At 37.8% G+C, this 230,686-nt stretch carries 170 protein-coding genes, 2 tRNA genes and 2 pseudogenes (2 of these 174 running past the window's edge); 85 read left to right on the top strand and 89 right to left on the bottom strand.

The features are described 5' to 3' along the window. Positions 1 to 1,600, top strand: the 3' portion of a protein-coding gene (locus IPM47_15930) for a carbohydrate binding family 9 domain-containing protein (protein QQS28334.1). It extends 980 nt beyond the left edge of the window; 1,600 of the gene's 2,580 nt are visible here — the last part of the coding sequence; its start codon lies beyond the left edge, outside the window; it ends in the stop codon at positions 1,598 to 1,600. 108 nt (positions 1,601 to 1,708) lie between these two features. On the opposite strand, the gene IPM47_15925 is transcribed toward IPM47_15930, so the two are convergent. Further along, positions 1,709 to 4,222: a T9SS type A sorting domain-containing protein gene (locus IPM47_15925; protein ID QQS28333.1), complete on the bottom strand. Its 2,514-nt coding sequence runs from the start codon at positions 4,220 to 4,222 to the stop codon at positions 1,709 to 1,711. Between the two features lie 148 nt (positions 4,223 to 4,370). On the opposite strand from IPM47_15925, the gene IPM47_15920 reads away from it, so the two are divergent. The 4 genes from IPM47_15920 to IPM47_15905 all read left to right on the top strand — a co-directional run bounded on the left by IPM47_15920 (position 4,371) and on the right by IPM47_15905 (position 9,084). Continuing rightward, entirely contained in the window at positions 4,371 to 4,820 is a 450-nt protein-coding gene (locus IPM47_15920) for a MarR family transcriptional regulator (GenBank protein QQS28332.1), read from the top strand. A 162-nt stretch (positions 4,821 to 4,982) separates the two neighbouring features. Next, positions 4,983 to 5,945 carry a type IX secretion system membrane protein PorP/SprF gene (locus IPM47_15915; protein QQS28331.1) on the top strand — a complete coding sequence of 321 codons (963 nt, stop codon included), beginning with the start codon at positions 4,983 to 4,985 and terminating at the stop codon, positions 5,943 to 5,945. Between the two features lie 260 nt (positions 5,946 to 6,205). Then, positions 6,206 to 7,081, top strand: a complete 876-nt coding sequence (locus IPM47_15910; GenBank protein ID QQS28330.1) for a bile acid:sodium symporter family protein — start codon at positions 6,206 to 6,208, stop codon at positions 7,079 to 7,081. A gap of 449 nt (positions 7,082 to 7,530) precedes the next feature. Beyond that, positions 7,531 to 9,084, top strand: a complete 1,554-nt coding sequence (locus IPM47_15905; protein QQS28329.1) for a CAP domain-containing protein — start codon at positions 7,531 to 7,533, stop codon at positions 9,082 to 9,084. 511 nt (positions 9,085 to 9,595) lie between these two features. On the opposite strand, the gene mqnB is transcribed toward IPM47_15905, so the two are convergent. From mqnB to IPM47_15885, 4 genes are all read right to left on the bottom strand, one after another. Beyond that, positions 9,596 to 10,291 carry a futalosine hydrolase gene (gene mqnB / locus IPM47_15900; protein ID QQS28328.1) on the bottom strand — a complete coding sequence of 232 codons (696 nt, stop codon included), beginning with the start codon at positions 10,289 to 10,291 and terminating at the stop codon, positions 9,596 to 9,598. A 79-nt stretch (positions 10,292 to 10,370) separates the two neighbouring features. Continuing rightward, a complete protein-coding gene (locus IPM47_15895; protein QQS28327.1) occupies positions 10,371 to 12,137 on the bottom strand; it encodes an ABC transporter ATP-binding protein in 1,767 nt (588 codons plus the stop codon). Positions 12,138 to 12,311: 174 nt separating this feature from the next. Beyond that, positions 12,312 to 14,639 carry a M1 family metallopeptidase gene (locus tag IPM47_15890; protein ID QQS28326.1) on the bottom strand — a complete coding sequence of 776 codons (2,328 nt, stop codon included), beginning with the start codon at positions 14,637 to 14,639 and terminating at the stop codon, positions 12,312 to 12,314. 235 nt (positions 14,640 to 14,874) lie between these two features. Beyond that, positions 14,875 to 15,744, bottom strand: coding sequence for a sigma-70 family RNA polymerase sigma factor (locus IPM47_15885; GenBank protein QQS28325.1), 870 nt, complete (start codon positions 15,742 to 15,744; stop codon positions 14,875 to 14,877). Between the two features lie 468 nt (positions 15,745 to 16,212). Between IPM47_15885 and IPM47_15880 the strand changes: the two genes are divergently transcribed. Next, positions 16,213 to 16,596, top strand: a complete 384-nt coding sequence (locus IPM47_15880) for an ATPase (GenBank protein ID QQS28324.1) — start codon at positions 16,213 to 16,215, stop codon at positions 16,594 to 16,596. 38 nt (positions 16,597 to 16,634) lie between these two features. Here IPM47_15880 and IPM47_15875 read toward each other — a convergent pair whose 3' ends face one another. From IPM47_15875 to IPM47_15855, 5 genes are all read right to left on the bottom strand, one after another. Beyond that, positions 16,635 to 17,771 (bottom strand): cysteine desulfurase, encoded by a 1,137-nt coding sequence (locus IPM47_15875; GenBank protein QQS28323.1) that lies wholly within the window; start codon positions 17,769 to 17,771, stop codon positions 16,635 to 16,637. Between the two features lie 36 nt (positions 17,772 to 17,807). After that, a complete protein-coding gene (gene coaD / locus IPM47_15870) occupies positions 17,808 to 18,287 on the bottom strand; it encodes a pantetheine-phosphate adenylyltransferase (protein QQS28322.1) in 480 nt (159 codons plus the stop codon). A 22-nt stretch (positions 18,288 to 18,309) separates the two neighbouring features. Continuing rightward, a complete protein-coding gene (locus IPM47_15865; protein ID QQS28321.1) occupies positions 18,310 to 18,837 on the bottom strand; it encodes an RsmD family RNA methyltransferase in 528 nt (175 codons plus the stop codon). Positions 18,838 to 18,901: 64 nt separating this feature from the next. Further along, positions 18,902 to 19,825, bottom strand: a complete 924-nt coding sequence (locus IPM47_15860) for a DUF3822 family protein (GenBank protein ID QQS28320.1) — start codon at positions 19,823 to 19,825, stop codon at positions 18,902 to 18,904. 97 nt (positions 19,826 to 19,922) lie between these two features. Beyond that, positions 19,923 to 20,501, bottom strand: a complete 579-nt coding sequence (locus IPM47_15855; GenBank protein QQS28319.1) for a hypothetical protein — start codon at positions 20,499 to 20,501, stop codon at positions 19,923 to 19,925. Between the two features lie 53 nt (positions 20,502 to 20,554). Here IPM47_15855 and IPM47_15850 point away from each other — a divergent pair, with 53 nt between their 5' ends. Next, complete coding sequence (locus IPM47_15850) at positions 20,555 to 21,061, top strand: PaaI family thioesterase (GenBank protein ID QQS28318.1); 507 nt, start codon at positions 20,555 to 20,557, stop codon at positions 21,059 to 21,061. A gap of 68 nt (positions 21,062 to 21,129) precedes the next feature. Continuing rightward, positions 21,130 to 22,101, top strand: coding sequence for a porphobilinogen synthase (gene hemB / locus IPM47_15845; GenBank protein QQS28317.1), 972 nt, complete (start codon positions 21,130 to 21,132; stop codon positions 22,099 to 22,101). Positions 22,102 to 22,517: 416 nt separating this feature from the next. On the opposite strand, the gene IPM47_15840 is transcribed toward hemB, so the two are convergent. Together IPM47_15840 and IPM47_15835 are read right to left on the bottom strand one after the other, a co-directional pair. After that, on the bottom strand, positions 22,518 to 25,109 hold the full coding sequence (locus IPM47_15840; protein ID QQS28316.1) for a TonB-dependent receptor: 2,592 nt from the start codon (positions 25,107 to 25,109) through the stop codon (positions 22,518 to 22,520). Positions 25,110 to 25,365: 256 nt separating this feature from the next. Continuing rightward, a complete protein-coding gene (locus IPM47_15835) occupies positions 25,366 to 25,779 on the bottom strand; it encodes a DoxX family protein (protein ID QQS28315.1) in 414 nt (137 codons plus the stop codon). A 204-nt stretch (positions 25,780 to 25,983) separates the two neighbouring features. Here IPM47_15835 and IPM47_15830 point away from each other — a divergent pair, with 204 nt between their 5' ends. Further along, on the top strand, positions 25,984 to 28,836 hold the full coding sequence (locus IPM47_15830; protein QQS28314.1) for a TonB-dependent receptor: 2,853 nt from the start codon (positions 25,984 to 25,986) through the stop codon (positions 28,834 to 28,836). 2 nt (positions 28,837 to 28,838) lie between these two features. On the opposite strand, the gene IPM47_15825 is transcribed toward IPM47_15830, so the two are convergent. Both IPM47_15825 and IPM47_15820 read right to left on the bottom strand, forming a co-directional pair. Beyond that, positions 28,839 to 29,393 (bottom strand): hypothetical protein, encoded by a 555-nt coding sequence (locus tag IPM47_15825; protein QQS28313.1) that lies wholly within the window; start codon positions 29,391 to 29,393, stop codon positions 28,839 to 28,841. 74 nt (positions 29,394 to 29,467) lie between these two features. Continuing rightward, entirely contained in the window at positions 29,468 to 31,009 is a 1,542-nt protein-coding gene (locus IPM47_15820) for a glutamate--tRNA ligase (GenBank protein QQS28312.1), read from the bottom strand. A 431-nt stretch (positions 31,010 to 31,440) separates the two neighbouring features. Here IPM47_15820 and IPM47_15815 point away from each other — a divergent pair, with 431 nt between their 5' ends. Further along, entirely contained in the window at positions 31,441 to 33,393 is a 1,953-nt protein-coding gene (locus IPM47_15815; protein ID QQS28311.1) for a PD40 domain-containing protein, read from the top strand. Between the two features lie 62 nt (positions 33,394 to 33,455). Here IPM47_15815 and IPM47_15810 read toward each other — a convergent pair whose 3' ends face one another. The 5 genes from IPM47_15810 to IPM47_15790 form a co-directional block, all read right to left on the bottom strand. After that, a complete protein-coding gene (locus IPM47_15810; GenBank protein ID QQS28310.1) occupies positions 33,456 to 33,938 on the bottom strand; it encodes a protease inhibitor I42 family protein in 483 nt (160 codons plus the stop codon). A 58-nt stretch (positions 33,939 to 33,996) separates the two neighbouring features. Further along, on the bottom strand, positions 33,997 to 35,661 hold the full coding sequence (locus IPM47_15805; GenBank protein QQS28309.1) for a S41 family peptidase: 1,665 nt from the start codon (positions 35,659 to 35,661) through the stop codon (positions 33,997 to 33,999). Between the two features lie 80 nt (positions 35,662 to 35,741). Further along, the gene (locus IPM47_15800) at positions 35,742 to 37,394 is read right to left on the bottom strand and encodes a S41 family peptidase (GenBank protein QQS28308.1); all 1,653 of its coding nucleotides are present in this window, start codon (positions 37,392 to 37,394) and stop codon (positions 35,742 to 35,744) included. A 34-nt stretch (positions 37,395 to 37,428) separates the two neighbouring features. Beyond that, positions 37,429 to 39,123 (bottom strand): M3 family oligoendopeptidase, encoded by a 1,695-nt coding sequence (locus IPM47_15795; protein QQS28307.1) that lies wholly within the window; start codon positions 39,121 to 39,123, stop codon positions 37,429 to 37,431. Positions 39,124 to 39,358: 235 nt separating this feature from the next. Further along, on the bottom strand, positions 39,359 to 43,465 hold the full coding sequence (locus tag IPM47_15790; GenBank protein QQS28306.1) for a hypothetical protein: 4,107 nt from the start codon (positions 43,463 to 43,465) through the stop codon (positions 39,359 to 39,361). A 409-nt stretch (positions 43,466 to 43,874) separates the two neighbouring features. Here IPM47_15790 and IPM47_15785 point away from each other — a divergent pair, with 409 nt between their 5' ends. Further along, positions 43,875 to 44,294, top strand: coding sequence for a DNA primase (locus IPM47_15785; GenBank protein QQS28305.1), 420 nt, complete (start codon positions 43,875 to 43,877; stop codon positions 44,292 to 44,294). A gap of 752 nt (positions 44,295 to 45,046) precedes the next feature. Here the strand turns inward: IPM47_15785 and IPM47_15780 are convergent. Both IPM47_15780 and IPM47_15775 read right to left on the bottom strand, forming a co-directional pair. After that, positions 45,047 to 45,649, bottom strand: coding sequence for a hypothetical protein (locus IPM47_15780; protein QQS28304.1), 603 nt, complete (start codon positions 45,647 to 45,649; stop codon positions 45,047 to 45,049). Beyond that, positions 45,646 to 46,161: an RNA polymerase sigma factor gene (locus tag IPM47_15775; GenBank protein ID QQS31503.1), complete on the bottom strand. Its 516-nt coding sequence runs from the start codon at positions 46,159 to 46,161 to the stop codon at positions 45,646 to 45,648. The genes IPM47_15780 and IPM47_15775 overlap by 4 nt, the downstream gene beginning before the upstream one ends. A 236-nt stretch (positions 46,162 to 46,397) precedes the next feature. On the opposite strand from IPM47_15775, the gene IPM47_15770 reads away from it, so the two are divergent. The 3 genes from IPM47_15770 (at position 46,398) to IPM47_15760 (ending at position 52,657) form a co-directional block, all read left to right on the top strand. Then, positions 46,398 to 50,057 carry a choice-of-anchor B family protein gene (locus tag IPM47_15770; GenBank protein ID QQS28303.1) on the top strand — a complete coding sequence of 1,220 codons (3,660 nt, stop codon included), beginning with the start codon at positions 46,398 to 46,400 and terminating at the stop codon, positions 50,055 to 50,057. A gap of 22 nt (positions 50,058 to 50,079) precedes the next feature. Beyond that, positions 50,080 to 51,105, top strand: coding sequence for an N-acetylneuraminate synthase (gene neuB / locus IPM47_15765; protein QQS28302.1), 1,026 nt, complete (start codon positions 50,080 to 50,082; stop codon positions 51,103 to 51,105). A gap of 136 nt (positions 51,106 to 51,241) precedes the next feature. Next, positions 51,242 to 52,657, top strand: coding sequence for a serine/threonine protein kinase (locus IPM47_15760; protein ID QQS28301.1), 1,416 nt, complete (start codon positions 51,242 to 51,244; stop codon positions 52,655 to 52,657). Between the two features lie 47 nt (positions 52,658 to 52,704). On the opposite strand, the gene IPM47_15755 is transcribed toward IPM47_15760, so the two are convergent. Together IPM47_15755 and IPM47_15750 are read right to left on the bottom strand one after the other, a co-directional pair. Further along, entirely contained in the window at positions 52,705 to 54,783 is a 2,079-nt protein-coding gene (locus IPM47_15755; protein ID QQS28300.1) for a glycoside hydrolase family 9 protein, read from the bottom strand. Between the two features lie 133 nt (positions 54,784 to 54,916). Continuing rightward, complete coding sequence (locus tag IPM47_15750; protein ID QQS28299.1) at positions 54,917 to 56,245, bottom strand: cytochrome-c peroxidase; 1,329 nt, start codon at positions 56,243 to 56,245, stop codon at positions 54,917 to 54,919. 312 nt (positions 56,246 to 56,557) lie between these two features. Here IPM47_15750 and IPM47_15745 point away from each other — a divergent pair, with 312 nt between their 5' ends. Next, entirely contained in the window at positions 56,558 to 59,602 is a 3,045-nt protein-coding gene (locus IPM47_15745) for a lamin tail domain-containing protein (GenBank protein ID QQS28298.1), read from the top strand. Between the two features lie 79 nt (positions 59,603 to 59,681). On the opposite strand, the gene lepB (IPM47_15740) is transcribed toward IPM47_15745, so the two are convergent. The 4 genes from lepB (IPM47_15740) to IPM47_15725 form a co-directional block, all read right to left on the bottom strand. Beyond that, on the bottom strand, positions 59,682 to 60,749 hold the full coding sequence (lepB, locus tag IPM47_15740; protein ID QQS28297.1) for a signal peptidase I: 1,068 nt from the start codon (positions 60,747 to 60,749) through the stop codon (positions 59,682 to 59,684). A 49-nt stretch (positions 60,750 to 60,798) separates the two neighbouring features. Further along, positions 60,799 to 61,887, bottom strand: a complete 1,089-nt coding sequence (gene lepB / locus IPM47_15735; GenBank protein QQS28296.1) for a signal peptidase I — start codon at positions 61,885 to 61,887, stop codon at positions 60,799 to 60,801. A 143-nt stretch (positions 61,888 to 62,030) separates the two neighbouring features. Next, positions 62,031 to 64,556, bottom strand: coding sequence for a TonB-dependent receptor (locus tag IPM47_15730; protein QQS28295.1), 2,526 nt, complete (start codon positions 64,554 to 64,556; stop codon positions 62,031 to 62,033). 49 nt (positions 64,557 to 64,605) lie between these two features. Further along, entirely contained in the window at positions 64,606 to 65,277 is a 672-nt protein-coding gene (locus tag IPM47_15725; GenBank protein QQS28294.1) for a ribulose-phosphate 3-epimerase, read from the bottom strand. 190 nt (positions 65,278 to 65,467) lie between these two features. Here IPM47_15725 and IPM47_15720 point away from each other — a divergent pair, with 190 nt between their 5' ends. Beyond that, the gene (locus IPM47_15720; protein QQS28293.1) at positions 65,468 to 66,085 is read left to right on the top strand and encodes a rhomboid family intramembrane serine protease; all 618 of its coding nucleotides are present in this window, start codon (positions 65,468 to 65,470) and stop codon (positions 66,083 to 66,085) included. A 79-nt stretch (positions 66,086 to 66,164) separates the two neighbouring features. On the opposite strand, the gene IPM47_15715 is transcribed toward IPM47_15720, so the two are convergent. From IPM47_15715 to IPM47_15700, 4 genes are all read right to left on the bottom strand, one after another. Beyond that, positions 66,165 to 66,581: a BrxA/BrxB family bacilliredoxin gene (locus tag IPM47_15715; protein ID QQS28292.1), complete on the bottom strand. Its 417-nt coding sequence runs from the start codon at positions 66,579 to 66,581 to the stop codon at positions 66,165 to 66,167. Positions 66,582 to 66,695: 114 nt separating this feature from the next. Next, positions 66,696 to 67,172: a GNAT family N-acetyltransferase gene (locus IPM47_15710; protein QQS28291.1), complete on the bottom strand. Its 477-nt coding sequence runs from the start codon at positions 67,170 to 67,172 to the stop codon at positions 66,696 to 66,698. A gap of 113 nt (positions 67,173 to 67,285) precedes the next feature. Next, complete coding sequence (locus IPM47_15705) at positions 67,286 to 68,440, bottom strand: DUF4846 domain-containing protein (protein QQS28290.1); 1,155 nt, start codon at positions 68,438 to 68,440, stop codon at positions 67,286 to 67,288. A gap of 15 nt (positions 68,441 to 68,455) precedes the next feature. Beyond that, the gene (locus IPM47_15700) at positions 68,456 to 69,865 is read right to left on the bottom strand and encodes a phosphoglucomutase/phosphomannomutase family protein (GenBank protein QQS28289.1); all 1,410 of its coding nucleotides are present in this window, start codon (positions 69,863 to 69,865) and stop codon (positions 68,456 to 68,458) included. Positions 69,866 to 70,869: 1,004 nt separating this feature from the next. Here IPM47_15700 and IPM47_15695 point away from each other — a divergent pair. The 4 genes from IPM47_15695 (at position 70,870) to IPM47_15680 (ending at position 74,020) form a co-directional block, all read left to right on the top strand. Then, entirely contained in the window at positions 70,870 to 71,751 is an 882-nt protein-coding gene (locus IPM47_15695; protein QQS28288.1) for a pantoate--beta-alanine ligase, read from the top strand. A 101-nt stretch (positions 71,752 to 71,852) separates the two neighbouring features. Then, positions 71,853 to 72,233 carry an aspartate 1-decarboxylase gene (locus tag IPM47_15690; protein QQS28287.1) on the top strand — a complete coding sequence of 127 codons (381 nt, stop codon included), beginning with the start codon at positions 71,853 to 71,855 and terminating at the stop codon, positions 72,231 to 72,233. Next, a complete protein-coding gene (locus tag IPM47_15685; protein QQS28286.1) occupies positions 72,214 to 73,245 on the top strand; it encodes a flippase-like domain-containing protein in 1,032 nt (343 codons plus the stop codon). The genes IPM47_15690 and IPM47_15685 overlap by 20 nt, the downstream gene beginning before the upstream one ends. Before the next feature lie 91 nt (positions 73,246 to 73,336). Further along, on the top strand, positions 73,337 to 74,020 hold the full coding sequence (locus IPM47_15680) for a hypothetical protein (protein QQS28285.1): 684 nt from the start codon (positions 73,337 to 73,339) through the stop codon (positions 74,018 to 74,020). Positions 74,021 to 74,100: 80 nt separating this feature from the next. Here IPM47_15680 and IPM47_15675 read toward each other — a convergent pair whose 3' ends face one another. The 4 genes from IPM47_15675 to IPM47_15660 all read right to left on the bottom strand — a co-directional run bounded on the left by IPM47_15675 (position 74,101) and on the right by IPM47_15660 (position 77,658). Continuing rightward, on the bottom strand, positions 74,101 to 75,063 hold the full coding sequence (locus IPM47_15675; GenBank protein ID QQS31502.1) for a S1/P1 Nuclease: 963 nt from the start codon (positions 75,061 to 75,063) through the stop codon (positions 74,101 to 74,103). Positions 75,064 to 75,255: 192 nt separating this feature from the next. After that, on the bottom strand, positions 75,256 to 75,690 hold the full coding sequence (locus tag IPM47_15670) for a hypothetical protein (protein ID QQS28284.1): 435 nt from the start codon (positions 75,688 to 75,690) through the stop codon (positions 75,256 to 75,258). A gap of 22 nt (positions 75,691 to 75,712) precedes the next feature. Then, entirely contained in the window at positions 75,713 to 76,462 is a 750-nt protein-coding gene (locus IPM47_15665; GenBank protein QQS28283.1) for a L,D-transpeptidase family protein, read from the bottom strand. Between the two features lie 29 nt (positions 76,463 to 76,491). Next, complete coding sequence (locus tag IPM47_15660) at positions 76,492 to 77,658, bottom strand: prolipoprotein diacylglyceryl transferase (GenBank protein QQS28282.1); 1,167 nt, start codon at positions 77,656 to 77,658, stop codon at positions 76,492 to 76,494. 394 nt (positions 77,659 to 78,052) lie between these two features. On the opposite strand from IPM47_15660, the gene IPM47_15655 reads away from it, so the two are divergent. Next, positions 78,053 to 79,900, top strand: a complete 1,848-nt coding sequence (locus tag IPM47_15655) for a hypothetical protein (protein ID QQS28281.1) — start codon at positions 78,053 to 78,055, stop codon at positions 79,898 to 79,900. Positions 79,901 to 79,919: 19 nt separating this feature from the next. Here IPM47_15655 and IPM47_15650 read toward each other — a convergent pair whose 3' ends face one another. From IPM47_15650 to IPM47_15630, 5 genes are all read right to left on the bottom strand, one after another. Beyond that, on the bottom strand, positions 79,920 to 80,588 hold the full coding sequence (locus IPM47_15650) for a hypothetical protein (protein QQS28280.1): 669 nt from the start codon (positions 80,586 to 80,588) through the stop codon (positions 79,920 to 79,922). Beyond that, positions 80,585 to 81,553: a DUF4249 domain-containing protein gene (locus IPM47_15645; GenBank protein QQS28279.1), complete on the bottom strand. Its 969-nt coding sequence runs from the start codon at positions 81,551 to 81,553 to the stop codon at positions 80,585 to 80,587. Before IPM47_15645 ends, IPM47_15650 begins: the two co-directional genes overlap by 4 nt. 129 nt (positions 81,554 to 81,682) lie before the next feature. After that, positions 81,683 to 84,067 carry a TonB-dependent receptor gene (locus tag IPM47_15640; protein QQS28278.1) on the bottom strand — a complete coding sequence of 795 codons (2,385 nt, stop codon included), beginning with the start codon at positions 84,065 to 84,067 and terminating at the stop codon, positions 81,683 to 81,685. A 1,115-nt stretch (positions 84,068 to 85,182) separates the two neighbouring features. Then, positions 85,183 to 85,560, bottom strand: coding sequence for a hypothetical protein (locus IPM47_15635; protein QQS28277.1), 378 nt, complete (start codon positions 85,558 to 85,560; stop codon positions 85,183 to 85,185). Positions 85,561 to 85,818: 258 nt separating this feature from the next. Further along, a complete protein-coding gene (locus tag IPM47_15630; protein QQS28276.1) occupies positions 85,819 to 87,192 on the bottom strand; it encodes an oligosaccharide flippase family protein in 1,374 nt (457 codons plus the stop codon). Between the two features lie 148 nt (positions 87,193 to 87,340). Here IPM47_15630 and IPM47_15625 point away from each other — a divergent pair, with 148 nt between their 5' ends. From IPM47_15625 to IPM47_15615, 3 genes are all read left to right on the top strand, one after another. Next, positions 87,341 to 87,724, top strand: coding sequence for a DUF983 domain-containing protein (locus tag IPM47_15625; GenBank protein QQS28275.1), 384 nt, complete (start codon positions 87,341 to 87,343; stop codon positions 87,722 to 87,724). 102 nt (positions 87,725 to 87,826) lie between these two features. Further along, complete coding sequence (locus IPM47_15620) at positions 87,827 to 96,790, top strand: tandem-95 repeat protein (protein ID QQS28274.1); 8,964 nt, start codon at positions 87,827 to 87,829, stop codon at positions 96,788 to 96,790. Between the two features lie 56 nt (positions 96,791 to 96,846). After that, positions 96,847 to 97,689, top strand: a complete 843-nt coding sequence (locus IPM47_15615) for a 1,4-dihydroxy-6-naphthoate synthase (protein QQS31501.1) — start codon at positions 96,847 to 96,849, stop codon at positions 97,687 to 97,689. 39 nt (positions 97,690 to 97,728) lie between these two features. On the opposite strand, the gene IPM47_15610 is transcribed toward IPM47_15615, so the two are convergent. The 4 genes from IPM47_15610 to rfbC form a co-directional block, all read right to left on the bottom strand. Next, positions 97,729 to 98,907: an acetyl-CoA C-acyltransferase gene (locus IPM47_15610; protein QQS28273.1), complete on the bottom strand. Its 1,179-nt coding sequence runs from the start codon at positions 98,905 to 98,907 to the stop codon at positions 97,729 to 97,731. A gap of 51 nt (positions 98,908 to 98,958) precedes the next feature. After that, on the bottom strand, positions 98,959 to 99,390 hold the full coding sequence (locus IPM47_15605; protein ID QQS28272.1) for a DUF1311 domain-containing protein: 432 nt from the start codon (positions 99,388 to 99,390) through the stop codon (positions 98,959 to 98,961). Positions 99,391 to 99,465: 75 nt separating this feature from the next. Continuing rightward, a complete protein-coding gene (locus tag IPM47_15600) occupies positions 99,466 to 100,899 on the bottom strand; it encodes an aldehyde dehydrogenase (protein ID QQS28271.1) in 1,434 nt (477 codons plus the stop codon). A gap of 198 nt (positions 100,900 to 101,097) precedes the next feature. After that, positions 101,098 to 101,652, bottom strand: coding sequence for a dTDP-4-dehydrorhamnose 3,5-epimerase (gene rfbC / locus IPM47_15595; protein ID QQS31500.1), 555 nt, complete (start codon positions 101,650 to 101,652; stop codon positions 101,098 to 101,100). 174 nt (positions 101,653 to 101,826) lie between these two features. Between rfbC and IPM47_15590 the strand changes: the two genes are divergently transcribed. Further along, the gene (locus tag IPM47_15590; GenBank protein ID QQS28270.1) at positions 101,827 to 103,035 is read left to right on the top strand and encodes a saccharopine dehydrogenase family protein; all 1,209 of its coding nucleotides are present in this window, start codon (positions 101,827 to 101,829) and stop codon (positions 103,033 to 103,035) included. Between the two features lie 266 nt (positions 103,036 to 103,301). On the opposite strand, the gene IPM47_15585 is transcribed toward IPM47_15590, so the two are convergent. Then, positions 103,302 to 105,488 (bottom strand): sodium-translocating pyrophosphatase, encoded by a 2,187-nt coding sequence (locus IPM47_15585; GenBank protein QQS28269.1) that lies wholly within the window; start codon positions 105,486 to 105,488, stop codon positions 103,302 to 103,304. A 245-nt stretch (positions 105,489 to 105,733) separates the two neighbouring features. On the opposite strand from IPM47_15585, the gene IPM47_15580 reads away from it, so the two are divergent. Continuing rightward, on the top strand, positions 105,734 to 106,426 hold the full coding sequence (locus IPM47_15580; GenBank protein QQS28268.1) for a fused MFS/spermidine synthase: 693 nt from the start codon (positions 105,734 to 105,736) through the stop codon (positions 106,424 to 106,426). Positions 106,427 to 106,702: 276 nt separating this feature from the next. Then, positions 106,703 to 107,983, top strand: a complete 1,281-nt coding sequence (gene nhaD / locus IPM47_15575; GenBank protein ID QQS28267.1) for a sodium:proton antiporter NhaD — start codon at positions 106,703 to 106,705, stop codon at positions 107,981 to 107,983. Between the two features lie 73 nt (positions 107,984 to 108,056). Here the strand turns inward: nhaD and IPM47_15570 are convergent, their stop codons facing one another. The 5 genes from IPM47_15570 to IPM47_15550 all read right to left on the bottom strand — a co-directional run bounded on the left by IPM47_15570 (position 108,057) and on the right by IPM47_15550 (position 115,250). After that, entirely contained in the window at positions 108,057 to 108,422 is a 366-nt protein-coding gene (locus tag IPM47_15570; protein QQS28266.1) for a response regulator, read from the bottom strand. Between the two features lie 89 nt (positions 108,423 to 108,511). Next, positions 108,512 to 111,367 carry a response regulator gene (locus IPM47_15565; protein QQS28265.1) on the bottom strand — a complete coding sequence of 952 codons (2,856 nt, stop codon included), beginning with the start codon at positions 111,365 to 111,367 and terminating at the stop codon, positions 108,512 to 108,514. An 83-nt stretch (positions 111,368 to 111,450) separates the two neighbouring features. Then, positions 111,451 to 111,876 (bottom strand): response regulator, encoded by a 426-nt coding sequence (locus tag IPM47_15560; GenBank protein QQS28264.1) that lies wholly within the window; start codon positions 111,874 to 111,876, stop codon positions 111,451 to 111,453. 221 nt (positions 111,877 to 112,097) lie between these two features. Continuing rightward, positions 112,098 to 113,888 carry an ABC transporter ATP-binding protein gene (locus tag IPM47_15555; GenBank protein QQS28263.1) on the bottom strand — a complete coding sequence of 597 codons (1,791 nt, stop codon included), beginning with the start codon at positions 113,886 to 113,888 and terminating at the stop codon, positions 112,098 to 112,100. 213 nt (positions 113,889 to 114,101) lie between these two features. Beyond that, positions 114,102 to 115,250 (bottom strand): hypothetical protein, encoded by a 1,149-nt coding sequence (locus tag IPM47_15550; GenBank protein ID QQS28262.1) that lies wholly within the window; start codon positions 115,248 to 115,250, stop codon positions 114,102 to 114,104. A 226-nt stretch (positions 115,251 to 115,476) separates the two neighbouring features. Here IPM47_15550 and IPM47_15545 point away from each other — a divergent pair, with 226 nt between their 5' ends. Together IPM47_15545 and IPM47_15540 are read left to right on the top strand one after the other, a co-directional pair. Then, on the top strand, positions 115,477 to 118,392 hold the full coding sequence (locus IPM47_15545; protein QQS28261.1) for a CotH kinase family protein: 2,916 nt from the start codon (positions 115,477 to 115,479) through the stop codon (positions 118,390 to 118,392). Between the two features lie 247 nt (positions 118,393 to 118,639). After that, positions 118,640 to 120,283: a DUF3352 domain-containing protein gene (locus IPM47_15540; GenBank protein ID QQS28260.1), complete on the top strand. Its 1,644-nt coding sequence runs from the start codon at positions 118,640 to 118,642 to the stop codon at positions 120,281 to 120,283. A gap of 227 nt (positions 120,284 to 120,510) precedes the next feature. On the opposite strand, the gene IPM47_15535 is transcribed toward IPM47_15540, so the two are convergent. Both IPM47_15535 and IPM47_15530 read right to left on the bottom strand, forming a co-directional pair. Beyond that, entirely contained in the window at positions 120,511 to 121,443 is a 933-nt protein-coding gene (locus IPM47_15535; GenBank protein QQS28259.1) for a hypothetical protein, read from the bottom strand. Between the two features lie 12 nt (positions 121,444 to 121,455). Then, positions 121,456 to 122,751 carry a hypothetical protein gene (locus tag IPM47_15530; GenBank protein QQS28258.1) on the bottom strand — a complete coding sequence of 432 codons (1,296 nt, stop codon included), beginning with the start codon at positions 122,749 to 122,751 and terminating at the stop codon, positions 121,456 to 121,458. A 182-nt stretch (positions 122,752 to 122,933) separates the two neighbouring features. On the opposite strand from IPM47_15530, the gene IPM47_15525 reads away from it, so the two are divergent. From IPM47_15525 to IPM47_15515, 3 genes are read left to right on the top strand one after another with little or no spacing between them, the layout of a single operon-like run. Then, positions 122,934 to 124,355 carry an MFS transporter gene (locus tag IPM47_15525; protein QQS28257.1) on the top strand — a complete coding sequence of 474 codons (1,422 nt, stop codon included), beginning with the start codon at positions 122,934 to 122,936 and terminating at the stop codon, positions 124,353 to 124,355. A gap of 40 nt (positions 124,356 to 124,395) precedes the next feature. Beyond that, positions 124,396 to 125,724, top strand: coding sequence for an NAD(P)-binding domain-containing protein (locus tag IPM47_15520; GenBank protein ID QQS28256.1), 1,329 nt, complete (start codon positions 124,396 to 124,398; stop codon positions 125,722 to 125,724). Positions 125,725 to 125,741: 17 nt separating this feature from the next. Further along, positions 125,742 to 126,683, top strand: coding sequence for a dihydroorotate oxidase (locus tag IPM47_15515; GenBank protein ID QQS28255.1), 942 nt, complete (start codon positions 125,742 to 125,744; stop codon positions 126,681 to 126,683). 30 nt (positions 126,684 to 126,713) lie between these two features. Here the strand turns inward: IPM47_15515 and IPM47_15510 are convergent, their stop codons facing one another. Both IPM47_15510 and IPM47_15505 read right to left on the bottom strand, forming a co-directional pair. Then, positions 126,714 to 127,592 carry a ChaN family lipoprotein gene (locus IPM47_15510; protein QQS28254.1) on the bottom strand — a complete coding sequence of 293 codons (879 nt, stop codon included), beginning with the start codon at positions 127,590 to 127,592 and terminating at the stop codon, positions 126,714 to 126,716. A gap of 27 nt (positions 127,593 to 127,619) precedes the next feature. After that, a complete protein-coding gene (locus IPM47_15505; GenBank protein QQS28253.1) occupies positions 127,620 to 128,396 on the bottom strand; it encodes a 1-acyl-sn-glycerol-3-phosphate acyltransferase in 777 nt (258 codons plus the stop codon). 160 nt (positions 128,397 to 128,556) lie between these two features. On the opposite strand from IPM47_15505, the gene IPM47_15500 reads away from it, so the two are divergent. After that, on the top strand, positions 128,557 to 130,014 hold the full coding sequence (locus IPM47_15500) for a phosphotransferase (protein QQS28252.1): 1,458 nt from the start codon (positions 128,557 to 128,559) through the stop codon (positions 130,012 to 130,014). A 123-nt stretch (positions 130,015 to 130,137) separates the two neighbouring features. Here the strand turns inward: IPM47_15500 and IPM47_15495 are convergent. Both IPM47_15495 and IPM47_15490 read right to left on the bottom strand, forming a co-directional pair. Then, positions 130,138 to 130,210: transfer RNA gene (locus IPM47_15495), tRNA-Lys, on the bottom strand. Between the two features lie 75 nt (positions 130,211 to 130,285). Then, positions 130,286 to 130,759 (bottom strand): DUF4920 domain-containing protein, encoded by a 474-nt coding sequence (locus IPM47_15490; protein ID QQS31499.1) that lies wholly within the window; start codon positions 130,757 to 130,759, stop codon positions 130,286 to 130,288. Positions 130,760 to 131,747: 988 nt separating this feature from the next. On the opposite strand from IPM47_15490, the gene IPM47_15485 reads away from it, so the two are divergent. The 6 genes from IPM47_15485 (at position 131,748) to IPM47_15460 (ending at position 137,114) form a co-directional block, all read left to right on the top strand. Then, entirely contained in the window at positions 131,748 to 131,942 is a 195-nt protein-coding gene (locus IPM47_15485; GenBank protein ID QQS28251.1) for a hypothetical protein, read from the top strand. 457 nt (positions 131,943 to 132,399) lie between these two features. After that, positions 132,400 to 132,780, top strand: coding sequence for a DUF1428 family protein (locus IPM47_15480; protein ID QQS28250.1), 381 nt, complete (start codon positions 132,400 to 132,402; stop codon positions 132,778 to 132,780). Between the two features lie 677 nt (positions 132,781 to 133,457). Further along, positions 133,458 to 133,925, top strand: coding sequence for a tyrosine-type recombinase/integrase (locus IPM47_15475; protein ID QQS31498.1), 468 nt, complete (start codon positions 133,458 to 133,460; stop codon positions 133,923 to 133,925). A 230-nt stretch (positions 133,926 to 134,155) separates the two neighbouring features. Then, positions 134,156 to 135,367: a DUF3825 domain-containing protein gene (locus IPM47_15470; GenBank protein ID QQS28249.1), complete on the top strand. Its 1,212-nt coding sequence runs from the start codon at positions 134,156 to 134,158 to the stop codon at positions 135,365 to 135,367. 254 nt (positions 135,368 to 135,621) lie between these two features. After that, a complete protein-coding gene (locus IPM47_15465; GenBank protein QQS28248.1) occupies positions 135,622 to 136,506 on the top strand; it encodes a site-specific DNA-methyltransferase in 885 nt (294 codons plus the stop codon). After that, a complete protein-coding gene (locus tag IPM47_15460; protein ID QQS28247.1) occupies positions 136,506 to 137,114 on the top strand; it encodes a hypothetical protein in 609 nt (202 codons plus the stop codon). Before IPM47_15465 ends, IPM47_15460 begins: the two co-directional genes overlap by 1 nt. A gap of 262 nt (positions 137,115 to 137,376) precedes the next feature. Here IPM47_15460 and IPM47_15455 read toward each other — a convergent pair. Continuing rightward, positions 137,377 to 138,825 (bottom strand): annotated as a pseudogene (locus IPM47_15455) (IS1182 family transposase). 303 nt (positions 138,826 to 139,128) lie between these two features. Here IPM47_15455 and IPM47_15450 point away from each other — a divergent pair. The 10 genes and pseudogenes from IPM47_15450 to IPM47_15405 all read left to right on the top strand — a co-directional run bounded on the left by IPM47_15450 (position 139,129) and on the right by IPM47_15405 (position 154,347). Continuing rightward, positions 139,129 to 140,590 (top strand): annotated as a pseudogene (locus tag IPM47_15450) (IS1182 family transposase). A gap of 137 nt (positions 140,591 to 140,727) precedes the next feature. After that, entirely contained in the window at positions 140,728 to 143,232 is a 2,505-nt protein-coding gene (locus IPM47_15445; protein ID QQS28246.1) for an Hsp70 family protein, read from the top strand. 6 nt (positions 143,233 to 143,238) lie between these two features. Further along, positions 143,239 to 144,408: an AAA family ATPase gene (locus tag IPM47_15440; protein ID QQS28245.1), complete on the top strand. Its 1,170-nt coding sequence runs from the start codon at positions 143,239 to 143,241 to the stop codon at positions 144,406 to 144,408. 20 nt (positions 144,409 to 144,428) lie between these two features. Further along, positions 144,429 to 145,751: a hypothetical protein gene (locus IPM47_15435; protein ID QQS28244.1), complete on the top strand. Its 1,323-nt coding sequence runs from the start codon at positions 144,429 to 144,431 to the stop codon at positions 145,749 to 145,751. 239 nt (positions 145,752 to 145,990) lie between these two features. Next, complete coding sequence (locus IPM47_15430) at positions 145,991 to 146,938, top strand: AccI family restriction endonuclease (GenBank protein QQS31497.1); 948 nt, start codon at positions 145,991 to 145,993, stop codon at positions 146,936 to 146,938. After that, entirely contained in the window at positions 146,938 to 148,539 is a 1,602-nt protein-coding gene (locus tag IPM47_15425) for an SAM-dependent DNA methyltransferase (GenBank protein ID QQS28243.1), read from the top strand. The genes IPM47_15430 and IPM47_15425 overlap by 1 nt, the downstream gene beginning before the upstream one ends. Positions 148,540 to 149,180: 641 nt before the next feature. Beyond that, positions 149,181 to 151,841 carry a hypothetical protein gene (locus IPM47_15420; GenBank protein ID QQS28242.1) on the top strand — a complete coding sequence of 887 codons (2,661 nt, stop codon included), beginning with the start codon at positions 149,181 to 149,183 and terminating at the stop codon, positions 151,839 to 151,841. Further along, a complete protein-coding gene (locus IPM47_15415; protein QQS28241.1) occupies positions 151,838 to 152,632 on the top strand; it encodes a hypothetical protein in 795 nt (264 codons plus the stop codon). Before IPM47_15420 ends, IPM47_15415 begins: the two co-directional genes overlap by 4 nt. Continuing rightward, complete coding sequence (locus IPM47_15410; protein ID QQS28240.1) at positions 152,625 to 153,836, top strand: hypothetical protein; 1,212 nt, start codon at positions 152,625 to 152,627, stop codon at positions 153,834 to 153,836. Before IPM47_15415 ends, IPM47_15410 begins: the two co-directional genes overlap by 8 nt. Beyond that, complete coding sequence (locus IPM47_15405; protein ID QQS28239.1) at positions 153,823 to 154,347, top strand: hypothetical protein; 525 nt, start codon at positions 153,823 to 153,825, stop codon at positions 154,345 to 154,347. Before IPM47_15410 ends, IPM47_15405 begins: the two co-directional genes overlap by 14 nt. A 233-nt stretch (positions 154,348 to 154,580) precedes the next feature. Here the strand turns inward: IPM47_15405 and IPM47_15400 are convergent, their stop codons facing one another. Further along, positions 154,581 to 155,081 carry a transposase gene (locus IPM47_15400; protein QQS28238.1) on the bottom strand — a complete coding sequence of 167 codons (501 nt, stop codon included), beginning with the start codon at positions 155,079 to 155,081 and terminating at the stop codon, positions 154,581 to 154,583. Positions 155,082 to 155,258: 177 nt separating this feature from the next. Between IPM47_15400 and IPM47_15395 the strand changes: the two genes are divergently transcribed. The 7 genes from IPM47_15395 (at position 155,259) to IPM47_15365 (ending at position 160,664) form a co-directional block, all read left to right on the top strand. Continuing rightward, positions 155,259 to 155,696 (top strand): hypothetical protein, encoded by a 438-nt coding sequence (locus IPM47_15395; protein QQS28237.1) that lies wholly within the window; start codon positions 155,259 to 155,261, stop codon positions 155,694 to 155,696. Between the two features lie 11 nt (positions 155,697 to 155,707). Next, entirely contained in the window at positions 155,708 to 156,340 is a 633-nt protein-coding gene (locus IPM47_15390; GenBank protein ID QQS28236.1) for a hypothetical protein, read from the top strand. 375 nt (positions 156,341 to 156,715) lie between these two features. Further along, positions 156,716 to 157,282 (top strand): dihydrofolate reductase family protein, encoded by a 567-nt coding sequence (locus tag IPM47_15385; GenBank protein QQS28235.1) that lies wholly within the window; start codon positions 156,716 to 156,718, stop codon positions 157,280 to 157,282. Positions 157,283 to 157,296: 14 nt separating this feature from the next. Then, positions 157,297 to 157,725 carry a DUF1801 domain-containing protein gene (locus IPM47_15380; GenBank protein QQS28234.1) on the top strand — a complete coding sequence of 143 codons (429 nt, stop codon included), beginning with the start codon at positions 157,297 to 157,299 and terminating at the stop codon, positions 157,723 to 157,725. 426 nt (positions 157,726 to 158,151) lie between these two features. Beyond that, entirely contained in the window at positions 158,152 to 159,057 is a 906-nt protein-coding gene (locus IPM47_15375; GenBank protein QQS28233.1) for a DNA adenine methylase, read from the top strand. Beyond that, positions 159,057 to 159,785 (top strand): HNH endonuclease, encoded by a 729-nt coding sequence (locus tag IPM47_15370; protein ID QQS28232.1) that lies wholly within the window; start codon positions 159,057 to 159,059, stop codon positions 159,783 to 159,785. Before IPM47_15375 ends, IPM47_15370 begins: the two co-directional genes overlap by 1 nt. 396 nt (positions 159,786 to 160,181) lie before the next feature. Next, positions 160,182 to 160,664: a DUF1772 domain-containing protein gene (locus tag IPM47_15365; GenBank protein QQS28231.1), complete on the top strand. Its 483-nt coding sequence runs from the start codon at positions 160,182 to 160,184 to the stop codon at positions 160,662 to 160,664. 269 nt (positions 160,665 to 160,933) lie between these two features. On the opposite strand, the gene IPM47_15360 is transcribed toward IPM47_15365, so the two are convergent. Then, positions 160,934 to 162,238, bottom strand: a complete 1,305-nt coding sequence (locus tag IPM47_15360) for a GWxTD domain-containing protein (GenBank protein ID QQS28230.1) — start codon at positions 162,236 to 162,238, stop codon at positions 160,934 to 160,936. Between the two features lie 159 nt (positions 162,239 to 162,397). After that, the gene (locus IPM47_15355; GenBank protein QQS28229.1) at positions 162,398 to 165,415 is read right to left on the bottom strand and encodes a DUF2723 domain-containing protein; all 3,018 of its coding nucleotides are present in this window, start codon (positions 165,413 to 165,415) and stop codon (positions 162,398 to 162,400) included. Positions 165,416 to 165,644: 229 nt separating this feature from the next. Between IPM47_15355 and IPM47_15350 the strand changes: the two genes are divergently transcribed. The 3 genes from IPM47_15350 to IPM47_15340 all read left to right on the top strand — a co-directional run bounded on the left by IPM47_15350 (position 165,645) and on the right by IPM47_15340 (position 168,503). Continuing rightward, entirely contained in the window at positions 165,645 to 166,424 is a 780-nt protein-coding gene (locus IPM47_15350) for a class I SAM-dependent methyltransferase (GenBank protein ID QQS31496.1), read from the top strand. Between the two features lie 61 nt (positions 166,425 to 166,485). Further along, on the top strand, positions 166,486 to 167,319 hold the full coding sequence (locus IPM47_15345; GenBank protein QQS28228.1) for a MoxR family ATPase: 834 nt from the start codon (positions 166,486 to 166,488) through the stop codon (positions 167,317 to 167,319). Positions 167,320 to 167,321: 2 nt separating this feature from the next. Then, positions 167,322 to 168,503 carry a PLP-dependent transferase gene (locus tag IPM47_15340; GenBank protein QQS28227.1) on the top strand — a complete coding sequence of 394 codons (1,182 nt, stop codon included), beginning with the start codon at positions 167,322 to 167,324 and terminating at the stop codon, positions 168,501 to 168,503. Positions 168,504 to 168,652: 149 nt separating this feature from the next. Here the strand turns inward: IPM47_15340 and IPM47_15335 are convergent, their stop codons facing one another. Beyond that, a complete protein-coding gene (locus tag IPM47_15335; GenBank protein QQS28226.1) occupies positions 168,653 to 168,946 on the bottom strand; it encodes a 30S ribosomal protein S20 in 294 nt (97 codons plus the stop codon). A 267-nt stretch (positions 168,947 to 169,213) separates the two neighbouring features. Between IPM47_15335 and IPM47_15330 the strand changes: the two genes are divergently transcribed. The 3 genes from IPM47_15330 to IPM47_15320 all read left to right on the top strand — a co-directional run bounded on the left by IPM47_15330 (position 169,214) and on the right by IPM47_15320 (position 173,431). Then, positions 169,214 to 170,197 carry a hypothetical protein gene (locus tag IPM47_15330; GenBank protein QQS28225.1) on the top strand — a complete coding sequence of 328 codons (984 nt, stop codon included), beginning with the start codon at positions 169,214 to 169,216 and terminating at the stop codon, positions 170,195 to 170,197. A 132-nt stretch (positions 170,198 to 170,329) separates the two neighbouring features. Continuing rightward, positions 170,330 to 172,081: a M61 family metallopeptidase gene (locus IPM47_15325; protein QQS28224.1), complete on the top strand. Its 1,752-nt coding sequence runs from the start codon at positions 170,330 to 170,332 to the stop codon at positions 172,079 to 172,081. A 57-nt stretch (positions 172,082 to 172,138) separates the two neighbouring features. Next, positions 172,139 to 173,431: a TlpA family protein disulfide reductase gene (locus tag IPM47_15320; protein QQS28223.1), complete on the top strand. Its 1,293-nt coding sequence runs from the start codon at positions 172,139 to 172,141 to the stop codon at positions 173,429 to 173,431. Between the two features lie 30 nt (positions 173,432 to 173,461). Here the strand turns inward: IPM47_15320 and IPM47_15315 are convergent, their stop codons facing one another. Continuing rightward, a complete protein-coding gene (locus tag IPM47_15315) occupies positions 173,462 to 173,821 on the bottom strand; it encodes a cupin domain-containing protein (GenBank protein QQS28222.1) in 360 nt (119 codons plus the stop codon). 146 nt (positions 173,822 to 173,967) lie between these two features. Here IPM47_15315 and IPM47_15310 point away from each other — a divergent pair, with 146 nt between their 5' ends. Beyond that, positions 173,968 to 175,068, top strand: coding sequence for a glycosyltransferase (locus tag IPM47_15310; protein QQS28221.1), 1,101 nt, complete (start codon positions 173,968 to 173,970; stop codon positions 175,066 to 175,068). A gap of 208 nt (positions 175,069 to 175,276) precedes the next feature. Here IPM47_15310 and IPM47_15305 read toward each other — a convergent pair whose 3' ends face one another. Both IPM47_15305 and IPM47_15300 read right to left on the bottom strand, forming a co-directional pair. Beyond that, the gene (locus IPM47_15305) at positions 175,277 to 175,456 is read right to left on the bottom strand and encodes a hypothetical protein (GenBank protein QQS28220.1); all 180 of its coding nucleotides are present in this window, start codon (positions 175,454 to 175,456) and stop codon (positions 175,277 to 175,279) included. Positions 175,457 to 175,549: 93 nt separating this feature from the next. Then, positions 175,550 to 177,250 (bottom strand): AarF/ABC1/UbiB kinase family protein, encoded by a 1,701-nt coding sequence (locus tag IPM47_15300; GenBank protein QQS28219.1) that lies wholly within the window; start codon positions 177,248 to 177,250, stop codon positions 175,550 to 175,552. 405 nt (positions 177,251 to 177,655) lie between these two features. Here IPM47_15300 and IPM47_15295 point away from each other — a divergent pair, with 405 nt between their 5' ends. Next, positions 177,656 to 179,137, top strand: coding sequence for a GWxTD domain-containing protein (locus IPM47_15295; protein ID QQS28218.1), 1,482 nt, complete (start codon positions 177,656 to 177,658; stop codon positions 179,135 to 179,137). A gap of 53 nt (positions 179,138 to 179,190) precedes the next feature. On the opposite strand, the gene IPM47_15290 is transcribed toward IPM47_15295, so the two are convergent. From IPM47_15290 to IPM47_15275, 4 genes are all read right to left on the bottom strand, one after another. Beyond that, positions 179,191 to 179,796 carry a peptide deformylase gene (locus tag IPM47_15290; protein ID QQS28217.1) on the bottom strand — a complete coding sequence of 202 codons (606 nt, stop codon included), beginning with the start codon at positions 179,794 to 179,796 and terminating at the stop codon, positions 179,191 to 179,193. A gap of 81 nt (positions 179,797 to 179,877) precedes the next feature. After that, entirely contained in the window at positions 179,878 to 180,297 is a 420-nt protein-coding gene (gene ruvX, locus IPM47_15285; protein ID QQS31495.1) for a Holliday junction resolvase RuvX, read from the bottom strand. A 31-nt stretch (positions 180,298 to 180,328) separates the two neighbouring features. Further along, positions 180,329 to 180,403: transfer RNA gene (locus IPM47_15280), tRNA-Val, on the bottom strand. Positions 180,404 to 180,552: 149 nt separating this feature from the next. After that, positions 180,553 to 182,100, bottom strand: coding sequence for a sigma 54-interacting transcriptional regulator (locus IPM47_15275; GenBank protein ID QQS28216.1), 1,548 nt, complete (start codon positions 182,098 to 182,100; stop codon positions 180,553 to 180,555). A gap of 284 nt (positions 182,101 to 182,384) precedes the next feature. On the opposite strand from IPM47_15275, the gene IPM47_15270 reads away from it, so the two are divergent. From IPM47_15270 to dnaE, 7 genes are all read left to right on the top strand, one after another. Next, on the top strand, positions 182,385 to 183,437 hold the full coding sequence (locus IPM47_15270; GenBank protein QQS31494.1) for a branched-chain amino acid aminotransferase: 1,053 nt from the start codon (positions 182,385 to 182,387) through the stop codon (positions 183,435 to 183,437). 170 nt (positions 183,438 to 183,607) lie between these two features. Further along, positions 183,608 to 184,774, top strand: a complete 1,167-nt coding sequence (locus tag IPM47_15265; GenBank protein ID QQS31493.1) for an HD domain-containing protein — start codon at positions 183,608 to 183,610, stop codon at positions 184,772 to 184,774. A 208-nt stretch (positions 184,775 to 184,982) separates the two neighbouring features. Beyond that, the gene (gene trxA / locus IPM47_15260) at positions 184,983 to 185,303 is read left to right on the top strand and encodes a thioredoxin (protein QQS28215.1); all 321 of its coding nucleotides are present in this window, start codon (positions 184,983 to 184,985) and stop codon (positions 185,301 to 185,303) included. Positions 185,304 to 185,493: 190 nt separating this feature from the next. Next, complete coding sequence (locus IPM47_15255) at positions 185,494 to 186,423, top strand: DUF58 domain-containing protein (protein QQS28214.1); 930 nt, start codon at positions 185,494 to 185,496, stop codon at positions 186,421 to 186,423. Between the two features lie 42 nt (positions 186,424 to 186,465). Continuing rightward, positions 186,466 to 186,918 (top strand): hypothetical protein, encoded by a 453-nt coding sequence (locus IPM47_15250; protein QQS28213.1) that lies wholly within the window; start codon positions 186,466 to 186,468, stop codon positions 186,916 to 186,918. A gap of 125 nt (positions 186,919 to 187,043) precedes the next feature. Next, positions 187,044 to 187,631 (top strand): hypothetical protein, encoded by a 588-nt coding sequence (locus tag IPM47_15245; protein QQS28212.1) that lies wholly within the window; start codon positions 187,044 to 187,046, stop codon positions 187,629 to 187,631. A 207-nt stretch (positions 187,632 to 187,838) separates the two neighbouring features. After that, a complete protein-coding gene (gene dnaE, locus IPM47_15240; protein QQS28211.1) occupies positions 187,839 to 191,405 on the top strand; it encodes a DNA polymerase III subunit alpha in 3,567 nt (1,188 codons plus the stop codon). 51 nt (positions 191,406 to 191,456) lie between these two features. On the opposite strand, the gene IPM47_15235 is transcribed toward dnaE, so the two are convergent. Further along, positions 191,457 to 192,116, bottom strand: a complete 660-nt coding sequence (locus IPM47_15235; protein ID QQS28210.1) for a hemolysin III family protein — start codon at positions 192,114 to 192,116, stop codon at positions 191,457 to 191,459. 219 nt (positions 192,117 to 192,335) lie between these two features. Between IPM47_15235 and IPM47_15230 the strand changes: the two genes are divergently transcribed. The 3 genes from IPM47_15230 to IPM47_15220 all read left to right on the top strand — a co-directional run bounded on the left by IPM47_15230 (position 192,336) and on the right by IPM47_15220 (position 194,978). Further along, complete coding sequence (locus tag IPM47_15230) at positions 192,336 to 193,586, top strand: MFS transporter (GenBank protein QQS31492.1); 1,251 nt, start codon at positions 192,336 to 192,338, stop codon at positions 193,584 to 193,586. Positions 193,587 to 193,778: 192 nt separating this feature from the next. Beyond that, the gene (locus IPM47_15225; GenBank protein ID QQS28209.1) at positions 193,779 to 194,372 is read left to right on the top strand and encodes an SIS domain-containing protein; all 594 of its coding nucleotides are present in this window, start codon (positions 193,779 to 193,781) and stop codon (positions 194,370 to 194,372) included. An 18-nt stretch (positions 194,373 to 194,390) separates the two neighbouring features. After that, the gene (locus tag IPM47_15220) at positions 194,391 to 194,978 is read left to right on the top strand and encodes an HAD-IIIA family hydrolase (GenBank protein QQS28208.1); all 588 of its coding nucleotides are present in this window, start codon (positions 194,391 to 194,393) and stop codon (positions 194,976 to 194,978) included. 25 nt (positions 194,979 to 195,003) lie between these two features. Here IPM47_15220 and IPM47_15215 read toward each other — a convergent pair whose 3' ends face one another. Beyond that, positions 195,004 to 195,792, bottom strand: a complete 789-nt coding sequence (locus tag IPM47_15215; protein ID QQS28207.1) for a C40 family peptidase — start codon at positions 195,790 to 195,792, stop codon at positions 195,004 to 195,006. A 43-nt stretch (positions 195,793 to 195,835) separates the two neighbouring features. Further along, entirely contained in the window at positions 195,836 to 196,705 is an 870-nt protein-coding gene (locus IPM47_15210; GenBank protein ID QQS28206.1) for a hypothetical protein, read from the bottom strand. Positions 196,706 to 196,993: 288 nt separating this feature from the next. On the opposite strand from IPM47_15210, the gene IPM47_15205 reads away from it, so the two are divergent. The 5 genes from IPM47_15205 to surE all read left to right on the top strand — a co-directional run bounded on the left by IPM47_15205 (position 196,994) and on the right by surE (position 201,665). After that, positions 196,994 to 197,386 carry a VOC family protein gene (locus IPM47_15205; protein QQS28205.1) on the top strand — a complete coding sequence of 131 codons (393 nt, stop codon included), beginning with the start codon at positions 196,994 to 196,996 and terminating at the stop codon, positions 197,384 to 197,386. A gap of 366 nt (positions 197,387 to 197,752) precedes the next feature. After that, positions 197,753 to 198,199 (top strand): SRPBCC family protein, encoded by a 447-nt coding sequence (locus IPM47_15200; GenBank protein ID QQS28204.1) that lies wholly within the window; start codon positions 197,753 to 197,755, stop codon positions 198,197 to 198,199. Positions 198,200 to 198,810: 611 nt separating this feature from the next. Then, positions 198,811 to 199,299, top strand: coding sequence for a hypothetical protein (locus IPM47_15195; protein ID QQS28203.1), 489 nt, complete (start codon positions 198,811 to 198,813; stop codon positions 199,297 to 199,299). A 73-nt stretch (positions 199,300 to 199,372) separates the two neighbouring features. Beyond that, positions 199,373 to 200,782: a hypothetical protein gene (locus IPM47_15190; protein ID QQS28202.1), complete on the top strand. Its 1,410-nt coding sequence runs from the start codon at positions 199,373 to 199,375 to the stop codon at positions 200,780 to 200,782. Positions 200,783 to 200,888: 106 nt separating this feature from the next. Further along, a complete protein-coding gene (surE, locus tag IPM47_15185) occupies positions 200,889 to 201,665 on the top strand; it encodes a 5'/3'-nucleotidase SurE (protein QQS28201.1) in 777 nt (258 codons plus the stop codon). A gap of 40 nt (positions 201,666 to 201,705) precedes the next feature. Here the strand turns inward: surE and IPM47_15180 are convergent, their stop codons facing one another. The 5 genes from IPM47_15180 to IPM47_15160 form a co-directional block, all read right to left on the bottom strand. Then, the gene (locus tag IPM47_15180) at positions 201,706 to 202,725 is read right to left on the bottom strand and encodes a zinc-binding dehydrogenase (protein ID QQS28200.1); all 1,020 of its coding nucleotides are present in this window, start codon (positions 202,723 to 202,725) and stop codon (positions 201,706 to 201,708) included. Between the two features lie 12 nt (positions 202,726 to 202,737). Further along, positions 202,738 to 203,982 (bottom strand): hypothetical protein, encoded by a 1,245-nt coding sequence (locus IPM47_15175; protein ID QQS28199.1) that lies wholly within the window; start codon positions 203,980 to 203,982, stop codon positions 202,738 to 202,740. A 187-nt stretch (positions 203,983 to 204,169) separates the two neighbouring features. Continuing rightward, the gene (locus tag IPM47_15170; protein QQS28198.1) at positions 204,170 to 204,700 is read right to left on the bottom strand and encodes an RNA polymerase sigma factor; all 531 of its coding nucleotides are present in this window, start codon (positions 204,698 to 204,700) and stop codon (positions 204,170 to 204,172) included. Positions 204,701 to 205,199: 499 nt separating this feature from the next. Next, a complete protein-coding gene (locus IPM47_15165; protein ID QQS28197.1) occupies positions 205,200 to 206,684 on the bottom strand; it encodes a tetratricopeptide repeat protein in 1,485 nt (494 codons plus the stop codon). Between the two features lie 10 nt (positions 206,685 to 206,694). Continuing rightward, the gene (locus tag IPM47_15160; protein ID QQS28196.1) at positions 206,695 to 207,654 is read right to left on the bottom strand and encodes a hypothetical protein; all 960 of its coding nucleotides are present in this window, start codon (positions 207,652 to 207,654) and stop codon (positions 206,695 to 206,697) included. Positions 207,655 to 207,839: 185 nt separating this feature from the next. Between IPM47_15160 and bcp the strand changes: the two genes are divergently transcribed. The 5 genes from bcp to IPM47_15135 all read left to right on the top strand — a co-directional run bounded on the left by bcp (position 207,840) and on the right by IPM47_15135 (position 211,866). After that, positions 207,840 to 208,328 (top strand): thioredoxin-dependent thiol peroxidase, encoded by a 489-nt coding sequence (bcp, locus tag IPM47_15155; protein ID QQS28195.1) that lies wholly within the window; start codon positions 207,840 to 207,842, stop codon positions 208,326 to 208,328. A 157-nt stretch (positions 208,329 to 208,485) separates the two neighbouring features. After that, entirely contained in the window at positions 208,486 to 209,349 is an 864-nt protein-coding gene (locus IPM47_15150) for a T9SS type A sorting domain-containing protein (GenBank protein QQS28194.1), read from the top strand. A gap of 175 nt (positions 209,350 to 209,524) precedes the next feature. After that, a complete protein-coding gene (locus IPM47_15145; GenBank protein QQS28193.1) occupies positions 209,525 to 210,436 on the top strand; it encodes a hypothetical protein in 912 nt (303 codons plus the stop codon). Between the two features lie 113 nt (positions 210,437 to 210,549). After that, a complete protein-coding gene (locus IPM47_15140; GenBank protein ID QQS28192.1) occupies positions 210,550 to 211,029 on the top strand; it encodes a redoxin family protein in 480 nt (159 codons plus the stop codon). Positions 211,030 to 211,203: 174 nt separating this feature from the next. Next, on the top strand, positions 211,204 to 211,866 hold the full coding sequence (locus tag IPM47_15135; GenBank protein QQS28191.1) for a carboxypeptidase-like regulatory domain-containing protein: 663 nt from the start codon (positions 211,204 to 211,206) through the stop codon (positions 211,864 to 211,866). A 94-nt stretch (positions 211,867 to 211,960) separates the two neighbouring features. Here the strand turns inward: IPM47_15135 and IPM47_15130 are convergent, their stop codons facing one another. From IPM47_15130 to IPM47_15105, 6 genes are all read right to left on the bottom strand, one after another. Beyond that, positions 211,961 to 213,634: a glycosyltransferase family 39 protein gene (locus tag IPM47_15130; GenBank protein QQS28190.1), complete on the bottom strand. Its 1,674-nt coding sequence runs from the start codon at positions 213,632 to 213,634 to the stop codon at positions 211,961 to 211,963. A gap of 158 nt (positions 213,635 to 213,792) precedes the next feature. Next, positions 213,793 to 215,859, bottom strand: coding sequence for a DNA/RNA non-specific endonuclease (locus IPM47_15125; protein QQS28189.1), 2,067 nt, complete (start codon positions 215,857 to 215,859; stop codon positions 213,793 to 213,795). A gap of 653 nt (positions 215,860 to 216,512) precedes the next feature. Beyond that, positions 216,513 to 217,235 (bottom strand): hypothetical protein, encoded by a 723-nt coding sequence (locus tag IPM47_15120; GenBank protein QQS28188.1) that lies wholly within the window; start codon positions 217,233 to 217,235, stop codon positions 216,513 to 216,515. Positions 217,236 to 217,348: 113 nt separating this feature from the next. Beyond that, the gene (locus IPM47_15115) at positions 217,349 to 218,407 is read right to left on the bottom strand and encodes a glycosyltransferase family 2 protein (protein QQS28187.1); all 1,059 of its coding nucleotides are present in this window, start codon (positions 218,405 to 218,407) and stop codon (positions 217,349 to 217,351) included. A gap of 44 nt (positions 218,408 to 218,451) precedes the next feature. Then, entirely contained in the window at positions 218,452 to 219,954 is a 1,503-nt protein-coding gene (locus IPM47_15110) for a DUF1501 domain-containing protein (GenBank protein QQS28186.1), read from the bottom strand. A gap of 35 nt (positions 219,955 to 219,989) precedes the next feature. After that, positions 219,990 to 221,675, bottom strand: a complete 1,686-nt coding sequence (locus IPM47_15105) for a DUF1800 domain-containing protein (protein ID QQS28185.1) — start codon at positions 221,673 to 221,675, stop codon at positions 219,990 to 219,992. 307 nt (positions 221,676 to 221,982) lie between these two features. On the opposite strand from IPM47_15105, the gene IPM47_15100 reads away from it, so the two are divergent. Beyond that, positions 221,983 to 222,312 (top strand): hypothetical protein, encoded by a 330-nt coding sequence (locus tag IPM47_15100; GenBank protein ID QQS28184.1) that lies wholly within the window; start codon positions 221,983 to 221,985, stop codon positions 222,310 to 222,312. 83 nt (positions 222,313 to 222,395) lie between these two features. On the opposite strand, the gene IPM47_15095 is transcribed toward IPM47_15100, so the two are convergent. From IPM47_15095 to IPM47_15065, 7 genes are all read right to left on the bottom strand, one after another. Then, positions 222,396 to 222,881: a hypothetical protein gene (locus IPM47_15095; GenBank protein QQS28183.1), complete on the bottom strand. Its 486-nt coding sequence runs from the start codon at positions 222,879 to 222,881 to the stop codon at positions 222,396 to 222,398. Positions 222,882 to 223,066: 185 nt separating this feature from the next. After that, positions 223,067 to 225,157 (bottom strand): tungsten formylmethanofuran dehydrogenase, encoded by a 2,091-nt coding sequence (locus IPM47_15090; GenBank protein ID QQS28182.1) that lies wholly within the window; start codon positions 225,155 to 225,157, stop codon positions 223,067 to 223,069. A gap of 155 nt (positions 225,158 to 225,312) precedes the next feature. Then, positions 225,313 to 226,389, bottom strand: a complete 1,077-nt coding sequence (locus IPM47_15085; GenBank protein ID QQS28181.1) for a T9SS type A sorting domain-containing protein — start codon at positions 226,387 to 226,389, stop codon at positions 225,313 to 225,315. 294 nt (positions 226,390 to 226,683) lie between these two features. Continuing rightward, positions 226,684 to 227,154, bottom strand: a complete 471-nt coding sequence (locus IPM47_15080) for a peptidylprolyl isomerase (GenBank protein ID QQS31491.1) — start codon at positions 227,152 to 227,154, stop codon at positions 226,684 to 226,686. A gap of 303 nt (positions 227,155 to 227,457) precedes the next feature. Next, complete coding sequence (locus IPM47_15075) at positions 227,458 to 227,844, bottom strand: hypothetical protein (protein ID QQS28180.1); 387 nt, start codon at positions 227,842 to 227,844, stop codon at positions 227,458 to 227,460. 149 nt (positions 227,845 to 227,993) lie between these two features. Then, the gene (locus IPM47_15070; GenBank protein QQS28179.1) at positions 227,994 to 230,063 is read right to left on the bottom strand and encodes a hypothetical protein; all 2,070 of its coding nucleotides are present in this window, start codon (positions 230,061 to 230,063) and stop codon (positions 227,994 to 227,996) included. Between the two features lie 136 nt (positions 230,064 to 230,199). Continuing rightward, a protein-coding gene (locus IPM47_15065) for a tetratricopeptide repeat protein (GenBank protein QQS28178.1) crosses the window boundary here: on the bottom strand, positions 230,200 to 230,686 show its 3' end. 1,454 nt of this gene lie beyond the right edge of the window; 487 of the gene's 1,941 nt are visible here — the last part of the coding sequence; the start codon falls outside the window, past its right edge — the gene reads right to left on this strand; the stop codon is at positions 230,200 to 230,202.

Genomic DNA, 230,686 nt, shown 5'->3' with positions numbered 1-230,686 from the left:
CGAAAACCGTCAATTCTTTACTGAAGGAACTGAATTGTTTGGCAAAGCCGGTCTGTTTTATTCAAGAAGAATTGGCGGAACTCCAAAAGGTTTTTCAGATGTTGTCAATAATCTTGGAGAAGGAGAAACTATTGTTTCAAATCCATCGGTAGTACAATTATTGAACTCAACGAAAATTTCGGGAAGAACTTCCGGTGGGTTAGGAATTGGAATTTTAAACTCTTTAACTGCTCCGACACATGCTGTTGTAAAAGACGCAGAAAACAAAGAGCGCGAAGTCTTAACTGAGCCTCTGACCAACTATAATATCTTTGTTTTCGACCAAAACCTCAAAAACAATTCATACCTGAGTATTATCAATACTAATGTTTTCAGGAATGGCAGCCCTTATGAAGCCAATGTAACCGGAACTGAATTCAGGTTTAACAATAAAAACATGAAATATGGCATCAACGGAAAAGCAGCAGTAAGTCAGATCTACCAAAATGGTTTTAAAAATCCGGAATTAGGCTATCAGTACAGCGTCAGTATGGGAAAAATAAGTGGAAATACGCAGTTCTCTATATGGAATGGTATTATTAGTGACACCTATAACCAAAACGATCTGGGTTTTTTAAGGTTGAATAATTATTTTTCATCCGGTGCAATTTTTAAATACAATATCTATAAACCTTTTGGACCTTTCCTTAATCTTTATACAATGGCAAATGTTGAATACCTTCGCCTGTATAAACCAGATGCTTTTTTTAATTTCTCTGTTGGGACGGAAGTTTTTACCACAACCCGTAAACAGCTAAGCATAGGAATTTTTTCATATCATGAGCCCATCATTACTTACGATCATTTTGAACCCAGGGTGAAAGGCAGATTTTATACTTTCCCGACCAATCATAATTTCGGAGGATGGTTTTCGAGCAACTATGATAAAATATTTGCCTTAGATGGAAACACCAATATTCGTTTTTTTAATGACGAAGGCAGGCATAATTTCAACCTGTCATTAAGCCCTATTGTCAGATTGTCAAATAAAGTTAGAATCAGATTAGATGCAGTTAGCAATAATTCCATCAAAGATGTTGGGTTTGTAACATTTAATGAGGGGAAAACTGACGATATTATATTTGGAAGAAGGAATGTCAGAACCTTAGAAAACATCTTATCTGTAAATTACATCTTCACCAACAGGATGGCATTAACCCTTCGAACCAGACATTATCATTCGGAGGCTTTTTATAAAAAGTATTACCATCTTGACACAGAAGGTATGTTGACAAATACAGATTACAACGGCGAAGAATCAGACGGAACTTCTAAGCACCATGCCAATTTTAATGCCTTTAATATTGATTGGGTATATACCTGGCAGTTTGCGCCCGGAAGTGAAATGAGTGTTGTGTGGAAAAACGCAATTTACCGTTTTACCCGTCAAACAGGGCAAGGCTATTTTAATAACCTGGAAGATACTTTGACCAGTGATCAAAGTAATATGTTGTCAGTGAAAATTCTTTATTTTATAGACTATTTAACAGTTAAGCGAAAACTAAAAACCCAAAATGTTTCCAGACAAGAAGCTAAAAACAGAGCAAATTCATCTCTTTAAGTTCCGGATATACTGATACAGGCATAACAGTAGAAATGTAAACTAATAAGGGCAACCAATTAAGATTGGCTGCCCTTAATTTTTGGTTTTAAACCCAAATTAGATTTTTTATTGTTTCACTAATTTTGTGGTGTATCGTTCGGCAGGAGTCGTTATATTTAACAGATATACACCATCGGGCAAACCATCAACCAAGAAATTCGTTTGATTGACCGAAGCTGCAAAAATTTGTAGAATTTCAATTTTAACCAATTTACCTGCTACATCAAATAACTCTAAACGGGCAGTTCCGTCTATTGTGGCACTAAAAGAAATTGTTACCAAATCTGATGCCGGCACCGGTTGTACATTAAATACTTGCGGGCTTTGATAACTTCTGTTGATGGAAATAATTTCTGAATTAGTACTTGTGCCATTAAAATCAGTTTGTATTAAGCGGTAATAACACAAACCTTGAGGGGCATTTTGGTCGAGATAACTGTAGTTTTGAGTTACAATGCTGTTGCCGGCTCCTTTTATAGTTGCAACGGAATAAAATTCGTTGACATTGCCGGTCGAACGTTGAAGGGTGAAAAAGTCATTGTCTGTTTCGGTGGCAGTTGACCATTCCAAAAGGTTGCCGGTTTCGATAGCCTTACCATAAAAACTGAGTAAAGTAACCGGAGTTTTGTCGCAGTAAAAATCTTCATTTGCTGTACTGCCGGTACATCCAAGTCCGTCAGAAATTACTTCAAAGGCATAACTTGTTGTAGATCCGAACAACAGGATAACTTCAACGGTCTCTCCAAAACCTAACGTTCCATTGAAATCCCCTATCACTACATATTCTGCATCCAAATTATATTGAGGATATCCACCCGTCAATGCCAGCAAAATGTGGTAATCGCCGGTAAAAAAGTCGCAATAATCATTTATATAGAAAGCAACAGGTGCGAGGAAAACTATTGGAGTTCCGGGAGCTACTTTCGTACACGGATTATTAAAATCAGGCACTCCGGGAGTACTTCCTTCAGGTCCGGCAACCGCTGAAACATAATAAGTAGTATAGGTATTGATTGAAGGGCTACTGTTTGCAGAAAAAATACCTCCTTCAGAGTTCACAGATAAAACCGTTCCCAAAACATCACTTGGAGATGTATGAAGAACATAAGCCAACACATCATTATCTCCTAAAACAGCTCCATCCGTAGAAATATTAGAACTACTGCCGGCACATAAAACTACTTCGTCGGAAGGCATTGTACCCGGATCTGCATTGCTACCTAAAATCAAAGTTATTTCGTCAGTTGCCACACAAACTCCTGTTGAGTCTGTAACAGTTAGTATATATGTAACAGTTTCGGTCGGAAATGCCACAGGATTTGAGACAGTAGGATCGCTTAGCCCATCTGTGGGTGTCCATGAAAAGAAAGTGCCGACTGTGTTGCTGCTTCCCAATTGAACTGCATCACCCGGACAAAATTCTACATCATCGCCGGCATCAGCTATTACATCATCTGCCACGAAAATAGTAATTTGGTCGCTGTCTTCACAACCCACAAATGGATTGATAACCGTCAGCGTATAGGTTGTAGTTTGAGTAGGTGTAGCAATTGGATTTAATATTTCTGTGTTGCTCAACCCGGTTGAAGGAGACCATGAAATCATATCCCCTCCAAAGGCACTTCCTTCCAATTGAACGCTTTGTCCTGGACAAATTGTTGAACTTCCAGAAGATATGCTTGCTTGTGCCAACACAACCTGACATTCAGTAACATTAAACTGAAAATCACGAAGGTTGGTACTGATAAGTACTCCATCCCGATATTCGCTGACACAAATTCCCACAACATATTGTCCTGTTTCCGTAGGAAAGGCTGAAAAAATTCCGGTATTTGGGTCAATTGCCATAGTAGGAAAACCACCTAACTGATTCGTTCCGGAATATGGGGGCAACCAGGTAACATTGGCATAGGGTGGGATAGATGCTGAAACGGGTTGAGGCGCTAATGCAGAAGCTCCCAAAAAAGGTTCACAAATTGAATAAACTAACTGATCGCCGTCTGCATCAGTTGCTGAACTATTAACCACCAACGGACTATTTGCACAAACAACAATGGGGGGGTAGAAATTAAATACCGGTGAACTGTTGTTACATTCTCCCAAAACAGTATCGGGTACATTTGCTACATAAGTAGAACCTGTTCCACCCGGATCAACTATATTTACAATTGTGTTGTTGCGACAACATCTTTGGTGGACTATCTGATATCCTCCGGATATGAAAGGCAGAGTTACAGTTGTTTGGTAAAATCCACGTTCCACACAAACGTCGGGACCTGTTTCCAAGCAAAGCCCTTCAGTTGAAACAGTTAACTGTTCTATAACCGGACTAAACATGCTAACATTCTGAACTACTCCACCCGAAGCATTAAATATGGTGATATATGCAGGATTGTCAAAAAGTGCACAACTCACACAATAGCAATCGCGGTAGATTACCATATTGATTTGAAACACATCCCCTCCCAAACACTCATAAGTCAATTCTCCTCCAATTAAGTGGGCAGCTTTTGTTTGTTGAGTTGTAAATGCAGTCATTCCTGCTAAGAGAATAAACAAGTAACGTAAAATTGTTTTCATAGCTAAACAGTTACGAAATGATGGATACTATTTTCTGCAAATAAACAGTTTTTTTATCTTTCCTTATGCAACTTTGAACAGGTTTTTGAAAATCTGATGCAATTCGGGTAATATATTGTTTAATTTTGCACCCAATTGAATTTTATCTATGAAACTTGAAAGAGAAATACAACAGAAAAGCTTCAGAAATGAATGGCAGAAAAGTTTAGTCAATATTATTTTCACCAATAGCTGGATTTCTTCACAAATAAAAGAACACCTTGCTCCATTTGGAATTACTTCGCAACAATATAATGTATTGCGTATTCTTAAAGGACAGTTTCCTAAAGCTATCACAACTTCTGTTATTCGCGAACGAATGTTGGATAAAATGTCCGATGTATCAAGAATGGTGGACCGTCTGCTCCAAAAAGAATTAGTTATCAGATCAACTTGTGAGACAGACAGAAGATTGGTTGATTTGGTGATCAGTCAGAAAGGCATTGATCTGCTTGCTGAAATAGAAAAGCATAATGAAGATATTGATAAAATTGTAGTCAACCTTAGCGAAGAAGAAGCAAGGCAACTCAATTTTCTTTTAGATAAAATCAGAGATTAAACCAGGCTTTTCTGTCCGCTACCGTTCCATTATTTCAAGGTAATTTCTTTGGTTTTTTACTGTTCCAAATCGTTTTGTATGGCTTGGCATGGTAATTGTTTGATGAATAGACAAACCAGTTTATTCAATATCTGCAATAACCATTACACAAATTCGTACAACATGAAACGAATACTACTATTAAGTTGCCTGCTTTTAACATTCTGTACTTATCTTCATGCACAGAGGGATACCCGATATACGCAGTATATGTTTAATCAACAAATGCTTAATCCGGGTTATACAGGAAGTACAGAGAGTTTGAGTTTTACCGGTATTGGAAGGTTACAATGGGTTGGAATCGAAGGCGCGCCTAAATCAGTTGGACTAAGTGCCCATTCTCCGTTAGGCAAACAAAAAAAATTCGGAGTTGGTGGATACATTGCTTATGACAAGATTGGTGTTCACAATCAAACAAGTGCCTATGCCAGTTATGCCTATAAATTTATTCTTGGTGAAAGTCGTTTGGTAATTGGTTTACAAGGAGGAATTGATTACTTGCGTTCTGATTTTACACAAGTAACGGGAAATGAGAATATTGATATTACTATTGATAATGCTTTTGCCGATAACCAACGAAATTTATTGCCTAATTTTGGCTTGGGCTTGTATTTTTACAAACCTAATGTATATTATCTTGGTGTTTCGGCTCCTCATTTGTTAAATAACAACCTCCGTTCAGATTCCGGAGTGGAAACATTGGCACATCAGTACCGGCATTATTATGCGATGGGTGGAGTTGTTATTGGGAACGGCGATTTTAAAGTCAGACCTTCTTTTTTAGTAAAATCCGTACCCTCTCAAGCTCCGGTTCAACTTGATGCAAGTTTGTTATTCCTCATTAAAGAAGTTGTCTGGTTTGGCGCATCTTACCGAACTGCTTTTGGCAACAAAGATCCTTTTGCTCAGTCAGAATCAATTGATGCCATCATTGCCTTTCAACTGCCAAAAGGTTTGAAGCTTGGCTATGCCTATGATTACACATTGTCAAAACTAAACAATTACACTTCCGGTTCTCACGAGGTGATGGTGGGTTTAGACATAAAAGGCAGAACTGACCGGTTTATAACACCAAGATATTTTTAGAGTTTTATTTTTTTTCATTTTTGATTGGTTAAATTTTGTTACCTTTGCAGAGGCGGCCTTAGTAAGGCTGCCTTTGTTTTTTTGTGATTTAACAAGCAGGGATTATTTTAAAAATCAATAATAAAACTATCATCTGTTACAAGTAATAGAAGGTTGAAACTAAAGCAATTAACGATTTGAATTCTTATTTCGGTCAATTTTTGTTTACTACCCAACCATAAGACTTTAAAGATGTTTATTGGAATATAACAAAACTGACTGTGAGCAATAGCGCTTTCTTTTCCGACTTTTTTCTTCCGGGCGCTTTGGCTTTGGTGATGCTGGGAATGGGGCTTACGCTCACCTTCGACGACTTTAAAAGGGTATTTAACCATCCTCGAGGATTGCTTATTGGGTTAGGGGCACAGATGATTTTACTCCCCTTGATAGCTTTTTTAATCGCATTTACCTTCCCTTTAACACCTGAAGCAAAAGTAGGTTTGATTTTGATTGCAGCCTGTCCGGGTGGTTCGTCTTCCAACCTGGTCAATCATTTGCTGAAAGGCAATGTTGCGCTTTCAATTTCGCTGACTGCATTAAACAGTTTGCTCACCTTATTTACCATTCCAGTTGTTGTTAATCTGGGGATGAATATTTTTTTGGGCAAAAGCCACGAGTTTGAATTACCGATGGGGCATACCATGCTCAACATTTTTTGCTTTACCATCCTTCCGGCATTGATTGGTGTTTATCTTAGAGGAAAATTTCCTATGACCGCCCAAAAAGTCGAACGCCCTTTGAGATATTTATTGCCTGTCGTATTATTTATTGCTTTCTATGGAATTATTTTCTTTGACCAAAAAGACAATCATACACATTTATCAGACTTGGTTGGGCTTTTGCCAATTGCCCTCGTTTTAAATGTTATGGGTATGGCGGCCGGATATTATCTATCTGTTATTGGGAAACAAGGTAAAAAAGTCCGAACTACTGTTGCAGTAGAAGTTGGTTTGCAAAACAGTTCTCTCGCTATCTTTATCGCTACAACCTTGTTAAAAAGCACCGGTATGGCAGTCGTTGGTGTTTTGTATGGCATTACCTCTTTTTTCGTTACTGTCCTGATTGGCTGGTTCATATACAAGTTTGTTGAAGAATAGACCAATAATATCTCTGCACCCAAGTTGGTTTTTTCTAAAAAATGTTGGTTCTAAAATTTTACCAATCATTCAACAGCACATTTCGCAATTCTTTCTTTATTAGGGCTTTAGTCTATGGCCGCTAATTGTTGCAATTCAATGACCTGAATTGGAAATTTTAACCAGATTTGGTTCCCCACTTTTTAAGCAAAATAATCAAACTTTTAAACACATTAAAGTTTGTGTGATTTATCATCGGCTTTATTTTAATAAGGTTTAAGTAGCTTATTAGCCTTGGCTATTTAAATTTTTGATTTTTTATAAAAATTTCTATATAAACTGTAACTTTTCAAATTCTCTAACCGTAAAAAGACAATAGCACCCCTACACAAATTCCTTCGTAACTGTAAAAATTAGTATTTCATTCTAATCTGAACCGGTATTGTTCAGAACATAGATTTAGGGAACTTATGTATCGTGTTGTTGTTTTTTTTGCTTTGTCATTTGAAATTTTTATTTCTGCCAATCTACATGCTAATTGTGTGGTTAATGCTCAAATAGCCCCTAATACTTTTTTTAGTTCATTCACTTATATGGAAGGTGAAGGTTGCCCAAACGGAACAGAGCAAACGGTTTCTTCTGATATTTCCTTTGAAAGGCAAATTGTGGTTTTATTAAACAATTTACGTGTCAGTAATGGACTTTCTCCACTAAAACTCTCTGAAGAATTGACAGCTTCAGCAAGGTATCATGCAAAAGACATGTGTCAAAAAAATTATTTTTCTCACCCAAGTCAGGATAATTATGGAAACCAAACCTGTCAGCCGTTTGAAAGAATAGGGGCTTTTTATTCATGGACAGCCGCTGCTGAAAATATTGCAGCGGGTTATTTTGATGCTCAAAGCGTGTTTGATGGTTGGGTAAGCAGTCCGGGGCATTATAGCAATATGATGAGTCCGATGGTTTATGAAGTTGGAATCGGATATTATTATGATGCATCTTCAACTTATATTACCAGATGGGTGATGGACTTAGGTCGCAGGTATAATATTTACCCGATTATCATCAATCAGGAAGAAGAAGTTGTATCAACATCCCAGGTAGAGCTATTTAAATATACATCATCTGGATATAATGAAATACGGTTAAAAGTGAATAATGGCAGTTGGAACAATTGGCAGCCGGTTTCAAATATAATTGAATACAATACCAATGCTACTCAATCCGGTAATTACACTTTATATGCAGAAATGCGAAATGCAGCAGGAAACATTTTAAGTAGTAGCGATGATGTTATTTTAGAACTGACTGGAGAAACCGGTTCTACCGGAACAAGTAGTACCAATGGAGTTACAATAAAGGTTAAAGCAATTTTGCAAGGTGCTTATAACAACACGACACAAAACATGTCCACCAGTTTGCGCAATAACAATTTGTTGCCATTAAATCAACCATTCAATCGGCCTCCCTGGAATTACACAGGAACAGAATCAGTTACAAATGTTTCAGCTATACCGGCAAATGTTGTTGATTGGGTTTTAGTTGAAGCTCGTAACGCCACCAACAATTTCGAAGTTCTTGAAACAAAAGCAGCATTTTTATTGAATGATGGCAATATTGTTGATATCAATGGTACCATTCAGGGGGTATTATTCAATCAATTAACCGAAGGAACTTCCTATTTTATTTCCTTAAAAACACGAAATCACCTTGCGGTTATAAGTTCAAATGCGATTACTGTTTCTAATTCTGAAGTTTTAGATTTTACCAATCCTGTAAACATTTTAGGTGGTGCTTCTCAGTTAAGCCATCTGGGAAATGGAAAATATGCCCTGCTTGCCGGCGATATGGATGCCAATGGAACTATTACGGTAAGTGATTTCAATTTCTTTCAATCCGAAATGAGCCTGATCAATGTCTATGTTGACAGCGATTGTAATATGGATAAAAACGTAACCGTTGCAGACCTCAATTTGTATAGCCCAAATATGAGTAAAATTGGAGTTACTCAAATTAGATACTAAAGTTTGAAGCAATTGTACTTTTCTAATCAAAATATTTCCAATACATATTGTTAAAAACAAGTGATTTCCCTTAGTTTTTAGCTTATGATTTAAGTTAGAAAATATTATTTTCTTTAATTACAGAGGTCATATCAATTTTAAATTGAAAATTGAAATATGAAATAGCAGATTTCTTGTTTTAAAAGTAAAGAATGGAATAAGAAATACCAGATTTCCTGTTTTAAAAGTAAAGAATGGAATAAGAAATGAGTCGTTTCCAACTTCTTTTTAAAAAATGGAAGTTGGAAATCGTCTGTTTCTTACTTTAAAAAAATTAAATGAAACAAGAATTAGATCGTTTCTTATTTCTTTATCTTTAAAAGAAATAAGAAATGATTGGTTTCTTACTTCAATATCTATAATTGGAATAAGAAACGGGCCAAAACCTGTTTCAAAAAAGTTTTGAAAGTTAAATTTATTCTATTTTTAGTCGAATAAATTTAGATAATTTGCATTTAAAGTTTTAAATAGACTACTTGGGTCCAAACAAATGAATCAAAAAACCGTTTAGCGATTCAATTGCCAAAGGGATTTTCCAATTATCAGTATTGCGGGGTTCAATATAATTGGATATAGATCGGATCTGACTAAAAGGAATACTATGATTTTTTAAACAGGCATAAAAAAAAGACGCTCCTTCCATTGTTTCAACGTCTGGATGAAATAGGTTTTGTCTTAATTCAATTGTCTTACTATTTCCTGAAACTGTATTAACGGTTATTCCCTTAACTTTTTTAAGCAATCCGGTTTCAGGAAGGTTTAGTTCGGGTTGAGTTTGGTTGTATAAAATGCCGTTTTGGTATGGATATTCGTTTGGATGAAAAAAAGGCATTTGCGAAATGGGTATAAATTTGTCGTTGTCTTCAGCTCCAAGATCGGCAATTTGCTCACTTGTTACCTGAACAACTTCACCGAGGGTAATATCTTTTGAAAAACTGCCGGCAATACCTGCCTGTATAGCAATCTGAAATGGTTGCTGAAACAAAGCCATAGCTGTGTGAAAAGCCATATTCATCATTCCCGGACCGGAGATAACCGCCGTTATAAGGAATTGATCAATTTTCAGATGATAAGTTTCCTGTGTAAGAACAGAAGTTCTTACGGATTGAAAATGTCTTAAAAAGGGTTCTATTTCTGCTTTTGTGGCGGACATTAACAGAATTCGCATAATGGATGGCTTGTGTTTTTAATCATAATTATTTAACCATCTCTCTTAAGTAAGGGTAACCATTACCGTATGTTTAATGTTATGCGTGTTTATGAATCACACCTTTAGGTATTGCAGCGATGAGTTTTTGTGTATAAGCATGCTGGGGGTTGTTGTATATGTCGTCTGAAAGCCCCATTTCTTCAATTTTTCCGCGGTTCATGACGATCATTCTATCACTCATAAACTTAACAACACTCAAGTCATGAGAAATAAATATATAGGTAAAACCAAATTTGGTTCTAAGATCTATCAACAAGTTTAATACTTGTGCCTGAATAGAAACATCGAGCGCAGACACTGATTCGTCGCAGATGATAAACTTAGGATTAAGTGCTAAAGCTCTTGCTATACAGATACGTTGCCTTTGACCACCGGAAAATTCATGCGGGTAGCGGGAAAAATGAGATGCATTCATGTTACAGGTTTCCAGTAATTCAATAACACGGTCTTTTCGCTCTTTGTTATTGTTGAAAATTCCATGAACCATCATGGGTTCCATGATTGCATTTCCAATTGTCAATCTTGGATTAAGAGATGAGTATGGGTCCTGAAAAATAATTTGCATTTCTTTGCGGAGTTCTTTCAATTCAGGTTCCGGCATTTCTAAAATAGCTTTTCCTTTGTACAGAATGCTGCCTTCATAAGCCGGAGCAAGTCTTAAAATAGTTCTGCCCAAAGTAGTTTTACCACAACCTGATTCTCCAACAAGGCCTAAAGTTTCGCCTGGAAAAACGTCAAACGTAACATCATCTACTGCTTTGACCCATTCCAGTGTTTTTCCGAATATATTTTTTTTAGCCGGAAAATATGTTTTCAGATTGCTCACCTGAAGCAAAGGTGTTTGTTGTTGAAGGGATTCCCAGCGTTTAGCCGTTTCTTCGGAAGATATTTCAACTCGTTGAATCATTTCTTCTACCGACGTAGATTTTTCCTGTAAGTTCCCACTTTCGTCAACAGACATGAAATCATCAACGATGGGCAACTTGCGCAATCTTTTTCCCAATGGCGGTCGGCAGGCAAGCAACCCTTTGGTATAAGGATGTTGAGGGTTGGTGAAGATTTCGACAACATTTCCTTGTTCAACAATTTTCCCTTTATACATCACAACAACCCGGTCTGCAATTTCGGCAATAACCCCAAGGTCGTGGGTAATAAACATCACAGAAGAGTCGATTTCTTTTTTGAGTTGCTCCATCAACTCCAAAATTGTTTTCTGAACGGTTACATCTAATGCAGTGGTAGGTTCATCAGCTATTAAAATGCTTGGATCGCAACTCATAGCCATGGCAATCATGACCCTTTGTTTTTGTCCGCCCGACAATTGATGTGGATATGCCTGAAAAATACGCTCAGGTGAAGGCAATTGCACTTTGTTAAACAATTCGAGTGTGCTGGTTTTTGCTTCCTGGAAATTAAGTTTTTTGTGAAGCATTATGGATTCAGAAACCTGACTTCCACAAGTAAATACCGGGTTCAGCGAAGTCATAGGCTCTTGAAAAATCATGGCTATTTCATTACCTCGATATTTTCTGATTTCGTTTTCCGGAAGACTTGCTAAATCTACCTGTACATTTTGTTTGTTCCTGAATAAAATCTGCCCACCAACTATTTTACCGGGGGGATTGGGTATCAAACCCATCACCGACAAAGCGGTAACAGATTTTCCCGAACCTGATTCCCCAACTATTCCAATTGTTTCCCCTCGCTTTAAATCGAAACTGACCTTGTCAACAGCTTTTACTATGCCATCTTCGGTTTTAAAATGTGTTTCCAAGTTAATAACTTCTAAAAGCGGAGCGTTCATGGGCAAAAAATTATAAACTATAAAGATTGTGTTAGCGGGTAAAATTAGGGGGAGTTATCGGATTTGCCAAATATATATTCCAATTCTTTCAAGCCATCCTGTATAATTTGTATCCTTTAAATCGCTTTTTTTAATACAAGTGGAGTACAAAGTCTTCGTTATTAAAACCTGGGATTATTTTTTTTGCTCCTTCATGATGTTTTTCCCTTCCCGTTCCCTGTTTTTATACAATTGAAACCTTGAAATTTGTTGTTTAGGAGGATAAGAGTTATTGCTCAAATCGCAATCTGCTGTTTCCAAAAACGGGTCTAAGGTTGCTCCGATTAACTCTTTTTGAGTTATAAAAACCTTGCTGACCGTTTTATCGTTTTTTCGCCAAATTTCAGCAGGAATTCTTTTTATTTCTTTTGAACCGTCAGTATAAGCAAATTCAATAATGAGCGGCATGACCAAACCACCAATATTACTGAATGACAACTCGTAATAGTTGAAGTTTTGTTGAAGAAGTTGTTTTTCCTCTTCATTTAGAGTATTCAAATAATTCTGATAAATACTGCGGTCAATTTCTGTAACCACCAACGAATCATAACGGTTGTAAAAATCGGCTAAAGATGGATCGCTGTCCAACTGACGTGGTAATTGCTCATCTTCATTACGAAGGTCAGTGATATATTTGGGGGCATTTGTTTTTTCATCTTTTATCACCGCTTTTTCAATATCGGGGTTTCGCGTGTTAATCTTAAACCATTTTATTTCATCCAAACTAATGTCAACATGATCTGTTGAATAAAACCATCCTCTCCAAAACCAATCGAGATCAACAGCCGAAGCATCTTCCATAGTTCTGAAAAAATCTGCCGGTGTGGGGTGTTTAAATTTCCAACGATTGGCATATTCCTTAAAAGCAAAATCAAACAATTCGCGCCCCATTATCGATTCTCTTAAAATATTTAAAGCAGTCGCGGGTTTGCCATAGGCATTATTACCAAATTGCAAAATAGATTCGGAATTTGTCATAATTGACATCTGTCCGTTTTTGTCACCTTTCATATAATTGACAATATTTGGTGCCGGTCCTCGTCTTGAAGGAAATCCCTTTTCCCATTCCTGTTCAGTGAGGTATTGTAAAAAACTATTCAACCCTTCATCCATCCAGGTCCATTGCCGCTCGTCGCTGTTAACTATCATAGGAAAATAATTGTGTCCTACTTCGTGAATGATCACTCCAATCATTCCATACTTTGTTCTTGCACTATATGTGCCATCGGATTCGGGTCGTCCGAAGTTAAAGCATATCATAGGATATTCCATCCCAATTTTATCGGCATGAACCGAAATTGCAACAGGGTAGGGATAGTCAAAAGTGTATTTTGAATAGGTTTTAAGAGTATGGGCGACTACTTTGGTCGAATATTGTTCCCATAAGGGGTTGCCTTCTTTGGGATAATAAGACATAGCCATCACGGTTTTCCCGCTCATAGGAACACCCATTGCATCCCAAATAAATTTACGGCTTGCCGCAAAAGCAAAATCCCGAACATCTTCAGCTTTAAAAATCCAGGTTTTTTTGTCTTTAACCCTGCTTTTTTCTTGCTTCAGTGCTTCTTCTGCAGTTATAATAAATACAGGCTCTTTGGCTGTTTTTGATTTTTCGAGCCTTTGTTTTTGTTCGGCATTCAGTGTTTCGTTAGGATTTTGTAAAACCCCGGTTGCTGCAACAACCATATCAGCCGGAGCTGTAATACTAACTTTGTAATTGCCAAAACTTAAGGTAAACTCACCCGCACCTAAAAACTGTTTGTGTTGCCATCCCTGATAGTCTAAATATGCAGCTAATCTTGGATAGAATTGAGCAATTGTATAAAGGCAGTTGTCATCTTTTGAAAAATATTCATAGCCGGATCGCCCCCCCATTTTCATTCTATCGTTGATATTATACCACCATTTCATTTTGAATGAAAACACACCACCGGGTTTCAGCGGCTCAGGCAAATCAATTCGCATCATGGTTTTGTTGATGGTATAATTTAGTTTTCCCCCGGAAGTTGAGTTGAGTGATTCAATTTTAAATCCGCCATCAAAATTTAGGTGTAGCTTTTGAAAATCGTTAAAACTCAGGTCGTCTTTGATAGCATTGGATTCTGTAGCATAAGTATCCGATGTTTTTGCTTGTTGGTTTTGATCCAATTGCAACCATATATAGGTCAGAATATCAGGAGAAGAATTGTAATAAGTTACAGTTTGTGAGCCATCAATCCTGCGACGATTATCGTCAAGTTCTATTTGAATTTCATAATCAGCCCTTTGTTGCCAATATTGATGCCCGGGCGATCCGGATGCGGTTCTGTACGTATTGGGCGTAGGCAATTCGTGGTCAAGTTGTTTAAAAGTTTGCTCCGAAGTATTGGTATGATCCAAAGGGGTTTGCTGTGCATAAGCTGAAGATAGGGAAAAATAGAAACACAACAGGAAATAAATACCAAATGGGTAAAGTAATTTCATAGAATGTGAATGGTTTTATCAGGACTGTTAGAATGATGATAATAATTACAAAACTAACAAAAAATGATTTTGTTCTAAGTTGAAAATGATGTAAGACAAATGTAACAATTTTACTAAAAAAAATAAAATCGTAGAATCCTTATGGAGATTAGCGATTCGTTACCAATTTGGTTGTTTGGTCAAAAAAAACGCCTCCTGTTTTTGTTCAGGAGGCGTTTTGATAAACTGTTAAATATTAAGAGCCGAGATATGTTTTAAGCAATTTGCTTCGGGAGGTTGTTCTCAGTTTGTTGATGGCTTTGTCTTTTATTTGGCGAACTCTTTCGCGGGTTAAACCAAAACGTTCGCCGATATCTTCCAAAGACATGCTATGTTCAGAACCAATACCAAAATACAACTTAATTACATCTTTCTGGCGGGCTGTCAACGTGTCCAAAGATCGTTCAATTTCGCGCCGCAATGAATCCAAATATGCCAAATGACTATCGGTATTTGGAGTTCCCATATTTTCTAAAACATCAAGTAAAGAATTGTCTTCTCCATCAACAAAAGGGGCATCAACTGAAACGTGTCGTGCGGCAACACCCAAAGTTGTTTCAACTTCATCTGAATCAATTTCGAGTAAATTGGCTAATTCTTCGGGAGAAGGTTCGCGTTCAAATTCCTGTTCTAACTGAGAAAAAGCTTTATTAATTTTATTTAACGAACCGACTTTATTTAAGGGCAGACGGACAATTCGCGATTGTTCAGCCAAAGCCTGCAAAATAGATTGTCTGATCCACCAAACCGCATAAGAAATAAATTTGAATCCCCTGGTTTCGTCAAATCTTTGAGCTGCTTTTATCAATCCGAGATTACCTTCGTTAATCAAATCGCTCAGAGAAAGCCCTTGGTTTTGATATTGTTTTGCTACAGAAACTACAAATCTCAGGTTGGACTTGGTTAATTTCTCAAGCGCTTCCTGATCATTTTGCTTAATTCTTCTCGCTAAATCAACTTCTTCTTCAGGCGTCAGCAAATCTACTTTACCGATTTCCTGTAAATATTTTTCAAGTGACTGACTTTCACGATTGGTTATTGATTTGGTAATTTTTAGCTGCCGCATATTAAGTTAATAAGTTTAAAAATGGTTTGCAATTTTTGAAATTGCCCGTTTAGTGGTAAACGTAATACAAAGTTAATCGTTTTTCGGTTTTTTCTTTGACAAGAAACGCCTTATTACAATAATGGTTCTATTTCTAAAGATTAATTATGTATAAATCAACAAAATATCTGAAAATAGTCGGTTTTTAACCTATTATTAAAACCAGTTTGTATTGTAAGAGGTTTAGTATGTCTAAGAACCAAATGTGCACGTTAAAAAGATAAGTAGTTCTTAAAAAGCATAGGGTTTAAAAAGATAAACTTAACTAATCGTTTCAGCGATTATTTGGTTCGTTATTACCCAAAGATTTTTTTTAAAAAAAATTACTTACAACTGTATTGTAAAACTTGGTAAGAATTAAATTGATTTGCTAAATTGCCCCCTTAAAGTTTCTTATCATTAGTTTTTGAAACATGAAATCAATGGAAAATGGCTAAAATAAAATGTACATACGATTTTGTAATAAAATCTTCTCCTACAATACTCTATTATTTTTTATCAACCCCTTCAGGTTTAACACAATGGTTTGCTGATAAGGTAACCGAAGATGAAAAAGGTTTTGTATTTACCTGGGATGATTACTCTGAGAAAGGAGAAGTTTTGGAAGATATAGAAAGTCATTATATCAGAATAAAGATGGAATCCAATGATGACGATGAATTTTTGGAGTTTAGAATAGAAAAGTCAGAAGTAACGGATGATACCATTTTGATTATCACTGAATTTGTCGAAGCTGATGAAGCCAAAGAACAACAAAAACTTTGGGCAACTCAAGTGGACTCACTAATAACTTGTGTGGGTGGTAGAAATTAATTATTTGGAGAAAATAATTTTTTATCAATACTCTTTTATCATTCGATTTTCAAAATTTGTTTTAAAGTTGAAATCGTAGTTTTCAACTCGCCTTCTGTGTTGAATTTTGAAAAGGAAAATCTGATATTAACACTATCGGGATGTACATTTAAAGTCTGTAAAACATGTGACCCGACATCTACACCCGAACTGCAAGCACTTCCACCGGAAGCACAAATTCCTGCTATATCTAAATTTAAAAGCAACAGATCGGCTTTTAAATCCGGAGGAAAACAGACATTTAATATTTTATAGTGTGTTTTTGAGTCGTCGTCACCATTTACAGTAACCATTGGCAGATGTTCCAACAGTTGTTGTTTCATAAAAGATTTGAGTTTTGTGATATGCTCCCGATCTGAGTTGAGATTTTGATAGGCCAGTTCTGTTGCAGCCCCCAATCCAACTATACCATATAAGTTTTCAGTACCTGCCCGCATATTTCTTTCCTGTGAGCCTCCCTGAATAAAAGGATCAATTTTATTCCGTGCATTAATATATAGAAATCCGACTCCTTTAGGGCCATGAAATTTATGCGCTGAACCGGTAATAAAATCAATCGGCAGGTCAAGTAAATCTATATGAAAATATCCGAAGGTTTGAACTGTATCTGTATGAAAGAGAGCATTGTGATGTTTGCAAATATTAGCAACTATTGAAAGAGGCAAAAGATTGCCTATTTCATTGTTGGCATGCATAAGAGAAACCAGCACCTTTCCTTGACCCGTTAACTGAGTTAGTCGCTGTTCTAAAGCGTTTAGGTCGGGCTGACCATTAGATAAAAGAGGTAAATAATGAACCTGAACAGAATTGTGTTTTTTAAGGGCATCTAAGGTGTGCAAAACACAATGATGCTCAATGGGTGAACTGATGATATGCCGGACATTTAAATTGTGAACAGCTCCCCAAAATGCAGTATTGGTTGCTTCAGTTCCGCCTGATGTGAAATAGATTTCACCAATAGAACAGTTCAAATATTGGGCTAAGGTCTTTCTCGATTTTTCAATCGCAGCGCGACTCTTTCTGCCCAATGCATGAATAGAAGAAGGGTTGCCATAATGTTCTGTCATATAAGGAAGCATGGCTTCCAATACTTCAGAGGCTAAGGCTGTAGTTGCCGCATTATCTAAATAAATCATCAGAATTTCGGTAATATTAGATGGAAAATAGTTTGCTCAGTTTTTTGTAGTATTAGTTTTGTTCAAAACTGCCTGTGGAACAAAGGATTTCACATCTCCGTGATTAACTATTATTTCCCTGACAATGGTAGAGCTAATATGTGATAATTCAGGTTTTGATACAAATAGAACGGTTTCAATTTTTGGAGATAACGCTTGATTGAGTTGTGCAATATTTCTTTCAAATTCAAAATCACCGTTAGATCTTACGCCTCTTAATAAATATTGAGCACTTATACTTTCGCAAAATTTAACCGTCAAGCCATCATAAGTTACTACACTGATTTTTGCCTCATGTTCAAACGAGTTTCGTATTATTTCAAGCCGGTCTTCGAGCGTAAATAAGTATTTTTTTTGTGTGTTGATGCCGATTGCAATCACGATATGGTCAAACAATGGTAAGGCTCTGTTAATAATATCTATGTGTCCAATAGTGATTGGGTCGAAAGAGCCTGGAAAAACTGCTATTTTTTGCATAATATAAAGTTAAATCAATAGGTCAACCAAAAATACTGAAAATTGTAGTGCCATAATTTCTACTTCTGATAAATTGAGGATGTTCTTCAAAATGATGCTGTGGATTATGTTCTAAAACAAACCATCCTTCAGATTTCAGCAGTTGGTATTTAAAAATTAGGTCAGGAATTTCAGGAATAGATTTTAAAGGATAAGGCGGACCTGCAAAAATCAAATCGAATTGTTGACGGCAGGATTCTATATATTTAAAAACATCCGATTTGACCACTTCTATACTAAAGCCAAACTGCTGAGTTGTTTTTTGAATAAAGGCCACACTTTGCCGATCAATTTCAATCGTAATAATATTAGTACATCCACGCGAAGCTAATTCATAACTAATACTGCCAGTTCCACCAAAAAGATCTAAAGCGCTGATAGTATCAAAATCAAAATGGTTTTGCAATATATTGAACAGCCCTTCTTTAGCAATATCCGTGGTGGGGCGTGCAGGTATTTTTTGAGGTGGATAAAACCGATGTCCACTAAATTTTCCTCCGATAATACGCATGAACAGGCAAATAAAAGTAGGAAGAAAAGGTTACAGTTCTTGCAAAAATAAACTTAAATTCAGTTTATTTGACTGCAAACAAATTTACATGCTGATGAGGGGAGATTACATTCAGTTCGGGGCAATAAGTTTTGCTTTCAGGTCTTGTTGCAAAATGTAACCGGGATAAATATTCCTGACATAATTGGTAATGTTGTTGCTCTGAACTAATGTCTCCTGAAAACACAAAATTGTCGTTCATTACATCCACCCCAGAATGCTTGGCAGAATTTAGTATATGAAACAAACAATCGGAGGAGGATTGGAATTTAAAAGAGTTGCAATACAACAACTTATCTGCGTCAAAGGATAGGATATCTATATTGCTTTTTTGAAAATTGGCAAATAGGGTTTTACCTGAATTTTTGGAAGCAAAAGCAGGGATGAGGTAACTAATAGAATGTTGCAAAGTAAAATTTCCAAATACATCTGTAAGATTCTCCATTAATTGATAATCCATAGAAAAAACTACAAAACAATTGACTATCTCTACAAAATTTGACATGATTTTACTACCTCCATCATTTTGAAGGTTGAAATCGTGAAATTTTTCAGCACTGCCCGGATCGTAGTATTTATGTGGAACTAAAGTAAAGCCGGCAGAATTGACTGCTATTTTTATATCTTTATATTGTTTTCCGAACATTTCTTCTTGTTCAAACAATTCGGACAACAACATTTTATAAGCAAAATAATTGTTGACCTCTTTCAAACGAAAAGATTTTAAGAAAACAATGCCGGGTTCAGATTCACTTTCAATGGCAAATGATAACTCATCATATCCTAAATAAATTAACAAATGCAAATGTCCGGTGCTGTTTTTGTCAAACAGCTTATATTTAATTTGCTGAATTACCTGTATATTGTTTATATCATGTAACAAGCGGATGTTGCGTTGTAGGTTATTTAAAGAAATGTATTTGAAACAATCGGATGATTTGAAAGGCACATTAATTTTTTTTGGAAAGAATGGAAAGACAAAAATCCTACTTATCCAATATTATCTGTGCAGCTTCAAAAATCAATCTAATTATTTCTGAGAGAGGTTATTTGTCCCAACTTCCGGTAGTTGTTCCATCGTTAATATTTCCAACACGCATAACATCGTTAAATCTGTCAGAATAATATTCGTTGGGCAAACCGGAATAGATGACTTTCAGTGGTGCAGATACTTCAAATGCCGGAATATCTGTATTGTTTTTATTGATGATTGCAGCAGCAATAGAAAATGTCTCTCCTTTTTTGGCAAATGGAATATTAGGGATTTGCTCCAAAGACTGCGCATTCCCATTAAATAAAGAGTCCATCATGCCTTTTTTGAAAATTTCTTTTTTAACGACTACAGTCGAGTCGTTAGGGTCGCCTATAACTTTTACCACTTCAAAACTATCCGTTTTTACCATATTTATCAGCGAATCAAAACTACTTGAATAATGACCATATTTGCCTTTAAAAGCCAATTGAGTGGATCTGATTTGTTTTAATCGTTCGATTGCAGCGGCATCGCGAATTGCTTTTTCTTTTTGAAAAGTAATCGGTTCCTGAATCGTGGTAACCATTTTATAGGCTAAGAAACCAATTACAAGTATCAATAACAAGTTGATAAGTAGTTTAGCTGTGTTCATAAATGATAGCTTTGTTGTAAATTTGGGGCAATTATAGTATTTTTTTCAACCCCTTGCCAACTTTTAACGTAAAAATATTTCACATTAACCAATTAGACAGGAATTGCAGCTATTTTTGCCTCATGTTTGAAATCAGCAACCCTTTAGTCGCACAAAAAGTCGCTAAAATGATGAGCCAAAATTATTTTATGCACTTTATTGGATTTGAAATTACAAAAGTTGTGTCAGGAATGGTCGAAGGCCGTTTATTAATGAAAGACCATCATCGTCAGCAAAACGGATATGCACATGGAGGAATTATGACAACTTTGTGCGATACTGTTGCCGGTTTTGCAGCTTTTACGCTGATTGAACCCAATCAACATGTTGTTACTACAGAAATAAAAGTTTCGTATTACCGCCCGGGAAAATCGGATATGCTTATTGCCAAAGGATGGGTGGAAAAAAAAGGATCTCGGCTGCATTTTTGCGAAAGCGAAGTTTTTGCAATTTCACAAAACGGATCAAAAACTGTTTTTGCCAAAGCAACTGCCAGTATGCTTGTGATTGAAGACCAATAACTTTTCATTAAACCCTTTGCCTTGATAAATCCCGGTAAGCAACAATTCCGGTAAATTACCTTATTGACATGAATAATATTCGACCAAGACGTTTGAGACAACATGCCATTCTCAGAGAAATGGTGGCAGAAACCCGACTTTCCGAAAACATGTTTGTTTACCCGTATTTTGTTTGTAAAGGGAAAGGAATTAAACATCCTGTCAAATCAATGCCGGACGTTTTTCATTTTTCTCCTGATACATTAGTCAAAGAGGTAGAAAAAGGTCTAAATTCAGGACTTAACAAAGTACTTTTGTTTGGTGTTAAAGAACCAAAAACAGAAACAGGAAATAGTTGTTATGATCAAACCGGTGCTGTTCCTACTGCTATCAGAAGGCTAAAGGCAGAGTTTAGTCATGATATTTATCTAATTACCGATGTTTGTATGTGTGCTTATACTTCACACGGTCATTGTGGAATTTTAGCCGGCAGTCAGGTATTAAATGATCAAAGTGTAAGTATATTAGCTCAAATGGCATTAACCCATGCTCAGGCAGGTGCGGATATGATTGCTCCTTCTGATATGATGGACGGGAGAATAGGAAAAATAAGACAAACATTAGACAACGAAGGCTTTTTACACACATCCATTATGTCATATGCAGTAAAATATGCCTCTGCTTATTACGGACCTTTCAGAGATGTGGCTGATTCTTCTCCTCAAAATGGAGACAGGAAAGGTTATCAAATGGATTTTCGCAACTCCCGTGAAAGCATTCGTGAAATTATATTAGACGAACAGGAAGGGGCAGATATTTTGATGGTAAAACCTGCATTGGCTTATCTTGACATCGTTTTTCAGATAAAGCAACATACCAAACTTCCGGTTGCTTGTTATAATGTTTCCGGAGAATATGCAATGGTAAAAGCTGCTGCTGCTTCTGGCTTGGTGGATGAAAGGAATATAGTCATGGAAAACATGTATGCGTTTGCACGCGCCGGTGCTAACATCATCATAACCTATCATGCTAAAGATATTCTAACCCAAAACTGGGTTTAGGTTTAATACTTTTTTAAACTCCGGACTTTTGTTTTTTATTCCTTTTTAATACCATTTCATGGAATGCTTTTTAATAGATAGACTCCATCTGTTAATGGCAATCTTCCATTGCTACTTTTCTGAATAAGGCACATTACAGGTCAGTACTCATGGAACAAAAACTAAAGTACAGTACCGGACAGTAACGTTTTAATTGTCTTCCTGAACCTTGCGGTCCGAAACTCAATTCTGCCGAAAAAAGTTGGCAGCACATCAAATGAAAGTTCACCAACCAACACTTTAATGGTCTCGGACAAATCTGAAGCTTCTTTACAGAAGCAATGAAAATCAGAATACCGGAAATGGTAATATCCACCTGCAATTACCTATAAATCTGTTTTGATACCATTAGGATTGCTTAGAAGGTCATTTTCGAATTAAAATTTAAATCCCAATTTAGCAAAATAAAGAGACCCGCTAAAGCCCATTTGTACAGCATCCCAGAGTCCGCCGGTTTCAGTTTCTGTGTCTTGTGTGGTAGGATATGCGTTAAAAATATTAGCGCCACCAATTGTAAGATTGAAGTTGTTGGTAATAGAGTAGCCTAATGTGATATCTGTAGTAACTCTTGGGTCATATACATCAACTGTTCCAATCCAGTCTTCAAGTTCTACTTTTGCGAAATGGACAAAACGCAGGTTTGCATTAAACCGTTTGATTTTGTAGTCTAAAGTAAGGTTCATTTTACTTGGAGGAGCAGAAGCCAATAAGAAGAGTTTGTCTCTATTTCCGAAATAAATGTCTTCTTTGCCGGTCAATTTATCGTTGGTTTTAATGTCTTCAACGGTCATGTTGTTAATGTTGCCGGCAAAAGTGGCTTGCAATCTGCCGGATCCAATTCTACGGGCATAGGTCAAAATGATGTCAACCCCTAATGTTCGGGTATCAACTGCATTGGTAAAAAACTGAGCAGCACCAACACCTAATGCTTGTAAATCAGCACCAATATCCGGGTCAGTGTCTTCGAAAGCTCCAGTCAGTACGATGCGATCCTGAATATCCACAAAATATCCGTCAACCGTTGCAGTAAACCCATTAAATGGTTTAGTGGTGAAGCCGAAACTTGCATTTAGTGAAGTTTCTTCTTTTAATTGCGGAATACCGAGTACTCTTGTAATAGGGCTGTTATTAGGGGCAATGATTTTATCAACAGCAACTCCGCTGACAAAATCAGTAAAAGTAGAACTAAAGAAAATCTGAGGTAATGAAGGAGCGCGAAAACCTGTGCTTGCTGAAGCCCGGAAAGCAAATCGTTTGGAAACTTCATATCGGGCGGCGATTTTTCCGTTAACGGTATTTCCAAAATCGCTGTAGCGTTCTGCTCTTACAGCAGCACCCACCATAAATTTGTCCGTAAAGTCAAACTCGGCATCAAGATAAGCAGCCAAGTTAGTTCTGTTTTCGTTGGTTTCATCGGCCGGTTGAAATCCAGGAAACCCCTGTGAACCGCCGGGACGGCCGAGAATATCTACTTGAGTTACATAACCGTTAACTACCGTATCTACTAAACCATAATTTCGGTAAGATCCTTCTTCACCTGCAAATATCTGATAATTGTCAATTCTATATTCAGAACCAAAAGCTACACTGATACCGGAAAGAGCCTCCGGGAAAAAACGGGTAAAGTTTAAGCCGGTCGTATTTTGGCTAAGTTGGAAACCACCTGCATCAAATCTGGTGGGAGATTTGGAAAGGAGGGAAGCGTTAAGTGTTCCATCAATATAATAATGAAAGCGATTAGAACCAAAAGTATTGTTAAAGTCCAAGTCCCAGTTGCCGACTTTCCCTCTCAACCCAACTGAAGCAGAGCGGTCGGCAATATTTGACTGAATACGGGGGTTAAAACCATCCGGGTAAATTTCAGGAACATTGCGAATACTTTCGGGGTCTCTTGTCCATGCATAAGCATCTGTAAAACGGTGATTCAATCCTCCGAATGCATAAAAATGAAGATTGTCTGAAACGGGAACTTTTGAATTGAAGAAAGCTGCAAAATTATCGGACTCTGCATCACCAAATTGTTCGCGGTAAATATCATAAACATCCGGATCGGCCGGGCGATTGGTTTTATTGCGTCTTTGGTAATCTGTGGTCAGGTTGACAAATCCGCCTTTCCCAATTCCTAACCCATAATTCCCACTAAGTTGTAAGGTTTCCCCATCAAAATCTTTGTCGGTGCGGAATTTTGCTTTTCTGACACCAGCAAAAATGTTTCCTGTAAATTCATCTGTGTTTGATTTTAAAACAATATTAATAACTCCTGCAATAGCATCGGAGCCATATTGAGCACTTGCACCGTCCCTTAATATTTCAATCCGTTCTATTGCAGATGCAGGGATAGCATTTAAATCTGTGCCGGTATTTCCTCGACCACGAGTTCCAAAAATATTGACCAGGGAGGACTGATGACGGCGTTTTCCGTTTATTAAAACCAAGGTTTGATCCGGCCCAAGTCCTCGTAAAGTTGCCGGGTCTATATGATCGCTTCCGTCTGCGCCCGATTGACGATTAGAATTAAACGAAGGTGCCGCAAACTGAAGCAATTGGTTTAAATCTAACTGGCCAACTGAGTTAATTACTTCGGCAATAGGGATTATATCTATTGCGACAGGGGTTTCTGTCGAAGATCGGTTCAGGCTTCTGGTTCCTACTACTTCTATTCCTGAAAGATTGAGAATTTCTTCCTGTAAAACTACATTTAATTCGGTGTTGCCGCCTGGTTTAACCTCTTGAGTAACATAGCCGATATAGCTAAACACAATGATTGCATCCGCATTTTTATAAGTAATTTCAAAATTGCCTTCAAAATCTGTTGTTGTACCCCGGTTAGTACCTTTTTCAACAACATTAACACCTACTAAGGTATAGCCAAATACATCGGTTACAGTTCCTCTTAACGTAACCTGAGCATAGAGTTGGCCATACATCAAACAAAACGCAATTGCCAAAATTTTGTAAAAATGTTTCATGGATAATTCAGTTGGTTGGTGAACAAATAAAAAGCTAAAGTGAAGAAAAATAACTCCGTTTGATTCAAGTAAATATCCTTAAAAAACCGGTGCTAATGTAGTTACTATTTTTTAGAAAGAAGATTTGTGCAAGCAAAATAAACGTAAGATTTTCTATAGATCAATTGTATTTGTTAAATTTAGCGTACTCACTTTTTTCAAAAAGAAAGTTTACCTGATGATTTATTTGGGAATTTCAAAAACTTTTTCTCAAAAGTTATAGCTTTTTATTAATCAGGTTATAAAAAGTGTATTTACCCGGTCCAATAAAAAAGAAAGCCAACAAGACTGCTCCCATTTCGGCAGGGTATGACCAATCTAAAAATGCTCCTGATCCTTGGATGTATTTTTGCAAAGTTGCAACAAACATGGTAAACATCAGAAAAATACAAGCAGGGCGAAACAGGAATCCGCTTAACAAAAGTATCCCCCCACCAAATTCAGCCAATGCTGCACATAATCCCCAAAACTCGGGAAAAAAATCAATACCCAGGTTTCCCATAGCTTTTCCAACTTTAGCCCATCTTTCAGGTCCTCCTGACAACTTTGGCAAGCCATGTATCATGTAAGCACTGCCAATTAAAGAACGAAAGAGTAAACACCCCAAATTGATATGTTGATACCATTTCATAGTCGGTCTGTTATAAAGTTTTTAAATTTCAAATTGTTTAAATGCTTTGTTCCAATTGCTCATCAATCTGATAAAGTAATCAGTTTAATGTTAAACAAACGTTAAAGTAAGCTTTGTAAATGAACTCAATATACCATAAAAGAGTTAAAACTGTTTTTGTAATATTGTGGAAATTTTAGAATTTTAAGATATACCCAACTCACCATGGTTAAAAAACTTTTATTTATAATTCTGATTCTTACAGGTTTTATTCCCCTCGCGGCTCAAAATAACGCGATTTCCGGAATTATTGAAGACCATGAAAGTAAAATTCCTTTAGTTGGAGCAACCGTTGCTTTGTATAAATTGCCGGATACTACAAACCTGATTAAAGGCGCTTCAGCAGATTTAGATGGAAAATTTATCCTAAATCAGGTTGCCAAAGGAAACTATTTAATTCGTATTAGCTTTGTAGGATACCATGTTTACGATAACCAAGTTGCAATTTCGTCTAATAAACCGGTTGATTTGGGAATTATTAGGTTGAAAGAAAATGTAAAACTTTTAAATGAAGTGCAAATTGAAAGCACACAAATAAGAACACAACAAAAGGGCGATACCACTGAATATAATGCCGGTGCTTTTAAAGTGAATCAAGACGCTGATGCTCAGGATTTGATCACTAAAATGCCAAATATTACGGTAGAAGGCGGCACTGTTAAGGCACAAGGTGAAGAAGTTAAAAAAGTTTTAATTGACGGTAAAGAATTTTTTGGAGATGATGCTACAATAGCCCTTAGAAATTTGCCTGCAGAAATAGTGGATAAAATTCAGGTATTTGACCGAATGAGCGAACAATCACAGTTTACCGGCTTTAGTGACGGGAATGATGTTAAAACTCTGAACATAGTTACCAAAGCCGGACGAAATACCGGACAGTTTGGTAAAGTATATGCCGGATATGGAAGCGATAACCGGTATTGGGCAGGTGGAAATGTCAATCTTTTTAAAGGAGACAGGCGTATTTCCATACTTGGGTTGACTAACAATATTAATCAGCAAAATTTTAATACACAGGATTTGGTCGGAATTTCCGGTTCACAAAACAGAGGTGGTGGAGGAAGACCCGGTGGCGGGTTTGGCGGTGGGGGAGGAGGACCAAGATCCGGAGGTGGTTCCTGGGGTCAGGGAGGTGATATGAAAAACTTTTTGGTAGGCCCACAAGGGGGAATATCTGCCACTACAGCTTTGGGATTGAACTATTCGGATGTTTGGGCAAAAAAAGTGAATGTTACAGGTAGCTATTTTTTCAATTATTCCAATAATGAGAAAAAATCAACTTCCATTCGCAATTTTATCAATACAAACGGAGCTACCGGTCAAGTTTATGACGAATCAAATACTTCAGACAGTAAAAACCTGAATCACCGCTTGTCTTTGCGTATGGAATACACTATTGATAGTTTTAACTCTATAATCATTACTCCAAGAATAAACTTACAGCAAAACAAAACAGAATCAGCATTAAATGCTACTAATTCTTTAATCGAAGACTTGTTGAACCAATCATCCAACAGTTTTACATCCGATTATTTAGGATATAATATCTCAAACAACCTTTTATATCGCAGGAAATTTTTAAAAAAAGGAAGAACAATTTCGGCAAGTATTAATACAGAATGGAATGACAGAAATGGCAATACACTATTATTGTCTGAAAGTGAATTTTTTACCTTACCCGATACATTGATTTCGCTTTCACAAGAAGCTGATATTTTAAACACAGGTAGAACTATTTCAGGAAACCTTACTTATACCGAGCCAATTGGAGAAAAAGGCCAATTGCAGATTAGTTATCAGCCTTCACTCACCAAAAGCCATTCCGATAAAGCTACATTTAATTTAGATGAGATTACAAATGAATATTCCATTCCGGACGAGCTTCTGACTAATGAATTCAAAAACACTTACCAAACTCAAAGGGGGGGAGTAAGCTATCGTTACAACTCTGAAAAAACAAATTTTAATTTAGGTCTGAATTTTCAGTATGCCGATTTAGAGGGACATCAGATTTTTCCTGAAATTCCACCTCCTTCTGACAAAGTAAACAGAAAATTCCAGAACCTGCTTCCAATCGCAATGTTTCGACATCAATTCACCAAAAGCACCAATATCAGGCTGTTTTATAGAACTTCAACAAACCCGCCTTCGATTTCTCAGCTTCAAAACGTAATAGATAATAGTAACCCATTATTGTTGAGTGCCGGAAATCCTGATTTGAAACAAACTTATAGTCATACAATCGGCACTAGATTTGCTCATGCAAATCCAAACAACTCTCATAGTTTATTTGCTTTTGTTTCAGCAGGAATTACAGACAACTACATAGCTAATGCTACTTATATTGCAGTTTCAGATACTACTTTGTTTGGTGATATTAATTTGTTTAAAGGCTCACAGTTAAACAGACCAACGAATCTGAATGGAAACTGGAGTTTACGCTCATTCTTTACTTATGGATTGCCGGTTAAAGCTTTAAAAAGTAACCTGAATATTAATGGCGGAGCAACCTACGGAAGAACGCCCGGATTGATAAATAACCAGTTGAATTATGCAAACACTTATAATGTGAATGCAGGTTTTGTTTTGGGAAGCAATATTAGTGAAAGTTTAGATTTCACACTTTCATATTCAGCCAACTACAATATCGTAAATAATACGCTGATACCTCAATCTGACAATAACTATTATTCGCAACAAGTCGGTGCTAAATTTTCATGGCTCTTCTGGAAAGGGTTTGTTATTAATTCAGACATAAATCAAACATATTTTACCGGTCTTAACTCTGAACTTACGCAACAATTTACTCTTTGGAATGTCGGATTAGGCTATAAATTCCTCAAAAATAATGCTGCCGAAATACAGTTGAGAGTATATGATTTGCTAAATCAAAACAACAGCATTGGAAGGAATGTAACAGAAACTTATATCGAAGACACACAAACTGATGTGCTTCGCAGATATGCTATGTTAACATTCATCTATAATTTGCGGCAATTTAAAACTACAGAGAAGTAAATTTATTTGACTGGATAGTTGATACTATTGTCATCTTGTTTTTCTCTTTCACCAAATAATCTGTTCCAGCCAAAGTAAAATAACAAGAACAGTACAATAAATAATCCAAACAAGTACATAACAGAACCATGAAAGATTACCCAAATGCGGGTTTGCTGAATAATGAGAATGGTTATGAAAGTAACGGCAATCATCATTAACATTCCGGAAAGGCGGTGAAATCCCGGAATGTGTTTCATGTCAATTTTCCGGTTGATGATGAGCAGGGTTGAAATCATGCTTATCAGTGGGAGGAAATAGACCAAAGCGTTCACTTCGAGCAAACTGCGATGCCGTTCAAAAAACAAAGTATAAACACATAATACCAAAGCAAATATTCCGGGCACAGTTGTAAGATAAACTAAGGTGGAATAAAAGTAATTCCAGGGGCTGCTTCTCACCTCGTCTCTTGTGGTTACTTTTCCTGCAATTAAAGCTGCGATTGGTAAAAGGACAAAAAACAAGACTACAGGAACAGGATTGGAAGCCAATTTGTCGAATAATTCTTGGAGGGTCATGTTTGGTTTTTAATTGTATTTGAATAGGTTGATTTAGAAGTTGAATAATATTGGGAACATCAAACAAATGATTTTCAACTGGAAACCGGGGTAAACTTTTTGGTAAACAAGTTTATTCTCGCAATCATTTCATCTTTTCCTAATAATGCAGCCATCTCGAAAACAGGAGGTCCTGAAATTATACCTGCTAACATAATTCTTAAAACAGGCAAAACATCTCCCATGCCAAGACCATGTTCCTGCATAGTTGACTTTACCGCATGTTCAATTTCAATAGCTGAAAAATCAGACAAAGCAGATAATCGCAAACTGATTTCAGTAAAACAGCCGGCACAACGGATTGTCCACTTTTTTGAGATGGTTTTTTCGTCATAAGTTTCGGGATGTGAAAAGAAAAAATAGCCATTCATCCAGAAGTCGGATAAAAAAGTAACCCTTTCTTTCATTAATCTGCAAACTTCTATGAGAAAATCCAACGGAACCGTTTTAAGATGTTCAGGTGCAAATGGTATAATCTTTTCAGCCAAAATTTTATCTGGAGTTTGTTTTATATATTGCTGGTTGAACCATTTAGCTTTCTCAAAATCAAATTTTGCTCCTGATTTACCTATGCGCTCAATAGAAAAAGCTTGAATTAGTTCATCCATTGAGAAAATTTCCTGATCGTTTTCCGGATGCCAGCCAAACAAAGCCAACAAGTTTATAAAGGCCTCAGGCATAAATCCCATTTCACGAAATCCGGTTGCAGATTCGTTGATTAAAGGATGTTTGTAAGCCAACGGGAAAACGGTAAAACCAAGCTTTTCCGCATCCCTTTTGCTCAATTTGCCCTTACCGTCAGGCTTAAGCATTAAAGGTAAATGGGCAAAGGCAGGCATAAGATCCAACCATCCAAAAGCCTTGTATAATAATACATGCAACGGAGTAGAAGGCAGCCATTCTTCACCCCTGATAACGTGGGTAATTTCCATCAAACGGTCATCTACCACATTTGCAAGATGATAAGTTGGCATTCCGTCTGATTTGAGTAAAACTTTGTCATCCAGCTCGTGTGAATGTACTTTTACCACACCACGAATCAAATCGGTAACTTCAACCCATTCATTTTCGGGTACTTTAAATCTGATGACATACGGTGTTCCATTTGCTATTAACTCATCAACAATATCTTTAGGCATTGTCAAAGAGTTGCGCATTGATTGTCTCGTAACAGGATTGTAATTGAATTGCGTTCCTTGTGATTCATTTTCTTTGAGCTTTTCACGCATGGCCTCTAATTCTTCGGCAGTGTCAAAGGCATAATATGCGTGACCATTACTCAGCAATTGATGTACAAAATGTTGATACTTTTCTTTCCTTTCCGATTGGCGGTATGGTCCATAAGCTCCTCCAACATGAACGCCTTCATCACAAATTATTCCACACCAGTTCAATGAATCAATGATGTATTCTTCAGCACCGGGTACAAATCTTGCCTGATCGGTATCTTCTATTCGCAAAATGAAAACACCATTGTTTTTGCGGGTAAATAAATAGCAGTACAATGCCGTTCTTATTCCTCCTATGTGCTGAAATCCTGTCGGACTTGGAGCATATCGTGTTCTTATTGGTCTCATATAATTGAATGCAATTTTTTTGCGGGTAAAAATAAACAGAATGCAATAAAAATCATCAACTAATCTAAACATACCCTATGAGTTGTCGGATTCAAATAGCATCATTGAATTAACCGGTAAACATTTATGTACGCCAAAATATACTATGTATCATTATTGGTAATCCATTCGATTTTCTAACTTTGAGCCTTTGAAGTCAGTCATGAAATTACAAGTGTTGTATGATTTAAAATATAGTGGGGTACGGGTTAATTTGTAGCCGGCTCAATTGGTTAATATTTTAGTTCTTCAATTCTTTATCTTATATCACTTTTTAATGGTACGCCTTTTGAGGGGTGTAGAAAAAAAGCAAGTTTATATATACTATGAAACATCATTTGAGAGCACTTTTTTTAACCCTATTTTTTGTTTTTTTTAATGCTGTTGTTCCAATGAGCGTTTCAGCACAATCAGTCAATCTTAAAAAAGCCAATGCTTTTTTTGAAGAAGGCGATTACCTCAGAGCAATTCAAGAATATAAAGATATTTTAAAGAAAAGTAATGATATTGAAGCAAAAAAACGACTTGCTGATTCTTACAGGTTATTAAAACAACCTGATGCCGCAGAGTTGTGGTATGCACAAGTAGTATCTCAGCCAGGTGTGGAACCCATTTACAAATATTACTACGGCATCATGTTAAAGGCAAACGGTAAATATGACGAAGCAAAAACCGTTTTTATTGAATATTCTAAGTTAGCACCTCACGATTCTCGCGGATTAAAACAAATAGAAGCTTGCGAAAAATCGGGATTTTTTTTGGAAGACGAAGGTATTTACAAAATATCGTTGGTCAATATCAATTCAAAAAAAGCAGATTTTGCTCCCAGTTTTTATAAAAACGGAATTGTATTTGCCTCTGAAGAGTATGGCAAAAGCAGGAAGATTTACAAACGCAAGAATGCTCCTTTTTTAGATCTTTTTTATGCGGAGCAAAAGGGCGATAACCCTGCATTGTTTAGCATTCCTCAGGCATTAAGAGGAGACATCAATACAGTTTACCATGAAAGCAGCGCAACATTTACCAATAAAAACAAAACAGTTTTATTTACGAGAAATAACTATTACAACGGGAAAGCCAATTTTATAGATAAATCTAAAATAAAACTGCTTAACCTTCAAATATTTATGTCTTCCCTGAATGAAAATGGTGAATGGGGGAAATCAATACTTTTACCATTTATAAGTCAGGAATATTCTTTAGGCCATCCCACTTTAAGCCCTGACGGCAAGACCTTGTATTTTATATCGGATATGCCCGGAAGTTATGGAGGTACGGATATTTATAGCTGCACAAAAAACGGAGATAAATGGGAACGCCCTCAAAATCTGGGACCTTCGGTCAATACTGAAGGCAATGAAATGTTTCCATATATCAGTAGCGATGGAATATTATATTTTTCTTCTGACGGATTACCGGGATTAGGGGGATTAGATGTTTTTGCATCACGTCAACTTACTAATGGTAACTGGGCGAAACCTGAAAACCTCCGTTATCCGATTAATACTAATTCAGATGATTTTGGATTTATTTTTGATTCAAAACGTGAAATTGGATATTTTTCATCAAACCGTCCAGGTGGGCAAGGCGATGATGATATTTATTTTATTTCAAAAGGTGGCGGATCTGTTTGCAAACTGAATGGTACAGTTAGAAATAAAAATACTGGCCAGCCCTTACAAGGTGTTGTAGTTCGATTGATTAATATGAATATCAGCAAAGAAACCACTTCTGATATTAATGGAAGATTCTCTTTTGATCTTCCGGTAAAAAGCGATTTTACCCTCTATGCCTCCAAAGATTTCTTTTTTACAGAAGTCGTTCACATGACCACTCGTGATCGCGATTGTAGCAAGTCTGATGAAAAACAATTAACCCTTGAACTTCCCATGTCGGGCATACCTTTTGACCCCAATACAGGGCTTCTCAATGAGCCAATAACTATTGTTGCCGGAGGAGAAAGTTCACATCCCGATTTGCCTTTACCTAAACTGAAATTTATATACTATGATTTAGACCAGTTTTTTATCCGCGATGATGCTAAATTAGAATTGGATAAGATAGTTGCCTTTATGAAAGAAAATCCGGGGGTTGTCATTCAACTTAAAGCACATACCGATTCAAGAGGTACTAAAGAATACAACCAAACACTTTCTTCAAAACGGGCACAGGCTGCAGTTGATTATATTGTAAGCAGAGAGATTGATCGCAAGCGTTTAACCGCTATAGGGTTGGGTGAAACAAATCCGGTCAATGAATGTATTGATGGTGTAACTTGTTCTGAAGAAAAGCATCAGTTAAACCGCAGAACTGAGTTTGTAATTACAGGCTATAAAATTAAATAGTCTTGTTTAGGGTTTATATATGCCCTTTTAAAATAGTTTAATATTCTTAGAAAGGGTAACTTTTAAGGTTCAATTTCTAAATCCAACTCAAAACTTGGTAAATCAGTGGTCTGTTTTTCCCATGGTCGTTTATAAACGATACTGATTTTGGTATTTCCATGCTTAATTGTCTTAAAAGAATACCATTGATTGCCGCCACTACCTGTAATATTAGGTTCGGTAGAATATGGAATATATTTTTCCCCTGTATTTTGAAGTGTCAAGGAATCAAGTTGAACAATTTTCCAGGAATAACCGGTCGTAGGATTTGACTTCAATAGCAGATTGAGGGTATCACCAACTTTTAGTTTGGCTACCTGTCCGGTATGTTCAAGTGTAAAGAGATTTGACATCAATGCGGTATCAGGTAACTCGTTTTTTGAGGAAACATCTGTTTGATATCCATGATTAACCGGTTCAGACTTAGACTTTTTACAGGTATTACAAGCAATGTTTACAATCAGTAGAATAAAAACAAGGCAACAGAATAAAAAAACTGTTTTCATTTATTGCTTTTTAAATTTGGCAAGATAAGAACAATACAATTACCAGTAAATTGACTTATTATTTTACTCCCTTTAGTATTTTGTTATACTGTTCTGTATTGTTTAAAACAGCAATTGCTTTATTGACCACTTCATCGTCATTTAAAGTGGCTTGTACTTTGCCTTTTTGGAAATAATAGCGTGAAACAATTTCTAACTTAAGCAATTCGGTAATTTCAGACTTAAACTTTATTAAATCTTTTTGTTTTTCTTCCTTAATCTTAGATTTCAGACCGTTGATAACTGCTAAAACAGATTCGCTGTATTTTTCATCATTTACACTTTTAAGCAAATTGGTCAGAATTTTTTCGCTTTCAGTTGTATATTCATAATTTTTATCCGCCAAAAACCGGGTAAAATCTTCAAAATCCCGATCTGTTATTCGAAACTTCGTGGGATGTGCAATCGAGTCGTGTTTTTGCCGGTATTGGGTAGCATAATCAAAAATCAGGTAGTTATCCATCAAACTTTTAGTGATGTTAGAAATAGCAGGTTTATCAACAGACAAATCAGGAGCAACACCGCTTCCGTCATATACCGTTCTGCCATTGCGTGTTTTGAAAGCTGTTTTCAAAGAATCGGGAACAGTTGATTTCCCATCAAAATAACGACCTGAATAGTCAATTGCCTGCACGCAACGCCCACTTGGAATATAATATTTTGAGACTGTCAATTTGAGTTTGGCATTATATCCTATATCTTTAGTTTGTTGAACAAGCCCTTTGCCAAAACTTTGTTTGCCGACAATAACTCCTCTGTCTAAATCCTGCAGGGTTCCGGAAACAATTTCTGACGCTGAGGCAGACTTTTCATCAATAAGGATTGCTACCGGTGTATTAGGTGCAAGAGGTTCTAATCTTGTTTTATAATCTTTTTTCCATTCGTCTGTTTTCCCATGTGTTTTTACGACTAATTGCCCAGCCGGTACAAACAAATTGACCATATTGATGGCTTCGTTCAATAACCCTCCACCATTTTGCCGTAAGTCGAGAATAATATTTTTAACTTCTCCTTTCGATTTGAGTTCCTCAATGGCTTTTGCAACTTCAGCACTACAGTTTTGTGTAAATGTTGTATGCCTTACATAAGCGGTATGACCATCGAGCAAATCAAAATGTGAAACGCTGTTACCTTCTTCTTTTTCTCTAATAACAGTAACGGTTGTTTCTTCCACACTGCCCGGTCTAATGTAAGTTAATTTCAGTTCAGAACCGGGTTGTCCTTGTAAAATTTTTTGTACTTCTTCTATGTTGCGATCTTTTGCAGAAGTTCCGTTAATGGCAGTTATTTTATCTCCTGCCATTAACCCTGCTTTATGAGCCGGCTGATTTTGGCTGACAGCAGCAATATATACATAATTGTCGCGAAGCATTAGATCGGCACCTATATTACCTGCAGCACCAGTTTGTTGCATTCTGAACCCTTCAATCTGAGCTTCTGTGATATAATTAGTATAAGGGTCGAGCGTTTTTAGCATTGAATCAATCCCTTTTTTCATCAAACTTGCAGGTTCTATTTTGTCAACATAGTTTTCGTCCAGCTCGCGATATAAATCAGCATAGAGACTCATGTTTTTAGCTACTTCAAAATACTTGCTGTTGTCAAAAAAAGAATAGGAAAAAGTCAGTATTCCCAAAAAAGCTATGACGAGTGCGAAGATTGAAAAGTTAAATTTAGTATTCATGTAAGAACCGCTGTTTTAGAAGGACGATTAATTTGGACTATATGTTAATTAAATAGCTCTAATACAATTACTTGATTTAATTATTTACCTAAAATAGCATTGTATTGATCGGTGTTTTTAAGAATTTCAACAGCTTTTTTCAGGACTATATCGTCTTCGAGTGATTCAATAATATATCCTTTTTGCAAATAGTATCTGGAAACAATTTCGTATTCAAGTAATTGCCGGATTTCTTCTTTATGTTTTTGCAGGTCTTGTTGTTTATCGTGATTTATACCTGCTTCAAGACGATCAATTTCCGGCTTTAGAGCATCATAATACTGCTCTTTGTTAGTAGTTTCCTTTAGATTTTTGAGCAATTGCTCACTGTTGGAGGTATAGTCATATTGCTTGTCGGTCAAAAAGTCAAAAAACTTATTGAGATCAGATTCATTCATCTCAAACTCTTCAGGTAACGGGATTTGAGGGTTATGAGTGCGGTAAAGACTGGCGTAGTCAAAAATGAGGTTTTTATTATACAGACTATTAGAGATATTAGCATATTTGGGCATTTCAATATTAAGGTCCGGGTCAACACCTCCTGCATCATAAACAGATCTCTTATTTTTGGTTTTGTATTCTGTCCTCAGAGAATCCGGCACTTTTTCCAATTTATCGCTGTAACCGCCTGAATAATCCAAGGCTTGAATACCTCTGCCGCTTGGTAAATAGTATTTAGAAGTGGTTAGCTTGATTCTGCTGTTATATCCCATTTGTCTGGTGCTTTGAACTAACCCTTTTCCGAAACTACGATCTCCTAAAATCACTGCCCGGTCTAAATCCTGTAAAGCACCGGAGACAATTTCTGCAGCAGAAGCAGATCCCCGGTCAATCAGGATAGCGATTGGAATTTGGCTATCAATTGGTTGTTTTGTTGTCTTATGGCTTTTATCCCATTCGCGTTTTCTACCTTTGGTACTGACAATTTCAATGTCTTTATCTACAAACAAGTTGGCAACATCAATCGCTTCGTTGAGCAATCCACCCGGATTGTCACGAAGGTCTAAGATAATGGATTGAGCTTTATGCTTTTTTTTAAGTTCGGTTAAAGCATCGGCTACTTCATTGCTGCACTTATCAGTAAAACCGGTGAGCTTGATGTAACCGATGCCGGTATTATCTAACATTCCGAAATAAGGAACATTCTTGATAGTAATTTCTTCGCGGGTCAGTGTTTTTTCAAGGGGTTTGGTTTCTCCCGGACGCTCAATCAGCAACTTGACCTGAGTTTGGGCCTCACCTTTTAAAAGTTTACTCACCTCGTCAGAAGTTTTTCCTTTTGCGGAAACTCCATCAATTTTTACAATTTTATCTCCTGCCCTCAAATCACTTTTAACCGATGGGCTATCTTCATAAGGCTCAACTATAACTACAAAATCACCAGATTTGCGAATAAGAGAACCAATCCCCCCGTATTTCCCTGTTGTTTGTACTTCATAACTGCCCATTTCCTCTTCAGAAATAAACGAGGTGTAGGGGTCTAATGAGCGCATCATGCCTTCAATACCACTTCGGACAAATTTTTGCGGAGAAATCTCATCCACATAAAAAGCATCTAACTCCCGAAAAATTGAAGCAAAAAGCTCGAGGTTTTTTGCAATTTCGAATGAGTTGTTCCTGTATGCAAACGAGACAGATGCAATTCCTACAGTAAGTAACAACAGCAAGGTAAGAAATCGGCTTTTGAGAGTCATATTTGATAACCTTTAAATGGAATGAAAAAGAGTCTTAGAGTGCTAAATCGTTAGTCGCTGTTAAGTAATTGTTGACGGGTTCCATCACTTTTTCGATACAACCATCTTCGAAAGGAGAAAAGAGATTGGCTGAAGAAACCAATTGTAAAAAGGGCTGGCTGCCACCTAATTTGCAAAGGTTAATATAATCGGCCAAAGCTTGTTTATTATCTTCCAAAGATTTTGTCCAAAACTGGAATGCGCAGATTTGAGCCAGTGTGTAATCTATATAATAGAAAGGAGTATGGTAAATATGTGCCTGTTTTTGCCAGAAGCCGCCATTTTCTAAATATTCATTTCCATCATAGTCAAGCCAGGGTTGGTAATTTTTCTCAATTTCACGCCAGGCACGGTTTCTTTGTTCGGGAGTGGCATCGGGATGTTCATAAAGAAAATGTTGAAATTCATCCACAGTTGCACCATAAGGCAGGAATAGTACTGAACCGCTTAAATGTTCGAATTTAAACTTTTCGGTGTCCTGTTGAAAGAATTTATCCATCCATGGCCAAGTGAGAAATTCCATACTCATGGAGTGGATTTCACAAGCTTCGTAAGTTGGCCAACGATATTCAGGCGTTTCTATATCACGGCTCATATACACCTGAAATGCGTGTCCTACTTCATGAGTTAGAACCGTGATGTCATGAGAAGATCCGTTGAAATTGGAAAAAATAAAAGGAGCTTTATAGTTTTCTATATAGGTACAATATCCTCCGGGCACTTTCCCTTTTTTACTGACAAGGTCCATAAGGTTGCTGTTGAGCATGAAGTTGAAAAATTCAGCGGTTTCATGCGACAATTCTTCGTACATCTGTACACCGTTTTCGACAATCCAATCCGGATTTCCTTTAGGGGTGGGATTGCCCGATTTGAACATCATGTTTAAATCATAGTATTTCAATTCGTCAATCTCCAGACGTTTTGCCTGTCTTTTTCGAAGTTCCTTAGCAACAGGAACAATAACATCCAGAATCTGACGGCGATAATCGGCTACCATATAAGGGTTATAGTCAGTTCTTAACATTCGCTTATACCCTAATTGTACAAAGTTTTTAAAACCAAGTCGTTTTGCCATGTCGTTTCTAAGAGCCACGAGTTGGTCGAGTATATGGTCAAAGGCCTGAGCATTGTCTGCAAAAAACTTCCATTTGGCCTCAGATGCATTTTTGCGTATTTCACGATCGGGTGATAGCTCAAAAGCCGCTATATCTGATAGATTTCTTTCTTCGCCCATAAACATAATTTTGGCTGATGCGCGAAGTTTATCGTATTCACTGATTAAGTGATTTTCTTTTTGCAAATCTTCAATGATACTTGGGTGAAAGGTCAGAACTTTAACTTCTGCTATTTCAAAAAGGTGTTTACCCCAACGCTCCTGTAACTGTTTTTTGAATTTTGACTTTAAAAGAGCTTGATAAAACTTTGTTTCAAAACCGGTAAAAATCGGTCGTTGGTCATCAAAAAAGATCTGTTCTTTTTCAAAGTCAGGATTAGTAGCATCTATACTATAACGGATACTCGCTATGTTGACCATAGAGTCAAAATCAGCCCGAAGACGGTTTATTAACTCAATGACTAAATTTTGTTCGGCAACATTTTCAGCGCTTTCAAACTCACTCAACAATCTTTCAAATTCTTTTTCAAAAACATGCATGTCAGGTCGCTCGTACCTGTAGTTTTCAAACTTCATAGTTTTGATTTTTTTGTATAATGAATGGTAAAATATTAGATGTAGTAACCAAACTGCTCTGTTAAAGGTTCTTTTGAGATTAAAGGATTTTGATTGTTTTTATCCTTTCTTAACATTTAGTAACTTTTGTTTTTGATTTAACAATTCAGGGTTTGATTGAGTTTTGTTTTTCGTCAATGATGTCAATGAGTATCGGAACATTGGTTAACTTTACATTTAGTCATCCAATTCTGGTTTAGTTAGTAGAATTGCGGATGGTTTTTATCTGTAAAATAAGATCTTCCAGTGTCTGTTGAGGGTTTAGCCACCAATTGATGGAATAAGTCCTGATAAAATGGTAGCCAAGTCGGTTGAGTTGTTCCTGTCGGTAAATATCATTGAGCGGAGCCTCTTCTAATTGATGCAATCCGCTGTTGTCACATTCCAAAGCAATAGGTGACAGATTGTTTTGAAAAGGAATCAACTCAATATCTATGACAAACCCTCCGGTTCTTGCAAAAGGATTAACTTCGTATCCGGGTAAAACTTCCGATAGTCGCCGGGCAATTTCACCGATAAACAAATCCGACTCACCTGTATGAGTTTGATTTCGACTCATTGTTTCGATGCAATAGCGTTGCAACAAATTTAAAATACTTTGTTTAAATTCATGATTGCCTGTTTCAATGGCTTTTGCATAAGATAAATAAGCATAAAAAATACCTTTACCGGAATTGCCTGATTTTTCTATTTCAGAAATATATTTTGAGTAATATTCAGAAGGTATGGAGGTGCAGATATACACTTTTTGCCGGGCTCGTGTGATGATGACGTTCAACAGTTTATAACCTTTATCCTGATTGATAGGGCCAAAATTTTGAATAAACTGTCCGTCAGGCTTTCTGCCGAAAGTGGTTGAAATTATCATTATATCGCGTTCATCCCCCTGAATATTTTCGAGATTTTTTACAAAAAAACCATTAGCCTCCAATCTTGCAAAATGATTTGCCAGGGATTCATCTTTAAGTTTATGTTGTTCAATAGTTTCAAGGAGCAGGTTGCGCTGATAGATATTAAATGTAGCAACACCAACAGTAGGAAGCTCAGCAATCTGACCGTAACTGGAAGTAGAAGGTACAATTTCGTTGATCAGGATGTGCATGATGGCATCTATTTCCGCCACATTGGTATTTTTATCGTAAATTCCGTTAACCTCTACAAACCGGATGGGTTGATAAGGTTCTGTTACCGGTAAAGTAATGAGTCGGGAACCATAAAAGGCAGCATTTGAAAAAGCAATTAAATCAGGATGTCTCGAACGGTAATGAAAATCTAAAAAAGAGCGGTTAAAACCGATGTCTTCGGCATAAGCCAGAAGAGATTCTTTAACTACAATATCTTGAATTTTCATATCTTCCGGGTCAGGCTCAGCTTCAAAGTCGTCTTCCTGAACACTTTCAGCGGCATCTATGGTAATATTTCTGCCGGTATCAAAATAACTTGTCGGCGGCATCTGATGAGTGTCTCCTGAAACGATTTTATATCGTCCTCTCAAGAGTGCGGTGAATGTTTCTTCAAGTCTTAGCTGACTGGCTTCATCAAAAATAACCACCTCAAAAAGGTTTTCTTTTAAGGGAATGATCGAACTGCAAACCACAGGATTAACCAACAATACCGGAAAATAATCGGTAAACAGTTGGACATCAGTATGAATGATTTTTCGCAAAGGGTTGCGTTGTTGCCCTTTAGTTCCTCTTTTGTTATAAAGTTGTTTGATGTTAAAACCTGCATTGTTGTGGTTAAAACGCCCTTCCGTTTGTCTTTGACGACGTTTCCACTCATTATTTATTTTAATTGCCTGTAAAGCGCGTAAACGTGCAAGGAGTTGTTGATACTGACGTTGATCTTGATCATGACGGGGAATCAGGTTTTGTTCTAAAAACTGAAGTAACCGGTGGAAATACCATTGTTCAAAAACAGGCTGCCATTTGTTGGTATTTAAAAGTATTATTTCTTTGATTAATTGTTGTTCCGGTTCGCTCAAACCAAAGAAGAAGCGTTGCCAGTCATAAAACTCTCTGAAAATGTTTAAATTTTTTAAGACCTGTTCCCAAAGATGTTGAGTTCGGCGTACAATGGAGAGATGAGTATCGGGCAGATCAGATTGTTCAGGCATTTGGTCGTATAAATAACCATCCCGATTATGGGTTTCAGCAAATTGGTTGTAAGAATTTTTGACAAACTCCAAACGAGCTTCCATGTTTAATGCAGGATGCGGCCTGCTATATTTCAAAGTGGCAGTTTCCCGTTCAATTTGATTGGGTAATTGATCGTGCCAGATTTCGAAAAGATCGTGAAACTGCAATAAGTGTTGATGAATCAATTCAATCTTTTCGGGGCGATGAATGTCCTGGTCCGGAAAATGGTATTCAAAATAGGAATGACGGCTAAAATATTGACAGATTTGGGCAAACATTTCAATCGTTACCTGTTGGGCTTGAATTATTTTGCGGTGTTTTTCCGAAACAAGACTTGCCATTTTTACCAACATCTTTCCGGGACCGGCAAGACGATTAAAGTCTTGCCCGTATAATTTCAGGTTTTGTTCAATGTGAATATTTAAATCGTCAGTAAGTCTGAAAAATTGGGCATACACCTCGCGGTAATGTATTTCCAATTGATGAGAATAATCATTGATTAGTGCTTCAATTTGACCCGTCAATGTTTGTAATTGTTCGATAGAGCGGACGGCTGCATTCTGAATTTTAAACTGAAGTTCCCCCACCAGAAAAGTCGAAAATAAAGACGGATGAATTGCGGTCAACGGATGCTGAAGAGTTTGTACCTTATTATATAATAGCTGAGCTGTATTTACAACCTCAACAAGGCGTGTATATCCGGCAGAGGGTTGCTCACTTAGCGGACAAACCAAACTGTTATTGATTATTTTTTCATTAGGTTTAAGTTGGGAATCGGCAATCAGATATTTTCCGCACAAATCTGTCCAGTTCCAGTGATGAAGCAATTTTCTGTCTAAAAAAAGATGAGTCTGACGAATATGGTCTTCCAGTTTTTTCGTGGCAGATAACAATTCAACAAATTCATGTTCTGAAAATTGGGCATAAACCGGATGTTCATCCATAGTATTTCGGACGATATCTATCACCTTACTCCGATCTTTAGAAATATCTTCTATAATAACTGTCAAACCTCCCAACCCAATATCAGAAAGGTTGTTTTGCACAACTTCAAGTGCTGTTCTTTTTTCACAAACTACCAGACATTTGGCATGGTTTGCAAGTGCATTTGAAATAACCGCAGTCAGTGAGCGGCTTTTTCCTGTTCCGGGAGGCCCCTGTATGATTTGTTCATAAGTACGTGTCAGATTGTTGACTACAGCCTGTTGAGAAGGGTCAGTTTTGATGCAAACAAAATTATGTTGCTGAAATGATGTTGGTTTTTGTGTTGGAAAAATGATTGAATTTTGCCCTCCATTTTCCGGAAAAAAATCAAATGGAGTTAAGGTATCTGGATTTTCTTCGGCGTTTGAAATATCTGAGGGATTTTTCTGCTGAAGTGCTATTAGTTGTTCGTAATCGCGAATAATACTCTGTTTTTGGGTCTTGTAGATTCCTAATACCGCAGACCATCGCAAAACAGGTTTTACAAAGTCCATATTTTTCAAAGTATCAGGACCGGGACAAACTGCAATTGTGGCAACGGGATATTCATCACCCGCATTGAGCTGCTTTAACAAATCATTACAAAGGTTAACTATTCCCTGTTCTGTTAACGGATTATCAAAATCGTATTGTGAAGCAAGATTTTGTAGCAATATCCCTTCATCCAATTCAATATGGGAAAGTAAAACCTGATTGAGGTAAACGGCAAAGTCATCGTTGCGCCTGATAATCCACCGAAAGGCATGTGTGCTCGATTTTTCAATTTCTAAGTTCCAGATTAAAACAGGGGCCTTAATAATTTTGGTAGGATCCTGACGGTCTCGTTTAATCAGAAGGGGGTAACCAATTCCAAAAGGTTTTGTTCCATGCTCCAGGTAGTTATCGTTGTTTTCATAAAAAAGAGCATTGATTTTTTTTTGCAGAATTTGCAATTTCTTTTGCTCCTCTTGAGTCAGGGAATAAATTGATTTAGAATTTTCATAATTGAGGGTAAGGCTGAATTTGGGTTGATTAAGCAGATTTTGGATAAGTTTTTCAGCCAGTTTTGGTTGTAAAAGGTCTAAATCAGCGACATCTACACGATTTAGCAAATTACCGGGTAAGGCATTCAAATGTATTGAGCGTCTGTTTCCGGTAGTAAGTTTAGTTTTTAGATATTCGAGCAGCTTTACAGAATACATGGAGGTAGTTTTTTGAAATCGGGGCTAATTTAGCCATCACATTTTTTTGATTCAAACTAAAACATCGTATTATTTCAAATCAGGATAATCATTCTATAATCTTATTCTTTAAATCAACCGAAATGAAGGGTTGGAAATGTGAAAAAACAAGTACGCAAAAAACAAAAACAAATCAAAAATGGCCTAAAACTTTTTAATTAAAAGTACAAAACTAACTTTTAAAGCCTATTGCCTGAATTTATATCAAATAAAACTCAGTTTAACCCCCCAAATCTTGAATTCAAAGAATCAAATCGGACAGAGTTAGAAACGAAGTTCCCTTCACAAAAACAAGCCAAACCCTTTTTTCATCAAAACCAACGAGGCTAAAAAAACGTAAATCTTTTTTCAAATCATAGCAACTGTCATTTTGGCAGAAAATCACCCCTGTCAAGGGCTTATTTTTTGTCAAAACGACGTAGCGAAAGATTTTGACGACATAGAGAAAGATTTTGACGACATAGAGAAAGATTTTGACGACATAGAGAAAGATTTTGACGACATAGAGAAAGATTTTGACGACATAGCGAAAGATTTTGACGACATAGAGAAAGATTTTGACGACATAGAGAAAGATTTTGACGACATAGAGAAAGATTTTGACGACATAGAGAAAGATTTTGACGACATAGAGAAAGATTTTGACGACTTAGAGAAAAGTTTTGACGACATAGCGAAAGATTTTGACGACATAGAGAAAGATTTTGACGACATAGAGAAAGATTTTGACGACATAGCAAGTGTTTTGAACAATAAAAACAAAAAAAGAGGCAGAAAAAAAATAAGCTAAAATCAAGAAGCAACTACAAAAGAAATCCGCGAAAATCTGCGGGAAAAAAAAAGGGAATGTTCAAAAATCCTGGTCCCTTATCTCTGATTTGCCTTGTTAGTCGAAAAGCATAAAATCAAAATGCCAAAAACAAGGTCAAAAATTCTTTCAATAAAAACTTCTGAAACTTCAATTTTAAAATTAAAAATTACAATTTTTAAAAGGAAAAAAGCAATTTAAAAGATTGAAATTAACTTTTAAAAGAAGAAAATTGAGATTGTAGGAAGGGGAAATTCAATTTAATAGATTAAAAAATCAATTGAAAGGAGTAAAAAGCTAATTTTAAAGATTAAAAAGTCAATTTAAAAAGTTTTAATTGCAATTTAAAACTTAAAAATCTCAATTTAAAAGTGCAAAAAGTCAATATTATTTCCTTCAATTGACATTTTTAGAGGTGATTATTCACCAACATCTTCATTTGAAGGCAACTATGTGTGCAAAAAAATAGTTACGATTGAGATATTATAGAATAGCCCCTGTTGTAAGATGTCTTACATCAGGGGCTTAGATTTAAAATATAAACTCAAAATCTGATAAATAAATTAGGAATTAAAGTCTGTACAAATTAGTAAGTACTTTTTTCTAATCAATTTATGAAAAAATGATGCAAGTTGGAAGAAGTTTAAGGTTTCCAACAGTTCGCCACAGTTGTTTTGTCAGATATTTGGCAACAACTGTGGTTTTTTAATTTAAGTTCATGAAAATTAAAGGTTTTAATCTTCCTCCTGTAGTTCGTTCAGGCATTGTTTAAGTTCCTGATAATGTTGCCCGACCATTTTGTTGGTGTACCAACGCATTAGAGGAAAGAAAGCCAAACCCATCATTACACCAACCGCTAAAAGCAAAAGGAAAATTTGCCAGGTTAGTTGATCATGAGAAGTCATGATGTATCCGATAAAAACACCTGCCAAAGGAGCAAACATAGCGATGGTATTGATTGTATTCAACCCTCTGCCAATATAATTAACCAATTTAATTAATGACGTTTTTAGGTCCGCTTTCACGTTAAACACCCGGTTGAGCAAAGAATGAAGGGCTATATTGACAAAAAGTGTAAAAGACCAAACGATTCCAAAAACAAAAAGCAAAAGACTTAGAAGAGGTTTGTTAAATAAAAGCGCATAGATCAGTAAAGTGATGGTAAAAAACGCGAGCAAAGCCATATCAATACTAAGGGCACGACGAATTTTGCCAACAGCAGAATGAGTTCTTTTTTCAAGTGCTTGCCTGATTTGGGCAGCATCGAGTTTGTGCTGTTCTTCCTGAGCTTTGGAAAATTCCTGCCACGCATTTTTTAAGTCATCCAACTCTATCATGAATATTGAGTTTTTGCCAGTTTTCGCAATTTGTCTTTGATTCGGTGGAGTTTAACTCCCACATTTGTTTCGGTAATTCCAACTATTTCAGAAATCTGACGATAGTCATAATCTTCCAGGTAAAGCATGACGATTGCTTTTTCTATTTTGTTGAGTTTGTCAATAGTGGTGTATAAAAATTTTAATCGTTCTTCAAATTCAAAATCAACCGGTTTATCTGCGAGTTGAAGCTCTTCGGGAGAAAGTGGTTGTTTTCCGGTACCACCTTTTCGCGATTGCTGTCTGTACATAGAAATTGCAGTATTGAGGGCAACTCGATAAAGCCAGGTGCTGATTTTAGAATCTCCTTTAAAAGTGGCATAAGATTTCCAAACCTGTAATAAAATTTCCTGAAAAAGGTCTTCCCGGTCAGTTTCGTTCTGACAATAGACACTACATACTTTGTGTATGATTCCTTGGTGAGTGGTGATGAGGTCAAAAAACTCCTTGTCTTTTTCGGGAGTGAGTGGCATCATTTCTGTTGAATGCTTTAACAGGATAAATTTGTCGGTAAAACTGTAAAAAGATTACGAACTTTGCAAATTAAGTGTGATAACAGCCAAAGTAAATCTGATATTTTAGTCTTTGTACTTGCAATTGTTATCAGAATTATGGTTAAAAATACGACCTGTAGTGCTGATTTTTCGTTGTATTATCTGGTTAGCAATTGGTGTACGATTTTTTGTTTATTCAATTTTCAAATGTTGGTATGAAGTATTTTCAACAACTTAGTTCTGTTTTTTATCTGATTTGTTTGTTTTTCATAAGCAATTTCCAAATTTCAGCTCAGTTTAATACAACTTTGCTGAGTAATATTGATTATGAGCAAACTGTCAATGACGTATGGGGATATGTGGCCGATGGGCATGAATATGCACTGCTTGGCACACGAACGGGTACGGCTATTATAGATGTTACCGACCCTGCTACTCCTAATGAATTGTTTTTTGTGCCGGGTCCAAGCAGCCTTTGGAGGGACATGAAGGTTTGGGGGCATTATGCTTATGTAACAAACGAAACAGACAGCGGTCTTCACATCTTTGATCTGCAATACTTGCCGGACTCAATTATAGTGACTAACTGGATGGGCGGGGTATTTCAGGGGGCAACCCTTAATTTGGAATCGGCACACAATATCTTTATTGATGAGAATGGTATCGGTTATGTTTTGGGGAGTAATATAGGAGTTGGCGGAGCTTTGATGATAGATTTAAATTCCGACCCCTTAAACCCACCCATAGTGGGCTTATATAATGAGGAATATTGTCATGACGTTTTTGTTCGGGGCGATACCTTATGGACTGCAGAAATATATGAGGGACAGTTTGCAGTGGTAGATATTACAGACAAAGCAATGCCTGTTATTATGGCCACACATCCAACGCCTTTTGCGTTTACACATAACTGTTGGTTGTCTGAAGATGGGAATACCTTTATCACCACAGACGAAAAGAGCAATGCCCCGATTGGCATATTCGATGTGTCGGATATTTCAGACATTAAAGAATTGGCAGAATACCGCTCAAATCCGGGCAGTGGCGTGATTCCTCACAATACCTTTTTCTACAATAATTTTATAGTTACCTCCTATTACCGAGATGGGGCAAGGATTACTGATGCAACTTTCCCCAATGCGCCTATCGAGGTGGGATATTACGATACATCTCCACTTGCCGGTGATAATTTTAACGGATGTTGGGGAGTTTATCCTTATTTGCCTTCGGGCATTTTACTGGCTTCTGATATGGAAGAGGGCTTATTCGTCATTCAGCCTGAATATACCCAAGCCTGTTACCTGCAAGGAACAATTACCAACGCTCAAACCGGATTGCCTTTACTGGGTGTTCAAATTGGCTTCAATGGAATGCCGGAAACTCAAACCCAAACGGGATTAAACGGAACTTTTCAAACAGGTGTAGCAAACAATGGCGTTTATTCAGTAACCCTGTCATTATATGGATATGAAACTCAGGTAATCGAAGTTGAAATGCAAAACGGCATTATAACTCCATTGTCAATCGCTATGGAACCTATCCCATCATACAACGTAACAATACAGGTTGTCAATTCAGTAACCGGAGAACCGATAAGTAATGCCGAAATATTGTTTATGAATCAATTTGTAAACGAAACAGCTTTTACTGACGCTTCAGGTCAGGCAGTTTTTTTAGCTTATGAACCCGGAACTCATGAAATTTATATTGGTAAATGGGGGTATCGAACGCTAAAGTTAACACCGTTTGTTTCTTTAACAAATAACACATTTACAATTCACTTAACCCCGGGTTATTACGATGACTTTTTCTTTGATTATGGGTGGACTGTTAGTGGAGATGTTACAAGTGGAGCTTGGGAAATGGTAAAACCTATTGGAACAGAGTTTGCAGGACAACCTTCTAATGTCGGAGCTGATGTTACGTCCGATTTTGGGGAAATTTGCTTTGTTACAGGCAACGGAGGCACAGGCATTGTCAATAATGTCAACAACGGAACAACTAATCTAAGGTCTCCTGTTTTTGATTTAAGTGGATACACCAACCCTCAGCTGCGCTATCATAGGTATTTGTCTTTGCAGAATGGGAGTAATGATACTTTATTTATTCAGATTTCTAACGGAATTGAAACTAAGACAATAGAAGCGGTTAAAGATGGCGATCCCTTTGAATACAATTTTCATGAAACTGTAATTAACATCGCTGACCATTTGCAGCCAACTGCAAACATGCAATTACTGGTTTCAATTTCTGATATGCCAACATCAGGGCATGTGGTTGAAGCTGCTTTTGATAAGTTTGAAATAGTAGAAGGAGCACCTCCTTTTGTAAGTTTTACCAACGCCAACAACGCTATGGGCTGTAACTCCATAGAGGTACAGTTTGTTTCTACCTCTACTTCCGGGGCAGCCTTGAATTGGTCGTTTCCGGGCGGAGTTCCATCGGAAAGTACAAGTTCCACCCCTACAGTTACCTACGATTCACCTGGAGAATATAATGTAACGCTGTCAGTAACTAACGAATTTGGTACAGTTTCGGTTACGGTTAACAATTATGTAATGGTTTACCCATCGCCTAATGTTCAAGTTATTATACCCGCTACTACTTGTCAATCTACTGATTTTGAATTGATTGGAGATCCCGACACGCTGATAGACTCTTATGTTTGGCAAGGTAATGGAGTGGTAAATGCAACGGATGTTATAGCAACAGTAAACGTAGAGTTGCCCGGACCACAGACCTACTCCGTGACCGTGACCGATACAAACGGCTGCACGAATACCGAAAGCGTGACCGTTGACATTGGTTCTATGCCGGTATTTACCGCTTCTGCCTCAACCGACACAGTTTGCGTGGGCGGTAGCATTAACTTACAAGCCTTTGAGGGGGAATACAATTATTGGTGGACTGGTGGAAACAATATGTTTACCCCACTTTTACCCAATTTTGGATTTGTCAACACCAACGCGCCTGCAACTGCGGGAAGTTTGCCATATACTGTAACGGGTACCGACCCTACTAACGGATGTACGGCAAGTGCTGATATTTGGGTGGCTGTGATTGACCCAATAACGAGTATCGTAGCGCCGACTTCTGCTTGTTCTGGTGAAGAAATTATGCTTAGTATTTTAGGAGATAGCGCAGGTTCCAACAATTTTGTCTGGACACAAAACGGGATGAACTTACCCGGAAATACCTCAGCGATAACTGCCGCTTTTACAGAAGATGCTACAATTGCAGTTCAGATTACAACTGCAGGTTGTACGGATATGGCGGAAGCTAACCTTAGTATTTTACCTGTTCCTGAAGCTGAAGCAATCGCAACAGGGCTTTTTATAGATACTTATTTAGAAGGAGAAGCTTGTTGGGGAGTTCCTTTTGAACTTCAATGCAATATACCTTTAGGTACCGGACCAGTTACGGTTTTATGGGAAGGTCCCGGAGTGGAAAACCCTGATGAATTAATTACTTTCGCAACGGTAGAAGGAGAAGGGGAAGATACGTTGATTTATCAATTAACTGTTACTGATGAAATTGGTTGCCAAAACATTATCGTTATTCCGGTTGTCATGAATCCAGGTTCATCTTGTATATTGGGTGTTAACCAGCCTGTTTCAAACCCAATTGTTACAGTATCACCAAATCCGTCAGAAAATGGGATTTTCGTAATTCAAGCTGAACATTTATTGCCATTTGGCGAAGTTAGGATAGAAGTTTTTAACTCAATTGGACAATTAATATGGCTCCGGGAAATTGAACATAACTATACCAAACTTCAACAAGAGATACAGCTATCCGAATATTCACCGGGCATTTATCTGGTTCGACTAAGAACAGCCGGAAACCAATTTAGCAACAAAATAATCATTCGATAATTTTTGCCAACCATCATTTGAAATGCTAAAACCTGTACTCATAATTGCCGAAGCCGGAGTGAATCATAATGGCAATTTAGATATGGCTTTGGAATTGATTGATGTTGCATCTGAAGCAAAAGCAGATTTTGTGAAGTTTCAGACTTTTAAAACTGAACAATTGGTCAGTAAAAAGGCAATAAAAGCAGCATATCAGAAAACAAATACAGGAGATCGTGATGAAACCCAAATGGATATGATCAAAAGGTTGGAACTAAGCCGGCAAGATCATGAAAAACTGATTGCTCATTGCAAATTTAGAAATATTGGTTTTTTGTCAACTGCTTTCGACCTCGAAAGTATAGAATTGCTAAAAGAATTAGGCCAGAATCTGTTTAAAATTCCATCAGGCGAAATAACCAATTTACCCTATCTGCGTAAAATAGCGGACACTGCCGAAGAAATTATACTTTCTACTGGTATGGCAACTTTGGGCGAAATTGAAGCCGCAATTGATGTTCTATTGGCAAAAGGTAAACTTCGGTCAGAAATCATGTTATTGCATTGTAATACAGAATATCCAACGCCAATGAAGGATGTCAATTTAAATGTAATTCAGACACTTCATCGGGCATTTGGTGTTAAAGTAGGCTATTCAGATCACACTTTGGGAATAGAAGTTCCGATTGCTGCCGTTGCAATTGGGGCTGTTTGTATAGAAAAACATTTTACCCTTTCCAGAAAATTATCGGGTCCTGATCATCCTGCTTCGCTCGAACCATCCGAATTGGTAGCTATGGTTCAGGCTATCCGGAATATTGAACTGGCCTTAGGTCATGGAATTAAACATCCTACCGAATCAGAAAGAAAAAATATAGAGGTTGCCCGCAAAAGTATTCATATCAATAAACCATTAAAAGCCGGACATTTATTGAAGGAAGCTGACTTGGTGATGAAACGACCGGGAAATGGAATATCACCTATGGATATGGATAAAGTAATAGGCATGAAGTTGAAATCAGATGTGCCAGAAGAACATTTGTTAAAATGGATAGATTTGTTTGGGTAATCAAATTAAACTTGCCTTGTTTGTTGACATCTTAGATTTTCAACATTGTACTATTTTTTAACGAAATTAGTTAATGTTTGTATCTTGCGAACTATTGACAAGCACACCGAATTTTAACAACCACTGTATTATGTTGATGAATCTGAACAAAACTTACGAATTTAACCCGGACACCGATTTGTTAGGAACAGGAGGATTTGGCAAAGTTTACAAAGCAATTGATAAGAATTTAGGAATGGTTGTTGCATTAAAAAAATATAGTGGTAGCCTGCCTTCTAAATACAGCCTTTTTGAAGAGATTAAACGTGCGATAAAGCTAAATCACCCCAATTTGGTTCGATATTTTGATGCTTTTGAACTACAGGAATCGGCAACTTTTGGCGATACAATACAGGTTGGAGTCCTAGAGTTTGTGAACGGTGGTGATTTGAGCAAATTATTAAGAAAGAAACCCGATATTCAGACATTGACAGGCATTTTGGTTGGCATTATGCATGGATTAAGGTACTTACATTCCAAAGGGATTATACATCGTGATCTGAAACCAGAGAATATATTGATTCAATCGGATACTGACGGTCTAACTCCAAAAATTGCCGATTTTGGAATCAGTAAAACTATCAACGACAGTTCAACAGGGGGCTCATCTTTAGTTATAGGTTCTATAGAATATATGGCCCCTGAACAATTTAATCTGACTAAGTTTGGAATTAACGGACAATTGCATACTAACCTCGATTTGTGGTCACTTGGTGCAATTATTTACGAGTGTTTTACAGGTACAGCTCCATTTGGCAAAACACAACAAGGAATGTCACGGGATGAAGTGATGCGGAATATTTTTGACAAAGAGCCGGTTGATCTTGAAAAAATCCCATTGCCTTTTAGAAGGGTGGTTGCAAGATGTTTGGTACGAAGTGCAGGACAAAGAGCGCAGTCTGTTGATGAATTGCTCGAAATACTTTATGACAATGAAGATGTAAGGATAGTTGCTGCACAAACCATGCTTGGTTCAGGAACAGCAGTTTTGGATAATGGTTCCTCAAAGGGTAAACTTACTCAACAAATAGCAGGCTATTTTAAATCAGAAGGTTTAGGAAGTAGTAGTAACCAGGCATCAGGAAAATCTTCCAAAGTTTCGCCTTCAACACCCGGATTTTCTCTTATATATTTTCTATCGTTTTTTATTCCTGTATTTACAGCATTGTTTGGTTATCTGTTCTCAGATAACAATTATTCTCTTTTTGGCGGAATTTATTCTACCGGTAATTATCTGATTTATCCGGCAGTATTTTGCCTCATCATGTCAGCCTGTAATATAGCTGCACTCATCATCAGAAAGTTCAAAGCTTTTGAGTTGCCAATCTATGCTGCTTCTTTTTTAGTATTGGCTTTTTATATTGGCAAAAGCATTCTAACCTGGCAGTTTGATGTTCCGGGTTATCGGTTTAATTTTGCAGCCCATGATTTTGCAACTTTTTATCCTATGTTTTCTGCGGTAGTTATGGTGGTCGCCTTATTGCTGACAGCTTTGATTTGGAAGAGAAAATAGTTAAAGGTTAATAGAACTGTTATATTAATTTGGACAAATGAATTCTGTTATTCCGCATTGGTTTGAGTAACAGAAATTGTACCTGTATCATCTGAACTCCATAAAACAGTAACATTATTTGTGCCTTGGCCTGAAACAATGATTCCTCCCGAAACTATCCAGAAATAAGTTGCTCCTTCAACTTCAGCCACTGAATAAACCGCGGTATTACCTGAACAAACTTGACTGTTGCCATCAATAGAAACCGTAAATGAATTGCAACAGTCAGGGCTGAGAAACTTAGATAACAACCTAACATAAGCAGCATTTACATAAATCGAGTTTTCTGTAATTTCCCATGAATTTTGTGGCCAGCTTGTGTTCCAGTCTTTGTACGATTTTTGTATGGGTTGGTTTTGAGGAGGTACTATAGTGCCCCCATAAGATCCATCGGGTTGATAAGTAGGGTTTGCACCTCCCGGCATAAAACCGGGAGCAGGACCATAAAGTGAGACTCCAACTCTGTCCCATAGTGGGCTTCCATCAGTAAACCAACTATTGTAAAACTCATTGATAGAGTTTTCAGCACCAAATTCTCCCATATTACTTAAGTAAACAAAGCACGTTGGGTTAATTCCGTGCAGGTAATGAACAAATCCGGAGGCAGCATTTTTGTAATTGGTAGTATTAATGGCATTTAAGCCATAAATATTCATAGAAGTGAACATGCTTCCTTGTTGGGATTTAAACTGATTATTACCCCAAGTGTAGTTGTTGTTAGCCATATAAGCTCGATATGCATCTGATTGATTGAGAAAAGATGGCAGGTTATCGCCATTACTACTGCTAATGCTGTTGGAGTAAGTATTTCGTATATTATTGACAACGGAAGTGGTAGCATTATTTGCCCTTCCATAAAACAATAACCCATCTTGATAAGGTGTTTCAAATGGATATGCGTAGCTCCATTGCATCAAATGAATTTCCTGATAATTTGAATCAAAAAAACTCTTGTAAACTGTATTTGCAGTTAATACATATAAATAAGAGGCTGCACAAACTTTTTTTGCCAGTCTTCCATAATCATCGTCTTCCGCAGCAACATTTTGAAAGCCTGAATTGCTAAAAAGAACAGAAGGATTAGCTGATGCCCAGTTCCATGCATTGATTGAAGCTGCTTCCAGCGTATTGGAATATTCAGTTGCGGATGAAATACCTAACGAACGAAACGCATTGCCGGCTAATGCAAACATTGCAGCTCCGGTTAATGTGGCAGAAGTAGAAGCTGCACCATAACGACGAAAAGCCGAATCGTTACTTGGAGGGCTTGCAGCACTAAAGTCAGTAACAGAAACTTTATGCAACAACGAGCCATTGGATTGCTGCATTTTTAACAACCAATCCAGTTCCCATTTCACTTCATCCAGAATGTCGGGTATTCCATTTCCCGACTCAGGAATATCATAATTGTCTTTCCATACTTCGGGATTTTCAATATATCCTAACAATAGATCTGTAAGCGTAGAAAAAGTAAAATTTACATACTTGTTGTAGTCTCCGGCATCATGCCAGCCTCCCGATAGGTTTTGTGAGGTGCTTGCAGAAGTATTACTGATATACCTGCAATCTAAATCCTGCTGCGCTCCTATATGACAACCAAGTGCATCTTGCCAGTTTGAATGAGCAAAAGGAACTGTTTTTGGTGTACCACAACGTTGGTAAAAAAAACTTCGTACAGATTGTTTTAAAACTTCGGAATACACACAATCTCCAACCTCAAACACATAAGAACGCACATCATTGTTCATGTCATAAACATAATAAAATCCCGGAGTGGTTAGGTCTGAAAAGTCATACCACCAGACTTTATCTCCCGATTGAGCATGAGTCGTTCCTGAATTCCAAGCAGTAATAATGCCTGAATGTACAACGGAGTTGTCGCTAAATCTTCGTACCTGATAAGTTGTAGAGGGTATAAATGGAGTGGTAACATTATAACCAATCTGAGGATTAGAAATGACCGCAATTTTTTGTGCACCGGTTACATAGCCGAATTGATCAACTTTAATCCGGTTGTCCACCGACATTGAATACGACCAGGAATATAAAGTTGCGATGAAGATTGTAATTATTAACTTGAATTTCATATTGAACAGAGTTATTCAAAGTTCCAAGTTAAAAACAATTTTAAAATCTATTCTTCGGATATGACTATTTTTCTAAGAAACGTTTTTTAGGCTGGAATAAAATGTAGCTATAAAAATTGAAAAATCAAAATTTTTAAGGTTCAAACTGCGTGATACTTACTGAAGCATTCGTGGCAGGAACGTTCCATTGTATTTCAATAGTGTTTGTATAAGGAGGCGAGTTGAGAATTGTTCCGCCTGTCACGGTCCAATAATAAATTGTTCCTGCAGGTCCCACAGGTACTGAATAAAATGAAGTATTGTTGCCACAAACTTCAGTACTACCTGTAATATTAGGAGTAAACGAACAATAAACCAAATCGAGATTACCATCTTGGTCAAAAGGATTTGACCATTTTTGATCGGTATAAATATTTACACCGGTTAAGGTTCTTAAAAACTGAATCAGTGCTGCTTGTTCACCCGGAGTTAGTTGCAGGTTTCCACCAGGACCCGCAAGTCTTGGATCTAAATTATTATTGCCAGGCGTTAATGGAATTAGATTATAATGATTGATTATGGCTTGTAAATTCTGAAAGTTTCCATTGTGCATCATAGGTCCGTTAGGTGTTCCATTAGGATTGACTAAATCTCTTAGGGAAGGAGCACGGGTGTTGGTTAAATCGAGAATTAAAGGATTTGCAGCAGTAGCCAGAACACCATTATTCAATGAATTAGGGTCAATATCAAATTCCGGAGCTTGATGACAACCCTGACATCCGGCTCCTGCAGGAGGAGGAGCAAGGAATATTGCTTTACCGTTGTTTTCCTGTGGAGTAAAATTTGGAAAAGGAGCACCAAGATTTCCTGTAGCAGCTAAACCCGCATCAAATCGCGAATCGAAAGACTGAATACTTCTGATAAATTGTGCCAATGCTTTTTGCATCCTGTCTTCAGTTATCTGTGGTGTTCCAAAAGCCATTGTAAACAAAACGTGGTAATACGGGATAGATTCCAGCTTTCGAATCAAGGAATCTAAATCAGGTTGACCTTCAGTACCGCTAAATCCCATTTCAACATGATCCTGAATTGGTTGAGTGGTTTGTTGTTCCAAAGATTCGGCTCTTTCGTCCCAGAAAAACTTAGGTTCAATGCCAAATCTTGAATTCACCAATCTCATGGTATGTCTGCCGGTTAAACCTCCATTTAACCCCACACTAAGCCGGGCAGTGTCTCCAAAAGCGAATTGCTGTTTATGACAACTGGCACATGCTATTGTATTGTTTGAAGAAAGATTTTTATCATAAAATAAGACTCTTCCAAGTGTTGCTCCTAAATTGGTAAGTTCATTGTTGGGAGGCATGTTGTCTTTAACAATATAAGAGGGTATAGATTGAGCAGCATAATTTTCTGGATTCGTCAGGTTGATGGTAGCAGCTGTTAATGATACAAACAAGACAGACAGTAACAACAATTTTTTCATAATCTAATTTAGTTTTTGATAAAAACATTTTCAAAACAAAAGCTTCATAAAAGTCCATTTCTTTTGAAATTGTTAAAAAGTGTCAATAAAACTTAGACCATCTAATAGCCTTTCCTATTCCAAAAGCATTAGATTTTTAGTAGAGTTTGAACAATGGTTTAATAAAAACACTGTAAAATTGGTAAGCTATCATCATTTATAGTGTGTTTATGTTGGTTTTTTCATGTTTTTCAGGTAAAAATTTTTTCTGTTTTTAAAAAATCTCTACATTGATACAACTTTTTTTACACACACTTCTAAAATACTGAGCTAATGAAAAAACATTTACTTTTTGTTATATGGTGGCTTTTTACATGTTACCAAATTGTTGCACAACCGTTTTACTATAATCCCGATGTTACAAATTTTATCACGACATACGGCTGCAATAATTGTCATGGGGGTACAAGCGGGTTCTTTATCACTACCTATGATGGAATATTGGCCGGAGGAAATGATTGCGGAAACACGATAGTTCCCTTCAATGCCGATGCAAGTCCAATAATCTGGCAAATTGACCCCAATGTCGAAAATTGTCCCGGCAAGCCCGATATGCCATTTGGAGGGCCAATTGTAAGCCCGGAAGATGTGGCAATTATAAGAGAATGGATCAATACCGGTGCGTTGGAAAGTTCTGCTTCAGCTTGTGCAGATTTAGTATTTTCTTCTTATATTGAAGGTACATCTTTCAACAAATGCCTTGAAATTTTCAACGGAACCGGTGGAAACATCAGCTTAGATGGATATGCAATTCATATTTACAACAATGGCAACATAACCCCAAATGAAACCATTAACCTCAGCGGAGTTCTGGAGGCAGAGGGATACTTTTTGGTATGCCATACTGATTTTGCATTACCAGGGCTAACACCTGATCTTTTATCTACTCAAATGCTTTATAATGGCAACGATGCAATTGCGCTTTTTAATGGAACTAACAATGTGGATGTCATCGGTCAGATTGGTGTAGATCCGGGGGATAGCTGGATTAGCAATGAATGCTCGACCGAAAACATGACGTTGGTTAAAATAGATAATGGAACAGATTGTAAATACGCTCCCTTTTCAGGTACTACTGATTTTACTCCAATTTTAGGAGCATTTTACCAATGTTTTTCGGAAGATGATCCTTCCGGTTTAAATACTTATACACCGGTTGTTGAATGCCCCGATATTGATCCACCTTTGGTTTCAGATTCTCAATTTTGTATAGGTGGAAGTTTACCTGTTATTGATGCCACTGTTTTTGACGAAAATCTGACCGTTAACTGGTTTAATGAACAAGGAGATTTGATAGGGACGGGATTAAGCATCGAAATTCCAGAATCCGGATTATTTTCTGCTATAGCCATAGATCTTGATGCTTGTGAAAGTGATCCTGCTTTTTTTACTATAACAGGTATTGAGCCTCCCTCTATTTTGAGTTCAAGTGTAACATGTTCACCTGATGGACTGACATACAATGTTGTTTTTAATTGTGAAACTCCTGGTGGAGGAGAGATTTTTTTTAATTCAGTTGCCGGATTTGAAGTATTTCCATTGGGCGAAAATTCATTTGCTATGAACGATATTCTTTCAGGTACAACAGATATAATTGTAATGACTGATGAAAATGGATGCTCCTCTCACTTTGAATACAATTACATTTGCGATTTGCCTGCCGAGTGTCCGGAATTAACTCCTGCAAGTCCTACGGATATGTTGTTATGTCCGGGTACGGGCGAGATTCTAACACTTAAAGTAGATATTCTAAATGCACTGCCAGATGATGTACTTTGGTCAACAGGCGAAACCGGAATAGGAATTGATGTTACCGGTTTAACTTCAGATAATTGCGACGGCACTTTTTATACCTATACAGCATCTATTGCAGCTACTGCAGATTGTCCGGAAGTGAATGTAACATTTACCGTGTTTGTTTTGCCGGATGTAAATCTTGGGGCTGCTTTAGAATATAACGAACTTTCCTGCACCGTTTCTTTAGTTGGATATTGCGAGCAGTTTTTTGTTGAATACTCTTTAAACGGTGGAGAAAATGTTGTCGGGAATACTTATGCTCTTGAAATTGGAGAAACTGCTGAACTCGTTTTTGTCCTTTATGATCCCACAGATTTATGCCCAAATGAGCCTTATACATTCAGCGGAAGTTTTACCTGCGAAGAAATGCCGGTTGCTAATTTGGGTGGGGCTATCTGGAACGATGAAACTGCAGATGGAATTTATGATGAGCTTAATGAAGCCGGAGTAGAAGGAGTTTTAGTTACTCTTTTCAATGCCGGTACCGGAGAAATGGCTGCTTCAACTTATACCAATGAATATGGTTTTTATTATTTTGACTTTATTCCTCCAGGAGATTATTATATTGAAATCAATGTTTTAACAATACCCGAAGGATTTGAAATCACCGGAGGAGTAAACGAGTTTGGTCAATCTGCTACCGTTACTTTGGGTGATGGTGAGAGTTTTAGCATTTTAGTACCCTTAATGGAAATTTTTGTTGATCCTTGCGATCTGCAAGAACCCATAGTTATTAACACACAGGAAATTAACTATTGTTCCACTTCAACATATATCGTCAGGCTGATGGTTAGCGGAGGTAATATGAATGAAGATTATGCGGTTACTTTTAATGATACGGTTTTCTTAGCTTTAGCATCAAATGTAGTTGTAGAATTGGGGCCTTTCGATATAGGGATTGGCTATAGCATTCTTGTAACAGATGCAACCGGATGTATTGAAGGGTTATCAGGTTTTCCTATTTGTACGGTGCCTGTAAGCCTTGTATCATTTACAGGTACAATTCAACCCGATGGCAACATGTTGAGATGGATGACAGCTACTGAAACTAATAATCAACATTTTGTTTTACAACATTCAACAGACGGCATACAATTTCTGAATATTACTCAAATAGAAGGGGCAGGAAATAGCAGTACTGCTATGTCATATAGTTATCTTGATAAACAAGCACCTTTAGGTTTACAATATTACCGGTTGATACAGGTTAATTTTGATGGCAGCAGTCAAATTTTAGGAATTGTGTCTTTGACACGCAACAACGAACAATTTGAAATCATAAGCATCTTGCCCGTTCCGGTTAACTATACACTTGATATTAAGCTATATGCTTTTGCAGATGGATTAACTTTAGTAAACCTTTACGATATAACAGGGAAAAATGTATTTACATCTAAAACTGAACTACAGGCTGGGCTTAATGATTTGATGTTTGATGTGAGCAATCTTCCTGAGGGCATATATCTCATTAGCTTGCAAACTGACAATGTTCAACAAACCTTTAAAATACTGAAACAATAATAGTTATTGTCATTTTGTCATAGTAAGGCAGACCCATAATACGACCGGTAAAGTTGTTTAGGGGCTGCCTTTTTTTTATCTACTTTACTCGTTTGAAGACTCTGTCCCATCTCAAATCTTTGGGGAATTTGCCTCCGGGCTTAACAGACATCCATACTAAGATGGCCTTACCAACAATATGGTCTTCTGGAACAAAGCCCCAAATTCTTGAATCTTGTGAGTTTTGGCGGTTATCTCCCATCATAAAATAATAGTCCTTACGAAAAGTATATTTTTCGGCAATTACCCCATTGATTAAAATCTTATTATTCGACACTAAAATTGTGTTACCCTCATGGTGTTCTATCAGGTAACTGAATAGTGACAGATTTTGTAAAGTCAGATCAATAGTGGCACCTTTTTCAGGAATAACTACCGGCCCATAGTTGTCAATATTCCATGGAAAATTCTCAAAATCATTTGGAAAAACCTGTTCATGTGGATTGCGAACCCCCTTATCTCTGATAATGGAATCGATTTTAATAATATTCGGTATGCTTTTAACCTTTTCAATCTGAGAAGCGGTTAAGGCATATTCGTATAAATCACCTTTTTCAGTTCGCAATCCACCTTCGGTAATATTGTAATCTGTTAAAATTTGAGAATTGATAGGTGTTCCATCAGTTCGCAAAAAATAATTGAATTGTAAAAATTCGGGCTGACTTTCCTCTTTATTGTTTATATAAATTCTCCTATTTACAAGGACTAAAGTATCGCCGGGTAAAGCAACACATCGTTTGATAAAGTGGTCTCGTTTATCTAACGGTCGGCTTTTATCCATTGGATAATTAAACACGACAACATCCTGTCTTTTTATGTTACTGATTTTGGGCAAACGGATATAAGGAAGTTTGCAACAATCAATATAAGATTTACCCCACCCAAAAGGCAGTGTATTATGAGAAAAAGGCAGCGAAAACGGGGTTACCGGCAATCTGAGACCATATACAAACTTGTTGACTATAAGATTGTCTCCTACAAGCAGGGTTTTTTCCATCGAAGAAGTGGGAATAGTAAAGGCTTCAATCAAAAAAGTTCGCACCAAAATGGTCAGTAAAAATGCAATGAAAGCTGCCCAAAACCACTCGCGCAAGGATGTTAATTTCATGCCTGACTGACTACAAACAAAAAAAAACACAAAAAGAGAGCTAAATAAATTAATCTACGGTTCTCATACTTTTATCCCACCGTATATTAAAGAAGGGGTTACTCGATAACCAAACAAATACGGGTTTACCAACGATATGATCTTCCGGAACAAATCCCCAATATCGAGAGTCTTCAGAATTATGCCGGTTATCTCCCATCATAAAATAATAGTTCATTTTAAACTGATATTCACTGATGGGCTGACCATTCAAGTGTGCTTGACCATTTTTCCATTCTAAAGACGGATTGTTTTCATATTTTTTGATCGGAGTTTCATAAATACTGTAATTACCTTCTGTTAAAGTAATTTTATCTCCTTTTTTGGGCACATAAATTGGTCCGTAATTATCAATATTCCAGGACAAGGTTTCCTTGAATGGATAAACTCTTGAATCAGATTCCATTTTTGGACGCACTACTTTATAAATAGTGTCTATGTTAGACATTTTCTTGATTTCGGCAAAATTGGCATCCGTCAACATCATTATATAAGTCCCAACTTCATTCCCTTGGAATACTTCGCTAATTCTCAACTTGTCTTTGACTTTTGGATTAAAAGGGCTTGAGGTTTTAACCATGTAGGCATGTTGAAGACCGGGTTTGTTTACAACCGGCTTACTATCAATATAAACCTGACTGTCAATAATTTGAAGTGTATCGCCTGCCTGTGCAACACAACGCTTAACATAATTTGTTCGCTTGTCAACAGGAATATCTTTATCAACTTCCGGGGGATAATTGAAAACAACAATATCGTCACGGGTTATGTCTCTAAATCCCGGAAGTCTTTTGTAAGGAAGAGATAAAATTGTAGTAAAAGAAGGCATCCCGAAAATAGAATTGTGAACATAAGGTATGGCCAAAGGGGTCATTGGCACACGAGGTCCGAAATGTAGTTTGCTCACAAACAATTTATCACCAACCAACATAGTGCCTTCCATAGAAGAAGTAGGGATGGCATAGGATTGAAGCAGAAACATATTGATAAGCGGAACAAGTACCAAGGCAATAAAAAGTAGTTCCAGAATCTCTCTTTTCAATGATTTCTTTTTGGTTTCTTTTTTGGCGTTGGGCCCTATTTCAGTTGTTTTAGACATGTTAAATATAACGTTAAACGGTTAATTTTAAAAACAATAAACTTAGAAAGCTATAAAATGCAAATATAATGAAACAGTTAGAATAGTAGCAAATCTACACTAAAACTTACAGTTAAAGCAGGCATTTTAGAATAGGGATGGAATTAAAACTTAACAATAATCCGGGCATTTAATCTTCGGGCTGTCAGATAATTCGGAACTCCGAATATCAGGTCTTGTGCTCTGATGAAATTATAGGAAATAGTATTGGAAATGCCCAATAAGTTGAACACTTCTACCGAAGCCCAGATGCTTTCAAAGTACCGCATTGGACTTTTTTCAGGAATTTCTTTTCGATTTTTGTCAAATAATTGAGCAGAGAAACCTATATCTATTCTGCGATAGGGAGGAATCCGAAAAGCATTTCTCAATTTTGGAGAAGCAGGCGGGCTAAAAGCCAGTCCTGATCCGAAAAGTAAACTTAGGTGAACTTTAAAGTTTTTGTTGGTAGGCCAATAATCCTGAAAAAACATGCCGAAATTCACCCTTTGGTCGGTTGGGCGGGGTACGAATCCAACATTAACCTGTAAACTGTCGGCAGGGGTTTCTCCGGTGATACGGGGGTTAATTTCTTGTCCTTCTTCGTTAAAGTAACGGTAATAAAAGTCGTTTTTCAGATCTTCTTTTGTTTGCATCACGGATAAGCTTACCCAAGAGTCGGTTCCTTTGACAAATTCACCGTACAAACGCATATCAATTCCTGTTGCATATCCATTGGCAGAGTTTTCTGCAAAATAACGGATCAATACATTTTCGATATTATAAGGCACAATCTGCCATAGATATTTGTAATATGCTTCTGCAGTTAGTTTGAAGGGGCGGTTAAAAATAAAAAAATTGTAATCGGTGCCTAAAACGATATGAGCAGATTTTTGAGAAAGCAAATCAGTATTTAATTCTCCGGTCAAACTTCTCATTTCACGGTAAAATGCCGGTTGATGGTAAGCACCGGTGGCCAATCTGAAAGAAATATTTCGGCTACCGGTTTTAAGTGTAGAGTCAGTAGCCGCTTTAAAAGTAGGATTCCATGAAATCTGAAGGCGAGGTGCTACAAGAAATTCATTGTTTAAATCCCAATAATTAAATCTCAAACCTCCGGTAAAATTCCAGTTATTGCCAAACTGCCATTCATCCTGAACAAAACCGGACAAACGGTTGGAAGATAAATCGAATTGTGTTCGCAACCGGTCGGTCATCACAATTTCATCAGGCAGTTGGGGAAGGTTATACCCGGCTGAGTCAATCCTATACCATTCATTTATCTGATCGGTGATAAATTCATGTTGATATTTTAAGCCCCATGAAAGGAAATTGCCTTTTAAATCAGCATATCCGCGATGTTCGACATTGGCAATAATGGCTTTTAGTTTGTTTCTTGCCCAATCGTGATAAGTTCCAACTCCTAAAATTCGGGTAATATCACCAAATTCATCTTCGCCCAGATTTTTTTCAACCTCCCCTATATAATATTGACCTATAATGTCAAAGGCTTCAGTTTCACGGGTTGAATAGGCAGAAGTCAGCCATTTTAACCTGAGTTTGTTGTTTGGAAGGTTATACGTTGCCGCAATCCCTCCCATAAAAGTTTCATATCTATCACGCTCTTGTCCGTCAAAATAAACCTGAAGTTTTAGGGCATCGTTAAAAGTTCCAAAACTTGTTTCTGAAGATACCGGTATAAAACGGTATGAATTTCGAGTGATATTCCCTATTGCCTCAATTTCCCAATCTATATGTGGTTTGAAGGTAAAATAGGTTTGAAAATCGGTAAATGAAGGGCGATATTGCCCTTCTGTGGGAAGGGCATTCAAAATATATTGATTTGACCACTGCCTGAAACCTGCAACATAAGTCATTTTTTTACGGGCACCAATCCCTTCCAAATGGGCAGAAGCCCCTAACAAACTGATTTCAGCAGAACCTTTAAACTCAGTGGGTTTTTTATATTTAACATCCAGTACTGAGGACATTTTGTCGCCATATTTTGCTTCGAAACCACCCGAGGAAAAATTGATTGAAGATATCAAATCAGTGTTGATAAATCCTAATCCTTCCTGTTGTCCGGAACGGACTAAAAAAGGGCGGTAAATTTCAAAATCATTCACATAAACCAGATTTTCATCAAAATTACCCCCTCTGACCGAATATTGCTGACTAAGTTCATTATTGGAAACAACGCCGGGCATAGTTCTAAGAATTGGGGTAATTCCGCCTGTTACACTGGCAATGGTTTCAACATCTTTAGGGTTGAGCTTCGTGATTGCACTGGCTTTCCGAGATTTGGCTAAAATCAATTGTGTTTCCAACAATTTGTCGTCCGGATAAAGGACTATATTTATCTCCCTGATTTGTCCGGACTCTAACCAAAACTGAGCTTCTTCGGTTTTGAATCCGGTAAAACTAAAACGAATGGTCAAAATTTGCTGTTTAGGTACAAAAACTTTGTAATAACCATTTACATCTGTGGTTGTTCCGTAAACATTACTTGCCGAAAAATAAATATTGACTCCGGTCATCTTTTGTCCAAGATGATCGGTTACACGTCCATATACATAAGGAGTTTCCTGAGTGTAAGCATATAAAAAGGCAAGCATCAGTATAATACTTGCTATGATATGTCTAAAAGGCATAGATTGAATTTGTTGATAGTCATTATCTAAAGGCAGCGAAAGTAAAAAATTAAATGATGACGTTATTGGCTGCCGATTTTAGTTTGGCAATGGTTGCTGTAGGGTCGGGGGTATTGAAGACAGCGCTACCGGCAACCAAAACATCAGCACCATTATCAATCAGAGTCTGATAATTGGAAAGATCAACACCGCCGTCAATTTCAATCAAAGCATTGGATTGAGTTTGATGGATAAGTGTTTTTAATTGTCTGATTTTAACCAAAGTATATGGAATGAATTTTTGTCCACCAAATCCTGGATTTACGGACATCAGGCAAACTAAATCAAGATCGGCTATTATGGACTCTAAAAAATGAATTGGAGTGTGAGGATTAAGAGCAACTCCTGCTTTCATTCCTAATTCTTTGATGGCATAAACTGTTCGATGCAAATGTGTGCAGGCTTCAAAATGAACCGTCAGAATATTAGCACCCGATTTACAGAATTGTTGAAGATACAGATCGGGGTTGTTAATCATTAGGTGGACATCGAGTGGCTTTGTTGCGTGTTTTTGAATTGCCTGCAACACCGGAAAACCAAAAGAAATGTTAGGTACAAAATGTCCGTCCATTACATCCAAATGAAACCAATCGGCCTGGCTTCGGTTCACCATTTCAATATCCGGTAAAAGATTGGCAAAATTTGCCGATAACATAGAAGGAGCTATCTTATGCAATTTCATGCTGCAAAGATAATGTTTAGCCTGTAAAGGTTGCAATTCCTTCAGAGGTTTAGCATCTACAGATTATAATTTATCTGCTTTATGGTCAACTGTTACCATTCTTCTTTGTTCTTACTTTTGTTTGAATGATTTTTTTCACATTTTGCGGTCATATTCATCCAATATTTTCATTTAGTAATAATAAACCGGCATGTTTACCATTCTTTTTGTCGTAATTACTTGCATTACCTCATACCTGGCTTTTACAAACTACCCATTGCGGCAAAAACTAATTTTCTCGCCCTACACTATCAGCAGAACCAACGAATATTTCAGGTTTATCAGTTCAGGACTAATACATGCAAATTGGATGCATTTGTTGTTTAACATGTTTGTATTGTATCAATTTGGCAGTATCGTTGAAGCATATTATGCCGCAACTTTTGGAAAAGTTGCGAATATGTTATATGTTCTTCTATATATAGGTGGGTTGATTGCATCAGAAATGTACAGTTTTTTTAAGCATAAAAACAACCCTTATTACGCAAGTTTAGGTGCTTCCGGGGCAGTTTCTTCTGTTGTATTTACGTTTATTTTGTTCAACCCCTGGGCAGACCTGAATTTTATATTCTTCCCTTTCATCCCAATTAAAGCAGTTATAATAGGAGTGTTGTATTTAGCCTATTCTTATTATGCCGCTCGAAATGTAAATGACAATATTGGGCACAATGCCCATTTTTATGGAGCCATTTTTGGGATTTTTTTCACCTTAGCCTTTAAACCTTCTTTGGCCATCAATTTTGCCAACCAAATCAGCAGTAGTTTCTAACTTCAATAGATTACATAAAAGGCATTGACAAATTTGAGTTAATCAATGATTGCCAATGCCTTTTTAAATATCAAAATACTTAACAAAACTGCTCGAAGGTTTCAATTAAATGCCTTGCAATTTGTTGGGCGGCAACACCTTCAATTTGATGCCGCTCAATAAAATGAACTAATTTACCATCTTTGAACAAAGCCATAGAAGGGGAAGATGGAGGATAGGGAAGGGTGTATTTTCGCATTTGATTGGTTGCTAAACTATCAACACCTGCAAAAACAGTGGCGAGTTTATCCGGTTTTTTGTTGGCGTATTGGAGGGCAAGTTTAGCTGCCGGTCTTGCATTTCCAGCAGCACAACCGCATACTGAGTTAATCACCACAAAAATGGTTCCCTCGCTATTGATAATCATTTCATCCACCATTTCGGGTGTTGATAAATCGGCAAAGCCTACATCAACCAGATCGGCTTTCATTGGAGTAGTCAAATGTATTGGATACATAACTTATAAATCAAAATAAAATGGGTAAATAAATGCTGTTTTTATATTCTTGTTGATAACGTTCTAAACAGCAGGTTGGTTTAACCTGTTCTAAAATCGGATAAACATTTGCAATTATTGTTCTTTTATATCTTGATGAACAGGAGTGCGAATCATTTCAATATGTTCTATATCATCTTCCAAAAAAATTTCACCTTGTGGTATAAAACCGAATTGTCGGTAAAACTTTATCAAATAATACTGGGCTTTGATACGGATAGGAACATTGCCAAATAATTGATTTAGCTTTTGAATAGAACAAACCATCAATTCTTTACCTTCTCCGGCACCTCTGTTTTTGGGATGTGTTACAACCCGTCCGATTGAGGATTCTTCAAAATCAATGCCCGGAGGCAATATTCTCGAATATGCAATCATTTTACCGGCCAGGTCATAGCCCATTAAATGATAAGACTTCAAGTCTAAACCATCATTGTCAATGAAAACACAATTTTGTTCAACGACAAACACCAATTGTCTTAATGCCATCGCTTCATATAGTTCAAAAGGATTTAAAGCTTCAAACGGTTTCAGCACCCATTGATTTACCATTGTATGGTTTTTTATGTCAACTATCAATCAAATAAGCTGGGTTATAAAAATGATCTCACCGGGTAAAAAGATAAATCAAACTACAGTCAAACTACTTTAGTAATAGAATAACCCTAATTTTCTGAAAATCTTTTCAAGCTGTTAGTATCAAAATTCCATTCCGGGGTATTTAACTGTAAGGCTTCATCATTATGATACCAGGGGCTTAATGACGGGTCATTTAGATTTTTAAGGATATGAATATCCTGAGCCGGCATATAACTTTGAGCAAGTAGAAATACTTTTTCACCTTTTTCATTTAGTGCAATATCCATCACGATAACTGCATGTCCGGGTGAACCTCCTTTAATAAAAACATCACCTGCTTTTATTTGGCGAATATCCGGAACCTTGTTCAATTCTTTATTAAGTGATAAAGTTCCGGCAAAAGTAAACACCTGTTTTAAATACTGTTTAAAAGAAATGTATGATGCAGAATTGGCTGCGGTTTCAGTTTTTACCCATCGCACATTGTTGCCTGATATCTGCGGACGAAAACCCAAACGCCATTGACTATAGGAAGCTTTATGTCCAGATGTGAAATTGAAATGAATATCGTCGTATTTTTTCCGGCTCCACAGATATTCCGCCCTTAACCTCATCACGGCATCTGCACATTGCTGAAGGTCAAAATTGCCTACATCAATGTCAATAACTGCTTCATGAACATCCTGATTGGCTTTTTGACTGCCATCAAAAAGCTTTACCGATGGTTTTCCGGCTTTCAAAGGAAGTTGACGCAACCATTCTTCAAAAGAAGAGGGAGTTAGTTTAATGCGGGTATAACCTTTTGGCGGGGGGATTCTGTATGATATCCGGTTTTGTTCGTCAAAGCCTGACAACCAAGGATAGCCTGAATATTTGCTTTCGGTTTTTTCTGCTACTTTTGGCTCCAACTCTTTAGCAGGAATTTCGCTCAATTCCGTTTTTCTCTGTTCTTCTAAATCGGAAGACTTAGTATTTTCCTCCAATTTTGAGCTATTGATTTGGGCAATTTTCGCTACATTTAAAGTCTCTTTTGCAATTTGTTTTTCTTCCGGTTGAAAATTGATCTTTGTTGTGGCTGTTGAATCGTTAATTGCTTTGTCTAAAACCTGTTTTTTGCCTCCCGAATAGCAGGCAATAAAAACCGAGAGGCAAAGTAGTAAAATCACAAAAACACAGGTTCTAACCGGTTCAAACCTGATTAAATATTTAATACAAAGATAAATCACCGTTAATCTACGCATATTTAAACTATTGCATCAAGGCAGGATAACGCTTTTTACTGCAGCCAAAACATCATTGACAGCTTCTGAATTTGGCGCTTCGGCATAAACCCGCAACAAGGGTTCAGTACCCGAAGGGCGAATCATGGCCACTGCATTTTGGCTGAGATGGAACTTGAACCCGTCTATAGTTTCTGTTCGTTCTACCATATAAGGACCAAAACTTTTAAACACACCGTTTTCACAATCGGACAAAATTGATTGTTTCAGAGCTTCGGTTAAATGCAAATCATTGCGATCATAGGAAAAAGACCCCACAATATCATACACTTCCTGTACCAATTCGGAAAGTGACTTACCGGTTTTAGCCATAAACTCTAATATCAACAATCCCATCCAAATGCCGTCCCGTTCAGGAATATGGCCTTTAACTGCTATTCCTCCCGATTCTTCACCGCCCAGCAATACATCTTCACCGGGTTGTACCATGATTTCACCGATATACTTAAATCCGATTTTTGTAACTTCAAAAGGCAAATGATAATATTCGCAAAGCTGTTTGAATTTGTCAGAAACAGAAAAAGCGCAGACAACTTTGCCATTTTGCCCTTTGTAATGGTGCAAATAGTGAATTAAAAGTAATATAATATGGTGTGAGTCCACAAAATTGCCTTTGTTGTCATAAAGGCCGATGCGATCTGCATCACCATCATTGGCTATTCCTATTTGGATATTCTGACTTCCAGCTATAAAATTAGAAAATTCGGTCAGGTTTTTATGAATAGGTTCGGGAGCTTGCCCCATAAAAGAGGGATTATATTCACAATGTAACAAAGAAGCATTGGGAAATAACCTTTTCATCACATTTTGACCGGCTCCGTACATAGCATCAAATGCCACTTGAATACCTGAATTGTAAATGGCTGCTAAGTCGAATTTTTCTTCAATCTGCCAAATATACATATCTTCCAATCCGACATAAGTCAACAAATTCATCTGTGCATAATCTGCCAATGAATTTGAAGTAACTTCGGCTTTGTGTGGAATCAGAGATTCGACTTCTTTTATAGACGAGGGAAGGGCAGGGCCTCCGAAATGAGCTTTGATTTTAAAGCCATTATAGTCCGGAGGATTATGACTTGCTGTAATGATTACTCCGGCGCTTGCCCCAAGCCGAAGTGTTGCTAAAGAAATCATAGGAGTTGAAACAAAGGCATCAGATGCCAGATAAACCTTTACCCCATGTTGGCACAACAAACGGGCTGTTAATCCTGCAAACATCTTACCCCCAAATCTACAGTCGTGTCCAACTACTACAGATGGATTTTTAAAATGTTTTTTAACCCAAATTGCTGTTGCTGTAGCTACTCTTGCAACATTGTCATTGGTAAATGTATCGGCAATGATTGCTCTCCATCCGTCTGTTCCAAATTTAATTTCACTCATAAATATTGTTTGTGGTGGTGGTGTTCCTTATAATTTTGCAAAAATAGTTTTTTGCCAGAAATTTAACAACTGACTTGATTTTATCCTATTTGTCAACAAACTCATCACAAACAAAAAGGTACTAACCTTCAACTTCAGGATTTGATTTAAATATAATTGATTTCCTAAATTTCTAACAAAAATTCAAATGCGACAATATCCCTTGGATAACAAACCTAAAAATATTGAAACAATTAAAAAAACAAGGACAAACGAAAAAACTAAACAATGACAGCCAAAAAACGGCAAATTTTAAATCAAACTTTACCGGTTTTGAAATAGGAAATGAACCAATTCCAACTTAATTTTCTGTTTATATCATAGTCTTCTTGATTTTTCAAACTTTTTTAAAGACAAAAATTGAAAATATAATCTGCAAAAAATCAATAAAAAACTTTCAGATTGAAATTGTCAGAGTTATTAAAATAAGAAATGCCACAAATCTTACTTCAATTGTTCAAAATAAGATTATTTTACTTTTTTAAAAAACAAATTTAACGTTTAAAAAAGCCATTTTTTTTCTTCGGTTGACATTTTTTTGTGAAAATTCTGCGAATAAATGAAAATCTCTAATAACATTTATGCTATTCTGAGTTTATACCCAAGATTTAAGGATACTTATTAATAGCTGAAGTAATCAGTTATATAGCAGATATAACAGCCTTTATTTTGATACCCGACTTCCTTGCATTTACAAATATACTAACCAATATTTTTTCATCAATAGCTGATTTGTCAACTATACTATTAGAGTTGATAAAAGGATCGAGAATTAAATCTTTGTAATATATATTCTTTGTTTATGAGAAATTGGGTTGCGCATCTGTAATGTTTTTAGCGATTTGTAATTTTTTCAAAGAGTTTCGCTATAAAATTATAGACAATTGAGGAAAGTTTAAAAAAATACCGAACTTTGCGAGTCGAACTCCATCAGTCTAAAACTGCAAATTTTAATTTAGAAGGTTTTGTATATTTTTAAAACAGTATCCAATCTTCAGCGATACTTATTTTTAAGACGTAACGAAGGAAAAAAAATAGGTTTTGTTCCTACAATGGGTGCCTTGCACGAAGGGCATATTTCTTTAATAAAGCAGAGTAAAAAAACTGCTAATATTACAGTTTGCAGTATATTTGTAAATCCGAGTCAGTTTAATGATAAGGATGATTTGGCAAAATATCCTCGAACAACAGAAGCTGATATAGAACTATTAGAGAAAAACAATTGCCACGTACTTTTTCTGCCAAACGAAAAAGAAGTATATCCCAATTCTACTTCAGATTTACCGGTATTTGATTTTGGTTATTTGGATAAACCGATGGAAGGTTTATTCAGACCCGGTCATTTTACAGGAATGGCTCAGGTAGTTAAACGTTTATTGGATATAGTTCATCCGGTATTTTTGTTTATGGGTCAGAAAGATTATCAACAGTTTAAAATTGTTGAAAAAATGCTCGAACTGACCAAAAGCAAGGTACAATTGGTAATGTGCCCGACGTTACGAGAAAAAAGCGGGTTAGCTATGAGTTCCAGAAATGAAAGATTGGACCCAAGCCAACGCAAAAAGGCAGCTTCCATATATAAAACCCTTCAGTTTATCAGCCAACATCATAAAACAAAATCAGTTGAGCAGGTAAAAAAAGAAGCAATTGAATATTTGTATTCAGAAGCTTCTGAAATTAAAGTGGAATATCTTGAAATTTGTAATGCCGATAATTTAATGCCTGTTGTTGAATGGAAGGATACTGCAAAAATAGTAGTTTGCATTGCCGCAAAATTAGGAAACATTCGGCTAATAGATAATTTGTTGATCTCTGATGAACCGAAAACGTCTGAATTCGGCCAATAAATGAACAAAGTACCATACTTATGTTGTTAAATTGTTCGGCAATCTATTTTACATACAGGGTTACATTTTTTGTAAGGATAAATTATAAACAAATATAGTACATGCATATTCAGGTGTTTAAATCAAAAATACATCGAGCAACCGTAACACAGGCCGATTTAAATTATATCGGAAGCATCACTATAGATGAAGCGCTTTTGGAAGCCGCTAATTTTATTGAAAACGAAAGAGTACAGATCGTCAACTGCAACAATGGAGAGCGGTTTGAAACCTACATCATCAAAGGAGAGCGCAATTCAGGCATGATATGTCTGAATGGAGCAGCAGCAAGAAAAGTACATGTTGGTGATATTGTTATCATTATTGGATACGGCTTTATGGATTTTGAAGAAGCCAAAAGCTACAAAGGCGGGACAACTGTATTTGTAGATAATCACAATAAGATCATTAAAAAACCATCTTTTGAAGCGGCATATAGCTAAATTTATCAAGCCGCTTTTTTTTCTCGGAATCGGGCTGCTATTAGTTTGGTGGTCTTTGAGCGGCTTTGATGCAGATGCCCGGAGTAAAATTGCCGATTCCCTTCAGGGAGCAAACTATTTTTGGGTTATTCTTTCACTTTTATTTGCTTTGGTCAGCCATGTAAGCCGGGCAATTCGTTGGCAGATGCTGATGGAAGGTGCTGCTGCCAAACCGAGTTTTATCAATACACTTTTAGCTTTGGGGGTGAGTTATCTGGCTAACCTTGCAGTTCCCAGAATGGGCGAAATTACCCGTTGTGGAATTATCAGCAGGTATGAACCTGTTCCACCGGAAAAGGCTTTCGGAACCGTTATTACCGAACGGGCTATTGATGTCGCTACTCTGTTTTTATTGACCTTTTTAGTTGTCCTCACACAGTTTAAAGTTATAGGAAAATACTTTGAAGAAAATGTCAGCATGCCTTTGATGGCTAAATTTTCAGGTTTGTTTTTGGGACATGCCTGGTCAACCTATTTTTTTCTGGTTCTTTTACTTTTATTACTTTCTGCAGGAATATTATATCTGTTGGTAAAATTCAGGCAAACAGTTGTGTTTAAGAAAATCAAATCACTTGCAAAAGGAATTGGAGAAGGAGTAACTTCTGTACGTCATGTAAAAAACCTGCCATTACTTATTGCGCATAGTGTTTTTATTTGGTTCATGTATTTTGCAATGATCTACATCTGTTTCTTTGCCTTGACCGGAACTTCAGAATTAGGTCCACAGGCTGGTTTGGCAGTGATGGTCATGGGCTCTTTTGGCATAATAGCTACACAAGGAGGCATCGGTGCGTATCAAATCATCGTTTCAGGAGTATTGGTTTTGTATGGAGTAGATTATATGCTGGCTTATGCATTTAGTTGGTTAGCTTGGGGGGCGCAAACACTTTTAGTGATTTTCGGTGGTTTTTTAGCGATGGTTGCTTTACCATGGGTTAACCGCAAAATTAAGCTAAACGAGAAATTGAACTGATTTTTCTCTGAAAGGAATATCAAAGTCTTGGTTTTCACATCGTGTTTTGTGCTTCATCAGATAGTTGAGTCTCATTTGCCATTTTGAATTAATGAACTATCTCGCTCATTATTATATAGACCACTCTGACAATAGGCCACATTTTACTTTAGGGCTTGTTTTACCGGATTTGGTCAGAAATTTTAAAAGACAGTATCGCATTAAACCGCTTCATATCTCTGATATGGAGGTTAATTCATTACTGCTTCATCTCAATCAGGGAGTACAAAGACATTTTTTTGCCGATAAAGTTTTTCATTCTTCCGTATTTTTTGACCGGCATTATAGTTTGTTAAAAAAACGCATTCAAACATCTGATTTTAACGGCATCAATAAGTATTCCTATTTTGTAGCTCATGTTTTTTTAGAAATGCTGATAGACCGGATTTTGATTTCTCAGAATCCCTTTTTAGGTTCAAACTTTTATAAGGCAATTGAAAATACAGACGAAGAGTTAATCAGCATTTATATTCAGAAGACATGCGATTTGGGAGTCGAACAAGTGCAACAGTTTTTAACACATCTCGACATGTTTTGTAAAAGTCAGTACTTATTACAATACAGGCATAACGATGGTTTCATATTTGGCTTACAAAGAATGTATCAAAGGTATGTTCCAACTGTTTTTACTGAATCTGACAAAGAAAAACTCGTCAATCTGATTGAAGAATTTGAATCCATTGTTTCAAATGATTTGGAAGATTTGTTTTCGAAAAACGGAATCTTTTATCCATAAATGCAACGTGTTTTCCCCGGGTCTTTGGTTTGAAAACACAAGATTAGACCTGGGGACCTCTAAATTCTCAGATTTTTAGTTTATGGATGAGGATGGTGCGGATGTTCGCGCCCTTTTATCTCGCCTTTTTGAAACATTTTTTCAAGCTCTAACTGCTCTTGTTCTTCTTCAGCGGTTAAGGGTTCGGAGTTTAAACTATTTAAATCAGGCTGTCCGGCATTTACCCAAGCTGTAAACCAAAAACTACCTACATTAATGATGGCATCTCTCATTCTTCGTTCAATCATCCCATCGAGCATATCTGAATACTGTTGGGAAAACCCTTCACAATAGGTCTGAATGATGGTCTGTGCTCTCGTTTCATAACAGAGTTTTTCATCTGCCGGCAATTTCAAAGTAAGTTCATTTTCAAACGACAATACTGAGTCAACGGCGGCGGCACTTTCTAAAATAAAATTCCAGATTGTTTCATTTGGACGATCTATATAACGGGCTTTCCCAACCCAATAATCGTAGTTTTCTCCGAAAAGCTCAGGTATTCTCGATTCCCAAAACCCATGAATGCCGCGTTGATTGGTTTTTTGTCCGTTGTAATTACTACTTGTGTGCAAAGGAACATGACCATCCCCGATATAATGACCTATGTCGGCAGAATATCGCAAAATGAGATTGATTTTCTTGTCTTTAAAAGCATAGGTCAGTTTTTTCAACATTAATTCTATATGCCAGGGCACTATTCCATAAGCAGTAAGTGTGTCTTCCGAAAATTTATACACAGCATCGTTCCAAAAACGCGGCAGTTCTTCAAAAGGGTATTCCCCATAATGGTCTATGTCTATATAATGTCTTGGTGCCTCATCTTTAGTGGCATATCGGCGTTTATCTGCATCAACTGCATGTTCGGTAATAAATTCGATGTGTTGTTTGTAAAAAGCGATCATTTCGGGAGGCAAAGTAAAAACCGCTAATCGGTTTATGCGTTTATGTGCCCAGAAACCCCAGGCATTCACTTTTGTTTGAGCGAACCATAAAGATAAAAACATCGTACCTATGAGAAAAATACAAACAAGAATAGTAAACTTAATAGGTTGTTTCATTTGAACCGGAAAATTGCCAAAAATGAGTGGATGTAGAAATTGCGAAGTTATGCTTAATCAGATAATAATCCTAACGGCTACAGTTATGAATAGATAGTTTTGAAAATTGTTTGATTAAGTACATAATTGTAGTACAATTTATTTTACCGATATCATGATCCAGGGAGCATCTTGATGTTTTCGCGAGAAGGTAATTTTACAAGTTTTAGTATTGCTGTTAAGATACGTTGTTACAACACCCCTGTTTTTAAACACTTCAATAATCTTAATTTCAAAGTCCTCAATATTGGCTATATCTATATAAAACCAGGCACCAAGTGCTTCATCTGTCGCAAAATTAGAAGCCTGCAGGATATCGGCACAAATCAATGCATTCAACAAGTTTAGGGCAGCTTGTTCCAATTTTTCTTCATCAGTTGGTTGGCAAATTTCATTCACACAATCAACAATAGCGTTTAACTCTCTTTGTAGTTCAATATCCGCCAATTTATCTGCTGCTGTTGGTTGATATGTAGAATTTGGCCTGCATCCTAAATTAAGTATAATTGTTCCCCAAATTAAAAGGGATGCCAAACTTTTGAAGTTTGTTTTTGGGTTAATTGAATTGATAATAACCATCATCCGAATAATGTATTTTTGGAGGATATTGGTTTTTTTCAAAAAAATCATACCCTGACTTTAAATTATCCCAAAAACGAAGTAAATCCGGTTCATTGCGATATAAACGGGATAAAATATTAAATTTCATATCCGACAAGCGGGTCGGAAATATATGTACAGGAATTTTTGATTTCGGCTTTACCTGTGCCACTAACCAGTACAATTCCTCAATTTGAGAGTTGTTAATGGCAACACATCCAATTGATTTACAATCACCATGGATATAAATATCTCCACCAAGTCGGTCATAACGACTTAATTTTCGGTCAGAGGTATTGGGATAATTGACATACATTGAAAGATGATAAGCACTGACAGGATTTAACGTTCCTATCTGATAAAAACCCTCCGGCACTTGTTCATCACCTTCTTTTCTTTTAGGGCCTAATTCTCCGGACATTGTACACACCGTATAGGTTTTAATATGGGTGAAATCTGATGAATTTTTGTCTGAAGCCCATACTTCCAGAACGTTTTCGGCCTTAAAAATTCTTAAAAACAATTGTGAAGGAGGATAAGTAATATTCTTTTCAGAAAATAGCCTTTTCAACAAAACATCTTTTCGTTCTTTTGCTTCCCTTACTCTTGGAAACCAAAGTTGATCGTTTGAAACGGTTTCCTGAGACAAAGAAAAGAGTAACCACACAATTACTACCCGCTTAAACACTGAAAGATATTGAGGCATTTATCTTGAATTGATGGCAATCCAACAGATTAGTTGCTGAGTTTTGTCGTTTGTTGTTTACTGTAAAAACGCGTTGTGAAAATGGCCAAACCAATACCTGCCAAAACTAAAAATATGGCAATAATTTGGGCTTGACTTAACTGCCATCCCAAAACATCATAGCGCTGATTGACTCGTATAGATTCGATAAAAAACCGTTCAATTCCATTGAGAATTAAGTAAAGTGCAAATAACCCAAAAGGCACTTTGATATTTTTTCTAAATGCCATCAGAATTAAAAATATGGTTATTGCCATAATGAACTCATAAACAGAAGTCGGATAAACAGGTTCGGGTAATACCTTACAATGTTTACCGACACAACCGACTATATCAATTCCTTCATTGATCACATTGTTTGGATAGGTGTAAGCCCACATCCAATCGGGTAACCAAGCAAATGGTTTAGCTGCATTGTTTACGATGCCCCAATCGCCATCGCCTGAAAAATGACAACCTAATCTTCCCATTCCGTAACCAATAATCAAAGCAGGGGCTGCTGCATCGGTAATTCTTGAAATCGGAATTTTCTTTTTGTAGCTATAAATCAACAAAGCAATCGTTGCACATATCAATCCACCGTAAAAAGTCAAACCGCTGAATGAAAGCAAAGCTCCAACCGGATCGGCCATAAAAGCATCCCAATCTTCGATCCAGGTAAACAATTTTGACCCTAAAATTCCGGTGATTGCAGCCAGCATGATTAATTCGCCCACCCGGTCGCGTGGGAATACAGTTACTTCAATTTCCTGTGGTGCGGGAAGTTTTTCTTTTTGCTTGGAGTAATAATGTAAAAAACCAAACAAAATGGCGAAAGCAATTCCTCCTACCCAATTGCCTTCTGAGGAAACAATAAAAGACTGTGGATTGTCGGTAAAAGCAGACCAGTTTAAAATCATAGCTACTACTTTGTAGCCTATAATCAAGCCAATTAAAGCATTTCCCAATATTTCTAAAACTGATGCCGGTTTACCAACAATTTGTTTTTCCTTGACACCGTGTAACAAACCTGCCCGCTCCATACGGTCAAATTCTTTGTATAAAATGAATGCTCCGGCAACAAAACCCAAGGCCAGAAAAAAGCCATAGGTCTGAATAGGTAGCGGAATATACCATCCGGTTATTCCTTTAATTAAATCTGACAGAGTTGGATACATATTGAATGAGTTTCGAAGTATTTGTTTTCAAAAATCAAAAATGTTGTTTTTTGAGTGGTAATAACCATTGTCTAAGAAATTAAACAATGCTAAACCCTTTTTTGGTGGTTGCAAACATACGACTACAATTTGAATTAAGGAATATTTTTCCTCTATCACATGAAAGGCTACTTTTCAGGAAATTGTATTTTCAGCATTATTCAGGTTGTTCTTAGTTTCATTTTATCAGTTTTTAGATATATGGTTTAAGACTTGTAAGGATTTGTAGTATAGCTTCTCTAAAATTATGTAATTTTGTCAGTAAGTTTTAAACATTATCTATATCCTGAAACGTTTATAGCTACGAACTTGCAAGCATGTGTTAAAACGACAACCATAATTTCCGATTGAGTCTATGTATAGATTTCTCCTTTTTATACCGGTTTTTGCCTTAGTTTGGTTAAATCATACCTCAGTTAGTGCGGGTCGTGAATTGGTAAAAAAACAGGTTGCCTTTTTGCCCGGGGACACAGTCTTGCTTCAAGATACGGTTCTATTAAATGATCAAATGCTTATTGTGAGCAGGACTTTGAAGATTACAGACACTACCAGCCGACCGGTAATTGTTAACGGGGAATGGATGAAGAAGCGAATTAAAGTGATAGACTATGTTTCCCTTCCTTCAGATACCATCAGATTGAATTCTACCTTGATTAAAGATACCAAACAAGTTACTACATCTAAACAAACAGCAACTAATAGTACCCAAACTGAAACAATAGCGCCTGACAAGTTAATTGTTACTAAAGAAATAACTCCAACACCTTCGGCAGATAACCACGATGTAAAAATAGAAAAGGAAATACCTGTAACTGCCAATCAGGAAACTATTTCGGATGATTTTGAGGAAAATAACCGGCTATCAGAAATTGTAATACAAGATAAAATAAGTACACACAAAGAGGAATTGCCTGATACGCTGAGAAAAGTTGATACGACAGAAAAAACAATAACCGAAAATATACCTGTTTTAAAACCAACAACCAAAAAGGCTAACTCATCTGCCCAAAACAATCAATCTAAAAAAACAAAAGCTTCCAAAAAACAACAGCCTTCAAGTCTTTCAGAAGTTAAGTCTGATGAAGAAAATTCATTGCCATTAGCTAAAATTCCCGATCAGGCTTCGAATGAATTACAGGAAGTTCAGCCAATAATGCAGGTTGAACCCAAAGAAATATTAAAACCGGATTTGCCAGTATCAGATCCCTTGCAAGATGTGTTTATCGAAGTGATAGATGAGAGGCGAGTTATTGGTATGCGTACAGATTTGCCGGAGGATCATCTTCCACCCGGCGGGACTTTGCTGATTGTAGTGGAACAACCCAATGAATCAGGTTCACCGGTTCATATCAGCCAAAACTCTGAAGGCAAAGGCAATCTAAAACTACCCCCTTTTGCACCTCCTATTCCGGAAAAAGACAAAGTTCAGCCACCTGCCCCAAACAAGAGTGAGCCTGTTCAAACCAATCATATTCCGAACATTTTGGAAACAGCCGGTGAAACAGAGACTGCCACTACAAATGCCCCCAAAACACCTTCGCCTGAGCGAATTGTGATCGAAAGCAAACCGGTTACTTTGTCAGAAGCCTACCAACTGACCTTGAATGATATTCAAAAACAAAGAGAACAGTTTGCCAAACAATACAAAAAAGCCAAAAATGAAGTTGAGGCTGATGAAGTTCTATTGCTTGCAGGGCGGTATTTGGAAGAGGTGATTGCAAACGATATAGTTTACTATTGGTATGGGACAGGGTTCGACAAAGAGGGCATGTCTTCAAGTCCCGGAAGCGGGCGAATTGCCTGCAGTTATTTTGTCGTAACGATGCTGACGGAATCCGGATTAAATATTGACAGGGTAAAACTGTCACAGCAAAGCGCTCTAAACATAGTCAAAACACTTAGTACCCCCGATTTAGTTGTCAGATGTAATTCACCGGATGAGGTCGAAAATTTGTTGCAGCAAAAAGGAGGCGGGCTTTATTTCATCGGCTTTAACTATCATGTCGGATTTTTGTATTTTGACGGAAGTGAAATACATTTAATTCATGCTTCACCATTACCGCCCGGCACAGTTTCCAGAATTTCGATGAAAGGTGCTAAATCCTTCGAGTACTCCAATTATTACGATATTGGGAAACTAACAGATAACAAAAACCTGATTGTCAATTGGCTGACCGGCAAGAAACTTCAAATTATTCAATAGAAGTTTGGGTTATCGGATTTTAGTTTGCGTTGGCATAAAATTTGTGCAGTTGAAGATTAAATTTTGCCACTTTTGAAGGTAAAAAACGGTCAAGCATTGTCCTTACATAAAAAGGGAAGGGACGTTTTAATTGTACTAAATTCCGGTCTTTAATAACTATTACATTTTGTAGCGTGGTTTCTGTATGACGGTTTTTGGCTTTTTGAATGTTTTCATCCTTGAGGGTTTCATCAAATTCTTCATCTTCGTCAGGCAGGGTTTCATAAAGCACATCAATTTCGGCTATATAAAAGGTGTCGGTAAGCAACTGAATGGTTGAATCGGGTTGTAAATACTCATTCAATAAATTTCCTTTCGTTTCGCCGGAGAGCACCTGTTTTGTTTGATTGGCATAAAAGAAATAGACCGGACAGAAATCAAAAAATTCGGTAAAGACATTAAAGGTTCTTAAATTTTCTTCAAATTGTTCTTGTTCAATTCTTTTAGCAAGTTCTTCTGCACCTGCTGCACGATAGGCTTCCAACGATTTGTCGCGGGTTTTTAACCGGACAAGTAAAGCTCCGTTTTTTAAGGATTTTATATGTTGATGAGCGATTTCCCGTGCTATTTTCATTTCCTGAACAACACTTTGCCCTAGCGCTTCCGTAATCAATAATCCACAAAGGAGAAACATCAACAAAGTTTTCATTCTATAATTATGGTTTCAAGTGTACTGATACAATATCCACCCCAAATTCCGATTCCTCCTTCAATATTATGGTTTACCTGAGTTGAACCGCCAAGGGGGCTGCTTGAATTGGAGCTGAACTCTAAAGAACGCCAAAAGTTGTAGGTGTCAAAGTCGGTTGTAACCCATTTTACGGTTACTGTATCGTTTTTTTCAAAATATCCATAGGTTTTAAAATCAATTTCTGCTCCTTTGAAAATACCTTTATCTAAAGGGAAAAAGATGTTTTTGCCGTTGATGAGCATATCGTCATACACGGATCTAAAACCGGGGTACATAGGTTCGTCCTGCACTTGTGTGTAATAACGGTAGTAGTTTCCCAATGTATCGGGATCCTGCAATCTTGCATAAACGCGGTAATAATTGGATAAATCCGGATCAAGACTTTGTTCAGTCCAGATAGAATCTAAAGGAACGGGCAATGGAATAGTTGTTTGTGCATGTAATTGTTTACCTTCGGCAGTTGTGATATGCAAGGTATAAGTTTTGCCGTTTTCTCCGACCAATGTGGGATTTAAAGAGAACAACGTATAGATGCAAAAATCAAAACCAGATGGAATACTGTCGGGCAAAGCACTTCCTGCCATCTGAGCTATCAATTCTTTTTGTTCGTCAGTTAATTGTGACCAGCAAAATTCTTCCAATTCTACTTCATTGGTTCCGTCTGATACCAGAACAGTTGCTCCCCGCACATAATTGTTGGCAATGTCTGTAACATTAATAGTGCCGAAATAAGGGAAATTCTGACTTATTGAAACGATTGGTGCTGCGCCGGTTTCGATACTTCCCTCGACCACAATTTTTGCAATGGGATCGGGAAGGTCTAATATTACTTCCTTTTCGCAATTAGTGAGCAGGAAGGCGGTAGCGATTAATGCTATGATGTGTTTTATGGTAAGGATATGATGTCTTAAATATTGAGTCATTGTTTATTTCTTTTGGTCAATTTTTTTTTCTAAAAGTTTGATTTGAAATTCTGTGAAATGCAGGTTATCTGGCAACAGACGGAACAGGATTGCTGTCAGACTTTATCTTGAAAATTTGGGCTTTAGTTATTATAACTTGAAGTTCCAGGTCAATGAGGGGATAATGGGGAAAAGGGAAACCTGTTTTAGTTTGATGTCTATTGAGCCGGTTGTACCTGCCGTTCCCTGGCTTACTTCGGGTACGGCATAGAGGAAGAATGGGTTAAAACGACTATAAACATTGTAAACAGAGATATTCAGGTCTGATTTTAGTTTGGCATTCGGGTTTTTGTTGAGGCGGTATGTTGCGGACAAGTCAAGACGATGATAGGGTTTCATGCGATAGGAGTTACGGGGCATGTCAAATTCTGTGTAAATCCAGTTTTCTATCATGAAGAAGCTGTTTGGGAGTGTAATGGCTTGTCCGGTATTGTAAACGAAGGTAGCCCCTAAGTTCCAGCGATCGGTAATATCATAAATTGCAACGACAGACAGGTCGTGGGTGCGGTCATAACGGGCGGGGAAGGTTTTACCCTGATTGATACCGGGGAAAGTTCTTTCTGTTCTGCTGAGGGTGTATCCGACCCAGCCGGTTAGTTTACCTTTTTGTTTTTGTGCGAAAAATTCAATTCCATAGGCGCGGCCTTTACCAAATACGAAACTGTTTTCGATTAGTGCGTTTAGTTCGGGGTAGTAATTTTCGGAAAATTCTATTTGATTGTTGAGGGTTTTGAAGTAGGTTTCGACTGAGAACTCGTAAGTATTGTCAACTAAGTTGTGAAAATAACCTACTGAATATTGAATGCCTCTTTGTGGTTTGACTAATTTTGTACTTGGCACCCATAAATCGGTTGGCAAAAGGGCTGTTGAGTTAGATACAAGATGGATGTATTGATTTGCAACGGTAACTCCTGCTTTGACGGAGCTTGAAGAAGTGAGAGAATATCTGATATTCAACCGTGGTTCGATGCCTCCATAGGTTGCAATGGGTTCTCCTTTATCGTAGGTTATGGAATCGATGGGTAGTCCTTCGTTGTTAAGAATGGCGGTTTTATAGGGGCCTATTTGTTGAAAAGCGGAAGCCCTTAGTCCAAAGTTGATTTTGAGTTTTTCGTTAAATTCAATTTCATCTCTGATATAAACGGCTATTTCGTGGGCGTTCTGTTTGTTGAGTTCGTCTGTGTTTATTTTGGTGTCGCCGACCACTGCTTCGACGGTGTAAGGGGTAAATGTGTGATAGGTATAGTTTGCCCCGAATTTAATTTCGTGCTTAGAGGAGGGGAAATAATCAAAATCTATTTTTCCGTTCCAATCGCGAACCCCGGAGTAAAACTTTGAGCTGAAGTCGTCGAAGGTAGAATTTGCTCCAAAATAATAGGAATTGTAAACGGCAGTGGCGTTCATAAATAATTTACGGCTGAAAAGGTGGTTCCATCGCAAGGTTGCGGTGGAATTTCCCCAAGGCATGTTGAGGCTAAACCCGTCTGTGCTTTTAAAATTAAAGACATCGCGGCCGAAATAACCGCTGAGGAAAAGCCGGTCTTTGTCGGAGAACCGGTAATTTGTTTTCAGGTTTAAGTCATAAAAATAGTAGCCGTTGCCTTCAAAATCGGTTCCTTTTAAAAAAGGTCGCGCCAAGACATCGGCATAAGTTCGTCTGCCTGAAACTAAAAAGGAGCCCTGATCTTTTTTCAAGGGGCCCTCGATGGTCAACCGGGAAGCGATATTCCCGATTCCTCCGGCCATTCCGAAATTTTTATTGTTGCCGTCTTTCATGGAAACATCTAAAACAGAGGACAGTCTGCCTCCGTATTCTGCGGGCATACTGCCTTTGTATAAGGTATTGTTTTTAATGGCATCGGAGTTAAAAACGGAGAAAAATCCGAATAAATGCCCGATATTGTAAACAACGGCTTCATCGAGCAGGACTAAGTTTTGGTCAGGCCCGCCGCCTCTTACATATAATCCGGAACTGACATCACCGGAGCCTTTAACGCCCGGCATCAACTGGATCGCCCTGATAATGTCAACTTCTCCGCCCAAAGCAGGTAATGATTTGATGGTTTCGACCGATAAATCCATCCTTCCCATGTCTGTGTCTTTGACGTTTTGGTCTTGACGGGTTGATGTGATAACTACGGCATTTTCGATCATCACCCCAATCCCGGTCAAATCTATATTTAACGTTTGATTTTGATTTAGACGAACGGTGAATTGTTGGGTGTTATAACCCAGAAAAGAAACTTCAACGGTATAGGTGCCATCGGGCAATGTGAGGGAATAGAACCCGTAAAGGTTGGTGGATGTTCCTGCACTTTTATTGTCGGCAAGGTAAACTGAGGCTCCCAAGAGGGTTTCACCATTTCCGGCATCGCGTACATATCCGCTGAGTGTAAATTTTTGTGGTGATTGAGCAAATGCAGTAGTTAAACTAAAAAAAAATAGTAACACCAGGTATAAAGACCGGTTAATCATCCTGAGTTTTTGGGTTTAATGAAATAAATAGTACGAAACTATAAACAGTTAATTTTTGTGAAGGTTGGATGAATGAACATGGTTTTTTATGGATTACATTCTCATTTCTCTCAGTTGGTCTGCTGCTGTTTTAACAGGGGTTTATTGTTTGCTGAGATTTATTTTCTTTTCATCTTTTGTTTTTGACAAGTCGTCAAAACCTTTCGCTAAGTCGGCAAATTGATTTTTTTCTGTGTAATTAGAGATAAGAGGAAGGAGAGTTTTTCTGCTTTTTTTTACCACTGATTTTCGCTGATTTTTTGCTTTTTCTATTTTTTGCCGCTGATTTCGCTGATTTTTTTTGGGTTTGCTTTTTTTTTGCCGCTGATTTTTTTTGCTTTTTCTATTTTTTACCGCAGATTTTCGCTGATTTTTTCTTTTTCTATTATCTACCGCAGATTTTCGCTGATTTCTTTGGGTTTGCTTTATTTTCCCACAGATTTATTTTTGGGTTTGCTTTTTTTACCACTGATTTTCGCTGATTTTTTGCTTTTTCTATTTTTGCCGCTGATTTTCGCTGATTTTTTTTGGGTTTGCTTTTTTCTTTCGCAGAGTTTTTTTTGTGCTTGCTTTTTTTTCCCGCAGATTTTCGCTGATTTTTTGCTTTTTCTATTTTTTACCGCAGATTTTCGCGGATTTCTTTTGGGTTTGCTTTTTTCTTTCGCAGAGTTTTTTTTGCGCTTGCTTTTTTTTCCCGCAGATTTTCGCGGATTTTTGCTTTTTCTTTTATCTACCGCAGATTTTCGCTGATTTTTTTTGTGTTTGCTATTTTTTGCCGCTGATTTTTTTTGGGTTTGCTTTTTTTTACCACTGATTTTCGCGGATTTTTTTTGGGTTTGCTTTTTTTTGCCGCAGAGTTTTTTTGCTTTTTCTATTTTTTTCCCGCAGATTTTCGCGGATTTTTGCTTTTTCTTTTATCTACCGCAGATTTTCGCGGATTTCTTTTGGGTTTGCTTTTTTCTTCCGCGGATTTTTTTTGCGTTTGATTTTTGTTTCCCGCAGATTTTCGCGGATTTTTCTTTTTCTATTATATACCGCAGATTTTCGCTGATTTCTTTTGTAGTTGCTTCTTGATTTTAGCTAAGTTTTTTTCTGCCTCTTTTTTTGTTTTTATTGTTCAAAACACTTGCTAAGTCGTCAAAATCTTTCTCTAAGTCGTCAAAACTTTTCTCTAAGTCGTCAAAATCTTTCTCTAAGTCGTCAAAACTTTTCTCTAAGTCGTCAAAACTTTTCTCTAAGTCGTCAAAATCTTTCTCTAAGTCGTCAAAACTTTTCTCTAAGTCGTCAAAACTTTTCTCTAAGTCGTCAAAACTTTTCTCTAAGTCGTCAAAATCTTTCTCTATGTCGTCAAAATCTTTCTCTATGTCGTCAAAATCTTTCTCTATGTCGTCAAAATCTTTCGCTACGTCGTTTTGACAAAAAATAAGCCCTTGACAGGGGTGATTTTCTGCCAAAATGACAGTTGCTATGATTTGAAAAAAGATTTACGTTTTTTTAGCCTCGTTGGTTTTGATGAAAAGGGGTTTGGCTTGATTGTGTGAACAGCTATCAAATAGTTCATGTGGGATGGAGTAGGGGTGTGGTTAAGGGAGGGGGACTGCTTCGGGATGAAAGACGCATGCCCATCCACTCGACAGGGACAGGAAAGGGTTTTTTACCCTTAAAAAAATCTTAGGGGAGATTTTAGGGTTTGATTATTTTTAACAATCAGCTTAATGGGGTTTGGGCTTTAAGAAGCCGAGAATGGTTGGGTCGAGGCCGAGTTTTTTGATGACGATGGCTGCGAGAAAGAAATTCCAGACGACTGTTGAGGCGAGTGCGGCAAAGGCAGCGCCGTTAAGCCCCATTAGCGGGATTAAGAAAAGATTGAGCAGGAATCCGGTGGCTGTGCCGAGTGCTAAGCCGTAGGAAACCCAACGTTGGTGGCCGGTCATCATTAATACTACTCCTACGGAACCCATTGCGAGGTTGAAGAGTTGAGCGAAGCCCATACAGACGAGTGCGAAATATCCTTGTTTGAAAGCGATGCCCCAAAAGCTGAGGATGGTTTTTCCTCCAAAAACGAAAGCGAGGAAAATGGGAACAGCGGAGAGGGTAATGAGTCGGACGCTTTTGGTGAGGAGTTTTTGGAGGCGGTTAAAGTCTTGCCGGGTAAAAAAGTCGGCAATCATGGGAGCCATGACGAGATTGGCAGCGATGAGGATGGTTTTCGGGACATCGGCGAGGCGGGCTGCTATGTTGTAAATGCCTACTTCGGCCGGGCTGGCGAGGGAGCCTAACAGGATGAGGTCGGCACGGGTATTGATGATGGACAAGATACTTACGGCGAGAAAAGATAACATGCCCTTTGTCCAGGGGGATATTTCGTATTTTGCGGTTGCTGAAAAGAAGTCGCCGGGGAATTTTTTTACCAGCAAGAACGCATAGATCAGGGTGGCAAAAACGATGCTGCAAATTTGGAGGTAAATGGTTTGAGTCAGGGTAATGGATGCATTGCCGATGCAGTAGCAACCGATTGCGAGGACGAGTAAAAGGAGGGGTTTGACCAGCATTTCGGGAAACTGGCTGCTGATGACAAACTTAGCACCGCGCAACATGCCTTCAAAAACCCGCGAGATGGCAATAAAAGGGAGGCAAAGCAAGAGGATTGCCAATAGTTTTTTGTTTTCGGAATTTGCCAGAATTGAACCTAAAGGGAAGGAGAAAATTTGATTTAAGGGGAAAAAGAGGAGGGCCGTCAAAAGCAAGATGAGGGCTGAAACGGTTAAAACGACAAAGACTGCATACATCCATGCGCCTTTTAGAAGGGATAAGTTATTGGATGAACGATAGTTTGCGGTGAGTTTTACCAGATACAATTCCAAACCCATGACAGCCAAAGTTCCTAAAACTGTGAGCCAGGAAAGGAACCAGGTAAACAAACCATATTGATCTACGCCGAGCAATTTTGCAAAAATCCAGGAGGTCAGAAATCCGAGCAGAATAGATGACCCATGTAAGGCAAATGTGCCTGCTGAACCTTTGATTAAATAGGCGCGGTTTTCAGAAGCTCCGATAAACCGGGATAGAAATTTGCCTACTATCATAAAGTGAAAAGTGAAAAACTTAAAGTGAAAAGTGAAAAGTGAAAAACTAAAAGTGAAAAAGTTAAAGTGAAAAAAACTAAAACTAAATGTTAGCTTTGACTTTTTACTGTTTCTTCAATTTTTTTTTAAAACGTTTAAATGATTGTGAATGATGAATGTCATCAAAAAAATATGGGCAGTTCTTGCTTTGCGGTGTCCTAATTGTGGGAAGGGTAAATTATTTACCAACCCTAATTTGTTTAACCTGAAAGACATAGACAAAATGCCGCCGCGATGTGTTGAATGTCAGCAGGATTTTGAGGTTGAGGTTGAGTTTTATTACGGAGCGATGTTTGTCAGTTATGCGCTGACGGCATTGGTGATTATATTTTTGTTGGGGATGGACATATTGATTACGGGGTATTTGTATCCGAAAGAGTTGTTTATTTATATTGGATTGATCATATTGGGTTGGACCTATTGGTTTCGGGTTTCAAGGGCGATTTGGTTAGGGATCTATGTATGGTGGTTGCAACCGCGCAAAGATAAATAGTAACTTATATTGGTAAAAGGCATACAAAGCAATATGATGATTAAGTGAATAGCCTTATCTTTGTTGCCAAAATACATTTATACAATAAAAGCGAACAGGGCGATGAGTAGAATTAATAAGACAATGAAGCTGATATTGATTGCGGTCATGGTGATTTATAACTGCCCTATACAAGCACAAAATCTGGTTATAAACGGTGATTTTGAAGAATACGATATTTGCCCTTCCTCACTCAATAATATTTCCGACTGTAATAACTGGATACCGGCAACCGATGGCAGCCCCGATTATTTCAACAGTTGTTCGGATGGGGCAAGCGGGGTAGATATTCCCGCAAATTTTTATGGGGTACAACTGCCACATTCCGGATTGGGTTATGCCGGATTTCTTGCTTATGCTCCGGATAATAGCCGCGATTATATTACGACACCATTAAGCGAGCCTATGATACCGGGTCAGACCTATTGCGTGTCTTTTCAGGTCAGTTTAGCAGATTTCACCTTTGTCGGTGTTGAAAATATCGGGTTATATTTTTCTACTACTCAAGTATCGGTAACCAACGGAGGTTTGTTTTTAGGATATACCCCTCAGGTTTTAAATACAAACGGGATTATTTCAGACAAATCTGAAGATTGGGTAACAATCAGCGGCACGATTGTGGCAAATGAGGCGTATCAATGGGCAACAATCGGTAATTTCAGCAATAACACCGGCACAAACTCTCAAGACCTTTCGATACCGGGCGTTAGCGGTCCGTTGGTAAGCCGTGCCTATTATTATGTGGACGATGTGGAGATTTACGAATTACCTGCTTTTAATGTATCCATCAGCCCCAATCCGGTTTTATGTGCTGCCGGAGAAGTTACCATAACGGCTACCGGAGGTGAAACTTATTCGTGGGCAACAGCCGGAGACCCCTTTACAATAATCGGAACAGAAAACACATTTTCCGGTATTATTACCACCACCACTACCTTCATAATAAAAGCCTATAACGGATATTGCGAGCGTCAGCAAAACATTACGGTTGTTGTATTGTCGCCGCCGCCGGTTGCCGATTTTACGTATATCGGGTCATGTGCGGGCAGCAGTACGGGGTTAATAGATTTGTCGTCCAATATTACGCCCGGCTCGTTGTATGAATGGGATTTTGACAATGACGGTCTTGCAGATGCCTATACACTTGGCGGTGCATCTTATACATTTCCCGATGTCGGAACCTATCCGGTAACACTGACGATTTATGCGTTGGGAGGAACCTGTCAGATACAAACAACGGTTCCGGTCATCATTACAGAAGTCTGTAACCCCTGTGAAAATTCCAACAGTTTTATCAATTATATACCAAACCCTCAAGCCGAATATTACACGACATGCCCGACAAATCTCGGCAATCTCAACTATGCTTCACCGTGGTTTTCGCCGACAACAAGTTCGCCCGATTTTTTGCATAGTTGTGCAACCGGAGAGGCCTCAACACCCACAAACAGCTTTGGAACTACGACCCCGTTAAGTGGAAACGGGTATCTTGGTCTTTACACTTATGGGGCAAATTACAGGGAGTATGCATCTACAAAACTGACAGAAGCCTTAACTCCCGGACAAACCTACTGTATCAGTTTTAATGTTTTTCTCAGTACGTTATCGGGGAAAGCCACTGACCAGATAGGCGCTTATTTTTCTACAGATTCGATAGGACTAACCACACAGGCACCTTTGTTTTTAACGCCGGATGTGAGTAATCCACCCGGTAATATCATTGATGACGGTCAGGGATGGGTAACGGTATCGGGAAATTATACGCCAACGACACCGGTAGAATATATCACTATTGGTAATTTTTATGACGATGCCAATACGCAATGGGTCAATCTGCCAAATCCTTCTCCTGCGCTTCAGGAATATGCCTATTATTATATAGACGATGTTTCCGTCAGTCCTTTGCCGGAATTAGAGGTCAATTATTCTCCGGTTGCCTGTCTGAATGAGGAGACCACCTTCAGTGTTTCGGGGATTTTTTGTGCTTATGAGTGGTATGATTTGAGCGCACCGGGAGTGATATTAAGTACCGGCCCGGAATTGACGGTAAACACGGAATCGCCTGCGGTTAAAAATTACATTGTCTGGGCGCAATACGGGCAATGCTATGTCAGCAAAAGTTTTCAGGTAATTTTTATACAACCCCCCTTAACAGGATTTGAAGTTTTAGCCAATTGTGCAGGAGCGGTTGCTATTTTTACCGACACTTCAACCGATGTTTTGCCGGGAGCACAATATGCCTGGGACTTTGAAAATGACGGAATAATCAATAGTACGGAGTCTTCTTTTGTCGCACATATCTATACAGAGCCGGGAAGTTATATGGCCAAACTGACGATTACCAATCCGGGAGGATGTGCGCAAACGGCGTATATTCCGGTAATTATCGAGACCTGCACGCAGATCTGTGAGAATGACAATGTAATTCAGGACGGAAGTTTTGAATTAGGAGTATGTCCGACAACTTTAGGGCAAGCCGACAATCTGGATTTCTGGCAAACACCGGGTTCGGGTTCATGTGCAACATTCTCCCATCCCTGTGTTAATCTTGTGTTACAGTCCATTACAGAAAATGGCAACGGCTCGCACACATTTTCGTTCAGCATCACCAATATGTGCCCGCAACCCTTTGTCTTTGCATCTTTCCAACTTCCTGACGGAACGGGGGTTGACAGTCCTGCTGATGGGAGCAATTATGCAGGGACACAAGCCACTTATTTTGTTTCACAGCCTGTCAATGCGCCCTTTAATGCCATTTTATTTTTCGATCCCAATAATGCGACCTCGACTTATACCAATGGTCAAACCGATTTTTTTGAGTATGTGCTTCCTTCAGGAATAGCAGTTCCGCCGACCATGCAGTTTCTTGTACAAATTGGAACTGGACTTTCGGTATTAGGGTCAGTGTCCACTGAGATAACCGGTTGCTATCAGGCGGATTGGTATAATACCTGTGGGGGAGAAAGTGAAGTTGGAGTTCCTCAGAACATATATGGAAATCAGTTACCCCTTGTAGGAAGTGGATATATCGGAATAACGGTGGACGGCAACAGTCCTGAAATCGGAAAACAATACATCACCACGCATTTGGATGCCCCTTTGGTTCAGGGTCAGTTATATTGTGCGACCATGTATGTAAGTCTTGCCGAGACGAGTCAATTTGCGGCGACAGATATTGGAATGTATTTTTCAACGACTGCAATCAATGAATCGTTGAATTTGACGGAAGCGCCGCAAGTTTACAATCCGCAAGGAAATTATTTATTTGAAACAGAAAACTGGGTTGCTGTTTCCAACACCTTTATAGCAACACAACCTTACGAATTTATTGCGATCGGGAATTTTGGGTTCAACAATGACCCGCTTGTTTCGGTCAGCCCGAATTCGTCGGGATATGCGTACTATTATGTTGATCATGTTGTTGTCAGCCCTTTAATAGTTGAAGCACCGGAAGACATTACATCTTGTCAAAACGAAGTAGTCAGCTTAAATGCTACGGTCAATACCTGCGAAGTTTATTGGTATGAAATCAATCATCCCAACACTGTGCTGAGTTTATCATCAACGTTGGAAATTGCAGTTACGGATACAACCACGTTTGTTGTAGTGGGTAAAAACGGGAATTGCATCCTGACCGATATGGTTACGGTATATCCCATTGCACTTCCGGATGCAGATGCCGGACAGGATGTAAATGTATGTTTAAATCAATTTGTCCAGTTACAAGCAAGTGGAGGCGACGCTTATGAATGGCTGCCGATACCCAATACAGTCATTAACGATCCTTTTGTTGCAGACCCATTTGTAGCCGGTTTGGTATTAGATAATTTTTATTTCAAAGTAATTGTAACCAATACTACTACAGGCTGTCAGGCAATTGATTCAGTCAGGGTAAAAACCCTTCAACTTCCTGTTGCCAATATTCTTGAGCCGGATACCATCTTTGTATGTACAAATGAGCCGACACCCCTAAGCGCAACCGGCGGTGTAGGAGGAGGGGGTTTGGGAATACCCTATAACTGGCAACCGGCAGTCAATGTAATTGGGAGCAATCAGGTGGCCAATCCAATTGTCAGTATTACAGATACCACTACATTTACCGTTACAGTAACCCAGACCTTTACAGGTTGTCAGGACATGGCCTCAATTGTTGTCATCCCTCAAGTCATCTATGAAACACCGACAGATACATTGATTATGTGTTCAGGAGATGAATCAATATTAAATCCCGAAATACCGGAAGCGAGTATTGTTAGTTATGAATGGACTCCAAATATCAATTTGTCGGCCAACAATATACCAAACCCGACTACATTTACTACCTCATCCATACTATATACGTTAACCTATACAGATGCTATCGGATGTAAAGGGCAGTCTTTGGTCTATGTACATGTTGTTCCACGTCCAAACGCCGGGAGTGATATTCAGATTTGTGAAGGAAGTTCTGCACAGCTATTTGTTACAGGCGGAGGAATTTCATATAGCTGGACACCGGTTGAAGGGTTAAACAATCCAAACATACAAAATCCGGTGGCTACTCCTGATGAAACCACAGTATATACCGTAACTGTTCAATATCCCGATACCGGAAGTACAGAATGTGCCAATACTGATGAAGTTGTTGTTTACGTAAACAGTCCGGGTTTTGCTTATGCCGGGGAAGATGTGATTATTTGTGAAGGCAGTAATGTACAGTTAAATGCCATTGGAGGAGACAGCTATCTTTGGTCTCCTGCACAAGGGCTGAGTGATGTTAATATTTCAAATCCCATTGCATCTCCCGCAATCACCACACTATATACGGTAACCGTAACCAACTCTATAACAGGATGCCAAACTACTGATCAGGTTTTGGTTACTATTGATATTCCTTCAAGCCCAATTTTTAATACCGCATCAGGCATTGTTCATTGTACCAATCCATTGCAACCCGTTCAGGTTTGTTATTCCGCAAACTATGACGGATGTTCTGCACTCATTCCCAATGTGGTTTCGCAGTTAAGCAGCAGCATCAGTTTTAACGGTGTATTTTGTTTTACGTATGTATCAGCATTTGCAACTGCAAATTTTGATACTTTAACCATTCAGTTATGTGCCGGTTCTGCCGGCTGTAATCAAATTACAGCCATCATAGCCAATTGTGATTCGGCTCCGGTTTGGTCAGAACAATCTATGATTATCAATACCTGTATTAACGATGCGGTAACTGTGGCTTTACCGGAAGTCATTAATTCAGATGGACCCGGTGATATTTTAACCTATATTACAGGAAATCCGGTCAATGGTTCAGTCAGTATTATTGCTAATATCATTACCTATACCCCTAATTCAGGGTTTACGGGAACGGACTTTTTTGATGTAACTGTATGCGATTCATATTACCCTTATGATGATTGTGCAGTATTACCGGTAGCAGTCAATGTAACCCCAAATAATCCTCCGATTGCCTCTAATCAGAATGTCAATATTGAGTATCAAACCCCGACAACGATTTGCTTAGACATCAATGAACCGGACGGACAACCAACCAACCTGAACATTGTCAGCTTTCCAACAAACGGAACAGTTAGTGTATTAAACGGGACTTGTGTCATCTACAACCCCGGCTCAGATTTTGAAGGTCCCGATGCGATGGCGATCAATATATGCGACCCATGCGGTGATTGTACATTGATACAACTATTGGTCAATGTTCAACCCAAACCAAACACGCCGCCTGTTTCTCCGGATATTATTGTCAATATTCCTCACAATACAACCCAACTTATTTGTTTAGAAATTTTTGACGAGGATGGAGATGCTACAACAACCCAGTTAGTCAGTGGTTCTGTAAACGGAATTTTAAACATAGATGCACAAGCCAATTGCATCACATTTACACCAAACACAGGGTTTAGCGGAATTAATGTGATAATTGTTTCGGTTTGCGATGGAATTTCGGGTTGCGATCAGGTAACAATCACCTTAAATGTAGAGCCTGCACCCAATCAGCCTCCGATTGTCAGCAATGTTACTGCAACAACGCCTTATAATACTCCGATTTATATTTGTCTTGGAATTGTTGAACCCAATGGCAATCCTTATACCGTATCTGTTCAAAATTTCCCATTAAACGGAACAATTACCCAGCCTGTTTTAGGATGTTTCATTTATACACCCAATAATTTTTCAGGAACAGAAGTAACCGAAGTTATTGTATGCGATAACTTAGGAGCTTGTACGCCGGCGACAATCACCATCACTGTTTTACCACAGTCAAATCAGGCACCTGTTGTGCCCGATCTTACGGTAATCGTTCCAAATAACACGAATCCGGTAACAGCTTGTCTGAGTATTACAGAACCGGATGGGAACAATTACAACACAACCATTCAGTATAACGGAATTTACGGGACCGTTACCATGAACAATTCAGATTGTTTTACCTATACTCCCACACCGCAGTTCACAACTTTTGATTTAGCGCAGTTAATTGTTTGCGACGAATTTGGAGCTTGTACGACGGTCAATGTCTATTTTGTCAGCAATGCAGCACCTTCCTTTAATAATGTTTCCGTTTCTACCCCACAAAACACATCTGTAAATGTATGTCTTACTATAACTGATCCTGAAAATGAAGCATTTACGTTGACCATTTTGAGCAGCACACCGGCAAATGGAACTACCCAAATCAACAATGATACTTGTGTTTTATATACACCCAATAACGGTTTTTCAGGTAATGATCAGATATTGGTTCAAGTTTGCGATGTCAGTGGAAATTGCTCGGTTGGTTCCATCAATATTTCTGTGTTGCAACAAGCCAATCAACCGCCGTTGGTGAATAATGTTTTTAATACCACTTCATTTAATACACCTATTACTGTTTGTGTCCCGATTAGTGACCCGGAAGGAGACAATTTCAACACCCTTTTTGGTACAAGCAGCAACGGAACTGTAATCACACTAAGCAGCACTTGTTTTACATACATTCCAAACCTCAATTATACAGGCAGCGACCTGGTGAGTATTTTGGTATGCGACGTTTTTGGAAACTGCTCAACTGCAAGCGCATTTGTTACTGTATTTGCCAATCTTCCTCCTTCTGCCGCTAACATAACTGTTTCAACTCCGATAGGTGTGCCTGTAGAAGCATGTATCAATATATCAGATCCCGAAAATGATGAAACTACAATAAGCATTTTTACTTCGCCGTCAAATGGTACTGCAATTGTTACAAACAACAATTGTATTTCGTACAATCCGGCTTCGGGTTTTGTGGGCACTGATATGGTAGTTCTGGAACTTTGCGATGTATTTGACAATTGCGTTCTTGTAACAATTACAATACAGGTAAATTCAACAAACACAGCCCCGGTAGTAGAACCTGTTGCACCGGTTGTCCTGACGGTTGGAGATAATGAAACGATTTGCGTAACTGCTACCGACCCCAATGGCGATTTGCTAAGTTATTCTATAACAAGCATCAACCCAAACATTGGTTCTGCTTCACTGACCGGTAACTGTTTGAGTTATACCGCACCTCAATCCGGAACAGGAAATGTGGTCATAGTAATTACAGTTTGTGATGATGGTATTCCTCCTATTTGTGTTACTTCCAACATTACCTTCATCCTGAATAACGCCCCGACTGCTTCTTCGCAATCAACCACTACTTCTCAAAACACACCTGTAGAAATATGTCTTGATGTAACCGAACCTGATGGAAATAGCTATACCTCCACTATTTCCACACAACCTGTCAACGGAACTGCTACTATTTCAAGTGATTGCATCAATTATCAGCCCGACCCATTGTTTGTAGGAGAGGAAAGCATTGTTGTCCAAATTTGCGATCAGTATGGAGAATGTTCTTTTGTAACTGTAACTGTTACAGTTATTGATGCCTTGATAGCCAATGACTCTTTTGCGGAAACTGAAGACAATATACTTTTAGTGATAGATGTACTTGCCAACGATGTTTATCCTGATGATGGGACAATCACTGTTGAAATAATTGAAGAACCGGAATCGGGAACGCTTATTGTAAACGTTGACAATAGCATAACTTATATACCGGAAACCGGATTTTCCGGCAATGACACGTTTCAATATGTTCTTTGTCATCCACAATTGGGATGCGACACCTCAACCGTATTTGTTACCGTCAACAACGCATTAGCTGCTTACGATGACACCGGCATCACAACGTTTGCCGATGTTTCCGTGAATATTCCAATTTTGACCAATGATATTTATCCTGATTTTGCAAACCTGAGTATCACAATCATTAATTCCGGACTAATCAATGGTTTTGTAAGTCAGATAGGATCTACCGGAGTATATAGTTTCTTGCCTGCATCCGGTTTTACAGGCATTGATACTTTCCAATATGTAATTTGTTACCCCTCATTAGGTTGTGATACCGCATCTGTTATAGTTAATGTTATGTTGGCACCTCAATATCCAAATGCTGTTGATGATATTGCATCTACACAGATGGGAACAGATATTGTTATTAATGTGATGGATAACGATATCAATCCTTTACCCGGAGACCTGAATTTAGTGGCTATTGTTAGCCAACCTGAAAACGGAACTGCAACCATCAACATAGACCAAACTATTACCTATTCCCCCAATAACGGTTTCTATGGGAATGATAATTTTACCTACGTAATTTGTAATCCAAATTTCGGAAACGGGGAGACAATTTGCGATACTGCAACAGTAACTATAACCGTAATAAATCCGGTTGCTTGTATTCCGAAGGCATATCAGGCCATTTCACCAAACAATGATGGCAAAAATGATTTGTTTGTTATCGAAAATATTGATTGCAACGGTTATAACTTGAACGAGTTGGTAATTTTTAACCGTTGGGGTAATATTGTGTTTGAAGCTGAAAATTATAGCTCATCCAAATATTGGGACGGTACGTTTAAAGAAACCGGAAACATAGTACCTAATGGAACGTATTTCTATGTGTTCAAAACTAATTCCGGGGACATCATTTTACAAGGTTATCTGGAGGTCAACCAATAATACTGCCTAAGTGTAAATTTGCTTCTATAACTCTAAAACGGATGCCTTCAAAGACGATTAAACTAACGCTGGGTTTTTCATCTTGCCCGAATGATACTTATATTTTTGATGCTTTAGTTAATGGCAAGATTGATACGGAGGGAATTGAATTTATACCGGTGATAGCAGATGTAGAAGCGCTTAACAATTCTGCTTTTAAGCAAGAACTACAGATCACCAAGTTAAGCTATCATGCGTTAGGGCATTTACTGCCATACTATGGACTCCTGAATTCAGGAAGTGCTCTTGGTAATAATTGCGGGCCTTTGTTAATTGCAAAGCAATCTTTAAGCGCTGAAGAACTAAAAAGTGCAGGTATTGCGATTCCGGGAAAATATACAACTGCAAACTTTCTTTTGGGATTAGCTTACCCAAATTTGGAAAATAAAAAAGTAATGCTGTTTTCTGACATCGAACAAGCTGTTTTAGATGGTGTAGATGTTCAGGCAGGCTTGATAATTCACGAAAATCGCTTTACCTATCAACGTAAAGGGCTAATCAAAATACTTGATTTGGGAGAATTTTGGGAATCAACCACAGGATTACCCATTCCATTGGGAGGAATTGCAGTTCAAAGGAATCTGCCTTTGCAACTAAAACAAAAGATAGACCGGTTGATTAAAAAAAGTGTCCAATATGCTTTTGAACATGAACAAGAAACGATGCCTTATATCAAACTTCATGCACAGGAAATGGAAGAATCAGTAATAATGCAACACATCAAACTGTATGTTAACAGCTATACTTTAGATTTGGGAAATACAGGCATAGAAGCAGTGGGCAGATTATTTGCTATGGCTCAGGACTTGAACTTAATTGCCCGCTTTGATGGAAATATTGTAGTTCCGTTATCGCAATAACCGCCAACAACGGAACTAAATATTTATAATAACCCAATTTCAGCACAACTCCAGAACCAAGGCGGAAGCACCACCACCGCCGTTACAAATTCCTGCACTACCTATTTTTCCACCTTTATATTTAAGTGCTGATATTAAAGTACAGGTAATTCTTGCACCGGACGCACCAATGGGATGTCCTAACGAAACAGCCCCGCCTAAAACATTGAGCTTGGCATGAGGTATGTTCATTAGTTTCATATTGGCTAAAGCAACAACAGAAAATGCTTCGTTAATTTCGAAAATGTCAATATCAGAAAGAGATAAACCAGCTTTGGAAACTGCTTTGGGAACAGCCAACGAAGGAGTAGTTGTAAACCATTCGGGTGTTTGACCTGCGTCAGCATAGCTTAAAAGCTTTGCGATAGGTTTAAGACCCAATTCCTCCATTTTTTGTTTGCTCATCAGAACCACAGCAGCAGCACCGTCATTAATTTTTGAAGCATTCACAGCGGTAATAGTACCATCTTTGTCAAATGCTGGTCGAAGAGCAGATACTTTGTCCCAGATTATATTTTTATATTCATCATCTTCGCTCACGACTATGGTTTTTCCCTTGCCGGCAGAAATGGAAACGGGCATGATTTCATCGGCAAAATATCCGTTTTCATTAGCTGAAATTGCTCTTTTGTACGATTCAATGGCATAAGCATCTTGTTCTTCCCGGGTAAATTTGTATTCTTTTGCACAGATTTCACCGCAGTTTCCCATCATATAGCCTTTGTAAGGATCTTGTAAACCATCTCTGACAATGGCATCAATCAGCTCACCATTGCCATATTTCATTCCCCATCGGGATTTGGTCAGGTAAAAAGGGGCATTGCTCATGCTTTCCATTCCTCCGGCAACCACCACGTCATTATCACCAAGCCGAATTGTCTGAGCAGCGAGCATAATGGCTTTCATTCCTGAAGCACAAACTTTGTTAATAGTTGTACATGGAATATTTACAGGAAAACCGGCTGCCAAAACAGCTTGTCGTGTAGGGGCCTGACCATTATTTGCAGTCAGCACATTTCCCATGAAAACTTCGTCAATCATTTCGGAATTGATGCCGGCTCTTTTTACGGCTTCCTGTAACACTAAAGTGCCCATTTCAACGGCAGTTAGGGATGCCAAACTACCGCCAAAACTTCCGATTGGAGTGCGTGCCATTCCTACAATATATACTTCGTTCATTATTGAAAAATATTAAGTTTTGAAAAACGTCTTTTATGGTGTTGAAAGAAATTAGTATTCTGTCAATAAACTGTAATGACTTTTTAGTTCTAAAGCGCGATGTTTAACAATTTCTACTTTGTCGTAAACAATCATGGGTATAAACATAGTCCCTTCCTTTGATTCATACAATTTTTGAAGCAGTTCAAACTCTTTATCCCGATACTCAATCCAGGAGAGCTGAACTGTACGGAGCGAGGTTTTCTGATCCTTGGAAACAACAGTTTGCAAGAGTTTATAGTACTTGTTTAACTCAGCATCCCATTCCAAATAAGCGGTATCAAGACATTGTACGACACCCATAGTGGAGGGATTATTCTCCATGCAGGTATTTAACTTAGTTTCGATAGGGTCTTCCGTTGAATTGCTATTATTCTGAGCGAAACTTGTGAAGTTGGGTAAAAAGCATAACAAAAACAGACTCATAAACCTTAACAACTGCATAAATAACTTTTTTAATAGGCGAATGTTCAAAAACGAGTTGATATTTAAAATGAAAAACAACTGTTAAGATTGAAATTAATGTATAGTGTATTTGAGCAAAAAACGCAGAATTTTCTCACCATATTTATAGGGTGCATACCGCAAAGGCAAGTCAATAAAAGTAGAGCGTTTTAAAACACTTTTTTGATGAGAGAATGTATCGAAGCTAAATTTTCCGTGATAATTTCCGATACCGCTTTCCCCGACCCCACCAAAAGGCAAATTACAATTCCCTACCTGATAAAAAGATTCGTTAATAGCAACAGCACCCGAAGAGGTTTGTGCAATTACTTTTTCACCGGTTTCGCTGCTTTCTGTATATAAATACAAAGCAAGCGGTTTGGGGCGCTCGTTAATAAACTGTATCACTTCATCCAAATTTTCATAATCCATGATTGGTAAAATAGGGCCAAAAATTTCTTCCTGCATGATTGGATCAGTTGGCTCAATATTTTCAATCAAAGTCGGTGCTATATATTTAGTTTCAGGATTTATTTGACCACCAACAATGATATCACCACAATCCAGCAGTTTTTCAAGGCGTTTAAGATGTCTGTCATTTACAATCCGGCTTAAATGAGGACTATCTTCCGGATTTTCCCCAAACATTGCAGTGATTTCCTTTTTCAATGCAACTATTAACTCATGTTTAATTGATTTGTGTACAAACAAATAATCAGGGGCGATGCAGGTTTGTCCGTTGTTAATTAATTTGCCGCTTATAATTCTTTTTGCGCTAATGTTGATATTTGCATCCGAATGAACGATGCAGGGGCTTTTTCCGCCTAATTCAAGGGTAACAGGAGTCAGGTTTTTTGCAGCAGCAGTATAAACGATTTTACCCACATTAGTGCCGCCGGTATAAAAGATATAATCGAATTTGTGATTTAGCAATTCTTGAGAAACAGAAGCATCCCCTTCAAACAATGCCACATACTGCGTTTCAAAAGTTTTGCGAATTAAGTCAGCCATCACCCTCGAAACATTAGGTGTTAACTCAGATGGCTTTAAAATGGCACAATTTCCGGCAGCTATCGCTCCAACTAAAGGGGAAAACAAGAGATTAAAAGGGTAATTCCATGGGGAGATTATCAGGGCAACTCCATACGGTTCCGGATATATTTTGCTTTTAGAATAAAAATGAAAAATCGGAGTTGGAACCACTTTGGGTCTTGACCAACTTTTAAGCTTTTTTATTGCAACTTCAATTTCTGATAAAACCAAGGCTATTTCAGTTCCATAAGCTTCAATTCCGGTTTTGTTTAAATCCTGATTGAGCGCGTATAAAATCTGGGTTTCAAATTCTGTAATAGCGTTGCGAAGCTTTCTTAACTGCTCAATTCTAAAAGCAATATTTTTAGTGGAGTTGCTTGAAAAGTATGTTTTTTGCTTTTGCACCACTTCGGCTATTTCATTTTTTTCATCTATTAAATCGAGATTCAGAGTGGCAGATTCGCTTAAAAGAGACATGTTGTGATTTGTTTAAAAATGAGCAAAAAGTCTTGATTTACATTTATGAAATTTAGTACAAAGGTAACGTTTATCCCAGCTAATTGGTACAATCAAACAGATTAAATACTATGAATTAACGAATCTCAAAGATTTGTAAATCAATTGTACCTATCCTTTTTCTTTCAGTTATCTGATATCCGATTAATTGCAGTTTTATTAGGGGATAAATGGAATAGAATCGGCAAAAGAAGGTAGCTGAAGGTCTTTTGAAGATATGATTAAATCGGCATTTGGGATTTGCCAATCAATATTCAAAAAAGGATCGTTGTATCGAATACCTGCTTCGCTTTGACGGTGATAATAATTATCGCATTTGTAAACAAATTCTGCGGTTTTGCTCAAAACAACATAACCATGTGCAAATCCCTTGGGTACCAGCAATTGTTTTTTGTTCTCATCCGACAATAATATACCATACCATTTGCCGCATGTTTCCGAATCAGTTCTTAGATCAACCACCACATCAAACACTTTGCCTTGTGTAACACGAACAAGTTTAGCTTGTGCGTGAGGATTCTTTTGATAGTGAAGCCCTCGCAAAACTCCATACCTTGAAAATGCTTGATTGTCCTGAACAAAATTGTACCACAAATGATGCTGTACGAATAATTTTGAGTTGTAGCTCTCAAAAAAATACCCTCTTTCATCGTAAAAAACCGGAGGGTTAATAACTAATAAATCCTTGAATCCCGTATGTTCGATAAATGGCAAATTTTCGGACGACATAGAATTAGATAAAAATTGTTTGCTGCAAAATACATAAGTTCCTGCTGCTTTCCCAATTATTATACCTGACAGTTCAGTACCTTATGTCAATATGATTTTATTTAGATGGTTTTTATTCTATCTTTGCGCCATTCTTCTTCAAATTCAAACATCAAACTAATGGGTAGAGTATTAATTATCGGTGCAGGAGGTGTTGGCAATGTTGTGGTTAAAAAATGTGCTATGAACCCCGATGTTTTCTCCGACATTATGCTGGCCAGCCGTACTTTGTCTAAATGTGAGGCAATTGCAAATGAAATTGGAGGCAACAGGGTAAAAACAGCACAAGTTGATGCAGATAATGTGCCGGAATTGGCTCAATTGATTGAATCATATCGCCCCGATTTAGTAATCAATTTAGCCTTGCCGTATCAGGATTTACCGATAATGGATGCATGTCTTCAAACAGGAGTTCATTATTTAGATACGGCAAATTATGAACCAAAGGACGAGGCAAAGTTTGAATATAGCTGGCAATGGGCATACAAAAAAAGGTTTGAAGATAAGGGCATCATGGCTTTGTTGGGATGTGGATTTGATCCGGGCGTTACCGGAGTGTTTACAGCTTATGCCGCAAAGCATCATTTCAAGGAAATGCACTATTTAGACATTGTAGATTGCAATGCCGGCAATCATGGTAAGGCGTTTGCAACCAATTTTAATCCGGAAATCAATATCAGGGAAATTACTCAAAACGGCAAGTATTTTGAAAACGGAGAATGGGTTGAAATCCCTCCAATGTCCATTCATCAACCGGTTGCTTATCCCAACATAGGGGATCGGGAATCCTATTTATTGTTTCATGAAGAATTGGAATCTTTAACCAAAAACTTTCCGACTTTGAAGCGGGCCAGGTTTTGGATGACTTTCGGTCAACAATATATTACACACCTAAACGTGCTTCAAAATGTTGGAATGACAAGCATCAAACCTATCCGGTATCAGGGAATTGATATTGTTCCTTTAGAGTTTCTGAAAGCAGTTTTACCCGAACCTTCTTCGTTGGGAGAAAATTACACCGGTGAAACCTCCATCGGTTGTCAGATTAAGGGAATTGGTAAAGATGGCAAGGAACTGACTTATTTTGTTTACAACAATTGCAGCCATGCCGAATCCTTTAAAGAAGTTCAGGCTCAGGCTGTTTCCTATACTACCGGTGTACCCGCAATGATTGGTGCAATGATGATGTTAAAAGGACTTTGGATGAGACCCGGTGTTTGGAATGTCGAGGAATTTAACCCCGATCCTTTTATGGAAATGTTGAATAAACATGGTTTACCCTGGCATGAACAATTTAACATCAAACTTGCTTTTGAGTATCCCTCCTGATTAGGGTGGTTTTTATTAGAAAAAAAGACAAACCAAAACAAATTGAAGTAAGAAATGAACCATTTCTTATTTCAATTTTTCCAAAAAAGTCAATTTTCTTCATTCTTTATTATTGCTGTATTGATGGCAAATTATGACTGAAGAGTCAAACTTTTAAAAGCTTGTATCAAAAGACCGAATGATAAAATCGGTATGTTCAAAATAAAACAAAAAATGCCTGACAATACTGTTGTCAGGCATTTTTTATGCTGAAAATCTTAAGTTTTTTATCCTTTTTCGACTTGTTCTATTAAGGGTTTAACCGGAGCATTATTAGAATGGTCCGCAGGATGTATTTTTGCTATGTAGGGGGCAATAATTAAAGCAACAATCATTGAAAGTTTAATCAAAATATTCATTGAGGGTCCGCTTGTATCTTTAAAAGGATCTCCTACGGTATCTCCAACAACGGAATTTTTATGAACATCACCGCCTTTGTAATGTGTAACTCCGTCAATAATCACACCGGCTTCAAAAGATTTTTTAGCGTTATCCCATGCGCCACCGGCATTAGACTGAAACATGGCAAGTAAAAGACCAGAAACCAAAATGCCTGCCAATAAACCTCCTAAAACAGCCGGTCCGAAAGCAAAACCAACCACAGTAGGCGCTAATAAAGCCAAAATACCGGGTGCCATCATTTCTCTGATTGCTGCTTTTGTAGATATGGTAATACAGGTATCGTAATCGGCTGTAACACCTTCCTTGCCTTGCAATAAACCTTTAATTTCATCAAACTGGCGCTTTACTTCCTGAACCATAGCATTAGCTGCTCTTCCAACTGAGCTGATAGCCAAAGACGAAAACAAATAAGGAATCATACCGCCGATTAACATGCCACCCAAAACTCTCGGATTGGCTATGTCGAGCGACTGAAGATGTGTGATTTCCATAAAAGCGGCAAACAAAGCTAAAGCAGTCAATGCAGCAGAAGCAATTGCAAATCCTTTACCTATTGCTGCAGTAGTATTTCCGACAGCATCTAAAGTATCCGTATTTTTACGAACTTCTTTGGGCAGCCCGCTCATTTCAGCAATTCCTCCGGCGTTATCGGCAATCGGACCGAAAGCATCAATGGCTAATTGAATTCCTGTTGTTGCCATCATACCGGCAGCAGCCATAGCAACTCCGAACAACCCGCCAACAATGTAAGAAACAACAATGCCGGAAGCCAGGATTATGGTGGGTAAAGCAGTTGATTCCATGCCGATACTAAGTCCTCCGATGATGTTGGTAGCCGGACTTGATAAAGATTGCTTTACAATGCTGTTAACAGGGCGACGACCCATTGCACAATAAAACTCGGTTACTAAGCTGATTAGTCCTCCGACTACCAAGCCAATCAAAACGCTGAAGAAAATATTGATGCTCGGAAAACTGTTAATCAGTGTTAATGTTCCGTCAGGTAATTTTTTGTATTCTTCGCAATTTGCAGGAAGAATATGGGTGATCACAAAATAAGAAGCTATTGCGGTTAAAGCGATAGCAATAAAATTGCCCCGATTGAGTGCAGCTTGTGGATTTCCGTTTTCTTTTACCTTAACCGCAAAAAATGCGATTACAGAAAAAATAGTACCGATAGCAGCGATGAGCAAAGGCAAATATACTGCTGCAAAACTTTGATCGGCTGAATTAGCTTTTACCAAAACGCCCAAAACCATAGTTGCTAAAACTGTACTGACATAAGAGCCGAACAAGTCAGCACCCATTCCGGCAACATCGCCCACATTATCGCCAACGTTATCGGCAATTACAGCCGGATTGCGCGGATCGTCTTCGGGTATTCCGGCAACTACTTTACCGGCAAGGTCGGCACCTACGTCTGCCGCTTTTGTATAAATTCCACCTCCAACACGGGCAAACAAAGCGATGCTTTCTGCACCTAATGAAAAACCGGTTAGCACGTTTAGAACGCGCATCATTTCCGCATCTGTATTGCCGGTGTTAAATAGATAATTGAACAAAAGGAATAGTAAGCTAAGCCCCAACAATCCTAATGACACCACTCCTGTTCCCATTACGGTACCTCCGGCAAAAGAAATATCCAGGGCTTTTGACAAACTGCTTCGGGCGGCATTTGCAGTTCTTACATTGGCTCGGGTAGCCACCCTCATTCCGATAAATCCGGCAGTTCCTGAAAAAACAGCTCCTACTACAAAGGCAATCATAATTAAAGGAGAAGAGTTCGCATCTGTCAGGCTCAAGGCACCTAACAAAACCGTTGTAATCACTATAAAAATGGCCAATACCCGATATTCTGCTTTCAGGAAGGACATAGCACCGTTGGCAATTAACTTACTTATTCGCTCCATTTCAGGCGTACCGATAGATTGTTTGTTGATCCAGGATGTTCTGACAAACATGTAAACAAATCCCAGCAAAGCAATTATAGGGACAAGATAAACAACAGACATAGATTTCGTTATTGTAATGTTATATAAAAATCAAGTAACAACAAGTTGAACAATGAGTGGATAAAACAATTTTTTGTCTTCTCACTTATTGTGCAATCTCAACACATAAAATAAATTGAATTTTTAAATTTGGCGCGCAAAAATACGCTCTAAGCACCATTTTACCAACAACTATGTTTTTTTGTTGGGAAATTAGCTGAATGGCAAGGTATTTTTCTATCATTGCACACAGAATCTAACCGGTTATGCCTCACAAACTACCAAAATCTGTTGCTGTTTCCCCTTTCAAATATTGGCTGAGTTATATCTACCCACAGCTTCTTGTTAAACTGAGCAGCAATTATAATCCGGTACTTGATGTAAGATTGAGCAAAGGGCGGTTGCGGTTAGATTCCGGTAATTCAACTTATTCGTATGAAGACCTGTACGATACTTTTTACCTGCCTTTTAGAAAACTTGAAATATCAAAAAGACATTTAAAAAGGGTATTAGTACTTGGTGGCGGATTGTGCAGCATCCCATTTATGTTACAGCAGTATTTTAATCAAAATGCGATTTATGAAGTGGTAGAAATTGATGATGCAGTGATACAAATTGCCCGTCAGTTTTTATTGCCTGAAGTTTTAGAAAATATAAACTTTCACTGTACAGATGCTTACGATTATGTTGCTTTAGATACTCAGCAATATGACCTGATTGCAGTTGATGTTTTCATTGATACAAATACCCCCTCAAAATTCAGGAGTTTGGAGTTTCTCGAGAATATAAAATACAGATTGAGTCCGGATGGATTGGTCGTGTACAATACAATGGTCAATCATGAAGATTTAAGTAGGGTTTCTTCCGTATTTTACCGCAGTACATTTAAACAAATATTTCCTGAAGGTTTTGCAATCCGCACTTCAGGAAACAGGGTTTTAGTTTATGACAAGCGTTAAAGTGGAATATAAAAGACAAATAGGCAAGATAAGTTACTGATACTTTACTTTTTTATTCTTGTCTTAACAAAAGTCAATCTTTAGCAGTAAATCGCAGTTTTGTACTATAAATAAATACGCTGACATTTCTTAATGCCGGTAAAAGATTGGATGGAAACTTCTGTGATTTACATAATTGAATAGGTATAAATTTAAATCATTCTTTTGCAGGTTTGATTTATTTTTATCTTTGCCACTTCAAAACTATTTCACCTTTTTCGGGAATAATTTTTCATTATGGAGGCTATAATTATTTTGATTTTCATATTCGGTTATTTAGCCATTACTTTAGAACATCCCCTCAAAATAGACAAAGCAGTTTCCGCCATACTTTTAGGCATCCTAACCTGGACTATTTACGCACTGCTCTCAAACGACTATCATGAAGTTCAGCATAATCTGCATGAATTGCTGCCTGAAATCATGAACATCCTTTTTTTCCTTCTGGGAGCAATGACCATAGTTGAGTTGATAGATATTCACGAAGGGTTTACGGTGATTACCAATCAAATAACAACACATCAGAAAAGGAATCTTCTGTTTACGACAAGTGTACTTGCTTTTTTTATGTCTGCGGTACTTGACAATTTAACAACGGCGATCGTGATGGCCTCTTTGCTGAGAAAACTTATTCATCAAAAAGAAGACCGCATGATTTTTGCCAGTATGATTGTCATCGCTGCCAATGCAGGAGGAGCCTGGTCTCCGATTGGCGATGTAACTACAACTATGCTTTGGATTGGTGATAGAATCAGTGCTTTTGGAATAATTAAACAATTGTTTCTTCCAAGTTTGGTCTGTATGTTGGTTCCTCTTTTTGCTCAGATGTTTTTACTGCATGGTTCTTTTGAAGATCGCACTATAAAAAAAGAGTTTTCAACTTCTTCTTTTGAAAGGAAACTGATTTTGTTAATGGGTGTTGGCTGTTTGATATTTGTTCCTATATTTAAAACAATTACTCATTTACCTCCTTTCATGGGTATGTTTTTTGGGGTAGGGTTGATGTGGTTAACTACTGAATTATTGCACAGGAACAAATCACACGACGACAAACATCAGTTTTCGACAATTCACGCTTTATCCAGAGTAGATACAGCCAGTATTTTGTTCTTTTTTGGAATTCTTGCCGCCGTTGGTTGTTTAGGTGCTATTGGAGCATTGGAACATGCTGCCACTTTTTTGAATAACACCATCGGCAATTTAGATGTTATTGTATTTCTTATCGGAATATTGTCTTCTGTGGTAGATAATGTTCCGTTGGTTGCTGCGGCAATGAAAATGTACACTTTAGAGCAATTCCCTATAGACAATAAGTTGTGGGAATTTTTAGCTTATTGTGCCGGAACAGGAGGAAGTTTACTAATTATAGGTTCGGCAGCAGGAGTTGCCATAATGGGTATAGAGCGGATTGAATTTTTCTGGTACGTGAAGCGAATTACCCTTTTAGCCTTTTTAGGTTATATATGTGGAGCACTTGCGTATTTAGTTATTTATATGCTAATGGGAAGTGTTCATTAACGCTGCATTTTTAGGTTTTTCGATTTAATCAAAGGTTAAAATTCCTGAAATAAATCAGAAACCGGCTTCACTTTCAATGTTCTTTTTTGTTCAGGATATGTTTTACCCTGATTTGCAATTCGCTCAGGTTGATGGGTTTTTTAATGAAATCATCCGCTCCTTCCTGATAAGCAGTCAAGATGATTTCCTGTTGATCTAAGGCCGAAATAATAATCATCGGCATTTCTTTCTTTACTTTTTTAATGGCGCTCAACAGTTCAATACCTGAAACATAAGGCATCATTATGTCTGAAATAATCAGGTCAAAATGTTCGTCTTCCAACGCATCAATTGCATCCTGAGCATCGGTCGTGGCGAATACTTTGTACCCGTTTTTAGTCAGCATAGTTTTGATGGCCTGCAGCATGATAACATCATCGTCAACAACAATTATTTTCATCTTTTTTTAGTTACGGATAAAAATCCGGGATGTTTAAATTAGAAAGTTAAAATTACCGGAGATAAGTAAGGGTTGGAAGTTGTGATTGGTTAATTCGTCAATTGATGTTCAGATTTCAGGAGTTCCAAGGTTAATTTCAGCTCCAAATATGCTTTATTACACTGTTCGTTTAGTGTAGCTACCCAATTGTCGAGAAACTCAGAACTTTCTTCTTCCCATAACAAATTTTCGATGTTACGGGCAATTTCGACCATATCTTCCATGCCCATGTATGCACAGGTTGATTTGAATTTATGGGCTGTTCTTTTTAAAACCTCCCAATCACCGGTTTCTTTGGAATTGGTGAGTGTTTCTAATTCGTCAGGCAATTCGTCTATTAGGGTTTCAATCATGACGATTAAAATTTCGTTGTCGTTTCCGGCTAAAGAACGGAGATAGTCTAAGTTTAAACCAGAAGTTTTGTCTGTTGTGTTTTGTTCTTGCAGGTTTGTTTGACGTTCTGATAATCCCAAAACCTTTCCAATACTTTTGTAAAGCAATTCAGGTTTTATTGGTTTGGTAATAAATTCGTTCATCCCTGCTTCGTAGCATCTTTGTGCGTTTGTGTTGTAAGCATGAGCAGTCATAGCAATCACCGGAATATTACAAACAGGCTCTGATAACTGTTCTCGTATAAACCGCGTAGCCTGAAACCCATCCATCACAGGCATAGACAAATCCATTAAAATCAAATGGTAAAAACTTCCTTTTTCAACAACCATTTCTATTGCTTCTTTGCCGTTGTTTGCAATTTCTATATTTAAGTGTTCAGACCATTTTTTTAACAAATCAGATGCCACAATTTGATTTAAACGCTGATCCTCGACCAATAAGATATTAACTTGACTATCTGGTGAAAGTGTGGAATCAAACGTTTCTAAGTTGTCATGCGGAATATTACCGGCAAACATTCCTGACTTAACAATGTCATGATGCTGATTTTCTTTGTTGCTGACCAAAGGAAACAAAGGAGGTTCAGGTTCTATAATATTGGCGTTGATTGCTGTTTCAAAGAAAATATTAAACGAAAAGACAGCCCCTTTTTCAGGTTCACTTTGGACGGATAATTCACCGCCCAATAATTCAACTAAGCTTTTTGCTATGGTCAGACCTAAGCCGGTGCCCCCATAAAGACGGGCTGTGCTGTCTGCTGCCTGAGTAAAGCTGTCGAAAATGGTTTGTTGTTTGTCGTAAGGGATGCCAATACCCGTATCTTCTACTGAAAATGTCAGTTCCTGTAAAACTGCAGATGATTGTTTTACCCTTGCGGATAAAACAACTTTGCCCTGATGTGTAAATTTTAACGCATTGCTCAATAAGTTGTTAAGGATTTGATACAACCTGACAGAATCGCCAACGACAATTTCAGGTAAGGTTTCTGAAATGACGGAATACAGGTCTATATTCTTCTCCTTTGCTTCAAATTGACTGGTAGAAATAAGATCGTTTATCAAATGATGAAGGTTGAACGGCCTTTTTTCTATCTCGATTTTGTGGGCTTCTATTTTTGAGAAATCGAGAATATTGTTTATCAATCGCAAAAGGTTGTCCGAGGATAACTTTAAAGCGTTTACATATTCTGCCTGCTTGGGATTGAGATTTGTTGACTCGATTAAATGTGCCATTCCAACGACCACATTCATTGGCGATCTGATTTCATGGCTCATGTTGGCGAGAAACTGTTCTTTGTGATGTGCAGTTTGTTCTGCAATTTCTTTGGCTTTAATGAGTTCCTGATTGCGTTTTAACAAGGTTATATCTCGGATGATTCCGTGAAATCCCATGATGTCCCCTTCAATAGACTTCCATTCTTTGGTGGTGATGGTGCAATCTATTATCTGACCATTCCGGCATTGCAGTTCCACTTCGAAATCTTTTACCTTTTTGTGTAAAGTCAATCGAGTGTTGAATTCTTTCAACTGTTCGGGTTGTGCAAAAATTTTATCGAAATGAATGTCGTATAGCTCTTTGCGGGAATAGCCCAGCAAGCTGAGCAATGATTGATTAAATTCGACAAACTCGCCACTTTGTGTGGTCATGTAAATGGCATCCTGCGATTCTTCGAATACGATTTTATACCTTTCCTGGCTTTGCATTAACATTTCTTCTGCATATTTAAATGCAGTAATGTCCTGAATTGCACCAATCACTTTGATGACATTTCCGGTTTCGGGACTGTATTCAATTTGCCCTTTGTTCCGGATATACTTATACCGGCTGTCTTTTTTGATAAACAGCCGGTGTTCAAAGTCGAAAGAAGTTTGCCGGCTTTTCAAAATTTCCCGATACAACTCTTTTGCGGACTTTTGATGTGCGGGGGTGTTCAGAATTTCGTAGAAGTGATTGGGGGTAAAATCGGTTGGGGAGGCAGGAACTTCCAATATGGAATAGACTTCTCCTGAGGCAAACATATAGTTTTCCTGTGGATGATATTCGTAATTGCCTATTAATGCAATTCTTTGAGCAAGCAACAGCCGCTCTTCGCTAAGTTTTAAATTGGTGGCCGTAGTTTCTACTTCCAACTGCATTTTTCGGCGCGAAATGGCATGAAGGATTGAGCGAGTCAATAGGGTAGTGTCAATCTGATCTTTGACCAAATAATCCTGAGCACCAGATTCTACGGCTTTAATACCCAGACTTTCATCGTTTAATCCGGTTAGTACGATGATGGAAGATTGTTTTCGAAAGGCGGCGGTAGCAGTTTTTAGGGTTTGAAATCCCTGAGAGTCCGGCAGGGACAAGTCGAGCAAAATAACATCAAAAATTGGATTGTTTTTTGACAAACCAATACCTTCGGACAGTCTGACAGCATGGGTTAAAGTAAATTCAAACCCAATTGCGCTTTGCAAATAAATTTCGACTAATCTTGCATCGCCGGGATTGTCTTCTATTAACAGTATATTCACCCTTTCTGACATGGGGTTTTCATTAAAATTTGAAGAATCTAATACCGGCTAATCGTTACAAGTTATTTTTTGTTCAAAAAACCCTAAACGCTTGCCGGAATTTTTTCGGTATATAGCCAAAGTCTGCTGATACAGAACATGACTTCTAAGTATTGGTTAAACTCCAATGGTTTGGTGATGAAACAGTTTGCATGCAGGTTGTACGCCTTTCTGATGTCTGAAGTTTCGTTGGATGAGGTAAACACAAGGATGGGGATTTGCTTAAGCTCATGGTGTGATTTGATAATCCTTAAAATCTGCTCTCCGTTTACCTTGGGCAAGTTCCAGTCGAGGAAGATTAAATCGGGTCTTGGAACATGTTCATAAGGGCCTTCCCGGAACAGGAATTGTATCGCTGTGTTTCCGTCTGTAGCCAAATGTAGCCGGTGCGGGATTTCACATTCTGTTAACGCCTCTTTAGCCAGCCTGATATCGCCGGGATTATCTTCAATTAGTAATAGTTCAAACATGCAGGTATAGTTTAGAATTGTTTGGATTTTGCTTTTTGAAAATTGTATTTTCTCTTAGCAGGGATAAGGGATTGGAAAAATCAAACAGATATAGCAGGGTTTTTGATACATGTTACAAATATCTGAACAATAAATTGGATAAACTGTACTTGGTTTAATCTTGCATAGTTTTGTGCAAAGTAATTCGTAGCTGTATTTTGTTTATACGCAACTTAATCAGATTAAGTTACTCCTTTTCCTTCCAATTGTTGTGCCAGATATAGTTGATGATAAATTCCTTGTTTTGCAATTAGTTGTTCGTGTGTTCCCTGTTCTGCCAAATGTCCGTTGTCGAGTACCAGAATTTTATCAAAATTCATCAAAGAAAAGATGCGATGGGTAATTATAATTGCAGTTCTGTCTGAAAGATAGGCGTTCAGATGTTGCAGGATGGTTTCTTCGGTTTCTGCGTCAACGGCTGACAAACAGTCGTCAAACAATACACAACGAGGGTCTTTAATCAAGGCGCGTGCTAATGAGATTCTTTGTTTTTGACCGCCTGATAAAGTAACCCCTCTTTCGCCGACCATTGTGTCAAAGCCATTGGGGAGTTGGTCAATGTCTTTTAAGACAGCGGCCTGTAAGGCAGCCTGTTTGATTTGTTCCAGGTTTGCCAATGTTTTGCCAAATGCGATATTGTTTTTGACCAAATCGGAAAATAAAAACACTTCCTGCGGTACATAACCGATTTGTTTTCTTAAGCTATATAGGTCGAGGCGGCGGATGTCGTGTCCGTCTATGGAGATTTGTCCGTCTGTTACATCGTATTTTCTTAGCAAGAGTTCGGCTAAGGTTGTTTTTCCGGAGCCTGTTCTGCCGACTATTGCCATTTTTTGTCCTTGCTTTAATTCAAAAGTTAACCCATGCAAAGCGCGTATTCCGGTATCGGGATAGGTAAACCCGACATTTTCAAACCGTATGTTTCCCTGCAATGTCAGATGGATTGGATTTGGAGGGTTAACTATGTCGGAAGGGGTTTGCAAAAACTCGTTGATTCTTTTTTGTGAGGCGGCAGCTCTTTGAACTAATGCCGCAACCCAACCTACAGAAGTTACGGGCCAAATCAACATATTGACATACAATACAAATTCGGCGATATTGCCGGAGGTAATGATGCCTTTTATGACCCCCTGACCTCCGACATAAATCGTGATGATGGTGCTAAGACCTACCAACAACATCATCAGCGGCATGAAAAAAGCCTGTATTTTTGCCAACTGAAGGGATTTGTGTTTGTAGTTTTCGCTTTCTTTTTCAAAATAGCGGGCGGTGGTTTTTTCCTGAACATAGGCTTTTGCAACCCTGATACCGGAAAAAGACTCCTGTGCAATTGCGGTTAGCTGGGATAATTGCTGTTGGATGAATTCACTTTTTTTATGTATCACTGAATTTACCAGATAAATGGAGACCGCAAGTATTGGTAAGGGGAGGAGTACGTATAAAGTCAACTGAACATTTACCCTTAGCATAGTTCCGACTACGATGATGATTAAAATGCCAAGATTAGCTGCATACATGATGGCGGGTCCCAGATACATTCGCACCCTGTTGACATCTTCGGTAATTCGGGACATTAAATCGCCGGTGCTGTTGCGGCGGTAAAAAGAGGAACTCAGGAGTTGGTAATGCGCATACATGTCGTTCCGAAGGTCGTATTCAATCAGCCTTGACATGACGATGATGGTTTGCCGCATTAAGAACAAAAATCCTCCCCGCAACAGCGCAAGTATTAACATACAGGCACCAAACAGCAATATTGCGTTGCTGAACCCGCTATAATACAGGTTTTGTAACTCAAATCCGGTGTAAAGCTGATAGTATGCGATATTATCCTTTACCAAATCGAAGGCAAACCGGATAATTTTGGGGGGGATAATGGCAAAAATATTGGATAATATAACAAACAAGATTCCCAAAATAAGCCGGTAACGGTATCTGTAGAAATAAAGGTTCAGATATTTTAAGTGTTTCATACGCTATAGTTGGGAGAATGCCGGCAAAGGTATAAATATGCATGGGAATAGTTTGAATCAAACTAAATCTTAGCCTGATTGTTCGAAAAATTCTGAACATTTCAATTGATGACTCTCCTTCCGCTTGTTGTTCATGTTTGATTGAAGTGAGGTTTGGTTGCTTTTTCCAAACATCGTGCAGTACTGGCTTGAATTTATGGCAATCTTGCCCGATTACGGCATTTCGAGCAATACGTTGACCGTGCCTTCTGTGCCGGAATTCCATAAAACATTAATCGTATTAGTTCCCTGACCCGAAATGATGATGCCTCCCGTGATAGTCCATTCATAACTGACTCCTTCAATGAAAGGAGTGGTATATGTTTCAATGTTTCCGGTACAGATATCGGGATTACCGGTGATGGAGGGTTGGAGTGTGCAGGGCGTTGAATCAAAACCAAGAAAAGAGAGCAATTGTATGTTGCTGACCTCCACCGGATTGGTCAGGTTTAGGCCAGCGAGTTCAACGGGGACTTGGGGGAGGTTAAACCGGGCATAATCGAAATTGGCAATCAAGTCGGGGTTGAAGGGTTGTGAGGGATTGCTCGATGGGTCGGGGTCTAAACCGGGTGCAATGACATGGCTGTTTGCAAATTGCGGGGTATAAGAGCTCCATTTTACCCAGTCAGTATAGGTTACAAAACCCACCTGCACTGTTTGTGGGAAATCGGGGCGATTGTATCGTTGGTGAACAACCCAGTTTTGACCGGGCAACCGGTAGAGGATAAGGATGGCAGCACCAATCCGGGCGAGTCTGATTTGGGCTTCTGTGCTTGAAATCGGAGAAACACAGAGCGTCGAATTGCTGTTGTCGGTTGTTTTGACTTCGAAATGAGGCCCGTTGGTATTGGGCTGGCATGGCGCACCGTAATCACCAAAGCCGATTGACAGAAAAACATAGTCTTGTTGATTGGCTGCCCAGCCCCCGGGGCCATAAGCACCGTTGGGATAATTGAGGGGGGTTCGTATCATCAGACCGGCAAGTGAATAAAGAGAAGCCGGCAAACCGGTTTGCTGGCGGTTGGAAATACTGACATTGGTGGTAAAAACAAAATCACCGGTAACTAATTTGAACAGCAAAGGCCCTCGCCATTCGTTATACCATCCACAAGTGAAGGGCATCATGTGTAAGTTTCCGGGTTCGGTGGTGTTGATGTCAAAAACCTCGAGTTGTTCGGCGTTCCACCCTTCAACAATATTAGTATTTTGCCAGTTGGACAGAGTTCCGGCGTTGTTGAACTCATCATTGAGCAGATAAAGCTGGGCTTTGGCTTCTGAATATAGAAAGATGGTCAAAAATATGAGCGCAGATAGTTTTTTCATTGTTGTGGATTGTGTTTACATAAATATTAACCAATTTTCTCTACATTAAGAAACTGTAGGAACTTTGATGATTGCTTTTTTTACCCATTTCCTGTCTATCTCTTTATATCATGGCAGAAATTGAACTCAAAGTTTATCAATAAAATCTTATTTTTACCCCCTTTCACTTAAATTTCTCCAAATCGCTCCATAGAGAGGTTTGTTATTGAGCGCAAAAATCAAGTCCATGAGATTCTTTTGTTTTCAAACTCTAATTTTAGCTTCATTTCTCTTTTTTCAAAATTCTTTTTCACAAAATTTTACCGGCTCCGGCGGCAGTATTGGCGCTGATGTTGAGCAGCATTGCTTTTCGGTCAATGTGTCGGGCTTACCCTTGTCTGTAAATGCCGGTTTTGGGCTGGAAACGGTATGTATCAATTTGCTGCATAGCTGGGATTCTGATTTGGATATCCTTTTGTTTTCTCCCGATGGTTCAAATATAATTTTAAGTTCTGACAATGGTTTTGATGGCGACAGTTATTTGAACACCTGCTTTAGTGCGGATGCACCGCAACATATTTCGTTTGGATATGCCCCTATGAGCGGCAGTTTTCGACCTGAAGGAAGGTTAGGCAATCTCAACAATGGTCAAAATCCCAATGGTATCTGGCAAATTTGCCTGACTGACGATCATTTAGACGACCAAATTGGTCAGTTACTCGACTGGACAATTTCTTTTTCTGATAATCCTGCTCCACCTCCTTTACTTCCCGATCAATCTTTTACCGCAGTTTTTGAATCACCCGATGATATAATTCCGTCAGACGGGACTTTGAAATGTTTTACCATCGAAGTGTCGGGTTTGCCCGATTTGATGGATTTGAACTATGGCTTTTCTTCGATTTGTCTGAACATTACACATACCTGGGACGAGGATGTGAGCAGCCGTTTGATTTCTCCGAATGGAACTGAGGTCTGGCTAACCCATTACAACGGAGGTTCCGGCGATAATTTTATCAATACTTGTTTCAGTATGTCGGGTACACAACCTATCTCGACCGGTGGAGCTCCTTTTACCGGAACATTTATTCCGTTGGGCAATTTATCGGATTTTAACAACGGGCAAAACCCAAACGGAACCTGGCAGCTTTGTATTTACGACAATTACGCCTATGTTGATGATGGTGTTTTGCACGATTTTACCCTGACTTTCAGCGAAACCCCTTCTGAAACAGTCAATCCTTATCTGACTTTTACACAAAGCAACCTTCCCATTATGGTGATACAAACCAATGGTCAGCAAATAGTGGACAGTCCGAGAATAGAAGCAGATATGGGAATTGTGGACAACGCATCCGGCCTCAATTTCCTGACCGACCCGTTTAATGGGTATGATGGTAAAATTACCATCGAAATCAGGGGAACGTCCTCGCAAAGTTTTCCTAAAAAGGGCTATGGATTTGAAACGGTTCATGAAGATGGTTCAAATCTGAACGTGTCATTGCTCGGATTACCCGAAGAAAATGACTGGATTTTGCATGGGCCTTATTCCGACAAGACCCTGATGCGTAACGCCTTATCCTACCATCTTGCAAAAAGCGTTGATTTGGCGGCAATGCGTACCCGTTTTTGTGAATTGGTGATTAACAACGACTACAAAGGAGTGTATGTATTGATTGAAAAGATTAAACGGGACAAAAACCGCGTGGATATGGCAGAACTGACCCCTGCTGATGTCGAAGGCGACCAACTCACGGGTGGATATATGCTTAAAATAGACTGGGGAACAGGTGGTGATACTTATGCTTATACTTCACCGTATCCGGCAAACAATGGTGCTCCTATTAATTTTCAATACGAAGAACCGGAACTCGATTTACTTCAACCACAACAGGCAGATTATATCAGAAACTACGTTACCGCTTTTGAGGATGCGCTGATTTCGGACGAATTTACCTCACCCGTGTCGGGCTATCGCCAATTTGCAAATGTTCAGTCTTTTATTGATTACTGGATTATTAACGAAGCCTGCAAAAATATTGATGCTTACCGGCTGAGCACGTTTTTTTACAAAGATAAAGACAGTAAAGACGGCAGGCTGACGATGGGGCCGGTCTGGGATTTCAATCTCAGTTTGGGCAATGCCGATTATCTCGAAGGATGGATGCCTCAAAACTGGTATTATTCGGCAAACGAATCCATCCCGTTTTGGTGGAACCGCCTCATGCAGGATTCCGATTACACCAATCAACTCCAATGCCGATGGCAGGATTTGCGTCAAAATAAGCTGCATACCGATACGGTACTGGCAAAAGTGGACGAGTGGGTCAGCCTGTTGACGGAAGCACAAAAGCGCAATTTTGAACGATGGCCTACCCTTGGATACTATGTTTGGCCTAATCCCGTAACACCCCCTACCTATGCGGGAGAAATAGCCGTGATGCGCAACTGGATTATTCAGCGATTGGAATGGATGGACAGTAATATGCCGGGTGAGTGTTTGGACATCGCCACATTCAGGGGTAAAATTTTTCTGCAAGGCAGCTTTGATTCCCTGACCAACACGATGAGTTTAATATTACCCCAATCCGGACTGTTACCTGCTGATCAGCCATTCAATACCTCCCCTCATGATTATGATGGCGGGGAAATTGCCGAAACGCCACAGGCTGATATTTGCGATTGGGTATTGATTGAGCTGTTTGAAGAAGGGGAGAACCTGCCGGTGGGAAGAAGGGCAGCACTTTTGAGCATTACCGGAATGTTGAGGGATGTAAACGGAAAAGATTTTATCGAATTTCCGTCAGTTCCGAAGGGAAACTATTATGTAGGCATCAAAGCGCCCGGGCATGTGGGAGTGGTGAGCAGCAATCCAATTAGTCTGCCCAATTACGACCCCTATAATTTTACCATCAAAGCAGGCAGGGCAATGGGTAAAACGCAATTGTCTTTATCTGAATACTATTTCGGTCTTGCGGCAGGAGATGCCGATGAAAATGGCGTGGTTACGGTCAACGACCAAAACCGGATTACCTACGAAACCGGAAGTTCAAATGTTTACAGCCCTGCCGATTTGAACCGCGATGGGCAGGTAAACGAGGAAGACCGGATTTTGTACGAACAAAACAAGTCTTTTATTGGGGTGAAAAACGTCCGGCATTAACCTGTTTTTAATTGATGATAGTTTGAAATAAAAATATTGACAATTGGTATTTGAATTTGGATAATGGATGTTTAGGGATTAGGGTTTATTGCCCAATCATTGTGTAAATGGAAGACTTCAAATCTATTTGCCAAAAAAGCAAAAACTCTCTAAACACAATTTCAAAACCAATCCAAATCAGAATCTTTAGATTTATATTGATTATCCAAAAATTGACACGCTTAAAATTCTAACCTCAGACCCTGTTATGAAAAAATTTCTGATGCTCATTTTTCTCGCATTGTGCGGATATTTAGGCTATTTGTATATAAACCTCGAGCCGGAAGCCGCCCCCATTGATTTATACACTCTAATTCCGTCAAATGCCATTTACATCACCGAAATGGAACAGCCTGTTGATAAATGGCAACAGTTCAGCAAAGGCAAGATCTGGAAGTACTTAAAAACCAACGAGTATTTGGCAGAAGTGAATAAGTCGGTTGTCAATCTGGAGCAGGTATTGTATGGAAAAGAAACCCTGCTCAACCGGATACTATCAGACAATCTCCTGATTTCGGCACATATCACCGAAACCGGCAGGGATTATGACTATTTGTACCTGATTAACCTCAACAGCATCGGGCGATTGAAACAAGCCCTGCCTTCGCTGATAAAGGTGATGGAAACCGGTGGCTATAAGATAGGTAAAGAACCCTACGGCGAACTGATTATTTACAAAATGACCGATGAAACCGGTGCAACCCTGAGTTTTTGCCTAAAAAACAATGCCCTGTTAGCCTCTTATCATTTGCCTCTGCTCAAAAAAGCCATAGACACGACACCGGAAAAGTCCGTATCAGCCAATCCTGATTTTAATTACATCAAACAATTGACCGATAACCGCGGAATTTCAAACTTCTACCTCCAGTACCGCACTGTGGACGATTGGGTGGCTTGTTATGCCTCGACCATGTCACCCCCGTTAAAAGAAGCGATAAACATGCTCAATTTTTCGGGGTTAAATGTGAAGGTTGGCGACGAAACGATGGAGTTCAAGGGTAAATCGCTGTTAAATCCTGACAGCAAATCGTATTTAAAGGCAATCACCAAAGTCGGAAAAGCCCCTATTCAGGCGCACAATGTTTTGCCTTCAAATACTTCGTTCTATCTCAGTCTTTGTTTCGACGATTTCGGCGATTTTAGAAATGCCCTCGGTGAAATGGCAGGAGAAAATGACGACGATAAGGGAATAATAGGGGAGTTTATAGAAAAAGAACTCAGTAAGGAGATGCCGGAATGGATAGATCAGGAAATAGCATTGGCAATGGTGCCAAATGGGGTAAACGATACCAAGCAGACCTATGTAGCGGTAATTCCAACGGGCAACAACAAAGAGAAAGTAGCCGAAAAATTAGAAAGCATTTTACAAACATTAGACCAGTTAAACCCCCTGAGCATCTTTCAGAACGACAAAAAGAAAACACATAACGGGGTTCGAATTATCAAACTACCCGGTGCTAAAATGCTCCGAAAACTTGGAGGAGGTTTGCTCAAAGACTTTGAAAAACCCTACTTAGCCCTGATAGACCAATACCTTGTACTATGCGACAGCGAAGATTTGATGAAAAAAATCATTGACGACTATCAATCCGGCAATTCACTGCCCGAAACCGAAGGATACAAAGCTTTCTTCAACAGTTTTGAACGGCAGTCAAACGTTTATATGTACGTACAAAGCAAAGAGATATATCCGTTTATGAGTGCCAAGTTAAAAGGCAGCAAGAAAAAAAGTCTGGAAGAAAACAAAACCTATTTTCTAAGTTTTCCTCATATAGGACTGCAAATGCTGCCCGAAAACAATATCTATCAAACCTATCTCCAAGCCTCATTTACCGAATTTGAAGAACAGTGATAATTGATAATTGAAACAGCATTTACAAAAACACTGTGTTCTTTACGGCAAACCAATCAGAGTAAAAGAAAAAATTAGCGCTAATTGCAAAAATCTCTGCATCATCTGAGATAACCAAACAGCAAAAGAAAAAAATCAGAATCATCTGCGGAAAAAGGAACAGCAAAAGCAAAAAACATAGATGTCATTGCAGTAAATAGAACCGCCTTATAAAAAGACTGAGCTGTTCAATCAAAATGCCCGTATTCATCCGTTCGGATGATGGATTTTTGGATGTTTTTGAAGTTTTTGTTTGCAAGAAACTGCGGCAACAGCGCATAAACTTCCATTGTATTGGGTCTGCGAGCAAGCAGGGTTTGAAACGCCCAGATAATCATGCCTTCATACATTTCCGAAGAATGAGTCATCAGGTAAAGAAAAGTGTTTTTGCTGGCTCCGCTATGTCCGAATAAGACTGCCGGCTCGTTATTTTCAACCATTGTATAACCCGCATCAAACTCGTTAATGGTCGGAAAACGGTGGTAAAGGTCATCAAAAGCCGCATTGACAAGATTAAAAGAATTCATATTGATTTTGTCATAAATCGCATTGTCTAACATGCGTCTCGTAAACTCAAGAACATCAATAAAGCCTTGTTCAAATAGCGTGTCGGCAGCAATCAGTTTATGTATGTCCTGAACACCTTCTAATGCGCCGAGATATTCAGCAGAAGTAGTATCACCGGCTTCGATGGCAAGCGTTAATGCAAAATTCAGGTTTCCAAGTTCTTCGTATATGGCATCAATCGAAGCCCCTTCAATAAACCGCGATTTAGATTGTTCATAAAGCCAGCGATAGTAAGCCCTCCTGTAAGTACTGTCAACCGGAACGAACTGGGTGCTGTTTTGCAACTTATCTATCAGGGCATCACGCGAAGCAAACGAAAGCTTAGCATTTTGAAGCAGGGTAGTTTCGGTTTCTAATTCTTCGTCTGTGGGTTCCCGCCCGATAAGGTCAATAAAAACCTTATTGACATAATTGTTGACAATGATGGTAGGGATTTCATCATACCACGGGCTTTGGTTGTCGGGAACATCAACAATTTCCTGTTTCTTGCATCCTCCTGAAAACAGGAGAAAACATGAAGAAAGGAGCAGGAATAATAAACAATTGAGGTTCATAGCTCGGAAAGATTAATTTAATCCTATAGCTTCCGGCGGAATAATCGCCCCTTTTCGTTTAAAAACTTCGGTACGCATGATGGGCATTTTTATTCCTTCTATATCTTCGATTTCGGTGCTGAGGGTAAATATCTGTGGAGAAGCGTTTTTAAAGTAATGGTTAATGTCAAGGTCAATATCTATTTCGACAGTCCGGTAAAACGACATACTTTCTGCTGTAAACCCCACCATATTGTCGTTCATCGGGGCAAGTTCCTTTTTGCTTATCTGACATTGTCCGTCAGGGCTGCTGTCACATCGTCCCCAGATTTCCGCTTCACCTTCGCTGTTAATATAAACCCTCGTAGTCGGGCTTTTAGGGTTCAGGTTAATCCATTCCCCTTCGAGCGATTTAATGACTAATTCTGCTGCTTCTTTCTTTTCTGCATTGGGGTCTTTGACAAAAAACTGGCGGAATATATTTTTAGGTGCTCCTTCGCGGTATATTTCTTCCATAACCATATCAATGCCAACTGTGTTTCCGTCAAAGCGCAAAGGCCGGAGGCGCATGATGTTTTTGAGTTCCCCTTCCCACCATTCCACTACTTGAGTATAGTCTGTGCTGTCCTGACCGGCAAAATTATATTCGCCTATATTTTTGGCTTTACCATTTATCATGCGATACAATTTCAACTTGGTCAGTTTTTTCCCATCGTCTATCAGTTGAAATCGGGGTATGATGACATTGTTTTCCCATTCATTGATCCAATATCCTTTCATTTCATTCAAAGCAGAAAATCCGTCTTTTTTAACCAGGCTCATACTATCGTTAGTGCGGGTTGACTTTGGCGCAACATCACTCCGGCGAACCATCACATCAGTAGCCATTCCCGTCCACAAACCAGCGGGATTTACAATGATAGAATACACTTTTAACTTTTGCTGATTGTCCACCGTTATCGGCAATACCATACATTTTGCCTCAAGAATATTGGTAACATACAAAAGTTCGCGTTCAGAAATGTCGAGTGGCACTTCCTGAATGGGCAGTTCTTTGTCTCCAAGTGCAAAAAAAGGTTGGAGGCGATAAGTATTCACTATGGTTTTGGAAATTTCCATTTTGGCAATCCGTCTGGTTTGGTCGTTTTCATTGACCCAAACTCCGCTGATGTCGAAAAACTGAGAACTGCCGATGTACCGGTTTTTTGAAGGCATCATCTCTGTATCGGAAACAAGCAAATCGTCCTGTGCCTGTACTTTAACCTGATAAAAGGGGAGGCTCATCAAAAACCAAAAAAGTATATAAAAAGGGGGTGGAAATCGTTTCATAATCATGGGTCTAATGGGAGCAATGTAGGGATATATTGCTTTGAATTTGCAAAATTAACATCAATTTTTTTGTTTTTGGTAAAACAGGGGGCAAGATGTTTGGCCGTTTGACTTTTCTTAACAAAAAAATGAAAAAATGGCTGCACTTTTGCAAGAGTTAAAAAAGGCATTAACGAAAAGCAATGGGCAAAAGTATTTCGGAGGTTAAAACCCCGGTGTTTATCAAGCTGATGTACGCATTAGGTCAAATGGGATGGTCTTTAGCGGCCTATGGCATCGCAAACCTGCTGATCTATTATTATATGCCTCCCCAGACAGAAAACAATACCTCAGTTTTTCCAGCCTATATCTATCAGGGCGCTGTTTTTGGTTTCGGCACAATTATCGGGTTGCTCGCATTTTCAGGGCGTTTGTTCGATGCCATTACCGACCCTTTAATTGCAAACTGGTCAGACAGGGCAACCTATCGTTTCGGCAAAAGACGTTTGTTGATGCTCCTTGGTTTTATTCCGTTTGCCTTGTTTTCTTTCCTGATTTTCATCCCGCTTACCCCTTTTACAAGTAGTGCTAACGTGGTTTGGCTGTTTATCACGGTCATGTTTTTATATCTGTTTATGACCATTTACGTGGTGCCATATTCAGCCTTAATCAGTGAACTTGGACATTCACCGGATGATAGACTAACCATAAGTTCTTTATTATCTGTAACTTTTGCTTTGGGTTATGGCATAGGAACACAGGTTTTTACATTTCAACATCTTTTAGAAAAGCATTTTCTGCTTTCTCATGTCGAAGCTTTCAGATGGGTAATTGCCGGTTATGCAGTTTTAGCGGCCATCTTAATGGCAATACCGGTAATCTTTGTCAATGAAGCAAAATACTGCGTTTCAAAACCAACCAACGAGTCACCTTATGCCGCTATTCGGTCTTTGTTAAACAACCGCAATTTCAAATTTTTCGCAGTTTCCGACCTGATGTACTGGCTTGCGCTCACCTTTATTCAAATGGGCATTGCCTACTATGTCAGTGTATTACTTCAGTTAGATGTTCAGTACAGTTCTATGGTTTTAACCGGTATGTTGGGATTGAGTTTCGTTTTTTATGTGCCGGTAAATATATTAGCCCGGAAATGGGGTAAAAAACAATTGATGGTGCTTTCATTCGCCTGGTTTACCATATTATATTTTATGCTGGCATTTTTGGGGAAATACCCTTTTCATTCCGTAACCCAGATTGTTTTATTGGGCATCTTTGGAAGTATTCCCATTGCCATATTCAGCATTTTACCAAACGCCGTGGTTGCCGACATGGTAGAGGCAGATGCCATTGAAACCGGGGGGCAAAAGGCGGCTATATTCTTTGCTGCCCGATCCTTTATGATGAAAATGGGAATTTCTTTGGCAAATTTAATTTTCCCTTCGCTTTTATTGATGGGCAACAGCATTGAAAATCCTACAGGAATCAGAACAACGGCAGTAGTGGCTGCTTTTTTTTGTATGTTGGGGGCTTTGTTTTTTTACCGGTATGATGAAGATGAAACCCTGCGCCAGGCAAAGTTATACAGAAGCCAAACTTATGCTTCATCCATTGACGGTAAACATTGAAAATCTGAACAAACAGTAAACACACCGTATTTTATCAATCATGATTGAACATCAGCTTTCCAGAATTTGCATAATCGGTGCAGGACCTTCGGGAATTACTGCGGTTAAAAATCTGCTCCAAGTTGGGTTTAAAAACTTGGTTTGTTATGAAAAAAACGAGGATATAGGCGGCAACTGGATTTATTCACCCCAGGTCAGTCATTCCAGCGTTTTTGAAACAACCCATATCATCAGTTCTAAAAAACTGTCTGAATACATTGATTTTCCAATGCCGGATGACTATCCCGATTACCCGTCACACGAACAACTGTTGAAGTATTTTAGAAGTTATGCCCGACATTTTGGAGTGTACAACTATATTCAGTTTAATACGGAAGTCGTTAAAGCAGAGCCGGTCAATGAAAAACGCCAATGGGAAATCACCTTACATGACGGAAGCAAAGAATTGTTCGACTTTCTGATCGTAGCAAACGGACATCACTGGAATCCGCGAATTCCTGTTTATCCGGGTAATTATAGCGGACAGTTCCTACATTCTCACGAATTTAAAAACAATCAGGCTTTTAAAGGCAAAAGAGTCCTGGTAATAGGCGGCGGTAATTCTGCCTGTGATGTTGCGGTTGAAACTTCGAGAGTATCTGCCTTCACTGCTATCAGTATGCGAAGAGGATATTATATAGTACCAAAATTTATGTTCGGAAAACCATCAGACATTGTTCATTCGAGGTTTATTAAAATACCCAGATGGATAAGATTGCCATTATTAAAATTTACCCATCGGATAATTGTAGGAGATATGACGATGTATGGGCTTCAAAAACCCAAACACAATATTTTAGGAGCACATCCTACTGCCAATTCCGAATTGTTGTACATGCTAAGGCATGGAAAAATTCATCCTCGTCCGGATATAGAGTATTTTGACGGATTGACCGTGCATTTTAAAGATGGAAAAGCGGAAGATTTTGATTGTATTATTGCCGCTACCGGTTTCAATATTACGTTTCCCTTTTTCGATAAGAAGCTGATAGATTATTCTTCCAATGAAGTGCCATTATATAAACGGGTTTTTCATCCGGAGTTTCGAAACTTATTTTTTATCGGATTAGTACAACCAATGGGTTGTATATGGCCTTTATCGGATGCTCACTCCAGATTGGTTGCAAACTACATAGCAGGTAATTATCAAATGCCTGAAAACATCAACAAAGAAATAGAAAAAGACCTGAAAAGAATCAGAAAAAGATATTCAGAGTCCCATCGTCATACCATCGAAGTTGAATATCACGAACATTTACACGAACTTTACCGGGAAATTCCGGCAAAAGCTCCAAAATGGGGGGAGGTAATTAACGAACGGATTGATTAATACAAGATTTAAGCGTTATGGTACTGCCATCTTTAGCCGCTTTGATTGGGGATATTGAATTGGATACTTGTTTGTACAATGCTTCAGGCGCAAGATGTACCACTGCCGAAGAACTCAAAGCTATTGCCGGAAGCAATGCCGGTGCGGTTTTATCAAAAAGCTGTACGTCTGAGTACAGAGAAGGAAACCCAAGCCCGCGATATTATGAAACAATTTTGGGCAGCATCAATTCGATGGGTTTGCCCAATGAAGGCTTTCGTTTTTATTCGGATTACGCAAAACAACACAAAGCATCCAGCAAAAAACCTTATTTTGTTTCAGTCTCCGGATTAAGTTTTGAGGAAAATGTATCCATCATTACTCAACTAAGCCATGAAACAGGAATTGATGCTATAGAACTAAACCTATCCTGCCCCAACGTTCCCGGAAAACCACAAACAGGCTATGATTTTGAGCAGGTTCAAAGAGTACTGGACGCAGTTTGTTCCATTTCAGAAAGGCCTTTAGGAGTTAAGCTGCCCCCTTATTTCGACATCATCCATTTTGAGCAAATGGCGGATATCTTAAAAGCATATCCGCTGAAATTTGTAACCTGTATCAACAGCATCGGAAATGGTTTAGTGATAGATGCCCAAACAGAAACAGTTGCAATTAAGCCTAAAAACGGCTATGGAGGATTGGGCGGAGATTATGTCAAACCAACCGCTTTGGCAAATGTTCATCAGTTTTACCGCTTACTGCCAAATCAAATACAAATCATAGGTTGCGGCGGCATTAAAAACGGTCAAGATGCTTTTGAACATATACTTTGCGGAGCATCTGCCGTTCAGATTGGCACCCAGTTTATGCGGGAAGGCACTTCCTGTTTTATGCGAATTGCTCAGGAATTGCAAATCCTGATGGAAGCAAAAGGATATAAAAAGCTGGAAGACTTTAAAGGAAAGTTAAAGTACATCTGACCAATAAAAAATTGCGGATTTCTTTTCTGTTTAATGAGTTTTGGTCATATTGGAGGGAATGCAGAGAATGAAATCTGCAAGTTTCTGATGATCCTCCTCCAATTGCTGAATATTGTTTTGCTCAACACTCGCAATAGTTAGTATTTTGATTTCCGGATTTTGCTTTTTCAGATACCAGACAATACCCTCATAATTATTAGAGTGATAGGTTCCGTGATAATGAATAAATTGTTTACCCTTATTCCACTTTTTTCCGATAAAATAAGCCATCGTAGCATCTTTAACCGCTTGTGCTTTAGGCATGTTTTCCGAGTTTTCAGCACCGTGTCCGCCCATATTCAACATTGCCTGATAACCGGGAAGCGTTAAATCAATTTCGATTGGAAGTGGGGCAATATAGGTTTTTGCCTCAGCACTTAACCGGTTTAATGTTTCCATCCCGCCTGAAAATACAGCAGAGGCATATCTTCGGGGTATATTGGTTGCAACAAATGGCAACTTGTTCGTTTTGGCAAATTCCAGCAATGGCTTGTAGTCCGTTGTATAGTTTTTCCATAATCTCGCTTCATCCTCAAAGCTTTTTTTGCTGATCATATCTTTCAAATACTCATCAACCAGCAATTGGTTGTCCGATTCAAACATTTCAGCCCCAAGAATCAAAAGATCCCCTTTTGTTTGGTGAAGGTCTTGGGTAAGCTCTAATTGCAGCCAATGGCAGATTGGATTATTATGCAGCTCACCAAACAAAATCACATCGGCTCGCATAGCTTCTTTGAGCAAATGTTCATAGGAGGATACGTCTCCATTACCGGTAAATACCTGATAGGCGGATTTGTTGCTCATGGACAAAAACGGAATAGTCAAACAAATAAGGAGAAAAGTAAAAAGTCTGAATGGAGTTTGATACATGATTAGGGTGATAAAGAAATGAATAGATTAATCTTGTTGAACTAACTGAGGTGTTTTTAAATGTTGAAACAAAGGCTCGTGTTCAATCACCATTTGTTCAATCCTTTTAAAAACTTTTTCCTTGAGTTCAGGCACATCGTCGTGCGTTAACCCGGTAATATCTATCGGCTCTGTATAAATACAGGTGATGGTACACGGATGAACCGGCAATTTATTATTGGTCAGCAAACTTCGAACATTGATCAATACCATTGGAACAATAGGAAGTTGAAGGTCAACAGCAATTCTGAAAGCACCGGAATGAAAGGGGAGAAGCGGCACGGTAGCTTCATCGGTAAATGTCCCTTCGGGAAACAAGGTTACAGACAATCCGTGTTTTGCCCTTTTTTTTACTTCTTCCACGCTTTTTTTGCGGTCTTCAGGGTCTTTTCTGTCCACCAACACACATACTCTTTTAAACAGGTAGCCCATAAAAGGAATGTTTTCCACTTCTTTTTTACCAATTGCGGTAAAAATATTTTTTATGGCAGCAGTCATAATGATCACATCACCATTAGCGATATGGTTGGCAACAAACACATACTCCTTTTCGGGATCCACAAAATGACTGTTGATAATATTAATTTTTACCCCGGTCAGAAAAGCCCATGTTTTAATGCCAAACTGACAAAAACGGAGTAAATAGCGTAGTCGTCCTCTCTCGTTTAAAGGGGCTGTCAGTAACGCAACCACGATTGCAATCAAAACTAACAGACAAAAAAGGAATACCGACCAGATATTGTACAGAATGCGAAAAATAATCATAAATCAGGTTGGAATTTTTGAATTGTCTTTTATAAGACAAAATGATCAAACTGCAAATTTAAGGTTGTTGAAGCAAAACAATCGAACAACGTTGCAAATAACGTAATTTTACAAGCAATTTGTATTACCTGATGCAACATGAAACTTTACTACTTTTTATATGACCGAACAAACATTGATAGAAAAGCAATTAGCCGAATTGTTTATAAATTGGTGTGGTAAAGCGCCAAACATTATTTTACCTATTCCTCCTTCCGCTTCTTATCGCCGGTACTTTCGTTTAGCCAATGATAGCCATACTGCCATTGGAGCCTATAATTCAGACCTTTTAGAAAACAAAGCATTTTTAGAGCTCAGCGCTCATTTTAGAAAAAAATCATTGCCGGTCCCTGAAATTTATGGTGCATCAAAAGACCTGAGCATTTACCTGCAGCAAGATTTGGGCGATTTGACGTTATTCGATTTTATCTACCCGTATCGTAACAGAAACAGCGCTTTTACCCCGGAAATGAAACAGGCATACCTCGATACATTAGATGCCTTGATAGATTTACAAATAAAGGGGTTCAAAGACCTGGATTTTTCGGTTTGTTATCCGAGTGAAGCGTTTGACAAGCAATCTATGATGTGGGATTGCAATTATTTTAAGTATAACTTTCTCAAATTCCTTCAAATTGATTTTGACCAACACGCATTAGAAGAAGATTTTAACAACCTTACCGAATTTTTACTACAAGCCGGCAACCAATTTTTTATGCACCGCGATTGTCAGGCAAGAAATATCATGTTATTTAACAATCGGGTTTACTTCATAGATTATCAGGGAGGAAGAAAAGGCCCTTTGCAATATGATCTTGCTTCTTTGCTGTATCAGGCGCGCTCTAATTTAACCGAAGACTTAAGGGAAGAATTGCTTCACTATTATCTCGGTAAAGTATCAAAAATTTTACCCGACTTTGACCCAACGCTTTTCAGGCATTATTATGATGGGTTTGTGCTGCTGAGATGTATGCAGTTATTGGGGGCCTATGGATTCAGGGGCCTTTACGAAAGAAAACAGCATTTTATTAACAGCATCCCATTGGCAGCAGCCAATTTTAAAGAAATTGCCAATCGGCTCAATCAAAACTTTTCAATTCCTTCCATTTTAGCTGTTGCAGAAAGTATTACCGGCTCCAAATGGTTGCCGGTTGACAAGAAAAAAGCAGAAAATGCATCTTTAAAGGTCATGATTTACAGTTTTTCCTACCGGAAAGGAATTCCCAAATTTGAAAGTGAACACGGCGGTGGATTTGTTTTTGACTGCAGGGCGCTTCAAAATCCCGGAAGGCTCGAGGCCTATAAATATTTAAACGGATTAGACAAACCGGTTGCTGATTTTTTAAAAGCTCAATCGCAGGCAGAGGAATGGCTGAGCTATATATTTGAATTAACAGATCGTTCCGTAGAAGAATATTTAGAACGCGACTTTAATACTTTGACCGTAGCATTTGGATGTACCGGCGGGCAACATCGGTCGGTTTTTTGCGCAGAAGAGTTAGCCAATCATTTGTCTTATAAATATGGAATAAAATTTGAAATAATCCATAGCGAACAGAAAAACTGGCTTAAAAATTAATTCAACCTGAACCGTGAGGCTAACAGCATTTTTTGCCCGCCTTTTAGTATAGAAGCATTTACATGGGCAAAAAAAATCCGCTTAAACAAATCTGAGAAGAGTTTAAGCGGATTTATTGTTAAGTGATTCAGCTGGGGCTCGAACCCAGGACCCCATCCTTAAAAGGGATGTGCTCTACCTACTGAGCTACTGAATCTTCCAGCCATTTTTTGGCGAGGCAAAGGTATAAATTTTGTTTTGAAAAACAAAAAGACGAACTAAAAAATATTCATTATTTAATGATTACCCCAAATGCCTCAAAAGTTATTTCATCCTCCGGCTCTGTAATTTGGTCAATTTCTTCCTGAGTTTGACCTGCGTCTTCGGCATAGTGCTTTAAATCTTCTACCGATGTGGTTACCAATTCTGCAGTTCCTTCAATCACTACTGTTTTGCCGGCTATGTCCTTGGGCATAAAAAAACCATAATCTTTAAAAGTAACCCGCATTTCCCCTTCGTCCGGAGTTTCAAGGGTCATCCAGCATCCTTTAACCTGACAAACTTCGAGAACTGTTCCGCTTACTTTTGCCTCCAGTTCAGTCAGGTTTTCTTGTTGCATTTTGTTCAGAACTTCCTCTAAGGGCAACACATTTTGCTCATAAATTTTTTCACCAAAATACTGATATTTAGAAGTGTCAGCAGCCAATTCTTTGCTTTTAACAGCGGACTTATTACAAGAAATCGAACTAAAAATGAATAAAAACATTAAAACAATAGCGGCAGAAAAAGTTCTCATCTTTGTTTTTAAAAGGTAAATCAATCCGGCAAAATTAACTCATTTTGCCGGGAAAAACGGAAAAATTAATACCCAACTAAATGGTTGTTCAAATTCACAGCAATTTTTTGGTAAATAAATGAACCTCAAATATATGCTTACAACTTCAAAAAGCAGCCAAAACCCTAAAAAATAGAATTCATATTAAACTTTCAGAATTACAGCCTTTAACATTATAATTAAAGGGAACAATGGAATAGGAATTGGCTCATTTCTCGTTTCAAAAATAGAAAATGAAACAAGAAACGGATCGTTTCCAACTTCATTTTTAAGAATTAAAACAAGAAACAGGGTATTTCTTACTTAAAAAATCATCAACGAAACAAGAACCCGTCTGTTTCTTGTTTCAAAAATTTTTTAAGAAACAAGAAACCGGTCATTTCTTACTTCAATAATCAGACATGAAGTAAGAAACGGACTAAAACCTGTTTCAAAAATCTTTGGAAAGACAATTTTATAGTTATAAATGGTAAAAATATCTGCGGAGTTCTCATTTTCTAAAACATAACTTGCGCCTATATTCAATTTAAAAACCTTATTGCTAAGGGTTTCCGATTTTATCTTGCTACTTAAAATTATGCAGTTCCTTGAAATTTCAATAGAAATCTGAAACAGCCCAATAATCAGGAACAGCTCCATTATTACTATCAGTTTTTTATCAGAATTAAAGCTCCAATTATCAACCGGTCGGTTTTCTTAAAAAGCTGTTATCCCCCAAACTCAACCTTATAGTTCTAAAACCACCGGTGGAATGAAAAAAAACTCCGGTGGAAAATAAAAAACCACTGGTGGTTTGAAAAAAAACTCCGGTGGAAAATAAAAAACCACTGGTGGTTTGAAAAAAAACTCCGGTGGAAAATAAAAAACCACTTGTGGAATGAAAAAAAACTCCGGTGGAAAATAAAAAACCACTGGTGGAATGAAAAAAAACTCCGGTGGAAAATTAAAAAACACTGGTGGAATGAAAAAAAACTCCGGTGGAAAATTAAAAAACACTGGTGGTTTGAAAAAAAACTGTGATGGAATTTTAAAAAACACCGGTGGTTTGAAAAAAAACTCCGGTGGAAAATTAAAAAACACTGGTGGAATGAAAAAAAACACCGGTGGAATTTGAAGAATAATATACAGAAAGGAGTAAAATAATACAAAAAGCGTATAAATATATAATGTATTAGCAGGTGAAAATCAAACAATAAACCACAAATTAACACATCCCCTTAAATATATTAGTTATCAATAAACTTTGCCTGTCTTAATCAGGATTTAGAATTTCAAACCTGTATAAAGAACTTATAGGCTGGAAACAATGCATGTAGTAACCGCAAGAAAAAAATTTAAAATAAGAGAAAAAGCTATCATAGATGTGAAAAAAATAGTTTAACATTGCAGTGTCAAGGCCCTTGAATAGATTTTATTTGAATGAAAATGCCAAATGAGTTGCATATAGGTATATGTTAGCACCAATACTATGACGACCAAACGAAATAACAAACTTCTATTGTTTATGACTGTTTTATTGTAGCACATTAGACAAAAAGAAGAATTGAATACTTAACCTAAAAGACACAAACTTGAAAAACTACATAGACGGCTTCGTTCTTCCAATTCCTCGAATTTATTTGAACGAGTACAAAAAAGTGGCTGAAAAAGTGGCTGAAATTTGGAAAGAGTATGGCGCAATTGCATATTTCGAATTCGTTGGTGACGATTTATCTTTAGAAGGCACGAAATCCTTTATAGAAACCGTAGATGCAAAAGAAGACGAAGAAATTGTATTTGGTTGGGTTGTTTTTCCTTTAAAAGAGATAGGTGATTTAGCCAACAAAAAAGTTCCCGCAGACCCAAGAATGACAGAATTAGTCGCACCATTGACCAATCCTGAAAAATTGATTTTTGATGCCAGTAGAATGGTCTATGGTGGTTTCAAACCTCTTGTACAATCGGACGAATAGGTGAGAAATAATTAACGTGCTACAATGGGCATAAAACACAGGGCAGACAAGGGCTTTAGCGAGTTTAGCGCTTCGTTGAAAGGTCCGTTTCGGGGGACAGGAAATCACTCCAAAACCGAAGACATTTAAAAGACAGCATTATTACGCATTCAAAAACCTTGACAATATAAAATCAAATGGGACAATTATTCAAACTGACACGACAACAAAAACAGAAACCAAATAAGTACTGCTGCTAACACGGGTAACTGCTGCACTACTACTCAAAAACCACTAAAATCCAGTATTGATTTCAGTATCGTCCTATAGAATACAAGAACGCTATCATCTAAGTAAAAAATTACTCAAAAACGCAGAATAAAAAGTTTGATTGTTAAAACAGATATGGCACATTTGTACCAATAATAAATTACCCCACATTTATAGGATGCCGCTTACCATTTTTCCGCTTCAATACAAAAACGAGGGTAAGAAGATGGGTATCAACACCTATCTGGCACTGCTTTGCTGACAATTTGTAACGGGCAACTTTGACGAAACAAAAAAACGCACTCAAAATAGTTGCTAATAGAAGTTGCTTTTTGTATTTGCCCTATTTATTGCGTTTATCACTCGCAATAAAGAAATAAACGAAGGTTTTATGATTAAAACAAGCAAAAAGTCTAAAACACAAAGCAATCCTGACGACAATATATTCGGCAGGATTTCGAATTAGCGAACTCATCAATTTAAAAATTAAAGATATTGACTCCGAAAGAAAGCAAATCAGAATAGAGCAAGGTAAAGGGAAAAAAGACCGCTATACATTGCTCTCTATCAAAACCCTTGACTTATTGCGATCTTATTTTAAAGAATACAAACCCAAAGAGTGGTTATTTGAAGGGCAAGAAGGCGGGCCGTATTCGACAAGAAGCATACAGGCATTTTTTCAAGAAGTTTGTAAAAAAGCTGGGATAAAAAAGAAAGTAAGCGTTCATACTTTGCGCCATAGTTTTGCAACTCATCTATTGGAAAACGGGACAGATTTGCGCTACATACAGGTATTGTTGGGACACGAAAGCTCTAAAACCACAGAAGTATATACTCACGTAACCACCAAAGGTTTCGACCAAATAAAAAGTCCGTTAGATAGTTTGGATATATAATGTTCAATGTTTAACTTTGTCTGTGTTTTAGAATGTCCTGTTTATCAGAATATTAAAACCAAAGTTTACTCTTTCTAAAATGACAATTTATTGTTTTTGGGAGTTGACAAACTCTACGGATAAGGCGGAAATAAACGCAAGTTTGGAATTGTTTACACTAAAGTTGCGTTTATACAGATGTTACCGGCAAGGCTAAACAGACAGACTACAAACATTAAACAAATAATATAATGGCAACACAACAGACAAAAAACGGCATCGTTGGACTTGGGTTCATGAAAAATATTCGGACTTTCATTGCCGAATTACAGGCACATTTGACAGGCACTACGCAGACTGTTAATCAGACTGTGCTTGACAAATTAGTTAATGAGCAAATTCAAAATAACACCATCCGTTACTTAAATAAATTCGGCTTCCCAAACGACAGAGACGGTAGTAACTTGACAAAAGCGAACGCTACATACATTCTGTTTTCTACGGGGTATAAAAATGCAGATGGACACGACATTCTTGGATGGTTTTACAGACAACGCATTGACCAAAATTATTCAGGTGTGGACTTTGGGACATTTAAGGAATTTAAAGAAGAAGTAAAGGATAAGACTTCGTTCCGAATGGGAGATTTTTCGTTTGAAAATTGGAACGATGGTTACGCATTTCTTGAAGACCTTGCCGACAATACAATTCCTGAAAAATGGACTTATCATTATCACAAATCAGGCATTCCTCATCCAATCCTTAAGGCTTATATTGAAAACATATTTGAAAAACTGAAAAGAGAACCTGGGAAAATTCTTGTAGGTGACGACAAGAAGTATATGGTGTTTAACTCAAATTTGCTTGATAAGTATTTTCACGAAATATTTATCGTTTCGGAAGTAATTGTAGATGATGACGAAACAACATTTCGTAATCCATTTAGATTAAAAAGCTTGACTGACTTAATTAAGCTCGGTTTTAAAGTCAATGGCACTCAAATAAAAAACTTAGACCAACTACCCCAAAAGCCTTCTTTTTTCAACGACATCAATGAAGTGATTTTTCAAACAAGTTGGATAATTGACCGCAGCTTCGAAAAATTTGAACACATAATTGAAGAAAGGAAAGACCGTTTTCCTGCTGACTACCAATCAAAGAAAAATGATGAACTTGCAAGAGCCTTAGATAATGCAATTAACTATGCAGTCGCAATTGCACAGCGTAACTATAAGTTCATTGTTCCCCAGTATAGACCGCAGGACAATAAAATTCAATTGTTAATGCCAATTTATTTAAGCGGTTCATTTACTGAGAAACCTGACTTTGCATTAATTCTTGACCCAGACACAACAAATCAAATTTATTTACCGCAGACAATTTTACCACTTGACGCAGCATATCAAAACGCAAGACTAATTGCTAAACCTGATGAATATTGGTTAAATCCTGACAAAATTTAAAAGCCCAGCCGGTAACAGGCGTTTGGCACAATGGCGGGTGAAGTGGTTAATTGAACATTCTACCTCGCATCAACATTTGTGGTGTATTGACAGTTTTGTGCTCCGAAATCCGCCACTGCGCCAAGCGCCAAAACGTTGGCAGTAATGCTACTACACCGCACACCATTGACTGACAAGTGAACAACTTTCTGACATTTCAGAGCGACCGAGACGACTTTTTAATTAAATTTGGAACCTAACGACAGAGAGAAATAATGGAAGAAAATACAACTATAAATAATTTGGTTTTAGAGGACTTAGTCGGCTATATTTCAAAAAATGGAGTTCAACGGAGCATTAAACCCGTTTACAAAACGGACGATTTTGCTCTTTACAATGACGACAGTTTAGAAGTAATGAGTCGTTTCCCCGACAATTACCTCGATATGATTTTTGCTGACCCACCCTATATGCTTTCAAATGACGGTTTCACTTGCCAAAACGGACGAATGGTAAGCGTAAACAAAGGCAAGTGGGACAAATCAAATGGATTTGAAGACGATTTAAACTTCCACGAAACTTGGATCAAAGAGTGCAAACGGGTTCTAAAACCCGAAGGAACAATTTGGATTAGCGGAACATACCACAGTATTTATCAGTGCGGATTTTTACTTCAAAAACTTGGATTTCATCTTCTAAACGATATTACTTGGTTCAAGCCAAATGCTTCGCCCAATCTTTCATGTCGCTTTTTCACAGCATCTCACGAGACAATTTTGTGGGCACGCAAAGACAAAAAAGCAAAACATTACTTCAACTATGAAGCAATGAAAAACGGTCGTTTTCCAGAAGACAACATTAAAAAACCAGACTTGCAAATGCGTAGCGTTTGGAGTATTCCGACACCTGCACCAAGCGAGAAAGAATTTGGGAAACATCCGACACAAAAACCTTTAGCATTACTCAAACGAATTGTTTTAGCATCAACAAAACCGGGCGATATCATTTTTGATCCATTCAATGGAGGCGGAACAACCGGAATTGCTTCAACAATAATCGGTGAGAGAAAATACATCGGTTGCGATTTAAACAAAGATTATATTGACTTAACGATTAAACGCTATGATGCGTTAAAAGCAAACAAAGGATTATTTGAATAATGGTAACGAGAGTAATAGCAATTCGCAATCTTGAAAAATTTATTGGGCAAGACTTATCAGAATTAGCGAAGCAATACGGCATAACAACATATAAGGACGGTAAACAAAATAAAGGTTGGAAAGGCTTGACTTTAGAACATTTAGCAGGACTTTCTAACGACAACAAACAAGCACCAAACGGACTTGGATTTGAACTAAAATCAACTGCATTTTACAAAGTAAAAGGCGAATGGACACCCAAAGAAACATTTGCTATTACCATGATAAATCCACAAAATTTAATTGACACACCATTTTTCAAAAGTCATTGTTGGGAGAAATTGAAATCACTTGTTTATTGTGCAGTTTCTTGGAACGGCAAACACAATGAAAAATCTGAGTTGCTAAAAGTTCAATCATTTGACTTTTTAGAGAGTGATACATTGATACAAGAGATTCAAGCCGACTATGAATTCATTCGTAACAAATTAAAAACGAAAGGTTTTGCAGCATTGACAGGCAAAGACTGCAAATGGATACAAGCAAGAACTAAAGGTGCGGGACACGGTTCGACAAGCAGAGCATTTTACGCAAGGAAAGCGTTGATAAAGGAAATTATCAAGCTGTAAGAAGAAGCACTACTGCCAACATCGGTAACTGTTGCACAACTACTCAAAAACCACTAAATCCCCGATTTTTAAGAAATTTGCATTCAAATTAAAGGCATCTGCTAATTAGTCGTCTAACCGGTCTTAATAAAGCAACCTGGAGCAGAAATAGCTTTGGAAGGGTTGTTTGCAGATTAAGTTTGGCATAACCAGACAAAAAACATGTTTTACCGGCATAAGTCGGCATATTTATCAGTGCTTGAAGGGCTTGTGTCTTGATATTTGGTTTTTTGCGTTCAAATTTCAGATATTTTTTTAGGTTGTAGGTGAGGGCAGCCATCAGAACGTGTTTGTTGGCTTGTTCCATTCCCCGAGTGTTAACCCGTTTCATACTATGATAGTTAATCAAGGTTCCCAATACGGGTTCTACAGTAGCACTCCGGCGTTTGACTAACCTGCGATGATACGATTTATTATTAGTCAGTTTTTGGTGCATTTTGTCATACAATGGCTTGTGTATCGAGTCGTCTATCTTCTTAAATTTGGTGTTACTGCCTATACAGAGTTCTCTTAATGGGCAATTTTTGCAAACGGTTTCACTGCTTCGGTAGGTTTTCTTTTCGTAGCCCTTACTATCTATATGTTGTTTCTTCATGGGCAGTATGGCTTTGTTACCGCCCTCCCGTATGCATTCATATTGGTCTTTTTCCTGGTTATACACAAACCCTTCCCGTTCCGGTTTGTATTGTCCAAAGTTCGGTATCCAGGCATCTATCTTTTTTTCTTCTAAATACTGCAATGCTTCTCCGCTACTGTAGCCGGCATCGGCTACTATCTGGTCTATTTGTAACTCATTATCTTGAAGATTGAGAATGGTTTGGTCTAAAATTTCGTGAAGAATAGCACTGTCTCTACTTCCGGCTGTACTTGCACAGGCACCTGTAATGACATGGTGGGCATCATCTACCGCCAACTGCCCCGAATAGTTGAGTTGTCGGGCTTTGCCCGGCTTTACGCTTATTTTTGCATCAGGGTCGGTAGGCGAATAATGAGTGTGGTTACTCAAAAACTTGGGGCGAATGGGTTGACCATCTTCATCTACTCTTTCGCTATTGGTATTACCCGGCATAGATTTGTAAGTTTCCTTTTTCCAGGCATGATGTTGTTCTACTATCTTTTTGCGCCCACTGGTAACTTTGTTTTCGCTGTTTTCTTCCAATTCATTCACATAAGCCGAGGCATCCTCTAATACTTCTTTCTCCACCAAACTATCCATACTCGCGTTAGCTTTCATAAATGCGCTGTCAATACATTGCCGTTTACCGCGCACCATACCTTTATTGATGCACATTTTCAGCACTTTTTGAAACAGAGATAAAAATATCTCCTCCCCATATAGTTGTCGGGTGCGGCTGATGGTGCTGTGCCATGGTAAATCTTCGTCTAAGTCATACTTTAGAAATAATCGAATACTTAAACTATCACTGCAAAAAGCAATGAGTTTGCGATCGGAGTTGATATTGTTTAGATACCCAACTAATAGTATTTTGAAAAATACTACAGGATCTATTGACTGCTGACCTTCACTACCATAATAAGGTGCTGTAGCCGGATAGAGAAAACCCAAATCAAGATTTTCATCTAGTTTCCGATAGAAGTTATCTACCGGAACCAAGTCATTTATATTGACTTGATAGTATAATTTGGCTTGTAATTTTTGATGTCCTTGCATTCATAAAGATACAATGTTTTATGCGTTTTTCAAAATTTATTGATAAAAATGAAGCAATTTTGTGTATATTGTTGCTTTTGTTTATCTTTGAGTTGCGCAACAAGCACATCGGTTTTGCGTCAGGCGGGGTGACGTGCTTCTATTGACAATTTTGTGTATAATTGAAGTGCGGTTCTTCGTATCGAGTGTAGTGCTAAAAAGCCCGCCCGAACGCAAAGCCGAAAAACGTCAGCCTGTGAAAAAACTGCCAACAAATATACAATAATATTCTAAAAAGTAACAAAAAATGCGTAATTTTATGCTATGGCATACTTACAAGGAACACCCCGCCTGCAGATGCAAATAGTCTGTTTGGAGAGCGACATCAGAGCTGATAACCCGGTTCGGTTTATTGACGCATTTGTTGAACATCTGGATTTATTAAAATTGGGTTTTGGAAGTACAAACATTAAAGCCAGAAGGGAGACCACCTTTTGAGACCTCTTTGTTTCTGAAAATATATTTATACGGCTATTTAAATGGCATCCGCAGCAGCCGGAAGCTCGAAAAAGAGTGTATCCGCAATATAGAAATGCAGTGGCTTTGTCACAGTTTGGTGCCTAACTACCACAGCATTGCCGATTTTCGCAAAGACAATCCGGATGCGTTGCGCAAAACCTTTAAGTTGTTTTTGCTTTTTTTGAAAGATGCCGAATTGGTGAGTGGTGAAACAATTGCTATAGACGGCACAAAGATTAGGGCGAACAACAGCAAAAAAAATAACTACAACCCGAAGAAGATAGAGCGTCACTTAGCCTACATTTCACGTCAAACGGAGCAATACATAGCAGAATTAGAGCAAAACGACCAAAGCGACCGTCAAGCTGAGATAAAGCAGATACAAGAGAAAATCAATCGCCTGCAAGCCGGCAAGCTGAAATACGAAGCGTTGGCATCCCAAATAGAGAAAACAGGCGCTACACAAGTGAGTACGACTGATACAGATGCCCGTTCCTTGCTCATTCATGGTCAGGTGGTAGAGGTAGCCTATAATATACAAACAGCAGTGGATAGTAAACATAGCCTTGTGGTGGCAACCCATACGATCAACCAAAACGACAGAAATGCCCTTAGTGGCATAGCCACCGAAGCAAAAGAAAACTTACAATTGGAAAACACGACCATTTTAGCCGACAAAGGCTACCACAATGCCCGGCAACTAAGCGAGTGCAAAGAAGCCGGCATCACCACCATCGTTGCCCAACAGGAAACGGTAAACAGCAACGCACACGGCACCACTGAAGCCTACTTGGTCACTCAGTTCACCTACAACCAGGAAACAGACACCTACACTTGTCCGCAAGGCGAAACGCTTTCGACCAAAGGCAGATGGCACAACAAAGCAAGAGATTACACCCCCTACAAGTTTAAAAAATATAGAACCTCTGCTTGCAAAAACTGCCTGGTAAAACACCTCTGTACCGGCAGGCAAAAGGGGGTAGGGAAATAGAACGCAGCGAATTTGCCGAAGTAGTAGCCCAAAACAGCGAACGCTATCAAACCCAAAAGCACAATACCGCAAACGGCAGGAAATCAACGAACATATTTTTGGAACTATCAAACGGCAATGGAACTACTACTACACCAACCTCCAGGGTTATCAAAAGTAAACGGAGAACACAGTTTGATTTTGTTGGTCTATAACATCAAACGCACTATCAACATACTTGGGATGGAAGAACTATTGATAAAGCTCAAAAATTGGCAGCCCGACTATCCAAAGTAGTCTTGTTTGCTCAAAAAAACGACTTTTATATTGCCTCTCAGCACTCTTTTTCATTTTGAACAAAAGTTGTAACCTCAAAAACATCTCCGCTCCAATCAAAAGTATAGGCTTTGGGGATTATTCTATAGCCAGTTTTTATGAGAGTTTTTGCAAAAAAACAAGTTTTTTCACAGCCTGACGTTGCCTGCCATTTTGAAAGACCAACAACAAAACAAAACTTAATGACAACAGAAGTAACAATAAATTCACTAATGCCCGAACTACAAAAAAAGGGCTATTCAAATCCACTTAATACAACTTACATGGGTATTGACTTTGGAACATCTACCACCGTTGTAAGTGTTGCTAAACTTGGCGGAACTGTACCAATTCAGACTTTTGCGTTAAACATTAACCAAATTATTCCACCACATAATTCGGGATATTCTGCGGATAAAGTACCTTCCGTAATTGCTTGGTACAACGACACTTTATATGTAGGAAAAGGTGCAGCAGACTTAAAATATACCCTTGCAGAAGGAAAAAATGTTTGGTTTTCTTTCAAAATGAAATTAGGAGAAGATTTAGGCAACCAGTATTATAAAAGTGATTTAAATGAGAAAACCCAATACAAAATTTTAACGCCCAAAGATGCTGCAAAGGTTTTTTTTCAATTTCTCAAAAAAGAGATAGATAATTATATTTCAAAAAATAACCTTTCACGAAATATAAAATATGCTGTTAGCATACCTGCATCTTTTGAGGCTAATCAAAGAAAAGATTTGATAGAGGCATTAGAGTATGCAGGCATTCCTGTTGATAATCAATGTTTGATTGATGAGCCAAATGCAGCGTTTTTGAGTTACATAGTGGAAACCAATACAAATCCAAATAACACAAAGTTGTTTGTACCTGAAAATGATAGATTGCATATTTTAGTTTTTGATTTTGGTGCAGGAACTTGCGACATTTCAATTTTAGAAATAGAGAACGAATTAGGGCTAAAATCTAAAAATCTATCTATTTCACGTTTTGAAAAATTAGGCGGAGATGATATTGATAGGCTTATTGCTTACCAAGTCTTATTGCCACAACTTTACCAAGAAAACGGAATTAAAGATAAAGAACTTAAAACCCCAGATATTACAAAACGCATTATTCCTAAGTTGCTTAAAGCAGCCGAAGAACTAAAAATTGCTATTTGTAAGAGTGTATCAAGTGAAAGCATTAGTTCTAATTTGCCATTAGTTGCAGGAAGTTCAAACTTTGTAACATTAGGAAATCCTATAAATATTGCTTTGCCCAAAAGAAAATTAGTGCTTTCACAGCCGAAAATGTCTTACCAACAGTTTAAAGAAGTGATGACAACCTTTTTGAGTACAAACAGTAAAAAGGTGTCTTACCAAGATGAAGACGATTTTATTAGCATTTTTAATCCAATTCAGTCAGCCTTAAAAAAAGCAGAACTTGATAAAGAGGAGATAGATTACGTTTTGCTAATTGGGGGAAGTGCTAAAAATCCGTATGTGCAAGATGCACTTCGTCAATACTTTGATGAAAGTGAATTGATTATTCCGTATGATTTGCAAACTCATGTATCGGCAGGGGCAGCCATTCATTCTTTACTTTTCAATGGTTTTGGCAAAAATGTAATTCAACCAATTACAAGTGAGCCAATTATGATAGTTACCAAGAATTTTCAAATGCGAACTTTGGTAAAGGAAGGCACGCCTATTCCTTGTGATAATTTTATCATTGATGATTTAGTACCACAACGAGAAGGACAAAAAACCTTAGAAATTCCGATTTGCGTATCTGATACAAGCAAAATTCTACAAATAATCACGTTTGAAAGTCCTACAAACGAAGGTTTTAGATTTAACACACCTATCAAAGTAGAGTGTCATATTACACCCGATAAACTCTTGCACATTTCAGCAACTGTAAATTACCAAACAGTAAAGGTAAAACCTGTAAATCCATATGCTAACCGTTCTCTACGTACAGAGGAACGAATAGTAAAAGAGGCAGAAAAACAGTTTAATGATGCAACCTATAAAAATGGCGGAAAACCTACTTATCAAGCCGCTATGAATTTACACGAGGCATACATCAAAGCAAACAATCCGTTACGAGCAGCAGAAACTTTGGAAAGTGTGCAAGAGATGTTTCCCGATAAAGACAACCTAAATAATATAGGTTATTATTATGGAAAAGCGGGATATAAAGACAAAGAGATTGAGTATTACGAAAAGAACTTAGAAAAAAATGCTACACCCGTTGCAGCATTTAACTTGGCTGTAAATATCCGTTATCAAGACAAAAACAGATATGAGCAGTTAATGGAACAATCTCTAAAAATGGATAGTGAATATCCTTATACCTTGCACCACTACGGTGAATACCTTATGAATAAGGGCGAAAGTCGTGGAAAAGAAATGGTACAAAAAGCCTTTGACATTTTCAAAAGACGTTTTGATAACGGAAATCTGAAAATTGAGGATTATCACCGCCTTGCGGACTGTGCCAATATTTTAGGAAACCGAGAATTTGCCCAGCAAGTCCGTCAGAAAGAAAAAGACAACCGTACTTCTGAAAAAGACTTGATAAACTCAGGCAACTTGGTTGCGAACAAAGAAAATAATTCACTTTCAAAAATCTAATTTCCTATGAAGTGGTTTAAAGAATATGCAGAACTTGACCCAGAGCAACGTGATTTCGTTGATAGCAAGTTTAGCGAAAATAAAAATTATTGGATACAAGGACACGCAGGCAGCGGAAAGTCTGTATTACTTGTTCATTCACTTATAAAAGCATACAATAAAAACCCAAACTTAAAGGTTTGCTTTGTGCTTTATACCCACGCCTTAATTGATATGATTAAGACAGGTATTCCTTCTGAACTCAAATCAAAAGTTGAAGTAATGACTTATTTTCAATTTCAAAAATCATCAAAAACTTATGATTTGATTTTGGTTGATGAAGTGCAAGACTTGCCCGCAAATGTGGTTAAAGAACTAAAAAGACGTTCAAGCAGGGTAATTAGTGCAGGTGATATGAACCAATCAATTTATGAAGGCACAGTTTCGCCAAGTGAAATTGAAAATTTGCTAAATGCTCAAACATTTGTACTTAAAATAATTCATAGGCTTACTAAAACCTTGAAAAAGATTGCGTCATTTTTCAAAAGTGATGTTTTAGGAGCAAAAGAAGATTGGAATAAAAAAGATGTTCAGGTAATTATAGGCAAAGCAAGACCTTTTAGTGCTGATGAATTTGAATTTGTTTGGAGGAAAGCAAAATTACAGGCTTCAAATTCAAATAGCCCGACAGTAGTTTTGTTGCCATTTCATAGTTCTATCGTTAAGTTTATGAACTTTGTTTTAAGTCACGAAAACAAACCGACACTTGACGAAAGTATGAATGATAATGAAGCCCGAAATAAGCATCTTGATAAACACAATGTTAAGTTAGAGTACATTGGTAACGGTTTTGGCTCATTGGATAACGCAGTAGGAAAGAACAAAGTAATGGTGATGACTTACCATAGTTCAAAGGGGTTGGACTTTAAAAATGTGTTTATTCCTAATTTGTATGGAGGTATGACTATTTGGAAAGATAGTGAGGAAATGTCAAAAACACTTTTCTTTGTGGCGATTACAAGGAGTAGAGAAAATTTATATCTAACTTACGCAGCAAACAGTCCCCACAAATACGTTGCTTTGGTGCAAGGAGAATGTAGAGTAAAGGACATTTCTGAACTTCTTGAAGAAGTCAAAAAAGAAGAAAATCTATTTAGTGGTTCGTCTTCCGTAGATGATGACGATATTGCTTTCTAATAATTTAAAAATTATAAACAATGCAAACGACTGTAATTGTTCCGATATACAAAAATCAGTTAGTTACTCTCTATCGTCAGGGCTTTAATACGATAGACAGTAGCCGAATTATTTTTGCCAAACTTGAAAACTACCTACCAGAAATTCCCGAAGGAATTTTACCAAGTAAACTTCCTGTATTTGAGGAAGACTTTGAGGTATTGCTCATTGAGTTTGATTTAAGTTTTTCCACTCAAATAATTCAAAATAAAGTTGTTACTTTTCCTAATCTTGAACAACCTTTGGAAATAAGTTTCCAAGATATTAAAAGGATTTACCCACTTTCAGAAAGAGGGGCAAAATCTCTGAATTTGGGAGAGGGTATAAAACTTGAAAAACCTATTTTCGAGAAGGAAGTCAAAAAAGTAGAACAGAGTTTTAAATTGAAAGGATATTTTCAAGGAGGGTTTGCTTTGCTTAAAATTTTGGGGTTAGAAAATTCATTGATTAAGCAATATGAACAGAGTTTAAAAGACACTTTTGTTGAGGCTTATAACTTTCGCAGTAACCCCAAAGTAAAAGCAGGTGATATGCCTAAGACGACTAATAATCTTTTAAAGGTACTTTGCTATGAAAGATATGGCGGCATTATACCTGAAAATGATTTAGGGTTTCTTTGTGATACAGGTTTTTTATTTGCCCAAACACAAAGTGATAAAGTAAAATCAGCAACAGATAGTCAGTTTGTAGTTGCCTTAATTAAGGGTAATGAAACAGATTTTAAACACCTTGAATTTTCACAGATTATAAACTTGCTTGATAGCAAATATTTGAAAGTTAAAGAAGGAATGAAAAGTGCAAATTTTCAGTTTGCAACTTATCTTTTTTACTTTAAGATACGGGCAGTTTTAAATGAAGGAAAACAAGTATCTGAAACTTCTCTACCACAAATAGTACAAAATTTCAAAGATACTGATTACAAAAATAATCTTATTACAGCAATTTGGTTAGCAGGTTCTTTCTTTGGGTTTAGTAGGTTCTTTTCAGAATTTGACAAAGAAAAGCCTGAAAACAAAACCAGCAAAAAAACTAACAAGTTGGAGCAAGAACAGACAACTATTCCAAGTAAAATGAACTCTGATAAAGTTTCAGAAATTGAACAAGTTGCTAAAACCCAGCATTCCAAAAAACTTGCTAAAAATGCAGTTACGGAAGTGCCAGAACCGTTTAAAGAAGTCATTGACAAAAACAACAAAGAAGTTCAACTTGAAATAACTAATCCCGAACAAACAACGACACCCAATTTAGACAACAAAGACGGTTTGTTTTCAGAAACAAAAGAAGAACAAACACCGAAAGAATAAAAACGGCAGGCAACATTGCATTTGTGGCAAGGCGGGCAGAAGTGCTAAAATGAACTTTTATGCTTTCTATTGGCTTTTGTGTGTGTGGAAACGGTAGTGCTACTAAGCCCGCCCTGCACAAATGCTTTTCCGTTACCTGCCATTTTAGGACGACCGTGCACCAATGAAAGATTGTGAATAAAATGCAGACTTTTATAAACGAAAAACAAAGAATAAAAAGTAACTTTCGAAATTTAAATATGACAACAGAAATGCATCCATTTGAAAGAGTTTTATCAGTTTCAACAGAGGACATTGAACTTGAACTTAGAGGTATTACAGAAATAACTTGGGCAGACTTTTGGCTCAACCCAAGAAAACTGCGTGGAAGCGACTTCTTAATGAGGTGGTCGCAAGGTGTATGGAGTGAAAAACGCTTAATAGACGCAGTTAACAATACAGGCAAATTTTATGCTATCGCATACGGTCCAAGTGGCACAGCACCGACAGACGATGTAAGAGCATTTGAATTATACTTTGAACGTTTAGAAGCTGCGGGACTTGGCAACATCAAACGCCCCGACCTTTTAGTTTTCAGAAACTCTGACAGAAAATTTGTAGATGATTTTTTAAATCAAATCGGTGGAGAAGAAGAACTCCCTTTTATAACGGAAGACAAATTACAACCCCTTGTTCAAAAAGCAATCATTGCAGTAGAATGCGAAAACTCGTTATGGGTTGCAGAGAAAATGCCCGACTACAATACCCCAATGAAAGCCCAAAAGCGACTTGGCGGTAAAATTGGACTTGCAAAAACTGCGGTTCTGCCGACTGTAATTATTAAAGAGGAAGACCGTATTCCGCTTAATAAATGGCAAGATGAAAATAAAATTCCAATTCACGTTTGGCACGTTTTCTTTGACAGAGCTTATGGACTTTCTTTTGATGAAGCACAACGCTTAGTTTCAGAAGGACTAATTCTCCCAACTGAACAAGTTTTTCAAGCACCAGGTGGTGCAACTACAAAAAAAGTCATCTATAAGTATTATTATCATTATGTCTATCCGCTTGGCGTAGCAAGCGAAAAACCTCAATTAATCCCTGCGTTCATTGAGGATAAAAACGGACACATTTTGCCGTATGTGAAATTTGAAGGTGGTTCTTTAACGATAGCTGACGAAGCAATTAACGTTTTAAACCAACTCTAATGGGAAAATTAAAATCACATCAGAAACTGCCAACGGAATGGAACGAAAGAGAAATTCTTCGTGACAAAGGTCAGTTTTGGACACCGAGTTGGGTTGCGGAGGCAATGGTTGCTTATGTGTTAGAAAACACAGACTTAATTTTTGACCCTGCAACAGGCAGAGGAGCATTTTATGAAGCATTGTTAATGCTTAACAATCAAAATGTTTCCTTTTTTGGGACAGATATTGACGCTGAAGTTTTATCAGATGAGATTTACAACAAAGAAAAGTGCTTTGTTGAGGACAGGGATTTCATTAAAAATCCACCGAATAGAAAGTTCAAAGCAATCGTTGCGAATCCACCTTACATAAGGCATCACAGAATTGATGAAGAAACTAAATTACTTCTCAAGAAAATAGCGACATCAATAACAGGAAATTCAATAGACGGAAGAGCGGGGTATCACATTTATTTTCTAATTCAAGCATTAAATCTTTTAGAGCAGGAGGGAAAACTTGCTTTCATAATGCCAGCGGACACTTGTGAGGGAAAATTTGCCAAGAACTTGTGGAAATACATTTCGGAAAAATTTTGCATTGAATGTGTAGTTACATTTGATGAAAGGGCTACGCCCTTTCCAAATGTTGATACCAATGCAATTATTTTCATGATTAAGAATAGTAAGCCGCAAAAAACATTAAAATGGATTAAAGCCAATCAAGCATACTCTGACGACTTATTGAAACTTGTAACTTCTAATTTCAAATTAAAGGAGTTTGACAGTTTAGAAATAACTACTCGTCAACTAAAAGAGGGTCTAACAACAGGTTTATCACGACCTGAACAAAATCATAATGGGTTTAAATTCCATTTGAACGATTTTGCAAATGTTATGAGAGGCATAGCGACAGGTTCAAATGAATTTTTCTTTTTGACAGCCCAGCAGGTTAAAGAGATTGGTATCCCCAAGGAATTTCTAAAACGTGCTGTTGGAAGAACAAAGGACGCAACGGAAAGTATTTTGACTTTGAAAGATGTTGAAGCATTGGAAAAAGAAAACCGCCCGACATTTTTGCTCTCTATAAACGGACAAGAAAATTATCCAAAATCAATTAAGGACTATTTGAAAGTTGGTGAAAAAATGGGACTTCCTTCTCGTTCACTAATTCAGCAAAGAAAGCCTTGGTATAAAATGGAACAACGTAAAGTGCCACCATTGTTGTTTGCTTATCTCGGCAGACGAAATACACGGTTTATTAAAAACGAAGCAGGCGCATTACCATTGACAGGTTTTCTTTGTGTTTACCCAATCTATGACGACCAAGAATATATTGACAACCTTTGGAAAGCATTAAATCATCCAAACACGTTAGATAATTTAAAACTCGTTGGTAAAAGCTACGGTTCAGGAGCTATAAAAGTTGAGCCGGGTAATCTCAACAAACTTCCAATACCAGAACACATTGTTGCACTATTTAACTTGCAACGACCATACAAAAACGCTGACGGACAACTTGAGATTTTTCGTGAACCAAAGACAAAATTTGGGACGACAAAAAGAAAAACGGAAGGTAACAACGGTAACTGTTGCAAAACTACTCAAAAACCACTAAATACCTGATATTTTAGAAAGTTGCTTTCAAGTTAAAAGATTCTGTTGATCTGTGGACTTATTAGTCTTGATCATGCCTTGGAGCAGAAATAGCTTTAGAAGGGTTGTTTGCAGATTAGGATTGGCATATACAGGTAAAAAACTTGTTTTATCCGTATGTGTCGATATATTCATCGGTGTTGGAAGGAATTGTGTAAGTATATAGAGTGTTTTACCCCTAAATTCAGGTATCTGAACATTATGTTCTTGAGAGTTTGAGGTTCAACGCCCAATTTTGACAAATCCGGATGTTCAACAAATGCGTCAATAAACCGAACCGGGTTATCGGCTCTGATGCTGCTCTCCAAACAGATTATTTACATCTGCCGGCGGGGTGTTCCTTGTAAGTATGCCATAGCTTAAAATTACACCATTTTTGTTACTTTTTAGAATATTATTGTATATTTGTTGGCAGTTTTTTCACAGGTTGACGTTAGCACTCACCCTAAAAAGGCAACAACAGTGAACAAAGTGAACGACAGAAATAGAAAGCCAACCGCACATTCAGGCACATTTGCTTGCCCCAACGCACGGGCGACCGCTTCGCAATCAAAAGAGCCTGAATTTTCCTGCCCGCAAGCCCCAAATACTAATGAATCAGAATTTAGACAATGTTAAAAAGACTCGTAATACTTCATTCAGACATATATTCAAAAGCTGACATCGAGTTAGGCGACTGCGATTCATTACAAATAGTTGGTCCAAACAATATTGGGAAAAGCACTTTAATTTATGCTCTTAACTTTCTGTATATCATTGATGGAAAGCAAATGACATTTAGTGGTAATCGGACAGGCGACAAATCAACAATTAATCATTACTTCCCTTCTATCAATTCGAGTTACATAATTTTTGAAATTTTCAAAAAGAGGTATTACTGCATTTTAGTAAAGAAGAATGCAGAAGGAAGTTTAGATTACTACAAAATTGACAGCGATTACAAAGAGGAACAATATTTTGAGCAAACATCCGAAGGACAAAAACTTAAGAAATTTGATTCATTACTTGCTGAATTTTCTTCATCGGGAGTAGAATACAGCAAATATTCAAACAGACGAGACCTTTTCAACTTTGTTTACCAAAAAGGTAAGAAAAACAACGGAGTAGTATGGTTAAACGAAGGAGCTTCACAAGACCAAAGAGAAATCAGCAATAACTTTTCTAAAATTTACCGCTACTTAATAAACTCAAAACTTATTGACAACAAGACATTGAAGGAATCTTTGATTATTGCCGACAATAAAGAAAATGAACAAATTGAATTTTCCAAGAAAAACCAAAAGGACATTCAAACACTTTTGAAACATAACAAAGAAATCAAGGTAATTAGAAGTATTCAAAAAAGTTTTTCCGACTTCAAGGAATTAGTTAATCAATACAAAGCTAAAAATCAGATTTTATCTGAAATTGTATATGCGTTTGAAGCACTTTATTCTTCTGTGAATATAGACATTAACACAAGACTTTTCGAGAAAAAGAATGAACGAGATAAAAACAGAACACGATTAAGCGAAGACTTAATCCCGAAACATAACAATCTAAATCAAACCATTGGAGAATTTAAAGCAACCATTTCTCAAAAAAACTCAACAAAAGAATCGCTTACAGAAAAAATCAGCAATATTAAATCTTATGAAGGAATTGACTTTTTGAAACAGTCATTTAGCAATTTAGACACACAAAGAAAAGACATTGAAAGCAGACTTACTCAAATTGAAAATCAAAATCTAAATAGCAGAGATTTAGAAAACAAGATTTCTAATCTAAATCAAGAAATTTCAAAACTTGACGGACAAATTGAAACCTACTCTAATTTGCTCATTCATCAGATAAGCAAAAATGGTAAAGACAAGGAATTACTTAACGCAATTCTTTCCGATTCCATTACTGCACTCCCGAAAGAAAATATTCAATCGGGAATTGAAAATCTATCTGATATCATGAAAATCTTTGACGGAGCAATAAAAATTCCCCAAGATTTAAAAGGGAAACCAGTTCCATCTATTGCTGACTTAAAACTACAACGGGAAACTGCAATAAAAGATAAAATAAGTAGTGAAAAACTCTTACCGATTGCAAAAGATTTAGATAAATATCGTTCCGATCTTTCTTTTGTTCGTGTTAAAATTAAAGAAATAGAAAAGAAAATTGAAGAATTAGAATCGTTACCACAACTTGAAAAGAATTTTGCAGGCTTAGAAGAAGAACTAAAGAATCTAATTCAAGAACGAGATAATACAGAAAAGGAATTAAGACAAACATCGGAACTCATAACAAGAGTAAACGAGGCTATAATCGTTCTTACAGACGATATCAATAAAGCTGAAAATCGTATTAAAGAAATTCAAGGTTGGAAGGTAAAAGTTGAACAGTCGGGAATTATTCCAATCGAATATCAAACAAACGAAACCCTTGACAACCTTTTCAAAATTTTTGAACGGAATTTTGGCGAACGGGATAACATCAAAAACAACAAAGAACGAATATTTGAAATGCTTAAAACAAAAACGGAAACTGTTTTTGCTTCGGAAGATGAATTTATCAAGTATCTTGATTCAGAACTTACAACTCTTGATAATAAGCAAAAGAGTATTGATGCACTTCTTAAAAATATTTCAACTCAATTTTCAAATCCTTGTAAAACGCTTCATTCAAAATTTCAGGAGTTTGAAGCGTTCATCAATAACCAATTCAATTCAAAAATCAGAAAAATTAAAATTTCTGATATAGATTCTCTGAGTATTGAGATTATCTCAAATGAAAATCTAATCAAGGATTTAAAGAAGATAATGGAAATTAGAGACCTTACGTCTGAACTGATTTTTGACGACCAATCAGAAAACCTAAATGTTTTGAATAGGTATTTGGATAATCAATTTGTAATCGAATTTAAAGACCTTTTTGGCATCAAGTTGCATCTTGATAAAAAAGGACAGCATAAGGTGGTTGATTTAAGAAATCAAATTGAATCTGATGGAACAGACAAAATGATTAGAATGGTGATTATTATGTCTATTATTCATCAAATTGTAATCAATGATGTTGAAAACAAAATCGTGATTTTTGTTGATGAAATCGGAACAATTGATGAAGCGAACAGAATTGAAATTTTGAAATTCTGTAAAGAATACAATTTTGTTCCTATATCAGCTGCACCATTGCACCCATATGACGGATTCGATAAATATTACTTAGTGAGAAGAAGTAAGGGAAAAATTGTTTTAAGTGAATCTAACGGAAACGTGATTTACCGTAAAAAGAAAACAGTGTGAATCAAATAGATTTCAGAACATACAAGAAATTAAAAGAGGATTCTTTTCTTACAGAAAAGGCAATCCCTAAAAATGTTTTGAGTTCGCCACATTTTAAAGGTTTGGTTTCCTCATTGATTATTGAAAAAAAAAGGACAGGCAGAGGTTTCAGATATGAAATAAACAAGCCAACCGAATTTGATAATTTCTTTAAAGCTTATTTTCCCGAAGACATTGAAATCAAGGACAAATCAGATAATGTTAGGAAATTTAGAAACTCTAAAATTCAAAAAACAGTTTCTACACCAATCTTTATGCTGAGGGGCTTTGAAACAATCAGGATAAATGGCAATGAATTAAATTTAGAAAATTACACAAGCAAATTTCAATTATTTGCTTGTAACGCTGAAAAAATTGAAGCCGAATACATCTGTATTGTTGAAAACTTGGACACATTTTTAGTTGCAGAAAAACTCTTAGGTAAAAGTTTTGTGTTCCTTCATAAATATGGTCGAATTGGCAAAGAATCACTAAACTGCCTTTCTACAAAACACTTACTTGTTTTTGTTGATTATGATTTTAACGGTCTTGAAGAATTTCTAAGAATCAAAGAAGTATTTGACTTTGCCCAAATACACATACCTGAAAATTATGATGAACTCTTTAATAAGTATTCTCAAAGCCTAAAAGGCAATAAAGCCGAAATGACTAATAGAATTAAGCAAAGTAGAGACATTAACGTTATTAAAATTAGAGAAAGCATAATAAGAAATAACCGATTTTTAGAGCAACAATATTGGAAATATGATTAAATCAGAACCAAAATCAATATTGCAGTTTATGGCAAGTCATTACGATTTGCTACGAGACCTTTTTGACATACAGGTTAAGAATTATATTATTACCAAAGAAGCTCTAAATATTTGTATAGAAAACTATGACAAGAATATTCAGACACAACTAACCGAATATCAAATATTGGTTGAGCAGAATGATGACTTTGCATTTAACGAGCCTTATTTGATTCTTTTTGAGTTTATACATCAACAATTCAAACCTCTCTTACCTGAAGAAATAGAACATTTCGGGCAATCAATCAGGACTTTATTTCTAAAAATCAAAGAAGGTATAAATGATGATAAGAACATTTTCTTGGAAAGAATTGAAGCCTTATCAAATCAAATTAAGAAGTTCACAAATGCTGTTGTAAACAACACCAAAAGTTTATTAACTGAATCAAAGGAGCTAAAAGCGAATAATAAGAAAATTGATTACCAAGAAAAAATTCACAAGGCAAGGTATCTTATTGAAAATTACATTTCACCACTTAATACGATATTAGATGTAAATCATAGCCAGTCCATCTACAACGAATTGCTGAATGTTTCGCAATTTTCCAACGTAAAAAGGTTTGATTATGGGGATGAAAGTATAAGACGTGAATTTGAAAAGCTTTATTATCTACTACGTCAAGTAGGAAAAGACCTAAACACTCAGTCCGTTATTCTTACCAATGAATTATTGCCGTTAATTGAGCGAATAAAAACTGAGAGCCAATATTTGAGAGGTTTCCATCATTATCTAAATAATGGAAATTGTTATAAGGGAATAGAACCACCTCGAATATTCGTTTCTACTCGTGATAACATCTACAATAGATTTGTTTATGAAAACACGAAAGAATACTTTGAACAGTTCAAAAACGAAGCTGAATTAATTATCGTAGAAGATGCACAACAAACAAGCGATTGGCTCTTTGATAAATCAAAATATAAAGAAACTTTGAATAAAAATTTGCCCGTAGAGGATTTTTTTAAATGGTGTGAAAGTTCTATCAAACAAGAAAATGACAACTTTTCCTTTGACAACTTTTTTATGATAACCAGCTTGGTTTTTGAGGATGATTATGAGGTTACAGTAAACAATGTAGGGGATAAAATAACCGTTTCTAATGACGAATTAGAACTAATTATGCCGAAACTTACTATTAAGAAAATAGAAGATGTATCCAGATAAACACAAAGAAATAGTCACCTCCTTAATGGAAGGGAAATTCATAACAGTTGAGGACTTTTTGTTTGAAACCATCAAAAAGAATGAAGACTTTTATATCAATTTTTTTGAAACTTCATTTGGCTTTGAAATGATTGGTAATCACGACTTTTATTACTTGGTTTCAAGCGAGACAAACGAAAACACATCAAGAGATATTTCTATTTTCATTTCAATTCTATGCTATGAACTTGACAAGGATGGTAAGAATTTCTTAGAAGAACTTAATTATTCGGAATTTCATATTGACGAAATACTCGAATACTTTAAAAATTCATCGTGGTTAGACGTAATCAAAGCAAACAAGCAACTAAACACAGACGACAGTTTAAAGCGACATATTGGAACTATGGTAAAGAGAAACATAGCGGTAAAACAAGGCAACGATAGATATACATTTACCAAAGCACACAAACTATTTATTGACTTTGCAAAAGACTTAGTAAAAGATGACAAGAATGAATCCATCGCATAACAGCCACACACATTGCCAAGTCGCACAAGCCGACACGCAACCCAAAACTTGGCAAAGCAGGCTGTGAAAAAACTTGTTTTTTGCAAAAACTCTCATAAAAACTGGCTATAGAATAATCCCCAAAGCCTATACTTTTGATTGAAGCGGAGTTGTTTTTGTCATGACAACTATTGCCCCCAAAAAAAAAGGGCGCATAAGGTCAATATCAAAGACGTTTTTTTGAGCAAACAAGACTACTTTGGATAGTCGGGCTGCCAATTTTTGAGCTTTATCAATAGTTCTTCCATCCCAAGTATGTTGATGGTGCGTTTGATATTATAGACCAACAAAATCAAACTGTGTTCTCCGTTTACTTTGGATAACCCACGAAGGTTGGTGTAGTAGTAGTTCCATTGCCGTTTGATAGTTCCAAAAATATGCTCGTTGATTTCCTGCCGTTTTCTGTATTGTGCTTTTTGGGTTTGATAGCGTTCGCTGTTTTGGGCTACTACTTCGGCAAATTCGCTGCGTTCTATTTCCCTTCCGCCTTTTTGCCTGCCGGTACAGAGGTGTTTTACCGGGCAGTTTTTGCAAGCAGAGGTTCTGTATTTTTTAAACTTGTAGGGGGTGTAATCTCTTGCTTTGTTGTGCCATCTGCCTTGGGTCGAAAGCCTTTCGCCTTGCGGACAAGTGTAGGTGCTCTCCAAACAGATTATTTGCATCTGCCGGCGGGGTGTTCCTTGTAAGTATGCCATAGCTTAAAATTACACCTTTTTTGTTATTTTTTAGAATATTATTGTATATTTGTTGGCAGTTTTTTCACAGGCTGACGTTATCGGCAAGTTTAGCGGACGACATAAAGAACATTAAAGAACAGACAAACAAAGAAATTAAAAGACATAGAACTTACAGACGACAATCATTTTGTAGCGATGGAGTATTACTATTTGATACTTAACAGAACATTTCTTGTAATTAAATCAAAAGGACTTTTAATTGGCATTCAAAGTAATGGACTTGTAAGCGTTGAAGGAGGTAAGGATATTCTTACACGAGAAATTATCTCTAATATGGCTATCAAAGGCGACTTTACAAATCCTTACTCCTATTTAAAAAACAAGTATTTAGGAAAAATCGTTTACTTGAATTTAACTGTTGGTAGTATTGTTGAAGGGAATAAGACGAATTTTTTAATAAAGTTGTCAGACATTAAATCAGCCATTTACAATCCATCTAAAGAATTTGGAATGGGTCCATATTCTCACGATGGAAGAGTGACAATTGAAACTTACGACAACAACAAAAGAGAATTCATTATTCTTGGAAACCAATCAGGCGAACATATTGCACACTTAATAACAACAAAATAAAACATAAACAAATGAAAAAACTACTCTTATTCTTAACAATCACAGCAGTTTCAACAATTACAACCTATGGACAAAATTTTGAAGGTAAAATTTTTTACTCCAACACCTACAAAAGTAAAAACACCCAACTGACAGACCAACAATGGACTTCAATGCTGGGTTCAACACAGGAATATTTAATTAAAGGTGGTAATTACAAATCAATTGTCAATGGGACTTTGGTTCAGTGGCAGCTATACATAAACAAGGACAATAAACTCTATAATAAAATGTCTAATTCCGAGACTGCATTTTGGAATGATGGCAGCGTTCAAGGTGACGAAGTATTAAAAGTTGAAGTCAATAAAAACGTAACAGAAGTATTAGGTTATAAATGTGACGAAGTAATTCTTACATGCAAGAGTGGAGTTCAGAAATATTACTTCAATTCCAAACTATCTGTTGACACCAAACTATTTACAAATCACAAATTTGGCAACTGGTTTGACTATCTTTCTCAATCAAACGCTTTGCCTTTAAAATCAGATATTGAGAACGCACAATTTACTTTAGTGAGTATAGCGACTGAAATAGAGCCAGTAAAACTTGACGACATAGAATTTGAATTGCCGGCTGGTATTAAAACAGACAAAAGCCCTTACTAATGACAAGAAAACCAGCCGCTAACTAGGGTAACTGTTGCACAACTTCTCTAAAACCACTAAAAACACGATTTTAAGTAACATTGATTTCAAATTAAAGGCTTTTGATGATTTGTACTTACTCTCAGTTTTCGATATCCTAAGTCTCTCAACAAAAGCATCAATAAATCGCACAAGGTTTCAGCTCCGATGCTGCTATCCAAACAGATTATTTACATCTGTCGGCGGGGTGTTCCTTGTAAGTATGCCATAGCTTAAGATAAAGCAATTTTCATCATGGCTTAAAATATTCTTGTATTTTTGTTTTCGGTTTTTTCACAGGTTGACGTTAGCGGTCATTGTAAAACGACACACCAAAACAGACAGACAGGTAAATATATGAGAAAAGTAATTGCTGCAATTAATATGACAGTTGACGGGTATTGCGACCATACAGCAGTAAATCCCGATGAACAAATACACGACCACTATACAGACTTGTTAACCAACGCAGATACCATTCTGTATGGTAGGATAACCTATCAGCTTATGGAGTTTTGGCGACCTTTTGTAGAAAAACCTTCGGGCGAAAAATCAATGGACGACTTTGCTACTGCTATTGACAAAATCCAAAAGATTGTATTTTCTCATACGCTAAAAAGCGTGGATTGGAAAAGTGCAACATTGGCAACCCGAAATCTTGAAGTAGAAGTTTTAGAACTTAAACAACAATCGGGTAAAGACATTTTTGTTGGCAGTCCGAGTTTGATAGTAGCATTGACAAAACTTAATCTCATAGACGAATACCAAATTTGTGTTCACCCTGTTATAGTCGGAAACGGATTGCCGTTGTTCAAAAAGATAACTGACAGGTCAGAACTTAAACTTTTAAAGACAAAAACATTTAATAGCGGTGCAGTAATTCTTTACTATGAACCGACAAACGAAAAAACAACGAACAGCTAACAAGAACTTAACAAATGAACATACAAGAACAAATCAAAAAATATATTGACAGCCAACCTGAACCAAAACGCGTTGAAATTGAAATGTTGCACAAACGCATACTTCAAGCTTTGCCAAAATGTAAATTATGGTTCTTAGACGGCACAGACGATAGAGGTAAAATTGTTGCCAATCCTAACATTGGCTATGGGACACAAACCATAAAATATGCTGACGGAAAAACTAAAGAGTTTTATCAAATTGGAATTAGCGGAAATACAACAGGAATTTCGGTATATATTATGGGCATTGAAGACAAAAAGTATTTACCCGAAACCTACGGAAAAACAATAGGCAAGGCGAGTGTAACAGGTTATTGCATTAAGTTCAAAACGCTAAAAGATATAGATATTGACATACTTGAAGCAGCAATACAGGACGGAGTTAAAAAGACGGGCAACTGACAACAAACAAGAAAACAACGAACCGCCAACAAGGGTAACTGTTGCACAACTACGCAAAAACCACTAAATTCTTGATTTAGAAAAATGTTACCTTTAGTTTAAAGGCTTATGTTGGTTTGTACTTACTCTGAGTTTTTGATAACTCAAATCTCTATACAAAAACATCCATAAACCGCACAGGGTTATCAGCTCCAATACTGCTCTCCGGACAGATTATTTGCATCTGATTGCGTTATTTTCCTTGAAGATATTGCATACCATAAAATTATTCAATTTTTGCTACTATTTAAAATGTTTGTGTATTTTTGTTAACTGTTTTTTCACCAACTGAAGTTGGTGGTAATTGTAACCGACCATTATGCTGACTTATATAGTTAGGCAAAAAAATGCTAAATTTGACATGTAACAATTGACAAATAACAAGACATGAAATTACCACATCCTATACCATATCAGGGAAGCAAGAGAAATCTTGCTGACCAAATTTTAAGGTTCTTTCCTGACAACTTTGACAGGTTGATTGAACCATTTGCAGGTTCAGCAGCTATGACAATTGCTTCCGCTTTTTATTTTAAAGCAAATCGCTTTGTAATTAATGACATTAACGAACCGCTTGTCAATCTTTGGGAAAATATCATTGAAAATCCGATATTAATCATCGAACACTACCACGACATATGGCACGGACAACACGGAAACGAAGAGGAATATTATTACCACATTCGTGAACGTTTTAACGACACAAAACAACCCGAGTATCTTTTATTCCTTTTAGCAAAATGTGTAAAAGCTGCTGTTCGCTACAATGCACAAGGACAATTTAATCAAAGCCCCGACAAAAGGCGTTTAGGAAGAAATCCTCAAATGATGCGTGACGATATTTTGAGAGTTTCCCAACTTCTTAAAGGCAGGACGGAATGCTATTCGCAAGACTATCAAACAATTCTTGACCTTGCGACAGACAATGATTTGGTTTACATGGACCCACCTTATCAAGGAACAGGCGTAAATGGTGGTTTCAATTACGCAGGAAACATTGAGTTTGATAATTTTATTGTTTCGCTTTTTGACCTAAACAATAGAAATGTTCCATTCATTTTGAGCTATGATGGAAGAACGGGGAATAAAACTTACGGCAATCCGCTACATGACAATCTGAATTTGACCAAAATTGAAATCAATGCTGGACGTTCTTCGCAAGCAACGCTATTGAGCAGAAATGAAATTACTTACGAAGCACTTTATTTATCGCCAGCACTTACCAGCAAAATAGACTTACAAAAAATTACAGGCAAACAAACGATTTATCAAACAGAACTATTTGCAAGCTAATGGCGAAAAAGAAAGAAGCATATCCGAAAGAGTTTTTAGAACATGTTCAATCAATAACTAACAAGAGGGCAAAAATTGTAATTGACCATATCTTAAAACATGGTTTCATTACAACAGAAGACCTTAAAAAGACTTATGGATATAATCATCCGCCAAGAGCAGCAAGAGATGTGAGAGAAGCAGGCATTCCGCTTGAAACATATAAAATCAAATCACAAGACGGCAAATCTATTGCAGCATATAAGTTTGGCGACTTAGCACAATTGCAAACAAACATAGTCGAAGGTCGCATACCCTTTTCCAAAGACTTCAAAAAAGCATTATTCGACAAATGTGGTGGACGGTGCCAAATCTGCAATGGGCAATTTGAAGAACGTTACTTACAGGTTGACCACAGAGTACCCTATGAAGTTGGTGGCGAGCTAACCGACAGGGAGCTCGACCATTTCATGCTTTTATGCGGTTCATGCAACAGAGCAAAATCATGGAGTTGCGAACATTGCGACAATTGGAAAGCTAACAAGAAGCCGCCTGTTTGCATGGAATGTTATTGGGGCAGCCCTGAAAACTACAATCATATCGCCATGAAAGCAGTTAGACGACTTGACCTGCAATGGAACGGAGATGAGGTAAAGTATTATGATGCGTTGAAAGTTATTGCAGATGAACATAAACTTGAACTACCAGACTTCATCAAAAAGATTGTTGCAGACAGAACGAAGAAATAACAACTACCGCTAACATAGTTAACCGCTGCACAACTACTCAAAAACAACTAAATTCTTGATTTAGAAAAATGTTACCTTTAGTTTAATGCTTATGTTGGTTTGTACTTACTCTGAGTTTTTGATAACTCAAATCTCTATACAAAAGCATCCATAAACCGCACAGGGTTTTCAGCTCCGATACTGCTCTTCGGACAGATTATTTGCATCTGATTGCGTTATTTTCCTTGAAGATATTGCATACCATAAAATTATTCAATTTTTGCTACTATTTAAAATGTTTGTGTATTTTTGTTAACGGTTTTTTCAGCAACTGACATTATGCGTCATGCTTGGGTGACAGTGAGAACTTGAAATAAAGTGCAATAAATTTACTTTGACAAACTAAAATTAATCAATATGACAAAAAGAATTTTTCTCTGGCTTAACACTATAATTTCTACAGGTTATTTAACTGGACACTTGTTTGATTTTTTTGTCGTAATGTCAAATTGGAGGGATGGAAGTGTAGAATCACTAACCAATTATAGAACGTTTTTCATTAACGCAGACCCTGGGCATTTCTTTCGGATAGCTGTTCCTGCTTCGGTACTGATATCAGTAATTAGCTTCTTTGCATACTTGAAATCCGACAAGCAAATTAAAATACTGCTGAGTATCCACCTTGTCCTAACTTTGGGTGCATTTCTGTTCACCATGCTTTATTTCCTTCCGATAAATAACTATCTGTTTTGGAATAAGGAAATAACTTTAGAATCATTTAAAACATTGAACTTGGTAAACAATTGGGTGTTCGGTGAACATTTGCGTGTCCTGTTTGGATTTATAGCTTTATTTGTTGCAGCAAGAGCACTTCACTTTTCCTATAACAAGTTGACTTGATAGGGATAAATATTCAAACATTATATCAAACAAGTTTTCGGAAGTACTTCAATCAGTTATTCCTTGAGCGAACACCAGCACAAACGCATATCAACGGTAACTGTTGCACAACTACTCAAAAACCACTATATACCGAAATATAAAAAAGTAACCTTCAAATTAAAGGCTTTCGCAGATTTGTACTCTTTCCGATATTGATAAAGTTAAACAAAAAAGTCAAACAAAGGCATATCAATTTCGAAAAAATCATAGCCATACTTAGCTAAGTATTACTCTGTTAAATTGTTAATAAACCCATTGCGCCATTCATACACTGCGTTTTGCCAACTCATTTCGTAATCGGGGTTTTTAATAAGGCGATAATGATGAATGGTAAAAGGCAACTCCTCTCTGACAAACTGAAACTGAAGTTTTGATTGATTTCCTTTGGGATAATACGTCCAATTTTCAGAATCCGGAAATATATTAACAATATCCGGCTGACCGTAAATAATATAGATAATTCCTCTGTCCGTTTTCCAGCCTTCTTTATAAGTTGTAAAAAAAACATTTGCCCGCTGTACCCGGCTATAAAACTCTTTAATCAAAACTTTGCCACGATTAGGGCTTCCGGCTCTTGTCAGCCAAAATTCATCAACGGCAGCCTTAGGATTTGTTGCTTTCATCATTTGTTCATATTCTTCATTCCTGGTAATATAGCGCAAAGATTCGATCAGGTCGGAAGCTGTGGTAATTTTAGGAAAAGAAGAATCAACGCAAAGAATGGATAAGCCCGACAACCGGTTTGTATCTGCCTGAATATAGTAAAGCCCTTCCTGATTGGGATTAAGAAAAGCAGTTGTAAAAAATATGCTGTCGGGTTTTAAGTGAATTGGCACTTCCTGAAGGGTAGAATAGGGGGGAAGTGCCATGTTTTTTATGGGCTTGTAGTAATAGATTGTAAAATGTGAATAGGTTTTGTTTTTATAAAACAATCTTAGAGGAGTATTGATTTTGGTAATATTTGAAAACATAACCTCATCCTGATTTGCGTTTTTTATGAAGTAATTTTGCTCATCTTGTTTGTTTTCAGGACGATTTCGCCATATTCCGGTTTGACCTTTATATCCTTTTCTGGTATTCTCTTCAACAAGATAAACGGTTAAAAAGTAATTCCTCTGGCTTGGGGCTGCAATATTGACTTCAAAAATGGTGGTCGGAGTATTGTTGAATGATGCTACGGTTAAGATTTGCAAACTATCTCTTAAAAGATTGGGCTTCCCGTTCTCATTTTCATATAATCGAAATAATATACTAAAATATGCAAGCCCTGCCGTATCAAAATTAATTTCTGAGGTACTTAAGCCCAAATAAATTTTGACCGAATCTTCAGATATAAAATGAGTTTTAACTTTTAATTCAGGAACTGCCGATTTGCCGGAATAGCGATAAGCAACATTTTGAGTTAAATGAGAGGTTTTACAAGCGTTGAACACTGCAATCAGATATAACAGGGAAGTCAAAACTATGGGCACAAACGGTGAATGAAAGTTTCCAAATCCCGATTGAATTTTTTTTGATTTTGTAAAACTCATAAATCAAACTTTTTTGACTGAACAAGACATCAATCAAACAAAATAAGGTCAAAAATATCTGTATCTGGCTTATTTTGAGTGTAATATATTCATAAAAAACAAAAACACCATTTCAAAGCGAAACAGTGTTTTTGATGTTTAAATTAGACAAGTAAAAAACTATAATCCTTCTAACATACTTTCCAGTTTGTTCGAAAATTCTACCTGTCCTTTTTGTTTTGCAAGCGCAGCAAAACGACTTATAAAATACTCATTCAGTTGTAATTCCTGTTCGTAAGCGGCTTGATCTCTTTTGGGTAGTTTGTTGATGTATTTAAGCTCTTCAATCAGCCTGTTTGCAACTTGTTCAGCCAATGGATTGGATTTGTCATAAGCTCCTGCTAAAAAATAGGCTTCGATGATGGTGTACATGTAAAAATTATAAGGAGCAGTATGGTCAGGCATCATTTCTATACATCTGTCAAGTACTTCAACAGCTCTTTTATTGTCTCCCTTTTCAATTAAAGCCGAGGCCAATCTGGCATAGTTACCTCTGAAGTTAAACACCATGCGGCTCAAATCGGAGTCAACATGGACGTTTTCATCACCCAGATTTCCGAACTTAAATTTGTTCATCAGATTGTCGTACATGATGTCAGGATTGACTCTGCCTCTTTGGGAACGATCGGGTTTTCCGGTCAGAGGGTCAATAGTTGGTTCTACTTCAACCGGAACCAAACGATAGGCAAGCCCTTCGAGCTGAAAATACTTGTCAAGTCCTAAATAACTTTCGGGGCTGACAGAGATGGCAAAATAGATGGGACGTTTCCAGTTATTAGCAGCAATGATGTCTAAAGTCATCAGGTCATTTTTGTACAAACTGTTTTTGTTGATGGTCCATTTGATATCATCCACAATTTTAACATTGTCTTCGGGGGCAATGGCATTACTTGCTGAAACGGCTTGTTTATCAACTTTGAAACTGACTGTTTTTGTGGGGAAGTAATTTACTCCTGCCTGTTGCAAATAAGAAAGCCTGTCATCACCAATAAACTTTAAAATATCCTGAAGTGCAAAATACTGCCCTACAGGTGCACGTTGAGGGTCTTCTTTAAAATAGACAACATCCCTTTTTGAGCCTCTGATTTTTAAGGAATCATAAGACATAGGAACAGGGTCGGCATCATTTACCTTGCGGCGCAATTGATTGATATACCAATCAACGCCTAAAAGACTTAAATTCACGACCCTTACATCACGTCTGATATTTTCAACTTCCTGTGCATACCAAAGAGGATAAGTATCGTTGTCTCCCTGAGTAAAAATGATTGAATTTGGCGCACAGGAATTAAGATAATTTGCTGCAAAATCTCTGGCACCGAAACGGTTAGAACGGTTGTGATCGTCCCAACCCTGAAATCCCATAATGATAGGCACTAATAAAGCAGCACAAAAAGCAACAATTGCTGCAGATTTTCCTTTTAATTTCTCTTTTAACAAATCATGGAGAGCTATAACGCCCAAGCCTACCCATATACTGAATGCCCAGAAAGATCCGGCAAATATATAGTCTCGTTCTCTGGGTTCGACCGGAGGAGAATTACCCTGTATGATAATGGCCATTCCGGTAAAGAAAAACAAGAGTAAGATGACCAAAGCACTTCTTTTATTGTTGGTGAATTGAAACACCATGCCCAACAATCCAAGCAACAAGGGAAGGAAGAAATAATAGTTTCTCGAATCTGAACTCTTCATGTGTTCAGGCATTACAGATTGATTTCCCAACCTCATTCCATCAATAAATGAAATTCCGCTCAGCCAGTTTCCTTCTTTTCTCCCGCCCATTCCTTGTTCATCGTTTTGCCGTCCGGCAAAATTCCACATGAAATAACGCATATACATGTGACCGATTTGATAATTGAAGAAAAACTTGAGGTTGTCGGCAAAAGTAGGCTCTCGTTTATGACCTAACCAACGTTCATAGTCGGCTTTAAACTGTGGACTGATATCATACAACCGCGGGAAAATGGTTTTTTTGCCTTTATAGACATAATCAATTTTCTTGCCTACTTCTTCGTATTTGTCCACACCTCTTGCATATTTCACTCCGGTTTCTTCGATATCTTCAACTTCAGCCGTATAATATTGACCGAAAAGGAAAGGACGCGAACCATATTGTTCTCGGTTCAGATAAGAAGAAAGACTAACCAGATCGCGAGGACTGTTCATGTCTATATTGGGGTGCGAATTAGACCGGATAACAGTCGCAACTATAGCTGAATAACCTATAAAAATAAACATGCAACCTAAAAGCAGGTTGTGAACCGCAGTTTTGCTTTTTTTGTAGGTGTAATATAAAGCAAAGGTAAAACCTCCTAAAAATAACAATAAAAATACGATTAATCCACTGTTAAAAGGCATCCCCATGCCGTTCACTAAAAACAATTCAATGCCTGTAGCTATATCAATCAGTCCGGTAATTACAAATTTCAGAATAAAACCTACAATTCCTAACCCTATAAAAAATGCAATAAATGCCCCTTTTACGGTAGGTTCATACCTGCGGAAATAATAAACCAAAGTCATTGCAGGAATACAAAGAAGGTTTAACCAATGTACAAAAATCGAAGTGCCGATTGCAAAAGCTACAAACAATAACCATCTGTCACCATAAGGAGAATCTGCCCTGTTTTCCCATTTAATAATTCCCCAAAACACCATCGCTGTCCACATAAGGGACATTGCATAAACCTCACCTTCTACTGCCGAAAACCAGACGCTGTCTAAAAAAGTACCGCAAAGCCCTGCGATTGCACCGGCTCCAATGATTGCAATCACCTGATCCATGGTCAACTCATTCGCATTGTAAGGGTTTACAAGTTTTCTTGCCATGTGTGTAGTAATCCAAAATAAAAACATCATGGCAAAACCGCTACAAACGGCAGACATAAAGTTCATGGTTAATGCCACCAACTCAGGTTTCCCAAAGGCGAGCACATTAAAAAGACGACCAAGAATGATAAACATCTGAGCTCCCGGAGGGTGAACAACCTGTTGTTTGTAAACTGATGCGATAAACTCGCCACAATCCCAAAGGCTGACTGTAGCTTCCATCGTGAGCGTATATACCGATGCTGCTATCAGGAAAATCAGCCACCCGGCAATATTGTTTACATGCTTGAAAGTTTGAAAATTCATGCAAAAAGGTTTTTTGGAATGATATTTCCTGTCAGGCAGGATAAAGTATTCTTTTATTGAAGCAGCAAAAATAGTAAAAAACCTTAGCGCAACCTGCTTTCAACAGCTTTTCTATATGCTTTTTATTAGGTGTCCGATAGATTTATACTTTTTACCTTACTTTTGTGCGTCCAAATCTGAAAATTCAATTGGACATTTCTACAAACAAAACAAGGACTTTCGCTTAAAGATTTTTTATATGCAAACCGCCGAACGAGTTTCTTCACAAGATCTGACCGACAATGTAATTTATCAAAGACATATAGTAGCTTATGAATTTGCTTCAAAACATATACATGGTAGGGTTTTGGAAGTTGGAAGCGGGGAAGGTTATGGGATTAATATCTTAGCTCCTTTTGCAGACGAGTATGTTGCAATTGACAAATACCAAACTCAACTACCTGATTCGGCTTCAAATTTCAAGCATGTTCAGTTTATGCAGGTAAATGTTCCACCCTTGCCTTTTCAGGAACATAGTTTTGATTCGGTGGTAACGTTTCAGGTGATTGAGCATATTGACCAGGACAAGGAGTTTGTGAACGAAATTTACCGGGTTTTGAAGCCCGGAGGAGTTTTGATCTTAACAACTCCCAACCGGACGATGTCCTTGACCAGAAATCCATGGCATATCAGGGAATACACCCCAACAGAATTGAAATCACTGCTGGAACAAAATTTTTCAAACACAGATATTCAGGGTGTTTTTGGAAATGAAAAGGTGATGGAATACTATGAAAAAAACAAAGCATCGGTTAAAAAATTTACCAGATTCGATCTGTTTAATCTTCAGTATAATTTACCGAGATGGATGCTTCAAATTCCGTATGACCTGCTCAATCGGATTAACCGCAGATTATTGTTCAAAGGAAATAACCAATTAGTCAGCAACATTCGTTTGTCTGATTATTACACAGCACCGGCTACCTCACAGTGTTTTGATTTGTTGGCTATTGCTACAAAAACTCAATAATACAGGATTAACAAAAGTTGGTTTATTGCTTTTTTTTAACACATTTAGGAATAAATAAAATATGCACTTTTCAGGAACCGATTCATATATTGCTACCCGTGAGTTGATGATAGCTGTTGATTCAGCAATCAAGTTACAACGCCCCTTGTTGATTAAAGGAGAGCCCGGAACCGGTAAAACGGTGTTAGCTTATGAAATAGCACAGTTTTTTAATTATCCGCTATATACCTGGCATATTAAATCAACCACAAAAGCGCTTCAAGGATTGTATGAGTATGATGCAGTTTCGAGATTGCGTGATTCACAGTTAGGAGATGAAAAGGTGCATCACATCTCCAATTATATAAAACCCGGTCAGATATGGCAGGCATTTGAAGCCAATCAACAGGTTGTTTTGCTGATTGATGAAATTGATAAAGCCGATATCGAATTTCCAAACGATTTGCTTCAGGAATTAGACAGAATGGAATTTTATTGTCATGAATTACAGGTAACTATCAAAGCAAAACATCGCCCTATCATTCTGATTACATCCAATAATGAAAAAGAATTGCCGGATGCTTTTCTTCGGCGTTGTTTTTTTCATTTTATACGGTTTCCGGATAAAGAAACCATGAAACAAATCATTCAGGTTCATTTTTCAAATTTAGATTCGCGGCTGATTCACAATGCTATGGCTGTTTTTTATAACTTAAGGGAGGTGCGTGGGTTAAAAAAGAAGCCTTCTACCAGCGAATTATTAGATTGGTTGAAACTGCTCATTTTGGGTAAAGTTGGAAGCAGTGATTTAGAAATGGTGGATTTAAAAGAACATTTCCCCCCCTTTTTAGGGGCTTTACTCAAGAGTGAGCAAGATTTAGTACTATTAGAAAAGCAACAAAAAAGATATAATTGAACATGGATTTGTCATATATATTAAATCATTTGGGAGAAGACCGCGAAAACTATAAAAATGCAGTCTCCCCACCTGTTTTTCAAAGCAGCAATTTCACCTTTCAGGATATTGCGGCAATGCGTCAGGCATTGAAACATGAAAAAGATGTTCCTTTTTATACAAGAGGTTGTAATCCAACAGTTGCAATTTTGAGGAAAAAAATTGCAGCACTTGAAAAGGCAGAAGATTCTTTGATTTTTAGCAGTGGTAGCGCCGCAATTGCTTCGGCGGTGTTGTCTCAAGTAAAATCCGGAGATCATATTTTTTGTGTTCAGAAACCATATAGCTGGACCAACAAACTCCTGAATAACTTCCTAACGCGTTTTGGAGTGGAATCCACCATGATTGATGGCACTAATCCTGCTAATTATGAAAAGGCAATCAAAGAGAACACCCGGTTATTGTTTCTTGAAAGCCCTAATTCCATCACTTTTGAACTACAGGATATTGCTAATACAGCGAAGATAGCCCAAAAGCACGGATTGATAACTGTTATTGACAACAGTTATGCCACTCCGCTATACCAAACACCCATTGAAATGGGAATTGATATTGTTACTCATTCTGCAAGCAAATATTTAGGTGGACATAGCGATATTGTAGCCGGTGTTTTGTGCAGTAATTCAAGAATCATCCAAAAAATCTTTGAATCTGAGTTTATGACATTAGGTGGAATTATTTCTCCAAACGATGCATGGCTGATAATAAGAGGATTGCGAACTTTACCTCTTCGCCTAAAAAGGGTTTCTGAAACCACTGCCGAAGTAGTTCAGTTTTTAGAACAACAAAGTTGGATTAAAAAGGTCTATTACCCATTCTCTGCCTCACATCCTCAGTTTGATTTGGCAAAAAAGCAAATGAGCGGTTGCGGTGGGTTATTTTCGGTCGAGGTTAATTCTGAAAGTATTGACCAGGTCGAAAAATTTTGCGATGCTTTGAACTATTTTATATTAGCTTGCTCTTGGGGAGGACATGAATCTTTGGTATTCCCTATGTCTGTGCTTTATACCTCTGAAAATTATGGTCAGATACAAAACCAAATCCCCTGGAATCTGATTCGTTTTTACATTGGCCTTGAAGATGCAGATGTTTTGATTCGTGATTTAACAGAAGCTGCAATAAAAAGCGATTTGATTACAAATTGATTGGGATATGCCCGAATGTTAAGAACTCAAATTAGTTATTGAATCCTCCCCAAAAAAAGTTCATCAAAACTGCAATTTTGATAAACAGAAAAAGGCATACTATAATTAAATAGTATGCCTCCTTTTGACGCAGCCAACAACGCAATTACTTACGATGTTTTTTTCGGTTTGTGATGATGATGAGACTCTTGCCCGAGTTTAGTTACAAACCTGGAGAGTTTAGATTTTAGATTTGAAGCTTTATTTTTGTGAAATAACCCTTTTTTAGCTAATTTATCTATCATGCTGACAACTCCGGGTAACATTTTTTCAGCTTCTCCTTGCTCATGTGTAAGGCGAAGTTTCTTAACCATGTTTCTGGTAGTTTTTTTGAAAAAACGGTTGTGCAAACGCCTCTTTTCAGTCTGTCGAATTCTTTTTAATGCGGACTTATGGTGTGCCATATAAGTATAAATGATTGTTCTTTAGGTAATTCTGTTTATTCGAGGCGCAAAAATAGTACTTTCATTGATTATTAAAAAATTTTTTAGCCATAAAATTTAGGAAAACGAATCTATCATGGATTATAAATCACTTTTTCCTCCAAACTAACCATATTAATAACTCCTGAATTATAGGTAAATATTTTTTTAACCGAACATTTAGGTTAGTTTTACACCCAATTTAACAAAGGTGATAACCTTTGCTTTTTAGGACTCCAACTAAATTGTATGAAAAAAATAGCTTTTATTGTGAGTGGTCTGATTGGCCGCAAAGGGAAAATATTGGAGGATATTCAACTTCAATTTGGGAGAGGGCAATATCATGTTGATTTTTTTGAAACCCGCTTTTCAGGACATGCAAGGCAATTATCAGCACAGGTATTTAGAGAAGGGTATTCACATATTATTGCCGTAGGAGGCGATGGCACTTTCAATGAAGTTGCGAATGGAGTATTTGACGAATGTAGGATAAAAAATGAGGTCAGTATTGAAATTGAGCAATTTGATACCGAAAAGTTGAAACAATGTGTTATCGGATTATTTCCGGCAGGGTCAGGAAACGACTTTAGCAGAACTGCAAATATTTTAAAAAGTGCTGCGTATTTAAAGTTATTAATTGACAATGACAATCAGGTTTTGATTGATGTGGGGATTGCAGTTTATACAAAAGCATCTTCAGATAGCGAAAATGGTAAAGGGAGCAGAATTTTTTTGAACGTTGCAGATGTAGGAATGGGTGGAGCTGCAACCTTTTATCTGTCCAACATGAAAAGCAAATCCTTTTTAGGCCCAACTCTTTTGTATGCAAAAGCCATTATTCAAACATTTCTTACCTATAAAAAGCAAAATGTTACTTTTATAGGGAAGAATTTTTCATGGCAAGGAAAAATAATGTCATTGGTCATGGCAAATGGCAAATATTTTGGAAGCGGATTAGGTATAGCCCCAAATGCTGATTTGACCGATGGTCAATTGTCGGGTGTAGTTCTTGGGAATATTTCTGTTCGACATTATTTAGCTTATTTACCAAAATTAAGAAGATGTGAACTGATATCCAATCCTCAAATCCGGTATTTTAACGAAGAGGAAGTAGAAATGCAATCGTTGGAAAATCCCCTTTATATGCAAATGGACGGGGAATTGGTTGGAACTACGCCTGTAACTATCGGAGTCCTTAAACAATGTATCAAGGTATTGATGCCTGAAAAATAACCTCCTTCATTTTTTAGAATGACAGATTACTGTATCTTTGTTTGTTTTGAATTCAGTAAACTAATTTGTATTATGATATCCAAAAAGATTTCCTTATTAACTATACTTTTAATTAACCTTTTCGCATTAAATATGCTTGCACAACCAACTTTGTCTTATTCGGTTGCAATGGATGAACCGAGTACCCATTATTTTACGGTAGAAATGAATATTTCTAATTTAAAAACAGATTCATTGTGCTTAAAAATGGCTGTCTGGACTCCGGGTTCTTATTTAGTCAGAGAATTTTCGAGGAAAGTTGATGGCTTTTCGGTTACCGATGAAAAAGGAATTGAACTTCCACATATAAAAACTCAGAAAAATACCTGGTGCATTAATGATATCGGATCTTCCGGAGCAATCAAAGTAAAATATCAGGTTTATTCGTTCGAGTTAAGCGTAAGAACCAGTTTTTTAGACTCTGAAATGGCATTTATAAGCCCAAGCAGTGTATTTATGTACGTTGATGGACATCAGCAAATCCCTTCGACATTAAAAATTAAACCTTATGGTGAATGGAAACAAATTTCAACTGCCTTAAAGCCGGTCAACACAAACAATAATTGGACACTTCAAGTACCTGATTATGATACATTGGCTGATTCACCAATCTTAATTGGCAATCATGAAGTGATTAATTTTATGGCTGCGGGAATTCCTCATGTTTTAGCGGTTTCCGGTCCCGGAAATCACAAAATTGAAAAAATGGCCAAAGATATTCCTCCAATTTTAGAGGCAGCTACTGCGATTTTTGGCGAACATCCCTGCTCAGATTATACTTTCTTGCAAATTAATACACAAAGTATGGGTGGAGGCTTGGAACATCTGCATTCAACAGCTTTGATGAACCCGCGTTGGGGCTTTGAGCCTGAAAGCAATTATCAAAAATGGTTGGGATTAGTGGCACATGAATATTTTCACCTTTGGAATGTGAAACGGCTAAGACCCATTGAACTCGGCCCATTTGATTATGAATCAGAAAACTATACTCGGTTGCTTTGGGTTGCCGAAGGATTTACCAGTTATTATGATGATTTGATTTTAAAACGTGCAAATGTGCTGGACGCAAAAACCTACTTAGGAATATTGGCAGGTAATATTGCAGGGGTTGACAGCAAACCGGGAACTTTGGTTCAAAATCTGGCCGAATCAAGTTTAGATGCCTGGATAAAATATTACCGGCCTGATGAAAACTCAGATAATACAACAGTCAGCTATTATAACGGAGGTGCAGTGTTGGCAGCAATGTTAGACCTTGCCATCAGAAACGAAACCAAGGGTAAAAAAAATTTAGACGATGTGATGCGGTTTCTTTATGCCGAATATTACAAAAAACAAAGCAGAGGTTTTTCTGAACAGGAATTTATTCAGGGAGTTGAAAAAGTTGCGGGAGTTCCGATGAAAACTTTCTTTAGCGACCATGTATATGATACCAAGTTGATGGATTATAACAAGTATTTGAATTATGCAGGCTTGCAATTGGTCAATAATGCGAACAACAAAGGACCTGCCTTGGGGATTAACACAAATCTTACCAATAATCAGCTTATCATCAGCAAAATTAAAAGAGGTAGTTGTGCTTACAAATTCGGACTAAGTGTTAATGATGAAATTTTGGCAATCAACGATTTCAGAGTAAATTCAGAAAATGATTTAAAAAATACTATTTCCCGGTATCAGGTTGGCGATACGGTTTCTTTTTTAGTCAATCGTTCCGGAATTATTAAAAACATTTCTGTTCAGTTGGAATCATTAGAAGAGTACAACTACAAAATTGAAAAACTTCAACAAGCCACATCTTTACAAAAGGAAATCTATAAAGATTGGATGGGTGAAAAATTCTGATATATTTTCTTTTTCAAACTGTTAATTCTTGACAACAACTTCAAGCTTTGAACAAATATGCCTTTTAAAACTTTTAAAAACGCAATTCCTTTTTTTTTGTTTTTAATGATGTTTAACTTTAACTCTTGCCAAAATAACCGGACTGACTCAAATAAGACCCGGGATGATAGCCCCAAACGAGTATTGTCTGAAGGCAGATGGAGGGCAACTTTGCGTCTTTCAGAAACTGAAACTTTGCCTTTTAATTTTGATTTGTTTAGAAATCCGGACAATACTTATAAATTGGATATCATCAATGCAGATGAAAGAATAAAAGTAACGGATATCTCAATAGTTGAAGATTCTATTACAATTACTTTGCCGGTTTTTGGCTCTCAGATAAAAGGGAAATTTAACGATAGAAGAATTTTAGGCAGTTGGTTTAATTATGCAAAAGGTCCCGATTATCAACTTGATTTTTATGCCATATTTGGGGATAGTACAAGATTTGATGCCCCAATAGCCGAATATAATGCCACTGTCAGTGGGCGTTGGGCGGTTATGTTTATTGCCGATGACAAGAAAAGCAAAACAGATGCTATAGGCGTGTTTGAACAGGAAGGAACAAAAGTAACCGGGACTTTTTTAACCTCTACAGGAGATTATCGCTTTCTGGAAGGCATTATAGCGGACAGAGATTTAATGTTATCCTGTTTTGATGGTGCTCATGCTTTTCTTTTTAAAGCTTATGTCAATGACGAAGGCGATTTGGACGGCCATTTTTGGTCAGGAAATCACTCACATGAAATATGGATAGGGATCAGAGATGATACAGTTTCGATGCCCGATCCTTTCGAACTTACCCGATTAAAATCTAACAAAAATAAACTTGTTTTTACTTTACCTGACATATCGAACAAACAGGTATCATTGACAGATGAACAGTTTAACAACAAAGTTACATTAGTTCAGATTATGGGAACTTGGTGCCCTAATTGTATGGATGAAACTGCATTTTATGTTGATTTGTATGATCAGTATAAAGATAAAGGACTCGAAATAATTGCGGTAGCTTTTGAAGCCGGAGAATCTTTAGACAAAGCAAAGCCTGCCATTGAAAGATATATCAAACATTTCAATATTCAATATCCGGTCGTTTATGGCGGAAAAGCTTCTAAATCAAAAGCTTTAGAGGCATTCCCGGTTTTAAATAGTTTTACTTCTTTTCCGACTACTTTGTTTTTAGACAGACAGGGGAATATCAGAAAAATTCATACCGGATTTATGGGACCTGCAACAGGCATTGAATTTGAAACATACAAACAGGAAATTCACAAACTTTTACAGGAACTTCTAAAGGAAAGCAGTTGAAATGATGTTCAGAAAACTTAAATCAAAATACTAAGAAGCATTTGTAAAATTTGCATGAATAGCCAGCCAGACACAAGGAGGCTTTGTTGAGGTAAAAATTACTCTATGCCTTCTATAGGCCGGTATTAAAATGGCCTGACCTGTATGAAGGGTTAATTCTTCTCCCGAATCTTGATCAAACAACAGTATTGCTGTTCCCTGAAGCAGCATTACCCATTCATCAGTATTTTGTTCATACCAAAATTCAGATTTGGTTACATGTCCTTTAGAGATAATCCGTTCTATTTTTATGCCATTGCCTTCTGCTAATGTTTCAAATATCTCAGGTTCGAAAGCCGCATCGGGCAAAATTTGTGGAAGTTCAAAAAGTTGGGTTACTTTTGGCAGCATAGTTATTCCATAAGGTTAATAAACAAACTGTATCATTAAAAACACGAATCAGCAACAAATTTATTCAATCCATCAGAATCACATCTATTTTTAAAGGAATTAAATAAAGGTTGAAACTGATCTTGAATACTAAGTAGAAAAAACCAATGAAACCACATATTGTTTTCACCGTCATCAATGACTTGCATTACGACCAAAGAATGCAGCGAATTTGTACTTCTTTGAGCAATGCAGGCTATCGGGTAACTTTAATTGGCAGAGTGATTGAAAAAGTAAAACCATTGCCTGAAAGAAATTACCGGCAAATAAGGCTAACCCTTTTTTTCAACAAAGGAAAACTATTTTATTTTTTTTATAACCTGAGATTGCTTTGGCATTTGTTAACTCACCGGTATGATATTTACGGTGCTACAGATTTGGATACGCTGGTACCTAATTTTATAGCTGCAAAGATTAAAAGAAAGCCACACGTCTATGACGCACATGAATATTTTACTCAATTGCCAGAGATTATTAACCGTCCGGTGGTTAAATGGGTGTGGAAAACAGTAGAGCGAATTATTGTCCCAAGAACCCGTTATGCATATACCATCAATCAGTCTTATGCCGATATGTTCAGGTATGAATATGGAACTTTTTTTGAAATCATCAGAAATGCAGCGGTGTTAAGAGATGAAACGATTTCTAAAAAGAATGGTCAGGAAAAATACATTTTATACCAGGGGGCGGTAAATGTTGGCAGAGGAGTTGAGGAAATGATAGAAGCCATGTTATTTATTGAAAATTGCAAGTTGTATATCTGTGGAAAGGGGGATGTTTTTGATGATTGTGTAAACTTAGTAAGCAAATTTGGATTGGAAAATAAAGTCCGATTTTTTGGTTTTATCCAACCGGATCAACTTAGACAAATTACCCTCAATGCTACATTGGGATTTACTTTTTTCAGTCGTGAAGGTGAGAGCTACTATTATTCGCTGGCAAACAGGTTTTTTGACTATTTCCATGCCGGAGTGCCTCAACTTTGTGTCAATTTTCCGGAATATAAGCGCATCAATGATGAATTTGAAGTGGCAGTGATTTTAGAAGATATAAATCCGCTTTATATCGCTGCAAAGGTCAATGAATTGCTTTCTAACGAGGAATATTATGAAAGATTACGTCAGAATTGCCTCGAAGCCAGAAAAGTAGTTAACTGGCAGATGGAAGAAAAAAAGTTGGTGGCTTTTTATGATAGAATAGCCCTTTAAATTAATATTCTATACAAAAATAAAGCAATAATAACAAAAAAAAGTCTTGTTTTACTTAAAAAAATTGCTTTTTTATTGAATAAAATTGCCATTTTTAAAGATAATGAAGCAAACTTTGGTTCGTTTCTAAAATTTAAAAATCGTTGAATTCAGAAGAATGATTGTGAAAAATTATTAAAGCCTCAATTGTTCTAAACTACTTTGCTTTTTATTTAATCTCTATATCCCTTTTGTTTTTGTTTCGCCCCGTAGGAATTTTGTCTTTAACTTGATCATAAATAAAATAAAATACAAAAACCACTAAAGCTACATAAAACACGATACGCAGAATTTTAAACAAGATTATCAGCAACACTACAGCTACAACTATATAAATAACTTTTTCCATGCTTATTGTTTTTATGTTTTCAGGTGATGAATATATACCAAACAACCAACTACAAGCATTAAAAGTTCTGATAAAGCTAAAAGGTGATAACATCTAATTTCTGGGTGTTCGGCTTCTCAAAACTGCATACATCAGTAAAAGTCCCAAAACTGAGGCTATAATAAAACCCAAAAAACTGAGATAAGGTATCCCGCTCTCTGTAATTAACATGTTGATATTAGATCCGGTGATAATAGTCATACTAATCGCAGAGGATAACAGCAACCCAACAATAATAATTGAAAGGATTAACCTGTTAACAGATCTGTCTAACCGGTTCAGTGCTTGTTCATAGCCTCTGTGTTCTATTTGTATGGTCAATTTCCCTTTTCGGGCACGAACCATAATATCATTGAGTTCGGCAGGAAAAGTTTGAAGAAACGAGAGCAATTTTGCACTTAACGAAAAAGCCTCAGAACCCAAATTTTGAGGAGAATATTTTTCTAATAATAATTTGCGTCCATAAGGCTCAATAAATTCAGAAGTATTAAAATTGGGGTGAATTAATTTTCCGATACCTTCTAAAATAGCCAATGCACGTAAGATAATAAAAACACCCCCGGGCAAACGAATGCGATGATGATAGATAACTTGTTGTAACCGATCCGAAAACTCTGCCATATTCGATTCACTCACATCAAGGGTAGCAAAATCTTCTATGATTTCATTCAAATCATATTCAAAGGTTCGCATATCGGTTATATTGTCATCAATAGCCAAAGCACGCAAACTATCAGCAGTCATTTTTGGATTTTGTTGAGCCATCCCAACAAAGATACCGGCAAATGCCATTTTATCTTTCTTCATCAATTTGCCCACCATTCCAAAATCAATCAAACAAATCACCCCGTCTTCTCTGACTAATACGTTTCCGGGATGTGGGTCAGCATGAAAAATTCCATACTCAAAAATCTGAGTAAGATAGATGTCAATACCTGTTTCAGCAATTTTGGCAGGATCTAAATTCCATGCTTTTAATTGTGCTACATCTGTAATTTTGCAACCCTTCACATACTCCAGCGTAAGCACTTTTTTAGTGCTGTATTCTTTATAGGCTGCAGGAGCAAAAAATTTGGTTTGTTTCCTAAATGTAGCCCTGAACATTTTAATGTTTCGGGCTTCGTTTGAATAGTCCAGCTCTTTTTGCATGCTTCTTTCAAACGCCTCGACAACATCAATAAGATTAATAATGCCGTTGCGTTCAAAAAATTTCTCTCCTCTGGCAACTACTACTTTAATAATGTTCAGGTCTGTTTCTATTAAACCTGCGACTTCAGGGCGTTGAACCTTAACCACCACTTCATGCCCGTTTTTTAGACGTGCACGGTGCACTTGTCCAATTGATGCCGATCCAATAGGATGGTCATTGAAATATTCAAAAACTTCGTGTAGCGGTTTTCCAAGTTCAGATTCTATTATTTGTTTGGCTTTTTCAAATGAAAAAGGGGGAACTTCGTTTTGCAGTTTCTGAAGTTCAAAAATCAATTGATCAGGCAAAACATCGGGACGATTACTCAACACTTGTGCCAACTTAATAAAGGTTGCTCCCAATTCTTCACAAACCATTCGGATGCGTTCCCAACGACTGAAATCAAAAACTGGGCGCTCTTCTCTTACCCATTGTAATCGTTGTTTTTTTGGAACAAAGTTGATAAGGATAGTATTCGATACTACGTCTTCAAACCCATATTTCACCAATACACGCACGATTTCTCTGACACGTCTGATGCTTTTAAAGGCTTGATTAAACAACATGGCGGGATTTTGTGATTTGAATTCAACCGGCACAAAGGTAGTAAAAAATAAAATGTCTGTTGTTCAATGCAATACTTCCATCATTGGGTAAAGTTGGGCAAAATGATGATTGATTAATTCAAAATTGTAAAAATAAAAGAACACCATCTGTGTCCTTTTACTTAGATTAGAACTTGTGGTACTTCATAAAGCGAGGTATGCTCAACATACAATGGTTCTTGTTTTTATGTATTTTTGAGCATATTTCATTGTTGTTACAATAACTGTACTATGGAAACCTTTTTTTACTAAAATTCACATTTAAGGCAACGCATGAAGTACATTTTAACGTTTTAACAACATATCCTGTTGATATACTTAAAAACACTCCGCTGATATTTTACCAAGCCATTTAAATTTAAACACATGAAACAGCTATACTACCTGCTTTTTGCTTTTCTGATGCCTTTTGGCTTTGTTCAGGCAGTTAATCCCATTGTTGATTATGCATTGTTTTATCCGCCCAATCAAAGCAGTTACGCCGAAGTGTATATTTTAATTCCCGGAAATTCAGTAGCTTATGTTCAAACACCTGAGAAAGAATTTCAGGCAGAGGTTGAAATCACCCTTATTTTTAACCGTCAGGAACAAATAGTTCAATTTGACAGATACATATTACAAAGTCGTGCTGTTGCCGACAGCACACAACTTCGCTTTGATTTGTTTGATCTTAAACGGTTTGAACTTGGTGCAGGAACCTATAATCTGGAAGTGATTTTTAATGATGTTCATGTTCCCAACAGTACCGTTAACCGTAAAGCAGATCTAATCATTGAGCAAACTGCAAAAGATGATGTTCAGATTTCAATGTCAGATGTTATTTTAGTGAATGGGCTGGAACAAGCCACAGAAGAAACAAAATACAGTAAACACGGATATAATCTCGTTCCAAATGTATTGGGTTATTATCCTTCTGACCAGAAAACGTTGTCCTTTTATGCTGAGGTTTACAATGCGGATAAGATTTTGGGTAAAGATGCCGATTTTATGTACACTTTTTCGGTTGTAAACAGCAGGAAAACAGTCGTCAATAACCTGAAGAAATTTAAGAAACTTAAAGCTGAATCTGCTAATATTTTGATGGCTGAGTTGGACATCAGCACTTTACCATCAGGAAATTATTTTTTATGGATTGAAATTCGGAACAAACAAAACGAGGTTTTAAATGAAAACGCCGTAACCTTTTATAGAAACAACCCAATAGAACAAAATAAAAATGAAGTTTTGTTTTCACAGGCAAAAACTCCGGATGATTTACCGGATGTAGCCGATGATTATATAAACCAATTAACAGATGATCAGGTAAAATTTTACTTAGCCTCTATTGCTCCAATTGCATCTGATCAAGCTAATCAATTTGCTTTCAATGCTTTGGCTTCTAATAATACAGAAATTATCCGAAGAACACTTAGTGCATTTTGGCGACAACAAGAACCACTCGACCCTGCTCTTGGATTTTCAATCTACCGGGAAAAGGCCGATTACGTGGAAACAACTTATAAAACATTAAAGTTACATGGATTTGAAACAGACAGAGGGAGGGTTTTTCTAAAATATGGCAACCCCAATGACTTTGTTTCAGTACCGGCCGAAGCAGGTTCGCTTCCTTATGAAATCTGGCATTATTACAGATTAAACAACAAACAAACCAACATTAAATTTGTGTTTGTGAAAACAATAATTGCCTCCAACAATTTTGATTTAATCCATTCCGACGCAAGGGGAGAAGTTAAAGATCCACGTTGGCAAATGAGAATCAATAACCAAAAAGGGTGGGCACCAACCATTGACGATCTTCCAACGGATGATAATTTCGGGCGGAAATCCGGGATGTATTTCAACGAGTAAAACAAACTATATAGACCAGAAATGTTGAAATAAACTCCTGTTTTTTTTAAATATCAGCGCCTTTTGGGCATATTGGGAAATCGCATCCGATATTCTATATCCACAATGCCTTTTCCAATTCTCTCGAGGCGTTTTTTTAATAACTGTTTTTTAAGAGGTGAAAGGTGGTCGGTAAACAAAATCCCTTCTATATGATCATATTCGTGTAAAATGACCCTGGCGGTTAATCCGGTAAAGGTTTCGGTATGTTCAGTAAATGTTTCATCCATGTATCTGACAGACACAGTATCAGAACGTTTTACATTTTCCCGAACACCCGGAATACTCAAACATCCTTCGTTGTAAGAAATGATCTTACCGCTTTTTTCAAGAATTCTTGCATTGATAAACACTTTTTTAACTGGAAACTCATCTTTCAAATCTTCATCATCTGATTCGTCCGTTTTATGACCGGGTTTGTTTTTTAGTTGAAGAGTATCCACTAAAAAAAGGCGAATAGATAATCCGATTTGAGGGGCAGCCAGCCCAACACCTTTGGCGTTATACATAGTTTCAAACATATTAACAATCAAATCCGGAAGATTTGGATAATCCTTTGAAATGTCAGTTCCTGTTTTTCGTAAAACGGGGTCGCCTATAGCAACAATTGGAAGTATCATATCGTAGGGGAAAAATTAAATTTGGTTAAGTTATCGGGAAAAAATGAAGAATCGAATTTTGTGATAGTTTTTGACTTTAGGCTACCAAATGCCTTTACGGGTTAAATAAGATTGCAAAATAATGGCCGCACTTATTTTATCCAACAATTTTTTGTCTTGTCGTTTTTTCTTTTTAATACCTGCATCTATCAGGGTTTGCATTGCCATTTTTGAGGTAAAACTTTCATCCTCCCTTTCAACGGGGATGTCAGGAATTTTCTTTTGTAATGCGGCTACGAAATTATTGGCAGAAAGGGTAGCATGAGTTGGGCTTCCATCTAAGTTAACGGGTTCGCCAACAACAAATAACTCTACACTTTCTGTTTGAATATAGTTATATAGAAATTCCAATACTACTGAGGTATCTAATGTTGTTAAACCATTGGCTGTAATCTTCAGAACATCTGTAACAGCAATACCTGTTCGTTTTAACCCAAAATCTATGGCTACAATTCGTCCCATTTGGGTTCCATTGTCAAAAAAAGAAAGAAAGTGAGTCATACTGGGCTCGAACCAGTGACCTCTACCCTGTCAAGGTAGCGCTCTGAACCAACTGAGCTAATGACTCTGACGCGGCAAATTTCGGAAGTTTTACCGGTTTTTTTACTTTTTTCTAATTTAAAAAATGGAGAAACTGAAAATAAGTGTAAAAGACAAAACAAGAGTTGCTCTAAAAAACTTGCAATGTCGGAAGATGAATTTGTTAGAAAACAAATATTATTCGTCGTCGTTGTTGGTATCAGAACTGTTTATTTGAAACATACTGTTAAGTAAATCCTGAAATGCAAAACCGGCATGAACCGGCGATTTTCCGATTAAAGAAAATTCTGCTAAACCATGCAGTAAAAACTCCATTAAAAATAATTTTTCAGATTCCACAATCTGGGGGTAATATTTATCTACAATATCCATCAGGCCTCCGATATTAAATAATGAATGGCGATATTCAATATTACTAATATCGTTGCCAATTAAAGAATCATTGCCTTGACCAAACCAATCAATCACCGGTTGATAAATATTGCGTTGTTTTTTTCTTTTCTGTTCTTCGGGATTGGGAAAATATCTGATGAATAAACTTCGTATGGCTTTTCCGATCAGATTTTGTGCTACTATAAAAGGTCCTTCCTGTTCGCCTTCATATACTAATTCAATTTTACCGGTAATTGAGGGAATGACTCCCCAAAAATCACCTACTCTGATTTGAGTTTGTGTTTCACCGTTAATTAAAATTCTTCTTTCGGCTGCACTCATCAGGTTTTCCATAGCTGTAATACTCAGTCGGGCAGATACTCCACTTTTAGAATCTATAAACTCACTTTTTCGTGCTTCGAATGAGATTTGTTCAATCAGGTCTTTTGCAAGGTTGTTGATAGCTATAGCAGAACGTTGTATTTCTGGCAATTTCGCTTCCTGTTCGGTAATTGCTTTCGACATTTCTATAGTTGGTGGATAATGAGTGAGAATTTGACTCTCAATCCGGTCTTTTAAAGGTGTAACTATACTGCCGCGGTTGGTGTAATCTTCAGGATTAGCCGTAAAAACAAACTGTATGTCAAGAGGTAAACGAACCTTAAAACCACGGATTTGAATATCACCTTCCTGCAAAATGTTAAACAACGAAACCTGAATTCTCGCCTGCAAATCAGGAAGTTCGTTGATTACAAAAATTCCACGGTTAGCCCTTGGAACTAACCCAAAATGTATCACTCTTTCATCCGAATAATTCAAATGTAGATTTGCAGCTTTTATCGGGTCCGCATCTCCAATTAAATCTGCCACTGAAACATCAGGTGTTGCCAGTTTTTCAGTATATCGTTCTGACTGATGCATCCAGGTAACAGGAGTATCGTCCCCCATTTCTTCGAGAATATCTTTTGCAAATCTTGAAATGGGATTAAAGGGATCATCGTTGAGTTCTGAACCTTTAACAACAGGTACGAATTCATCCAGCAGTTGTATCATTAGTCTTGCCAACCGGGTTTTTGCTTGTCCCCTTAAACCCAGGAAAATCAGATTGTGTTTTGATAAAATAGCTCTTTCTAAGTCAGGTATCACTGTTTTGTCATAGCCGATAATGCCTTGAAATAAAGGAATCCTGTTTTTTATTCTTTCAATCAGGTTGTTTCTGAGTTCTTCTTTTACAGATTTAGTGCGATAGCCGGAAGTTTTTAATGCACCAAGTGTTGATATGTCTGTAATTTTCATAAACTGTATAGGCTGGGAATTTAACCATAAAAATAAAGGTTTACAACAAAAAGTCATTCTATAAGTTCGATAAATGTTCACATGTGTGCAAACCAATTGCAAAGGTGCTGTGTTATTTTAGGGTAATTGTTAAATTTTGTAAAAAATAATTAGGTGATTATCACTAAATATTTGCAGCTTTGTAAAAGTTGTTTACAACAAAATTAATACATTGTTTATACCGGTTGGGAGAGTTGTTTTTTAACAAAGAGCTATAAAAAATAACCGCAAGGTTTCGAATAGTTTATAACTAAATAAAACTTACTTTTATGACTTCAATTCACGTAGCCCCATTAAAAAAGATGTTTAGCGTACAAAAAACTAAATTGTCAAGACTATCGGAGGTTGATTTTAATAACCTCCCTTTCGGAAGAATCTTTGCCGACCACATGTTTGTCATGGATTACCGGAATGGTCAATGGGAACAGGGTAAAATTATGCCTTACGGGAATTTGGAGATAAGTCCGGCAACATCGGCTTTGCATTATGGTCAGGCAATTTTTGAAGGAATTAAAGCAAACTTAGACCAAAATACCAATGACATTTTACTGTTTAGGGCAGATGACAATGCTAAAAGATTCAATTTTTCAGCTTTTCGCATGGGAATGCCGCAATTGCCCGAAGAAACATTTGTAAATGCTTTGATTGAATTGCTTAAATTAGACAGAGCCTGGGTTCCTGATACTCCTGAATCTTCAATGTATATCCGGCCATTTATGTTTGCATGTGATGAATGTGTCGGAGTTCGCACTGCAGATAATTATAAATTTGTAATTATTAATTCACCTGTTGGCCCTTATTACAGCAAACCTATTAAAGTGGTTATTTCAGACAAATATGTCCGTGCTTGTGAAGGAGGAACCGGAGAGGCAAAAGCAGCCGGGAATTATGCTGCTACTATGTATCCGGTTAGCCTTATCCGTCAAAAAGGTTATGATCAAATACTTTGGACAGACGGCAAAGAACACAAATATGTCGAAGAAATCGGAACTATGAATGTGTTTTTTGTCATTGATAACGAGGTGCTTACTCCTTCTTTGGATGGAACGATATTAAGGGGAATTACCCGAGACAGCATCATCAGGCTTTTTAGAGATAAAGGCTTAAAAGTTACAGAACGGCGTATCGCTATCCGGGAATTGATAGAAGCACAAGAAGCCGGAAAATTACAGGAAGCTTTTGGTGCAGGGACAGCAGCTACAATTACCCATATAGAAGAAATGTCTTACCTTGACCAAACCATTGTTTTACCTTCTATTGAATCCAGAACATTTTCTACCAATATCAAAAAAGAATTAGAAGGGATTAAAAGAGGACTTTTACCTGACAAATACAATTGGAACATAAGAATTTAAGCTCACTTTAAATAAAATGTTTAAAGGGAATTACTTTTTGAGTAATTCCCTTTTTATGTAAATCTTAGCTCAAGATTGGCGTAAATCATTAAAATTTCCCACTTATTAAAGTGAATAAAAAGAAAATTATCAATGATCCGGTCTATGGTTTTTTGAGCATTTCCAATGAAATGACTTTTGACCTTATAGAGCACCCATATTTTCAACGTTTGCGCTATATTCAACAACTCGGGTTAAGTTCGTTGGTCTATCCCGGAGCACTACATACCCGCTTTCACCATGCTTTAGGCGCTACTCATTTGATGAAACAAGCCATTGAGGTTTTGGCAAGTAAAGAAGTAGATATTTCAACTCAGGAAGCAAAAGCAGCCATTATTGCCATTTTGTTGCATGATATAGGTCATGGTCCTTTTTCACATGCACTGGAACATAGTTTGGTCAACGTTTCTCATGAAATCCTCTCACTGATGTTTATGAATAAACTCAATCTTGAATTTGAGGGAAAACTGAGTTTAGCCATACAAATATTTACAGGGGATCATCCTAAAAGCTTTTTACATGAACTTGTTTCCAGCCAATTGGATATGGACCGATTGGATTATTTAAACAGAGATAGTTTTTTTACAGGAGTTCAGGAAGGGGTAATTGGTTTTGACCGGATTATAAAAATGCTTGATGTCCGAAACAATCAATTAGTGGTTGAGTATAAAGGGATTTATTCTATTGAGCAGTTTTTGATTGCCCGTCGTTTGATGTACTGGCAGGTTTACCTTCACAAAACCGTACTTTGTGCAGAAGTGCTGTTGGTTAAAATTTTACAGCGCGCCAAAGAACTTGCCCGTCAGGGCGAAAATATGTTTGCTCCTCCAAATCTCAAAATGTTTTTAGAAAACAATTATACTGAGAACGATTTTGAAAACAACCTTGAAGTATTTGATGCTTTCGCTTCTTTAGGAGATGCAGAAATAATTACCTCTATTAAAGTCTGGCAAAATCACAAAGACTTTGTGCTGAACAAGTTAGCTCAAAGCTTGATAAATAGAAGGTTGCCTAAAATACAAATTTCTGCGAAACCTATAAACGAAGAATATTTTAACGATCTGTTACAAATAGTAAAACTTCAGTTTGGACTAAACGATCACGAAGCATCCTATTTTGTCTTTAAAAGTTCGACAAGTAACAGTGCTTATACATACAAAGGCAGCCAGATAAATATTTTATATCGCAATGGAGAGGTTAAAAACATTGTAGATGCATCCGATTATACCAATCTGCAAAGCCTTGCAGCGCCGGTTGTTAAACATTACTTGTGTTTTCCAAAGGATTTGGTTTTGTAAATTCTAAAAATTGAATGACAGATTTTAATAGCCATGAATAATATTTCTAAACTATTTTAATCATTTCATTCGGGTAATTTTTAAAAATTAATTAACAATAAAATCGGCTAAGATTTTGTTAAGTAGCTGCTGATGAACCAAAATATACCTTGTCTTGTTTATCTTTAAAACTAACATACATATTTTATAATTAAATCAATTTAATAAAATGGCGTTGACCTTAACCGACCAGAATTTTGAAACAGATGTTATCCAATCTGGCAAATTAGCTGTTGTGGACTTTTGGGCCGAATGGTGTGGCCCCTGTAAAGCTATTACCCCCATTATTGAAGAATTGTCAAAAAAATACGGAGATACAGTGGTGATAGGTAAAGTTGATGTGGACACAAATCCAGAAGTTTCATTCAAATACAATGTTCGCAACATACCTACTGTATTGTATATCAAAAATGGGCAAGTAGTTGACAAACAAGTTGGGGCTGCTTCTATTTCAGTGTACGACAGTAAAATTCAAGCTCATATTGCTTAATCTTAAATTAAGCCCTATCTTTTTTTAAAGAAAAAATTCGTCCTGATTAAAGGCAAATTTTTATTTTGTTTATATATGGCATTTAATAGCCTGTTACTTTTCGGAACAGGCTATTTTTTTTATGGTATCTTTGCATGATTGTTTTTCCGATGAGTAAATTAAAACAAACAGGTTCCGGTTTTTAACATTTATGGAAATTTTAACCCCACAACAGCTTCACCAATTTGACAATCTTGAATTGCTCGCCAAACAAGTTGTTGAAGGCTTTATCATTGGCTTACATAAAAGCCCTTTTCATGGTTTTTCTGTCGAATTTGCGGAACACAGACTTTACAACAGCGGTGAAACGGTAAAAAACATTGACTGGAAAGTGTTTGCCCGAACTGACAAGTTGTTTGTGAAAAGATTTGAAGAGGAAACCAATCTGCGTTGTCGCATAATTTTAGATGCTTCTTCTTCAATGTATTACCCGGATGATGCCGGTGAGAAAGATAAACCCAGTCTAAATAAATTGCGTTTTTCGATCGCTTCTGTTGCTGCCTTAATGTATGTGTTAAAAAAGCAAAGAGATGCAGTTGGCCTGACAGTTTTTTCAAATCAAGTTGATTGGCATTCAAGGGCAAAATCTACCACAGTGCATCATAACCTTTTATTTGCTCAATTAGAACAACTCCTTCAGCAAAAACCTTACAATAAATCAACATCTGCGGCTCAATGTCTTCATCAAATTGCCGAAAATATTCACCAAAGGTCTTTAGTCATTATTTTCAGCGATATGTTTGAAAATACCGATAATACCGAGGAAATTTTTTCAGCCCTACAACACCTAAAATACAATAAACATGAGGTTATCTTATTTCATGTTGTGGACAATAAGAGAGAATTGGATTTTGAATTTGAAAACCGTCCTTATGAGTTTGTTGATATGGAAACAGGCGAAAAAGTAAAATTGCAGCCCAACCAGGTTCGGGAATTTTACCGTCAGGAATTGGATAAGTTTATCAATGAACTTAAGCTCCGTTGTTTACAGTTTAAAATAGATTTTGTAGCAGCAGATATCAATAAAGATTTTTCTCAAATATTACAACCTTATTTTGTTAAACGTTCAAAAATGATGTGAGAATAAATTTTTGTTTGTCAAAATTCCCGGATTTTTTAAGCCATGTTTCAAAATACTTATTCAGTCTCTTTTTTTTATTCTGAAACGTTATATAGACTTCCGGATGGAAGTCTTCCTGACTTACCGGAATCTACAAATTCGAAAGTCCTGGTGATTAGTAAAACTGTTTCAAATCCTACTGAAAAAGAAATCAATTTTTTGAATAACATACTAAAGGCAATTGGATTAACTTCCGATAAAGTGCTGGTGATTTTTTTACCCGTTTCTGATGTTTTATCTTTTGCAAATATTATCAGAAAATACGAACCTGATACATTGATTTGTTTTGGTTTTTCAAGTACAGATTTACAATTAAATATATCAACCAATTTGTATCAGCCTATTGTTCTGATAAATACCACGTTGATTTTAGCAGATCTATTGAATGTCTTAGAATCAGATCATCACAAAAAAACTTTGTTATGGCAACAGTTGAAGCGAATTTTTAAACTTTAAGTTTTTAGGCATAAATTTTGACCGGTGTATAATTTTAGACCTTTATTGCAGTTGTAATTGCTGAACCATAAATTGTACCCACAATGGTGATATTTTTAAATACAAACAAAATAAATCATTTTACCATGACTTTAAAAAATACGTTGGTCTTATTCTTGTTTCTGCTCATCGGGAGTATAACTGCTTTAGCTCAAGACGACGCTATGTTGTCGAGCGTATTTAAGTATAACGACAATGTAAACACAGAAATCGCTGCTGACAGGCTTTATTCGCATCGTCTTACTATTAACAGCGAAAGCAGCAAAGTTAAATTTTGGGGTAAATTCAGCAAATATTCTGAAAATGTAACCTGCTATTTTGAGTTAAAGGAAGGGATTGTAAGTCTAAAAAAAATCATTGTACTTTCAGATATAGCCGATCGTCAGTCCTATACCGATTTGCTTTATGATTCAAATGGTAATCCAAGTTTGGTTTTTTATACAAATAATTTGAAAAACCCGGGTGCTGCAAACGAACGCTATGTGTTTTCGGGTAAAAAACTTATTTATTATTCAACTACTAAAAACACGGACTTAGGCGCAGTAACAGATTCTTATGATGAAACGAATTTTGAAACCAAACAAATTAACGATTCACTTGAAATGTTGATTAAGGCAGAAAATTTTAAGAAACTATTTGAAGCTATTATTCAGGTTCAAATACCTCCTCAATAAATTTTTTCCATAACTTTCAATCAAGGGTTATGTTTTTGAATTAAAACTAAGCCCGGACAAAGTCTGATTCAAAGGATTTGTCCGGGCTTTTTCTTTACATTTTATATTGAGAATCGGTCAAACAAAATAATTTGAAGTTGAAACCAAGTCCGAAGATTTGTAACTTTACCCTTCTAAATTTTTTTCATAATTTCTATTTATCTATTCATGTCTTTAGTTTTTAATCACCTTCATTGCCATACCCAGTATTCACTTTTAGACGGAGCCGCCAATATTGGAGACTTATTTAAGAAAGCAGCCAATGACGGGATGCGGGGAATGGCAATTACTGACCATGGAAACATGCTTGGGGTGTTTCAATTTGTGTCTGAAGCAGCCAAACACAATAATGGACAGGTAAAACCTATAGTAGGTTGCGAGTTTTATTTGGTTGAAAACCGGCATAAAAGACAGTTTACAAAAGACGACAAAGACCGCAGATTTCACCAGTTATTTCTTGCCAAAAATGCCGAAGGATATAAAAATCTGACGAAGATGTGTTCTCTGGGATTTATAGAAGGTTTATATGGTAAATATCCCAGAATTGACAAAGAGCTGGTATTGCAATATCACAAAGGTTTAATTGCAACAACTTGCTGTCTTGGAGCTGAAGTACCTCAGGCAATTATGAAAAAAGGAGAAGCAGAAGCGAGAAAACTGTTTGAATGGTGGTTAAATATTTTTGGAGAAGATTATTATGTTGAATTACAAAGGCATCATCTTCCTGAACAAGAAATGGTAAATGCGGTGTTGTTGAAATTTGCTAAAGAATACAACGTAAAAATCATAGCTACCAATGATTCTCATTATACTGACCGTGAAAATGCCAATGCTCACGACATTTTGCTGTGTTTAAATACCGGTGAGAAACAAAGCACGCCAAAAATGGATGATTTTGTTGATGATGGTAATATGGTTAAAAACCGGCGTTTTGCTTTTCCCAATGATGAGTTTTATTTTAAAACAACTGCTGAAATGAACACTCTGTTTTCTGATCTACCGGAGTGTTTGGACAATACCAACGAAATTGTTGATAAAGTTGAACCTTTAAAATTAAAACAGGACATTTTATTACCCAATTTTCAAGTACCGGTTGGATTTGTAAATCAGGATGATTACTTAAAACACCTGACCTATGAAGGGGCTTACAAAAGATATAAGGAATTGAATGCAGAAATTGAAGAACGCATCAACTTTGAGTTATTTACCATTAAAACCATGGGGTTTGCAGGTTATTTTCTCATTGTTGCTGATTTTATACAGGCAGGAAGAGAGTTAGGTGTATTGATTGGCCCCGGAAGAGGTTCAGCTGCAGGTTCTGTTGTTGCCTATTGTATAGGAATAACCAATATTGACCCCATCTATTATGGTTTGCTGTTTGAACGTTTTTTGAACCCTGACCGAAAATCAATGCCGGATATTGATACAGATTTTGATGATGAAGGCAGGCAAAAAGTAATAGATTATGTAGTTCATAAATACGGAAAACAACAAGTTGCACATATAGTTACTTACGGTACAATGGCAGCAAAAATGAGCATCAAAGATGTTGCAAGGGTATTAGACCTGCCTTTAAACGAATCTAATGCTTTAGCAAAATTAGTGCCCGACAGAGCCGGTATCAAACTTAACAGGATTTTAACCGCCCCTTTAACAGGCGAAAACAGCCTTGCTTCCAAAGAGCAACTTGTTCAGGAAGACCTGAACAATGCAAAAGCGCTGCGTGAAATTTTAAACGGAAACGATGACCGTGCTAAAGTACTCAAAGAAGCAATGGTTTTAGAAGGGTCGGTTAGAGGAACTGGAATTCATGCCGCAGGAATTATCATTGCACCAAAAGATTTGACAGAAATCATTCCGGTTTGTACATCAAAAGAGACCGAACTTCTAATCACCCAATTTGAAGGAACTGTCATAGAAGACGCGGGGGTTATAAAAATGGATTTTCTGGGTTTGAAAACCTTGACAATTCTACGCGATGCGATTGTCTTGATTAAAAAAAACCACAACATTACCATAGATTTAGATAAACTATCTTTGGGAGATAAAAAAACTTATGAGCTATATCAACGAGGAGAAACGAATGGAACTTTCCAGTTTGAAAGTCCCGGAATGCAAAAATATCTGCGGGAACTAAAACCCGACCGATTTGAAGATTTAATTGCCATGAATGCGCTTTACCGTCCCGGGCCTTTGGAATATATCCCCAATTTTATTGCGCGAAAAAATGGCCGGGAAAAAGTTTCCTACGATCTTCCCGAAATGGAAGAATACCTGAAAGAAACTTATGGGATAACAGTTTATCAGGAACAAGTCATGCTTTTATCTCAAAAGTTAGCCAATTTTACGAAAGGTGATGCAGACGTTTTACGAAAGGCAATGGGAAAAAAACAAATTGCTGTGCTTCAAAAAATGAAAGTTCAGTTTATGGAAAACACAGCAAAAAATGGACATCCTTCCGAAGTTTGTGAAAAAATCTGGACTGATTGGGAAGCTTTTGCCTCTTACGCTTTCAATAAATCTCATTCCACTTGCTATGCTTACGTGGCTTATCAAACAGCCTATTTAAAAGCCCATTTTCCTGCAGAATACATGGCAGCAGTTTTGACTCACAATCAGAGTAATATAGACAAAATCACATTCTTCATGGAAGAATGTCGCCGAATGGGAATTCCGGTTAAAGGGCCAGATGTCAATGAAAGCAATATCCAGTTTTCAGTCAATAAAAAGGGGGAAATCAGATTTGCACTTGCAGCCATTAAAGGGGTAGGCGAAGCTGCCGTTGAAGAAATTTTACGCGAAAGAAATAAAAACGGGAACTTTAGTGGACTGTTTGATTTTGCAAAACGTATCAACCTACGAACAGTAAATAAAAAATCATTTGAAAGTTTAGCCTACTCTGGAGCTTTTGATGGATTCGGGTTAAAACGTTCTCAATATTTCTACATCTCTTTGAATGAACAAATTTCCCTGATAGAAAAAGCTATAAAATTTGGGGGACAATATCAAACTATACAACAGACATCACAGGCTTCTTTGTTTGGAGATAGTTTTGACAATGATATCGAAATACCTAAAATTCCTGATTGTGAAGACTTCCCACTATTGGAACAATTAAATTTTGAACGAGATACTATCGGAATATATTTAACAGGTCATCCTTTAAATGATTATAAAAGGGCTATTGAAAATTTCTGCAACTGTACTTTTGCGATTCTTGAAAAAAACAAAAACAAAGACATCGCGTTAGGGTGTATGGTAATCAGTGCTGATCATCGCATTTCTTCAAATGGAAAAGCCTATGGACGATTTATACTTGAAGATTATGAGAATACACACGAATTGACCTTGTTTGGAGAAGACTATATAAATTTTAAAAACTATTTTGAAAAAGGTCGCTTTTTGTATATCAGAGGAAGATTTGCTCCAAATTATCGGGGAGATAAAGACGAACTAAAAGTAACACAAGTAAAACTTTTATCTTCTGTGTTGGAGGAAATGGCAAGAAAAATTACTTTAAAAGTACCTTCATCTGTAGTCAATGAAAAGTTTATCAAACGGTTGGAACTTTTATGTTCCAAACATCCCGGAACTATGCAAATGTATTTACAACTTATTGATTCCAAAAACAACTATTCGATTGAGCTGGTTTCGACCAAATTCAATCTAGCAGCCGACCACCGTGTTTTAGACACCATAGATCTTTGGGAAAATGTAAGTTATCGTCTGAATTAGTGAACGCTGAAGGAAAGTAATTATACAACTTCTATTTTAGAATGATAATTTCTAAATGCCGGGAGGTGGTAAAGCAAAAAATAAAACAGAAAAATAATGTAGAAAAGCACCGCCCATTACAAACAGATGCCAGATGGCATGATTGTAACGAATGGATTTTGATTCATAAAAATAAACTCCAATCAGATAAGAAGCTCCTCCAAGCGCAAGTAAAACTAATCCTCCTGCATGAATACTTTTAACGATGGGTTTGATGAATAAAATTGATAAAAAACCCATTCCCACATAAAAAAAGGTATCAATTGCTCCTAACTTATCGAATTGATTCCTGAATACAACTTTATAAATAATGCCTAATATGGCAACTCCCCAAATCAACCCTAAAATTAAATAGCCCCATTCTTTTCTGAGGTTATTAAGGGCAAAAGGGGTATAGGTTCCGGCAATCAGTATATAGATTGCAAGATGGTCTATCAATCGAAGCCGTTTTTTGATTTGAATTCGCTCAACCCAATGGTAAAGAGTAGATGAAACAAAAGTTGCCAACATGGAGAATCCAAAAATCAGACAACCAATCAAGATACGGTTGTCTTTGTGCAAATAACCTTTCCAGACTAAAAAAACAATTCCTATAATGCTTAATAGTATTCCGACGGCATGGGTAAGATAGTTGAGTCGCTCTTCTTTTTTGTGGTAATTTGGTAATCTCACGAATGATATGGATTTTTAGGTTTTAAAGAAAACAAAGGTAAAAAAGGAAATTTAAAGAATTACCGGTTATTTGTTAATTCATACAAATTTAAACTGCCGCAAACATGATGTCAGCATATTTTGTAGCTTTAGCGCGCAAAAAAAAGCCGTAACTAATATTTAAAAAATAGAATCAATATGCAAAGAAAGGAACCACTCAGTTTTTGGCAAATCTGGAATATGAGTATAGGATTTCTTGGAATTCAATTTGGGTTTGCATTACAAAACAGCAATGTTAGCAGGATTTTTCAAACACTAAAAGCCGAAATTGATGACCTTCCGATTTTATGGATTGCAGCCCCATTAACCGGATTATTGGTTCAGCCTATCATTGGATATATGAGTGACAGAACCTGGCATCCAACATTTGGTCGCCGGCGTCCTTTCTTTCTATTAGGGGCTATTTTAGCATCAATTTCTTTAATTCTAATTCCTAACTCTCCGGTATTATGGATGGCCGTTGTAATGTTGTGGATTATGGATACTTCATTTAATATAGCCATGGAACCTTTCAGGGCTTTTGTTGGCGATAAGCTTCCGGAAGAACAACGCAACACCGGTTTTGCCATGCAAAGTTTTTTCATAGGTTTAGGAGCAGTAGCAGGTTCTGCAATGCCATATATTTTTACAAATATTCTGAAAATCAGCAATACAGCACCGGAAGGCTACATAGCTCCTTCAGTTAAATATTCGTTTTATGTAGGGGCAATCGCATTTTTGGTAGCAGTTTTATGGACGGTTTTTAAATCAACAGAATATCCGCCGGAAAAGGAAGAGCAGGAAAAGCTAAAATCTCAAACAAGCATCGGGAATATGTTTGCCGAGATTTTCAAAGGGGTGTTTGAGATGCCAAAAACGATGAAACAATTAGCTGTGGTTCAGTTCTTTTCGTGGTTTGCTCTTTTTGCTATGTGGATTTATACTACTTCTGCTGTTACTCTACATCTTTACGGAACTACCGATACCACTTCCGAAATTTATAATAAAGGTGCTGATTGGGTAGGAATTTGTTTCGCAGCTTACAACGGTGTCGCTGCCATTGTCGCCTTTTTTATTCCCCCGTTAGCTCAATACACAAACAGAAGAACTGCTCATTTGATTTGTCTTTTTTTAGGCGGAACCGGATTAATTTCTATTTATTTTATTAACGATCCCAGTTTACTTTTGTTTTCGATGATTGGAGTCGGTGCCGCTTGGGCAAGTATATTGTCAATGCCTTATGCTATGCTGACAGGAGCTTTGCCTGCCGATAGAATGGGTTATTTTATGGGTGTATTTAATTTCTTTATTGTGATACCTCAGATAGTAGCAGCAAGTATTCTCGGATTTATGGTTTCCAGATTTTTTAACAATGATCCGATTTACGCTTTAGTAGTAGGAGGTGTCAGTATGCTTATTGCAGGACTTTTAACATTGTTTGTTGATGACTAAGGAGCCAAAACTTCTGAAGTTTAAATATTTAGTACTCTAGTAAGTTAATATTTCAGAATTTTGAAAGCAAAACTGATTTTTAAGTTTTAGTGCAATTATAACCCTGTAGCCGAAAGATACCCTTTTACAAAATTAGTAGTTTAAAAAACTTATACTGTTTCTTGTGCGTTCTTGCTTAATAATATACATGAAATGACAATCACTGATATTGCTGATATAATCACCGAATCAGTTTCGCTGAAACAAAAAATAATTACCAACACACAAATCCTTAATAGTATTCAACAATCGGGATGGGCGATTATTCATGCTTTTAAATCGAAAAAAAGAGTATGGCTTTGTGGTAATGGAGGTAGTGCAGCTGATGCTCAACATATAGCAGCCGAGCTTTCCGGAAGATTTTACCATGACCGCCCCCCTTTACCTGCTGAAGCACTACATGTAAATTCATCTTATCTAACCGCAGTTGCAAATGATTATGGATTTGATCAGGTTTATGCCAGAATGATTCAGGGTTTTGGAAATGAAGGTGATGTTTTGATAGGAATTTCAACCTCCGGCAAATCACAAAATGTCCTGAACGCATTAGAACAGGCACAGTTAAAAAACATGACAACTATTGGGCTTTGTGGTCAAAATATTGAATTCATAAAGCCGTATTGCCACTATTTGATTGATGTTCCAAGCAACATAACTCCTCGTATTCAGGAGGCGCATATTTTAATCGGCCATATTTTGTGCGAAATGACTGAGCGCGAATTGTTTTCTCTGATTGCAGGTAATTGACAAACAGATATTAACCACATGCCTTTAAGTTTAAACAATTTTAAAAAAGTTCAACAATGGAATATTACCCAAGATTGGACTTTGTTTATTGACAGGGATGGGGTTATCAACACTGATATGGGAAATGTGTATGTAAAATCTTTGGAACAATTTACTTTTATTCAAAATGTGCCGGAATGTCTCGTTATGTTGCGCCGTTTTTTTGGTAAATTTATTGTGGTTTCCAACCAGCAAGGAGTAGGGAAGGGGTTGGTAACTCATCAGGAAGTACAAATGTTGTTTGCACATATTCAAAAATCCGTATCAGACCTAAATGGAAAAATTGATGCATTTTACTATTGTCCTCATTTAGCGGCAGTAAAATGTTTGTGTAGAAAACCCGGAATTGGGATGGCACTTCAGGCGAAAATTGATTTTCCTGATATTGACTTTAAAAAATCGGTTATCATAGGTGACCGCGAAACAGATATGATTTTTGGGAAAAAGGTTGGGATGAAAACGGTTTTAGTAAACAACAACGAATTGTTAACCCCCCCCAAAAATGAAGTAGCAGATATTGTTTGTAAAGATCTGTGTGATTTTACCCAAATTCTTTTGAACATTTAATCAAAAGATTGGAACTAACCGTTCTTCAAATCATTCTTTTAACCATTTTTAGATTGTGTGTACAAACACTACTTTCGGCATGAATTATTCCTTCTTCGTTTAAAAAGTCTGTTCTGACTTTACCTGAAGCATGGATGATTCGCTTTTGATTATCAACAATTCCGACATGTGTAATTCTGTTTTCGCGGTTTGAAAAAAAAGCCAAATCGCCCGGAGCCACATTTTTAAAATCCTCCACCAGAATACCCTGCTCTGCTTGTTGAAAGGCATCTCTTTTTATAGGGATACCTGAAACTTTGAAAAGCAACTGTGTAAAACCTGAGCAATCTATGCCAAACAAAGTTCTGCCGCCCCATAAATAGGGCGTTTCTAAAAACAGATCCGTATAAGTCAATACATTATTTGATGAATTTTCTTTCAAGTTCGTAGTTATATTATTCCCATTAAAACGAAAGTTTAAGTTGCCCAATTTACCCACTCCATCTGAAAACAAAGGCAAGGTACTGCCCCATGAAATCAGGGTTTTCTTTCCATTAATATCTACCCAATTAATCGGTTCTAAAGAATAGGTTTTTTCTTCAGATTTTGTGATTTTTTGAAACTCTGATTGCGATAAAGGTAAATACTGTTTTTCATCAATCCAGCCAAAATAATCATCATCAGTACAAACAATCCGGAGCCATGGACTCATTCTTTCAACAATGGTAAAAGTTTCTCCAAACAATAACTGACTGACCATTTCACTTTTATCCGAAGGCAAATTGCGCAAAGGAATCACACTTAAACTGCAAATTCCATAGTAAGTATTCAACATGATTTATTGAGTTGATGAACAGATTTCTAATTTAAGAGTAATCCTAAACTCCGGTTTTTACATTAGCAATTCTACCAGATTCCAATAAATCAATTGTTTTTCGATAAACAGAAACCAACTCTTTGTTTTCTTCCAATTGAATGGTCAGATATTTATTTGCTTCTGCAACCAAATCATATTTTTGGGTTAACTCGCTGAATTTGTATTTTAGTTCGTTCATTTCTTCTGACAATTGCCGGTATTTCAATGCGGTTTGTTCCAAAGCATCTATTGTGTTTTGCTTATTCATTGATTGCATTTTTTCTTCAGATAGCCTTTCAGAAAGATTCTGATTTTCTTTTTCGAGGCTTTTAACTTTCAGGTTCAGTTTTTCTAAATCGTCCACAAATTTTTGCTTTTCCAGCAAAAGTTGTTCGTACTGTTTTTTTATAGAAGTTAGTTGTAAAATTGCATTGGTTAAAGTTTCTTCATTTTGGTGACTTTCAGATAACTGCTTATTAGTTTTTTCCTGTTCGAGTTCAAGCTGATGTATATTGCTGTTTGACTGATGCAATAAAAATTGAAGTTCTTTTTGTTGTTCACCAAGTAACTCCGCCTGAGCCTTAAATGATTGCATATATTCTAACTGTACAAGTTGCTCTTCATTTTCTGTTTCAACCTTTTTAATAAGTTTATTTAGTTCTTCAATTTGATTTCGCAACGAAGAACTGTCGTCTTGAAGTTTGTTGCGTTCATTCTCCCAATATTTACTCTGCTCGATAGTTCTGTTCAGTTTTATACTTGTTTGTTCAAGTTTTAACTGCAATTTTGTCGCAACATCCTTTAATTTAACGTATTTTAAATGATGGTAAACTGAAAAAGCTACAATAATACAAAGCTGTATTAAAAGAAAAATCAGAATATCGTATAGCATGACAAGAATTTTTATAAACAGATAAAGCGATTGTCCCCCGAATATAAAAGGAAAGTTTGTAATCCTGTATCTCAAATACCAAAAAAATAAAACCAAAGCCAAAACCGGCATTTACAAACCATAAACTATATAAATCTGACAAAATTCAAAAATTTAGTCCGTATTGGTTGATTAGAAAATTGTGCATTGTATATTGTAGCCTGAAATCTTTTTAATTTTCATAGATTAGAAAATAATTGATTCCCTAATCTTTAAAATAATTTTTAGTTAATTTTAAAAAAAAAGAACATGGCTGTAGAACTAAAAAATCCGTTTACCTGGGTAGAAATTTACGTAGAAGACATGAACAGGGCTCAGAAATTTTACGAAACTGTTTTTGAAATTCAACTAACCCAGCTCCCAATGCCTGAAGGCATGGGCAATATGCAAATGTTAAGTTTTCCCTGGGCAGAGGGTAAAAGTAATATCAGCGGAGCATTGGTAAAAATGGAAGATATGAAACCGGGAACCGGTGGAACTTTGGTTTATTTTGCCTGTGAAGATTGTTCAGTTGAAGAAAGCAGAGTGGGAAACGCTAATGGCATGGTTTTACAACCCAAAATGTCAATTGGCGATTATGGTTTTTGTTCAATTGTTATGGATACTGAAGGCAATACAATCGGACTTCATTCAATCAAGTAAACAATATTATTTGAAATTTAACAGAGCATAGAAAGAATTGCGTTTACATGATCAAAATTCTGAAGATTCGATAGATTAAATTTTATCTATCCTACTATTCTGCTTACTCGAAATTTAGTTCTAATAAATCTAATAGCTTTCTTTTTTAGAACAAATGCCTTAACAGAAATTTGATGTTGGTAAATACAATCCAATTTAAATAGGATAATTTAGATAACTAAAAGAAAACCGGTCATTAAAAAGTTATTTGCTTTTTTAAATGGCTGTATGTCAGGTGTTTATTTCTTTTAAACTGATTTGAACACTATATATTATTGTTGCATTTTACAAGTTAATTATACTTGTTCATAACAAACATTAGTAATAATGAATATTGAAATCAACAAAGATGCTCCTGTAAAGTGCAGCAAGACAATAACTATAAATTCCAGTGTTGAAAAAGTATGGTCAATATTAACAAATATTGACAACTGGGGCACATGGCAAACAGATATTACAAATCCAAAATTGAATGGAGTTTTAAAGCCTGGAACGACATTTAACTGGAAAACAGGTGGCGTAAAAATTTTATCAACCATTCATACAGTAAAGCCTAATTCACTTTTTGGTTGGACAGGAAAAGCCTTTGGTACTTTTGCTATTCATAATTTTGAGTTAAGCAGAAAAGACGATTTAACATCCGTTACAGTTCAAGAAAGCATGGAAGGTTTTCTTGTAAAACTTTTTAAAAACTCCTTTAAAAACAATCTTGAAAAGGGGATGAATTCCTGGCTTGACTTATTAAAGAAAGAATGTGAAAAACAGAACGACTGAAAACTGTATGATTTTAACAGGCGGCTAAATGAACAGGCTGAGTATATTTGAGGCTGATTGTTTTTTTGGAGTACAGCATTTAAGCATCGGGAATGCAATTTGCTAATCAATAAATTGCGTTTATTAATAAGTTATGTAGAAGAAACTTCTTCAAATAACCAACCAATTCTCATAGTTCCGGTATTGACATTTATGGTGGAAAGCCTGTTTCTATTCAATTACCCGCGATTCCAATTAACCTTCGACTTTCTCATAGACCTAATAGCGGAAGTGTAAAAGCGAAAGTCAACTTAAAAGGTATTGCTCCTTCAACAAAGATATGGCTTCAATTGAGATGCTTTAACAGCAAAGGATGCAGCGAATTGAGCAATATGGCAATAACTTTAGTCAGATAGGTAATATGTATAAACCTGTTCTCAAAAGCCTTTGTAATTATTACAATGGCTTTTTCTTAATATTATCCGATAAAATTGGGTTTCTTTTTCTTTAGTTAGTGCTTTGATTTTTACGCAAAATAGATTGTAACTGATTAAAAATTTGCAGATATTTACCTCAAATTTAACAGGAATTTTTTGCTCAGAATAGGATAAAGATTCAATTTTTAATTTAAAATGAAACATATCTTATTAGCCACATGTGCTTTATTGATTTTTTTTAATTTGAAAACAGAGGCTCAGGTGTATTGCAAAAATGATTCCTCTGAGCCTGTTTGGTTGTCATTAGCTTATCATTATACCCCTAAAACAGGGGATAAATGGCAAGAAGGCAACTGGGTTTCCGAGGGTTGGTATTATATTCCGACCGGAACAACCAAACAAATACATAATTTTATTGGAATAGATGAGAATGTCGGTTTAGCTTATGAATTTTATTATTTTGCGTTTCAACCAGAAAAAAAGGAATGGACCGGATATCGCCCTTTTTTAACGGATATTGATCCGAATAAAGATTTTAAGTCCGATTTATTAGATTTCAGGATTTATCAGGCAGATTTGCTTGATGCTTATCCTGAAAATATTTTTTTGGTTCCGTTTAAATTCAGATTCGCAACCGGTCAGAGGTTTGGAACTTATACCATTGTTTTGAAAGACACCGATTAATTCAGTTATTTTGTTCTGTTATAATCAAGCAGAAACTTATTGTATTTTAGCAAAAACTCAAATCAAATAAAATATGCAACATCTGTCTTTTTCAGCAATTTCGGGGTGGTTAAAAATTCTTATGTGTTTATGTGTAATAGTTTTTGTATTAGAGGGCTGTAAGAAAGATGAAGAAGAAAATGACGAAAGTATTTTTAAAAATTCGGTTGGCACTGCTATCAATCCCACAGATACATTGCCTTTTGAACCAATCGAAGTTAACCCTTTAAACCCATGTAACGATAGCTATTTACCATTGGTGATGGTACATGGTGTTTTGGCATCCGGAGATACTTATGCACTTCAAATAATGCGATTTACTTCAAATGGTTATTGTAATGATCGTTTGTTTACATTTGACTGGAATAGTATTGGCAATGGAATAGATAATGCTGCTCTTTTGGATGAATTTATAGACGAAGTGCTGAATATAACCAATGTTGATAAAGTAGAGCTGGTAGGCCATTCTGCCGGAGGAAGTTTGGGATATAATTATCTGTCCAATCCTGCAAGGGCTGCTAAAGTTGCTCATTATGTACATATTGGAAGTGGTGTTCAATCAGGACCTGCCGGTAGCGGTTCTGTTCCTACGCTAAATATTTGGTCTGAAGGAGATGAAGTAGTTTCAGGAGGTGATATATCCGGTGCTACTAATGTAAAACTTACTGATGCAGACCATTATCAGGTAGCTACAAGTGTTGAATCGTTTGAAGCGATGTTTACCTTTTTTAGAGGGATATCACCCCAAACTTCAGAAATTTTGGGCGAACACCGGTTTAAAGTAGGTGGAAAGGCGGTTACTTTAGGTGAGAACGCCCCATTATCAGGAGCAACTGTAAGGGTATATGAAGTGAATCCTGAAACAGGTTGGAGGATAACAGAACAACCACAGGCAACTTTTATTACAGATTCAAAAGGTTTTTGGGGAGATTTTATGCCAAAGCCAAATACGCCCTATGAATTTTTAATCCAAAGTACAGTTGCCGGCGACCGCCCGGTTCATTATTATAGAGAAGGATTTACACATACAAATACACATGTTTACCTTCGGACTTTACCTCCGCCGGGATCTTTGGCCGGTATTTTATTGGGAGGATTGCCTAAAAATGACAATCAATCGGCTGTGGCTGTTTTCGCTTCTTCGCAGGCAGTTATAAATGGTAGAGATGAATTGTTTATCAACAGCACAGAATTGTCGAGTGCTAATTTTGCTCCGGCCTCCAAAACTGCTATTGCTTTTTTTGTGTATGATGCCAACAATAACCAAACAACCGACAATACGGCTATTACACTTTTTGGATTAACCCCTTTCCTTGCAGGGGTTGATGTTTTTTTACCTGCTTCCGAACCTTCAACCATCAGTTTAACTTTAAACAACCGGAATCTGAACATCCGCAATTGGCCTTCAGAATCTGAAGGTATCATTGTTCCGGTATTTGATTGATTTTTCAGGTGCATATCTATTTTTGAAAAAAAGACTGTTCTAAACAGTTTGGCTATCTTTGCCTTGTTTTTTTAGAAGTTATGTTTTAGTTGCTCAAAAACTGTTTATGTATAAAAAAGACAGAATAATTCTGGTTACTAATGATGATGGAATTACTTCGGGAGGCATTCGTGCTTTGGTAGAAGTGATGCAGGAATTTGGAACAGTTGTGGTTGTTGCACCCGATAAACCTCAGTCTGCTATGGGTCATGCAATTACCATTCACTTCCCTTTAAGGTTATCGAAAGTAGATATTTTTGAAGATGTAGTCGCTTATGCCTGTTCCGGTACTCCTGTGGATTGCGTGAAACTGGCAGTAGATAAAATATTACACCGCAAGCCTGATTTATGTGTTTCCGGTATAAATCACGGAGCTAATTCTTCAATCAATGTCATTTATTCGGGGACACTTTCAGCGGCGATGGAAGCTTCGCTGGAAAAAATTCCCGCAATCGGGTTTTCACTTCTGAATTATAGTTCTAAAGCAGATATGAACCCTTCCAAGAAATTTGTGAGGATGATTGTTCAAAATATGCTTACAAAAGGGGTTCCTAATTTTCATTTATTAAATGTCAATATTCCAAATTTGCCTGAAAATGAAATAAAAGGAGTTAAGATTTGCCGGCAGGCAAAAGCGAAGTGGGAAGAAGAGTTTGACGAGCGGAAAGACCCGCAGGGGAGTACCTATTATTGGCTAACCGGAAAATTTGTTTGTATGGATGATGGAACAGATACCGATATTTATGCCCTTGACAATGGGTTTGTTTCTGTGGTTCCCGTGCAGCATGATTTGACGGCTTATCAGGATATCTCATTTATAATGGATAACTGGGGCATGGAATAGTCATTCTATTATTTGTAAACTGACCATTTTTTCCGGGTTTTTACCATTCTACTACCACTTTGCCGATTGTTTGCCGGGTTTGAAGCAAATCATGAGCTTTTGCAAGTTCTGAAATTGGAAACACTCCTCCGGTAATTGGTTTGAAATCTCCGTTCTGATATCCTTTGACAACTTTTGTGAGTGCTTTTTGAAGCAATTCCGGTTTATTATCGGCAATTCGAAGCATATTTACCCCTATCAAACTGACAGAGCGCATCATAAACTGTATGGGATGGTAAAAACCAAATTCGAGCGCTTTAACAGCAGTATTAAACATGTTTGCACCCGACAATCCGGCAGCTCCATAACAAACCAATCTTCCACCGGAATTTAACATTTTAAAGCTCTTCCTGACAAAACTACCTCCTACAGAATCAAAAATTACATCCAACTTGCCATTTGGCGAAGTCTGTGCAATAATCTTTGCCACCTCCTGCTTTTGATAGTTAACCGGAACATCTACGCCCAATTGGCGTAAGACTTCCAATTTTGAATCCGACCCCGCGGTTCCATAAATATAACATCCGTTTTTTTTTGCAATTTGAGTTAGTGCAATTCCAACACCTCCGGCTGCTGCCTGAATCAATACACGGTCAGATGGTTGAAGATTAATGGCGATACATGCAGCATAATATGCGGTGCAATATTGAGTGGCTAAAGCTGCCGCTTCTGCATGACTTATGTTATCCGGGATGGCAACCACTCCGTTTGCCTGTGCAATTACTTGTGTAGAATAACCGCCAAATCTCGTAAAGGCAAGCACCCTTTGTCCGGGTTTCAAATCTTTAACCTCACTTCCGGTTTCGATAACATGTCCAACAACTTCATAACCGATAACAGCCGGTAATGGAGGGCAATCCGGATATTTGCCCAATCGGGCAGTAACGTCCGCAAAATTAAGTCCAAACGCTTTGACTTCAATTTTAACCTCATTTGAACGACACATCGGTAAATCCGGTAAGGTTTGAATTTCAAACGCATTTTTTGAACTTCCGTTTTTGACCAAAACTGCTGCTTGCATCAACAAGTAGATTTATTGTTTGTTAAGGATAATTGTATTCTGATATCCGGGTCTGTTGATTTCATCTGAAAATGTAACCGATAGTGTGGATGGCGAAATCAATTGATAGCGTATCTGGTTTGGATAAGGTAATTCCCGGTTTTCAAAAATTAAATCTTTATCTGTAGAAATGCCAGAAAGCGGATAGTAGGCTTCTTTTCCGGTTTCCGGATGTTTTAAGATATATACTAGTGTATTGTTTGTGGATTTTATACTTGAAGATTCTGAAAAAACGGTTTTATCGTTTTGATGGGTCGAAATAGTTCCTGTTCCGTTACTGTTCCATGTTTCTGAGATTTGTATGCCGTCAGTTACTTTAGTCCATATACCCCAAAGCCACGAAATTTGAGTTAAATTATCAATTTGGTTTGTTATGCCCGCGCCCGGGCTGACCTCAGTTTTTGCCGGTGTTGATGTTTTATCTGTAACTGTTTTTGGTTTTGCCCTTTTTTCAGCCAAACCGGAAGATTTATCCTTTTCAGCACTTTTGGCGGAAGGAGTGGTTTTTGAAGCAGGGATTTGCTCTGAAGCAAGCCTGTCTGATTTTCGAAGAGACTGAGTGTTATCGTCTAAAGGGCTGTAATATCTCGAAAAATTGAGATAGTCCTGATCTTTTCCCTTCACCGATTCTGATTCCACATTTGCAAACAATTTGCTGTTTTCTTCAAATTGAACATCTTGTGTTGTCTTAGTTATCTCTTTTTCAGCATTTGGAGCGGAGGCCATTGGTGTTGAACCATAAGGGGGTTGGCTTTCAGATGATGCAATTGTTTCATCATTCTCTATATCTTCTTTTTTTAATTTAGAATCCCTGATTGACTTTTTAGTGATATAAGATTTAGTTTCCTGAGCAGCCTGTATATTTTCTTCTGATTTCGTTAACTCTGAACTATACATAGAATCATGAGCAGATATTTCTGCAACCGCCTTTTCATTGTTGCCAACAGGTTCATTTAAGAGTGCAATTTGTCCGGTTTTTTCAGATTCATTTTGTTTTAGCAGATAGAGGGTGATTGGAGAAACCAAAAGGATGACCAATGCAGCAGCAGCCACATAAAGCCAGGTTTTTCTTTTAAAAAACAAATTTTTTGTTTTGACCACCGGACTTCGTTCAACAGACAGACGGTGCTCGAGTTTCAGCCATACCTCTTCGGCCGGCATTTTGTCAAACTGCCTTTGATTATCTCTGAAAATTTGGTCAATATCTTCTAAGTTCATTGTCAAATCTGTTTTACGAGCCGGTAAACTTCCGGTTATTGCTGTATATAAAGTAAAATATTTGGGTTTGCAGGATAGTTTTCAATAAATAGCGGGTGTTTGTTTTTGTCTTTTATGGGGTTTATGGCTTTTTCTGTTTTTCTTCCGTAAATTTTGAAATACAGTCAGCTTAAACTTATGACATTGCCTATACGGTTTTACTCAAAAATTTTTGCAACATTCTTCTTGCTTTAAGGACCTGAGATTTTGAGGTGTTAACACTTATCTGAAGCATTGCAGCGATTTCTTCGTGCGAATAGCCTTCAATGGCATACAGGTTAAAAATGGTTCTGTATCCGTTTGGCAGTTTGGTTAATAATTGCAAAATATCGCTTTCGGTGATTTTGGAATCCGTCTGTTCATCTGCAACGCCCTGATAGGTGGTGTCTAATTCGTCATAAGTAATATTTTTTTGAGTGTTTTGTTTCCTGATTAAAGACAAGGCTTCATTTACCATAATTTTTCTAATCCATCCTTCAAAACTTCCAATTCCTTTATAGTTTTCCAAATGACAGAATACTTTAAAAAAACCACCTACCAAAACCTCCTCTGCATCTGCTTCGTTTTGGATGTATCGCCGGCAAACTCCGAACATAGCGGACGCAAAACGCTCATACAACAAACGCTGTGCATTTCTATTCCCTTCAATACATTGTATGATGAGTTGATTTTCGGTCACCGGTCAGATAGTTAGTATAATTTTCCTGGTTGTTTGGGTATTTTCTATTCAGGCAAATTTGTTTTTCTGAAAAAAATTTAAGTTTGGAAGAATAATAAATTCAACTTTGGTAATTTAACTGCCGCTTGTTGGTGTAGGATATTAAATATAACTCAAATTGTATGATATATACTTTTAGAGCCTGCCAATATAGATGCAAACTTTGACATTTCAGGTGTCTTACCTGTTTTTTTTCTATGGATACTACTGAACAACCTACTTTGTTTATGAGTTATGATTCTTGTTTTTAAAATCCCAAAGAATTTCCGTTACCTCCTCACTTTTTAAACTGAATGAATATTAATGGACAATATGAACAACAGGCCTGATAAATCTAAGCTGATAGTTTGGTTAAAAAGGGTGGGTTTTGCCGGATTTATGTTTTTCTTTCTCAAAGGATTGGTTTGGATAGCCGTGTTTATTTTTGCCGCTAAATCATGCGGTTAAATTCTTTTACCTTTTATTTTTTCAAACGGTTCAAACCGGCTTTTGCCTGTTGTTCGATGCTGTTTTGGTATTCGTGGTTTTTGTATTCCATAGCTTTCCGGTAATATAAAGCGGCGTTTTGTTTGTTGCCTGATTGTTCATACAATTTTCCTAATTCAAGACAGGACTTGGGTGCAAAATAATAAGGAGAATCTTTACTCAGCAAAATAGTTTGAGAATAAAAAGCAATTGCATTGTCATATTGTTTTAATCCATCAAAAATCCGTGCCTTTCTGTAAGTGTATTCTAATTGAAGCGGAAGCGCAGAATAGCTCTGAAGCAGAAAATTCTGCAAAGTTTGCAATGCTTTTTGGTAATAGCCTCCATCAAATAAAAGGCGGGCTTTCAATAAATTTATATCGGGGACTTCGTTGCTTTCAGCCGATTTTAAGGCCTGTTTGTCTAAGTCAATCAGCGCTTTACCTCTTTCTTTGACATATTGCATGTATTGCCGGTATTTTTCCGGTTTACTTTTCAGCAAATTGGCCCAGGCAATTTTTTGGTAAGCGTCTTTCAGATAATTGCTGCCTTTAAAATTTGAGGTAAAACTGAACAAATAAATATCGGCATCCGAATCCAAACGGTTTAATTTACAAACTCCCAGGAGGTAATCGAGATAGAAAAAATTGATATATCCGGCTCCGGTGGGTTTGTGTTGAAGAATGTGGATGGCTTCTTCATTTCTTCCCGTTTTCATGGCGATGTTTGCTGCCACGAAGCAGTTGAAGAGATTGTTTTTTTTGGGCAGTTCTTCGACAATTTCCCATGCTTTTTCAGGCTTGGCATCTAAATATAGCAGTAAAAAAGATTGAAGAATTAACCCTTCTTCTCTGAACAACTGCTCTTTTTGTAACCCCTGAGCTAAAAATATGGCTATTTCATTCATTCCCTGCTTTAAATTTCCCTCCATTCCAATCAGCTTTACCCCCCATCTGTATTGGTCGGGAATGGTACCTATAAAGGCATGAATTGCACCCAAAGATTTTAAATTAGGATAAAAATCAGGGAAGCGCTGTTGATTTTCGATCAGCAGTTTATAGGCTTTTTGCACCTCCATAAATGCTTTGAAATATTGCTCGAACTTTAACCTGACCAAAGCCCATTGAAGGTTGATTTCTGCCTGAGAATATAGATAATAGGGCGAGTTTTTATCAGATTTTGACAGAATGGCTAACCGTTGGTTTTTATATGCCTCGAGACGGTTAAATTCTTCTGTTTCTTCGTTGATAAAAACCGTGATGACATCGGCATAATTTTCCAGCAACAGCGTAATTTGATTACCGGGGTTTGACAATTTTTCTGAAGCAATCAGTTTCTTTGCTTCTTTTAGCTGCAAACTCATGATTGCCCGGTAAGCCTCTTTGCATTGCTTGTTCATGTCGAATGAACCTGCAAAAACAGCGTTGAACGCCAATAAAACAAACAGGCAGAGAAAGAACAGAAACCGGAGATTTGGCAAAATGGAGGGTTTAAAGAGTTGGTGCTTGAGTTTCGGTGATTTCTTCGACCGGTTTGGTTTTTCGCACAAAAGTTTCGGCTTCAGATAATGCCTGCAGATGTTGGTCAACCGTAGGATGAGCTTTTGCAAACTTTACCAGATCTGCTAACTGCATCAGTTGATTTAACTGAAACAGTGCGTTTTTTTCAATGGAAATTTTTTTGAGTGCGCGGATAGTTTCATCGGTGGTTAGTTCTAAGGCCTGAATTTGATACCGGTTTTCGATATATTCCCGTAAAACATCGGTCAGCTCGCTGTAATATTGTTTTTCCTGCCCTTGCTGCCAATATTTTGCTTTATCCAACTCCTGCAATCTTTTTAAAGCTACTACATGAGGTGGTGGGGGAGGAGGAAGCGGTTTTTCTTCAAATCGCGGTTTCTTTTTGCTTTTTTGATACCAAAACCAAAGAAGCAGGATCAACCCAATTCCCAATATTGCCAATAAATAAGGAAGTATCTTTTCCCAAAAACTCTTTGGAAGTTCCAGAATTGGTGCAATATCTTTTATGTCGCTTTCCGGGTTAATTTCGGGTTCTGTGACTAAGATGGTTTGCATATCCGTGCGCAAAACTCCTCCGCTGCCGGATTGTTTGTTTCGATAGCTGAACGTTTGAGTAGGTATTACCATAGTATCTGCTTCGAAAGCCGTTACAGTCAGCTTTTGAGTGATTTTTAACTGCCCGTTCTCCATAGTCGTTGTATCGGGCAATGCCATCTCCGTGATTTCAAATTTTCCAAGACTATCTGCCTTAAACGGCCAAACAATCTGAATATCAGGATTGCAGATAACTTCTATGTTTATGTTCAGGGCATCCCCAATCATGATTTGGGTTTTGTCGGGGGTTAATCGGACTGTAGGTTTTTGTGCTTGCATTTTGCTGAAAACAAACAGCAACATCACGAATAAAATGGCACTTGTCAAACTCCTCATGCACGAAAAGATTATTTTGGTTGCAAAGTTAGGGGATGATCATATATATTTAAAGATTTACCACGAGAAATACCCTCTTTAAAGGTTCGGTATGTTTTTAAATACCTTAGAATCCTCCCTTTTTTGAACAAAAACCGGATTGCTCTGTTTGAAAACCGGATTTTCTTGTCCTGAAATTGTTTTTTATGACCACCACCTTAGAAGAAAATACGCCTGCTCCTAAATTTACTGCCGCAAATCAACAGGGTAAATTGGTCAGTTTATCCGATTTTTTGGGGAAAACGGTAGTTTTGTTTTTTTACTCTCAGGACAATTCGGAAAGTTGTACGGCTCAGGCTTGTAATATCCGCGATCATTATCGGGAGTTTAAGAAAAAGGGAGTCGTCATGCTCGGTATCAGTCCCGATACCGTAAAATCACATTTCAAATTTTCGAACAAATATCAACTGCCTTATACGCTGATTGCGGATGAAGACAAAACAATTGCCTTAGCCTACAAAGTTTACGGGGAGAAGTTGTTTTTTGGTAAAATGATTACCGGAATTTACCGGACTACATTTGTCATTGACCCTTCGGGAATTATCCGGAAAATTATTTCCAAAGTAAAGACCAAAACCCATGCAATGCAGATTTTAGCAGTTTTGGAAGAGTTACAGACCAAAGTTGTGGATTAAAATATGGTTAAGTTGTCGTTAAGGTTGCTTATTTTGCAGCCGTCTTTGTCCGATTTACGACTCAAGAAACCTTAACTGCCTTTTAATAGTCAGGAAGTCTTTTTTTCGCAGTATGTTTGCTTTATATTAATTATCATTCATAAACCTCTTTTCAACAATGACTAAAAAAATTCTACTACTTACCCTTGTTTTCTTTCTTGGCCTTTCTTTCTGGAACAATCAATACGTACATACGAACAGCGCACAGCCTCCTTTGGGCAGAACAGGCGCACCGGGAGAGTTGACCTGTGCCGGCGTTGGTTGTCATGGCGGCGCACCGAATACCGGTCCGGGTTCGGTCAATATCTTTTTTGCAGGAGCGGGTTCGGGGTTGTTTTATTATCCCGATTCGACTTATGTCATCGGACTTACCGTGAACAACGGAGGCGGTTCGGGCATCCGGTATGGTTTTGAAATGGTTGCGCTCAACAGCTCTAACCAAAGCGTCGGTACTTTTATCGGCAATACTCCCAATTTTACCGGTACTGCTTCTCAGTCATCGCGGCAGTATATTTTCCACAAAAATATTCCTAACCCAAATTCGGGTAACTATACTTTCCAGTGGACTGCGCCTTCTTCAAACGTTGGGGCGATTACCTTTTATGCAGCCGGTAATTCCGCCAATGGAAACGGGGCTGAATCGGGCGATTTGATTTATACCAAAACCCTGACTATCAACGGTTTATCGGTAGGTATTGAGGATGCTGCCCAACCCAATCATCATTTCAGCGCATTTCCCAATCCGATTACCGAAAATACGGTTGGCGTACAATATATCTTGTCCGGCAATGTTCAGGTAAAAATTGCACTTTATGACCTGAAAGGGCAGTTGCTCGAAACTCTGTTTGACGGCGAAAAAACCGCAGGGCATCATCAGCAACAACTGACGCTGAACAAAGAACTTTTCCCCGAAGGGATGTATCTGATCAGCCTGCAAACCGACAACGGGGCTTTACAAACTCAGAAAGTTTGGATTCAGTAATCCGCTTTTACCGGCAATTTTTTTTGGCTAACCTGATGTTAAAAAATCGCCCTTTTTAAACTGTATTCTGAATAAAGATTTTTTTTGAACTGCTTAAAAACCCCTGTACAATATGGTGCAGGGGTTTTTGGTTTTAAAGTTTTAACTACCTTCGTATTCTAAAACCGGATTTTGTATGGTAAAGCCTGTTTACAATCTGATATTGTCCCTGTTCGTTTTTGGATGTTTTACTTCCGGCATTACTGCGCAGGAGGTGTCCGACAAAGTGAGCAATACCTTTTATTCTACGCGCCTCATCAATGCTCAGACGGTGGAGACCGTTCCCAAAAAAGCCCTCGATGTGAGAATTACACACCGGTTTAATGACCTTATCGGCGAGCGGGGAGGAATCAAAAACCTGTTTGGTTTAGATAATGTTACCGACATAAGACTTGCTTTTGAATTTGGCATTACCGATGAGCTTACCGTTGGTATCGGGCGGAGCAAGGGGGCTTTGGGACCCCGCAACCTGATAGACGGGATGGTAAAATACCGGTTTTTACAACAAACTTCCGACAATCATATTCCCGTTACGGTCGGTTTGTTTGCCAATGCGGTGGTTTCGACCATGAAAGCCGAAACGGTGAATCAGGAAAGTGAAACGGCATTTAAAAAATTTGCTCACCGGATGAGTTATGATGTTCAACTGATGATTGCCCGCAAATTCGGGAATCATTTTTCGCTTCAGGTCATGCCCAATTTGTTATACCGCAACTTTGTCAAATTTGGGGATGAAAACCTGCTGTTTTCGTTGGGCGTTGGCTCGCGCATTGCGATTAACCATAAATATGCCATTATTTTGGATTACTACCAGTATTTTTCCCAATACAGAATACAGAACAATCAGGATGCAGGAGACGATGACCTGAAATATTTTCCGCCTTTGGGCATCGGTTTTGAAATCAAAACTGCCGGCCATGTTTTTCATATCAATTTTTCAAATTCACCCGGAATCATCGAAAACCAATATATCCCGAATACGTCGAGAAACTGGTTGGACGGAGAATTCCGGCTTGGTTTCAATATTTCGCGGCTCATCCGTTTTTAACCTGATTTGATTCTATCAACCTTTTACCCCATTTTTAACATTTTTTGATCCCCCGGTTAAACTTTAACCCTATGGAAAAGTCAAATGGCGGTTTTTAAAAAAAAATTTTTACCATGAAAAAAATACAAACAACCCTAATCCTGCTTTTCGCCCTGTTTTCAGCCTTTCAGGCACAAGCACAAACTCCTGCTGCCAAAAAACTTCCTTTCTTTTCTTTTTTTGACCTCAACGGCAATGTGTTTACCTCCGATCAGGTAAAATTTGAAAACTATCTGTTGGTCGGTTATTTTGACCCCGATTGCGATCATTGCAACGAACAGGCGGCACAAATCAAAGAGAATATGGAAAAACTGAAAAACGTGAACATGGTCTGGGTTTCGTTTGGCGACCCGAAATCAATAGCCGGGTTTCAGAAAAAGTATTTCGAAGGTTATAAAAAGGTGATTTTTCTTCATGACCCCAATCTAAAAATATTTACCTACTTCCCCGATGCCGTAGAAACTCCGACATTTTACCTCTATGACCGGAATAAAAACCTGATCGGCAAATTTATCGAACAGGAGGCAGTCAATATTTATCAACATATCAACTAACTTTTGTCCTTTAACTATTAAAGTTTTTTCAGCTCCGCTAATCTCAATTGGCGGGGCTTTTTTTTTGTTTACCGTACTGTAGGTTCATACATTCCAGAATTTGGGCAAACATAAGCGGTAAAACACAACTAAAGTTCCGTTTTTTGCGTTATTCCGGTAAATCTGCTCGGAACTATGTCTTTTAAATACCCCATCCTTCTTTTTTGCTGTTTGATGGCCCTGACGGTGGGCAGCCCGAAAGCATTTGCTCAGTATGGGAACGAAAAATTGGTGCAGTTGTCGGGCATTGTGATGTCGGCCGATAGTTTAAATCCGATTCCTTATTGCAGTATCTGGGACAAATCTATCCGCCGTGGGACGGTTTCAAATATTCAGGGGTTCTTTTCTTTTGTGGTGCATAAAGGGGATACGGTGTTGTTTTCGGCGGTTGGATATGACAAAGCTAAATTGGTGGTTCCGGCCGATTTGACAGATAATACTTATTCGGTGGTTCAGTTTATGAGAAATGACACCATTTTACTGCCAACTGCGGTGATTTACCCTTGGCCGACTCCTCACGAATTTAAGCAGGCTTTTCTTGCGCTCGATATTCCGGACGACGACATTATGAGGGCGGAAAAAAACCTCGACCACGAAAGGATACAGCAATTGGCCTATACGATGAAGATGGACGGAATGGAAAATTTCGACTATCAGATGCGCCGGTATTCGCAGAGCCTTTACTCTGCCGGACAAACTCAGCACATGCGTATTTTTGATGTGTTTGCTTGGGCAGAATTTTTTAAAGCCCTTAAACGGGGAGACTTTAAGAAAAAATATAAGGAAGGGGACGATTGAGGTTTTTCCGTTCAGACCGCGCTTTTCTTTTTCAAAGCTGACCCCAAAAAGACCCTTTGCAATTTTACGGCAAAGGGGTTTTTTTATTTCCCACCTACTCCGCTTTGAACAGCACATAGTTGATTTTATTGCGGGGTTCAAAAAATTCGTGCAGGGGGTTGGCGGATATGGTTTCGGCAAACGATTTTTCTGCCAGATAATACCTGCCGCTCTGAGGGGTGGGGTGAAATTCCATAATCTGACCGGTTTCTTTGGCTAAATAATAGGAAATTCGGAACAGCATGACCGGAGGTTGCATCAGGTCGGCAGCAACTAAGGGGCTGCCGCCAATTCCGAAAGTTTCGACATGCAGGGTTTGCTCGCGGCCGGCCAAACAGACGGGTTGGCGGTTGGTGATGGCCATGATTTTTTCCAAATCGGGCAGGACGGCATTTTCTCTGAACTCGGGCAGTTGGATGGGAATGATGGTGATGTTAAATTCTATCCGCAATAAAACAACGGCTAATATCAGCAGCAGAACCGGTGAAGTTTTGTTTTTTTTCCATGCCCAAAACAGGGCTGCGAACAGGCCGCCAAAAACCGGAGCGAGCAGGTAAATATACCGTACCTCTTTGGTTTGCGGTAAAAAGGCGGTGGCAAGCGATGCGAGGCTCAGGAGAATTAAAATTGCCCCAATGATTTTTGTGGAGAGGTTTCGAAAAACCGGCATGGCTTGGGGAAAATTATTCCACGAAAAGGCTAAAATGGTGCAACAAAAAGGCAAAAACATGTATAAATACCGGTCTTTGGTGCCGGGAGAGAGCCAGTAAATCCAGATATTGGCGACGATGAACATCAGGGAAAATTTCAGAAGGGGCTGAGAAAGTACCGCCTGCCTCATGCTTTTGTGAAAAACAAGGGGCAGAAACAGGATATAGGGCGCAAGAATTTTGAGGAACATGACCGGAAACCAAAACAGATGCTGGATTTGTTGGAAAAAACTTTTTTCCATCATGGTTCGTTCGGTGGATTCGCTCAGGAGTTTTGCAAAATATAACCCTACATCGTTGTATTTGCTGTACTGATAGAAGTACAAACCGGTGGTGAGCAGAAAAATCAGGATGCCGGCGAGATGCTGCGGTCTGAACAGGAGGCGCGGGTTTTTTTCGGAAATAACCAACCCCAGCCCGGTTAACCCCTGAAACAAAAGGGAGGGCAACCCTTTGGTGAGCAGCCCGATGCCGGCAAAAAAATAAGAGACGGCAAAAAGCAGCCCGTATTGTTTAGTTTGGTAAAAATGGAATATGGCGATGATTTGCAGATAGACCAAGAGGGTGTAGAACAAATCAATTTCACCAAGCAGCGAGAAATAGAACAGAATATCGGCACTTGTTACCAAAAACAAGGCCGAAAGCAGGGCGGTTTGCGGGTCGGTATGCCGTTTTGTGGCAAAAAAATGGAACAAACCGAGTGCAATCAGGGAAATGACCCCCGGCAGTCTTACCACCCATTCGTCGTAAGAACCCGTTATTTTGTAGAGCAACACTAAGAACCAATTGTAAACCGGCGGCTTGTTGTAATAAAAAACACCGTTGATGGTGGGCGCAATATAGTTGCCGGAAAGCTCCATTTCGAGGGCTACCAATGCCCGGCGCGGTTCTTCGGCGCGCAGGGGCAGGACGTGGAGATGGGAGGTCAGGGCAATGAGCAGCAGGATGCAAATTGCGGCAATCAGCCACCGGTCGGTTTTTGAAAAGGGTGGGAGCGTGGTTGCTATGGGTTCCGGCATAGGCTGAGGCGTTGTTTTTTATGCAAATATTTACCTATTTCGCCAAAATTCCTAATTCCGGGCCGTTCCAAAATCCACAAGACCGGAACAGGCAGCGGTTTTTTTTAAGAAAAAAACGATATTTCAAAACCGGCGCAGGGGATACAATCCCTGATTTGCTAAAGCCGGAGGTCGTCCGCATCCAATATTTCAAGCAGTTGAACACTTTCTTCGGCTTGGGGAGTTGCCATGGGGTCGTACTGACTGAACCGGTCGAACGGGATTTGGGTCAGGCCGGCAATGGTTTTCAGCGATACCTGATAGGTTTTAAACTGCCCGAAACCGCTGTCGCTGATGCCTTCGGTGGTTCTGAAATCGTCAATTTCATCCGGTTGTTTGAGCAGATATCCGCTAACTGAGGGGGTTCCGTCTGTTTTTATCATGGCGACCACTTTCCAGAACTGAAGCGGGAGCAAAACGCCGCGATAGGGGATATCGTCCTGACCAAAGACGGGGCCGGTAAATACAGAAATTTTTAACCCGAACAAGAGGGCGTTTTTAAAGATATAATTTTCGAGGCTGAGCCAGGTTTTTTGGTTCAGGTTTTTATGCTGCGGAGCGGAGTTGGTGAAATGAAAGGTGTCGTCGTTGGCAAGTTCCGCTTCCGTTCCCCAAACGGGGTCGAGCCGCTTGACCAAATGGCCGCGGTCGAGGTCATTTTTGGCATAAACGGCGGGGCCGGTCTGATAAATTTTTGACATTCGCGGGTCTAAAATCCAGGGGGTGTTTTCGCGGGTAATTTCGACCGTCAGGTTGCCGTCTATGTTGACCGCCGTCATCAGGCATAATTTCCGGTGTTTGTGAATATAGACCGAAAAATTGGTATAATCCAAGCGGTACCGGTTTCCGGGCAGGGGATTTAACAGGGGGGCTAAGAGGTCTTGAAGCCCGTCGGTCAGAAGTTCGGTTTCGATGCAGAAATTTTCGTGGGGCAGAAATGCCGAATCGTAGCCGTTCCGGTTGGAATAATCCGGTTTTTTGGATTTTTTCACCTCAAATCTGGGGTCATTTTCCGCCCCGTCTTCAGTAGCGGCATGCTCGTTTTCCTCCTTTCCGGTCTTGGTTTCGGGCGTTTTGAAATGGATGGTCAGCTCGACTGGAAGGGTAATTTTTTGTTGGTTAAACAAAGACTGAATCGAAGCAGGCGTTAGATTCACATAAGGGTTTGGGATGTTTTGCAGTGCATTTACCTGCAACTGAGGCAGGTAGTTTTGTGCCGGAAACGGCAGTTGTTCCAGCATTTCATCAATCAGTGCGTTGCCGGCGTGGTTAGTTTTTATCCAATCCAGAACCGAGCTGATGCGCACCCCTTCATTCGACAGCCAGTCTAACAGGTTTTCTTCCATGCCGGGTTTCCAGACAGTCCCGTCCTTGCACAAATAGTTGCCGGCAGAATCCATTCTGGGAACGCCGCTGTGATGGAGCGCCACCACCTGCCATTGGTCGTTAAACACCGCAGACCCTGACGAGCCTTGAGTCGTGTCGGTGGAATAGGTGATAAAATGGCTGCCGGGAGGGGAGGTCAGCAGCCGGTTTTCGCGCATGGCTATCTGTTTATAACCGCCGCCCGGATGCTGAATAATCGAAAGATATTCGGAAACAAGGGCTTTGCCGGTATGTTCGTTGAGGTATAAATACCCAAAATCGGCAATTGGGCGGTGGTCGTTGTGGGAAACGGGACTCAGGGCAACCAAGGTGAAATCCAAATCGGGATGGGTGGTAAAAAACAATCCGGGCTGAAATTTGAATAAGCTCGTTGCAGCGGGAATACCCTCCAAACGGTACTGAAAATTGAACTCGGCGTAACTTTTTTCAGCCATGTCCGGACTTTCCAAAACATGGTGATTGGTGAGCAGGAGGGTGGGAGAAACTAAAAAACCCGTCCCGAACCCCTCGTTTCCGCCGGCTTCGTTGCGGATATGGATGCGGCAAACCGGAATTGCCGACAAATATCCGTGCAGGAGGTAATTGACCGGCATCAAATCATTATGCCCCAATATCCGCTCTTTTGCCAAATCGAAAGGCTCGAACCGGTGCTCTGCCAAATGTTCATACCGCAAAATCCGCCGCTCGTCTGTTTCAGGTTCAGGGGTTGGCGTTTGGTGGTCATTCCATCCCCGCTCGCCGGTTTTCGGGCGATTCCTTTCGATGGTGGCTTTGATAAAATCTGTTTTTTTCAGTTTCATGGGCTGTCTTTTTATTGCCGGTTTCAAATTCCCGAATGTACCGCTTTCTGAACTGAACCACAAGTTTCATTTACGGAAAACCTGCGGTTCTGTCCTGCACAAATCTGATTATTTTTATTTGTCAATGTAAAGGTTTTTGGTAACCTGTCAAAACTTTTTTAATCAATCCGGCATAGAAATATTGATTCCGAAAATGGAAATGCCTTAAAGTTTAACTTTGAACCGATTCCGAAAATGGAAATGCCTTAAAGTTTAACTTTGAACCGATTCCGAAAATGGAAATGCCTCAAAGTTTAACTTTGAACCGATTCCGAAAATGGAAATGCCTCAAAGCTTAACTTTGAACCGATTCCGAAAATGGAAATGCCTTAAAGTTTAACTTTGAACCGATTCCAAAAATGGAAATGCCTTAAAGTTTAACTTTGAACCGATTCCAAAAATGGAAATGCCTCAAAGTTTAACTTTGATTAACAATAAAAATATGGATTTCAGGATGGCAGCTATTTTACAACCCTGGAAATTGAGCAAAGATTTAGGAGAATAGTTTACCCGCTTCAACAATTTGCCCGGAAAAAGGGCAAAAAAAAACTGCCCTGAAAAAAGGGCAGTCAGATTCGATAATGACTTATAATTTATTAACCAATTACTTGAATTTATTCTTCTGGAGGCGTTGGTGGTTCCTCTTCTTCGGGTTCTTCATCTTCGCTTCCACCGGTTTCTCTCAGCAATTCGAGGTCAAAAAACCGGATTAAATCGTTGGGGTCAGTTTTATATTTATGGATTAACAAACCAAGAATGCCAAACATGACCTGACAAACGATGATGCGTTGATTTTCTAAAATGACAGAAAGCGCTTTTACCGCACCTTCTTTTTGTTGCTGGAGCAATCTTGTGGCTTCAAGCTGATTGTAATAACTTTGAACGACAAGTTGAGTAGCTGCAAGGGCGGGATATTCGAGCAATTTTGAAGCCAAAGCACCAACGGCAGAAATCCGGTCTTCATAAGTTCCATTCAGGAAAGGGTTTCGTTTGTTTGGAAATATTTCTACTTCTGTGGGGCTGTCTTCGACAAAAACTGCACGAACGGCACCTTCCCATTTTCTGACTTCGCGCGGCATATTTTGAATCAAAATTTCTTCCAAACCGACTGTTTTTCCGTGATAGGTACCTTTGACCGCCCCCCAACTGTTATAGGTTATTACGAAGCTCTGGAAAACCGGGTCTAACTCGCCATACATGACGGCGATGTCTGCATCGGCAACTTCTTCATACAGTTTTGCGTGCGTATCGGTAAACAGCCTGAGGGATTTCCGGTAGGTGCCCTTTGTGTTTGATAAAAAAGTATTGGTGGAAAAAATCCATTCCCGTGGAGGCATATTAGTTGGGTTTTTTGATGAATTGTTTATTGTTTACAAATCTAAAACTCTTTTTACAATTTTGCATCTTTTGGTATCATTTTTTTTTTTGCAAAACTTAAAAATTTAACGTTTTACCCTTTTTTAAGGGCACTGAATTTGTTAACGCCTAACAAAAAATGCCTGACGATGATACTTCCGCGATATAATCCGGTCAGGTTCTTGAAGTTTTTCACCTGCGGCTGCAGATTGTTTGATACTGTTTTACCGGTTTGTTTTCTGTTCCGATACCAGATCCTTATTCCTTTCAGGAAGTAAAACTGCGCTTTAAGGATTGCCCGGGCATCCCGGAATTTTCTTTCTGCAATCAGTTTAAAACAGGAAATCCAATCGAGCAACATCCTGAAAGGCAGGAGCCATAACAGGGTTAAAACAGGAAGATTTTTAAACAACATGACTAAATTGTTGTGATAGTTGAGAAACGTTTTTCTCGGATTGCTTTTGGGTAAACTTCCCCCGCCGACATGATAGACCACAGAATCCGGGCAAACCATGATGCGATAACCACTCCTTTTTAATCGCCAGCACAGATCAATTTCTTCCATGTGGGCAAAAAAATGACGGTCAAATCCTCCAATTTTGTAAAACAACGGTGTACGGATAAACAAAGCGCAGCCGGATGCCCAAAATATTTCCTCAGTGGAATTATATTGACCAGAATCTTCTTCGCACTGATCAAAAAAACGTCCCCTGCAAAAGGCATATCCCAGCATATCCAACCAGCCGCCGCTTGCTCCTGCATATTCAAAATGGGTTTTTTGGTGATAAGCCAGAATTTTAGGCTGACATGCCGCAACTGACGGGTCTTTTTCCATCAACCGGATAATCGGGGTTAACCAACCGGGGCTTACTTCGACATCTGAATTTAACAACACCGAATAAGGAGCAGAAATTTGCTGTAATGCCTGATTATACCCCTCTGCAAATCCAAAATTCTGTTGGAGTTGCAGAATTTTGACCATCTTGAAATTTTCCTCCAGCATTTTTACAGAATCGTCGGTCGAAGCGTTATCTGCCACATAGATTTCGAGGTTTTCATAATCCGAGGACAGGACAGACGGCAGGAATTGTTCCAGCAATTGTTTTCCGTTCCAGTTCAGGATAACCACCGCAACTTTGGGCAGATTGTTCATGATGAGTCCGGGTGTTTATGAAACTGATGGATGACTGAATTTTTTTATTGTATTTGTGAAACCTGAACATTGCCGGCCTGATTGTTTTCCCACTGAACCTGAATAGTATTCGTTCCTTGTCCGCTAAGGATAGTTCCACCGGTAACCGTCCATATATAAGTACTGCCTGCTATTTCAGGGATGGAGTAAACGGCGATATTTTCGGGACAAACAGTAACAGGTCCGGTGATGACAGGTTGCGGAGAAATGCAGCAAGGCGCATTTACAATCGGCAAAGCGGTAAAATTATGGAGCATGATGTCGTTTGCAATAGTTTGCGGCAGACAGAACCAGTCTTTGAGCAAAGTACCGTAAACAGCCCGGTAATCGTGTTGTGTTGGCAGGTTAAAATTGACCCCTACGGAAGCAGGGATAACCGGATTAACTCCCACCATACCGGGTTGTAAATTTGTGCCAAAAACAAACATGGGGTAACAGGTTCCATGGTCAGTGCCTGCACTTGCGTTGGCTTTCACCCTTCGCCCGAACTCGGTAAAAGTCATCCCCAACACGCGATCTTCAATGTTCAGAAAAGTCAGGTCGTCTGTGAAAGCTTTAATTGCATCAGACACTTTACCCAGCAAAGTGGCATGAGTGCCGGTATTGGAGCTTCCGCCGCCAATCTGATTGGAGTGGGTATCAAACCCCCCGATAGAAACTAAGTAAATCCGGGTTTTCAAACCGCCTGCAATTAAACGGGCGACTAATTTGAGCTGATCGGATAATTCATTCACACCGGCTTCCGGATAGTTGGGATTTTGTGAAGTTACCGCTTCTGACGCGGCAATAATTTGTGAAGCATAACTCTGAGTTTGCTGGGCAATAGTTCTGAGGTATGCCAGTTCAATGCCGGCAGGAGTTGACGGTAAACCGGATCCACCGCCGTTTACCCAGTTATTAAAAACATTGGGGCCGCTGATGGTCATTGCCATATTGGTAGCGGCAGCCTGAAACAACAAAGGAATACCCAATCCAAGCTGAATGGCGGGCGGATCGGGCATTTCCGGGTTTGGAAAACCTGCCGGAAACCCGTTAAATTCGTGTTCTAAATATCTCCCTATCCAACCGGTTTCCAGATTTTCAATCCCGGACGAACCTGTTGCATAAATATCGGTTGCCCTGAAATGTGAAAAACTGAAATTGGGATATCCCACCCCCTGAATTATACTGAGTTTGCCCTCTTCGTAGAGCTGCCTCATTCCTTCCATTGCAGGATGCAGACCGGTGGCGGTTGTTCCTGAAAGGGGTAAAACGGAATCCTCGGTTGCCAGAACATTTCCCCTTGCCGCCTGAAGATTTTCATATTGATCCAAGGGAATTACGGTATTGAGTCCATCGTTTCCACCGTTTAACTGAATGAGCACCAACACCCGGTCAGTATCGGTTTGCAGGGCTGAAAGTTCCTGTATGAATGGAGTAGCGCTGTAAGCCCTGATTGTCAGCCCTTGCAACAAAGAAGGCAAAACAATTGCCGGAGCCAATGTCTGTAGGAATTTACGTCTTTGCATAGATAAATGGATGGTTAAAATAAGTCAGGGGTTTGTTACAATAACTGATATTCCGGTTGAGTGAGCATATACTCAATCATATTGCGCAATCGTGTTTCGACAATCGTTTTATAAGTGATATTATCGGGAAAAGCGACAAAATTGTTCCAGGCAGATGTCCAGTAATAATCCTCACCGGTGCCTGAAAGCAGGAAGCTTTTCAGATAGGCGGTAAATTCTTCATCAACCGGATAGCTGTAAAGCCGTTCGATGGTTTGGCTGACCAATAAATTGGGGTCTTCCGGTTGCGAAAGGGATAATGCAAAACCGGTCAGATTTATTTTTAAAGTAAAATTAGAGGGATTTGAAAATTGCAGATAACCGGTGTTAATTCCATTCTGACAAAGTTGATGTGCAAATTCCATCCGTTTGGAGTAGGTATCCGAATTTATCCATACTTCGTTAAACATGGGCTCCTGATAAAAAGCAGGCCAGCCCGAAACAGAAGGATGTTGGCCGATTTCCATAGCCGTCTGAGTTGCCCGGTCATGTAGCACATCGCAACATTTGTACCGGTTGGCATTGGCAACCTGCCAGTTTTGGTAAAAAATATTATTGCTGCTTCCGGTCCAAAAGGGGATGTCAAAATTTCGGCAAATTCCGAGGATATAGTCCAAGGGGCTTTTTATATAACATGCAAAATTCATTGAATCATAAAAATGACTGCTCTTGAACAAAGCATCCAAAACGGGAAGAATTTCATAGTCGTTATTTCTGAAAATATCGGCAAGCGGTTCAATGATATTAGTTTCAATATCCGGAGTTATCTGATAATAGACAAAGTACCGGTAAATCTTTCTGCATATAAACCTGGCAACTTCAGGAACGGCAAATATCATGTCGAGCATGTTGTTTAATTCATACTGCCCATACTCTCCCGATTGACCGTTGATGATGGTATTTCCATAAAAACCGGAAAATTGTTTATCTCCTGCATCATGCTCAAAACCGTTGAAAAACCATTGAGTATGATCTAAAGGGTTGATTCTGAACCCGGTTAAAACCCGCGCGGCTGCCTGCACATCTTCTTCGGTAAATTGCGCATCGGGGCCTTTGCCGATGGTAAACAATTCCTGGAGTTCGCGTGCATAATTTTCGTCAGGTGCCGAAGCCGAATTGTATTCCCCGTTCAGATACCTCAACATGGCAGGCGTTCTGCTGATTGCCAGGGTAAGGGTTTTAAAATTTCCAAAAGTATATTGGTCTATAGCCGCAAAATACTTATACATCATGGCAGACGAGCCGACTGCTGCCGATTCAACCACAAAATGATTGTGCCAGAACAAAGCCATTTTATCAAAAACAGTCAGGTTTCTGGTCAGCATACGGTTAATGAGCCAAAGTTTATTGGAATTGGTTCGCCCAAATTCGTAAAACTCGTTGACAATTGCCGGTGGCACCCAACTGTTTCCCAAACTGACAAAGCCATCACCTCCGGCATAGTAATTAATGGGTTGTCCATTTCCGGCAGGAGCAGTTAAGAGTTGCGCCACAGCCGCCTCTAATCCCATTGCTGCAATCTGCTCAATCTCATTGGCTCTGATTCCAAAAGTTGTTCGCCTCAGTAAATGTGCAGCAGTTTGATTATTCCATGCTTCATCATAGGGTTCGAGTCCGCTTTGCAGTAGTGCCGGTTTGGGGAAAACAGGGGCAAAATTCGATAGAAATGTGCGGCGATTCATCCATTAAGATTAAAGGTCAAAAAATAACGACAGGCATAAAGGTAAAACGATAAAATGTTATTGTGAAATAAAAAGATTAAGTTGGATAAGCAGCAATTCTATGAGTAGCTGCATATATATTATACCAACTATGATTTAATTTTGAATCGCCAACTACTGACAAAGGTCTTTAAATTTCCTTCCCCTGAGGGTTTAGGGGTGGGTTCTTATAGATAGTGAAGTGGTATTCATAATCTGGTACAGTTTGTGACCTAAAAAGGTATCATCGTCCTTAACAACATTCACAAACTTTCAAATCTTTTTAATTATGAACAACCAAATCATTATTGGAGCAATTGCAGGATTAATTTTAGGAATTATTGAATTTCTGCTTTTTGGCGGCAGTACTGTTTATTCTTACATTTTCATTCCTGTTATTTTAGGTGCCTTAATCGGTTTTGCCGGAACGCAACGGCTTAAAATCAACTTCTATCTCCTTGGAGCTTTGTTAGGTGCCGTGTTTTTCATCATTATAGGAGTCAGTCAGGGAGGAGCAATGGAAAATTATGTTGACGAAATTATTACCGGAGCAGTAACCGGCTTAGTGTTAACCTTTATTATACCCTTCCTGAACGCAAGATTAAGTAAACAGTCATAACAGAAAATAGAATTTTGTAAAAATAAAAAGCCCTGAAGCAATGCAACTTCAGGGCTTTTTTTTTGTGGAAAACAGACCGGTTGTCAGTCTTCTACGATATTAAATTGCTGAGGATGATCGGTAATTCTCTTCTTTTCAGCTTCAGTCATATTGTCAAACCGGGATTTGGAAATTTGAATGAGATTCGAATCGCGTTGAGTATTGGAAGGAACTTGCTGACTCAACCATTCTTTCTTGGCTGTTTCGGTCAGGTCGTTCATTTTTTGGATATAATCGTCCGGATTTTGAGCAACAAACTCTTTTTTGGCTTTGGCATAGTTCATGTCGTCGGTTTCCGGGTTTCCGGTTGGGGTAAAACCGGGAAGAACCATATATCCATGATTAAATTCGTGCGAACGCGATGGATTTTCATTGACTGAAGAAACAGGAGATTCCTCGCTTTTTCCGGTTTGAACTTCAGAATTTTCGTTTTGGTGTTGTTTTTCTTTTGCCGTTTGTTGCGCATTACAAGCAGTTGTCATCAAAACAGCAGAACTAAGAATCAATAAAAAAGTAACCACTTGTTTCATTATTATTTGGATATTTAGTGATGAATAGGTTTACAATTGACAAAAATACGGATTTTAAACAAACTCACAACAATTTGTCCTTCAATTTGGCATTTGGAGGACAGATTTCTATCGGAAAACAAGAACTTTATCTGTTTCAGGAACAAATATCTCCGGTTTGTTCTGAATTAAGTCCGGATTTTGCTTTACCAATTCAGCAGTTTCTCTATTTCGTCCGCTACTTTTTCGGCATTCGGCAACATAGCTGCCTCCAAACCTGTGTTGAGCGGAACAGCAGGAACATTTGCAGAACCTATTACACGAACCGGTGCATCCAGATATTCAAAACAATGTTCGGCAATCCGTCCGGCAATAGTTTGAGCAAATGAATTCATAACAGGTTCTTCGGTCAGTATTAATATCTTGTTGTGTTTCTTCACCAAATCAAAAATAGCGGTTTCGTCCAATGGGTTTAAAGTTCGAAGGTCTAATATTTCTACACTTCCGGTAAACTGACGGGCGGCGTTTTTTGCCCAATGTACCCCCATTCCGTAGGTTATGATACCCAGAGTATTTCCGGTCTGTACTTGTTTCTCATCGGCAGCAAGAGCAATATTTGCTTTTCCCAAAGGGATAATATAGTCTTCATCCGGTTCAATGGTTTTTGCATCATCAGTTCCGGCAACCTTCGACCAGTATAAGCCTTTATGTTCAAAACATACCACAGGATTTGGGTCGAGAAATGCTGCTTTTAGCAACCCTTTCATATCTGCGGCGTTTGAAGGATAAATCACTTTTATTCCCCTGACAGCCAGAATACTCGATTCGATACATCCTGAATGATACGGCCCCCCGCTGCCATAAGCGCCAATCGGCACACGGATTAAAGATTGAACCGGATATTTTCCCATTGATAAATAGCAGGACTTCGACAATTCAACGACCAACTGATTGACCCCGGTCCAGATATAGTCGGCAAACTGAATTTCGACAATTGGTTTTAACCCGACTGCCGACATTCCTGCGGTTGAACCGACTAAATAGGCTTCCTGAATTGCAGTGTTAAAAACACGTTCATCTCCGTATTTTTCGGCAAGGGTTGCTGCTTCTCTGAAAACACCTCCCAATCTCCTGCCTACATCCTGACCATAAAACACCGCCTCAGGATATTTGTGCAGTATTTCGTCCATGGCATAAAGTGCCGCATCAACCATTACCACTTTTCTACCGTGTTCAGGGCTGCGAATGCCTTTTTCCTCTAAAACAGGAGTAGGAGCAAACTCATGCAACAGCAGGGTTTCCGGGTCTGGTTCTTTAGCCGCTACCGCTTTTTTAAAATCTTCTTCTACCAGCCTGCCGGCGTTTTCCTTAATTCCTTGCAGAACTTTAGCAGTTGCGACTTTATGTTCTAACAGATATTTTTCTAAATGCGGAACCGGGTCCCGCTGTGAATGTTCTGCAAGGTCTTCTTCTGAACGGTACCATTCCTTTCTTACCCCGGAGGTGTGATGTCCTAATAACGGAACTTTAACATGCAGCAACAATGGTTTGCGTTCAGTTCTCACATAAGCAATTGCTTCTTCAACAGCCAGATAAGTCGAAACAAAGTCTGTTCCGTTTGCTCTCATTCTTTTGATTCCAATATATCCGGAAACAAACTCGTAAGCATCCATGCTACGGGCTTCTTTTGCACTGACTGAAATTCCCCAATCGTTGTCCTGAATTAAATATAAAATAGGCAATTGATGCAATGCTGCAAATTGAAAGGCCTCTGAAACCTCCCCTTCAGTAACGGAACCATCTCCCAAAGAACATAAAACAATAGATTGGTTTGGTTCAGGCAACAATTTTTTTAATTCCTTATATTTTATGCCTTGCGCCATTCCGGTTGCGGGAATTGCCTGCATCCCTGTTGCACTCGACTGGTGCGGTATTTTCGGGAAATTTATAAGTGTAGAAGAAGGATGGGAATAATAGGTGCGGCCTCCGGAAAAATAATCGTCTGCCTTTGCCAGCAATTGCAACATGAGTTGATAGGGGGTAAATCCCATTGCTAACAGCATGGATTCATCGCGGTAATAAGGTGCGGCATAATCGCTTGCCTTTAACTGAAAACCAACGGCTATCTGGATCGCTTCATGCCCTCTGGAAGTACTGTGTACATATTTGCAAATTTGCCGGTTGGCATCGTAAATCTCAGCCATTCGCCGCGCAGTTTGCATCAGTTCATAGGCATGAAGAAGTATTTTAGGGGAAACTAAAGGGGCAGGTTTTGAGTCGGATTTTAATTTAACCATGATTGTTGTTTATCCGGCGCAAGTTACAACTTTCAGGACATTTTTTAAAAACTCATCATCTGCTGCTATAACGGTATGGTCTGACAAGTGAAAATGGTTTGCAATTTTTTCGTTAGTTCATCTGCATTAGAATTGGAGTCAATGTTTCACCCGGTTTATTGTACAACCAACCTCATTGTATTCTTTTGATGTGGCGTTTGAACAGCAATCAGATAAATCCCCTGCTGTAAAGAACCAATATCCATGGTAATTTGATGTTGTCCGGCTTGTAAAATGTCATTGACAATTTGATGAACAACCTGACCTTTCAGGTTCATCATCACTATCTGTACCGGTGAAGTTTGAAGGATGTTAAAACTCAGTAAAGTTTGGTCATGGGCAGGATTCGGATAAAGTTTTATTCCATCAGACCATTCAACAGGTTCAACATCAACAATATCAGGCAAAGAGTCATCAAAACCCGGAATTTGGATATACCTGGCTATAATGCTGGGCTGAGGAGAACCATTTAAAGATTCTGAAGTAATACTGAAAAACGGGTAAGCAAGTTTTGGGTGAAACCAGGCATAAGTTTCAATAGTATAGTTAAAGGGGTCAAAACCAGTTATGGTTTGGGTCATATTTTCCTGTATTCTGACCCTCAAAACATTTTGAATAGTTCCGTAAGGAAGTACTAAAGTGCCATAACTATCAGCAGTGATAGAATAACTGCCGGTTTCAGTAACATTGAAAGTGCCGGAAATATAAGATGCTTCATAATTGTCAGAATGAGTATTTGTATAAGTAAACGGAAATGGCATCAAAGATTTTGGGTCCGAATAAGTAACTGCGATGGGGGGAGAAGCATTGTTGACAAACCCACTCTTTGCTATTCCGCTGTTGGTAATATTAAAAAATTCGTAGTTAGCAGTATATGAGCCATATTCAATACCGGGGGTATAGGCAATGGCTGTCGTTGCTCCGGCAAAAGTAGTTCCATAGGGCGTAGCATTTGGAGAAACAAAAGTGCCGGTCTTAATATTATCTGTAGTTAGTGTGGAAAAATTCCAGGTGATCGCAGCTCCTGACGCTCCCTGGGTAATTGCACCCGAATTTATACGGGTAATGCTCATCGTAGTACCGGGTTGAGGATTGGGATTGTAATCGTTTCTCATTACCGGAATTTGTGCCAGTATTGTTTTGGTAGTCAGAAAGAATAACAAAGCGAGTAAAAAAGTAATGGTGCTTTTCATAGTAACCGGATAAAATTGACGGAAAATAGTTATCAAAACATGCTTCACAAATGATGCCGATATAGTTGAAAATCTCCTTCTTCCTCAAATTATGACAATACCATGAAAAAAGCCTTGCTCCATTTGCGATAAGGAGCAAGGCTTTAACTAAAAAAAAGGGATAGATGAATTACTTCAAAAATGTTTTTCTGACTGAAGTACTATAAAAGAGTTTGTTTCAAAAGTCAGGTCAATCTATGAACTTTAAAACTTACAATTTATGTCAGTTTGCTTAGATTTTCCTGAAAACAAACTCTATTTTTTATAGGTAACCTTAATAATCTGGTCTCCCATAACAATAGAATTGACTACTTTTTGATCGGCATCTGATTTTACCTTTCCCCATACTGTATGTTTACCATCTAACCAGGGGGTTTCTTTGTGAGTGATGAAAAACTGACTGCCGTTGGTATTGGGACCCGAATTTGCCATTGATAAAATACCCGGCGCATCGTGTTTTAAACCGTCAACAAACTCATCATCAAACCGGTAACCGGGATTACCACGGCCATTTCCCAACGGACATCCGCCCTGAATCATAAAATCGTTAATTACACGATGAAAGGTAAGCCCGTCATAAAAACCACGGTCAACAAGACCTAAAAAATTTGCAACAGTTTTAGGGGTTTTGGTTGCAAAAAGGGTAACATTGATTGCCCCTTTGCTGGTTTCTATTGTGGCATCTATGTCTTTATCAAATTTAGCTTTGGCAATAAGTTCTAACATTTCTTGCGGATTTATACCTCTGATGAGGCCTTGTTCATTTGTTTGTGATTGTTGGGTTGGTGGTGGTGTTTGTGTGTTTGCAGTTCCGGTTGTAGTTGTGGTTTCGGTTTTCGTGGTGTCTGATTGAGGTTTTTGATTACAGGATACCATAATGGCAATCGAAACCAATAAAAGAACAGTTATTTTCTTCATTTTTCTGTTATTTAAAAATTAAAATGGAATTGTTAAAAATGAGAACTTTGATTTTTACAGGGCGCAAAGATACAATTTGTTAGAAAAAAACACCTCAAATTTTTTCTGTGTTTAATTTCCGGCAAGTTTGCCCGATGTTTTACCAAAATAAATCAAAATTTGTTCTTTTAACAGGTGCTCTTGTTGAGCAAGACCTTTAATGTTTTCGGGTATTGCCTTTTCTGATTTATAGTGAGGCCATCCTTCTTCGTCAATATATTCCAAAGAAAAATACCCGCACTGACTTAATAAACGACAAACCGCCAGGTGCATAAGATCTTGTTTTTCTTCTTTTGAAAACTCCCGGTGCAATTGTCCAAGTTCTTGTACTCCGATGAGAAATAACAGGCTTTGCAAGTTTGGTTTTCTGCCAAATACAGGTTTAAGCTCTATTAACAATTTCCGGAAGGATCGCTCTGTTTCGCTGTTTTTATCTGTGGGTGTATTTTCTTCTTTCATTTGATATGCAAAATAATATTGGGCTTGCTTTTATTCGGGTTTTAGAGTATCTAAAATATGATCTGAAAGGTTTGCTTTGTAATTATTATTAAAACATAGTTCACAACATTGAATTTCTCAGAAGGTTGTCTTTTGTTTGTTGGTATAGATTAATTAAACAAATTTCCGTTATGTTCTAACTTTCGGTATTCATACTTTTCCTTTGTACTCTGTCTGACGATTTCGAGGTTTTCACCATTTGCCAGGCGTTCATCTTTATTGCCCGGTTTATCCAGAGGCATTCCCATTAAAAACATAAACTCGTTTTGTGATTTTGCAGCAACAAGGACATGTCCACAACGAACACCTGCTATGAATTGCACACTGCCGACAATTTGTTTTTCCGGTTTGTAGGGAACTAAATAACGTTCAAAAAATCCACCCGGCAAAGGATAGCTTTTGGCTCTGTTTTTCATCATATTCGTTTCGCGTGTATAAACAATCTCACTCCCTCTGCAAAAACGCGGCTTAACGATAAGTCCATAAATATACCAAATTAAAACTGCCAAAATCAGCAAGGCAATAATCAGCCATCCACATTTGGCCCAAAAAGTGTCATTTTCTATAATGACTTTTAAATCAAGCTTGTTGTTGGTTGTTGTTTTAATTGACGGTGAATTTGACTTCAATTCAAATGTCAGATTGTCAGTGCCGGTAGGTGTAAAACAAGCACAAAGTCTTTTGACGGGACGAATGGAAAAGGTGCCGTCATCATTTTTATGAATACTCAAATAAAGGTCAGTTTCATTGACCTGAACTATTTCCAAAAGTTTTAGCTCATCTTTTGTCGGTATTCGTGAAGTCCCGTTGTCTAAAATAATTTTGGGAATTACGGTAAAAGAAGGAGCATTGTCTAAATCGGTAACCTTTGCACGCAAGGTAGCCTGACCTCCCGATACATCGAACCCGGCATTTGGAACCGGACACGATTCTTTTTCAAGCGTGTAAATACTGCTAAGTAGATTAAAATAACCTGTAAATTCTGCCGAAACTGATAAAACGATTTTGTTACCTGTAACAGGGACTGTTCCGACAAAGGTTTTGGTTTGTTCATTCAGACGTAAAGTTGTTTTCTGTCCATTAGTTTCGTTGATGGCCTGAACTGTACATTTTTTTAACACTTCATCAGATATGTTTTGATTATTATCGTCTGTCAGGGATGCAGTTATGACGACATTTTTAACCGTATCGCAAATCTTATAGAGAGAGCCTTGTTTTGACTTAATGCCTCCGGACAATTCAGTAGAAAGTTTAACCGCAGCTTCGGGAAGAAACTTGGTGCGGTTCATGTCGGGTGCTGCGCTAAACTCAATTTCTACATTTCCTGTTGGAATTAACCCCAGGGTTGCTTCGAGATGGGTTACATTTCCCGACATACTATAACCTGTTTTTGCTTTATGGGCTTTATAGGATTTATCAGTCAGTAGGGTTTTGCCTTCGGCGGCTGCTTTGGTAATCTTAGGCAAATTGACAGAGGGCTGTGAGGATTGCTGTAATACAACTACTCTTCTCAAAGGAATAGGAGTATTAAAAACAGCTTTGTTGCCTTGTTGCTGCACTTGAATGCCCTTTGAAAAAGACATAATATTGCTGGCAACTTGTTCCATCGTGTTGATGATTTCGGTAAAGTTGCCTTGTGTTCGCAGGGTTTTTGTGGTTGCTCCACTATTGGCAAGATAAGAATCCATCACACTATAAGCCGGATTAACATTGAGGAAAATAACCCTCCCTCCGGTTTGATTAACCAGTGTTTTAAGTTCGTCCGGTTGATTTTGTTCAAAATTTTGCTCGGTAATTTCTCCATCTGACAGAATAATGAGCCACTTCTCTTTTTTGACACTCGATTTTAATCTGACCGAAGCTTTGACAACAGAGGTAAACGGGGTTGTAGCTGCAAGACAATCGTAGGTAGAAGATACCTTTTGGATTGATTCCTGTTTTCCACTAAGGTTGATTGAGGTTTCAACTGCAGGGTGCATTTTAAAAACAAACAACTCGTCCTGAGGATGAAGCAATCCAACCAAAACTTGCATGGCATAATTAATACCTTCACATTGCCCGGCATCTGTCATGCTTTTCGAATTGTCATAAACAACAGCTACTGACCTGTTTTGGGCAAAAACCAGGTTTTGCAAGCTTAAAGCTGAGACAAACAACAAACATGCGAATAAGTTTTTCATGCTGCGCATTTGGTTAAAAGGCAAATATAAAGCATTATGACAATAAACAACTTTTTGAAACTAAAAAATACAAGGATTTTGTCAGGCTATAACAACAGTTTGAGGCTTCAATTAAATTCTAATTGCACGATTTGTTTTATTGCAATCCTTTCAGATAAGAATCCTCCACCTTTTGTCCTAAATTTTTAGCCTTTAATGCGTCAGAAAGTGCCTGTGCCCGATTTCCTAATTCATTGTGGGTATAAGATCTGTTCAAATAAAATTCTCCGTTTTTACCATCCATTTGTATTGCTTTATCAAAGTCAAGGAGCGCTTGTGGCAATTTTTTTAAAGCCCTGAGAGAAATACCCCGCCAGTTATACATTTTAGCATTGTCGTCTTTGTATTTGATATAACTGTCAAAATCTTTCACCGCTTCTTCATGTCTATTCAATACCGCATAAGTAACGCTCCTGTTCAGCCATGCATCGGGATAAATCGGCTTCAACTCCAGTGCACGGGTTGCATCTTCTATCGCTTTTTCGTACAAGCCTAATTGAAACTGAACCGCACTTCGATTGCAAAAAGCCTTGGCATCATCCGGCTTGAGTTCGATGCCTTTGTTGTAGTCTTTGATGGCTTCA

This window comes from Sphingobacteriales bacterium (assembly GCA_016700115.1).
Classification (GTDB): domain Bacteria; phylum Bacteroidota; class Bacteroidia; order Chitinophagales; family UBA2359; genus UBA2359.
The sequence above is the reverse complement of the archived record's forward strand: the minus strand, read 5'-3'. Positions and strand labels throughout refer to the sequence as shown.

Coding starts and splice junctions, on each gene's coding strand:
- IPM47_15330 (QQS28225.1), top strand. CDS start 169,214: ATGAAAAAAATAGCTTTTATTGTGAGTGGTCTGATTGGCCGCAAAGGG.
- IPM47_15440 (QQS28245.1), top strand. CDS start 143,239: ATGAAGTGGTTTAAAGAATATGCAGAACTTGACCCAGAGCAACGTGAT.
- IPM47_15665 (QQS28283.1), bottom strand. CDS start 76,462: ATGCCTCAATATCTTTCAGTGTTTAAGCGGGTAGTAATTGTGTGGTTA.
- IPM47_15875 (QQS28323.1), bottom strand. CDS start 17,771: ATGATTTATTTAGATAATGCGGCAACTACAGCCTTAGCCTCTGAAGTA.
- lepB (QQS28297.1), bottom strand. CDS start 60,749: ATGAAATTAACATCCTTGCGCGAGTGGTTTTGGGCAGCTTTCATTGCA.
- IPM47_15200 (QQS28204.1), top strand. CDS start 197,753: ATGAATATTGAAATCAACAAAGATGCTCCTGTAAAGTGCAGCAAGACA.
- IPM47_15830 (QQS28314.1), top strand. CDS start 25,984: ATGGTTAAAAAACTTTTATTTATAATTCTGATTCTTACAGGTTTTATT.
- bcp (QQS28195.1), top strand. CDS start 207,840: ATGACCACCACCTTAGAAGAAAATACGCCTGCTCCTAAATTTACTGCC.
- IPM47_15570 (QQS28266.1), bottom strand. CDS start 108,422: ATGAAAATAATTGTTGTTGACGATGATGTTATCATGCTGCAGGCCATC.
- IPM47_15700 (QQS28289.1), bottom strand. CDS start 69,865: ATGAGTGAAATTAAATTTGGAACAGACGGATGGAGAGCAATCATTGCC.
- IPM47_15590 (QQS28270.1), top strand. CDS start 101,827: ATGGGTAGAGTATTAATTATCGGTGCAGGAGGTGTTGGCAATGTTGTG.
- IPM47_15505 (QQS28253.1), bottom strand. CDS start 128,396: ATGATTATTTTTCGCATTCTGTACAATATCTGGTCGGTATTCCTTTTT.
- IPM47_15230 (QQS31492.1), top strand. CDS start 192,336: ATGAGTATAGGATTTCTTGGAATTCAATTTGGGTTTGCATTACAAAAC.
- IPM47_15115 (QQS28187.1), bottom strand. CDS start 218,407: ATGAACAATCTGCCCAAAGTTGCGGTGGTTATCCTGAACTGGAACGGA.
- IPM47_15760 (QQS28301.1), top strand. CDS start 51,242: ATGAATCTGAACAAAACTTACGAATTTAACCCGGACACCGATTTGTTA.
- IPM47_15725 (QQS28294.1), bottom strand. CDS start 65,277: ATGAAATTGCATAAGATAGCTCCTTCTATGTTATCGGCAAATTTTGCC.
- IPM47_15410 (QQS28240.1), top strand. CDS start 152,625: ATGATTAAATCAGAACCAAAATCAATATTGCAGTTTATGGCAAGTCAT.
- IPM47_15315 (QQS28222.1), bottom strand. CDS start 173,821: ATGCTGCCAAAAGTAACCCAACTTTTTGAACTTCCACAAATTTTGCCC.
- IPM47_15820 (QQS28312.1), bottom strand. CDS start 31,009: ATGAGACCAATAAGAACACGATATGCTCCAAGTCCGACAGGATTTCAG.
- dnaE (QQS28211.1), top strand. CDS start 187,839: ATGTCTTTAGTTTTTAATCACCTTCATTGCCATACCCAGTATTCACTT.
- IPM47_15520 (QQS28256.1), top strand. CDS start 124,396: ATGATTGAACATCAGCTTTCCAGAATTTGCATAATCGGTGCAGGACCT.
- IPM47_15770 (QQS28303.1), top strand. CDS start 46,398: ATGAAGTATTTTCAACAACTTAGTTCTGTTTTTTATCTGATTTGTTTG.
- IPM47_15605 (QQS28272.1), bottom strand. CDS start 99,390: ATGCAGTTGTTAAGGTTTATGAGTCTGTTTTTGTTATGCTTTTTACCC.
- IPM47_15090 (QQS28182.1), bottom strand. CDS start 225,157: ATGGTTAAATTAAAATCCGACTCAAAACCTGCCCCTTTAGTTTCCCCT.
- IPM47_15925 (QQS28333.1), bottom strand. CDS start 4,222: ATGAAAACAATTTTACGTTACTTGTTTATTCTCTTAGCAGGAATGACT.
- IPM47_15915 (QQS28331.1), top strand. CDS start 4,983: ATGAAACGAATACTACTATTAAGTTGCCTGCTTTTAACATTCTGTACT.
- IPM47_15755 (QQS28300.1), bottom strand. CDS start 54,783: ATGAAATTCAAGTTAATAATTACAATCTTCATCGCAACTTTATATTCC.
- IPM47_15305 (QQS28220.1), bottom strand. CDS start 175,456: ATGGAAAAAGTTATTTATATAGTTGTAGCTGTAGTGTTGCTGATAATC.
- IPM47_15130 (QQS28190.1), bottom strand. CDS start 213,634: ATGCCGGAACCCATAGCAACCACGCTCCCACCCTTTTCAAAAACCGAC.
- IPM47_15640 (QQS28278.1), bottom strand. CDS start 84,067: ATGATTAACCGGTCTTTATACCTGGTGTTACTATTTTTTTTTAGTTTA.
- IPM47_15610 (QQS28273.1), bottom strand. CDS start 98,907: ATGAACGAAGTATATATTGTAGGAATGGCACGCACTCCAATCGGAAGT.
- IPM47_15365 (QQS28231.1), top strand. CDS start 160,182: ATGACAAAAAGAATTTTTCTCTGGCTTAACACTATAATTTCTACAGGT.
- IPM47_15250 (QQS28213.1), top strand. CDS start 186,466: ATGTTTCAAAATACTTATTCAGTCTCTTTTTTTTATTCTGAAACGTTA.
- IPM47_15750 (QQS28299.1), bottom strand. CDS start 56,245: ATGAAAAAATTGTTGTTACTGTCTGTCTTGTTTGTATCATTAACAGCT.
- IPM47_15690 (QQS28287.1), top strand. CDS start 71,853: ATGCATATTCAGGTGTTTAAATCAAAAATACATCGAGCAACCGTAACA.
- IPM47_15325 (QQS28224.1), top strand. CDS start 170,330: ATGCTTGCACAACCAACTTTGTCTTATTCGGTTGCAATGGATGAACCG.
- IPM47_15085 (QQS28181.1), bottom strand. CDS start 226,389: ATGAAAAGCACCATTACTTTTTTACTCGCTTTGTTATTCTTTCTGACT.
- surE (QQS28201.1), top strand. CDS start 200,889: ATGTATAAAAAAGACAGAATAATTCTGGTTACTAATGATGATGGAATT.
- IPM47_15880 (QQS28324.1), top strand. CDS start 16,213: ATGGCTAAAATAAAATGTACATACGATTTTGTAATAAAATCTTCTCCT.
- IPM47_15265 (QQS31493.1), top strand. CDS start 183,608: ATGACTTTTGACCTTATAGAGCACCCATATTTTCAACGTTTGCGCTAT.
- IPM47_15075 (QQS28180.1), bottom strand. CDS start 227,844: ATGAAAGAAGAAAATACACCCACAGATAAAAACAGCGAAACAGAGCGA.
- IPM47_15485 (QQS28251.1), top strand. CDS start 131,748: ATGAAAAAAAACTCCGGTGGAAAATTAAAAAACACTGGTGGAATGAAA.
- IPM47_15335 (QQS28226.1), bottom strand. CDS start 168,946: ATGGCACACCATAAGTCCGCATTAAAAAGAATTCGACAGACTGAAAAG.
- IPM47_15275 (QQS28216.1), bottom strand. CDS start 182,100: ATGACTTTTTGTTGTAAACCTTTATTTTTATGGTTAAATTCCCAGCCT.
- IPM47_15195 (QQS28203.1), top strand. CDS start 198,811: ATGAAACATATCTTATTAGCCACATGTGCTTTATTGATTTTTTTTAAT.
- IPM47_15395 (QQS28237.1), top strand. CDS start 155,259: ATGGAGTATTACTATTTGATACTTAACAGAACATTTCTTGTAATTAAA.
- IPM47_15840 (QQS28316.1), bottom strand. CDS start 25,109: ATGAAACATTTTTACAAAATTTTGGCAATTGCGTTTTGTTTGATGTAT.
- IPM47_15795 (QQS28307.1), bottom strand. CDS start 39,123: ATGAAGTTTGAAAACTACAGGTACGAGCGACCTGACATGCATGTTTTT.
- IPM47_15650 (QQS28280.1), bottom strand. CDS start 80,588: ATGAAAACTTTGTTGATGTTTCTCCTTTGTGGATTATTGATTACGGAA.
- IPM47_15310 (QQS28221.1), top strand. CDS start 173,968: ATGAAACCACATATTGTTTTCACCGTCATCAATGACTTGCATTACGAC.
- IPM47_15430 (QQS31497.1), top strand. CDS start 145,991: ATGACAACAGAAATGCATCCATTTGAAAGAGTTTTATCAGTTTCAACA.
- IPM47_15215 (QQS28207.1), bottom strand. CDS start 195,792: ATGTTGAATACTTACTATGGAATTTGCAGTTTAAGTGTGATTCCTTTG.
- IPM47_15855 (QQS28319.1), bottom strand. CDS start 20,501: ATGAACACAGCTAAACTACTTATCAACTTGTTATTGATACTTGTAATT.
- IPM47_15810 (QQS28310.1), bottom strand. CDS start 33,938: ATGAAAACAGTTTTTTTATTCTGTTGCCTTGTTTTTATTCTACTGATT.
- IPM47_15525 (QQS28257.1), top strand. CDS start 122,934: ATGGGCAAAAGTATTTCGGAGGTTAAAACCCCGGTGTTTATCAAGCTG.
- IPM47_15145 (QQS28193.1), top strand. CDS start 209,525: ATGGTAAAGCCTGTTTACAATCTGATATTGTCCCTGTTCGTTTTTGGA.
- IPM47_15360 (QQS28230.1), bottom strand. CDS start 162,238: ATGAGTTTTACAAAATCAAAAAAAATTCAATCGGGATTTGGAAACTTT.
- IPM47_15405 (QQS28239.1), top strand. CDS start 153,823: ATGTATCCAGATAAACACAAAGAAATAGTCACCTCCTTAATGGAAGGG.
- neuB (QQS28302.1), top strand. CDS start 50,080: ATGCTAAAACCTGTACTCATAATTGCCGAAGCCGGAGTGAATCATAAT.
- IPM47_15400 (QQS28238.1), bottom strand. CDS start 155,081: ATGGCATACTTACAAGGAACACCCCGCCGGCAGATGCAAATAATCTGT.
- IPM47_15555 (QQS28263.1), bottom strand. CDS start 113,888: ATGAAACACTTAAAATATCTGAACCTTTATTTCTACAGATACCGTTAC.
- IPM47_15660 (QQS28282.1), bottom strand. CDS start 77,658: ATGTATCCAACTCTGTCAGATTTAATTAAAGGAATAACCGGATGGTAT.
- IPM47_15805 (QQS28309.1), bottom strand. CDS start 35,661: ATGAATACTAAATTTAACTTTTCAATCTTCGCACTCGTCATAGCTTTT.
- IPM47_15790 (QQS28306.1), bottom strand. CDS start 43,465: ATGTATTCTGTAAAGCTGCTCGAATATCTAAAAACTAAACTTACTACC.
- IPM47_15380 (QQS28234.1), top strand. CDS start 157,297: ATGAACATACAAGAACAAATCAAAAAATATATTGACAGCCAACCTGAA.
- IPM47_15675 (QQS31502.1), bottom strand. CDS start 75,063: ATGTTTTTATCTTTATGGTTCGCTCAAACAAAAGTGAATGCCTGGGGT.
- IPM47_15245 (QQS28212.1), top strand. CDS start 187,044: ATGACTTTAAAAAATACGTTGGTCTTATTCTTGTTTCTGCTCATCGGG.
- IPM47_15140 (QQS28192.1), top strand. CDS start 210,550: ATGAAAAAAATACAAACAACCCTAATCCTGCTTTTCGCCCTGTTTTCA.
- IPM47_15730 (QQS28295.1), bottom strand. CDS start 64,556: ATGCCTTTTAGACATATCATAGCAAGTATTATACTGATGCTTGCCTTT.
- IPM47_15540 (QQS28260.1), top strand. CDS start 118,640: ATGAAAAAATTTCTGATGCTCATTTTTCTCGCATTGTGCGGATATTTA.
- IPM47_15110 (QQS28186.1), bottom strand. CDS start 219,954: ATGCAAAGACGTAAATTCCTACAGACATTGGCTCCGGCAATTGTTTTG.
- IPM47_15625 (QQS28275.1), top strand. CDS start 87,341: ATGATGAATGTCATCAAAAAAATATGGGCAGTTCTTGCTTTGCGGTGT.
- IPM47_15680 (QQS28285.1), top strand. CDS start 73,337: ATGAACTATCTCGCTCATTATTATATAGACCACTCTGACAATAGGCCA.
- IPM47_15150 (QQS28194.1), top strand. CDS start 208,486: ATGACTAAAAAAATTCTACTACTTACCCTTGTTTTCTTTCTTGGCCTT.
- IPM47_15470 (QQS28249.1), top strand. CDS start 134,156: ATGGCAACACAACAGACAAAAAACGGCATCGTTGGACTTGGGTTCATG.
- IPM47_15300 (QQS28219.1), bottom strand. CDS start 177,250: ATGTTGTTTAATCAAGCCTTTAAAAGCATCAGACGTGTCAGAGAAATC.
- IPM47_15715 (QQS28292.1), bottom strand. CDS start 66,581: ATGTATCCAATACATTTGACTACTCCAATGAAAGCCGATCTGGTTGAT.
- IPM47_15420 (QQS28242.1), top strand. CDS start 149,181: ATGTTAAAAAGACTCGTAATACTTCATTCAGACATATATTCAAAAGCT.
- IPM47_15510 (QQS28254.1), bottom strand. CDS start 127,592: ATGTATCAAACTCCATTCAGACTTTTTACTTTTCTCCTTATTTGTTTG.
- IPM47_15655 (QQS28281.1), top strand. CDS start 78,053: ATGTATAGATTTCTCCTTTTTATACCGGTTTTTGCCTTAGTTTGGTTA.
- IPM47_15295 (QQS28218.1), top strand. CDS start 177,656: ATGAAACAGCTATACTACCTGCTTTTTGCTTTTCTGATGCCTTTTGGC.
- IPM47_15465 (QQS28248.1), top strand. CDS start 135,622: ATGGAAGAAAATACAACTATAAATAATTTGGTTTTAGAGGACTTAGTC.
- IPM47_15720 (QQS28293.1), top strand. CDS start 65,468: ATGTTTACCATTCTTTTTGTCGTAATTACTTGCATTACCTCATACCTG.
- IPM47_15355 (QQS28229.1), bottom strand. CDS start 165,415: ATGAATTTTCAAACTTTCAAGCATGTAAACAATATTGCCGGGTGGCTG.
- IPM47_15560 (QQS28264.1), bottom strand. CDS start 111,876: ATGTTTGAACTATTACTAATTGAAGATAATCCCGGCGATATCAGGCTG.
- IPM47_15095 (QQS28183.1), bottom strand. CDS start 222,881: ATGAAACAAGTGGTTACTTTTTTATTGATTCTTAGTTCTGCTGTTTTG.
- IPM47_15320 (QQS28223.1), top strand. CDS start 172,139: ATGCCTTTTAAAACTTTTAAAAACGCAATTCCTTTTTTTTTGTTTTTA.
- IPM47_15390 (QQS28236.1), top strand. CDS start 155,708: ATGAAAAAACTACTCTTATTCTTAACAATCACAGCAGTTTCAACAATT.
- IPM47_15550 (QQS28262.1), bottom strand. CDS start 115,250: ATGAAAAAACTATCTGCGCTCATATTTTTGACCATCTTTCTATATTCA.
- IPM47_15920 (QQS28332.1), top strand. CDS start 4,371: ATGAAACTTGAAAGAGAAATACAACAGAAAAGCTTCAGAAATGAATGG.
- IPM47_15890 (QQS28326.1), bottom strand. CDS start 14,639: ATGAAATTACTTTACCCATTTGGTATTTATTTCCTGTTGTGTTTCTAT.
- IPM47_15190 (QQS28202.1), top strand. CDS start 199,373: ATGCAACATCTGTCTTTTTCAGCAATTTCGGGGTGGTTAAAAATTCTT.
- IPM47_15645 (QQS28279.1), bottom strand. CDS start 81,553: ATGACTCAATATTTAAGACATCATATCCTTACCATAAAACACATCATA.
- IPM47_15780 (QQS28304.1), bottom strand. CDS start 45,649: ATGATAGAGTTGGATGACTTAAAAAATGCGTGGCAGGAATTTTCCAAA.
- IPM47_15825 (QQS28313.1), bottom strand. CDS start 29,393: ATGACCCTCCAAGAATTATTCGACAAATTGGCTTCCAATCCTGTTCCT.
- IPM47_15385 (QQS28235.1), top strand. CDS start 156,716: ATGAGAAAAGTAATTGCTGCAATTAATATGACAGTTGACGGGTATTGC.
- IPM47_15070 (QQS28179.1), bottom strand. CDS start 230,063: ATGAAAAACTTATTCGCATGTTTGTTGTTTGTCTCAGCTTTAAGCTTG.
- IPM47_15425 (QQS28243.1), top strand. CDS start 146,938: ATGGGAAAATTAAAATCACATCAGAAACTGCCAACGGAATGGAACGAA.
- IPM47_15835 (QQS28315.1), bottom strand. CDS start 25,779: ATGAAATGGTATCAACATATCAATTTGGGGTGTTTACTCTTTCGTTCT.
- coaD (QQS28322.1), bottom strand. CDS start 18,287: ATGCAAAAAATAGCAGTTTTTCCAGGCTCTTTCGACCCAATCACTATT.
- IPM47_15710 (QQS28291.1), bottom strand. CDS start 67,172: ATGGTAAATCAATGGGTGCTGAAACCGTTTGAAGCTTTAAATCCTTTT.
- ruvX (QQS31495.1), bottom strand. CDS start 180,297: ATGGGACGAATTGTAGCCATAGATTTTGGGTTAAAACGAACAGGTATT.
- IPM47_15500 (QQS28252.1), top strand. CDS start 128,557: ATGACCGAACAAACATTGATAGAAAAGCAATTAGCCGAATTGTTTATA.
- IPM47_15460 (QQS28247.1), top strand. CDS start 136,506: ATGGTAACGAGAGTAATAGCAATTCGCAATCTTGAAAAATTTATTGGG.
- IPM47_15120 (QQS28188.1), bottom strand. CDS start 217,235: ATGCCTCCACGGGAATGGATTTTTTCCACCAATACTTTTTTATCAAAC.
- IPM47_15290 (QQS28217.1), bottom strand. CDS start 179,796: ATGATACTTCCAATTGTTGCTATAGGCGACCCCGTTTTACGAAAAACA.
- IPM47_15255 (QQS28214.1), top strand. CDS start 185,494: ATGGAAATTTTAACCCCACAACAGCTTCACCAATTTGACAATCTTGAA.
- IPM47_15530 (QQS28258.1), bottom strand. CDS start 122,751: ATGAAACGATTTCCACCCCCTTTTTATATACTTTTTTGGTTTTTGATG.
- IPM47_15580 (QQS28268.1), top strand. CDS start 105,734: ATGCCTCACAAACTACCAAAATCTGTTGCTGTTTCCCCTTTCAAATAT.
- IPM47_15895 (QQS28327.1), bottom strand. CDS start 12,137: ATGAACGCTCCGCTTTTAGAAGTTATTAACTTGGAAACACATTTTAAA.
- IPM47_15620 (QQS28274.1), top strand. CDS start 87,827: ATGAGTAGAATTAATAAGACAATGAAGCTGATATTGATTGCGGTCATG.
- hemB (QQS28317.1), top strand. CDS start 21,130: ATGAATAATATTCGACCAAGACGTTTGAGACAACATGCCATTCTCAGA.
- IPM47_15375 (QQS28233.1), top strand. CDS start 158,152: ATGAAATTACCACATCCTATACCATATCAGGGAAGCAAGAGAAATCTT.
- IPM47_15905 (QQS28329.1), top strand. CDS start 7,531: ATGTATCGTGTTGTTGTTTTTTTTGCTTTGTCATTTGAAATTTTTATT.
- IPM47_15125 (QQS28189.1), bottom strand. CDS start 215,859: ATGAAACTGAAAAAAACAGATTTTATCAAAGCCACCATCGAAAGGAAT.
- IPM47_15435 (QQS28244.1), top strand. CDS start 144,429: ATGCAAACGACTGTAATTGTTCCGATATACAAAAATCAGTTAGTTACT.
- IPM47_15210 (QQS28206.1), bottom strand. CDS start 196,705: ATGCTATACGATATTCTGATTTTTCTTTTAATACAGCTTTGTATTATT.
- trxA (QQS28215.1), top strand. CDS start 184,983: ATGGCGTTGACCTTAACCGACCAGAATTTTGAAACAGATGTTATCCAA.
- IPM47_15545 (QQS28261.1), top strand. CDS start 115,477: ATGAGATTCTTTTGTTTTCAAACTCTAATTTTAGCTTCATTTCTCTTT.
- IPM47_15815 (QQS28311.1), top strand. CDS start 31,441: ATGAGCGTTTCAGCACAATCAGTCAATCTTAAAAAAGCCAATGCTTTT.
- IPM47_15160 (QQS28196.1), bottom strand. CDS start 207,654: ATGAGGAGTTTGACAAGTGCCATTTTATTCGTGATGTTGCTGTTTGTT.
- IPM47_15340 (QQS28227.1), top strand. CDS start 167,322: ATGGATTTGTCATATATATTAAATCATTTGGGAGAAGACCGCGAAAAC.
- IPM47_15180 (QQS28200.1), bottom strand. CDS start 202,725: ATGCAAGCAGCAGTTTTGGTCAAAAACGGAAGTTCAAAAAATGCGTTT.
- IPM47_15370 (QQS28232.1), top strand. CDS start 159,057: ATGGCGAAAAAGAAAGAAGCATATCCGAAAGAGTTTTTAGAACATGTT.
- IPM47_15600 (QQS28271.1), bottom strand. CDS start 100,899: ATGTCTCTTTTAAGCGAATCTGCCACTCTGAATCTCGATTTAATAGAT.
- IPM47_15490 (QQS31499.1), bottom strand. CDS start 130,759: ATGTTTTTATTCATTTTTAGTTCGATTTCTTGTAATAAGTCCGCTGTT.
- IPM47_15630 (QQS28276.1), bottom strand. CDS start 87,192: ATGATAGTAGGCAAATTTCTATCCCGGTTTATCGGAGCTTCTGAAAAC.
- IPM47_15775 (QQS31503.1), bottom strand. CDS start 46,161: ATGCCACTCACTCCCGAAAAAGACAAGGAGTTTTTTGACCTCATCACC.
- IPM47_15135 (QQS28191.1), top strand. CDS start 211,204: ATGTCTTTTAAATACCCCATCCTTCTTTTTTGCTGTTTGATGGCCCTG.
- IPM47_15745 (QQS28298.1), top strand. CDS start 56,558: ATGAAAAAACATTTACTTTTTGTTATATGGTGGCTTTTTACATGTTAC.
- IPM47_15885 (QQS28325.1), bottom strand. CDS start 15,744: ATGCGGCAGCTAAAAATTACCAAATCAATAACCAATCGTGAAAGTCAG.
- IPM47_15800 (QQS28308.1), bottom strand. CDS start 37,394: ATGACTCTCAAAAGCCGATTTCTTACCTTGCTGTTGTTACTTACTGTA.
- IPM47_15445 (QQS28246.1), top strand. CDS start 140,728: ATGAGAGTTTTTGCAAAAAAACAAGTTTTTTCACAGCCTGACGTTGCC.
- IPM47_15080 (QQS31491.1), bottom strand. CDS start 227,154: ATGTTAGAACTTATTGCCAAAGCTAAATTTGATAAAGACATAGATGCC.
- IPM47_15535 (QQS28259.1), bottom strand. CDS start 121,443: ATGAACCTCAATTGTTTATTATTCCTGCTCCTTTCTTCATGTTTTCTC.
- IPM47_15705 (QQS28290.1), bottom strand. CDS start 68,440: ATGCGTAGATTAACGGTGATTTATCTTTGTATTAAATATTTAATCAGG.
- IPM47_15345 (QQS28228.1), top strand. CDS start 166,486: ATGCACTTTTCAGGAACCGATTCATATATTGCTACCCGTGAGTTGATG.
- IPM47_15220 (QQS28208.1), top strand. CDS start 194,391: ATGCCTTTAAGTTTAAACAATTTTAAAAAAGTTCAACAATGGAATATT.
- IPM47_15105 (QQS28185.1), bottom strand. CDS start 221,675: ATGAATCGCCGCACATTTCTATCGAATTTTGCCCCTGTTTTCCCCAAA.
- lepB (QQS28296.1), bottom strand. CDS start 61,887: ATGTCTAAAACAACTGAAATAGGGCCCAACGCCAAAAAAGAAACCAAA.
- mqnB (QQS28328.1), bottom strand. CDS start 10,291: ATGCGAATTCTGTTAATGTCCGCCACAAAAGCAGAAATAGAACCCTTT.
- IPM47_15865 (QQS28321.1), bottom strand. CDS start 18,837: ATGCGTATTATCGGAGGAAAATTTAGTGGACATCGGTTTTATCCACCT.
- IPM47_15100 (QQS28184.1), top strand. CDS start 221,983: ATGAACAACCAAATCATTATTGGAGCAATTGCAGGATTAATTTTAGGA.
- IPM47_15585 (QQS28269.1), bottom strand. CDS start 105,488: ATGTCTGTTGTTTATCTTGTCCCTATAATTGCTTTGCTGGGATTTGTT.
- IPM47_15175 (QQS28199.1), bottom strand. CDS start 203,982: ATGAACTTAGAAGATATTGACCAAATTTTCAGAGATAATCAAAGGCAG.
- IPM47_15270 (QQS31494.1), top strand. CDS start 182,385: ATGTTTAGCGTACAAAAAACTAAATTGTCAAGACTATCGGAGGTTGAT.
- nhaD (QQS28267.1), top strand. CDS start 106,703: ATGGAGGCTATAATTATTTTGATTTTCATATTCGGTTATTTAGCCATT.
- IPM47_15515 (QQS28255.1), top strand. CDS start 125,742: ATGGTACTGCCATCTTTAGCCGCTTTGATTGGGGATATTGAATTGGAT.
- IPM47_15225 (QQS28209.1), top strand. CDS start 193,779: ATGACAATCACTGATATTGCTGATATAATCACCGAATCAGTTTCGCTG.
- IPM47_15205 (QQS28205.1), top strand. CDS start 196,994: ATGGCTGTAGAACTAAAAAATCCGTTTACCTGGGTAGAAATTTACGTA.